Here is a 163,231-nt window from a genome sequence, read left to right as displayed (position 1 = left end):
AGCCAGAACCGGTTGCCAGACTATCTGGACCATGGGCGTAACCGCATTGCCCATGGCTACTTCGACATCAACCTTGAAGTCGTTTGGGACACCGTTCAAACAGCATTGCCTGCGTTGAAAAGTCAACTTGACGCATTGCCACCAACGTGAAGCGCGTGCCGCAGCGGGTTCGCAACTTGCAAAAATAGGTCAGCCAACCCGCTTCATTCGTATTTGCACATTGGTGACCGTGACGCCATCCGGGCGGACCAAGGGTAGCTCCTTCACCTCAAGATACTTGAGCGACCGAACCAGGTCGCTAAGCTTCTTGAACCCGTAGTTTCTGGCATCGAAAGCTGTTTCGATCTTGCTGATATGGCTACCCGCCACCTAAAGATGCCCATCCATCGTCGCGCGCGTTGGCGTCAATGGCAGCAATCAAAAGTGGTTGTAGTTTGCGGACGTCGGCCACTGCTATCGGCTCAACACTCGCCTCCGCTTTTATGGCGTCCTTCTGCGGGGCTGGATCCGCCCGCAAAATTTCCGTATAAATGAACTTGTCGCACGCAGCCACAAAAGGTTCGGGCGTTTTCCGCTCACCAAAACCGTAGACTACTTTGCCCTCTTCGCGGATGCGGGTAGCTAGGCGAGTGAAGTCGCTATCGCTGCTGACCAAGCAAAAGCCATCCACGGTGTCATCGTGCAGCACGTCCATGGCATCGATGATGAGCGATGCGTCGGTAGAGTTCTTACCCGTGGTGTAGCTGAACTGCTGGATGGGCTGAATCGCCATCTTGTGCAATACCTCTTTCCAACCCTTGAGGTTGGTGGTCGTCCAGTCGCCATAGGCACGTTTGATAGTGGCTGTGCCGTAGCGCGATACCTCAGACAGCAGCTCTTGGATGACGGATGCCTGTGCGTTGTCGGCATCAATCAAGACGGCGAGTTTTTGGTTGTTGTTGGTTGCCACGGTGATCCTCCCTAAAGTTTGCGCCATTAAGTTTGCGCCATCGTACAGGCGGCGCGCCAGACCGTATAGTGAAGTGTTTCAGGGAGAAATTCATATGGCCAAGGCACGATCAACCAAGCGCCAAAGCCGCGCACTCAACACGATGCATGAGAAGGCCTTCGGGCTTTGTGCCATTGGCTTTGTATTCTTGATAGCACCTTTGTTGGCAGGCTCATCACCCTTCTTGAAACCCCTGGCAACAGCCTTGCGTATTCCAGGAGGGTTGGCATTGGCAGCAGGTGTGGTGCTGCTGTGCCTGCACCACTTCACCAAGGCAAAGGTTGCCAAGTCCAATTTGCAGCCTCAGACAATTACCTCTACACCGACTTCACAACAGCCGGAGACGACTTGGACTTCAGCCGTGTTTGCGGCCATCGAGTGGCGCCGGTTCGAAGCGGTATGCGAATCGCTATTTGGCCAAGCTGGTTTTGAAACCAAATCGCAATCCCATGGCGCCGACGGTGGTGTGGATATCTGGCTACACAGTCGCAACGCCACTGGCCCAGTGGCCGTGGTGCAGTGCAAGCACTGGCAGGGCAAAGCGGTTGGCGTAAAGGAGATGCGCGAGTTCTATGGCGTGATGTCCGCGCACCAGCTCAAGCGCGGCACCTATGCCACCACGTCCACCTACACCACAGACGCAACGCAGTTCGCAAAGGACAACGGCATCAATACGCTGGACGGCAAGGCTCTGCTGGCCTTGATTGCCAAACGCACGCCCGAGCAACAACAAGCTTTGCTGGCCGTAGCGTTTGAGGGCGAATACTGGCGTCCCACCTGCGCGAGTTGCGGCATCAAAATGGTGGAGCGCACACCCGCCAAGGGCGGCGCCAATTTTTGGGGGTGCACCAACTACCCGCGCTGCAAGTCCAGGTTGCCCATGGTGGCGGCGTTGCGTTGAGATTCACTATTATTTTCATAGCTACTTGCGTATATCCTACGAGGGCTAGAGGCCGATTTCGCATAAATAGACCTGCCACCGTTAAACCTCACTCCATGCGCTCGGCGGGGTTTAAGTTGTGGCAGGCCTGAGGGTGCTGCAGCACCCAAAACCCGTATCATTTGCGGCTATGTGCTACTCCGCCCAAGTCATTGAAGCCTACGATGAATACTGCGACCAGTTTGGCGCAGCCCTTGACATTGAGGGATTTGCGCAGCTCTATGGCATGAAGCTGTACGACAACCGCGCTGCCACCACCCCTGCGCTGGATGCCGCGATAAGGGCCGACCAGCGTGCCGGCTTTCAGAAAGCGCGCGAGGCATTGGAGCGGTTTCAGGCCCAACAAATTGCCACACTGGCGCAAGAGTTGGTTGATCAGCGCGAGCGTCTTGCCAAAGCCGAACTGGCTCTGACGACCAAGCTGACGAAAAAGGCGACAGACGATAAGCGCATAGCCACCAACAAAATCGAACGCGCGCTAGAGAAGCTAGAGAGCTTGCAGCGCGCTGAACGCAAGAGCGGCGATTCGCGGATCTACCCCGGCTACTACGTGCCCGTACTCATCCTGGAAAACGGCAAAAAGATAGTGCGCCCTATGCGCTACCAGTGCCGTATTGCAGGCAGCCCGGAAAACTTTGACCAACGATTCCCCGGGACCTACAACGCGCGCTTAGACAATTTGGACGGCTTCTGGCGCAAGCAATTTGGCTATACCCATGGCGTTGCCATCGTGACTGCTTTCTACGAACACGTGGTTGCGGCCAATGGCAGCAAAGCGATTCTTGAATTCAAACCACGCGGCGGCCAAAACATGTACGTGGCTTGCTTGTGGTCGCACTGGACAGCACCCGGCAAACAGGACCTGTATTCATTCGCCTTCATTACGGATGAGCCACCCGCCGAGGTTTTGGCGGCCGGTCACGATCGCTGCATCATTCCCCTCAAGCGCGAAAACGTAGACGCCTGGCTAGACCCGGACCCCCATGATTTGGACTCGCTCTATGACATTCTGCAAGACCGGGAGCGGCCGTTTTACGACCATAAGCCCGTGCAATAGCTCAGGGCGGCGGCAACATGAATCCGTATCATTTCCGGATAAGCGCACCGCAACGAGATTCTGGGGCGCACCTCTAGTGTGGAAGAGTTGGTCTGCATGAGCAAGCCGGGTGCTTCGTTCCAGCATTGTGGACACAATTACTATGTTTTTAGTAGCTGCTTGTGCATATTCCACGGGGGCTACAGGCTGATTTTATTAAATACTTCCAAAAAACTCCTCCTCTTTGTCAGCCAGCTTTGCCGACGCCCTCTTCCCCAAGGTGCGCCAGCGCGTGCTGGCTGTACTGTTTGGCACACCCGACCGCAGCTTCTATGCCAATGAGGTGATTGCGCTGGCCCAGTCGGGCACTGGCGCTGTGCAGCGCGAATTAGCTGGCCTGTCTGACGCCGGCTTGCTCACCGTCACCAAGCAGGGCAACCAAAAGCACTACCAAGCCAATACCAATGCATTGATATTTGCCGAGCTGCGTGGCTTGGTGCTGAAAACCATGGGCTTGGCCGATGTGCTGCGGGCCGCATTGGTGCCGCTGGCGGCGCAGATTGATCTGGCCTTCGTTTATGGATCTGTGGCCAAGCAGCAAGACACCGCGCACAGCGACATTGACGTGATGATCGTCAGCACTAGCCTGGGCTACGCAGACGTGTTTGGCGCGCTGGAGCCTGCCACCAACACACTGGGGCGCAAGGTCAACCCCACGTTGTACACACCAACCGATGTGGCCAAGCGCATCCAAAGCGACAACGCTTTTGTGACGCGCGTTTTGCAGCAGCCCAAAATATGGTTGATTGGCAACGACGAGCAACTGCATGCAACAAGCACTTGATAGCCTGTGCTACCTCACACGCTGAGCTTGGGCCCCGAGGTGTGGCGTGTGCTGGACCAATGCCACAACACCCGCAACCTCAGTGAATATGAGGGCTTGATGGAGGTGGATGAGCGACTGGTTACCGACTTGATCGTGGCCACACAAGCCGTGGCCGACGCGATTGGGCAACTGCCGCGCTGATTGAAAGTTGCTACGTTTTTGGGAAAGGGATTTGAATTTCACCCCGAGACCACCACCCACCCTATCTGTTCTATTGCAAAGGCTCTGGCGCCGATGGCGTGGGCGAATACACGACCGATGGGTTTGTGGTGCTCAAGGGCTCCAAAGGCCGCATTGAAAACGTAGCCGTGACCATGGGCCGCTCGGCCAACGGTTGAAGAATTGCTACTGTTTTTGTAGCTGCTTGTGTATATTCGACGAGGGCTGGAGGCCAAAATCCGTGGACTACCCCGTGATGATGGGGCGCAGGGCTTCCACTTCATCCACCAGAAAATCAAACAGCGCCGCCACACGTGGCGTGTGGCGCAGTTCGGGCGTGGTCAGCACCCGCCAGATGCGGGCCAGTTCGGGGATGGGGCCCAACACGCGCACCAGGTCGGGTTCGGCGTCGCCCAGCGCAGTGGGCAACGCCGCCAGGCCGATGCCTGCCTTGGCTGAGTAGACCAGCCCCAGCACGCTGTTGTTGCGCGCAACAAAGTGCGCCTTGGGTGCCACCTGCGCCAGCCAGCTGGCGGCGCGGTGCTGGGCCATGGTGTCGTCAAAGCCAACCCAGTCGTGGCGCTCCAGGTCTTCCACGCTGTCGGGCTGCCCACGCCGGGCGATGTATTTGGGGCTGGCATACACCGCCCAGAGCGAGTCGCCCACCTTGCGGCCCACCAGCGCGTTGTCATCGGTGTCGCCCGAGCGCAGCGCGATGTCGACCTCGCCTTTGGCAAAGTCGAGGTATCTGTCGCTGGTCACAAACTCCACCTGCAGCGCGGGGTAGCGGCTGCGAAAGCGGTCCAGCAATGTGGAGTTGCTGATGCGGTAGACCAGGGGCTCCGGGCAGGTCACCCGCACTACGCCAGTTACATCGCGCAGAAAATTTTCCACATGCTGGGTCAGCGCGACCACCGCTTGCTCAACCTGTTGCGCCAGCGGCAACAGTTGCTCACCAAAAGACGTCAGCCGGTAACCAGTGGAGTGCCGCTGCACCAGGGGCTGGCCCAGGTTGCGCTCCAGTTCAACCAGGCGGCGCTGCACAGTGGACTGGTTGACCCCCAGCGCACGACTGGCAGCGGCGGTGCCTTGGTGGCGCGCCACGGCCAGCAGGTATTTCAGATCATTCCAGTCGAGCATGGGTGGGCCAAGGCTGATGGGGCAATGCAAATTTGCAACCCCATTATGCGGGTCTGTGCCTTGTGACGCACGGGCCCGGTGCCTAGACTGGCCCTGTCAATTCGCCACCAACCGCACCCACCAGGAGCCCAACATGACCGTTCTTTCTCCCCCCGCCAGCAGCCCGGACACGCAAGCGTTCAAGTCGTCGGTGCGTGCGCAGTGGGACCGCTGTGCCACCGGCTGGGACCACCACACTGCCGCCATTCACTCCTGGTTGCGTCAGCCCACCGATGCCATGCTGGACATGGCGGGCATTGCCCCCGGTTGCGCGGTGCTGGATGTGGCTGCAGGCGCTGGCGACCAGACCCTGGACATTGCCCGTCGCGTGGGCCCCACCGGGCGCGTGCTGGCCACCGATCTGTCGCCCGTCATTCTGGCGTTGGCCCTGCACAACGCACAACAGGCGGGGCTGCGCAATGTGCAGACACTGGTGGCCGATGGCGAGGACCTGGCCGTGGAGCCCACCAGCTTTGACGCCGTGGTGTGTCGGCTGGGGCTGATGTTTTTTCCTGATCCGCTGCAAGGGCTGCGGGGCATGCACCGCGCCTTGCGTCCGGGCGGAGGCATTTGCACCATGGTGTTCTCGCGGCCGGAGCGCAACCCATGTATCGGCATTCTGATGTCCACGGCCATGCAGCATGCGGGTCTGCCCGCCCGCGATCCGTTTACGCCGGGTGGCCTGCTCAGCCTGGGCAAGCCGGGCTTGGCCGATGCACTGTTTGGTGCCGCGGGTTTTCAGGAGATTGCCACCACAACTCTGGATGCCCCTTTTCACATGCCCACAGCGCGCCACTACCTGGACTTCGTCCGTGCGTCGGCCAGCCCGATCCAGCAAATCCTGAGCCGTCTATCGCCCCAAGCCGCCAATGACGCATGGGCCGACATGGAAGAAAGTCTGAGCACCTTCGCCACCCCCGGCGGCTGGGTGGGGCCGAACGAATTGCAGCTGACCGCTGCGAGGCGCTAACCGCTGGAGATTTGCTACGTTTTTGGTAGCTGCCTGCGCATATTTTGCGAGGGCTAGAGGCCTATTTGGTATAAACTTTTGTCGGCCAGCGCTCCCCACGTCGACCACACCGACCACGCTGTTCATGCAGTTATAGGCCAAGCGGCAAAATCACAGGCCACCGTTGCCCTACCCTTTGTACCTCGCCATTTAGCCCCTTCCCATGCTGAGCACCCTCCAAAACCTGCTAACCAGTTTCTTCATGCCGGATGACGCAGCACAGGCACACGGCGGTGGCAACCTGCAGTTGGCTACGGCCGTGTTGCTGTTTGACGTGATGCGTTCGGACGACAACATCAGCGTCGCTGAGCGCACCCAAGCGCTGGGCAGCTTGCGCCAACGCTTTGCCTTGAGCGAAGAGGCCTTGGCACAGTTGATGGCGCAGGCCGAGCAAACCGCCATGCACGCCAATGATTACTTCAGCTTCACCAGCCTGATGAACGACCAGTTCACCCAAGCGCAAAAAATCCAGGTGGTTGAGTTCATGTGGCAAGTGGCCTACGCAGACGGCACGCTAGACGCCAATGAGAACCACCTGATCAGCAAGATTGCCGGCTTGTTGCACGTCACCCAGGGTGAGTACATAGCCGCCAAAATGCGTGCTAAAGAAGGCGCGCAGTCAGGTCACTGAATTTTATTTGTTTCTCATAGTTGACAAAATAACAAATCTGTCAATAATAAGAAACTAAATGAATCAAAATCTGTCAGGCTCGGGCGAAACCAGCACCACACAATTGCAAGCGCTTGGCGCGCAGATTCGCGCCCAGCGCAAGTCCTTGCGCCTCAGCGCCACCGTCACGGCCGAGGCGGCGGGCATGTCGCGCGTAACGCTGCACCGTATTGAGAAGGGTGAGCCTTCGGTCACCATGGGCGCTTGGTGCAACGCCATGGCTGCGCTGGGTATGGTGGTGCAGGCGCGCAAGCAAAATGACGCGCAGTCGTCCGCCACGCAGCCGCCGGACCGTATGGATTGGATTCCGGTTCGGGTGCGGCTCACCGACTACCCGCAGTTGCGCGCGCTGGCGTGGCAAGTTCAGGGCACCGACACGCTCACCCCTTCTGAAGCGCTAGACATTTACGAACGCAACGCGCGGCATTTGGATTTGCAGGCCATGTCTGCAGACGAACTGGCGTTGCTAGAGGCATTGCCGTTGGCCTTGTCACGCAACCCTCTCGCAATAAAGGGCGGTGGTCATGCAGTTTGAACGCCCGCACCACCAGCGCATTGCCCATGTGCTCAGCGCGATGGACGGCACTATCCTGCGCCAGCACGGTTGCCTGTTTGGTGGCGGCACCTGCATTGCCATGCGCTATGGCGAATACCGTGAGTCGGTGGATATTGACTTTTTGGTGTCTGATGCGGCAGGCTACCGCGAGCTACGGCAACTGCTCACCACACCAGCGGGCTTGGCCCCCATCACGCACGCGCACGCGATGCCTTTGGTGATGCTGCGCGAGATCCGGGCCGACCAATATGGCATTCGCACCATGGTGCAGATGGACGGGCAGGCCATTAAGTTGGAGATCGTGCGCGAAGCCCGCATCACGCTGGAGCTGCCCCAACCCAACGACACAGACAACGACACCATTTGCGGCGTAAGCACGCTCACCCGGCTCGATTTGGCTACCTCCAAGCTGCTGGCCAATTCAGACCGGCAAGCAGACGATGGGGTGTTTAGCCGCGATGTGATTGACCTGGCCATGATGGGCCTGCCCCTGCCCACTCTGCGCGCCGCACGGGCCAAGGCCGAGCAGGCCTACGGCGCCAGCGTGGCGCGCGACTTGGCTAAAGCCATAGACCGACTGCAAAACCGCCCAGGCTGGCTAGAGCGCTGCATGCAAGTGATGGCCATGCAATTGCCCAAGGCGGTACTATGGCAAAAAGTGCGGGCGCTGCGGCGCATCGTGCCCGCAAGTTAAAGCCTACACCATGCCCCGCCGCAAGCACCACCATGTCTACGTGATTGAGCTTTCCAACGACGTACTCCACGAGCCGCGCTTTCGTAAAAACAACCCGGACTATGTGGAGGGCAAGCCCTGCGTTTATGTGGGCATGACGGGCCTGGACCCGGATGTGCGCTTTGACAAGCACAAGGCGGGCATCCAGGCCAACCGCTATGTGCAGCAATACGGCCTGCGCCTGTTGCCCGATTTGTTTGAGGCGTTCAACCCCATGCGGTATGAGGATGCAGTGGACAAAGAGATCGAGGTCGGCATAGACCTGCGCTCGGCGGGGTTTGGGGTGTGGCAGGCGTGACGGGCGCGGGTTTGGCGTCCATCCTACGCAAGTAGGGCCAAAAACAAATAACCTACACATCAATCGGATGCTTGGCCTTGCCCGTTGCTGCAAACGCATCAAGATTGGCCAGCGTGGTACTGGCAATGGCGGCCAGCGCATCGTCGGTAAAGAAGGCTTGGTGCCCAGTCACCACCACGTTGGGGAAGGTGAGCAGGCGAGCAAACACATCGTCTTGAATGCCCGAGCCAGACAGGTCGCGGAAAAACAGGCTCGCCTCTTCCTCGTACACATCCAGCCCGAGGCTGCCCAGCGTGCCTGCTTTGAGCGCATCAATCGCGGCCTGGGTATCCACCACCGCGCCGCGGCTGGTGTTCAACAGCATGGCACCGTGCTTCATGCTGGCAAAGGCGGCGGCGTCAATCAGGTGGTGCGTTTGGGGCGTGAGCGGGCATTGCAGGCTGACGACGTCGCTGCGCGCCAGTAGCTCCACCAGCGGAACATACTGCACGCCCATGGCCACACATGCGGGGTTGGGCGTGGGGTCTGTGGCCAGCAGTGTGCAGCCAAAGCCGGTGAGCAGGCGGCAGAAGGTCTCGCCAATGCGGCCTGTGCCCACCACGCCTACCGTGCGGCCATGCACATCAAAGCCAAGCAGCCCCTCCAACGCAAAATTGCCCTCTCGCACGCGGGCATAGGCACGGTGGATTTTTCGGTTCAGCGTGAGCAACAGGGCCAGCGTGTGCTCCGCCACCGCGTGGGGTGAGTAGTCGGGTACGCGGCCCAGAGCCAAGCCCAACTCTTGCGCAGCCACCAGGTCCACCTGGTTAAACCCCGCGCAGCGCAACGCCACCAAACGTACGCCCAGATCATGCAGACCCTGCAACACGGTGCGATCGAGCTGGTCGTTAACGAACACGCATACCGCATCCGCCCCGGCGGCAGTCGGCACGGTGCTGGCATCCAACCGCGCTTCCAGGAAGTTGAAGCGGTGGCCGCTGGCACCCTCAGCAGCATTGGCGCGTTCCAGCGCATGGCGATCGTAGGAGCGGGTGCTGTAAACAGCAACTTGCAGGTTGGCCATGGGTTTTCTCGCAGAGTGTGGCCCATCGTACAGTGCAGCAAAAGATGCCTCGCACATAATCCGCATAGCGGCGCTGGCGCAACCTGCCAACTGCACCACTTTCAGGACACCACCATGAGCCAACTCAAACTCACCTATTTCGACGTTAGCGGCGGTCGCGCCGAGCCAGCACGCCTGGCGTTTCATATTGGCGGCATTGCGTTTGAAGACAACCGCTTTCCTGGCGCGCAATTTGCCGAGGTACGCAAGGCCACGCCTTTAGGCCAGGTGCCCACGTTGCACGTGGATGGCGTACTGGTCACCCAGAGCGATGCCATTACGCGCTACGCCGGCAAGCTGGCTGGCCTGTACCCCACGGACGCCTACCAGGCCTTGCTGTGCGACGAGGTGATGGATGCCGTGGAAGACGCCAACGTCAAGCTCGGCACCACCTTCGGCCTGACCGGCGACGCACTCAAAGTGGCCCGCACCGCGCTGGTGGAAGGCCCGCTGCCGTTGTACCTGCGCTGGCTGCAAACGCAATTGCAAGCCCATGGCGGCGACTACTTTGCCGACAACCGCCTCACCATTGCCGATCTGAAGGTTTTTGTGTTTCTGAATGGCCTCAACTCGGGCCGGCTGGACCATGTGCCAACCGATCTGGTGGCAACCGTTGCCCCGCTGCTCAGCGCCCACCTGCAACGCGTTGCCAAGACCCCTGCTGTTGCCCAGTATTACGCCCAGTTGGGCGCGTAACGGCTTGGCACTACTCACCCTCAAGCCGGTTAACGCCAACGTGCACAGTGTGCACCTGGCCGACGGCACCCATGTGGGCAACCTCAAGCGGGTGGGGTCGGTGTGGAAGTTCAAAGCCGTGGGTTACGACACCCACGGCGCCGTAGAACCAGGCTGCGGCCCGCTCACCAACCAGCACAACACCGTGTTTGCCCAGCCCGACGCCGCGGCCGTGAACAGGCAATTGGGGAGCCACCTGTCATAGCAAACGGTGGGATGGTGAACAACATGAATTTGGAAAAAATTGATGACTAACGCAGAGTGGTTTCTCCTGGTGGGGACTTTGCTGCTGGTAATGGGGCTGACCTTTACCCTGCTCAAACGTACACCCATTACGGCTGCAATTATTTATTTGCTGGTGGGCCTGATTTGTGGGCCCAGTGGACTCAACCTGTATCACTTCAACCCGCTCAAGGATTCGGCACTGCTGGAAACGTTGACCGAGGTTGTGGTGCTGATTTCGCTGTTCTCGGCGGGTGTGAAAATGCCGGGGCCCTTCAGCCTGGCACGCTGGCGCACGCCGATTCTGCTGGCCACCGTGTCCATGACGATTACCGTGGGGCTGATTGCCGCGCTGGCCTACTTTGTTCTGGGACTGCCGTTGGGCGCGGGTGTACTGCTGGGGGCCATCTTGGCACCGACCGATCCGGTACTGGCCACCGACGTGCAGATTCGCCATCCCGGTGACCGCGACCAATTGCGTTTTACCCTGACCTGCGAAGCCGGCATGAACGACGGCAGCGCATTTCCGTTTGTCATGCTGGGTTTGGGCCTGCTGGGCCTTCACGACCTGGGCGACTACGGCGTGCAATGGTTTCTGGTAGACGTGTTATGGGCCACGGGGGCCAGCATTGCGATTGGCGTGGTCGCCGGCGTGGCACTGGCCAGGCTGGGGTGGAAACTGCGCCGGGCACCGCATCAGCACGAGTTGCTGGACGACTTTCTGGGCCTGGGCCTGATTGGCGTGGTCTATGGCATTACCGTTTTGGCGCACGCATGGGGATTTTTGGCCGTGTTCTTTGCAGCTGTGGCGTTGCGCCAGACCGAACGCAAGCTGACCCTGTCCAGTCATGAGCACACTGACAACCACCCACCCACTGGCATCGACGAGGGGCAGGTGCCCACCGTCAGCGCGGGTTCGCTGGTCTTCAAGGAGCATCTGGAACGGCTCTCGGAATTGACCCTGGTGTTGATGCTGGGCGGCACGTTGTTCATCAACTCCTGGTCGTGGGAGGCCGTGGGTTTGGCGCTGTTCGTATTTTTGGTGGCCCGCCCGGTCAGCGTGCTGGTTGGACTGTGGGGCACCGGTACTGCGCGGCCCATGCGCCTGCTGACGGGCTGGTTTGGCGTGCGCGGTATCGGTTCGCTGTATTACCTGATGTACGCCATTGAACATGGCCTGCCCGAGGCGCTGAGCCTGAAGCTGATCCAGCTGACAATCATCGTGGTAACGCTGTCCATTTTTCTGCATGGCACCAGCGTGAAACCCTTGCTGGATCGATTCTGGCCGCCGCGCAAGCCGGCTCAGCCATAAAATCGGCGCATGAAAAAGCTGTTCGCACGCGTCGCGATCCAGGCCTTTCTGGCCATGGCTCTGTTGCCGGCAACCCACGCCGCAACGAACGCAGCCTATTGTTCCAAGCCGGTGCGCGTGGCGATGTTCGAGTTTGGTGTTCTATACCGGGCCGATACCTCCGATGGCATGGACGTGCGCATTCTGGCGGAACTGGAACGTCACAGTGGCTGCACATTTGAGCGCGTGTATATGCCCCGTTCACGCATCTGGAAAGAACTGCAAATGGGCCGTTTGGATATGGCCACTTCGGCCATTCCCACGTCCGAGCGCAAGGTGTATGGCTACTTGCTGCCGTACTTCAAGGCCCGCAACGTGGTCTTGATGCGCCGCCAGAGTGCGCCGGTCGATGTGAACCAAACCACTTTTGAAAATGGCAAGCTGCGCCTGGGCGTGGTGCGCGGCTTTCGGCATGAAGCAGACTACGACACCATGGTAGCCAAGCTTTCGGCACATGGGCGCGTGGTAGAAGCGGTCGATGTGGTGGACCTGTTTCGCCTGTTGGACCGCAAAGTAGTCGACGCCATTTTGAGCCAGCCCATTGTCTATACGCAGTATTTGGCGGCGTCGCGGCTTGATGAAGACCTTACCCTGCACGACTGGGCTCCAGCTGATCAGTTTTCTGTGGGTGCACTGATTTTGGCGCGCGCCTCGTTCACAACTGCGCAAGCCAAACATTGGGACGAATTGCTGGTGGACATGCAAAACGATGGAACTCTCTATAAAATTGCGCGTGAATTTTTGCCCGCCAAGCAGGCACGCGATTTCATCTACACCGGGCCCCGCAGCCCCGAATAGGGCCGCGAATCCCTTCTCCAACCTGCTCTTTTACCTATAAGTTTATGAAAAAACTCAACGTCACCATCCAGCTCGAAATGTCCGTCCCTGATGATTGGGAGCTGGCACAAACGTCCGAAGGCACGCCCGTAGTCAAGCTGCCCAACGGCCAGTTCATGGACGTGGCCATCGAACCCCTGTTCGCCACCGACCCCGAAGAAACCTGGTCCAGCACTGAAGACGAAGATGTGCTCAACGACATTCTGGACATGGTGGACAGCGAGGCCGTTGCGTACGCGTTTGTCAGCGAGTAAGGAATGTCTGACACCCCCATCCTGCACACCGCCCGCACCGAACCCGATCAACTGCAGATGGACGCTTGGTCCAACGAGCCGCTTTTGGTGTCGCTGGAAATGGGCGGCGCCAATTGGCCCAGCTCGTGCCGCGCCGGCACCTGCCGTACTTGCGTAGGACAGTTGCACAGCGGCACGGTGCGCTACGCATTGGAGTGGCCGGGTCTCACCATGGAAGAGCGTGCGGAAGGCTATGTACTGCCCTGTGTGGCCTACCCCTGCACCGATGTGGTGGTGCAGCAGGGCTACTGAGCCAGACGCGCCAACTGCCACGCCACCTCGGCCATAGCCGGGCGCTCTGCGGGCACCGGGTTTAAGCAATCGTGTGTGATTGCCGCCATGCCGTCCAGAGCCGCAGTGGCATCCACCAGTGCCAACAACTCTTCCAGCAAATAGCCAAAGGCGCGTACCTCCAGCGCTTGCAGGGCACGGGCCTGTGCCGCATCCATCACGGGTAGCAGGGTGCCCGCACCAAAGTCACTCAGCAGCGCCTGGCCGCTGACGGGGTTCCACAGAATGTTGTGGGCGTACAGGTCGCCATGCATGACACCCCGCTGGTGCAGATGGGCCACGGCGCCCGCCATCTGGCTGGCCACGCGCAGCGCCATGGCCGCTGACAAGCGCAGGCCGGGCGGGAATACATCTCGCGTGCAGGAATCCAGACTGGGTGGCCCGCCAAGGTTGACGAAGCCGGGCGGAATCAGCGGCAACAGCAGGCCACTTGCGCCCTGTGGGTGGCCCGCCAGAGCGGCAAAAGGCGTGCACAGCGCGGGGTGTTGGCCAGCGGCCAGGCAGGCGGCCAGTTCATGCTCGGGCAGGCCATCGCTGGTGACGGCGCCCTTGAACACCTTCAGTGCAAGGCTGGCAGCACCATCATGGCGATGGGCACGGTAGATGTGGCCCGACGCGCCCTCGCCCAGCAAGCCATCAACCTGCAAATCGTTCCAGTGCACGGTGGGTAGGGCTGCAGGCTGCGGCTGGTGCCAGCCCAGCGGGTTGCCAGCCAGGGCCAGCCAGCTCAGGCGTGGCAGTTCGGTCAGCCAACCGGGTAGTGCTTCGAACTGATTGGCCGAAAGGCGCAACAGCTCCAGTTGCAGGGCTTGCGCCAGACTATCGGGCACAGCGCGCAGGCGGTTGCCGGCCAACATGCATTTTTGCAAGGCCGCCCGCTCACCCAGCTCAGTAGGCAGTTGCGCGATGGCATTGTCCGTAAGGGTCAACCAGCGCAGTTGGGGCGGTAAAGCACCAGCGGGCACCTGCGCAATCTGGCAGGCCTTGAAACCCACCATTTGCAGCTGCGCACAGTCGCCCAGCACCTCGGGCAGGTGGGTGAACGGGTTGTTGGAACAGAAGATGATCTTGAGCCGGTGCAGACGTGGCAGGTCGTGCGGCAACTGCTGCAGCTGGTTGCCGGTAAGGTTGAGCACCTCCAGCGTATCGGCCAAATCGAACACCTCTGGGGGCAGGGTCTGCAGACCGCAAGACAGGTCCAGGCGGCGAATGCCCGCCAGCGCGCCGCTACGCAATTGTTCCAGTGTGTGCAAAGAATCAAACCTCAAATCAACCCGCGTTGCGCCAAAAGCCTGCGCTGCGGTCGTTGCCCACCATGGTACAGGGATAGCGCACAATGCCGCTTCAACCCTTACCCCCTGACAATCCCGAAAACCGCAACGGAGCCGCCCATGAAAGCCACCTGGAACAACACCCTGATTGCCGAGAGCGATGACATTGTGACGGTAGAGGGCAACAGCTACTTTCCTGAAAGCGCACTCAAGCGCGAATACATTACCTTCAGCAATCACAAGACCTCCTGCGCCTGGAAGGGGCAGGCCAGCTACTACTCGCTGATTGTGAATGGCGATCTCAACATTGACGCTGCCTGGTACTACCCCGATCCCAAGCCCGAAGCCGAGGCCGTGCGCGGCCGCGTGGCATTCTGGAAGGGTGTGAAGGTCGAATAAAGGTTAACGACTCCATTCTGCAGGAGCCTTCGCATGCACGCACTAGACATCCTCCACTTTTGGTTTGACGAACTCACGCCCAAGCAGCACTTCGAAAAAGACCCGGCCCTGGACGACGCCATGCGCAAGCGCTTTGGCAGCACCCTGGAGGCTGCTGCGCGCTGTGAGCTGTATGCCTGGCGCATTACAACGGCGGGGCGGCTCGCCGAGATCATTGTGCTGGACCAGTTCTCGCGCAACCTGTTTCGCGACACACCACGCGCCTTTGCGCAGGACGCGCTGGCTCTGGTGCTGGCGCAAGAACTGGTGGCCAGCGGGCAGGACCGCAGCTTGCCGGTAACGCAGCGTGCGTTTGCCTATCTACCCTATATGCACAGCGAGTCGGTGGTGATCCACGAACAAGCAGTGCAGCTATTTGCCCAACCCGGACTGGAAGGCAATCTGGACTTTGAAATGCGCCACAAGGCCATCCTCGAACGGTTTGGCCGCTACCCTCACCGCAACCAAGCGTTGAACCGCCCATCCAGCGCGCCCGAGCAGGCGTTCCTGAGCGAGCCCGGCTCGTCGTTCTAGAAAGCCCGATTTGCAAAACGACGACAAGCAGGATTCCACCAAACCCACCATGGCTGTGCCCAGCGGGCGCGGCTCGCGCCTGGCCCGCCTGGGCTGGATGGCCACTGGCATTGCCGGCAGTATGGTGGCCGAAGGCGCACGCCAACTTGCCCAAGGCAATCGCCCCAAGATGAGCAATTTGCTGCTCACGCCAGCCAATGCGCGCCGAGTGGCAGACCAACTGGCCAAGCTGCGTGGTGCCGCCATGAAGGTGGGGCAACTGGTATCCATGGAAACCGGCGACCTGCTGCCACCGGCCCTGGCCGAAATTTTGGCCCGCTTGCGCTCGGACGCCCGCGCAATGCCCAGGGCGCAGGTAGCGGGTGTGCTGGAGGCCAATTGGGGCAAGGGGTGGGAGAAGCGGTTCAAGCATTTTTCCTTCACACCGCTGGCGGCGGCATCCATTGGGCAGGTGCACCGCGCGCAGACCCGTGACGGACGCGACCTGGCCATCAAGATTCAGTACCCCGGCGTGCGGGAAAGTATCAACAGCGACGTAGACAACGTCGCCGGGCTTCTGCGCATGAGCGGGCTGCTGCCACGCGAGATGGATATCAAGCCCCTGCTGCGCGATGCCAAACGCCAGTTGCACGACGAGGCCGACTACCTCAAAGAAGGCGACTATCTGCAACGCTACTGCACGCTGCTGGCCGATGCACCACAGTACCAACTGCCCGCCCTGCATGCCGACCTGACCACCCACTGCGTGCTGGCCATGGACTACGTGGGCGGCGTACCGTTGGAATCACTGATCGACGCACCCCAAGACACGCGCAACCGGGTGGTGGAGTTGCTGTTTGCGCTGCTGCTGCGCGAGGTATTTGAGTTTCGCCTGGTGCAGACCGACCCTAATTTTGCCAACTACCGCTATGACACGGCTACGCAGCAACTGATCCTGCTGGACTTTGGTGCCACCCGGCCCTACAAGGCCGGCATGGCGCGGGATTTTCGCAACCTGATGCGCGGCGCCATGGCAGACGACCGCGCCACCATGGCCAAGGCCTGTCTGGCCATTGGCTACTTCGACGCCGAAAGCCAGGAACGGCACAAAGAGGCCGTGCTGAACATTGGCATGGATGCGCTGGAGCCCTTCTGTCTGCCCGGCCCCTACGACTTTGCCACCACCGATCTGCCCGAGCGCGTACGCGCCGGTGGTCTGGCACTCGGTATGGACCGGGCGTTCTGGAAGCTGCCGCCCGCCGACGCCATGTTGTTGCAGCGCAAATTTGCCGGGTTGTACCTGCTGGCCATCCGCCTGAAGGCCTGCGTGGACATCCACGCCCTGATGCAAAAATAAACTTACCCCTTCCCGCTGTGGGCTAGGTTGTGGATAAACATGTTCACAAAGCGTACAAGCCGCTCCAGGCTTGGGTTTGCAGACCGTGCCTTGTTTTTAGGCAGCGTTGCGGTGGTCTGATTTTGTGGGTGTGGACTGTGCTAGGTCGCCCAGCGCACCGGTGCCTCCATGGTGTCGGGCATCATTGCGGCATGTTGATCGACTCCACCCCTAACCCGCTGCCCATCCGCCGCCGCACCGTGTTGCTTGGCGCACTGGGCGCTATTGCGCTACCCGCCACTGCGCCGCTCCGGGCCTTGCAGGTACCGGGCGGCATTGCCCGCCTATCCTTGGGCGCTGTCGCGACGCGCCCCAAAGCCTTTGCCGGCGATGTACCGCTGTTGGTGATGGGGGATGCGCGTGGATGGACCGCGCTGGTGGGCATTGCGCTATCGACGCCGCCGGGTGAAGCCCACGTTAGCTTGCAGACCGAGGCAGGTGCCCGACAAACCCTGACCTACACCGTAGCACCCAAACACTACCAGGAACAGCGCCTCAACGTGGCGCCGCGCACCGTAGATCTGTCTCCCCAGGACCAGGCACGCTATGAGCGTGAATACCTGCATCTGGCCAGCGTCATGGCCACCTTCAGCGAGCCGTTCCCAACGGAATTGCAGTTGCGCATGGTGGCGCCAGTGGCTGGGCGGCGCTCCAGTTCATTCGGGTTGCGCCGCGTCTTCAATGGGCGATCGCGCAATCCACACAGCGGCATGGACATTGCGGCCGGCATGGGCACACCGGTTCAAGCGCCACTGCTAGGACGGGTCATCGATACGGGGGACTACTTCTTCAATGGCAACACGGTCTGGCTGGACCATGGCGGCGGCCTGATCTGCATGGTGTGCCACCTGAGTGCCATCAGTGTGCAGGTAGGCGATGTGGTGCAAACCGGCGCACCGCTTGGCGCCGTGGGCGCTACCGGGCGCGCCACTGGCCCACACCTGCACTGGGGCGTGTTGCTTAACCGGGCAATGGTGGACCCGGCGCTGTTTCTGGCAGCATCGCCCTCTGGTATTCAGGGCTGCAGCCTTAGCGGTTGGTCACGCTCAATTCCGCACGCGGCTTCCAGTCAGCGTCGGGGGTCACCACTTTTGCAGCACCCAGAAACAGGCGTTCGCTGGTCAACTTGCGGCTGGCCAGGTAATCCTTCACCACCACGCCGCGCTGCAGGGCCAGCGTGCGCATGGCGTCTTCATTCACGGTGATGCTGGCCAGCAGCAGTTTCTCCATGTCGGCTTCTGGGATGTCTTTGGCCAGGCCCACGATGTTGCGCGGCTTGGTGATATCGGCACGGCGGTACACATTTTTCAATAGCGCCGCGTATTCAGCCTCGGTGACAGCGGCCACTGTGGCTTCGGCGTCCTGGCCGGAAACGGCTGCCCGGCGACGCTTCTCGGCCAGTATCTGGGCCTTGAGTCGTTCACGCTTGAGGGCATCGCGCTCGGCATCGAGACTGGCCGTGCCAACCACGGTAACGCGCAGCGCAGGCTTGTCGAGCAGAGCCTTGGCAATCTGGTCCAGCCCCTGTACGGCAGCGGGCATCAGTTCGCTGCTGCCGGGTGCAAAGACCACGTTACTCATGTCCTGCCCGCCATTGCCACCACCAAAGGCATGGGTCAGCAGCGCAAACGGAGCAGTCAAGGCCTTGCCAATCAGATTGGTGATGACCTTCCAGACCACGGCACCAATACTGAACTGGGGGTCATTGAGCGAGCCACTGATCGGCAGGTTGAGGTCAATCACGCCATTGCTGTCGGCCAGCAGGGCCACGGCCAGTTTGACCGGCAGGCTGTTGGGGGCGCCCTCCACCTTGTCGCCAAAGCTCAACTGGTTGAGTACCAGGTTATTGCTGGCGGCGAGCTGTCCGTCGGGCTGCACGGTGTACTTCACATCCATGCTGAGCTTGCCGCGCTCGATGCCGTAGCCCGCGTACTTGACCGAGTAAGCGGTCAGCGGCGCCAGGTCCAGGTCACGCACCTTGCCCTGGATGTCCAGCGCCAGTGGTTTGGCCAGCGGGTTGACCTTGCCGGTGACTTCCAGCGTGGCAGTACCCTCGGCACGGCCACGCAAAGCCAGATCGGCCAGCTGCACCACGCCCCCCTGTGATTCGGACGCGAACTGGCCCAGTTTGCCATTGAGCTCAGTCAGGTCGGCCGAGTAGTTGGGCTTGATAAAGTGGTCCGAGAACAGAACCTTGCCATTGACCAGGTTGATGGGCCCTACGGTGACTTGGGCGGCCAGCGCGGCCGGCTCGGTGGCCGCCTGCGTTGCAGGGGTCGATACAGGCACGGCGGCGTCGGGCTTGAGCAAATCCTGCAGGTTCAAACGGCCTTGGGGGCTGACAATGATGCGGGCAAAAAAGTCGGACAGTGTGGCTTCACGCACCTGTACGCGCGTGGCAGTCCCTGGCGCCATGGTCAGGCTGATGCCGGGCACGTTGAGCGACTTCCAGCTCAGCAATTCTTCAGCCAAACCCAGGTCGGGACCCTCGACTGGCACACCGTTGGCGGTAGCGGTATCCACCACGCTATTGGCACGAAAATCTTCCAGCGCCGCGTCACCTTGCAACTGCACCTCGGCACCTGCGGGTGTGGCGGCGAAATGTACCTGGCCTTTGTAACTGGCATCTGCCCGCAGCACAGACAGGCTGAGCTGGTTGGCCAGGTAGGGTGCCACTGCGTGCAAGGGAATGTCGGTGGCCTGCACGGTGCCCTGCACCGCCACGGGCGCCCAAGCCACCGTGCCACGGTATGTCAGGTTACCAGGGTCGGCACGGCCCGATTTGACACGGGCCGACACGGTGAGGGCCGCAGGCTTCGCACCCTCAAGCGTCGCATTTTGGAGTTTGAGTTGCACCGCCGAGGCTTCCAACCGCACCGGGCGGGTCAAGCTGCGGTCGTCCAGACGAAAGGCGCCGTCGGCAATGGCCAGCTCACCCAGCGCGACCTGCCACGCTGGAACGACTGGGCTAGCGGCGGAGCCAGTGGCCGGGGCCTTGAGCCAGCGCTGCACCATCCACTGCCCCTGTGCATCACGGTGGGCCATGGCGCTGGGTGCGCGCAGGGCGATCTTGGCCACGCTGCCGGTTTGCGCGTTCAGGTCGAGTTGGGCACCAGTGATTTCGAGCAGCTTGAAGCGCGGCATGTCAGCCGCAGCGCGCTCGGCATTGGTGGAGTTCGTGGCATCGGCTGGTGGCTGCTTGGCAGCCTTGAGTGCAAAGTCGCGCACGGCCAGGCGCTGTACGGCTAGCTGCAGGGCTTCGGCAGTTTTTCCATCGGCTGCAGCTGCGTGCCAGGTGGCATCCAGCTCGGCATCCAGCAGGCCCAGCACACCGGGTTCCAGATGTTTCGCCAAGTAGGGCGTAGCCAGGTTCAACTCTGCGTCTCCCAGCGAGAGGTGCGCCGTAGCGCTGGCTGCGCTGCCCTGCCCCTTGAAGGTCAGGCGTGCTGTCTTGTCACGCGACGGCACGCTGGCCGAGCCTTCAAAAGGGCTGGGGGCGTTCGTCAGCGGCCAGCGCAGGCTGTTGGCCTGCACTTCCAGTTGCGCCAGGTTGAGGCGCGCTGCCGGCTGGGTGCTGTCATCGGCCCATGATGCATCGCCACGGTGCAGGGCAAAGTGCTCCAGCGTGAGTGTCCAGGCATCGCTTTTTACAGGAACCTTAGTGTCATTTTGGCCGCTAGCCCTCGCAGAAGCTACACGGGCAGCTACTTTCTTTATAGCAACTTTGATTGGCTTGGGGGCTTCCAGCGCCAGATTGATACGGCCAGCGCGGTTGCGGGTGCCCTGCAACTGGGGCGCGTTGATGGTCAGCGATGCCAGTTTGACCACACGCTCCAGCGGGCGTACATCGCCCAACACAGTTTCCACCGATTCCACATTCAAAAAGGGCACACCGGTTGTATCTGCAACCGCCAGTTTTGAGACTGCAAGCTTGCCCGACAACGCGACTTTCGGCGTTGCCGCCAGCTCAAACACCAAATGCAAATCGGCGTCTACCACCGCTCCCTGCAGGCGCACTGGCAGACTGCTGGGCAGGTAGGGCAAGTAAGGGGCCAGGTCCAGATGGGTGATCTTGAGCGCGGCATCGCCCTTGTTGGTTTGGGCGAAAGGCGTGCCTTCGGCAGCGGTGTCAAAGGCGCTGCCATTGAGTTGAAACGCCAGGCGCGGCTGCACCGTGATATTGCGCTTGGAGTTGAGCGTACTCAGAAACGGAACGGCCAGGTGCAAGGCGCGCACCGCGTGGTGGCGCACGCCGGTGGGCAGGTGATCGGTAAAGTCCACCGAACCACCATCGAGGGTAATGTTGTACAAGGCAAACGCCAGTGGGGCCGAGTCCGGCTCGGCAGAAGGCTGGCTCAAGGTCTGCAAAATATCGTCTACGTCGTAGTGGCCATCGCCTTGGTGGGTGAGCTGTAGCACAGGCCTATCCACTGTCACCGCATCCAGTACCGGTGCCAAACGCAGCAAGGATTCCAGTTCAGCATCGGCATAGACACTGGCAATGGTGAGCTGCGGCGTTTTGCCGTCTGCTGCGGCCACCGCAATGTCATTGACGGTCAGCTCCAGCGACCAGGGCCGAAAGGACACCTCCCCGACGGTGAGCTTGCGCCCCAGGGCTGCGCTGCCCTTGTCTTCGATCAGGTGCTTGACAATGGGCGGCACGGCGAGCCACGCCAGTACCCACACCAGCAGCAATCCGGCAAGAAACCAGCGCGCACGGCGCAACCAGTGGGGTGGGATGGACGTTGGCAACTGCATGGGGGCGCTCTCGAAATGGCGTTCAGAGGGGAGAACGCCGATTTTAAGACGCCGCGCTGCAACCGCATTCCGTTTGCGGCTATCCTTTGCCACAAACTGTGAGCAACCTCTAGCCATTTTCTCTGTGAAAACCTGACCATGCCAACCATTCTGAAACGCAGCCTGGCCCTGATTGCCGCAGGGGCACTGGGCTTGAGCACTTTGCCCGCATTGGCCGACAGCACTTCATCGGCGTCCAGCGCCTCATCGGCATCGGTGGGCAGTTCTTCCACCTCCCTGGAAAAGTCCAGTAACAGCTCGTCCACCAAAGAGCAGGTGGCCCAAGGGAACTACACCATCGTTGAAATGACGGCCCTGACCGACCAGCCCGACCGCTTGCGTCTGCGTTTGCAGCCAGTGACCCAGCCTTCCGCACAGGAATTTGTGTTGCTGTTGCCGCGCCAAGCAGCTGAACGCGGCCATTTGGCCACGGGCAAGACCATTGCGGCAGAGCACCGCCCGTACGGGCTGGCGCTGGCCGCGCTGAATGCCACCGGTGGCGCCACGCCGTTCTTTTTGGTACTGGATGACGACTGGTACCGTGAACTGGATAGTCGCCCCGTCACCCTCTGATGCGCAGACGCCTGGCCGGGGTGTGTCTGGCACTGGCCTGCGCGGCATCGGCGGGATGGGCCGGATCGCTGAACTATTGCCAAAGTGAAACCGAACTGGCGGTGGGGGTACAAGACCGCCTGATGCAGGTGGCGGGTCTGGTCAAGGCCGAACTGGACCGTTCCGGCCAGCGGGTTGCGTTGGTGGCGCGTTCAGGGCTGGCCTTACAGCGGCTGGACCAGCGCTACTCCCACGCTGGCATCAGCCTCAAGGCCAGTGGCAATACACCGTGGTCGGTGCGCCAGCTCTACTCTGCCTGCGACGTACAACGGCCCCGCCTTTTTGACCAGGGCATGACTGGCTTTGTGCTGGGCGTCCACGATGCAGCTGAAGGCTATGTGTCCATCGTGCTATTGCCTGACTCCGCGGCCCTGGCATTGGAACAGGCCGCACTGGACAACCAGCAGGCCCTGCAACTGTTGGGGGCGCTGTACAGCGCCAACGCCTACGCCTTTGGGCAGACCTACCAAAACTGCAACCAGTGGGTAGCCGAACTGCTGGCCGTGGCGTGGGGCCAGTTGCCCGCGAGCGACCACCCACGCCAAGAGGCACAAAACTGGTTGCAAGAACAGGGCTACCAACCCAGTGTGCTGCGCGTAGGCTGGCGCCCCCTGATGGCCGTTGCCGCCCTGCTGCCCTGGTTGCACCGCGACGACCATCCAACCCAGGACTTGCATGCCTCGCAGTTTCGGGTCAGCATGCCGCAATCCATCGAAGCCTTTGTACATGCACGCCTGCCAGCGGCCACCCGACTGGAGTTGTGCTACACCGAGCGCCATATCGTATTGCACCGTGGCTGGGAGCCCATCACCCCCGGCTGCCAACCATCCGATGGTGATGCTGTCACCCTGCTGCCGCGTCGGATCCCCGAGGTTTTTGCACCGGCCAACGGCGAGGCAAGTCCTTAATTCCCTTGAGGCTTAAGTTCACAACGCTAGACTAAACGCCCTCCTGACAACAACTGCGCCTATGGAACTGCTGCTAGACCCCAACACCTGGATCGCCTTCTTCATGCTGGCGGCGCTGGAAATCGTTCTCGGCATCGACAACATCATTTTCATCAGCATTCTGGTGGGGCGTCTACCGCCCGAACGGCGCGACGCAGGGCGCCGCCTGGGGCTGATGTTTGCCATGGTTTCACGCATTGCACTGCTGCTGAGCCTGGCCTGGGTCATGACATTAACCAAGCCGCTGTTCACCGTGCTGGAGCACGCCATCAGCGGGCGCGACCTGATTCTGCTGGGTGGCGGCCTGTTCCTCTTGTACAAGGCTTCGCACGAAATCTTCATGGAGGTGGAAGCCAAAGAGACCAAGGAAGAAAGCGCCGGCACACAGACCGCCGCCGCCGGCACATCGCTCTTTTGGCGCACCATCGTTCAAATTGGCATTGTGGATATCGTGTTCTCGCTGGATTCGGTCATTACTGCCGTCGGCATGGTGAACCAGATCAGCGTCATGATTGCCGCCGTCATGGCATCGGTCGGCGTGATGCTGTTTGCCGCCAAGCCCATTGGCGAATTTGTGGACCGCCACCCGTCCATCAAGGTGTTGGCACTGGCGTTTTTGACCATGGTTGGCACGCTACTGATTGCCGAGGCCTTTGGTGTGCACGTGCCCAAGGGCTATGTCTATACCGCGATGCTGTTCTCGCTGGGAGTGGAGTCGCTCAACATCCGCGCACGCGGCAAGCGGCTGGCCGCCAAGGCGCCAACACCCTAAGCAGCGCCACGGGTATTGCGGTGCTGCGAGAATCGGTCACCCCACAAGGAGACCTTTTCATGCTATCTGCACGCGCGTTGTTTGGCACCCTCAACACCGAGTACCTCACCGTTCACAAGACCAAGGAAGACCTGTTCTGGGACACCTACATGGCGGTGTCGAACGACGATGCGGGTTTTGCCCGCGCCGAAGAGGCCTACAAGAACTTCATCTCTGACCCCAAGCGCCTGGCCGCCGTACGCCAGGCACTGGCCAGCCTGCCGGACACCCACTCGGACGCAGGCATTGCCGAATTGCGCCATGGCCTGCAGGGCTGGCTGGCATTGTTCGAGGCCAACATCATCGACAGCGATGAAGCCCGAGCAGCCATGCACCAGTTGATCCAGATGGAATCCGCGCTGTTTGCCAAACGCCGCGACCTGGTACTGCACCACATCAACGAGGCCGGCGAGGAAGAAGAAGCCAGCCTCAGCGGCCTGTCCACCAACATGGGCACCAACCCCAATATGGCCGCGCGCAAGAGCTCGTTGGACGCCATGCTGACGCTGGAACACTGGGTGCTGGCCAATGGCTTTCTGGACATTGTCAAACAGCGCAACGCGTTTGCCCGCGCCCAAGGTTTTGACAACTACTTTGACTTCAAGGTGCAAAAGAACGAGCGCATGAGCACCGGGCAGCTCTTTGCCATTCTGGATGACTTTGAAGCCCGCACCGCTCAGGCCAACACCCGCGCTCTGAACGATCTGGTGCACACCCATGGTGCTGATGCCACACAACCCTGGAACCTGCGCTTTTATGTGAGTGGCGACACCACGCGCCAGCTTGATCCCTACTTGTCGTTTGGCAAGGGCCTGGAACGCTGGATCATGAGCTTTCGCCACCTGGGCATTGCCTACCGGGGTGCCACCCTGCAACTGGACCTTCTGGAGCGCAAGGGCAAGTACCAAAACGGTTTTTGCCACGGCCCCATTCCGCCCTTCTTTGATGCGCAGCAGCGCTGGGTGCCGGGCCAAATCAACTTCACCGCCAATGCCAAGCCGGACCAGGTGGGTAGCGGTGCACGCGCCATCAACACCCTGTTCCACGAAGGTGGCCATGCAGCGCACTTTGCCAACGTGACGCAAAACGCACCCTGTTTTTCGCAGGAATTTGCGCCCACCTCGATGGCCTATGCAGAAACACAGTCCATGTTCTGCGACAGCCTGCTCGACGACGCCGACTGGCTCAAACGCTATGCGCACAATGCCCAGGGTGAGCCCATTCCCGATGCGCTGATCCACGCCCGCATCCAGACCACACAGCCTTTTGCCGCATTCAATGAGCGCGGTATTTTGGTGGTGCCCTATTTCGAACGTGCGCTGTACCAATTGACCGACGAGCAGCTCACGCCCGATGGTGTGTTGGCACTGGCGCGCGCCACCGAGCTGCGCATTCTGGGCGTGGCCACCGGCCCGCGCCCCTTGCTTTCAATTCCGCACCTGCTCAACCAGGAGTCCGCAGCTGCCTACCACGGCTACCTGTTGGCCAACATGGCGGTGTACCAGACCCGTGCCTACTTCGAGCGCACCTATGGCTATCTCACCGACAACCCGGCCATTGGCCCGGCATTGGCCGAGCATTACTGGGCGCGCGGCAACGGCATCAGCCACAACGACACCCTGCTGAGCCTTACCGGCGAGTCGTTCAGTGCCAAGTACCTGGCTGACAGTTGCAATCAGACCGTGGACGAAGCCTGGGCGCAGGCACAGGCACAAATGGCTGCGGCCGCACAGCGCCAGTACCCACCCGCACCGATTGCCAATCTGGATGCCACCATCCGCATCGTGCATGGTGCGGAACTGATTGCCGACAACCGCACGTCAGAAGATGCCATGTGCCAGCAGTTTGAGGGTTGGGTGGAGCAGCACTTTCCGGCGACCGTGCATTAACACACGGGAACTGACGGTACCTGGATCAGGCGCCGGGGCGCGGTATTGGAAACACGACGCGCACCAGCAGTCCAGTACCACCAGCCGGCGTGTCCAACTCGACGCTGGCGCCCGCCTTGGAGGCAAATTCCCGCACAATGGCCAAGCCTAAACCACTGCCGTCTGAGAGACGATCATCCATGCGGTAGAAGCGTTCGAACACCCGTTCCCGACTGATCGGAGGTATGCCGGGGCCGTTGTCCTCCACCTCCAGAATCGTGCGCTGCGGCATGCTGGTCTGTAGCCGAACAGTGACTCGGCTGCCAGCCGGGCAATAGCGGATAGCATTGTCCAGCAGGTTCGTCAAAATTTCTCGCAAGGCGACCGCGCCGATAGCCAGAGTAGGTGGAGCATTTCCATCGGGCTCAAATCCGAGATCGATGGATTTGGCCTGTGCTGGTCCCACCAAACGCTCAAACACCTCCTGCACCGCATCCACTACATTGCAGTCAACATCTGCTTCCAGGTGCGCCGGGATCACCATGGATTCGGCCATGGACAGGGTTAGCAATTGGTTCACCAGTCGCGTGGCTTCGCGCAGTGTGTGTTGTGCGGCCGCTAGCGACTCACGTTGGTCTTCGTTGTTATCAGTACGGGCGGCATAGTTGAGCTGGGTATTGAGCACAGCAAATGGGGTTCGCAACTGGTGCGCCGCATTCTGGATGAACACCTCTTGGGCACCAACGTGGGCTTCCAGGCGCTGGATGTAATCATTGAGCGAATCCACTAGAGGCACCAGTTCCACCGGTAGACCGTCCATGGCCAATGGTTGAAGCGTGCCTGGCTTGCGGTTGCGCACTGCATCGCGTACGCGCAGCAAGGGCAGCAAACCCCAATGCAATCCGAACACGATAAAGACAGCCGCCAGCGCCAGAATCAACAATTGCTGCCCCATGGCACGCACCCACAGGGTATTGGCCAGTTGCTGGTGCTCCTGCAGTGTCTGGGCCACCTCAACCAGTACGGGTTCCTCGCTGGGCGCACCAATCACCGGCTGGCGCAAGGCCACCACCCGCACGGGCATGTCGCGCATGCTGGCATTAAAAAAGTATGGCGAGCTACCCGGCACCATGTCGGTGGGGCGCAACAGGTCCGTGTAGCCCGCCAACAGTTGCCCCTCACCGGTGGTGATCCGGTAAAAAATACGGTCCGGCTGGGTCGACTGAAACAGCTCCAATGCCGAGGGCAGAATCTGGTAATGGAAGGCGCCATCCTCGTAGCGAATCTGCTCACCCATATTGCGCGCGGATCCCAGCAACAAGCGATCCTGCACCACCGTGGCGGTGTGAACCGCATCTCGATACGTAGCCACCGCATTGAGAGCGACGGCGCCCACCAACGGGATCAGAACCCACGCAAGTAACTTGCTGCGTACGCTACGCAGCACGTTCAGATTCCCGCAACATGTAGCCCAACCCCCGCAAAGTGACGATGCCAACTCGGCTGTTGTCGAGCTTCTTGCGCAGGCGGTACACGTAAATTTCGATGGCGTCGGCGGATACGTCTTCGTCCATGGAGAACAGGCTTTGGGCAAGCGCCTGCTTGGAGACCGTGGTGGTCGCTTTGGTGATCAGCACTTCCAGCACGGCTCGCTCACGCGGCGTGCACGCGAATTCCTTGCCACCCAACGTGAACTCGCGCGTGTTGGTGTTGAACTCCAAATCGCCACATTGCACCAGCGGTGTGATCAAACGTGATGCACGGCGCAACAGCACACGGATACGGGCCTCAAGCTCCTCCACTTCAAAGGGCTTGGCCAGGTAATCATCCGCACCCTGATCCAACTCACTGACCCGGCTCTGGATGGAATTGTTGGCTGAGAGGATCAACACCGGGGTGTCGTCCTTGCGTGCGCGCAGGCGGCGCAGCACCTCATTGCCATCCAACTTGGGCAGGGCAAGGTCCAGGATGACCAAGCTATAGCGCTCCGAGCGCAGAGCGAAATCTGCATCAGCACCGTTGGCGATCCAGTCCACGGTGTATTGCTCTTTGCGTAGTGCGCGCGCCAGCCAATCGGCCAACTCTGCGTTGTCTTCCACCAGCAATATGCGCATGCTTGCTCCGAGCCGCGCAACACTGCGCAGCAATACCCGGTCATGTTACGCATCCGCACGAACCTGCCTACCTATTACAGCCCCCGTGTTTACCCTAGACCCGCAACACTGAAAGCCAATCGAAAGCAAAGGGCTTCTACGCTTGGCCATCACAGGCCCGGTCTGGCCATTTTTTTTAACCCATCAAGGAGACACCATGAATAAACCCATCCATTCCCGCAAATTGCTCAGTTGCATCGCACTGGCCGCAGCACTGGCAGGTGCTTCATCCGCCTATGCCGCAGACAAAGTCACCATCATTGTGGGCGGCTATGAAAAGCAAATTTACCTTCCAGCCAAGTTGGCCGAAGGACTGGGCTATTTCAAGGCCGAAGGCATTGACGTCGAATTGCTTAACGAAGGTTCGGGCGTAGATGCCGAAAATGAAATGCTCGCAGGTGCGGTGCAAGGCGTCGTCGGGTTTTACGATCACTGCGTGGATCTGCAAACCAAGGGCAAGCAGGTCATATCCGTGGTTCAGTTCAGCCAGGCACCGGGCGAAGTAGAAATGGTGTCCAACAAGCACCCCGAGATCAAATCTTTTGCCGATTTGCGCGGTAAATCTCTGGGCGTGACCGGACTGGGCTCATCGACCAACTTTCTGACCCAATACATGATGGTCAAGGCCGGCGTTCCGCTGGGTGAATTCAGCACCATCCCGGTCGGTGCCGGCACCACGTTTATTGCCGCCATGCAGCAGGACAAGATCCAGGCAGGTATGACCACCGAGCCCACCATCTCACGCCTGCTCAAGACCGGCGACGCCCGCGTTCTGGTGGACATGCGAACCGTTGAAAAAACCAAGGCGGCGCTGGGTGGAACTTACCCTGCGGCGTCGCTGTACATGTCCGCTGACTGGGTGGAGAAGAACAAACCCATGGTGCAGAAGCTGGCCAATGCCTTCGTTAAGACTTTGAAGTTCATCAACACCCACAGCGCGGCCGAGATCGCCGACAAGATGCCCAAGGACTTCTACGCTGGCGACAAGGAGGGCTACATCAAGGCTCTGGCCGATGGCAAGAGCATGTTTACGGCAGATGGTGTCATGCCAGCGGGCGGGCCTGAGACAGTTCTGATGGTGTTGTCCGGCTTCTCCAAGAACGTCAAAGGCAAAACTGTTGACCTAAGCAAGACCTACACCACCGAATTCGTCAAGAACGTCAAGTAAATGAATACAGCCAATAGTCCGGCCATTGAACTCATCAATGTCAGCCGTAGATTTCTCACGCCTGACGGCAAGTCCATGACGGCGCTCAGGGACTTCAACATGTCCGTCGCGCGTGGGGAATTTGTGGCCGTGGTCGGCCCCACCGGCTGCGGCAAGTCCACCACCTTGAACCTGGTCACCGGTTTGGCAAAACCGTCCAGCGGACAGGTACGCGTGATGGGTGAGCCGGTCAACGGCATCCACCCCGGCATCGGCTTTGCGTTTCAAACCGATGCACTCTTTCCCTGGCGCAACGTGATTGACAACGTGGTGGCAGGCCCATTGTTTCGTGGTGTTCCCAAATTGCAGGCCTACGACAAGGCCCGCCAATGGCTGGCACGTGTCAACCTCTCCGGCCACGAAACCAAGTACCCCCACCAGCTATCTGGCGGCATGCGCAAGCGTGTTTCGCTGGCGCAAACCTTTATCAATGAACCCCAAATTTTGCTGATGGACGAGCCCTTCTCCGCGCTGGATGTGCAAACAAGGATTCTGATGCACGAGGAATTGCTCAAGCTATGGTCGCAGGCCAAGGCCTCGGTCGTTTTTGTCACCCACGACCTGGAAGAAGCCATTGCTCTGGCAGACAAGGTCTACGTGCTGACGTCTGGCCCGGCCACTGTGAAGTCGGTATACCCCATCAACCTTCCACGGCCCCGCGTCGTCAGCGAGATCCGCTATGACAAGGCATTTATCGAATTGTCCCAAACGATCTGGAATGACCTGCGCGACGAAGTGCAGCGCGGCGCGGCGCGTGAAGAAGCCCTGGCTGCCTAAGGAAGAATCCAACACATGACCGATATAACACTCTCCAAAGACATCGTGTTCCAGCCCGGCACTTCAGATGCTGAAATTGAAGCCGCCGCCGCGCTCGCCATGCGCAGGCGCACGCAGTCTGTCTATTTTTGGCGCTATTTCATTCTGGTAGTTTTCCTGGGTGGTTGGGAAGTGCTTAGCCGCACCAAGCTCATCGATGAATTTTTCTTTTCCAGCCCAACCGCCATCGTCAAGCGGCTCTACGAGTGGATAACCGAAGGAACTTCCGAAGGCCCGCTGTGGTACCACCTGTGGGTCACCATGGAGGAATCTTTTCTGGGCTTTTTTAGCGGCGCTGTGGCAGGCATCGTTGCCGGCATTGCGTTGGGACGCAACCGCATGTTGGCCGATGTATTTTCGGTCTATATCAAGGTGATCAATTCGGTTCCGCGCGTGGTCTTGGCGCCGATCTTCATCATGATTTTCGGCCTGGGGCTCACATCCAAGGTGGCACTGTCTTTTGTCATGGTCTTCTTCGTGGTGTTTTCCAATGCCTTCCAGGGCGTGCGCGAAGCCGATCGCAACCTGCTGGCCAACGCCCAGATTCTGGGTGCCAAGGACTGGCAGCTAACGCGTGCGGTGGTGATCCCCTCGGCCATGAGCTGGATCTTCGCGTCGCTGCACGTAAGCTTTGGTTTTGCAATCGTGGGAGCGATCGTGGGCGAATTCGTGGGTGCGCGATATGGTATTGGCTTGCTGATTAATGTAGCCAAAGGATCGTTCGACGCAGCCGGCATGTATGCGGCCATTGTGATCATCATGGTGGTCGCTCTGGCTGCTGAATACACCATGACCATCGTTGAGAACCACCTCGCCAAGTGGCGCCCCCCTGCGCTGCATGACACGCAATAATCCAAACGGGTTCCGGTGATCAACGTTTCTGGCGCACGGGTGGAAAGACGCGTCAATTCTTACTCGGGACTGACTATCTTGCGTTCTGTGGATAACCCAAAAGGCCCTGCGAGGGGGTGGATGACTGGCTTTCTTGTTCAAATGAATTAGAAAGTCAAGAAATTCAGGGTTAACCCGAGAACTTTTCTTGGTATTTCACCAATGATAGCGGCCTGTATGATAGTGAAAATTGTGACCCTGTCGACGGCCACCTTTCACGCACCTAATGAACCGACTTACCCCCGTTTTCTGTGGGGCACCTTGTGGATAACTATGTTTACAAACCTCAAAGGCCGCACCAATAGGGCGCTCCAGCACGGTGCCTGTCCAGCGCGCACCCGCGCCACCCCACGAGGCACCCCCCATCAGGAGGTGCAACCATGAACACGGACTTTTCCCGCGTAGGCATCGTCGGTTGCGGCGCCATCGGTGGCTGGATAGGCGCCAAGTTGGCAGAAGCCGGTTGCACCGTAAGCGTGCTGGCCCGTGGCGCCACCCTGACAGCCCTGCAAACGCAGGGCTTGCGACTGGGTACGACCCAACACGCCGTGGCGGCCAGTGCCCAGGCGAGCGACCTGGGTGTGCAGGATTTGGTCGTGGTGGCCGTCAAGGCCCCTGCCCTAGCCGAGGTAGCCAGCCAGATGGGCCCACTGATTGGTCCAGACACGGTGGTACTGACTGCCATGAATGGCGTACCGTGGTGGTTTTTTCAGGGCTTTGGTGGCACGTGGGAAGGACACCAACTGCAAGCGGTTGACCCTAACGGTGAAATTGCCGCATCCATTCCCGCCAAAAATGTCATCGGCTGCGTGGTGCATGCCAGTTGCTCGGTGGATGCACCCGGGGTCATTCGCCACCACTTTGGCAACGGTCTCATCATCGGTGAACCTTCGGGGCAGGCAACGCCACGAGTGCAGGCGCTGGGTGAACTGCTGACCCGCGCCGGATTTGCCACCACGGTGTCAGCCCAGATACAAAAGGACGTCTGGTACAAGCTGTGGGGCAACATGACGGTTAACCCCATCAGCGCGCTCACGGGTGCCACCACCGATCTGATTTTGGGCGACCCTTTGGTGCGCGAATTTGTGTCTCGCGTGATGTTAGAGGCCAAGGAGATAGGTGCACACATCGGCATCCCCATTGCACAGGAGCCCGAAGACCGGCACCAGGTCACCATCAAATTGGGCGCATTCAAGACGTCGATGTTGCAGGATGTCGAAGCCGGCAAGGCGATCGAACTGGATGCGCTGGTCACCGTGGTCAAAGAACTGGGCACGCTCACCGGCGCGGCCACGCCGTTTACCAATGCCCTCTTGGGCCTGAGCCGCCTGCAGGCCCGCGTGCGCGGCCTGTACTAATCACTCTACCAGGACGCAGGGTCCAGCTTGTAGTAACCCTGTAGCTCCTGGTACAGCGCCGGGTACTCGGCGGCCAATGCCTGCGGCTGCTCGAAGAACACTTCGGATACCACAGCGAAAAATTCCCCAGGGTTCTTGGCGCCGTAGTGGTCCAGCACACCCTGCACACCTTGGCTCGCCTCTGCCTGAAGGTGCGCAAAGGCCGCGTGAAACACCTGAGACCAGCGCGCACCATCGTATTCGGTATCACCCAGCAAGGGTGGCGGAGCCCCCTGCGCTGCACCGTTTTCTTGGTCCAGCTGGTGGGCAAATTCATGGATTACTACGTTGCGGCCGTCATCCGCCACCGCTGCGCCGTGCACGGTGTCGTCCCACGACAGAATGACCTGCCCCTGCGACCAGGATTCACCCGACAGCGCCTGACGCTGCTCCTGCTGCACTCCGGCACTGTCCACCGTCACACGGTTAACGACGAAGGCACTGGGGTAGACCAAAATCTGGCGCACATTGGCGAAGTAGTCCGTGGCCCGATTGAGAATCAGCAGACAGGCTTGCGCAGCGATGACGACGCGCATTTCGTCGGTCACACGCAGTCCGTCACAACCCAGAAACGCCTTTTCGGCAATGAACACCTGCATGTGCTTTTTAAGCTGCAATTGCAGATGCTGCGGTAGTTTGCGCATCAGGGGTACGCGTTCGCGCAGAATCTTGCGCCAAGCTGCCGGGAATGCGGCTTCGCGCACCCGGTTGCGCCGGTAATCCAGCCAGTAGGGCTGGCCCAGCAAGCCCAAGGCCAGGAGCAGGGCCAGGCCACAAAACAAATAAAAGGCCACGGGCTGTGCTCCAGTCAAAGCGTTGGTCAGACGCCATAACTGGGAGCCAAGCCCGCAATTTCAAGTCAGCGAGTTACCAGGACAGGGATCTTGGACTCGGCCACCACCTTGGTGGAGACACTACCCAGCATCAGGCGCGAAATGCCGGAACGGCCGTGGGAGCCAACCACGATCAAATCGGCCTTGATAGCGTCTGCCGTCTGCACAATGCCGTTCGCGGCGCCCACGTCTTCCACCAGTCGTGCTTCCAGTTCTACCGCAGCCCCACCTTGCTTGCACAGGGTTTCAATCTTGGCATGGGCTTCGGCAGCCTGCGCCTGGGCTGCCGACATATAGGCCTGAAAGCCCATAGGATTAATCTCACCCACGCCGATGTAGGGATAGGGATCCACCACGTACACCGCCGTCAACTTGGCGCCATGGGTGCGGGCCAGTCCGACTGCCAATTGGGCTGCGTGTTCCGAAGCGGCAGAACCGTCGGTGGCGAGAAGAATGTGTTTGAACATGTGAAAGCCTCGTAAAAGAATAATGACTACCACTGAATGGTGCGCCAAATGCGCGCCGCATTCCTTGATGGTCGACAGTTTAGATGGATTTTTGCCGTACCATAGCCTAGCAAGGCCCCATGTCGGGGACTATCCACGGAGGACATATGGCCAAAGGTGACCAACGCAACGAGAAAATGGCAAAAAAACCCAAGAAGGACACGTCCGAACCCAAGGGCACTTCTTCGGATCGCCCCATGCCTCCGGTAACCACCGTGTTACCGCGCGGCAAACTCAAGAACAAGCAGTAAATTCACCGCTTAGTAACTCTGGCAGGCGGTCAGCGCCCATCTTGAAGCCGCAGGCTTGGGCATGACCACCACCGTCCATGCTTCGCGCCAGGGCAATGCAATCAAAGTTGCGTTGCGAACGCAGCCCGGCCTTTACGACGCCCTTCTGGTTGACGACCCACATCAATGCAAAGCTGCCGCTCTGCTGTGACAGGATGTCGCCCACCAGGCTGTGAAAAATACCGGGCGCATTCACCATCAAACCCTGCACGCCATTGAACACAAGGGGTTGGGCCGACTGTGCAATGTCGGCAGCCAGTTTTCGGAATTGCGCATCCATGGCCTGGCCACGGGCCATGAAATGCTCACGTTGCTCGGCATCCATGTCGGCAAGTGCAGACCAGCGCACAAAATCAAACGGCTCCATGTCCAGCGCAGCCAAATAGGCCGCACTCTGTGAGTATTGCCAGGTCCAGATATCACGGTCTTCCACAAACCGCACAAGGTCTGGCATGGTCCGCTCGGGCAGAAAATACTCCCAAGCCAGCCGCGCACCCGACTTGGTCATGTCAAAGTGAACACCTCCACAGCGGCAGACAAAACCGCTCAGGTGCTCGGCCGCGCTCTTGTGGTGGTCCAACAGCACCAGCTTGGCCGCACGCTCGTCAATACCGCGCAGGATGTCTGGACCAAACGAAAAGTCAAGAATGTAGACAGCCCGTCCACTCAGCGCAGGCAAATCGGCTACCGAGCGCACGTCCCCATGGTCCAACCCGACAAATTCGGCCTTGCCGCCATAGAACAACCAGGCAGCCAGGGCCGAAGCAAAACCGTCCGGGCAGCCCTTGCCGTGGTAAAGAACCAGAGGGTTCGGGTCATTGCGGTCTGCGGGTAAAAGCGATGTAAAAAATTTGCGATTCATGGTGATATTTTGCGCTTGAGCATTTTGGCCAGGGGCTGAGGCATTTTGTCCAGCGCACCCAGCACATGCGGCAAGGCCTTGAGCTTCAACCCGGAAAAGGCATTGGGCACGATGACCTCAATCAGGTGCGGGCCGGCATGTGCCAGTGCAAAGTCCAGTGCGGAATTGAGCTGCTCACAATTGGCAGCACGCACTGAGTGCACACCCATGCCATTGCCCAGCGCCACAAAATCCAGCGGTGGTGTGGCCAGGTCCAACTGCGACTTGGCAATCGGCCCCACCGTATCCGCCCCCACCCGCTCCAGCTCCATGTTGAGGATCGCGTACGAGCGGTTGTTGAACACGATGGTGATGACATTGAGCTGCTCACGGGCCATGGTCCACAGGGCCTGAATGGTGTACATGGCCGAGCCATCACCCACCAGCGCAAACACCTGGCGGTCGGGACAGGCAATGGCCGCGCCCACCGCCACTGGCAACCCCTGGCCAATGGCACCGCCGGTCAGGGTCAGCAAGTCGTGCCTTGGCGCCTGCGCCGTGTGTTTGGACAGAGTGACGCCAGAGGTTTGCGCCTCGTCCGAGACAATGGCGCCCTCTGGCAATACTGCGGCAACCGCCTGGCACACCTTGTCGGCCGAGAGTGCGCCGCTGGGGCGCTTGGGCACCGCAGCGTCCAGCAACGCCGGTTCCACATCCTGCACCTTCAGTTGGGCAACCAACGCTTGCAGGCTGCCCAGCGCGTCCTGATCCAGCCCCGCCAAGGTGTGAACCGTGCAGCCGTCAGGCACCAGATAGCTTTTCTTGCCAGGGTAAGCAAAGAAGGACACTGGCGCCTTGGCATCGACCAGAATTAAATGGTCCAGACCCGCCAGTTGCACCGATGCCAGTTCGGCCAGATAGGCCAGCCGCTCCACGTAGGGCAGGCCCGCACCACGCTCCAACCGGGTTGGGAAGACCTCGGCGAGCAGAACTGCGTCCGTTGCCTCTGAAATACGCGATGCCAGCAGCAATGCCGGCTCCCGCAAGGCCTTGCCCCCCAGCAAGAACGCCACTTTGCCACCCCCGGTCAACACGCTGACCACCGCAGTGACGGTTTCGGCAGTGGCCACGGGCGCCGCGGCACGCGCAAGCGGCGGCAAGGGTTGGGCACCCTCGCCCCAGGACACATCTGCCGGCAAGATCAAAGTAGCAACCGCATTGGGACTGCCGGTTGCCGCTGCCACTGCCTCTAGCGCGTCTTGGCATAGCGCCTGCGTACTGGCCGAGGTGCGCACCCACGGCGATACGTTGCGGGCAACGGTCTCAATGTCGGACTGCAACTGCGCGTCATATTGCACATGGGTGGTGGCATGGTCGCCAACGATGTTGACAACTGGCACGCGGGCCTTGCGGGCATTGTGCAAGTTGGCCAGGCCATTGCCCAGGCCACAGCCCAAATGCAACAAGGTGGCTGCAGGTTTGCCGGCCATGCGGGCGTAGCCGTCAGCAGCGCCCGTGGCAACGCCCTCAAACAGGGTCAGCACGGCCCGCATTTCGGGTGCGGAATCCAGCGCAGCCACGAAGTGCATCTCCGACGTGCCGGGGTTGGTAAAGCAGGCGGTTACGCCAGCGTCGATCAAAGTGCGCACCAGCGCCTGTGCTCCATTGGTCATGGGTGTAGTCTCCTGTTGTATGGTTAAACCGCTTTGGCAATGGCCTGAGCCGCGATTCGCCCGGACAAAATACAGCCGCCCAGAAAGGTGCCCTCCAGAGCACGCAGTCCGTGCAGGCCGCCGCCGCCAAACCCAGCGGCCTCGCCCACCGCAAACAAGCCCGGTATGGGCTGGTTGTCGGTGCTAAGCACGCGGCTGTGCAAATCGGTCTGGATGCCGCCGAGACTCTTGCGGCTGGTGATGAATTCACGAATGGCAATCAGCGGCAAAGCGGCGGCGTCGTTGATGGGGGCAAATTTGCACAGGCGCACTTTGTCGCCCCGGTACTGGCGCAGCGCGGCAATACGGCGCAGCTGTTCATCGTTCATGAATTTTTCACCCCGGGCTATTGTTGCATCGTAGCTCGATACTGCATCGTTCACCGCGTCGATTTGTACGGCATCGTCGCCCTGCAGCGCGTTCATCTTCTCCACCAATTCTGGCAGGCTTTGGGCCACCACAAAGTCCTTGCAGTTGGCCAGCATGTCGTTGACCAGCCAGCGGTTGCCCAGCAGCACGTCGCGCAAAAAACTGAACACTTTGCGGTCCCGCACCGAGGGGTTGAACTCCGCCCCAGAAATGGCCAATTCCTTGAGCGCAATACGGTGGTTCATCACCTGCCACGAGTAAGCTTTTTCCTGTGCGCAGATGTCGGTCACCAACCGGCGCGTGTCAAAGCCCGACACCAGCGGTTGCGGCCCCATGCGCTCGCCGCGCCAGTTCAGCCACAGTGCCGAACGCGATGGCACCAACGACAGGCCATGGTTGGGTTTGCGTGGGCGGGGGTGGTGCACACCAGCGGCGTAATTCCACATTTTGTCCAGGTGCGTGAGGTTGCCGCCTGCCACTTGCACCGCCTGGTGCAGGGTGCCATCGGCAAAACGGTGCGAACCGTTGAGAATGGTCTCGGGCGGCTGGTGCCAGTCGGCATGCCAGTGATTACGCACCATCTCCATGCTGCCGTTGATGCCGCCGGTGGCCACGACGACGTGTTCAGCCAGCGCCTCAAACGGTATACCGCTTTTTTCTTCGACACCATGTGCGCCGCCAATGCGCCCATCCTGCAGCAACAACTGCTCTACCCGGTGACCAAAGCGCAGAGTGAGCTTGTTGGCATTGGCATGGCTTTGCAGTGCGGCGATGAGTTGCTCGGCCAATCGCTTTCCTGTGCCCCAGACAAGGTGAAAACGCGGCACCGAGTTGCCGGGGCGAAACTCCCCGCGCTCTACCCAGTTCACCACCGGGAAAAAGCCAATGCCGTGCTGGCGCACCCAGTGGTACACGTCTTGCGTGCAGCGGTTCACATACGCCTGTGCCCAGGCCTTGGGCCAGTGGTCGTCGGCTCCAAACTCGCCAAAGCTGAACCAATCGCGCAGAGCCAGTTCAGTGGAGTCACGCACGCCCATTCGGCGTTGCTCGGGCGTGTCCACAAAAAACATACCGCCAAAGCTCTCACGCGCCAGGCCGCCAAACACGGCATCTTCATCGCGGTCCAGCAGGACCACCGATTTGCCGCTGTCCAGCAGCCCCAGCGCCGTGGTGATACCGGCAATGCCGCCGCCCACAACCAGCACATCACTACGGTAGGTTTGCATCGTCTGTCCCTCTATTGGTATTGCGCAACCATCTTACTCACATGATATTGCTATGTTTTTAATAGCTTATTACGTATATTTTACGAGGGCATACACGCAATTTCTTGCAAACTTTTTGCATTCGGTTGTCATCGCCAAATATCGTTATATAAATCGTTATACTTCGATCTTCAACTAGGGGATCACTTGATGCAACCGTCTTTTAGCAAACGATTTTTCGCCATCCTCATTCTTAGCCTTGCAGTAGGGTCTGCCAGTGCAGAGGAGCTGATTGTGTCGGCCGCAGCCAGCTTGACCAATGCCTTCAAGGCACTGGGCCCGGTCTTTGAAGCGCAGCACCCCGGCACCAAGGTACTGTTCAACTTTGCGGCTTCGGACGCCCTGGTGCAGCAAATTGCCAAGGGTGCGCCGGTCGATGTGTTTGCCTCGGCCGACCAGGAAACCATGGACAAGGCCCAGACACAGCAATTGCTGGTCAGCGGCACGCGCAAGAACTTTGTTGGCAATAGCCTGGTACTGATCGTGCCGGCCGATAGCAAACTGACCATCGCCACGATCGCTGACCTGACACAAACCGCCGTGAAGCGGATCGCCATAGGCAACCCTGCCAGCGTCCCCGTGGGTCGCTACACCAAGCAAGCACTGGAACAGAACAAGCTCTGGTCTGCCATGGAACCCAAAGCCATTTTGGCGCAATCGGTTCGGCAAGGGCTGGATTACGTGGCGCGCGGAGAGGTGGATGCCGGCTTTGTCTACAACACTGACGCGACCATCCTGAAAACCAAGGTGCGCGTGGTAGCCACCGTGCCCACCGAAAAGGCGATCCTCTACCCCATTGCCGCCATCGCCAGCAGCCAACACAGCGAGATGGCCCGCCAATTTGTCGACTTCACACTGTCCACTGACGGCCAAGCCTTGCTGGCCCAGTTTGGCTTCCTGAAACCCTAAGCATCTCACTAACTGAACCATGGATGCCGCCTGGATCGCCCTGAGCCTGTCGCTAAAGGTAGCGTTCTGGGCGACGGCCCTGAACCTCGTTTTGGGCGTAGGTGCCGGCTACGCCCTGGCGCGCGGCCAGTTTGTCGGGAGGGACTTGCTTGACGCCGTGCTGACCCTGCCCATGGTGATGCCGCCGACCGTGCTGGGCTACTACCTGCTGGTACTGTTGGGCCGCAAGGGTGTGGTCGGAGCCTGGCTACAGACCCACTTTGGCATCACCCTGATCTTCACCTGGCAAGGTGCGGTGATTGCAGCCACGGTTGTGGCGTTCCCACTGGTGTTCAAGTCAGCACGGGCAGCCTTTGAGGGCGTCGATACGCAACTGGAGCAAGCTGCGCGGGTGCTGGGCGTACACAACGTGGGGGTGTTCTTCCGTGTCACGCTGCCGTTGGCCTGGCGCGGTATTCTGGCCGGCCTGTTGCTGGCCTTTGCGCGCGGCATGGGCGAGTTCGGCGCCACGCTGATGGTGGCCGGCAGCATTCCCGGCAAAACACAAACCCTCTCGGTCGCTGTGTATGAAGCCGTGCAAGCCGGCCAGGACGACACCGCCAATCTGCTGGTCATCATCACCTCCATTACCTGCATTGCAGTGCTGCTGATAGCGGGCAAGCTGGCACCTGGACGCACCGCACAAATTTGAAGCCACCGTCCATGCAGTTCAACATCGATATCCAGAAAACCCTGCAAGCCGGCAAGCGGACTTTCAACCTGCAGGTGCGCTTTCAATCGACCAGCCAGCGGCTGGTGGTTTTTGGCCCCTCGGGTGCCGGCAAGAGCCTGACGCTCAAAGCCATTGCTGGTCTACTGACACCCGATGCCGGCTGCATCCAGCTCGGTGGGCAAACGCTGTTCGACAGCAGCACCGGCACCAACCTGCCAGCACAGCAGCGCCAAATGGCCTACCTGTTCCAGGATTACGCACTGTTCCCGCATCTGACGGTGCGCCAAAACGTGGCTTTTGGTTCCCGGCGCGGCTGGCTTAATCCGCGTGCACAGGTGGCAGACCCAACTGTGGATTACTGGCTGAACGCTTTCGAGTTGCAGGCTCTGGCGCACCAATACCCCGGGCAACTCTCGGGTGGGCAACGCCAACGCACTGCCCTGGCGCGGGCCCTGGTGCCGCAACCACGCGCGCTGCTGCTGGACGAACCGTTTGCCGCGCTCGACCCCACCCTGCGCAATCGCATGCGCGCCGAATTGGACCGCCTGCAGCGCCAGTTGGGCGTTCCCATGGTGTTGATCACACACGACCCAGACGATGTTGCCGTCTTTGGCGACCAGGTACTGAACCTGCGCGATGGGGTGATTCATGACGCCGCAGAAGGCCCCCTAAAAAGCACACAAGAGGTGTTGGCCTGATGACGTTCAAAATTTTTTGCCAATCGTTATATCTATTTTTATATAGCGAACCGCCTACCACGCCCTATTACTTCAACTTCAATAAGGAAAATCTGCATGCGCAACCGTAACGGGCCACCGTGGCCTCAAAAAAAGCTGCTCCTCTGTCTTGCTCTGGCTTGCACGGCTGCGCACGCAGTCCATGCCGCTGATGCAGACGAAAAACGGGCGCCACAACTGGAAACCATTACGGTTCTAGGTCAGCGCACGCCGGTAGGGCAAATCGGCGAGGACCAGGTTTCATCACTCGTCACCGCCGACGACATGCGCCGCTTTAATCGCAACACCGTGGGCGACGCACTCAACCTGCTATCCGGCGTGGCAATGTCCAATAACTCCCGCAACGAAAAAACCATTTATGTGCGCGGCTTCGATGCACGCCAGGTACCTCTCTTTATTGACGGCATTCCACTCTACGTTCCCTATGATGGCTATGTGGATTTCAACCGCTTTACGACCGCTGACCTGGCCGGCATCCAGGTAGCCAAGGGGTTCAGTTCGGTGTTGTATGGACCCAATGCCCTGGGCGGTGCCATCAACCTGATTTCACGCAAACCCAAAACCCCTTTCGAAGGTGATGCTACGGTGGGTTTTGCTTCGGGCAGCGAACGCCAAACCTCCGTCAACGTGGGCTCCAACCAAGGTAGTTGGTACCTTCAGGCCAGTGCCAGCTATGCGCAGGGTGACTCCTTCCCCCTCTCAGCCGACTTCAAACCCACCGCGACCGAAGACGGAGGCCAGCGCGAGAACGCCTACCACAAGGACAGCAAAGGCTCCTTCAAAGTAGGCATCACCCCCAACGCAACCGACGAATACGCATTGAGCCTGCACAGCCAAAATGGCGTCAAAGGCCAGCCCCCGTCCACCGACCCCGCGTCGGCCCGCTACTGGCAATGGCCGTACTGGAACACCAGTGGCGTCAATTTTCTTTCCAAAACCAAGATCAGCAGCAGCGAGATCTTGAAAGCACGGCTCTACCGCGACACCTACTCCAACGAAACCGATTCTTTCACTAACGCCCGCTACACCACGCTCAAAACCAGCGGTTCGGGCAGCGTCGGCACCGGGCGCAGCCTGTATGACGATGCAGTGGCTGGCCTCTCGGTCGAACTGGAGTCTTTGCGCTGGGCCGCGCACAGCCTGCGCCTGGTCACCCATTACAAGGAAGACCTGCACAACGAATCGGATGCCACGGGTGCCACCAACGTCACCTACAAAGATGCCCTGGCCTCAGTCGGCGCGGAGGACAGCGTTGCCCTGACTCCTGAACTGACGTTAGCGTTGGGAGTGGCCCACCACGAATTGCGCCCCGCAACCGTGTTCAACAGCGCCAACGCCTACAAACTACCCGACAGCAAAGCCGCTACCAACGGACAGGTCGGTATCTATTACGACTATTCATCCAGCGCACGCGTGTACGCCACGCTGGCACAAAAGTCCCATCTGCCCACACTCAAAGACCGTTACTCGCAAAGGCTTGGCAGCTATATCGAAAATCCCAACCTGGCGACCGAGCGATCCGTCAACTACGAAGTGGGCTACCAAGCCACACCTTGGCAGGGTGCAAAGGCACAGGCTGCGGTGTTCTATAGCGACACCGACAACAAGATTCAGTCCGCGTTTGTCGGTGCGACCGGCTCCAGCTGCAGCTCCACGTTCAAATGCCAGATGCAAAACGTGGGAAAAGTGCGCACCAGCGGTATCGAACTCAGCCTGAACGCATTTGTCAGCAGCGCGTTGGAAGTGGGTAGCAATTACACCTACATCAATCTGGAAAACGTCAGCGATCCGACCGTGCGTATCACCGATATTCCGCGTCAAAAATTGACCGCCTACGCCAACTACCGCGCGACCGAATCATTGGAAATTCTCACATCCATTGAATACAACAGCAGCCGTTGGTCATCCAACACCGTAGAGCTGGCGAACTTTACCACGCTCAACCTCACCGGCAACTACCGATTCCGCAAAGACGTCACCGCGCAACTCGGCGTGACCAACCTGACGGATACCAATTACCAACTGTCCGACGGCTTTCCCAACCCCGGTCGGGCATGGTTTGCCAACCTGCGTTACCAGTTCTAAGAACCCCCAACAAGGAATCAACATGACTATGTTTTCAAAGAATATTGCCGTACGAGCGGCTTTGTCGTTCATCACAACGGTCACGCTTTTGCTGTCCGCGCAATCGGCCATAGCGGCCGACGAGATTGTGCTGGCGCAGACCAGCGGCTGCCTTGCCTGCCATCGTGGGCTGGAACAACGGATTGGTCCACCGTTCAAAAAGGTGGCTGAGAAATACGCTGGGCAAAAAGATGCCCAGACCATGTCGCTGCTGGTCGATCACGTCATCAATGGAACGGGCCCGGATGGCGTGGGCTGGATGAAGGACGGCTTGGCCACCCTGCCGTTCATGCCGCCCAACAGCAACGTAACGCCCAAAGATGCGAACAAGCTGCTCCGATGGGTCCTGGCCACCACCGGCGAGATTGCCAACCCGACCGAATTTGTGACCGAGAGCGTTGCCATTTCGGGCGCCGTGGAACATCCACTGAAATTGAGTGTGGATGACCTGCGGAAATTCCCGCCCAAAAAGGTCGGTGAAGTTCCGATGGTGTGCCAATCGGGCGCCAACCTCGGTCAACTCGAACACCTCAAAGGCGTGCTGCTGCGGGACATTCTGGAGAAGGCTGTCGTCGTGTCACACAACCACAACGATGTCAAGAAAATGGCCATCATTGCCACTGCCAGCGATGGCTACAAAGTCGTGTTCTCGTGGACCGAGGTATTCAATTCGCCCATGGGTGACGGCGTTATCGTATTTTTCGAGAAAGACGGTAAGGCGCTGGGCGACGACGAGGGCCGCATCGCCATGGTTTCAACCAAAGATACCCGCACTGGACCCCGCCACGTGAAGTGGCTGCAAGGCATCGAAGTGCGCAAAATCGTGGATTAAGTTGTTCATGGAAGCAGCAGAGTCACAAGCCTACCGGCTGATGGTTCGCGCCATCCACGGCACCCTGCGCAACGCGCAAGAAGGTGAGATACCGCTGTTTGCCTGGACACTGGGCCTGACACAACCTGCCTACCAAGCCATGTTGGCGCAGTGTTTGCCCGATCTCACCGAAGTGCCTCTCTCTGCGCAACAGCACGCGGAGCTCGGCCACAACACGCCACCCGACTTTGCCCAGCTTGCCCAACTGCTCTATTCCCACCGCAGCCCCGACGCCGATCCGTTACACGCCGACTGGCTGGCGCGGGCGATTGCAGCCGCCTGTTTCGGCAACCGCCATCTCTGGCAGGACCTGGAGCTAAGTGGTCGTGACGATGTGTCCTTTTTGATGCGTGGCTACTTTGCAAGCTTGCACGAACTCAATGGGCAGTCCCTCAAATGGAAGCATTTTTTGTTCATGGAACTGGGCTTGCAGCGCGGGCAACCCGGCCTGCGTCCGCCTAACTGCGAGCGCTGTGACAATTATTCGCTATGCTTTCCACCCCGACGTGTGGAAAGGTGCATGAAATGAATTCCGTAGACGACAAAGCCATTGCGCTCAGGGGTGCGGTGTGGATGACGGTCGGCGGCGAAAACCTGGGCGGTCACGGCCGAATTGATTTGCTGGCCGGCATTCACGCGACCGGCTCTATCACGCAGGCGGCCAAAGCCATGAAGATGAGCTACAAGGCTGCGTGGGACGCGATTGACGGCATGAACAACCTGGCCGGCGAACCGCTGGTGGAGCGGCTCACCGGTGGCAAAGGCGGTGGTGGCACCCGCCTGACACCACGCGGCCAACAACTGGTCTACAACTTCCGGCTAATTGAGTCGGAACACCGACGCTTCATCGACCAACTCAGCCAGCAGGCCGATGGGGTCACCAACGACTATTTTTTAATCCGGAGAATGACCATGAAAACCAGTGCACGCAATCAATTTTTGGGCACCGTTGCAGCCGTGCAGCGCGGTGCTGTCAATGACGAGATCGATCTGAACATCGTGGGTGGACAAAAGCTGGTGGCCACCGTCACACATGAAAGCGCCGAGGGCCTGGGGCTGCGGGTTGGCGCAGAAGCATTTGCACTCATCAAGGCATCGTCCGTCATCATCGTGACCGAAATGCAAGGCGCCCGGTTCTCGGCCCGCAACCAACTGGCAGGCACGGTGAGCCGTTTGCAAACGGGTGCGGTGAACACCGAGGTGGTGATCGACTTGCCCGGCGGTGGCGCCATAGCGGCAATCATCACCAACGAAAGTGCAACCACGCTGGGCCTGGCTGTCGGTACGGCTGCCACGGCCATTTTCAAGGCATCCAGTGTTATTGTGGGAACACCGGCCTGAGCGCACTGCGGCAAAGTAGTGGGCCACGCCACTAACCTGGAGGGAACATGGGCAACGAATACATATTTTTCGATGAAGCCATCCGCGAACAGTTTGTTCACTTCATTGCCAGTCACAACATCGCTTGCACCGTGCGGCCCGACCCGATGGAGGGATTTATCGTGGAACTGCCTGAGGATTTGGCAGACGACATGGAAGCGGTTATTGAAGACAAGTACGAAGCGTTGCTGGATGCGCAACGGGATCTCGTCAACGCCGCAGAAGAGGAGGATGTTGCGGACGTTATGGGCGTTACCGTCACGCTACCCGATGGCCAACCCTGCCTGGTTCGTTTGCCCGCTGTGTATGGCCGCCGTCTCGTCGAGTTATTTACCTTTGAAGAAATTCACGCGTTGGTGACCCTCATTGCCCACAATGCAAACAACCCGGTTGAGGGGCCACTTTGTCGCAAATGAAGTGGTGGTCATACAACCCTGCCGGTACACACGCACACGCACGTTTCTTTTTTTTCGACGATACGTTACGCTATTATTTAAATAGCGCACAATGCATATTTAACGAGGGCTAGAGGCTGTTTTTACTTAAGCTTTATCGCCAGACGGCTCACCACGCGCAGGCTGTGGCACCTTTTTGAAACGAATGGCCCGGTCCAGTTCGATGGCGTCTTTCTTGACCTGACGTTCTGCATCCATCTTCTGGCCATGGGCCAGCCACTGCGCAAATTCTTCGGGGGTTTCCAGCGTGATGCGCCCCAGACTGGACTGGCGAAAGTCATGGATCACCACCTCGGCCGACTTTTGCAGATTGATCCGGCCACCACTTTGCAGCGCACCGCGTTTGCGGCCAATGGCTTCCAGTAGCTGCTCATCTGTCTGCTCAGCAACGCCGGTGAGCTTGTAGCGCGTCTCCACCTGGGCCGGGTAGTGCTGGCGCAAGGTGTCCAATAACTCCAGCGCCACTTCTTCTTCGTCAAAAGCGTTCTTGCCAATGGCGCCGCTGGCGGCCAGGTTGTAGCCGCTTTTGGCCACGATGATGCGTGGCCATAGCACGCCGGGCGTATCAAACAGGTAAAACGCGTCTTGCAGCACGATGCGCTGCTCGATCTTGGTTACGCCCGCCTCGTCACCGGTCTTGGCAGAGCGCTTGCCCTTGAGGGTGTTGATGAGTGTGGACTTGCCCACGTTGGGGATGCCACAAATCAGCACCCGCATGGGTTTGGCCATACTGGCACCCCGCTTGGGTGCCAAGGCAAAGCAGGCATCAATGAGCGCCTTGGCCGGTGCCGTCATGCTGGCGTCCAGCCCCAGGGCGCGGGTGCCGGGCAAGGCATTGAAATGAGCCAGCCATTCTTGCGTGCGTACGGGGTCGGCCAGGTCCTGCTTGTTGAGCACCTTGAGCGCTGGCTTGCCCGCCGTGAGTTGGGCCAGCATGGGGTTGGCGCTGGAGCCAGGCAAGCGGGCATCCAGCAGTTCGATCACCACATCAATCTCCTTGACGCGCTCTTCAATTGCCTTGCGCGTCAGGTGCATGTGACCGGGGAACCACTGAATTGCCATGCCGTTTTACCTTCTTCTGAACAATTTTTAGACGGCCGCCAGCGCCTGCGCCAAGTCCGCTTGCAGGTCATCAATGTGCTCGATGCCAACCGACAAACGCACCATGTTTTCGCTCACGCCGGCCTTGGCCATTTCTGCGGCATCGAGCTGGCGGTGCGTGGTGGAGGCTGGGTGAGTGGCGAGCGACTTAGCGTCGCCGATGTTCACCAAGCGCGTGAACAAGCCCAGCGCATCGAGGAAGCGCGCGCCAGCGGCCCGTGGGTCGGCATCGCTGCTCTTGAGGCCAAACGAGAGAATGCCCGAGGCCCGGCCACCCATCTGGCGCTGCGCCAGTGCGTGGTCTGGGTGGTCTGGCAAACCGGCATAGCGGACCCACTCCACCTTGGGGTGGCTTTGCAGGAACTTGGCCAGCGCCAGCGTGTTGTCGCAAGTGCGGTCCATGCGCAGTGGCAGGGTTTCAATGCCCTGGAGGGTCAGCCACGAGTTGAACGGCGAAATGGCAGCGCCCATATTACGCAGCGGCACCACGCGGGCACGTCCAATGTAGGCGGCGGCACCCAGCGCCTCGGTGTAAACCACGCCGTGGTAGCTCACGTCGGGCTCGTTCAGGCGCTTAAAGCGCGCCTTGTGCTCGGCCCAGGGGAACTTGCCGCTGTCGACAATGATGCCGCCAATGCTGTTGCCGTGGCCGTTCATGTACTTGGTGAGTGCGTGCACCACGATGTCAGCACCGTGCTCGATGGGGCGGCACAGGTAGGGGCTGGGCACGGTGTTGTCCACGATGAGCGGAACGCCATGGTCGTGCGCCACTTTGGCCAGCGCCGCGATGTCGGTCACGTTGCCCAATGGGTTGCCGATGGATTCGCAGAACACGGCTTTGGTGCGTGCATCCATCAGCTTGGCGAAGCTGGCTGGATCGCGCGGGTCGGCAAAGCGCACTTCAATGCCTTGCTGCGGGAAGGTGTGGGCAAACAGGTTGTAGGTGCCACCGTACAGTGTGCTGGCCGAGATGATGTTGTCGCCCGCTTCGGCAATGGTCTGGATGGCTGCCGTAATGGCCGCCATGCCAGATGCCATGGCCAACGCCGCTACGCCGCCTTCAAGCGCCGCAACACGCTTTTCCAGCACGTCGGTGGTCGGATTCATGATGCGGGTGTAGATATTGCCGGCGACCTTCAAATCGAACAGGTCCGCACCATGCTGTGCGCTGTCAAAGGCGTAGGCCGTGGTCTGGTACAGCGGTACGGCGGCAGACTTGGTGGTGGGATCGGGCGTGTAACCGGCGTGAACGGCGAGTGTTTCCAATTTCATGAGCAAAAAATCCTTGGATGCGGTGAAAAGAATGGCCCCATAACGGCTATTTGACGCAGTCGCAACGGGACTGGGTGATTGTCGACCAGTTTGCAAGCATCCCCACGCCTAGACAGGCTTCCCTAGGAAAACACCCGGAATTAAGGTGTGCGCACTAGGACTTACCCGCAGAATTCAGCCCAGCAAAGCGTTTTTCAATATTTTTTATCAGGAGCATTTACATGGCTAACCAAAAACTCGCAACCGTCACCAACGAACTGATCGAATCCTACGGCAACACCGCCAAGAACGTGATCAACGCCTACCGCGTCGGCAACGAGCGCGCTGTGGTGTTCATGGACCAGGCATTTGTCAGCGCCATCGGCAAGACAGGTACCCGGTTGAGCGCCAAGACCCGCCACAACGCCGTTGCTGCTGAGAAGAAGCTCACTGGCTACTACGCCAAGGGCGTTGAGTTGACATCCGACAATGCCGACCTGATGGTCAACAAGGCCGTCGAACTGGCTGGCAAGGGCTTGGTGCAAGTTGCCGCCAATGCAGGCCGCTTTGAAAAGTCCATCGGCGTGACCACCCTGAGCACACTGGCCACCGCCGCTGTGCCCGCTGCTAAAGCCGTAACCAAGGTTGCCGCCCAGATCGAAGCCAAGTCCGGCGTGCTGGCCAGCAAGATTGCAGGCAAGACCGTCAAGGCCAAGGTAGCTACCGCCAAGCGCGCCGTCGCCAAGAAGGTTGTTCGCGCACGCAAGGCTGCGTAAGCCAAACAAGCTGCCACCTCCGGGTGGCATCCAAAAACAAGGGGCTGACCGCCATGCGATCAGCCCCTTTGTCATGCGCAACTGAGATCTGCGCTATCTGTTTGAAAGATCACAAAACCCGCGTCGGCGTCAGATGCTTGGGCGAAAGGTATTCTTCCAGGTACATGTCAAACGGCAGGGTATCAGCGGCCTCGAGACGGCGTTGCGCATCCCAGGACTCTTTCGCCAGCGCTTCAAAGTGATCCTGCACTTCAACGGGAACGGGTGCATCCAGCATGGCCTGGCGAATGGCAACCGACTGGGCACGCGCAAAAGCCACAAACGAGCCATTGAACTCCTCGGTGACTGATCGCAGAACCCGTGCCGACGGCAGGGTGTCGGGGTGCTGCAGGCCCTGCTCTGCAAGCGCTACCGCTGCAGCGTAGTCACTGCAACCATGCGCTGCATCCAATTGGCGGGCAATGGGGCCCAGCTGCTGCACCAATTCCTGGCCCCATTGGGTGAGTGTGACTTGCTTGTCACCGCGTTCGAGCAGCAGGCCGGGTTCACGCCCCCGCTCGGCTGTGCGGTGCTGGTTTTGCGCCAGCGCCGCAATTTCAGCCGGTGTGTCGGGCGGGCTATCAGACAGCAAGCAGTGCAACAGGAACACATCCAGAAAACGCATGGTCTGGGCGTTGATGCCTACCGGCTCGAACGGATCCAGATCCATCAAGCGGACTTCAACATATTCAACGCCCCGCTCGCGCAAAGCATGCAGTGGCCGCTCACCCGGTTGAATGACGCGTTTGGGACGGATAGTGCCGTAAAACTCGTTCTCAATCTGCAACAGGCTGGTGCCCAGTTGGCGGTAGGTACCGTCCGGTCCGCGCACGCCAATGGCCTCGTACGCGGGATAGGGCCGGGTCAGTGCTTCCTCCAACGAAGCACCGTAACCTTGCAGGCTGTTGTAACTGACCGCCAGGGACGCTTGTGCATCACTTTGGTAACCCAGGCGCCCCATACGCAAGGACGTGGCATGGGGCAGGTACATGGTGTGGGCGTTGAGCGACTGCAACTGATGCTGGCGCCCGGCGACAAACGTGGAGCACACAGCGGGCGATGCACCAAACAGGTACAAGAGCAAAAAAGCATGGCGGCGAAAATTGCGGATCAGGCCAAAGTACGCTTCGCTACTCACATCCGGCAACGACCAGTTGTAGTGAATGCCCGAAATGGTCTGCATGCGCCGTCCGTAGCGGTAACCCAGACCCCGGCGGTAAACCGTCTTGGATTGGCCCACATTGGAACTGCCGTATTGCCCCAACGGAATGGCATCGTCCTGCGGCAGCCCGCAGGGCATGCTGGAGACCCACATCATTTCGTCCCCCAACTCGCGCATGGTGAACTGCTGGATGCGCGTCAATTCATCCACACAGGCTTGTGCATCAGGGTGCACGCCGGTGATGAGTTCCAACTGCGACTCACTGAAGTCGGTGGTGATGTAGGGGTGCGTCAGGGCCGAACCCAAACCGTGCGGATGAGGAGTGGTCGCCAGCATGCCCGTGGAAAGGGTGCGCAAGCTTTCTTTTTCCACACCACGGCGAATACCGCGCAGACGCGAAGGCGTCAACGCTTCAGGCGTCAGGGGATGTGCAGAGGGTCCAGAATACATTTGTATGCGATTCAATTTCAGTGGGGCGCACAGTACCACACCGCATAAGAAACGGACTTGGTCAGGGTTAAGTTCTCCCGCAATCCCGTCTGGTGAAATGCCCTTGCAGCCGTTGTACTACTGCAGGGTCAGCCCATACTCAGGCCAGTTTGGCGGTGACATGCGTCACCTCGTGCGTGCCCTGTGCCGAGCCATTGGGTGGCACCATTTCACCGGCGCGGTCACGCACCTTGTCCAGTTGGGCGGCCAGTCGTTCGGGTGCGTCACTGTCCAGCCCAATCCAGTCGCCCTGTGTCAGTGTGATGTTGGCACTCTCCACGTGGCCGGCACCGGCACACAAAATGGTGCGTGTGGGCGCGTCTTGCGACACCAGCAACAACATGGCCGGTGCTACCGCCTTGGGACTCAGTGCGTCCAGCACGGCCTGGGGCATCAGGCCCTCGGTCATGCGGGTGGCAGCCGTTGGCGCCAGGGAGTTGACGCGAATGTCGTATTTGGCGCCTTCCAGCGCCAGCGATTGCATGAAGCCCACCAAGGCCAGCTTGGCTGCACCATAGTTGGTCTGGCCAAAATTGCCATACAGCCCGGTGCTGGAGGTTGTCATCAAGATGCGGCCGTATTTCTGTTCCATCATGTGCGGCCACACAGCCTTGGAGCAATGCACAGCGCCCATCAAATGCACATCCAGCACCAGGCGGAAGTCGGTCAAGTCCATCTTGGCAAAGGTCTTGTCGCGCAGAATGCCTGCGTTATTGACCAAAATGTCGACCCGACCCCAGGTGTCCATGGCCTGTTGCACCATGGCTTGCACGGCCTCCCAGTCGGTCACCGAAGCCCCATTCGCAATGGCCTCGCCACCGGCCGCGCGGATTTCTGCCACCACCGACTCGGCTGCCGACAAGGAATGACCCGAGCCGTCGCGGGCACCACCCAGATCATTGACTACCACTTTGGCGCCACGTGCTGCCAGCAACAAGGCATGTTCGCGACCCAAACCACCGCCAGCACCCGTCACAATGGCAACCCGGCCCTTGAAATCCAAGCTCATACACATCATTCCTGCAAAATAAGACTGACACACCACAGCTGCGGTGAATCCGCACTGCCCTTCAACAGCTACTGTAATTCACATGACAAGCCATTTCCCTGACAAACGTCAAGACGGAGACACCCCGCCCCGCGATGCAGCCACTATCGTAATGCTGCGCGACACACCCCGCGGGCTGGAGGTCTTCTTGGTCAAACGCCACGGGCTGTCCGATGTACTGGGAGGTGCTTATGTGTTTCCGGGTGGCAAGCTGGACCCCAGTGACTCCTTACTGGACCCACAGACCCACTTGGATCAAGATCCAAATCGGTTGCATGCCGCCTTGGGTGAGGCACAGTTGGATGTACGTACCGCTGCCGGTCTGTATGTGGCGGCGCTGCGCGAAGCGTTTGAAGAGTCACGTGTGCTGTTCTCGCAAGACGTGGACACCGCCCGTGCCGCCCTGCAGCAAAGTGCGGAAAAACCATTCAACCAGATGCTTGTCGACCTGCACGTGCGCCTGCAAACGCGCCACGTACTGCCCTGGAGCCGCTGGATCACGCCGCGCAAGTCATTGGTCAGCAGCAAGCGGTTTGACACCCGCTTCTTTGTGGCCGCCGTGCCGCATGCTCAAGAAGCCACCCACGACAACCACGAAGCCACTGAAAGCGTCTGGTTACCACCCCGCGTCGCGCTGGAACAGTACTGGAACCGCCAGATTGAACTGGCACCCCCGCAAATCATGAGCCTGGCGCACCTGGCGCGCCACACCAGTGTGGACAGCGTCATGGAGGCAGCGCGAATCACGCCCCCGCCACTCATCTTGCCGGAAGCCTTTGACGAGGACGGCACCCCTGGGCTGTGCTACCCCGGCGACCCAGCGCACTCAGTGGCACAACGGGCAATGCCGGGGCAGACCCGACTGCTTTACCGAAACAATCACTTTGAACCGGCCGGCGGGTTTGAAACCTTGTTCGACTGATTCTGCTTAAGAGACGTTACGGTCAGCCTCTGCCCAGCGCTGTCATGCTAGGACGTATCGGACGCTTGCGTTGTATCTGCGCGGATCAGCAAATCCTGGGCCATTCCCGCCGACATGGACACGATGGCGGGCCCAATAAACAGGCCTACGGGCCCGAGCACCTGAAGTCCGCCAATGAGACCCAGCAGAATAAGAAAGGGATTCACCTTGACGGAATTGCTGATCAGACTGGGTTTGATGATGTTTTCAAAAACAACCCAGACCAAAAGCAGGTCCAAAGACATGGTTGCGGCATACCCCACCTGCCCTTCAAGGTAAAGATAGAGGATGCCGGGAATGATGAGTGCCGGCATCACCAGCGGAATGACACCCAGCAAGCCGGCGGCCAGCCCAAGCAAAAGCCCCGACTTGACACCGGCAAGGACCAGTGGAATGGCCAGCAATGCGCCCTCAACCAGTCCGATAAGAATGACACCGTTGATGGTGCCACGCAGTGCTGCCACTCCACGGTTCACGATTCCCACGCTTTTCTCGCTAAACCAATGCGTCAGGGTTGCTGCGTAGTGGTCTCTGACGTAGGCACCATTTTTGAGCATGAAATACAGTGACACGAGCATGCACAACGCAGACACCAGTGCTGAAGACACCTGCAGTGCCGCAGACGAAAGCCATGTACCCAATTGCTTATTGCTAAGTAGATTGAGTGTTTCCAATGGTCCTGAACTGTGAGCAACATACTCCTCCCATAGTGCATCTACTTTGGTTGCAAAGGGAAGATGCTCCACGAACGCAGGAACGGGAATGATGCCTTCCTGATTTTTGGTCATGAACAATGTGCCAGCACGGTAAAGGTCGACCAGGTCATAAACCACATAGGCCAGTGGCAACAAAAACACAATCAGGAACATCGCAGAGAACAAAAGCGCCGGGTTTCGCAGGCGACGTGCAAAGCGACGGTTCAACTGGTCAAACAAGGGCCACAACGAAATCGCAAACACAGCGCCCCAAACGATACCTGGAACAAACGCCCTGAGCATCCAGGCAGTCAGGAGAAGAAAGGCAACGGCGAATGCCAAATAGCGGTTGTTCATATGCAAACTATTGTCGCCCTGTCATGTCATGGCGCAATTGGAATGTGAACTTCATTGCGTCGCAGGAACCACAGCGTCCATGGAGGGTTGTAGCGCGCCAGAGCGGAAGGGCCCACTGCGCGCAATGCGTGTTCAGCCATGAAGCCGTTGAGCTCTGCGGTTCTGAGGATCACATCATCTTCATGCGCCATTCCAGAGAACATGACCACGGCGTAGCGCGCCGATGGCAGCTCCAACAGTTTCACTCTGGGGTCGTTCGGCGTTGGCAAAGTGTTCAAGGTGAAGGCAGCCGGCATGATGAATCGAACCGTCCAGGCCCCGGTACTTCCGGGCAGAGCCGACTGAATCACCGGTGCGGTCATGGCAATGGTCTCACTGCCTGGCTTTGACTGCACTACAGGCGCCGTCATGGAAATGCTTTGTCGACGTGTGTTGCCACCAAAGATATAGCCCGCCAGCAGCTTGAATCCGGCACTGGAAGCTTCATCGCGCGTGCCGGTCACGCTGACCTCGGCCGCCACCAGCGCGGGGTAGCTGCGGACTTCAAATGCCCCCTCTTTCAGGCTGGCGGTAAATACTGGTTCTTCAGTTGCCATTGCGGGTTCTCCCCAGAACATGAATAGTAAGATTGCGCTGAAACAAAAAGTCTGCTTGATTTTCATTGGATGAAATTCCTGTAGGCGGAACCGCCATCATGCAGGAAACGCGCTTGCCGTGTCTGTCCAATGGCGCACCCAGTGTAGAGGCGTCAACGTGAGGGATTGTGGCGTTTTAGCAATGCAAACACCCATCTGCCACCAACGATTTGTGGGCGAATTGAAAATAAATCCTTAAGAAAATGAACTTGGCGTACCATTCACCCCTTATTGCCAAGCAATGTGCAATATGTGGTCTACGGTGAATGTCAGTCTCGCGTCTGCTCAAAGTCTTTATTGGTTTGCTGTTTTCGGGTATGGACTCCATCGTTTTTTTGGGTTATTTTTAGGAGTCCTTTCATGGGCAATAAACTTTACGTGGGCAACCTGCCCTATTCTTTTCGTGACGAAGATTTGCAACAGCATTTCGGAGCTCACGGCACCGTCACCAGCGCAAAAGTCATGATGGACCGCGACACGGGTCGCTCCAAGGGCTTTGGCTTTGTTGAAATGGGCGATGATGCGCAAGCACAAACCGCCATTAATGCAATGAATGGTCAACAATTCGATGGCCGTGCACTCACTGTGAACGAAGCCAAGCCGATGGAAGCACGTCCTCCCCGCTCAGGCGGTGGTGGCTACGGTGGCGGTGGCGGTGGCCGCTCAGGTGGCGGTGGCTACGGCGGTGGCTACGGCGGTGGCGGTGGTGGTGGTGGCTACGGCGGTGGACGTAGCAGCTACTAATTAGCACGCTGGGTTTATCCCAAAAATAGAGGCACTTCGGTGCCTTTATTTGTTTTTACTCACGCTTGGACCCCGCTGACACTCATCGACCGAGCGACGCAGCCCCAATGCCATTGGCTCATGCCCCAGCCACAACCTTCCGTAGAATCGCCCGGCCCATATCCTTCCCCAGATGCGCCAGCATCGCCCACCACGGGCTCAAGGTTGTTTGTGGCGACTCCCCTGCCGCCATCAACTCGATTTGCCGGTAGTACCAACCGGCCTGGCATAGGTTGTTGAGTGAGCGCCAGGTGTTGGAAGGGCTGTTGGGGCCCCAGTAGCCACGGCCCAGCACCAACTGATCCTCCGACACCGGAAGGCGGTCCATCTGATCGGCCAACATACGCGCCGGGAAATCAGGCTCCAGACAGAAGGGTCGAGCCAGGCCGATCATGTCGGTGTGGCCGGCCGCCAGCGCAGCCTCCATACCGGGCAGAGTGCGAAAGCCCCCGGTCACCATGATGGGCATCCGCGCTACGGCCTTGATGGACTTGGCATATTCAAGAAACATGGCCTCGCGTTCGCGCGTGCTGTCGCGCACTTCGCTGGCATTTTGCGGCCTGAAGAACTCCAGCTGTTCGTAAGTGCCTCCGGACACTTCCAGCAGGTCAATGCCAGCGTCGTTGAGCCACTGCACCACCTGCACGCTCTCGTCCAGCGTGAAACCCCCTTTTACGAAATCGGATGAATTGAGCTTGACCGAGATCGGGTAATGCAGGCCGACGCGCTCGCGTACCGCGCGCACCACATCCAGCAGTAGCCTGGCCCGGTTGGCCAATGAGCCACCCCATTGGTCCTGGCGCTGGTTAGTGCGGCCCGACAAGAATTGCGACAACAAATAGCCGTGTGCGGCATGCACCTGTACACCGTCAAATCCCGCCTGTTGCAGCAATGCGGCGGTGGTCGCAAAGCGCTGGACGATGTCGACGATGTCGGCCTCTGTAGCGACGCGTGGCCGACCAAAGTTGCCCACCATGTCCAACTGCACTTCGGACGGCGCCAGCGGTGTCAGGTTGACCAGACGCGGGCACTGGCGGCCCGGGTGGCTGATCTGCGCCCACAACTCGCTACCCGCCTGGTGAACGGTCTGCGCCCAGGCGCGCAGTTGCGACAGGCCGGAATCGTCTTCCACCACGACGTTGCCAGAGCGCTCCAGATACCGCCGGTCAATCATGATATTGCCCGTGAGCAAAATGGCCGCCCCGCCGCGGGCCCAGGTGGTGTACAGGCGCTGGTGCGCGGGCGTGGGTTGATCGCGCACGTCGGCCAGGCCTTCGGTCATGGCGGCCTTGCACAGGCGGTTGGCAACGGTGTGGCCACAGGGCAATATGAGAGATTGTTCAATCATCAGCTGAGTTCTCGTGAAATATGGTTTTGTCGCTTCCAAAACGATAGCACGTCTGGGCGACGGATGTGCTGGAAGTATGTCAACCCGGTTTGGTTCAAACTGCCTCCCCTCGTCCTGCCGGTAGCCTATGACAAGACCAGAATCGCGGCACCCATGGTGCGCAAATCCTACCGGAGGGCCTGCAGGGCAACCGCAAACCCGCGTTGCGCGGCAAGGAGGAGTTTGTGCAGGTAAGCTGGGAGGTGGCATTAGGCCTGTCGGCCAAGGCGATCCTCCACACGATTGAAAAGCACGGCAATGAAGCGGTGTTCAGCAGCTCCTACGGCGGCTGTTCGATGACCACAGGCGACTACTCGGGCGGGGCGGCGCGGCGCAAATCATCATGCCGTATGTGATTGGCGACATGGAGGTGTATTCGGCTCAAACCACATGGGAGCAGGTGCGCGACAACACCGAGGTGTTGCCAGGGCCCACGCGACCCTGGAATGTTCAATGAAACGCAATGCAGAGGCGTCACCCATAGCATGTTCCCGCGCGTGGGCCTGAACGATGACGAACGCAAAGAAGTAATCCACGCCCCAGCATCGGCAGCGCAGCATCTCTGTTTTCCACTTTTTTTTAGAAATAGTGCCTATAGCCCTCGTCGAATATACGTAATGCGCTATTTATTTAATAGCGTCATGCATCACCAACCACTGCCGTACCAAGACAGGGTCGTGCAGAGTGCGCAGGGCGTCGTAGGCCTCTTGTGCCTGCGGGTAGCGCTGGCGCATAAAGTTGAGCCATTGTTTTAGCCGCCCGGCCTGCTGGCGGCGCTCAAGCCTAGCCACCACCAACTCCCAGAATGCGCCCATCAAAGGCAGCACGTCCTCCCACGGCACCACAGGCTCGGTGCGCAGCGGCTCGTGCGTACCGGCGTCCATCTGACGAATGGCCCGTGCTAACCCAGGGTCTGCCACCATTCCGCGCCCAAGCATGAGGTGCTCGCAGCCCGAAGCCTGCCGGCAGCGGCGCGCATCGTCCACGGTCCAGATTTCACCGTTGGCAACCACCGGGATGTTGACCGCAAGCCGGATGTCGTTGACGCGTTCCCAATACGCAGGCGGGCGGTAGGCATCGGCCTTGGTGCGTGCATGCACCACCAGTTCCTCGGCGCCGCCATCAGCCAGGGCTTGGGCGCATTCCACTGCGCGCGAGTCGTCATTGAAGCCCAGGCGCATCTTGGCTGATACCGGCATGTGGGCGGGCACAGCCCGGCGCACGGCGCTGACAATGCTGTGCAATTGCTCTGGGTGCTGCAGCAGCATGGCGCCGCCTCCGTGGCGGTTAACCACTTTGGCGGGGCAGCCAAAGTTCAGGTCAATGCCATGTGGCCCCAACGCGGCCAGGCAAGCGGCGTTCTCGGCCATGCTCACGGGGTCAGAGCCCAACAATTGCGCGCGCACCGGCACGCCCGAAAGCGTGCATCCGCCGTTAGCCAGCTCGGGCATGATGCGCAAAAACGTACGCTCGTTCAGCAGCGAGTGGGTAACGCGGATGAATTCTGAGACACATCGGTCCACCCCACCTGCACGGGTGAGAATGTCACGCAGTACAAAGTCGAGCAACCCTTCCATGGGCGCGAGGTAGATGCGATGTGGCACGAAAAATCACGTTTCAATTGGAGAGGCAATTACTCTGGCTCGGGTGCAGTCCCGCCGATGCCTACAAACGCAAGGCACCAGCGCGACGCACCAAGTCCAGGATAAGGCCAAAAAATACGACCGCCCATGCGACCAGCGCGATATACAAAAAGGTGGGCGGCAAGAATCCGAGAAAATTAAACCCCATCGCTTCGCTCATCCGGTGCGTACTCACCGCATACATGCCGAGCGGGAAAACCGCGCCCCAGTAAAGCGGATCGTATTTCAGTGGGAACCGCTTGTACACATGGCGCCAAAGCGCCAGTATGACCAGCATGGGAATCCACCAGGTGCCGGTGGCCCAATAAAAGATGGTGAACCCCTTGATAAATGGCAGCAGCGAAGTCAAGAAAGGCGCATCGGGCACGTTGATGATGAGCAATGAACCGGCCAGGGTGGAAATTGCCATGGCGCCCATGTTGATCCAGTACGGTGGCGACAGATCGCCCGGAGACAGTGGAAAGAACGTGTAGCGGTAGAAGATGAGCGACATCATCCAGATGTACAGCATGCCACCCCACAGCCACATGGAGAGCGCGAGAAAGTTCAACTCCAGCTTTCCAGGTTGGGTCACGTGGGCCGCAAGCAGCGCGCTGAGAACCGCAATGGATTGTGTGGCCACAACGGCAAGCAGCCAGGCTCCACTAATTCCCTTGTCCAGGGTGGGCTTGTGTTCCTTGACCGTGAAGCCGGTAAAGATCGTATAGGTCAGCCCAATCCACAGCACAAGCCCAACCACCCAGAGCGTCGTGCCGGTGCGATAGTCTGCCGTCAGCAGCACGAATTGCCCGCCCAGGATGCAGGTACCCGCCACAACGGTGAAAAAACCGGGGCCACGCAGATGATCGATCATGTCGCCAAAGAAACGGCGTGGATACCGAACCATGCGCAGCACAGTCAAAACCCAGAGCACGGCGTAGAAAACGATATTGAGTTGGAACAACGCCTTCGCCAACAGCGGCATATCCAGCAGGTGCGAAGCGAGCGAAACAATGCCCGTCGCCATGACCATACCGAAATACGCGGGCGATAGCCCTGCCAGCTGGTCGAACCTATCTGTCACAAATTAGATCCTCTCTTTGCGCCGGCTTTGCGTCACAGCAGGCATACGCCGAATGCGCGCCCTCACCGCGACGCTCTAGCCGAAATGGACTGGAGAACCTTGCAAGTCAAACGGAATAAACGCACCGATATCGCCCTGCTTGATCGCTTCAACCATTCGCTGTAGAGGAACTTCAGCATCGGCACTGGAAGGAGGCTTAGCCAAGGTTCCCGACATGGCTGCCGCAAATACCATGCCCCACTGTTGATCAAACTGGCTGGCTTCACTGACCAGAGCAGAAAAGGAATCCAGTTCAGATGGGCTCTTGTCGACGCACATAAGCGGAACCAGCGCACCACCTTGGCCGGCTTCAAAGCGCGCAAGCTGCTCTGGCGTGCTATCTGCAGGTAATTCGATGCCTGCGAAAACAAAAAGCAAACGTTGCGGCAACTGCTGCTGACGTGCCATGGTCAGCAGATCGTCAAAACTGGAAATATTCATGGTGAATTCAGTCTAAGTTGCTCGGCTATCGGTTGGCGCCAACACAGCAAATCCTTGCTTATTGAACCAACGGCGAATTGGCAGCATCCAGATTGACACCTTCCACCGTAGCCTCGCCAACGAGGATGGTCATATATTGGTACAGCGCCTTGGCACGTGACTGCAGTGAAAGTTGTGCTGCAATCCGTTCGCGCACTTCAGCGTATTCCTTTTGCACACCAACACGACGGTCCAAGACGTCAATGATATGAAAACCAAACCGCGTATGCACCAGGCGTGGATGCAATCCCATGCCCCACAAACCATTTTGTTTGTGAAACAACTCCGCACTCAATTCAGACACGCAGCTCTGTGGACCAATCCAGCCCAAATCACCACCCTCTTTTCCTGTGGGGCAATTGGATAACTCAGCCGCTAGTTGCGTAAAGCGATCAGAGGGAACATTCTTGCCTGACAACTCCAACAACACTTTTTCAGCATAGCCTGACAGTGCTTGCACGTTTACGCCAGGCGTAACCGCGAACAAAATGTGTCGCAAATGCAGTTCTTGGCCGACTACGAATTTGCCCTTATTCGCGTCAAAGTAGCGCTGACATTCTTCTTCCGTTGGCTCAGGAATATGGATGGACTGATCCACCATGGCCTCAACAATTTCGCGTTCTGCATCGGTTAGTGGGTTAGCAACATTGCCAACCTGAGGCGGCAACAAACCTAACGTGATGGCTTGCTGGCGCAAAATTTCCGAGTAGGCTAACTCACGAAGGGTGTTTGCATCGTGCGCCTCACCCAATTCATGCAAGGCAATTCCGTTAATGCGGGGCACCGAAGCTTCGACCGCCGAGGTTTCTGGAGCGCATTGACACGAGCTGCCCCCGCATTCCGTACTTGTAGCGTGTGTATCCATGAAATAGGCCTTTCAGTTACGGCGCTGACTGAGCGGCGTGGTAGGGGTCATTCCCAAGCGCCGACTAAGCACCAGTTGGTAAGGACGAACCAAGTAGGCGGCAGTCCCGAAACCACTCCACACATGGACTAAGCGGGTGAACGGGAAGATAAGAAAAATTGACATGCCCAGGAACATGTGCATTTTGAAAACCACACTTGCACCAACCAACAAATTGGGAGCTCCAGCCTGGAAGGTCATGATGCTCTGGGCCCAACCAGCCAACCGCACCATCATGCTGCCATCAAGGTGCTGTGCCGACAAGGGAATGGTGGCCAGACCCAGCGCGAGTTGCAGCCACAGCAGCACCAACAAAACGATGTCACTGGTTTTGGAATTGGCGCGAATGCGTTCATCGAACAGTCGACGATGCAGCAAAAGCGTGACACCAATAAACCCAAACACGCCAAACAAGCCGCCCGACACCATGGCCATCAGCTGCTTGTTACCCGCGCTAATGAAAGGTTCGTATAGAAAGTGTGGCGTCAACATGCCAACGGTGTGACCGAAAAACAAGAACAAAACACCTACGTGAAACAAGTTGCTGCCCCAACGCAGCTGGCCCGTGCGCAACAACTGGGATGAATCGCTCTTCCAGGTGTACTGGTCGCGATCAAAGCGCACCAGGCTGCCCAGCAGAAACACACTCAGGCAGATGTAGGGGTAGATACCGAAGAGAAAATTATCGAGGGGATTCATGTTCTTACTCCTTGCTCAGCAGGTACTTTGCGGACAAAGTGAATGGGGTGTTCATCACCCGGTTTGGATTGGCCTTTGGTGCTGCAGCCGTCAAAGGCCATGGGTTCAACCCAGGCTTCGTCCATGGCTTCGTCAGCGACCACGGGCACGGCCTGTACTTTTTGCCCAGCCAGCTCAAGCACTGCTGCCACCAAGGTGGCATAGGGGCTTTCGCGTTTGAGCAGCGCACTGAAGATGGCGGTCAGGATGTGCTCCATCTCCCCGAGAAAATCGGCTGCCAGTTTGGGCGGCTGCGTAGAGGCAAACTCCAGCACCACACACAAATGGTCAGGCAGTTCTTCCGGTCCCATCAGCAGTCCGGCCTTCTCATACGTCTGCGCCAAATCCACCATGGCAGGGCCGCGGTCGCGCGAGTCGCCGTGTACATGCTCAAACAGATGCAGTGATGTGGCGCGGCCCCGGTCAAACGTTTCCACGTAGCGTGATTCAACTTCCATGGGGTCCAGGCGCGCCAGCTCCGCAGCCAAGGCCTTGATCTCCAGGCGACGCCCCGCAGGCACTGCACCTTCGGATTCAATGGCTTCCACCAACTGCGGCAAACTGGCCCGCAAATTGGCATCGGGGTAGCCGAGTAGCAGCGCCAAGGCCCGCAGGGAATACTTGTTGTCTTTCATCGCATTCCCCTTTTTCAGACCATAGACTTGATCGGAATGGTGCGCGCCTTGCTGCCACCAAACAGGCTGGTCTCAGAGGCTCCGTCAGAGCAACCATTGCCGAACGAGAAACCACAACCGCCGCGCAGATCAAAGGCGTTTTCAGCGTACTCACGGTGCGATGTTGGAATAACAAAGCGGTCTTCGTAGTTGGCGATGGCCATGATCTGGTACATCTCTTCCACCTCGGCGACTGTCAGCCCGGTTTGCTCCAGCACGGCCAGATTCTGTACGTTATCCACATGCTTGCTGCGCTGATAGGCGCGCATTGCCAGCATGCGCTCTAGTGCATTCACCACGGGTCCGGTATCACCGGCAGTGAGCAAATTGGCCAGGTACTGGACCGGAATGCGCAACTGCGAAATATCAGGGATTTCGCCATTGGCGCCGATGTGGCCGGCATTCGCTGCCGAGTTGATAGGTGACAAAGGTGGCACATACCAAACCATGGGCAGCGTGCGGTACTCTGGGTGCAGGGGCAAGGCGACTTTCCACTCCACGGCCATCTTGTAGACCGGGCTGTTACGGGCACCGGCCATCCAAGCATCGGGGATGCCGTCGATGCGGGCTTGCTTGATCACCTCAGGGTCGTGAGGATTCAAGAAAATATCGAGTTGGGCCTGGTACAGGTCTTTCTCATTTTCCACGCTGGCGGCTTCCTGGATGCGGTCTGCGTCATACAAGACCACGCCTAGGTAGCGGATACGGCCCACACAGGTTTCGGAGCAAACAGTGGGTTGACCTGCTTCGATACGCGGGTAGCAGAAAATGCACTTTTCGGCCTTGCCCGATTTCCAGTTGAAGTAAATCTTCTTGTAAGGGCAACCCGAGACGCACATGCGCCAGCCACGGCATTTATCCTGGTCGATCAGCACAATGCCGTCGTCTTCACGTTTGTAGATCGAGCCCGAAGGACAGGACGCCACGCAGGCGGGATTCAGGCAATGCTCGCACAGGCGCGGCAGGTACATCATGAAGGTGTTTTCAAACTGACCCATCATGTCTTTCTGAACCTGGTCAAAACCTTTCAGATTCGCATCCTTGCTGCGCTTGGCGAATTCGCCACCCAAAATTTCTTCCCAATTCGGGCCCCATTCAATTTTCTCCATACGCTTGCCGGTGATCAGGCTGCGCGGACGGGCTGTCGGAGGTGCCTTCGACTCCTTGGCCGACTGAAGGTGGTCGTAGTCGTAGGTAAACGGCTCGTAGTAGTCGTCAATAGCCGGCATATTCGGATTGGAGAAGATGCGCATGAGCAACTTCCATTTGCCGCCTTGCTTGGGCTCGATCGAGCCGTTGGCCTTGCGAACCCAGCCACCATTCCACTTGTCCTGGTTTTCCCAGTCCTTGGGGTAGCCAATCCCGGGTTTGGTTTCGACGTTGTTGAACCAGGCGTATTCCATGCCGGGACGACTTGTCCAAACGTTTTTACAGGTGACGGAACAGGTGTGGCATCCAATGCACTTGTCCAGGTTCAGCACCATGGCGATTTGAGCGCGAATTTTCATAAATTTCTCCAATCAGTTGAGGACAGAGCTGACGGTCTGTCCCGCAAAGTCTCAGCTTTGAATGGTGGGTGCGGCTTCACCATCGAGCCAGTCAATCTTGCGCATCTTGCGCACCACCACAAACTCGTCGCGGTTGGTGCCCACGGTGCCGTAGTAGTTGAAGCCGTAGCTGAACTGGGCGTAGCCGCCAATCATGTGCGTGGGCTTGGTCACAATGCGGGTCACCGAGTTGTGAATACCACCACGGGTTCCAGTGATTTCGGCACCGGGGGTGTTGATAATCTTCTCTTGGGCGTGGTACATCATCACCATGCCGGGCTTCACGCGCTGGCTCACCACCGCACGGGCCGCTATGGCGCCGTTGGAGTTGAACAACTCGATCCAGTCGTTGTCCACAATGCCGGCCTCTTTGGCGTCGTCTTCACTCATCCATACGCACGGGCCGCCACGGCTCAGGGTGAGCATGATCAGGTTGTCGGTGTAGGTCGAGTGAATTCCCCACTTCTGGTGTGGCGTGATGAAGTTCAAAGACACTTCCTTGTTGCCATTGGGCTTGCGGTCCTTGATACCTTCCACAGTCTTCAAGTCCACCGGTGGGCGGTAGCTGGTGAAGCCTTCGCCAAAAGCTGTCATCCACGGATGATCCAGGTAGAAGTGCTGACGCCCAGTGAGGGTGCGCCATGGGATCAATTCATGCACGTTGGTGTAGCCGGCGTTGTACGACACGGTTTCACTCTCGATGCCACTCCAGGTCGGCGAGCTGATGATCTTGCGCGGCTGGGCCTGAATGTCGCGGAACCGAATTTTCTCGTCTTCGCGGTGAATCGCCAAATGCGTGTGATCACGCCCCGTGATCTTGGACAGCGCGTCCCAAGCTTTGACAGCCACATGGCCATTGGTCTCTGGGGCCAATTGCAAAATCACTTCGGCTGCATCAATATCGGTGACGATTTTGGCCATGCCTTGAGTCACGCCTTCGGTGTGGACTTTGCCGTTCAGGCTCTGCAGCTGTTTGACTTCAGTTTTGGTATCCCAGCCAATTCCTTTGCCACCGTTGCCAGCTTTTTCCATCAGCGGACCCAGTGCGGTAAAGCGGGCAAAGGTATTGGGGTAATCGCGTTCGATCACTGCAATGGTGGGCGCTGTCTTGCCGGGGATCAGGTCACACTCACCTTTCTTCCACTCTTTCACGTCAAACGCTTGCGCCAGTTCAGACGGTGTGTCGTGCATCAACGGGGTCAGCACCACCTCTTTTTCGACACCCAGGTGACCGACGCACACTTTACTGAATGCTTCGGCAAAACCTTTGTAGATCTCCCAGTCCGAGCGCGATTGCCACGCAGGGTCCACTGCCGTGGACAGTGGGTGGATGAAGGGGTGCATGTCACTGGTGTTGAGATCGTTCTTCTCGTACCAGGTGGCGGTCGGCAACACGATGTCGGAGTACAGGCAGGTCGTGCTCATGCGGAAGTCCAGCGTGACCAGCAGGTCCAGCTTTCCCTCAGGCGCCTTGTCATGCCATTGCACTTCGGTCGGCTTCGCTTCTTCCGCACCCAGGTCTTTACCTTGAACGCCGTTGGTGGTGCCCAAGAGGTGCTTCAAGAAGTACTCATGGCCCTTGCCGCTGGAGCCCAGCAGGTTGGAGCGCCACACCAGCATGTTGCGCGGCCAGTTGGCGGAGTGGTCAGGGTCTTCGCAACTCATCTTCAAGCTGCCGTCTTTGAGCGACTTGACCACATAGTCTTTGGTGTCCATACCCGCAGCGGTCGCATCCTTCACCACTTGCATGGGGTTGGATTGCAACTGGGGGGCGCTGGGCAACCAGCCCATGCGTTCGGCACGCACGTTGTAGTCAATCAGGCTGCCACCAAACTTGGCCTTATCGGCCAGCGGTGAGAGGATTTCTTCGACGCCCAACTTCTCGTAACGCCATTGGTCGGTGTGGGCGTAGAAGAAACTGGTGCCGTTCATCTGCCGGGGTGGGCGCACCCAGTCCAGCGCAAACGCGAGTGCCGTCCAACCGGTTTGGGGACGCAATTTTTCTTGCCCGACATAGTGGGCCCAGCCGCCACCGCTTTGGCCGATACAGCCGCACATCATCAGCATATTGATGATGCCGCGGTAGTTCATGTCCGAGTGGTACCAGTGGTTCATGGCAGCACCAATGATGACCATGGACTTGCCACGCGTCTTGTCAGCGTTGTCGGCAAACTGGCGCGCCACTGCGATCACCTGGTCACGCTTGACACCTGTTATTTTCTCTTGCCACGCGGGGGTATAAGGCGTGTTGTCATCAAAACTGGTGGCAGCGTTTTCGCCAGGGATGCCACGGGCTACACCATAGTTAGCAACCGTCAAGTCAAACACGGTGGCAATCAACACCTCGCGCCCTTGCCCGTCCGTACCGAGCTTGATGCGGCGCACGGGGACCTTGCGCACCAGCACGCCATCATTACCTGCACCTTGTTCGTTGGCGGTGAAATTGGGGGTATTGATACCACCGAAGTAAGGGAAGCCCACTTCGCCGATTTCATAGTCCGCTGCGCCGCCGTTGACAGACGCTTCCATCATGCTCAGCTTGAGCTTGACGTCGCCGTTGTCACGTGCTTCCTTGTTTTCCAGATTCCACTTGCCCATGTCTGCACGGCCTTCCGCACCCCAGCGGAAACCGATCGAGCCATTGGGCAGAACGATCTTGTCGTTTTCGTCGATAGCGACGGTTTTCCACTCAGGGTTGTTGGTCTGGTCGAGGTGGCCATTGAAGTCGCTGGCACGAACGTAATGGCCGGGCACCATGACCTTGCGGCCGTCTGGCAATGTGCGCTCGTCGAGCTGCACCAGGTTGGGCATGTCGGTGTAGCGGCGGACATAGTCGTCAAAGTAAGCGCTGCGCTTGTCAAAGTAAAATTCTTTGAGGATGACGTGGCCCATGGCCATGGCAACTGCAGCGTCCGTCCCCTGCTTGGGGTGCATCCACAGGTCGGCGAGCTTGGCAACTTCAGAGTAATCGGGCGTGATGGCAACCGTCTTGGCACCTTTGTAGCGCACCTCGGTAAAGAAGTGGGCATCTGGCGTGCGGGTCTGGGGCACGTTGGAGCCCCAGGCGATGATGAAATTAGAGTTGTACCAGTCGGCCGACTCGGGCACGTCGGTCTGCTCGCCCCACACCTGCGGGCTGCTCGGAGGCAAATCGCAATACCAGTCGTAGAAGCTCAGTGGCACACCGCCGATGAGCGACAGGTAGCGGCTACCGGCTGCATAGCTGACCATGGACATGGCGGGAATGGGCGAAAACCCAACGATTCGGTCGGGGCCGTATTTCTTGGCGGTGTAGACGTTGGCACTGGCAATCAGCTGGTTGACTTCGTCCCAGGTGCTGCGTACAAAGCCGCCCAAGCCACGCTGCTTCTGCCATTCGCTGCGGGCACTTTGGTTTTCAACGACTGCCGCCCAGGCATCCACCGGACTCTTGGCAACGGCCAGCGCTGCGCGCCAATGTTCCAGTAAACGGCCACGTACCATGGGGTACTTGACGCGGTTGGCGCTGTAAAGATACCAGCTGTAGCTGGCGCCGCGTGCGCAGCCACGCGGCTCGTGGTTGGGCAGATCATCGCGGGTGCGCGGGTAGTCGGTCTGCTGGGTTTCCCAAGTGACGATGCCACCTTTAACGTAAATCTTCCACGAGCAAGAACCGGTGCAGTTCACGCCGTGGGTGGAGCGCACTATCTTGTCGTGGGCCCAACGGTCGCGGTAGGCATCCTCCCACGTACGGTCTTCGCCGGTGGTAACACCATGACCATCGGAAAAACCTTCGCGGGGTGCCGAAAAGTGGCTTAGGCGGTCTAAAAAATGGCTCATGCGAACTCCTCAGAGGAACAATTCAATGACAAATCGAGCGAAATCCCAGGTATTTGTTGCCTGGGTTGCTATAAAAATAGAAGGGGGTGTGAATCATGGATTCTTGATTTCAGCATCTGCGCGCAGGTAGAACCACCAGTTCAGCACCAAGCACAGTGCATAGAATACCGCAAACCCATACATGGCCATTTCTGGGGTTCCGACTTTGATTTGCGCACCAATCACCACCGGGGCAATAAATGCACCATAGGCGGCCACCGCCGATGTCCAGCCCAGTACGGGGCCAGCTTGCTGACGATCAAAGATGACGCCAATGGTGCGGAAGGTGGAGCCGTTGCCAATTCCGCTAGCAGCAAACAACACAACAAAAAGTGCCAGAAACGCGAAGAAGTATTGCTCCGGCATGGCGGAATGGTAGGCCAGCTGCATGACATAACCTACAGCTACACCCGCCACAGCCATGACGCCGCACACCCACTGTGTGACGATAGAACCGCCAACCTTGTCAGAAACCCATCCACCTACTGGACGAAACAACGCACCCACGAACGGGCCAATCCAGGCGAAGGCCAAAACTGCTGGCCCATTGGGGTTGTTGAGCGTGTGTTGCATGACACCATTGGCGTCTGCCACGTGGCTAATACCGAAGATCACCTTCATAGACAGTGGCAAGGCCATCGAAAATCCGATGAAAGAGCCAAAAGTGACGATGTACAGAATCGTCAACGACCACGTGTGCTTGTTGCGGAAGATCTCAAACTGCTTGGTAACGCCCTCTTTCATGGTGCCAAAAGCCGCCATTTTCATGACTAGCAGCGCCAATCCAATGTCCAGCGGAATGGCCACCCACATATTGAGCAGCCCCAGCCCGGTTGGCGCTGGCAGGTACAGGTACAGCATGAAGATCGAGGGCACGAACGCCAGCGTGTACAGGTAGGTAATCTTGGCAAAAGCCGTAAGCGGATTGCCTGTGGCAGGAGACACGGTCTTGAGGTTGTTCATGCCAAACCAGCACAGTGCGGCCAGCGGCACCAGCGACAGAACCCAGGCAAAACCTGCGTTCTGGATCCAGGTCTGCGTGCCTGGGGCAATCTTGCCAAAGATCCAGCCCGACTCATGCAACAGCACCTCGGGTGCGCCGCCCCATGAGCCCAATAACCCCACGGTCATAACCAGGGGGATGACGATCTGCATGGCGGTTACACCAAAATTTCCCAAGCCGGCATTTAGCCCCAAGCCCGTGCCTTGCAAACGCTTGGGGAAAAAGCTGCTGATGTTGGACATCGAGCTGGCGAAGTTACCACCACCCACGCCAGACCACAGTGCCATCAATTGGAATGCCCACAAGGGCCACTCTTTGTGCTGCAGCACGATCCCGGTACCCAAAGCGGGGGCCAGCAGCATGGCGGTGGTGAGAAAAATGGTGTTGCGCCCACCCGCCAGTCGAATCAGAAACGAGGCCGGGATGCGCATGGTGGCCCCAGCAATACCTGCGATGGCGGTTAGGGTAAACAACTCAGCCTGGGTAAATGGAAACCCCAGGTTCAACATCTGCACCGTTATGACACCCCACATGCCCCACACGGCAAAGCCGCAGAGCAAGGCAGGTATAGAAATCCAGAGATTACGGTAAGCAATTTTTTTGCCGGTTGATTCCCAGAACTGCTCATCCTCAGGACGCCAGTCAGCAATATCCGAGCCGTGTGAGGTGGATGTAGTCATAGTATGAATTCCTGTCGATTTGAGAACTTAGCTTTGCAAGGAAAAGGCTTTGGCGTTACTGCCCATCACTTCAGCCCGACGCACTTCGGTCCAGTACATCCAGATAAGTGACACCCAGACCACGCCATACAACAGCATGAAAGCGCTGGAGCGAATACCGGTCACGTCCATCAAAATGCCAAACAGGATTGGCAGGATAAAACCACCCATGCCGCCGGCTAACCCCACAATGCCACTGATGGCACCGATGTTGCCTGGGTAGTCATCGCTTATGTATTTGAAGACGCTGGCCTTGCCAAACGCCATGGCCATGCCCAGAGTGAACATCAATGCGGTGAACATGTAGACATTCAAGCCCAGATGGAACGTGGTGGGTCCGTTGACGGTCACCACGGTGAAATCGGTCTGCGGATACGACAGCAGGAACAAGCAAATCCAGCTCACCCACATCACCCACCAGGTCACGCTGTGGGCTCCAAACTTGTCCGACATGATGCCACCGATGGCGCGCAACACGCCGCCGGGCAAAGAGAAACAAGCCGCCAACAACGCGGCAATACGAATGTCCAGACCGTACTCACCCACGTAGTACTGCACCATCCACAGCGACAACGCCACATAGCCTCCAAACACAATGCTGTAGTACTGGCAGTACTTGAGCACGCGCGGGTCTTTGAGCGCCTTGAGCTGATCGGTGAACTTGACGTTGGACGGCACCAGATGGCTGGGGTCACTGGCACTGCCAAACCAGAACAGAATGAGCGTGCCCAGCATGATGGCGGCATAGACCTTGGGAACCATGGTCCAGCCAAAGGCCACCAGTAACACGGGGGCTACAAACTTATTGAACGCCGCACCCGAGTTCCCCGCGCCAAATACGCCCATGGCCATACCTTGGCGGTTCTTGGGAAACCATCGGGCTACATAGGGTGTACCCACCGAAAAAGACCCACCGGCCAAGCCCAACACCAAGCCGATGGCCAGAAAGTGCCAGTAGGCTGTGGCATAGGACATCAACCAAATGGCTGGCACGGTAATGGCCAGCAGCGCTGCCATCACAATGCGACCGCCATACTTGTCGGTCCAGATGCCCAACGGCACCCGCACCAGCGAGCCTGAGAGCACCGGCATTGAGGTCAGCAGGCCGAACTCGGTGGCGTTCAAGCCCAATGTTTTCTTCAATGGTATGCCAATGACGGCAAACATCATCCACACCATGAAGCAAACGGTAAACGCCAGCGTGCTGACGATCAGTACCGACCATGCTTTCTTGGAATTGCTCAATTCAGCGGCCATGATTCCTCTCCAATGGGTTATGGCCAGAGTGTCAAGGCTTCTTGACACGTTGACCATCCATCAAAGGGAGACACCAAATCAATCAAAAGGACTACTACGTCGATCCCATTCAGTAGAAACGCCTCATTAAGGAGTCCATAGTTCCAAAGAACTACTCCTTTTGGCTGATTCCGACGAACAATAACTGCATCAGGCAAGGCCAAACCCAGCCGCGAAGACGGCAGCCTGAACGCGGGAGCTCAATTGAAGCTTGCGAAAAATGTGCTGGACATGAATTTTTACTGTGGTTTCAGCAATATCGAGTTTGCGTGCAATCGCTTTGTTACTGCTACCCTGAGCGATCAAAGCAAGAATTTCCCTTTCACGCGCCGACAGCAAATCGAGATTTGCGGAGCCAGAGGCCACCACGGGAACCTGGCTCAGTGCAGGACTTGAACTCTCCGCTACCACAGCGCCGGCGTGTGTCTGTTTGCCGCGGAATACGCTGACAAACTTGGTCATCATCTCGGGGCTGACAACAGACTCGCCGGCCAACACTTTCACAATGGATTCGCACAATTGCTCTGTTTCAACAGTCTTTAACAAATACCCATCCGCACCCGCCTGCAGGGCTGCGGCCAGATCATCTTCATTTTCACTGACCGTGAGCATCAGGACCGATGCGCCCGGAAAGGCGGCCCTCAAAGCACCTATGCCATCAACGCCGCGAACACCTGGCAAATGGTTGTCCAGCAAAATCAGGTCCGGCACACCGAGTTCCACACAACGTAACGCTTGCCCAATATCGGCTGCCTGTGCAACTACTTCAAACCGTCCATCTTGTAAAAGCAAAGCAATCAAGCCGCGGCGAAACAGTGTGTGGTCATCAACCACCAACAATTGGATAGGTTTCATAGGGGTACTAAATTCTTGCGACGGGTTCAGACAATACAGTGCGTTCAGGGTCTGCAGACACAACAACTCCGCTAACTGGGTGCTCGGGCAGAAACAGCGTTACGGATGTTCCTTGCCCTGGTGACGACGATACCTCAACGGTCGCTCCAATTTGCTGCGCCCGCTCTTTCATGATCTTGAGTCCGACATGGCCCTCGCCCTTACTCTGAACGATATCAAAACCGGCACCGTTGTCACGCACGACAAAATGCCAGTTTGACCCTTTGGAGACTTCAAGGCTGACTTGTGAGGCCACGGCGTGTTTGCGAACGTTGGACAACGCTTCTTGCACCACATGCAAAACCTGGATTTGAACGTCTGCCGGCAATGGCAACCCCTCACCCTGAACCTGCAACAGTGCTTGCAAACCAGTTTGATGCCTGAATTTCTGCAATGTTTCCTGGAGCGCACTTTCCACATCATCCGTGTTGGTGCGGGTTCGAAAGTGCACCAATAGTTCACGCACGTCGTTGATGCTTTCGCGCAGGCCCTCATCCAATTCATTCAAGGCCGTTTGCAGCTGGGTCGCTTGCTCCCTTTGCGTGGCAACCCGCGCCAATTGCACCTGGATTTTTAGAAAAGCAAGCGACTGGGCAATCGAATCGTGCAACTCCCGCGCCAGCAACGCGCGCTCTTCGCCAACTGCGGCCTCGCGCTCCAGCGCTGCGGCACGAAAACCTTCCATGGCACTGGCCAGATGGCTGGCCATGGTGTCCAGCAACTCCATTTCATCATGGTTAAGTTCTACCGGGTTGCGATACAGCAAATCTATCTCACCAATCAACCGCTGCTGCAAGCGGATGGGGACACTCACCAGTGATTGAAACCCTGCGCGAGAACACAGCCGCGCAGGTTCGACGCTATCAACTGCGATGGGGATAACGCGGGTACGCGCATTCAACGCCAGGTTGCCACACGCGCAGGCGCCGACCAAAACGCTTCGTTCAGCTTCGAGCAGGCTTTGCGGGAAACAATCGGAAGCAAGAATGAGATACCGTTGGTTGGCCTCATCCAACCAGCGCACTGCGACCGCGTCCGCCTTCATGACGGCCCGCACACGCTGCGCAAAACCTTTGGAAAGGTCTTCTACTTTGTTGACGCCGGCCAAAAAGGCGCTCAATTCATACAGCGCCTCAATGCGCGCACGCTGCGATTCAATATGCTGCGTCTTGGCAACAACCTGTGCTTCAAGGCCCTCGTAGAGAGACTGCAACCGCGAAGCCATCAAGTTGAAGCCGGTCGCAACCTTTCCAAATTCATCCTGCGTATCAACTTCGACCCGGCTGGTGAAATCACCTTCTTCCACTTTGTGCAAACCCTGGTGCAGATTGGCCAACGGGTTGATGACATATTGATATCCCGTGTACAAAACCAATACGGCACCGCCGATGGCTAGGACCATCATGACAAACTGAGACAAATTGAGAATGGCCGTCAATCGCGATAGCTGATGTTCAATCGCAAGAACGAACCCGTCTATGGCATGGACAAACTCGCTGGTTGCTGCGATGGCGTCCGATGGCGGAATGTGCTCACCATTGAGCCATTGCCCGCGTTGATGGAGCCAAATGGACTCCACTCGCGTAAACTGACGGCTTACGGACTCATCCCATGGAACGAACAGGGGGCGGGCCGCATCACCCGATCGCAACAAGGCCAAGCTCTGGTCAAATTGATTCACCAAACTTAGCACGTCGCCGGGCTGGTGTTCGGTCTGCACCGTGCTGACCAAACGCCAAGTTTGCATGCGCATGCGGCCCGCCTCATTCACCGCAGCGGCACCGCCTTCAAGCTGCCAAGTTACCCAAAGCGTCAAGCTAATCGACGCCAGCGCGACCGCCAGAAGACTGGCTCCAATTCGAATAAGTTTGCTGGCGAGAGTGGAACCTTGCTTCATTTTGTGTCATGCAATCGGCTTGTGATGCACAGTCACACCCGAACACATGAGTCTAGTCCCTATACAGGCGGGCCACCTACCAAAGTTACAACTGCAGCGCTTTCAACGTTGCTGCGGCTTGCATTCGGTTTCTGTCAGGGGCGCCAGTAATTGTTTGCGGCCGCAACCGTCTGAAAGTTGACTGCAATGACCTGTGATGCAGCCGTCAGTCCATCGGCGGACTCTGCGTAATCTGCACGCAGCTTCTTCAGCGTTTCCATGTCGGGTTGGGTGTATTTCACACCGCGCCGACTCAGCGTGATTGCCAGTTCAAAACCTTCCTGGGGTGTGGTAGTGATCAATGATGGGAGCCAAGTATCAGCCATATCTATCTCCTGTTAACAGGCATTGAGGATAACGACATTGATCCTATCGGCGCCTATTGTTGAATTTGGACCTTACTGCGATTAGCGTTTGACGTGAAGGACTCAGGGGTCACGGTTTGAAGAGCAAACAGAGGATGCCTGTCAGCAACGCTATGCCAACCACTGTTCCGGCGATAGCTTGGCGGACCAGGCGAAGACGATTGACCTCGACGCGTTGGACCAGTACGGTGTTTTGCCCGGCCAAAAGCTTGATGAGCTCCGCGGCAGACTGCATTTCCTCTTTGAGGTTATCCACGGCCGATTGCAAAGATGCAATTTAAACGCGAAGGTCTAGCAAGGGCTCGGAAACGACCATGCTAGGTTCGCCACTTGCCGCAAGATTGGAGAGGACGGTAATGATCGTACTGGCTGCCATCAGAGCCAGCGCCTGACAGATCGTGTGTACTGCGCGTAAGAGTCACCAAATTTCGCCAAGAGGATTCGTTCTTCCGGGATGATCTGGAAGCGCGTGATGTACGCAACAAAAACGACGACCGCAACCAGGGTCAATGGATTTTCAAAATATACGCAAAGTCCCAACAGATTAAAAAACATGCCGAGGTACATGGGGTTCCGGGTAAATTGGTACGGTCCGTTTTGAACGATGGACTTCGATCGACCCGGTGCAAGTGGATTGAATGTAGTCTTGGCTTTGCGGAAGGACATTAGCCCAGAAATATCGAGCGCGAGGCCAATCAATACAAGCAACACAATGATCGGGATGCGAGCGGGCACAAGATAGCTCAACCCTGGCGTCAAGTGCGCAAGAATCCAAGCCAATGCCGCACAAATCAGTGCGATCACTGGAGGTGGAATTTTGTGGTCTAGTGAGAGCATGGGTTTGAAGGCTAACTCAACACAGCAGATTCGCTGCTTGCACTATAGCCTCAAGACCATGCCGGGACCACTCGATTGCTCAGTGACGGATCAGGTGATCAAACGCACTCAGTGCCGCCTTTGACCCATCACCCGCAGCAATCACGATCTGCTTGAAAGGCACTGTCGTGCAGTCACCCGCCGCAAACACTCCGGGCACGTTGGTGTGGCCTTTGGCATCCACAATGATTTCGCCAAACTTGCTTAGTTCCACCGTACCTTTGAGCCATTCGGTGTTGGGAACCAGGCCGATTTGCACGAACACGCCTTCGAGCTTGACCAAGTGCTCTGCCTCGGTGGCGCGGTCCTTGTATTTCATGCCATTGACCTTACCGTCCTGGCCGGTAATTTCCATGGTCTGCGCATTGGTGTGCACCGTCACGTTGGGCAGGCTGTGCAGTTTTTTCACCAGCACGGCGTCGGCTTTGAGTTCGGGCATAAACTCTATGACCGTGACGTGCTTGACCACACCGGCCAGGTCGATAGCCGCCTCTATGCCTGAGTTGCCGCCACCAATCACCGCCACGTCTTTGCCTTTGAACAGCGGGCCGTCGCAGTGCGGACAGTAGGCCACGCCCTTGTTTTTGTATTCCTGCTCGCCGGGTACGTTGACATTGCGCCAGCGTGCGCCGGTGGACAAGATGACGGTCTTGGATTTGAGTGAGCCACCGTTGGCCAGCTTCACCTCGATCAAACCACCGGGCTCTGCTGCAGGCACCAAGCTTTGCGCCACTTGCAAGTTCATGATGTCTACGCCGTATGAGCGGGTTTGCGCTTCCAGCGCGGCAGCAAATTTAGGGCCGTCGGTTTCTTGTACCGAGGGGTAGTTTTCAATGGCCATGGTGTCGTTCACCTGGCCACCAAAGCGCTCGGCGGCTACGCCAGTGCGAATACCTTTGCGGGCGGCGTATATCGCCGCTGCGGCGCCTGCGGGACCACCACCGATGATGAGCACGTCATACGGGTCTTTGGCGGAAAGCTTGGCAGCATCTTTGGCGGCAGCGCCGGTGTCGAGCTTGCCGACAATTTCTTCCACCAGCATGTGGCCAGAACTGAACATTTGGCCATTGAGAAACACCATGGGAACGGCCATGATGTCACGCTCGGTCACCTCTTGTTGGAAGGCACCGCCCTCAATCACCGTGGTCTTGACCTTGGGATTGAAAATGGCCATGAGCGCCAGTGCCTGCACCACATCGGGGCAATTGTGGCAAGTCAAGCTCATGTAGACGTCAAAGTTGAAGTCGCCATCCAGCGATTTGATCTGGTCGATCACGTCTTGCTCCACCTTGGGCGGGTGGCCACCGGTCCACAGCAAGGCCAGCACCAGCGAGGTGAACTCATGGCCCAGGGGCAAGCCCGCAAAGCGCAGGCTGGTGGCCGTGCCGGTACGCTGCAAGCTGAAGGACGGCTTGCGGGCATCGGCGCCGTCAAAACGCACGCTAATCATGTCGGCGCGCAGGCCCTGGATGGTTTCCAGCAGCGAACGCATGTCGCGGCTGGTTTCAGAGTCATCCAGGGAGGCCACCATCTCGAACGGCAGAGTCACACGCTCCAGATAGGCGGCGAGTTGGGCTTTGAGGGTATCGTCGAGCATGGTGAGTTCCTTTTAGCTATATATTTAATAGCGGTCTACGTATATTCTACGAAGGCTAGAGGCCAATTTATTCAATAAAATGCCGGACAGCAAGGTGCACACGCACCTTGACGCAGTCCGGCTGGGTTGCGCCCCTTTGCGGGGCGCAGGCAAAGGTTGTTGGCTACTTAGATTTTGCCAACCAGGTCCAGCGATGGAGTAATGGTCTTGGCGCCTTCTTGCCACTTAGCAGGGCACACTTGGCCGGGGTGGGCGGCGGTGTACTGGGCGGCCTTCAGCTTGCGCACGGTTTCCTTCACGTCGCGGGCGATTTCGTTGGAGTGGATTTCCAGCGTCTTGATCACCAGGTCCGGGTTGATGATGAAGGTGCCGCGCAGTGCCAAGCCTTCTTCAGGAATGTGCACGCCAAAGGCGTTGGTCAGCGTGTGGGTGGGGTCGCCCACCAGCGGGAACTTGGCCTTGCCGACGGCGTCGGAGGTTTCGTGCCATACCTTGTGCGAGAAATGCGTGTCGGTGGTAACAATGTAGACCTCTGCACCGGCCTTTTGGAACTCGGCATAGTGCTCAGCCGCGTCTTCAATTTCAGTGGGGCAATTGAAAGTGAATGCGGCAGGCATAAAAATCAGCACGGACCACTTGCCCTTGAGGGACTGCTCGGTCAGATCGATGAATTCACCCTTGCCACTGCGGTTGACGAAAGCGGTGGTCTTAAAAGGTTGGACTTGGGTATTGATCAGGGACATGGTTGTTTTCCTCTTGGTTACGTTCTACAAGTGAACAGGATGAAGTTTAGCCCCACTATGGAAGTAGTGGGTTTGATTGATCCAATCAATCATATTGGCAAAACCTATTGGCGATTCAACCGTGGAATACGCGCTGGTGCATGCGTCTAAGCGACCACCAGACGCCCACCGCCACCAGAGGAATGGCCACGGCGGCGGTCATCTCCGGGCTCCAGGGCCAACCCCAATGCTGGGCGCCCTTGGCCAGGTAGCTCACCAGTCCGACGATGTAGTAGGTAATGGCTGCCACCGACAAGCCCTCCACCGTGGCCTGCATCTTGATCTGGATGTCCTGGCGGCTGTTCATAGTGGCCAGCAGAGCCTGGCTGCTTTGCTGCTGCTCAATTTCCACCCGCGTGCGCAGCAGGTTGCTGATACGCGAGACCCGCTGCGACAGCGCATCTTGCCGGCGGGCTGACCAGGCACAGGTGCTGCGCGCCGGGCTCAAGCGCCGGTCCATGAATTCGCGGATGGTCTGCATGCCGGCCAGGCGGGATTCGCCGATGTCGGCAATGCGCTTGTCCAGCAGCTCGAAGTAAGCCGCGCTGGCAGAAAAGCGAGAGTGCGTAGCGGCATGCTGGCTCTCTACCGCGCCGGCCAGGCGGGTCAGGCGGTCCAGCAACAGGGGTTCGTGGTCACGCGTGGCCGAACGAATGGCATGTGCCAGATCGGCCAGCTCACGCTCGGCAGACGCCAACACCAGGGATGCTTCGCGCGCCGCCGGCAGCCCCAAAAGTGCTGCCATGCGGTAGGTCTCGATCTCCAGCAGGCTCTGAACCAGGCGGCCCAGGCGGCGCGGCGCCATGCCACCGGCCAGTAACACCATGCGGGAAAAACCATCGGCATGCACGGCGAAATCGGTGTACACCTCTGAGAAGCCATCGGCCACGGTGGAGGCCACCAAAGTGTCTTCATACAGCACGTGCTTGATCAGAGAGCCAGTCACAAAGGCCTTGCTGGGCAATACCCACAGGTGCAGATTGGCCAGGCACTCACCCGGCAACGCGGAAAACCAGGTCTTGGGCACGGCGTCGATTGCCGTCTCGGGTTCACGCTCGCCAAACTGGTCAGTCCCCAGCCGGCGCATAAACGTCCAGGTCACAAACTCGGTATGCAGTTCCCAGCGCACGCGGTAGGGGCCCAAATCCAGGCGCATGTGGGTAGAGCCGGCATCGGGCTGGGGCAGATGGTGGTCGCGCGCCAGAGTCGCCATGTGGGCCCAACTGGCTTGCCGTTGGGCCGCATCACACACCATCACCACATGCGAGAGGCTCAGGGGCACCTCCATGGCTTCGGGTGGACGCGCGTGGATTTCGTTGTGGAGCGCGACGCGCTGGGGATGCTGTGTTTGCACGTCAGTCCTCAATAAATGCTTCTTCGCGCTTGGACTTGATCGATGGCATCAACACCACAACCAGCAACAGTGCGGCAGCTGCCAGCAGGCCAGCCGACAGCGGGCGGGTGATGAACACACTCCAGTCGCCGCGCGAAAGCAGCAATGCTCGGCGTAAATACTCTTCCATCATCGGACCGAGAATAAAGCCCAACAGCAGCGGTGCGGGTTCGGTGCCCAGCTTGATGAACAGGTAACCAATGAAGCCGAAGATGCCCACCATCCAGATGTCAAAAGTAGTGTTGTTGGTGGAGTACACCCCAATTGCGCAAAACAGCACGATGGATGGAAACAGCCAGCGGTAGGGCACGCTAAGCAGCTTGATCCAGATGCCAATCAGCGGCAGATTCAGCACCACCAACATCAGGTTGCCAATCCACATGGAGGCGATCAGTCCCCAGAACAACTCGGGGTTGCTGGTCATCACTTGCGGGCCGGGCTGAATGTTGTGGATGGTCATGGCTCCCACCATCAACGCCATCACCGCATTGGGCGGAATACCCAATGTCAACAGCGGGATGAACGAAGTTTGTGCCCCCGCGTTGTTGGCCGATTCAGGGGCGGCCACGCCGCGGATATTGCCCTTTCCAAATGGCACCTCACCGGGACGCAGTTTGGTCTTTTTTTCCAGCGTGTAGGCCGCAAAGGCAGCCATCACAGCGCCTCCACCGGGCAAAATACCCAGCAGGGACCCCAGTGCCGTTCCACGCAAAACAGCGGGGATCATGTTTTTGAAGTCTTCTTTGGTGGGCATCAGGCCAGTCACGTTGGCGGTGAACACCTCACGCTCGCTATCGTGCTTACCCAAGTTGCTGATGATCTCGCCATAGCCAAACACCCCCATGGCAATCACGATAAAGCCGATGCCATCGGTCAATTCGGGAATATCAAAGCTGTACCGCGTAACGCCAGAATTCACGTCCGTGCCGACCATGCCCAGCAACAAGCCCAGCACAATCATGGCAATAGCCTTGAGTAGCGAGCCAGATGCCAGCACGACGGCGCCGATCAAACCCAAAACCATCAACGAGAAATATTCTGCCGGGCCAAACTTGAAGGCCAGTTCGGTCAACGGTGTGGCAAACGCCGCCAATATCAAGGTGCCGACGCAACCTGCAAAAAATGAACCCAGACCGGCTGCCGCCAATGCCGGCCCGGCGCGGCCATTGCGGGCCATCTGGTAGCCATCAATAACCGTCACCACGGACGACGATTCACCCGGCAGATTGACCAGAATGGCGGTGGTGGAGCCACCATACTGGGCACCGTAGTAAATACCCGCCAGCATGATGAGCGCCGCCACCGGCGCCAGTGAGTAGGTAGCCGGCAGAAGCATGGCAATGGTGGCCAGTGGGCCAATGCCGGGCAACACGCCAATCACGGTGCCCAGGAAGCAGCCAATGAAGGCGTACATCAGGTTCTGCAGCGTGAACGCCACGCCAAAACCCAGCGCCAGGTTGTTGAATAAATCCATGGAGCGAGCCTATTCAGGCACCAATGAAGGCTGGCCAGACCGGAAACTGCAACTTCAGCAGCATGATAAAGGCACCGTAGCTCAGCGCCGCCAGAATGGTGGCCAGAACCAGCGCCTCTTTGAGGTTGAACGACTCACCGGCCAGGCAGGAAATCAACGTTAACGCATAAATGCCGGCAATCAACCCCATGGGCGGCAAACCGATGCTGGGCAGGCCGCCAATCATGGCGCCAAACACCAGATTGGCCAGGATGATGAAGATCAGCGGCCGCCAGGCAAAAGCGCCAATCTTGTCGCCGTCCACGGTTTCCACCACCAGCGCCTTGAAGGTGATGATGCCGCCCAACACGGCCAGCAGCACACCCAGCGCCAGCGGGAAATAGCCTGGCCCCATGCGGGCACTGCTGCCGATGGTGTAGCCGCTGGAACCCCAAGCAAATGCCACCCCCACGCCCATGAACATGAGACCGGAAAAAAAATCTTTTTGACTTTTGATATTCACTAACCGCCTCCTGTCACCCGGCAACGCACCGGTTGGATTGAGCGGCTCAGTGTGCCACAAAGAGGCCGCAGAAATACACCGCTGGCGCGTCAGTCCAACACCCGTTACAGTGACTCCCTTCTCCTCTCGCGCCTGCGCTGACCCGCCATGTCCGAAACACTGCTCCGCGTTACCAACCTGCACAAGTCGTATGGCAGTCGTCAAGCCGTTCAGGCAGTATCCTTTCAACTGGAACAAGGTCAGACTCTGGGCCTGATTGGCCCCAACGGGGCCGGCAAGTCCACCACCGTCAGCATAATCTGCGGCTTGTTGGCCCCCGACCAGGGCAACGTTCTGGTGGGTGGCCAGCGCGTGGAACCCAGCAACCATGCGGCCAAGCGCATGATGGGCTTCGTCCCACAGGACCTGGCTTTGTACGACGACCTCTCGGCCCGTGAAAATTTGCACATTTTTGGTGCACTGTATGGCTTGGGCGGCAGTACGCTCAAGCGCCGCTGCACCGAAGTGCTGGACCTGGTGCAGCTCAGCGACCGCTTGACGGACAAACCAGCGACGTTCTCTGGTGGAATGAAACGGCGGCTCAATATTGCTGCCGCCTTGCTGCACACGCCTCGACTGCTGATTCTGGACGAACCCACGGTCGGAGTGGACCCACAAAGCCGCAACGCCATCTTTGACAGTCTGGAAGCCCTTAAACGACAGGGCTGCGCGCTCATCTACACCAGCCACTACATGGAAGAGGTGGAGCGCTTGGCCGACCACATCGTCATCATCGACCACGGCAAGGTGATTGCCGACGAGTCCCCTGCAGCGCTGTACCAGCGCCTGCCTGCCAAGGCAGCCCTGCGACTCACGCCCCAGGCACCTGTGCCGCAGGCGGTTTTGCAATCGCTGTGCCAGTTGCCTGGTGTGACGGAAGTTGCCACCGAAGGGCCAGACCTGTTGATTGGACTGAACAACGCCGAACTGGCCCAGGACGTATTGCAATGGCTCACCCAACAGGGTTGCCGCGCCAACCAATTCTCCACGGCCCGCACCAGCCTGGAAGCCATTTTTCTCACGTTGACGGGCCGCGCGCTGCGCGACGCTTGAACCCACCCCACCCTAATTTGCACCCCAACACGAGGTTGCCCCATGACTGCCCTGATCGCCCTGGTCCGAAAAGACCTGCTCCTGTTCCTCGGCGACCGCCGGGCGCTTTTGCTCAACCTTTTGATGCCCATTGTGTTGGGCGCCTTCTTTGGCTATTTGTTTGGCGGATCAGGGGCCTCCAATAACGCCAAAATCGAAATCGCTGTCGTCGCCCTCGACTCGAGCAACACCACGCACAAGATCGTCCAGGGACTGCAGGCCGATACGGCTCTGACGGTGCTGGAAATGCCGCTGGCCGAAGCCCAAGACAAGGTACTCAAGGGCAAACTGAACGCCGCCATCGTCATACCAGCCGGTTTTGGCGAGGCGGCAGGTGCGGCCTTGTTTGGAGGGCAGGCCAAACCGGAGATTGCCATTTACTTCGACCCCTCTCAGTCCGCCGTGCTCGCCATGGTCAAGGGCATGTTGACCCAACACGTCATGCAAAACGTTAGCGCAGAAATGTTCAGCGGCGCCGGTGGACACAAGCTCATTGAGGACAGCATTGCACGCTTGGATAAAAAAGTCGCCAACGACCCACGCAGTGCCGAACTTCAGGAGTTTCTAAAGAGTGTTCGCAAGTTCCAGGCTGATTCCGCACAAGTTGAAGGACCTACCAACAACACGACTGCGCAAGGGGCTGGCGCTGGCCTGTCCATGCCGTTTGTTACCCATGATCAAGCCATGAACGCCGGGCCCAAATACAACGCTTACGCCCATGCGTTTGCCGGCATGGCGGTGCAATTCATCCTGTTTATGGGCGTCGATGCGGGTATCAGTATCCTGATGGCGCAACGCATGGGTCTGTGGAGCCGTCTGTTAGCCTCTCCCATCAGTCTGAACACCGTGCTCGCGGCGCGTGCCACGTCTTGTGCGCTGATTGCGTTGGTTTTATTGCTGTTCATTTTTGTCGTTGCCGGCCTGTTCTTCCAGGTAGAAATCGCGGGCAGCCTGATAGGCTTTTTGGGAGTGGGCATCTGTTTTGCGCTGGTAACTGCTACCTTTGGTCTCTTGATTGCCGCCTTCGGCAAAACGCCCGAAGCCGCGCGCGGCATGGCCACTTTTGCAACCCTGATCATGGTCATGCTCGGTGGCGCCTGGGTGCCGGCCTTTATTTTTCCGCAGTGGCTACAAAGCGTGACTCTGGCTGTTCCCACGCGTTGGGCCGTGGACGGCCTGGATGCCATGACCTGGCGCGGCCAGCCCATGGAAGCAGCCTGGAACCCCATACTGGTGCAAATGGGTTTTGCCGTACTGTTTGCAGCGCTGGCGCTGTGGAAGTTCAACCGTCAGCGCAGCGACCACGCCCACTGAACAGACATACGGCCTACTGGCCCAGACGCCGACCTGCCCGCTGCTCCTCTCGAGCGCGCTCCATTTCACGGAACTCCAGGCATTCAGGCGTACTCTTATAGCGATCGGTGGCGCACTGCTCAGCCACACAGGGAATGCGGAGGACGAACATCTTGTCCGCGCACACCTGCCCCGGCTGGGACGGTCCTGCCCCGCGACGCCCGGCTGGGCGCACTTGGCCGATTGGTGGTGCAGCCGGCGTATCGGTCACCTCGTCCCTACGAGCAGGCATGGGTGCCGGCGGCGCCTGCTGTGCAACAGCTGCGGTAGCGGCCTTGGGTTTCATGGGTCGCGGGGCAGATGCGCCCTGGACTACTGGCGTATGTGGACTGGATGCGATTTTGGCCGGTAGCGGCGCCTGGCTGGTGTGCACCTGCGGCTGCTCAACCACAGCGGGTGGCTGCAACGCCGGCTTGGCTGTGGGTGTGGGCTCGATGAACTCTTCCGCTGGCGCACTGGCTACCTGCGTGGGCGATTGTGGCGCCGGCGCAGGGCGCAGCACCAACACGGCAGTCACCGCCGTCACAGCCGACAGAACGCCCACCACCCACCAAGCCTTGCTGCCGCTGCGCGGCACAGGCGGACTCACCAGACTCACTTCAGGCACCTTCGGCTGCTGGGTAGCTTCCACCCCACGATGCATAGGCAGAGTCGCAGCAAACGACCCCACTGTGGAATCCATGTCATGCTGGCTGCGGGCCACCAACAAGTCCAGTTCACGCTGCGCGCGGCGGGTGTAAATGCCGGCGGGAAAGCGAGCGAGGAAATCCACAAAGGCCGCTGGCTCAGTTGCGTTCTGGATGGCATTCCAGGCAGTGTGTTCGGCCTCATGGTTGACGGTGGACATCAACGCAGCATCAGCCTCAGGACCAAATATGCCAGTACTGGAGCCGTCGCGTAAGGCCGCATCAGCGACAGCCGTGACGATAGGACCAGCCTGGTAGCGGCCAATGTCAGCCGTGACCGACGCCACGGGAACCGTGCTGGACGGCGGCATTTGCTGCGCCACACCGCGCAGGGCCAGCGCAAACTCACGCGCCGTGGCGTAGCGCTCATCGGGGTTCTTGGCCAAGCCGCGGGCTATGACTGCATCCATGGCAACCGGCACTTCCGGGTTGAGGCTGCTGGGCGGGGGTGGATCGTCGTTGACGATCTGGTGGATGATGATGAACTGGTTCCCGCCATTGAACGGCAACCTGCCAGTCAGCAACTCATACAGCACCACACCGGCTGAAAACACGTCTGAGCGGGAATCCCCGCGCAGGCCCTTTGCCTGTTCCGGCGACATGTATTTGGGTGTGCCCACCGCACCGCCCACCTGCGTCAAATGGGTCTCGTCAGCCTCCTGGATGCGTGCCACGCCAAAGTCGGCAAGTTTGACGCGGCCGCTGACCTCGATGAGCATGTTGGCCGGCTTGATATCGCGGTGCACGACGTTCTGGCGGTGGGCATGGTCAAGGGCCATCAACAGGTCATGCACCATGACAATGGAAGAGCGCACCGAAAACCGGGCACCGCACTCCAGGTGGTGTTTAAGGTCTTCGCCCTGAATGTATTCCATCACCAGGTAGGCGTCGTCCCCGTCCTGGCCAGAATCGAAGACGCTGACAATGTTGGGGTGGTGCAGCCGGGCCGCTGAGCGTGCCTCGGTGCGAAAGCGCACCTCATACTCCGAGGCCGCGTCGGCCGACAAACCTTGCACGCGAATGGTCTTGATGGCCACTGGGCGATCCAGATTGGGGTCGCGCGCTTCGTAAACAACACCCATTGCGCCCTTGCCCAGGACCCGTACGATGTCGTAACGCCCTAATTTTTTAAATTCCACAATGATTTACCCCGAAACAGCCGAGGAAAACAATCCTAACGAGGCATGCTAGCCGACACTGTACGCGCGGACGTAGACGAAATGCAAGAAAATGTGCTCTATTGCACCACCCAGTCGAACCCGATACGATCAGGCAGGCCAGTCGCACAGGCCCATTTCCCATCCACCCGTGCGGCGAAAGCCATTGAATGCTGACGGTTGTATTTGCCGATATTGTTGGAAGCACAGGCCTGTTTGAAAAACTGGGCGATGCCAACGCGTCCCAACTAATGGCGCAACTGACGGGCGTGCTGGGCAAGGTGTTTGAGGAACACCAGGGCCGGGTAGTCAAGCTATTGGGCGATGGCGTGTTTGCCGTTTTCCCGGATGCCGGCAGCGCCATTACCTCCTGCGTGATGCTGCAAACGCGCTTCAAGACCGACCCCGTCATCCCCATCGGCGGTGATCGACCGATTCAAATGCAGATCGGCGCGGAGTGCGGTGAGGTGATCGAGATCGACGGGGACTGTTTCGGCGACGCCGTCAACAGCGCCGCCCGCCTGTCTGATCTGGCCGGAGCCGACCAGATTCTGGTGACCCAGAGTGTATGGAACGAACTGGTGGCAGCACAACGCCCCATGTTGCGCAGCCTGGGCCCCATTCAACTGCGGGGCAAGACACAAAGCACACACGTCTACCGGGTAGAGTGGCAACCTGAGCACGACCTGGAAGCCACCGCCATGGGCGTATCCATGTACACACCGACCAAGCGCCAGACCCTGGCACTGACGCACCAAGGACGCACACACGTATTTGACGTAACGCCCGTTCCGATCACCATTGGTCGCACCACCGAGGCCACACTGCCCATGCTGGACCCCCGTGTCTCGCGGGTGCACGCCACCATTTGCAATCGGGGTGGACAAATCGTGTTGTCTGATGTGTCCAGCTTTGGCACCTGGGTGTATTTTGGAGACCATACCGAAGCCGTGGCCCTGCGCCGCACCGAATGTTTTCTGGTGGGTTACGGTCAGCTCTCGCTGGGTTGCAAGATGGACGCTGACAAGGCGCCGTTGGTGGGATTCGAGGTGCGCTGAATATCAGCTGTTTACTATAAAAAGAATAGTGCACTACGTAGCATTGACGAGGGCTAGAGGCCAATTTTACATAAGTGTTTGCGGCACGGTGCGTACTTCAACGACATCCCGGGTTGGTGGCAGACGCCAGACAGGGGACATAGCTTTCAAAGATTTTCTTGTAGCGCCCGTCGGCCTTCATGGCATTTAGGCTGCGATTGAACTCCGTCAAAAACTCCTGCGACAGCGACGCCCGGCTCAAGGCAAACATGGCAGGTCCCACTGAAACAACGATGTCGGTCTTGACCACGCGATTGGACAGCCCCATTTGCTGCAGCTCCACCAGTGCGGTAACTTCATCTGCAATGAGCCCGTCCAGCCGACCCTGATCAATCATCTTCCAGGCACCTCGCCGGGACGTCACCGTTGTGATCTGCTCAGAAAACACCTGCGTCTTTGCCAAGGCGTCATAGCCAGGCCCATAGGCCACGCCAATCTGCGCACCCAGTCGAAAACCGGTCCCCACAATATCTGCCAGATCCTTCAGTTTGTAGTTGTCGAGCGCCCTTTTGGCGACAAACAGCACATTGGGTGAACGGTTTATTGGGAGAGTGAAGTAGGCAAACTTTTCACGATCCGGTTTGTGCAACGTACCGGGCAGGATGTCCAGCCTGCCTTGCTGCAATTCGTGCAACGCGCGGGCCCAGGGCATTTCCACAAAACGCACGTCACAGTTCATGCCCTTTAGCGCGATGCGGGCTATGTCCGCATACAAGCCAATAACCTTGCCGTCAGGCGACTTGAACGAATAGGGTGCGTCGTCATACCAGCGCACGGTCTTGACACACTGGGCATTGGCCGAGCCCAGACACGCCAAACCCAGCAAGCTTACGGCGAGCAATTCGCGCAACACCCTTGACACGCACCAACAGGCAGGAACAGACAGGCAACCAAGCACGAAAACCTCCTACCCATGAACAGTGCTGACGCTATCACAGTGTAAGACGTTCGCACACCCGTTCGGTTGCAGGTCTCTGGCTGGCATCCAGCAGGCGCAGCAGGTGCGTGTCGTCAAACACGATATCGTTGGGTGGAACAAAGCCCAATGCGGCCTGTGCCTTGGCCGGATCTTCCCAGGTGATGCGGTTGTTCAGAATGTCGCCATAGAGTGTGCTGTTGCCAACACGCAGTTGCACCACGTCCATACCGTGGCGAAATGCCATTTGAAAAGGAGCGGCAAAGCCCTTGCAGGCATAGGTGTCCAGTTGGGTCGGTCGTGGCATGAGCCCGCCGTTGTGTGCGATGCGTAGCCCCAAAAAACCCAGTGTGCCCAGCACCGCGACGGCGACCACAGGAATCACCACCGCCGGCACCAGAACCACTCCATTCAACAGGCGCTGCAAGCCTGCCGGTTTGCCACTTGCGGGGGGCGAATTGGATTCGTGGGTTTGCTTGTTCATCGTGCGTTCCTTCTTCTATCCAAAACTGGTGCCCAGCATGACCACCACAGCGACGGCCATCACAGCGGTTGCGGCCCAGCCAAAAAAACGGTGCCGTCGGGTAATGGTGTATTGGCCCATCAGGCGCTCGGACTGGCCAATCCACATCAGCACCGCCATGATGGGCACCGAGATGACGCCGTTCACAATGGCGCTCCAGACCAGCGCCTTGATTGGGTCCACCTCCAGATAACCCATAACCGTGCCGATACCAGTAGCCGCCACGATGATGAGGTAAAAGCCCCGGGCCTCGTGAAAGCCATGCGACAGGCCCGCCTTCCAGCCGTACAACTCGCTGACCGCATACGCCGCCGAGCCCGCCAGCACCGGCACCGCAAGCAGACCCGTGCCAATGATGCCCAGGGCAAATATGGCAAAGGCAAACTCTCCGGCCACCGGCCGCAGCGCTTCGGCAGCCTGAGACGCGGTCTGGATGCTGGTGATTCCCTTGGCATTGAGGGTAACGGCCGTAGCCAACACAATGCACAGGGCAATCACGTTGGAAAACGTCATCCCCACAAAGGTGTCCTGCTTGATGCGCGAAAGGTGTTCTGCCGCGTACTCGGGGTGCAAACGCAATGCCTGCGCCTCAGGCCTGCGGTTGTTGTCTTCCACTTCCTGAGAGGCCTGCCAAAAAAACAGGTAGGGGCTGATGGTGGTGCCCAGCATGGCCACCACCATGGCGGAGTAATCCTTCAGGCTGGTGTCTTTGGGAAAGTACAACCAGGGTTGCAGCGACTCAGTCAGTGCCTGGTGCCATGGAACTTGCACCGTGAGGATAACGGCCACATAGGAAAAAAGAGCCAGCGTGAGCCATTTGAGGATCCGCACCGTGCTCTCGTATGAGAAAAACACCTGCATGGCAATGCAGAACGCACCAAAACCGATAACATACAACGGCAGCGGACCGCCCATGAGCAGGCGTGCAGCTTCGCCCATGGCACCCACATCTGCCGCAATGTTGATGGTGTTCGCCACCACCAGCAGCGTAATCAATGTGGTGGTCAACCAGCGCGGACACATCTTGTTGATGTTGGTGGCCAGCCCCTCGCCCGTCACCCAGCCAATGCGGGCCGACAGCATCTGGATGCCAATCATCAGCGGTGTGGTAATCAGCAGGGTCCAAACCAGCGCGAAACGAAATTGCGAGCCAGCCTGTGAATAGGTAGCGATGCCGCTAGGATCGTCATCCGCTGCCCCGGTGATCAGGCCCGGCCCCAGACGACGAACAAATGCTTTTGCGGTTTGGGTCACCATGGCACTTTCCCCTTGTGCCCACAACAGGTGTTTAGGCGTGCGTCATAAAAACGATGTGGACCATGAACTGTCAGATTTCCCGTTCATTGCCCGTATTTGAATTTGGATGCAGTATAGGGATTACCCTGTATTTTGTACGTACCCACTTTGTAAATCCACGGTAAAGCCCAAGCTGCGGCCCTCCCAGACGCCTCAACTCAGCGGCGGCGTGGAGGTCAGCACCTCTTCCATCACCGTCAACCCTTCGGCCACCCGCAGGGCACCGGCCAGGCGCAGCGGGCGCATGCCGTCGGCAATGCCCTGGCGGCGTAGGTTGTCAATACTGGGGTCCACCGTGACCTTGGCCTTGAAAGCATCGGACACGGTCAACAACTCATACAGCCCGGTGCGGCCCAAAAAGCCCGTCATGCGGCAGTCCACACAACCCACAGGTTTGTAGGGCTTGAAGCCACCGTTGATCTGCCAGGGCTTGATCATCTCGGCCAGCATCTCGCGCGTGGTGTCTTCGTCCCGCACCTTGCATTGCTTGCACAGGGTGCGCACCAGGCGCTGGGCCAATACGCCCAGCAAGGTGGCGTTGATGAGGTACTGCGGCACACCTAGCTCCATCAGCCGGGTCACGGCCGATGGCGCATCGTTGGTGTGCAGGGTAGAGAACACCAGGTGGCCCGTCAGCGCGGCCTGCACTGCCATTTCAGCGGTTTCGGTGTCGCGGATTTCACCGACCATGATGATGTCCGGGTCCTGGCGCATCAGGGCCCGCAGGCCCTGCACAAAACCGAAGTCCAGTTGCGGCTGCACCTGGGTCTGGTTGAAGGACGGTTCGATCATTTCGATGGGGTCTTCCACCGTGCTCACATTCACCTCTTCGGTGGCCACCCGTTTCAAGGTGGAATACAGCGTGGTGGTCTTGCCAGAACCGGTGGGGCCGGTCACCAGAATGATGCCGTGCGGGCGCTTGACCAGGCTCTCCCAACGCACGCTATCATGGGTGGAAAAGCCCAATGCGTCCAGGTCTTTGACAGCGGTATCGGGGTCAAAAATACGCATCACCATTTTTTCGCCAAAGGCGGTGGGCAGGGTGGAAATCCGCATCTCGATCTCATCCCCACCGGGGTTGCGCGTTTTGATGCGGCCATCTTGCGGTCGGCGGCGCTCGATCACGTCCATGCGGCCCAATAACTTGATACGCGCTGTCATGGCGTTGAGCACGCCCATCGGCATCTGGTAGACCTGGTGCAATACACCGTCAATACGGAAGCGAATGACACCCTGCTCACGCCGGGGTTCCAGGTGGATATCACTCGCTCGCTGGTCGAAGGCGTATTGCCACAGCCAATCCACCACCTGCACCACGCTCTGGTCATTGGCATCAAGCTGCTTGTTGGACTTGCCCAGTTCCACCAACTGCTCAAAGGTGGCGCCATTGTTCACACCGCCTTTGTTGGCCGCCTTGACCGACTTGGCCAACGCATAAAACTCAGCCGTGTAACGGTGCACTTCATGCGGGCTGGCCAGCACACGGCGCACGCGGCGCCGCGACTGGCGCTCTACTTCGGCCACCCAGTCGATCACAAATGGTTCAGACGTGGCCACCGTGATTTCACTGGCATTCACCACCACAGGCAGGATCCGGTGACGCTCGGCATACACGGCACCCATGGCATCCGCCACCCGGCTCACGTCCACTTTCAGGGGGTCGATGCGCAGGTAGTCCATACCCACCCGCCCTGCCAGCCACTGGGTCAGCAGTTCAATGTCCAAAGGCTTGTTGTCCACTGCGCGGCGCATGGACACGCTGGCCAGGCGCACCAGCGGGTGCTGCGCGCTTTCGGCCTGGGCGCAACGTGCAATGGTGCGGGTGGCCTCTTCCTCGGAGATAACGCGATCCACCTGTAGCCACTCCACCAAACGACGCCAGTCCAGCGGCCCGGTGTGGCTCTTCGGGGTTGGATGGGGTTGGTGGGCTTGGTGTGTGTGTGTGTGTGTGCTCATGGATTCACCGGTTTAAAAACGCGCACCCATTTGTCGGCCGGAAGGCCCCATTGGCGCTGAATGGTGTCGGCCCGCGCCATCAGTACGGCGCGGCTCGGGCGTGTGGGAGTGCGCTGGGCCAGCACCACGGTATTGCCTTCCCGAGTAGCCTTGAAGGCCCACAGGGCCTCTTTACCAAAAGCGGCGGCCATGTTGTCTACGCTGCGCTTAAAGCTCGACGAGCGACCAAACAGATTGACCGTCATGCAGCCTTCGTCGGTCAGGGTTTTGCGGCAGTCGGCGTAAAACTCAACGCTATCGAGCACCGGGCCGGCAGCCTCCTGGTCGTACAGGTCCACTTGCAGGGCATCTACTGCGCCCTGCCAGCGTGGGTTCTTGATTTCCTGCTCGGCATCGCCCAGGATAACCTGCAGGCGCTTGTCATCCTGGGGCAGCTTGAACCAGCCCCGGCACGCAGCCAGCACCATCGGATTGAGTTCGATCGCAGCCGTTTGCATGCGCAACACCTTGTGGCAAAACTTGGTGAGCGAAGCGGCCCCAAGGCCAAGCTGCAAGGCCTGGCGTTGGGCCACGGTAGCGGGCTCCACAAACAGCAGCCAGGCCATCATGCGCTGGATGTATTCGTGCACCAGCACGGTGGGTGCATCCACCAGCATGGAGCCTTGTATCCAGATGCTATCGAGGTGCAGGTGGCGAATGGACCCTTCATCGGAAAAGTTCACTTCCGGAAGGTGCAGGGTATCTTTGTTGACCATGGGGATTTATACCAGCAGGGCGTCAAGCCGAGGTAAAGCCTGGCGGGCGTTGTGCGTGGTGGCCTCTGTCAGCTCCTCAAGCGGTATGCCACGCAACTGCGCCAGCACGGCGGCGATGCGCGGCAACTCGCCCGGCGCGTTGCGCCCCTGCTCCACTGCGGCCTGTCGCTGCTGGGCGGTGGTGTAGAGCCAATGCGGAGGCATATCGGGCGCATCGGTTTCCAGCACCATGCTCTCCAATGGCAGGGTCTGTGCCAGGCGGCGCAGTTGCAGGGCCCGCTCAAACGTGACCGCACCGCCAAAACCCAATTTGAAGCCCAGCTTGATAAATTCCATCGCCTGGGTTTCGCTGCCGTTGAAGGCATGGGCAATGCCGAACCACGACCCACCCTGCCCCACCGCGCGCAGGTGCTTGAGCAGGCGGTCGGCCGAGCGGCGCACATGCAGCACCACGGGCAGCTGCCAGTGGCGCGCAAGCTTCAACTGCTCGCGGTAAAAATGCTCCTGGCGCTCTGCCAAAGGACTGGTCCGCAGCTCCGGCACAAAATAGTCCAAGCCGATCTCGCCCACCGCCACCAACCGGGCATCGGCATGGTGGGCCTGTAGTTGCGTTGCCAGCGCCACCAAGTCATCATCATTCGCCAGGCGAACGTACAGGGGGTGAATGCCCAGGCAATAGCTGTCGCCAGTGGACTGCGCCAGAGTTCGCACCGTGTCCCAGTTGGCGCGCGCGACCGCCGGAATCACACAGTGCTGCACTCCGGCCGCGCGGGCCTGTTCACGCACAGTTTCGCGATCCGCATCGAATTCGGCAGCGTCCAAATGGCAATGGGTGTCGATCCAGACCATGGCGGACTGCATCAAATCTCGGCCAGCCGCCCCGACACCAGCTTCAACTGCCGGTTGCAACGTGCCGCCAGCGCCACGTCGTGTGTCACCAGCACAAAGGCGGTGCCGTTGGCGCGGGCCAGCTCCAGCATCAGGTCAAACACGGCGTCGGCCGTGGCGCGGTCCAGGTTGCCGGTGGGCTCGTCGGCCAGCACGCAATCCGGGCGGGTGACCAGGGCGCGGGCAATCGCTACGCGCTGACGTTCGCCACCCGACAGCTCGGCTGGGCGGTGGTGCAAGCGGTGCTCCAATCCCACACTTGCTAGCATTTTAGTAGCTGTTTGCGCACATTCTGCGAGGGCTAGACGCCGAATGGTCAATGGCATAGCGACGTTATCCAGCGCGCTGAACTCAGGCAGCAGGTGGTGGAACTGGTAGACAAAACCCAGATGCCGGTTGCGCAAGCGGCCCTGTTCGGCTGCGCTGTGCAAGGCGAGGTCTGTACCGTGCAACTCCACCGTACCACTGCTGGGGGCATCCAGGCCGCCCAGCAAGTGCAACAACGTGCTCTTGCCCGAACCGGAGGTGCCCACGATGGCGAGCGTCTCGCCCTGAAACACTTGCAGGTCCACGCCCTGCAGCACGGTAACGTCCAACCGGCCCTCGGTAAAGCGCTTGGTCAGGCCTTTTGCACTGAGCACCACATTGGCGCCAGGGGTGAACGTGGGGGTAGCATCTCTACTCATAGCGCAGGGCCTCGGCAGGATTGACACGGCTGGCACGCCAGCTGGGGTACAGGGTGGCCACAAAGGCCATGACCAGGGAAATCACGGCGACAGGCACGATGTCGGACTGCTGCGGATCGCTGGGCATGCGGCTGATGAGGTAGATGTCCTTGGGCAGAAAGCTGGCACCCAACGCATGTTCCAGCGCCGGCACGATGACGTCGATGTTGAACGCCACCCCCAGGCCCAGCGCCAAGCCTGCCAGCGTGCCGATCACGCCCACCATGGCGCCCTGCACGACGAAGATACCCATGATGCTGGCCGGACTGGCCCCCAGCGTGCGCAGAATGGCAATGTCGGCACGCTTGTCCGTCACCGTCATCACCAGGGTGCTGACCAGATTGAATGCTGCCACCGCCACGATGAGGGTGAGGATGATGAACATCATGCGCTTTTCTACCTGCACGGCCGCAAACCAAGTGCGGTTTTGGCGGGTCCAGTCGCGGATGTAAAGGTCACCGGTCAAGGTTTGGCTCAGTTCGTCAGCCACACGGCGGGCATCGTGCAAGTCACGCAGCTTGAGGCGCACGCCAGAGGGGCCTTCGAGCCTGAAAATTTTGGCTGCATCGTCCACATGCACCATTGCCAGCGCCGAATCGTATTCAAAATTGCCGGAATCAAACGTGCCCACCACCGTCATCTGCTTCAAACGCGGCACTACGCCGGCCGGTGTAACCTGGCCGCTGGGTGCCACCAGGGTGACACGGTCTCCAGGACGCACACCCAACGACTTGGCCAGATCAATACCCAACACGACGCCGAATTCACCTGGGATCAGCTTGGCCAACACGGCGGCCTGTTCGCCGTTGACAAGGTCGGTTACCAAGTGCTCCTGGGCCGGGTCTATGCCCCGTATCATGGTACCCTTCATGTCTTCACCCCTCGCCAATAGGGCCTGAGCTGCTATAAAAGGTGCAGCACCGATGACCTCGGGGTTTGCGCGCACCTGGCTCAAAGTTTTTGCCAGATCGGGCAGCGCCTGGCTATCCTTGGCGTAGACCTCAATATGGGAGATCACACCCAACATGCGGTCGCGCACCTCTTTTTGAAAACCGTTCATCACGCTGAGTACGATAATCAGGGCCGCCACGCCCAATGCAATGCCCAGCATGGACACGCCGGAAATGAACGAAATAAACCCGTTTCGCCGGGTGGTACGCCCCGCACGGGTGTAACGCCATCCGATGCGCAGTTCATATGGAAATTTCATCATGATCGGATTGTGGCATCCATGCAGGACAATCGACCCATGCACTTGCTTATTTCCCACGCCGCCCCGCCTGGTCGTCAATGCCAGGATGCTATACAAAAGCTGGAACTTCCGCGCTTCACCGAACTGCTGAATCTGCTTACCCCCACCCCACCCATGCTGGGCTCACCCGATTCCCTGTCACCGCTGGCCGAACGCCTACGGGCCAACAGCGAAGGCTTGCAAGGAGCCGATGGCCTGATTCCCTGGGCTGCTATCGACGCCCAACATCTGGGCCTGACCAAAACGCGCGGCAATGCTGGCTGGGCCTGGCTAACACCCTGCCATCTGGACGCACAGTCCCACCACCTGTCAATGAAAGACCCGCACGAGCTGGCGCTGAGCGCAACGGAGTGCGAAACCCTGCGCAACGCCATGGAGCCTTACTTTGCCGAAGATGGTATCGAGTTGCACAGCCTGTCTGACTGCACCTGGCTTGCCTTTGGCGAGGTTTTTCGGGATCTGCCCACCACATCGCTGGAGCGGGTAGCTGGCACCCATGTGGATGTCTGGTTGCACCAACAAAAACAGCCCAAATCCCTCCAACGCCTGCACAACGAGATGCAGATGTTGCTCCACACCCATGCAGTCAATGTTGCCCGTGAGGCGCGTGGTGCCACCACGGTGAACGCGTTCTGGATCAGCGGCACGGGCTCACCCGAAGCACAGCCCAACCCGGTGAGTGAACGATTGGAGTGTGTAGACGCGTTGCGCCAATCAGCCTTGCGCGACGATGCCAAGGTCTGGACTGCCGCCTGGGCCACCCTGGACGCCACCGTACTGGCCGATTTGGTTCAAAGCGCCAAGGCCGGCAAGTCCGTCAAACTGACCTTGTGCGGTGAACGCATGGCCGCCACCCTGGAGCTGCAAGACAAGCCGTGGTGGAGCCGCATCCAGCAACGCTTTTCTACTGCCTCGCCGCAGCAGTTGTTGCAGTCGTTATGAACCGGGTTCGCCTCCAGATTCAACCGACGCGTGCCGTGGGATTTTTGGCTCTGGTGGCGGTTCTCACGGTGGCAATATCAGTCGCTTTCCTACTGTTCAACCTGAGAGCACGGGAACTGGAACACGCCCGCATCGAGACCATCAGCCTGACCAAGGTTTTCATGCGTCAGACCGAGCAAAACCTCGAAAGCATCGATGCCGTGCTCAAAGGCGTACAGGAGAGGTTGCAAAACCCTTATGGGAGCCAGTTTGAACTGAACAGCGTGCCAACACACTTGCTGCTCAATGCGCGCGCTGGATCTAACCGGCATCTGCGCTCGCTCTTTATCGTGGACGCCGAAGGCAACGTGGTCAACTCGTCGCGCGAACAGCCCCTGCCACCGACGACTGTTTTGGACAGGGATTACTTCAAAGCATTTTTGAGTGCCGAAAACAGTAGCCTTTTTATTGACCGCCCAGTGCGCAGCCGAATTGACGGCACATGGAACTGGCACTTGGCACGGCGGCTCAATAGTCTGGATGGCAAATTTCGGGGCCTGGTGGTGGTGTCGGTCAATGTTGCTGCATTCGAGCAGTTGTACAACTACGTAAAGCTCGACTTTGAACGCCCCTTTTCCATCTACTTGGCAGACGGAACTCTCGTTGCGAGTATTCCACACCGGGAATCGCAGATTGGCGACCGTGCGCCCGAGCTGGGTACTGACCGCTTACCGGTTGCCGGTGACGATGTGCGCATGCTGACCCACGCCCGCGGCGATGGTGGACGCCAAGGCTTCGCACTGGGCCATACCGACCAATTTCCTATGCTGGTGAGCGTAACCAATGACGAACAAGAGGCCTTGTATTCCTGGCGCGAGACTGCGTGGCCCATCGCTGCCGGTGCAGTTCTGATGTGTCTGCTGATTATTGGGGCGGCAGGCCTGCTGATCAACGAACTGAACCGCGAGGACGCGCTTTCAACGGAGCTTAGTGGCGCCAATGATCGCTACCATCAAACCATTGATTCGGTCATGGATGGCATCGTTGCCGTGGATGAAGCACACAAGATTTTGGTGTTTAATCCAGCCGCTGAGCGCATGTTCGGGCTATCAGCCAGTGCCGCCCTTGGAAGCCCACTGGAATTGCTGCTACCCCAAAAAGTTGCCCACACGCACCGCCAGTATGTGAATGATTTCATTGGCTCTGGCGTTGCATCCAAAGCCATGGGGGTTCAGCTGGATGTAACGGGTCGGCGCTCCGATGGCACCGAATTTCCGATTGAGTCCACCGTTTCACAGACCAGCATTGGCGGCAAAAGACAGATGACTGCTGTCTTGCGGGATGTCACCGAAAGGCGTCGCAATGAGGAAAACCTGCGTGAGATGAATGTGCAACTGCGCCAACTTTCAGAATCACTACAGACCGTTCGTGAAGAGGAACGCTCCCGGATCTCACGCGAGCTGCACGATGAGCTGGGCCAACAATTGACGGGGTTGAAGCTGGAGTTTTCGTGGCTCTGCAACCGACTGCGTGAAGGCCGCGAAGTGACAACCGAAGAATTGGATGGCATGCGCAAATCACTCGACACCGCCCTGTCATCGGTACGGCGCATCTCCAGTGAACTGCGTCCTTTGATTTTGGACGACCTGGGCTTCGCCGATGCGGTGGCCTGGCAGGCAGGTGAGTTCTCCAAGCGCACGGGAATTGCGACCAAGCTGGACCTGGCAGGTGCAAAAGTGGTCATGGACCAGGCAATGGCCAGCGGCCTGTTTCGCATCATCCAGGAGTCCCTGACCAATATCGCCCGGCACGCGAATGCCAGTCAGGTCGATATATCCATCCGTTGCGACGACAAAGATCTGATGCTGGTGGTGCAGGACAACGGCAAAGGCATGGCGAACCCCGAGCGACGCAGAGACGGTATCGGTCTGATCAGCATGCGGGAGCGCGCCATCTCAATGGGTGGATTTTTTTTGGTCCTGAGCGATTTGAACTCGGGCACCACCATTGAGGTCAAACTCCCGCTCCAACTCGCCAGCTTTTTGGGGGCAACAGTATGAGCATTTCGGTCCTGGTCGCAGACGACCACGCCATCATCCGCGACGGTTTGCGCAAGATTTTGGCCGACACCGAGGACCTGATCGTCGCCGGGGAGGCCTGCGATGGCAACGCAGCCCTGGAACAGGTGCGCAGCCGGAACTGGGACATGATGCTCATGGACCTGTCCATGCCAGGTCGCCATGGCATAGAACTCATTCGGTTGGTAAAAGCAGAGCGACCCAAGCTACCCATACTCATCTTCAGCATGCACCCGGAAGAGCAGTTCGCGGTACGCTCCATCCGCGCGGGTGCCTCTGGATACCTGTCCAAGGAGAGCGACAGCAATCTCCTGGTGCCAGCCATCCGAAAGGTGGCATCTGGGGGAGTTTTCATCAGCCCACGGGTTGCTGAGTTACTGGCAACTGCCATATCACCCCGTTTTGACTCAATGCCCCACACCCAACTCTCAGACCGAGAGTTCGAGATTTTTGGTGAGATCGTACGGGGTACGAGCCTGACCGACATTGCCGCCAAGTTGTCGCTCAGCATCAAGACCGTCAGCACCCACAAGTCCAACATCTTTGCCAAGATGAACCTGACCAGCAATGTGGATTTGTTCCGTTACGCGGTCGAGCATGAACTACTCGACCTGACTCGCGAGTAGGATGAATCCTACTCACCATAGGAATACTCCTATGGTCAATTTCATCGCCTGCCTATATCCGTAAGTCACCCCCGTTGGGAAAATGATTTCCAACGCATGGTGGACCGCGTGTGCCCACCACACATGGATTCAAGCAACGAAAAGGTGATGAAAATGAAAAAAATAGTTCAGTCAGTTTTGAATTTCGCATTGGTGGGCTCCGCAGTGCTGCTGTTGGTGCCTGCTGCCCATGCGGCGATTGACGAGGAAGCCGCCAAGGCACTGGCCCGTCAAAACAAGTGCCTGACCTGCCACTCCGTTGCAAAGGACAAGGATGGACCTGCGTACAAAAAGGTGGCCGAGAAGTACAAGGGCAAGGCCAATGCCGAAGCCCGTTTGATTGAGCACATCACCTCCGGTGAAAAGGCCAAATTCCCTGATGGCCATGAGGAAGAGCACAAGATCGTAAAAACCAGTCCGCCCAAAGACATGGAGCAGATCAAGAACCTGGTGGACTGGATCCTGGCCCAGTAAGCCGCCAAGACACCCGAATGACCCCTTGAGGCAAAAGGAATCAACATGAAATTGCTCCAGAAAATTGTTGGCCTGTGTGTACTGTTGGCGGCCGCTACATTTGGCGTCAACGCACATGCCGCGGACGCCACCTCCGTAGACCGTACCCTCAAGGGGGACGCAGTCTGCACCCGTTGTCACGATGAAGGATCGGACAAGGCCATTCTCTCGGTTTACAAGACACGCCATGGGAACAAGGCAGACGAAAGATCGCCTGGTTGCCAGTCATGCCACGGTAGCAGCACAAATCACTTGAAAGACAAAGCCCAGTCGCCTGACGTTGTATTTGGCAAAGGTAAGACAGCGTCAGATGCGTCGGTACAAAACACCACTTGTATTTCCTGCCACCAGGCCGGCAAGCGCAGCCATTGGGAGGGCAGCCAGCACCAGGGCCAGGGTATGGCCTGTACCAGTTGCCACACCAACCACAATGGCGGCAACGACAAGGTATTGAACAAGGCCACGCAGCCTGAAGTCTGCTTCACCTGCCACAAGACTGAGCGCGCTCAGACACACCGCATCTCGACCCACCCGATTGCTGCTGGCAAGATGGCCTGCTCCGATTGCCATAACCCCCATGGCTCGACCGGTCCGAAGTTGCTGGTAAAAAACAGCGTCAACGAGACCTGCTATACCTGCCATGCTGAAAAACGCGGCCCATTCCTGTGGGAGCATAGCCCGGTAACCGACGATTGCACCAACTGCCACACCCCCCACGGCTCGACCAATACGCCCCTGCTCAAGACCCGCGCACCCTTCCTGTGCCAGCAATGCCACAGCGGTGACCACGGCAAGACCCTGTACAGCGGCGGCAATTTGCCCAGCGGGAACGTCATCAGCGTCAACGGCGCACAAGGTGTGGCCAACCAAAGCCCACCGGCACAGCTCAGTGGCCGGGCCTGCATGAACTGCCACTCGCTGGTCCATGGTTCCAACCATCCCGCCGGTGCGAAATTACAGCGATAAAAAATTGGAGAAATTGATATGAAAACGAACATGAATCGGTTTCCCGTCCGGCTCTCAGTGGCAGCAGTACACAGCGCCATGGTTGCTATGGCCATGGTGTCAGCCGCACAGGCGCAGGATGCGACCGTAGAAGAACTGACACAACCTCGCAGCACCGTCGAGATTGGTGCCATGTATGTGAACCCCACAAACAACGAGAACCGCAACAACGTGGTGCCCAACAGCAACGGCAGCAATACTTCGTACAAGTTTGGTGAATACAACGGCTTGCAAAAGCAGGGCACGACCGCCATCCTGAACTTTGACCTGCGCGGTGGCGGTAGCTACGACAGCGAAGACGCCACGCGCTACCACATCACCGGTACCGATCTGGGCCTGGAGACCCGCAACCTGTCCGCCGACTTTGGCAAGCAGGGCTCCTACCGCATTAATCTGGGTTATGACGAGTTGCTGCGCAACCGCTCCGACACCTATCAGACGCCGTATCTGGGGGAAGGTGGGAATAGCTTCCTATTGCCATCGAACTGGGTCAAGCCCATCGTTCCGCAAGCTTCCGGAACCGCTACCACCAATACCAGTACCAGCACCAACCTGCGCGGTTTGGACCCAACGGCTGGCACGGCCAATGCACTTGTCAATGGTGTCGTCGTTCCGCCCACTGCAGCCACACTCAACAAGCTGGCGGGCAATCGCGCAGCTGATCTGGCAGACTTCCGCAACGTCAATCTCTACACCAAGCGCAGCGCAACCAGTGCCGGAGCGTCGATCGAGATTGACAACCAGTGGAACATCAAGGCCAGCATCAAGCGGGAGAACAAGACAGGCTACAAGCCGCTAAGCGTGGTGACATCGCAGGTCAGCGAATACGCAGTCACACTTGCGGACCCCATCAACCAGACCACCGACCAGTACAACGTCAGTCTGAACTATCGGGGTGCGAAGAGCTTCTTCTCGGCAGAATACTACGGATCACTGTTTGTCAACGACGTGAAGTCGGTCGCATGGAACGACATCAGTGACCCCACCAAGACCGGTACGATTGCCGGAGCACCGAGCAACCAGTTCCACCAAATCAATCTCACTGGCGGTTACACCATCAGTCCCGCTACCAAGTTTGTGTGGAATGCGTCTACTGCACGCAATACACAGGATGAAGCATTCGTGACCGCTGGCCAGAATGCGCAGTTCCCCTTGGGCCTGCCTGGAACATCCCTGCAAGGTGTGGTGGTGACAACAGGTTTCAATGCCAAACTCACCTCCAAAGCCACGCAGAGTCTGGGCCTGACGGCAAATTTCAAATACGAAAATCGCGACAACCAGACGCCGATCAACACGTACTACTTTCAGGACGCAAACGAAACCAAGTCGGGCGTCAATGCATGGCTGGCCGGTCAGGGCAGCAATCTGAATATGTACGCCAACCGGGCCTACAGCAAGAAGCTAAGTCAGCTCAACCTGGATGCCGACTACAAGGTCAACCGTGACAACGCGTTGAAGTTTGGCTACGACGCTCAGCAGATAGACCGCAGCTGCAATGGCTCGTGGATCAACTGCGCAGATGCCCCCACCACCAAGGAAAACACCCTGCGCGCCCAATGGAGGAGCAAGCTTACTGACGACCTGGACGCAAGGTTGGGCTACGCCCGTTCGGCACGCACGGTGAACTATGACGAAAACGCCTTCCTGGCGCTGACGCCCTATGCCAATGTCATTCCCACGCTGGGGGCTGGTGTGGGAGCCACGCAAAGCGCTTACACCTTCCTGATGGCCAATGGTTTGACCGGATTTGGCCCCCTGGCCGGCCTGCCATCCACGGCACTGACTGGCAATGCGGCCATCTACAGTCCCAACAACAATATCCTTCCGCAGGCTTTGTATGGCAGCCGCAACAACATCAACGAGTTGATTGGAATGCGCCGCTTCAATATGGCGGACCGCAACCGAGACAAATTGCGCACATCGTTGAACTGGCAGGCAACCGACGCTTTCTCGCTAACGGCCAGCTATGACTATGACAAAGACAACTACCAAAATTCGCTCTACGGTCTTCAAGGCTCGCAAGGCCGCACTTTGAATGTGGAAGGCGCCTACGACGTAAGCGAAAACTTTGGCACATCGGTGTTTTACTCCAACGAAGACAAGACGTCTACCAGCGCGGGCGATGCTTATGGCTCCAACGCCCCGTTGACTGCAACCAATGTGTATGTTGGCAATGCCGGCAACACCAACATCTCGCCATCGGTTTGCTACGGCACGATTGCCGGCAAGGTGCGTGATGCCAAAACGGACCCCTGCCTAAACTGGTCCAACCAGATGCACGACAAGGTTGACACCTTGGGCTGGACACTCAAGCAGAAGGGCCTGCTCAGCGGCAAGCTGGACCTGAGCACAACGCTGGTATGGTCACGAGCCCGTACAGATATTGATGTCACAGGCGGCAGCTACATTGCCAACCCACTTGCGTCGATCACTGCGGTTGTACAGCCAGGCGGCATTGCCAACTACTACATCGCTGCCTCAGCCTTCCCCACCATAACAACAGATACAACGGAACTGCGGATCACCGGTCGCTATGCGTTGGACAAGAAGTCTGCGGTTCGCCTGAGCTACGGTTACTCAATGACCAAGGCAGTGGACTGGAGTTATGACGGCTACCAGTTTGGAACCGGTACCAACTTCATGCCCACCAACGAGCAAGCTCCCAACTACACGGTGCAGAACCTGGGTGTTGCTTACACGTTCTCGTTCTAAGAAGCCCAGTTAGCGATTAGCGATGCGATTGCGGGGCCAGTCACACTGGCCCCGTTTTTTTAATAGCAGTGGGAGCAAATACCATGAGTACAACAAACCAAGGCCTGATGGGCCGGCTGTGGACAATACTGAAGACCCCCAGCGCAAAATATTCTCTACTGGCGATTCTGCTGGTCGGTTTTTTTTCCGGCATTATTTTTTGGGGCGGTTTTAACACAGCACTGGAAGCGACCAACAGGCTCGAGTTCTGCATTAGCTGCCATGAAATGCGGGACACCGTCTATGTGGAATACAAGGAAACTATCCACTATTCCAATCGCACTGGCGTGCGTGCTACCTGCCCGGACTGCCATGTGCCCAAAGATTGGACCCACAAACTCATCCGAAAGGCCCAGGCCAGCGGTGAGGTTTGGGGCAAGATCATGGGCAACATCGACACTCCGGCGAAGTTTGAGGCCAAACGTATGGAACTGGCAACGCATGAGTGGAATCGGATGAAAGCGACTGGATCCATTGAATGCCGCAACTGCCACAACTTCGATGCCATGAGCGGCGACATCCAGAAGCAAACCGTATACAAAAAACACATGGCTGCCAAGGAAAAAGGCGAAACCTGTATTGATTGTCACAAGGGTATTGCCCACCACCTTCCCAAGGAATACAAGGAAGACGACGAATAGACATTCACCCGCTATTAGGGCGGCCACACCTGGCGCGCAATATCCAGCGAACGCAGCCGCAACTCCGGCTCGTACACGTCACACACCAAAATAAATTCGTCCGCGTCGGTCAGTTCCTGTAGCCGGGCCAGACCCGCCTGCACCGTCTGCGGCCCACCAATCACGGCCATGGCCAAGAAATCGGCAATGGCCTGGCGTTCGCGCTCTGATAATGTCGCCATGAATTGCGCCACGGGCGGCTGCAGCTTTTTGCGCTCGCCGGTCAGAATGCCCAGTATCCGCTGGTAAATGCTGCTGGCCAAAAAATGCGCTACTTCATCCGTGGGGGCGGCCACCAGTGGCACTCCAATGGCCACATAGGGTTTGGCCAACACTGCCGAAGGCTGAAAGTGCCGTCGGTAGATGTCGATCGCTTGCAACAGCATCTGGGGAGCAAAGTGCGAGGCAAAGGCGTACGGCAAACCACGCTGCGCGGCCAATTGGGCGGAAAACAAACTGGAGCCCAACAACCATATTGGCACATGGGTACCGGCACCGGGGTTGGCCACCACCCGTTGCCCGGGGTGTGCATCGCCCAACAGCTCTTGCAGCTCGCTCACCTCGCGCGGAAAGTCCTGCTCCGTCTCGGGCCGGTTGCGGCGCAGCGCGCGCATGGTCAGCGGGTCGGTGCCCGGTGCGCGACCCAGCCCCAGGTCAATGCGGTTGGGATACAACTCGGCCAGTGTGCCAAAGGCCTCCGCCACCACCAACGGGGCATGGTTGGGCAGCATGACACCGCCCGACCCCACGCGGATGCGCTGGGTGCCACCCGCAATATGACCGACCAGCACCGCCGTGGCGGAGCTGGCGATACTGGGCATGTTGTGGTGTTCGGCCAGCCAATAGCGCGTAAAGCCAAGGGCCTCGGCGTGTTGCGCTGTGCGCAACGACAGGGCCAGAGCCTGGGCCACGGTGCCGCCTTCGCGCACAGCCACCAGGTCCAGCATGGAAAGTTGGGTTTTTACGGGTGTAGACATGGGACCATTGTGGTGCCAACCGCACTTGCATACCGGTGTAGGGGTGATTGCCTTGGGAGACAATGGCGCCATGAAGATCATTACCCGCGACATTCCACCCCGCAGCGTGTGGGCGCTGGAGAAGGCCGGCATCCACCCCCTGCTGGCGCGACTGTATGCCGCACGGGGCGTCACCGGCACCGAAGAATTGGACGACGCGCTGGCCAAGCTGCTGCCCCCCACCACCATGAAGGGCTTGCCAGAAGCGGCGCAGTTGCTGGCCGATGCGATTGCACAGGACAAACGTCTGTGCATCGTGGCCGATTACGACTGCGACGGCGCCACCGCCTGCGCCGTGGCCCTGCGCGGGCTCAAGCTGCTGGGCGCACGGCACGTGAATTACATCGTGCCGGACCGCATCGTGGACGGCTATGGCCTGACCGCACCGATAGCGCAACGGGTCAATGACTCGGGTGCCGATGTGCTGATCACGGTGGACAACGGCATTGCCAGCATGGACGGCGTAGCCTTTGCGCGCCAGCTGGGACTGCAGGTGCTGATAACCGACCACCACCTGCCGGCCAGCGGGCCAACGGGCATCGTGCTGCCCGATGCTAACGTTATCGTCAACCCCAACCAGCCCGGCTGCAACTTTGCCAGCAAATCAATTGCGGGCGTGGGTGTCATGTTTTATGTGTTGTTGGCGCTGCGCACCGAGTTGCGCGCGCGTGGCGTGTTTGATCAGGCCAGCCAACCGAAGCTCGATACCCTGCTGCCCCTGGTGGCACTGGGCACGGTCGCCGATGTGGTCAAGCTCGACGCCAACAACCGTCGCTTGGTGGCCCAAGGGTTAAAAAGGGTTCGAGCCCTCGCCATGCCATGTGGTATCGCTAGTCTTTTCATAGCATCCGGGCGTTCTGCCGTTGCCGCCACCACATTTGACTTTGGCTTTGCCCTGGGGCCACGCATCAATGCGGCCGGCCGCTTGAGCGATATGACACTGGGCATTGAATGCCTGCTCACCGATGACCCGGCCCGCGCCGACGAGTTGGCCAAGACCCTGGACGGCATCAACCGCGAGCGCCGTGCCATTGAGGGCGACATGCGTGAGCAGGCTCTGCTGGCCGCCGAATCCCTGTTTGATGAGGGTGACGAACCGCCGCCCGCCATCTGTGTGTTCGACCCGGACTTCCATGAAGGCGTGGTGGGCATTGTGGCCAGCCGCATCAAAGACAAGCTGCACCGCCCAGCCTTTGTGTTTGCCACCAGCGGCGCGCCCGGCAAGGAGCATGAGCTAAAAGGGTCGGGCCGCTCCATCCCCGGCTTTCACCTGCGCGACGCGCTGGACCTGGTGGCCAAACGCCACCCCGGCGTGCTGCTGCGCTTTGGCGGGCACGCCATGGCGGCGGGTTGCACCATCACCGAAGACGGCCTGGACACCTTCGAGCAAGCATTGATCGAAGTGGCACAGGAATGGCTGGACGCCGCCACGCTGACGCGGCGGCTGGAAACCGACGGCCCACTGGAGCCCGAATACCGGCGGGTAGACCTGGTGGACACCTTACACAAAGAGGTCTGGGGCCAGGGGTTTGCGGCACCTACCTTCAGCGAAGAGGTGGAGGTGTTGTCGCAGCGCCTGGTAGGTGAAAAGCACCTGGCACTCAAGCTGAAGCACCGTGGTCAGCCCGTAGACGGCATCTGGTTTAGCCATACCGAACCACTGCCAGCCAAAGTGGTACTGGCCTTTCGGCTGGACGCTGACGAGTGGAACGGCATGCGCCGCGTGCGCTTTTTGGTGGAGGGTGCGCAGGTTTAGCGGGTCAGCCATGCCATACTGAAAGTGATCCAATACCGTGTCAGCCCCCTGTAGCCATAGCGGGTAACACTCTGAACATCGTCTTTTACTACCCAAGGAGTCCCCCATGTCCCGTGAAGTTGTTGTCGTAAGCGCTGTGCGCACTGCCATTGGCACCTTTGGCGGAAGCCTCAAGGACATTCCGCCCACCGAACTGGCGGCCCAGGTAGTGCGCGAATCTTTGGCCCGCGCCCAGGTCGAGGGCCGGGATGTGGGCCACGTGGTGTTCGGCCATGTGGTCAACACCGAACCCAAAGACATGTACTTGTCGCGCGTGGCCGCCATCAACGGCGGTTGCGCCGAGGGCACGCCCGCCTTCAACGTGAACCGCCTGTGCGGCTCGGGCCTGCAGGCCATCATCTCGGCCAGCCAGAGCATTTTGCTGGGCGACACCGATATAGCTATTGGCGGTGGCGCCGAGAACATGAGCCGCGCCCCCTTTGCCAGCCTGAACATGCGCTGGGGTGCCCGCATGGGTGACACCAAGATGATCGACATGATGATCGGCGCGCTGCACGACCCGTTCCACACCATCCACATGGGCGTAACCGCCGAGAACATTGCCGCCAAGTGGGGCATCAGCCGTGAAGAGCAAGACGCACTGGCCGTGCAGAGCCACAACCGTGCCCAGCGGGCCACAGAAGCCGGCTATTTCAAAGAGCAGATCATGCCGGTCATGCTCAAGAGCAAAAAGGGCGACGTCGCCTACGCGGTGGATGAACACTTCCGCCCCAATTGCACCATGGCCGACATGGCCAAACTCAAGCCGGCGTTCCTAAAAGAAAACGGCACAGTAACGGCCGGTAACGCTTCTGGCATCAACGACGCCGCTGCTGCCGTGGTGCTGATGGAAGCTGGCGCTGCCAAAGCCCGTGGCGCCAAACCGCTGGCCCGCCTGGTGGCTTACGCCCACGCCGGTGTGGACCCCAAGTACATGGGCATTGGCCCGGTTCCGGCTACCCAGGCCGCACTCAAAAAAGCGGGCCTGACCGTGAACGACCTGGACGTAATCGAGGCCAATGAAGCCTTTGCAGCCCAGGCCTGCGCCGTGAGCCATGATCTGGGGCTGGACCCAGCCAAGGTCAACCCCAATGGGTCGGGCATTTCGCTGGGCCACCCCATTGGCGCTACCGGCGCGCTGATCACCGTGAAGGCGCTGTACGAGTTACAGCGCATCCAGGGTCGCTATGCGTTGGTGACTATGTGCATTGGCGGCGGACAGGGTATTGCCGCAATTTATGAACGTATGTAAAGTTCGTTCATCCGGAGATCGCTTCATTTTTTATAGCACCCCATGACCTTTTGACGAGGGCTTGGGGCGCTTTGGAGACCCAGTTGCTACCCGCCTACATCACCCACGCCGACTGCTCCCTTCACGAGATGGGGCCCCAACACCCGGAGTGTCCAGAGCGGCTGGCCGCCATCAACGACATGTTGTTAATCAAGGGCCTGCTGGACTACATGCACCCTTACTACGCGCCGCTGGCCACGCCTGAGCAGTTGTCCCATGCCCATTCGTCGCTGTATGTGGCAGAGCTAATCGACGCATCGCCCACCGAGGGCTACCACCGCGTGGACCCCGACACCGAAATGAATCCTTTCACCATACCAGCAGCACTGCGGGCAGCGGGTGCCGTGGTGCTGGCGACTGATTTGGTGATGTCGGGTGAAGCGCCAACGGCCTTCTGCAGCGTACGTCCACCCGGCCACCATGCCGAGCGCAGCACCGCCATGGGGTTCTGCTTCTTCAACAACATCGCGGTGGGCATACGCCATGCACTGACCGAGCACGGCATCCAGCGCGTGGCGTTGATCGACTTTGACGTGCACCATGGCAACGGCAGCGAAGATATTTTCCGGGGCGATGACCGTGTATTGATGTGTTCCATTTTTGAGCAGGGCATTTACCCGTTCACTGGCGAAAACGCTGTCGGCCCCAACATGCTCAATGTGGGGCTGCCTTCACGCTCGGGCGGCGAAGCGTTCCGAACTGCCGTGACCGAGCGCTGGCTGCCAGCGTTGGAGGCCTTTGCGCCCGAGTTGATCTACATCTCGGCCGGCTTCGACGGACACCGCGAGGACGACATGGGCAACCTTGGCCTGGTGGAAGCCGACTACGCCTGGGTTACCCAACAACTGATGGCGGTGGCCCAACGCCACTGCAAGGGCCGCATCATCTCGTGCCTGGAAGGTGGTTATGTGCTGAGCCCGTTGGCACGCAGCGTGGCCGCTCACGTCAAGGTGCTCATTGGCGCCGACTAAAGAAATTCTATGGACAAACACTACCTCACCCCCCTCTTTAACCCTGCCTCTGTGGTCGTATTCGCCGGCAAGGTTGACGACCCCACAACGCAAACGCCCCAGGCAGTGGCTTTGCTGGAAGCCTTGCACGCGCAGCGCTTCACCGGCACGCTGCACTATCTGGACATCCACACCAGCGGTACGCTGGCCGACCTGGCCCAGGCACGTGCCGATCTGGCCATCATCGCCCTGCCCCCAGGCGATGTAGCTGCGGCACTGGAACTGTCCGGTCGCATGGCCTGCCGCGCCGCCCTGGTGATTTCCAGTGGCATCACGGCCGAACAATCCACCGAACTCAAGAAAATCGCCCGCCGCGAGGGCATCCACCTGCTGGGGCCCAATTCGCTGGGGCTGCAGCGGCCACAATTGCAACTCAATGCCTCCGCTGCCGGTCCGCTGGCCAACCCCGGTACTTTGGCACTGGTGTGCCAGTCCGGTGCACTGACATCCTCCATGCTGGACTGGGCACGCAGCAACGGCGTCGGCTTTTCATCGGTGGTGTCACTGGGGCCACATACATCGGTGGACATAGCCCAGACGCTGGATTTTCTGGCCAATGACGCGCAGACCCACAGCATCGTGATGTACATGGAGGGCATCTCCAGTGCCCGGCGCTTCATGAGCGCCCTGCGTTCGGCTGCCAATGCCAAGCCGGTGGTGGTGCTCAAGGCAGGGCGCAAGGCAGCGGGCACCGAAGCGGCACAAACCCACAGTGGCGCCATTGTCGGCAGCGATGATGTGTTTGACGCAGCGCTGCGCCGCGCCGGTGCGGTGCGGGTGCGCTCCTTCGTGGCGCTGTTCTCGGCCGCCAAGTGCCTGGCCTCGCGCTATCGACCCGTGGGCAAGCGCCTGTCAATCGTTACCAACGGTGGTGGCCCCGGCGTACTGGCAGCCGACTGGGTGAACGAAATTTCTCTGCAACTGGGCAAACTCTCCAGCGAATCCATCGCGGTCCTCCAGCCGCTGCTACCGCCCCTGGCCTCCCTGACCGATCTGATCGACCTGTCAGAAGACGCTGGCCCAGAACACTTCAAGGCCGCCATTGCCGCAGCAGCAAAAGATCGCCAAGTCGATGGTATTTTGGCCATCTATTCCCCCAAGGCCGGCGGGGATGCGACCGCAGTCGCCACGGCACTGGCAGAAGCCAAACGTAACGTAGGCATACCCCTGCTGTCATGCTGGATGGGAGACGCCTCGGTTGGCGCAGCACGCGGCATTCTCAAAGAAGCCGCTATCCCCAGTTTTCGCACGCCAGAGGCGGCAGTGGGTGCCTTTGGCAATCTGGCGGCCTTCTACCAGAACCAGTTGCTGTTGCAACAGACGCCACCGCCGCTATCCACACTCAACAAGCCCGACATCGAAGGCGCCCGCTTGGTCATTGAAGGCGTGCTGGCCGAACGGCGCAAGGTGCTGACCGAGATGGAGTCCAAGACCCTGCTGTCAGCCTTCCACATTCCAGTCACCACCACCATGCTGGCACGCAGCGCCAACGAAGCCATGATGATTGCCACCCAACTCGGATTTCCGGTGGCACTGAAGATTGACTCGCCCGATATCAGCCACAAGTCGGACGTGCAGGGCGTGGTCCTCAACATCAACAACGCCACCGGCGTGCGTGACGCCTACAACGACATGATGCAAACGGTAGCCCGCCTGCAGCCCCAGGCGCGCATCAACGGCGTTACGGTGCAAAACATGGCCAGTGCCAAGCGCGGCCGCGAAATCTACATTGGCCTGGTCACCGATGACCCGTTCGGCCCGGTAATTGCCTTTGGTGCCGGTGGAACCATGATTGAACTCATCAACGACCGCGCCATGGAGTTACCGCCGCTCAATCAATTTTTGGCACGCCGCCTGATCGAGCGTTCCCGCGTGGCCGAGACCCTGGGTGAATGGCGTGGCAGCAATGCCGTCAACATGGATGCACTCGAACAGGTGCTGCTGCGCGTATCCGAGATGGTGTGCGAACTACCCCAGTTGCGCGAGATGGATATCAACCCCTTTATCGTGGACGAACACGGAGCCGTAGCGGTGGACGCCCGCATCGTTATCGACCATGCCACGCAGACCGCCAGCAGCGGCAACAGCAGCTACAACCACCTCGCCATACTGCCCTACCCGGCACGCTTTGAGCAGGTGTGGCCACTGCGCGGTGGCGGAGAGTATTCAGTGCGGCCAATCCGCCCGGACGATGCCAAAATGCTGCAGGACTTGGTGCACAGCCTATCGCCCGAGAGCCGTTACTTCCGATTTGTGTCTTCCATCAGCGAGTTGCCAGCGACCATGCTGGCTCGCTTCACCCTGATTGACTACGACCGAGAAATGGCCCTGGTCGCAGTGGTCAAGGAACGCACGGCAAGTGCCGATGGCAAGATGACCGAGACCGAACGCATCGTGGGCGTGTCGCGCTACATCACCAACCCCGACAAGGCCAGTTGCGAATTCGCGCTGGTGGTGGCCGACGACTTCAGCGGCAAAGGGCTGGGTTCGCGCCTGATGCTCAGCATCATGGATGTGGCCCGCGAGAAAGGCCTGTCCGAGATTGACGGCCTGGTGCTGGCCAACAACCCCAGCATGCTCAAGCTCATGCGCAGCCTGGGGTTTTCGATCAAGACCTTCGCGGAAGATGCGGATTTCAAACTCGTCACGCACGCGCTGTGAGTTGCACCCGGACCCTATTTGATCAGTCTTCCCTGGCTCCCGATGATCGTGATGTCGACCGAGGGTTCCGCTTTGTGCAGTACCGGTGAGTAATTCAGTACATAGTCGCCCAAGTCATAGCGTCCCAGCGATTCAAGCGCCGCCAATACCTTTTCTTTGGTAGGTTTAGGTCCGGCATGGCGTATCGCAGTCACCAGCACTTTGGCGGCCATATACCCTTCCAGCCCGGCAAACGAAGGCGTCAGCGCGGGTCCGCCTTTCTTCAACGCGTCCCGGTACTCAACCACAATTTTTCGGGCAACGTTGTAGGGGTAGGGAACCGACTGGGAGAAGACCATGCCGCGTGCATCTTCTTCTCCAATTTGCTTGATTAGCGTCTGCCAATTGTTGATGCTGAAGGTGTACCGGGTTACACCGCGGCCCAGAGTTTGAAGCATTTGCCGCATGGCAATCGGAAAGGTCGGGCCAACCGCGAACGTGAAGACCGCGTCGGGGTGCAAAGCGCCCAGCTTGGTCATCGCTTCTTTCATAAGACGGGCTTGCACTTCAGGTGCCGGGTCAATATCAAACCCCACTGCGCCTACATAGTCCAAGCCGGCAGCTTTGACAATTTTTTCAAACACGGGTGCAAACAAGGGGCCCTGTGACGTGTTGTAATAAAAATAAGCCACCCGCTTTTGACCGATGATGGTCATCTGGCGCGCCAAAGCGGCGACCTCATCATCGTAGGAAGAGCGGATGGGAAAAACATTGGGAGAAGCCAGTACTTGCACGTCCCCGAACGGTGCAACCAACGCAATGCCCGCCTCTTTCAAGACCCCTGATTTGTTCAGCGCCAACGTGCCAGGCGTGCCCTGCGGCAGAACAATCGCCAGCACCTTGTCTTCGTCGATCAACTGTTGCGCACGCTCGACAACCAATTTTGGGTTGAACTCGTCATCACGGAAAATAACCCGCAGCGGCTCACCATTGATGCCACCGGCATCATTGACCTTCTTCACGTACAGATCGAATCCCTCTGCCGATGAGATCGTGGTCGGGGCCCCAATCGGGTTTTTCAGCGTACCCAACCGTCCAATCAGCAACTCAGCCTGCGCGGTACCGCACACTGAGAAAATGCTGATCAGGCCAAGACCAATGACTTTGATAATTTGTCGCATCGAAATCTTTCAATAGTAGTGCGTCAGTCAGTGCTGACGGTGAGTTCGGGCTCGGGAAGCTTATCAGTTACACGCGGATTAAAGGGTAGTTTTTGTAACGAAAGTTTGATCAAAAATAGATTTATATCAAACAAGTTAACACTAAACGCCCACAATCTGGTTGCGCCCTTGATGCTTGGCCTGGTACAGGGCCTCATCGGCCTGCTTGACCAGTGACTGTGCATTCAGGCCGAACCGCAACTGCGCAATGCCACAGGAAAAAGTGCAGGCAAACGAGGTGCGGTTGACCGGGTGGCGGAACTCCGAGAAATCGATGCGAATACGGTCCAGCAACTGGTGCGCGCGCTCGGCATCGGCCTGGGGAAGTATCACCAGAAACTCCTCGCCGCCGTAACGGCCTACGGCATCGGTCTTGCGCAGGCGTTGCTTGAGCAGCCAAGCCATGCTGCGGATCACCTGGTCGCCCATCGGGTGTCCATAGGTGTCATTGACCTTCTTGAAGTGGTCGATATCGATCATGGCCACACACAAGGGTGTTTGCTCGGCCTTTGCCGTGGTGACGGCCGCATCCACCCTTTGCTTGGATGTCGTATGGTTTAGCAACCCGGTGAGGCTGTCCAGAAACATGGAACGCCGCAGAATGCGGTAGCGCTCGATCTTGCTTCTTACCACTGCATTCAAGATGACAGGGTTGAAGGGCTTGGTCAGAAAATGGTCTCCGCCCAGGCGCAAGGCATCCACCTGCAAGGCAATGCTGGTGTCGGCCGACAGGTACACCACCGGGGTGGACAAAAATTCTTCGTGCTGGCGAATAACGCGCGTCACCTCCACACCGGTGCAGCCCGGCATGTACATGTCCATCAGCACCAGATCGGGCTGAAATTTGGCCAAGGTGGTGAGCACTTCCTGCGGTTTGGAAATCGCCATGGATTCAACGCCGGACTCCTTGAGCGTGCGCTGGATCAGCGTGCTGGCGGTCTTGGAATCCTCCACCACCAACACACGGTAGGGCGGCTCTTCCTCGCTGCCGCAAAGCTTGACAATGCGGGCCATGATGGTTGACTGCGTCGTACCAACCGGGAAGCAAAAATCGCAGCCCACACGCAGAGCCAGTTTGAGGCTCTCAAACTCCGGCGGTAGTTGAAGACCAATGATGCTGCTGGCAGAGAAGCGGCTGCGCAGGGCCTGCACCCGCACAATGAAAGCCGTGGACTCCAGACCCTTGGCGTCCACCAGCACTATGGTCGGGTCCTGGGTGGGCTTCTGATCGTAGTGGGCGCCACACACCTCAACCTGGATGTTGAAATAGCCCGCTTGCGTAACCACTTCTTTCCAGCTACTGGGTACAGACGTCAACAACCAGATTTTCTTCACCGGGAGCAAGTCAGTGATGACCTCGGCATCCTGGTGCAGACGGCGCTCCGGGTTGGCGTCGGTGTTTTCATCCAAGAAGGACGTAATGCGCGCACTGAATTCGGTAATCTGGCTGTTCAGGTCGTCCATGGGCGCATCGACTATGGGATCGCTGTTCCATCGGTCAAACTGCGACAACACCTGTTGCTCCACCGCCCGGGCAAGCTGATGCAAACCAGGCAAACCTTTAGCGTCCAAAAATTCCGTAAAGCTGGAAACGGCCACCGCAAACTCCACAAACCCGTCAAGGCCGGGATGTGACTTGCATGCGTGCCATTTGGAAAGAAATTCGTCGCTTTTTCTTTTTAGCTCAGCGGGCGAGCAGGACATATCACTCCTAGTGACCGGTGAACCCGGTTCTATAGTGCATTTTAGTCCGGCTATCTCTAAGCTAAGCGTCGTCTTGAAAGCGTCCAGAACGCAGGGTAACTACCAAGGTGTCACGGTGTCCACCCTGCGCCACAGGCTGAATGGGTGTGGATTCATGGATCACCCGCGCATCGTCCAGCAACAACACTGACCACGGCTCGGACAACGTAAAGCGCTGACCATTTGGGCCATCTGCCTCAAACACCCGTGTCTCGCCACCCTTGATGCCCTGGCGGTCCACCAGGAACACCGCTACCAAATCGACACCATCGCGGTGCGCGCCTTCGGGTGTGGGCCGGCCAATGCCGTCGGTGGTATCAATACGGAACTGATGTGCCTCCACATACCAGGGTTGTGCACCTTTCAGGTGGGAGCACAACTGTGCCAGCGCGCACAACAGCTGCGACCAGGCCGGCAACGCAGTGGTGGTGGTTGCCACCGGTTCAAACCAGCGCTGCATTCCACCATGCAATGCGTTGTATTCCTGCGGTTGCCAGTGGGCGCGGTGGGGCACCGCCTGCACATCGTCTCCTTGAACAATGTAACTGGCATGCCGCCGGCGCCGGTAGCGTCCACCGTCTTTCAGGTATTGGTCCGCTGGCAGATCGTTCCAACTGGAAACCAAGGCCTGCAGGTCGGTTGCCGTAGTGTGCGCAAGCGCGTGAACGGACTGGGCACCGAGCACGGCATAGCCTTGCCGTTGCAGGGTAACTACAGCCGCATCAAGGCCCACGCTCGGGGGAGAAAATAGCTTGTTTGTCATGCCCTGTAGCTTAAAGGCAGGCGGCCTGCTCACCACTACAGCGCCTTGCGCCCCAGCAGGCCACCAATACGACGCACAAGCCACTTGGGCGTGCCGCGCGAGGCCAGCATGGCCGCCTGGTTGACAGCGCCCGGCACGCAAATGGCGACTCCTTTCATGCAGGCCTCAAAGGCTTGGATAGCAACGGCTTCCACATCACCCACCAGAAAGCTGGGCAACTGTCCAATCTTGACATTCGCCCCTGCAGCCTGGGTCAGCATTTGGGTAGCTGTGATGCCAGGGCACAGGGCGGTTACGGTCACACCGGTTCCGCGCAACTCTTCGGCCAATGACTCGGACAAAGACAGCACGTAGGCCTTACTGGCCGCATAACTGGCCAGAGTTGGAACGGGCTGAAAAGCCGCTATCGAGGCCACATTGAGCACCCGCCCACTGCCCCGCTGCACCATTTCCGGAACAAAGGCACCCAGCATGGCAGTAAGGCCCGAGATGTTGATGTCAATGATGGCCTGGTGCTTCTCCGGAGCAATGGCGGTGAACGCACCCTGCTCCAGAACGCCCGCGCAATTGACCAACACATCCACCTGGCAGCGTTTACGCTGCAGGTCAGCGTGCAAGTACGCCACAGCGCCGGGTTGTGACAAATCGGCTGGTTGCACGCGCACGGTAACGCCGTGCTTGGCCGCCAGGGTTTGCGACAAGTCCCGGAGCTTGCCCACGCTACGGGCCACCAAAACCAGATCCATCTTGGCCGTGGCAAAGCAATGGGCCAGCGCCTCACCAATGCCCGATGAGGCACCAGTGATCAGGGCAGTTTGTCGGGTGGAAGGCTTAGAGGTGGAGGGATGGGTCATGGTGTGCTCGCTATATTGAAGTTGGCTACAAAGGATGTTTAGTGTTGTGCCGGCTCTAACTGTAGTGTCATGCCCGCCACGCGCAGACGCTGTACCAGCACGTCACCCAGCGCGCTGGCGGGTGTGAGCAGGCCGCCGTATTGGCGCCCACCCGGCAATTCATCCAGCTGCAGGGCCAGCGCCAGAGCCGATTCGCACAGCATCTTGGTCGTGGCGCGGTTGCCCGGATCACCCTGGTCGGCAATCATGCCGCGCACCGTCTTACCGCTGGCGCTGTGACCCATCCATTGGCAGCGAAACGATCCGCCATCCATGCTGGCCTCCGACGGTCCGGCACCCGGTGGCGGCGCCAGCTTTTGCGCCAGATTGCGCACAGGCGCCAACCGCAGGGCCGCTTGAGACGTGAACGAGCCTGCACTCAGGCTGGCGGCGGCCATCGCAGCGACCGGACCACGCCCCAGCCGCAGATACTCCTGGTAGGCATAACCTTGGGCATACCCCAGCAATGCTGCGCTGCGGCGCACCACCCGGGTGTTGATAGGACCCATCATGAACGGTGCCAGCCAGGCCGAGAAGTCGGTATCAAAGCGTGGCGCAATCGGGTCGGCATGGGCCTGCGCATCAGTTGGGCGTGTGCCTTCAGGATTGAGCAAAAAGGGATCGGCCATGGCTTTAGTCTGCCCCGAGGCCAGCATATTGAACAGCGAGGCCAGCGTGCCGCCGTTGAAGCCACCGCGAATACTGAATGCGGCCTTGACCTGGGTGCAGACCTCACCATGACGATCTTGCATCGCCTGGTTGGCCAGGTAGGCGCTCAGGTCAGAGGGAATGGAGTCAAAGCCGCAAAAGGGAATGATGCGCGCACCCGTGCGCTGGGCCGCGTCGTGGTGCTGATCAATCAGGCCCTTCACCCAAGGCGTCTCGCCAGTGATGTCCACATAGTGCGTGCCGTGGCGCACGCAGGCCGCCACCAGTTCGCTACCGTACAGTGCAAACGGGCCAGCAGTGCTCAGCACCACGCGCGCGTTGCGGGCCAGCGCATCCATGGCGTCGCGGTCATGGGCCTCTGCCACCACCACACCCACTTTAGGGGCGCCACAGTCCTTGCGCACTGCGTTCAGTTTGGTAGCACTGCGCCCGGCAATCGCCCATTGCAGCCCCAAGGACTTAACCTGCAGATGGCGTGCAAAGTAGGCCACCGTCTGGCGCCCGACAAAACCACTGGCGCCGTACAGAACGACGTCATACGGCCGGTTGTTGGCAACTTTCAAGGGCATGGCGAGTTCCTGTCGATCATTGGTGGTTTTAGCTGTCACGCAGGATACGCCAACTTCGCCGCTGTCACAGTACCATGCGCGCTCATTCACCAGGAGTCCGCACCCATGTCCCTCGCCAACCTCGTCAACCACCAGATCCGCCTTGCCGCCCGCCCCGTTGGCCTACCCAAGTCCACCGACTGGAACCATACCACCGAAGCCGTGGCCGAACCGTCTGAAGGCGGCGTGACGCTGAAAACCCTGGCCCTGAGCCTGGACCCCGCCATGCGCGGCTGGATGAACGAAGGCAAGAGCTACATCCCGCCGGTGGGCATCGGCGAAGTCATGCGGGCCGGTGGCGTGGGCAAGGTGATTGCGTCCAAAAACGACAAGTTCGCGGTGGGCGACTATGTGAGCGCGGGCTTTGGCGTGCAGGAATACATCACCATCGCGGCAGATGAAATCAAACGCAACGGCCTCGTCAAAATCGACCTGCGCGCGGGCAGCCTGACCCAGTGGCTCAACGTGCTGGGCATGCCCGGCATGACCGGCTACTTTGGCCTGATGGACGTGGGCATGCCCAAAGCGGGCGAGACGGTCGTGGTGTCGGGTGCGGCTGGTGCTGTCGGCCAGACCGTGGGCCAGCTCGCCAAGCTCAAAGGCTGCCGCGTGGTGGGCATTGCCGGTGGCGCGGCCAAGTGCGACTGGGTGGTGAAAGAACTAGGCTTTGATGCCTGCATTGACTACAAGGCTGGCCCTGGCGCCGTACGTGCCGGCCTTAAAGAGCACTGCCCCAAGGGCGTGGACATTTACTTTGACAACGTGGGCGGCGAGATTCTGGACGATGTGCTGGCCAAGATCACCCGTGGTGCGCGCATCATCATCTGCGGCGCCATCAGCCAGTACAACAACACGACCGCCGTACAAGGCCCCAAGAACTACCTGAGCCTGTTGGTGAACCGCGCGCGCATGGAAGGCATTGTGGTGTTCGACTACGCCGACCGCTACCACTTGGCCGTGGCAGAGATGGCGGGCTACCTGAAGGAAGGCCGCATGAAGAGCAAGGAGGACGTGGTGGTGGGCCTGCAGACGTTCCCTGAAACGCTGCTCAAGCTGTTCAACGGCGAGAACTTCGGCAAGCTGGTGTTGGAAGTGGCCAAGGACTGAAAGAAACGCTGACGAAAATATGTAATTAGCTATTTCTTTGATAGCTACTTACGTATATTCCACGAGGGCTGGAGGCCTAAAATACCACTAACTACTCCAGCAGCGCCGCATACACCAGGTTCCTAAACAGCGGCCGGTAGTAGTCCCGCTGGTTGGGTGCCTGCAGCATCATCAACGCGAAGAAATCCTTGGCTGGGTCCACGAAGAACGTCGTGCCCGCTATGCCGCCCCAAAAATACAAGCCCTTGGAGCCCGCCTGTGCGGCGATGCCCTCCTCCAGCCGCACGGCAAAGCCCAGGCCGAAGCCGTGGCCAGGTGGCAGTAGTTCGCCGGAACGCCCTGCGCGGTGCACGCCGATTGACCCTAAGTGGTCGGCGGTCATGTAGCGCACGGTGGCTGGGCTGAGAATGCGTTGGCCATCCAACTCGCCACCATTTAGCAAGCATTGCAAGAAGCGTGCGTAGTCAGCAGATGTGGATGCCAGCCCTGCCCCACCGGCCTCCATGGCCACTGGCTTGCGCAAATCGATCAAGCGGGGGGTGATGCCGCCGTCTGGGTCTTTCTCAAACGGCTCCGCAATACGGTGGTGTTTGTCAGGCGGCACCACAAAACTGGTGTCGACCATGCCCAGCGGGCCCAGGATGTTGCCGTGCAAAAACTCGCCCAGGGGTTGGCCACTAACCACCTCCACCAAAGCGCCCAGCAGATCGGTGGCACGGCTGTATTCCCACACTGTGCCCGGCTCGAACATCAGCGGGATAGCGGCCAGCGCTTGGGAAAATTCGCGGTTGGTGCGCCCACGTGAGGCCAGCTGGGCCTGGGCATATTGGCGTTGGATGGGTTCGCTACCCAAAATCTCGTAGGTCAGCCCGGCGGTGTGACGCAGCAGGTCTTGCACGGTGGGCGCGTGGCGCGGTCGGTGCTGCACTGCGCGGCCGTGGATGGCGGTGGTGAGCTTGACGTCTTCAAACTCGGGCAAATACTGGGCCACTGGGTCGCTCAGCAAGAGCTGGCCGCGCTCCATGAGCATCATCACGGCCACCGAGACGATGGGTTTGGTCATGGAGTAGATGCGAAAGATCGAATCCTGCGCCATGGGCACACCGTTGGCCGGGTCTTGTTGGCCCACGGTTTCGTGCAGCAGCACCTGGCCGTGGCGCGCAATGAGAGCCACCGCGCCTGGCAGGCGGGCCCGGGCGACTTCGGCCTGCAAGACCTCGACCAGGTTGCGGGTGCGCTGGGGGCAAAAGCCCAGGTCTTTAGCCGATCCCAGGGGGAGATGCTGGGCTGTGGTCACGAGCAGGCCCCGGTTTGACCATAGCGTGCACGCGCCAGGGCCGCACCTTGCGCCAGCGCTTCCAATTTTTTAAGCGCCACCTCGCGACTCATGGGCGCCAGACCGCAGTTGGTGCAGGGGAACAAGCGGTCCCTGGGCACATGTTGCAAGGCCATGCCGATGGTGTCGGCAATTTGCTCCGGGGTTTCGATCACGTCGCTGGCCACGTCGATTACGCCCACCATCACGTCTTTGCCTTTGAGCAGATCCATCATCTCGGGCGGCACATGGGAGTGGTAGCACTCCAGGCTGACCTGCTGGATAGAGCTGGCTGCCAGCGCGGGGAACACCTGCGCATACTGGCGCCAATCCTGACCCAGGGTTTCTTTCCAATCGGTATTGGCCTTGATCCCATAGCCGTAGCAAATGTGCACGGCAGTGGTGCAGGTCAATCCTTTGACGGCGATCTCCAATGCCTTGACGCCCCAGTCTGCCGCATCTTTCATATAGACGTTAAAAGCGGGTTCATCGAACTGGATGATGTCCACCCCATCGGCCTGCAAGGCCAGCGCTTCCTGGTTGAGCAATTCGGCAAAAGCAAAGGCCAAGGTCTTGCGGTCACCGTAGTAGTTGTCAGCCACGGTGTCCACAATGGTCAGCGGGCCGGGCAAGGTGAATTTAAGCTTTCTCTGGGTGTGGGCGCGGGCAAGCTGTGCCTCAAACGCATGCACCCGACCCTTCAAACGCAAGGGAGCCACGACCTGGGGCACCATGGCCTTGTAGCGGTCGTTGCGGATGCCCATCTCGACCTTGTGCGCAAAGTCGATGCCCTCGACCTGCTCCAGAAAGCCATGCACAAAGTGCTGGCGCGATTGTTCGCCGTCGCCCACGGTGTCCAGCCCCGCATCCTCCTGCGCCTTGATCCACAACAACGTGGCGTCGGCCTTGGCCTGTTGCAGCTCGGCTCCGGCCAGCTTCCACTGCGGCCAGAGCTTCTCGGTTTCGGACAGCCAGGATGGCTTGGGCAAACTGCCCGCAATAGCGGTTTCAAACATGTTTGTCTCCGATTAAACTGGTTTGGTAAGCTGGCAATTTTGCACCGCAATGCAGGCAATAGTTAGCTTCAGCGGAATGCCCTTCGGTCAGGCACTCATGGCAGGTTCGCGTGGTGGGCACTTCGTGGCGGCGCTGGCTGGTCATCTCTGCGGTCACGATGCCGGTGGGCACCGCCAGTGTGCCCCAACCCAGCAGCATCATGAGCGAGGCAATCAGGCGCCCCAGGTCGGTTTTGGGCGTGACGTCACCGTAGCCCACCGTGGTCATGGTGGTAATGGCCCAGTACACCGACGCGGGGATGCTGGTGTAGCCGTTGTCCGGCCCTTCCACCACGTACATCAGCGTGCCCATGACCAGCACGATCATCATCACGGCAGAGATAAAGACCAGAATCTTGCGCCGGCTGGAGCGCAGTGCATTGCCAAGCGACTGGTATTCGACCACGTAGGCGGTGAGCTTGAAGACCCGAAACACCCGCAACAAACGCAACACGCGCACATCAATCAGCGCATGCACTTCTGGCACAAACAGGGCAATATAGGTCGGGAGCAAGGCAGCCAGGTCAATCAGACCGTAGAAGCTCAGTGCGTAACGCAAGGGGTGACGCACACAGACCAAACGCGCCACGTATTCCAATGTAAAGGCCAGGGTAAACAGCCACTCCAGAAATAGAAAAGCGCGGCTCCAGGCTCCGGATAGATGTTGCACGCTGTCCACCACCACCAACAGCACGCTGGAAAGGATGACGGCAATCAGCCACTGGTCAAACAGCCGCCCGGCGCGCGTGTCGGCCTCAAAAATGATGGTGTAAATGCGTAAACGCCAGCCCGTGAGGGGCTTTCCCAGTGACTGATCCCTACTGTCGCTCATTTCATCCCTTCTGACTCCTGCAACGTGCGCCACATGACTTTACCCGCTCCGCTCTTGGGCAAGGCATCGACAAACTGCACCACGCGGGGCACTTTGTAGACGGCCATGTTCTCTCGACACCAGTCGGCGATTTCCTGCTCGGTGACCAGATCGCGGTGGCTGGGGCGCAATACGACCACAGCCTTGACGGATTCGCCACGGTAGCTGTCGGGGGTGGAGATGATGCAGGCCTCGGCGATGGCCGGATGGCGGTACATCAGCGCCTCCACCTCGGCCGGCCAAACCTTGAAGCCCGAGGCGTTGATCATGCGCTTGAGCCGGTCGGTCAGGAAGAAGTAGCCGTCTTCATCCACCATGCCGATGTCGCCCGAGCGGAAGAAGCGCTTGCCATCCATCTCAAAAAAGGCCGCCTCGGTGGCCTGTGGGCGCTTCCAGTAGCCCTGAAACACCTCGGGCCCATGGATGACGATCTCGCCGGATGTGCCCTGCGGCACCTCTTGCAATGTGTCGGGATCCACCACGCGGGCGTCAGTGCCCATAAAGGGAATGCCCAGGCATTGCTGCTTGGGCGCGTCTGGCGGGTTGCTGTGCGAGGGTGCGGCGGTTTCGGTCAGGCCATAGCCTTCCACATAGCGCAGGTCGTACTGTTCCAGCAGGCGCTGGGCCACGGCTTGGGGCATGGCGGCACCGCCACCGCCGATATACACCAGGCTGGAGAGGTCGTAGCTGGCAAAATTGGGGCTACTCAACAGGTCGATCACCATGGTGGGGATGTTGGTCCAGTGGGTGACTTTTCTGTGCGAGATCAGGCGCCCGGCCAGGTCGCGGTCCCAGCGCGGCATGATGACCAGCGTCGCGCCACCACGGATACTGGTGTGCATGACGCTGACCATGCCGGTGATATGGAACATGGGTACCACCACCAGCACCACGTTCTCGGCCGAACCATTGCCCCATATGCCACTGGCCACCGCGTTGTGCATGATGCTGGCGTGGGTGTGCATGCAGCCCTTGGGCAGACCAGTGGTGCCGCTGGTGTAGGGCAGTATCGCCAAGTCAGCCGGGCCCACCTGCAGGGCAGGTAGCTCGCCACCGGCGGCCAACGCCTGTGTCCAGTCCAGCACCTGTCCGCCCTGCAGGGTGGGCGGCAAGTGGCGCGTTGTCAGCCAGGGGTTCCAGGCCGTGGGCGGTGCGTCGTCACCGGTCGTGTTGACGTCAAAGGCGTCGGTGAAGTGCGTGATGATCAGGTGCGACAGGTGGGTCTTGGCGTCCAGCGCATTGCTGGCTTGGGCCAATTCGGCGGCGAGATCAGCGGTGGTAATGGCGACCCGGGCGTCGGGGTCGGTGATGTAGTGTTTGAGTTCTTCCGTGCGGTTCATGGGGTTGACCGGCACCACCACCGCATTTGCACGCAAAATGGCAAAGTGGGCAATCACCAGCTGCGGGCAGTTTTGCATGCACAGCACGACCCTATCACCCTTTTCGACCCCTAGCCCTCGCAAACACTGCGCAAGTTGCTCTGATTTTTGTAGCAACTGAATATATGTCAGAACCGTACCGAAAAATACCAACGCTGCCTTGTTGGGGTAACGGCGCGCGTTGGTCTCCAGGTTGTCCCACAGCGAGGTGACGGGAAGGGTAATGGCATGCGGTAGCCGTTTGGGCCAGAACTTGTAATGGGCGCGCACCGGAACTCCTAGAAAAGAATCGATGGAGCAAGCCTAGCGTGCAGTCTTGCAACCCGCATCCGGGTAGCCCCCCGGAACGGCGGCTTTGAGTCACGTGGGCGACGTACGGCTTCGCGTTGTATCGGATCATGCAAATCTTGCATCGTTGCTGCGTAGAAACCCATGGGCGCGCTTTCCCGCAAAAGGCTAACATCCATGGGTTGCTTGTGGGGCTGTTGCGTGCAATGCGCTGCTTGGCTTTGAACTCAACACTTACCGAATACCTTTTTAGGACTAGACATGAAAAAACATTTGTTTGCCCTCGCGACGGCCTCAGTGGCCGCATCTTTGTTGACATTTGGGCAAGCTGCCCTGGCCGCCGACACGCTGGCCAAGGTAAAGGCTTCGGGAACCATCACCATGGGCGTGCGCGACTCGTCCGGTGCACTGTCTTACACGCTGGGCGATGGCAAGTACGTGGGCTACCACATCGAGATCTGCCAGCGCATCATCGGAAACGTTGAGAAGGCCATTGGCAAGAAGCTGGAAGTCAAATACCTGCCTGTCACGTCCCAGAACCGCATTCCCCTGGTCCAGAACGGTACCGTTGACATTGAGTGCGGCTCCACCACCAACAACCTGGCCCGTCAGAAGGACGTGTCCTTCGCATTGACCGCGTATGTGGAAGAAGTACGTATTGCGGTTAAGGCCAATTCCGGCATTACCTCCATCACCAACCTCGCGGGCAGGACTGTGGCAACTACCACCGGCACCACCTCGGTGCAGATTCTGCGCAAGCATGAGCGCGCCAACGGCGTTGACTTCAAGGAAATTTTTGGCAAGGACCACTCTGACAGCTTCTTGCTGCTGGAGTCTGGCCGCGCTGACGCGTTCGTGATGGATGGCCAGATTCTGGCTGGCAACATTGCCACCGCCAAGAACCCTGCCGACTTCAAGATCGTGGGCGAAGTACTGAGCGTGGAACCCATTGCCATCATGTTGAGCAAGGACGATGCTGCCTTCAAGAAGGTAGCTGACGACACCATTCGTGAACTGCAGAAGTCTGGCGAACTGGCCAAGATTTATGACAAGTGGTTTGTCCAGCCCATCCCACCGAAGAACACACGCGTTGGTCTGCCTGCCAGCGACGCGACCAAGGCCGCTTGGGCTAATTTGAACGACAAGCCCATGGAAGACTACGCCAAGAAGTAAGGCGAAAACTCCAACATCAAAGAACCCGCTTGCGCTTTGGCCCAGGCGGGTTTCTTTTGGACATTTGCGGTTGATCAGTAATGAGTGAGGGGCTTCTATGACATGGGATTGGCATGTATTTCTGAATGACGATGGCAGTGGGAGAACCTACTTTCAGTGGATGATGGAGGCATGGGGCTGGACCTTGTCCGTGGCCGGTGGTGCCTGGGTTATCGCCATGATCACGGGCGTGTTTTTTGGCACCTTGCGCACGTTACCCAACAGCCCCTGGCTGGTACGGCTGGCAAATGTCTGGGTCGAGCTGTTTCGCAACATCCCCGTGCTGGTGCAAATCTTTCTGTGGTACTTCGTGGTGCCCAAGATGTTCCCCTCCATGCAGCGCATTCCCAGCAGTATTCTGGTGATTTTCGCCCTGGGCTTTTTTACCTCGGCGCGCATTGCCGAACAGGTTCGCGCTGGCATCCAGGCACTGCCACGCGGACAACGCTATGCAGGCTTGGCCTTGGGATTCACTACCGCCCAGACTTATCGTTACGTACTTCTGCCCATGGCGTTTCGGATCATCTTGCCGCCACTGACCAGTGAATCGATGAATCTGCTGAAAAACTCTTCGGTGGCGTTTGCCGTATCGATTGCCGAACTCACCATGTTTGCCATGCAGGCGCAGGAAGAGACCTCGCGGGGCGTGGAAATCTACATCGCTGTGACCTTCCTGTATGCCATTTCGGCCTTTGCCATCAACCGGATCATGAGTTTCGTCGAGAAAAAGACGCAAATTCCCGGCTATGTAGTGGCTGGCGCCGCTGGAGGTCACTGACATGGGCGGACTCGACCTGACTTTTGTAAACTGGGACATCATCAGTAAGTTCGTACTGGGTGGCCTCATGTTCAGCGTCAATTTGACGATTGTGGCCACCGTGGGCGGCATCCTGTTTGGCACGATGCTGGCGCTGATGCGTCTGTCTGGCATCAAGCCCATGACCCTGTTTGCCACCCTGTACGTCAATACCATGCGCAGCGTGCCTTTGGTGATGGTGATCTTGTGGTTCTTCCTGCTGGTACCGCTCATCACTGGCAAAGCCGTTGGTGCAGAGCTGTCGGCAACCATCACGTTCATTGCCTTTGAGGCTGCTTACTTCAGCGAGATCATGCGTGCCGGCATCCAGTCCATTCCACGTGGCCAGGTGTATGCCGGTCAAGCACTGGGCATGACCTACACGCAAAACATGCGTCTGGTGATCCTGCCCCAGGCTTTTCGCAACATGCTGCCTGTGTTGCTGACACAGACCATCATCCTGTTCCAGGATACGTCCCTGGTTTACGCCATTGGCGCCAACGACCTGCTCAAAGGCTTTGTCACCGCGGGCAAGATCTATGGCCGCCCTGAAGAGGCTTACCTGATGGCCGCCATTGTTTACTTTGCCGTGTGCTTCAGCCTGTCGGTGCTGGTGAAACGCCTGCAAAACAAGATCGCCATCATCCGCTAATTCATTAACCCATTGAGACTCCAAAATGATCCGAATTGAAAACATCTCCAAGTGGTATGGCCCGGTCCAGGTGCTGAACAATTGCTCAGTCACCATTTCCAAAGGTGACGTGGTGGTGGTCTGCGGCCCCTCGGGCTCGGGCAAATCCACACTCATCAAGACCGTCAACGGCCTGGAGCCAGTTCAGGAAGGCAAAATTTTTGTGGATGGCACCGAGTTGCAAGCATCCACCACCAACCTGCCGCAGTTGCGCAGCAAAGTCGGTATGGTGTTCCAGCACTTCGAACTATTCCCCCACCTCAGTGTGACCGAAAACCTGACCATCGCCCAGATCCGGGTGCTGGGTCGCTCTGCCGATGAGGCCAAGGTCCGCGGCCTGAAGATGCTCGACCGGGTGGGCCTGATGGCCCACAAGGACAAGTTCCCCGGACAACTCTCTGGCGGTCAGCAGCAGCGTGTGGCCATTGCACGGGCCCTGTCCATGGACCCGATCGTGATGCTGTTTGACGAACCCACTTCCGCTCTGGACCCCGAAATGGTGGGCGAGGTACTGGATGTGATGGTGACTCTTGCCAAGGAGGGCATGACCATGATGGTTGTCACCCATGAAATGGGCTTCGCCCGCAAGGTGGCCAACCGGGTGATCTTCATTGACGTGGGGGGCAAGATTCTGGAAGACTGCACCAAAGAAGAGTTCTTCAGCCATCCCGAGAATCGCCAGACACGCACTAAAGATTTCCTCAGCAAGATCCTCCAGCACTGAGCCAGTCAGCGTCAAAATCGGCACACTGTCGCCAGCGTAAACCCTGATGCTAAGGCCAGGGAACTGGCGCTACAGTTCAACAAACCGAGTCATTCGCTGGTGTCCTTGCTTAAGTTGTGTAAAACCTGTTTGTTACTGGAGTACTTACTGATGAAATTGAATACCGTAAAAGTCGCAGCCACCGTCGTGGCCTCTCTGGGCGCCCTGTTGGCAGCCCCTGCACACGCAGGCAAGACACTGGATGGCATCAAGACCCGAGGCCAAATCATCTGCGGTGTGCACACCGGCCTGGCTGGCTTTTCCGCGGCCGACTCCAACGGCAAGTGGAATGGCCTGGATTCCGACATCTGCCGCGCCATTGCCGCCTCCACCCTGGGTGATGGAGATAAGGTGAAATATGTCCCCCTGCCCGCCCAGGCACGCTTCACCGCCCTGCAGTCCGGAGAGATCGATATCCTGTCGCGCAACACCACCTTCACACTGACGCGCGACGCGTCGCTCGGCTTGAACGACACCGTCGTAACCTATTACGACGGCCAAGGCTTCATGGTGCCAGTCAAAAGCAAGATCAAGAGCGCCAAGCAGCTCAAGAACCAAACCGTGTGCGTGCAGTCCGGCACCACCACTGAAAAAAATCTGACCGACTACTCCAAAACCAACGGTCTCAACATCAAACCTGTCGTGTTTGAAAAGCTCGAAGCCGTAGAAGGCGCTTACTTCTCGGGGCGCTGCATCGCCTACACGACAGATGCATCTGGCTTGGCTGCCGTGCGCAACAAATCTGCCAAAGATCCGGCTGACCACCTCATCCTGCCAGAAATCATATCCAAGGAACCCCTGGGCCCCATGGTTCGGCGGGGTGATGACGAGTGGTTTGCCATCGTTAAATGGGTGATCTACGGTCTGCAGGAAGCTGAAGAGTATGGCGTCACGGCTGCCAATGTGGATGATCTGAAGGTCACCAGCAAAGATCCCGTGATCGGTCGCCTGCTGGGCACTACCGAAGACACTGGCAAGTTGCTGGGGTTGGACAAAGACTGGCTGGTTCGCGCGATTAAGACCACAGGCAATTACGGCGAAATTTTCGAACGCAACGTTGGCCCCAAATCTCCACTGCAACTGCCACGTGGCCTGAACAACCTTTGGAACAAGGGTGGTCTGGTCTACCCATACCCAGTCCGCTAAAGCCCACCGCCGTGGTCGTGCATACCATTGCATGACCTATTTTGCAAGGGTAGCCGCAGAGTAGACCTGGGCTGCCCTTTTTCATTGGAAACACGTTTGAACAGTCATGAAAACCTGCTGATATGAGCGGCCAGACCCCCCCCAAAAAGAAACCCATGTCCTGGCGAAGCCAGGCATTTCGTGGCTTGGTTTACCAAATCCTGGCGGTCACTGCCATTGCGCTGTCCGTCTGGTTTTTGGCCCACAACACGGCCACTAACATGCGCGTACGGGGCATTCAAAGCGGGTTCGACTTTCTGACAAGCGCAGCAGGCTTTGATATTGGTGAAAGTCTGTACCCCTTCGATTCCGGCGAACCCTACTGGCGCGCGTTCCTGGTGGGCGTCACCAACACGCTGCGCGTCGCGGTGCTGGGCATTATTCTCACGACGCTGCTGGGCACCTTGATTGGGGTTGGTCGTTTTTCACGCAATGTACTGGTACGCGGCCTGTGTATCACCTATGTCGAGATTTTCCGCAATGTGCCCGTGCTGCTTCAGCTGCTAATGTGGTATCTGCTGTTTACCGAATTGCTGCCACCTTCCACCGAGCCGGTGGTGTTGGGGCCACTCTTTCTTAGCAAGGGGGGGTTGAATTTTCCCATTCCCATTTGGGGTGTCGGCCAAGCATGGGCCGCCTTGGGGCTGCTGGCGGGACTCCCGCTGGCCTGGCTGGTCCGACGCAGAGCTGTCCAAGCGTTTGAACGCACGGGGCGTCCTGGCAGCCAATTCTGGCTACCTTTGCTCGTGGTGCTGGCGTGCGGCGTGGTGGGCTGGTTACTGGGGGGGGCACCAACTGCCTTTGATAGCCCCAAGCAGGGCGAGTACGCCATTGAAAATGGGGGTGCGCTGACACCTGAGTTCCTGTCCGTATTGCTGGGCTTGACCATTTACACAGCGGCGTTTGTAGCCGAAGTGGTGCGCAGCGGTGTCAATTCGGTTCCTAGGGGGCAGGGCGAGGCCGCCAGCGCGCTGGGTCTGTCACCTGCACAGGAAATGCGCCTGGTCATGTTGCCGCAGGCGCTGCGCGTGATCATTCCACCCATGACCAACCAGTACCTCAACCTCACCAAGAACTCCTCACTGGCAGTGGCCATTGGCTACCCCGATGTGGTGTCCATCGCCAATACCGCTATCAACCAAACCGGGCGGGCGGTGGAGTGCATTTCGGTGATCATGCTGGTCTACCTCAGTACCTCGCTGGCAACTTCGCTGCTCATGAATTGGTACAACGCCCGCGCGGCGATCCAGGAACGCTAACCATGGCCGCCCAAACCTTTCAACCTATCGCTCCCCGCCCGGCACCCATCAAGACCGAAGGCCTGGTGCCATGGATACGCGCCAACCTGTTTGGCAACTGGCAAACCTCGGTGGGTACCATCGTGCTGGGTGGTTTTTTACTGTGGATATTGCCCCAATTGTTCAGTTGGGCGCTGTTGCGGGCAGAGTGGCGCCCCGATCCCAATGCCTGTCGCCTCGATGGCGTGGGTGCCTGCTGGGGTGTGGTGGCAGAGAAATACCGCCTGATCCTTTTCGGTCGCTACCCCTTTGAAGAACAATGGCGCCCCCTGGTGGCTACGGCGCTAATGCTCTTTCTGATACTGGGCAGCTGTACACGTGCCTTTTGGAAGCCCTGGCTGGTCCTGCTTTGGCCGGTTGTGCTGGCTGTCTACTTTGTCATCATGTACGGTGGCGTAGCGGGCCTGAGCCGGGTCGATACCGACCGCTGGGGTGGCCTGCCCCTGACCATCCTGCTGGCGTCGTTGTCCATGGCCATGGCCTTTCCGATTGCACTTGTCGTGGCCTTGGGCAAACGCTCCAACATGCCAGCCATCCGCAGTGCCTGCACGGTGTATGTAGAGCTGATCCGAGGGGTACCACTAATCTCTGTCCTGTTCATGGCTTCATTCATGTTCCCTCTGTTCATGCCACAGGGTTTCACAATTGATGTGCTGATTCGGGTGCTGGTGGGCATCACACTGTTTGCAGCAGCCTACATGGCCGAGGTGATTCGTGGCGGCCTGCAGGCGATCCCGAAGGGCCAAGTGGAAGCTGCAGCCACGCTGGGACTGTCGTACTGGCAAACACAGGGCAAGATTGTGCTGCCGCAGGCACTGGCCATGGTGGTGCCAGGCATCATGAATGGATTTATCTCGACCTTCAAAGACACGTCCCTGGTCACCATCGTGAGTCTGTACGAACTCACGGGAGCCATGGGCCTGGCCTTGAACTCCGATGGGGACTGGCGCCCCTTCAAGATTGAGGGCTACCTCTTCATCGCGTCCATCTATTTCATCTTCTGCTTCTCCATGTCGCGCTACAGCATGTGGATCGAAAAGCAGGTCAACAAGTCCAAGTTGCGCTGAGAAACCCCATGTCAGAACCCATCATCACCTTCGATAAAGTCAACAAATGGTATGGCAATAACTTCCATGTGCTGCGCGACATTGACCTGTCCGTCGCCAAAGGAGAACGGATTGTCATCTGCGGACCATCCGGCTCGGGCAAGTCCACACTGATTCGCTGCATTAACCGCCTGGAAGAGCACCAGCAAGGCCGCTTGGTGGTGGACGGCGTTGAGCTAAGCGATGACGTGAAGGCCATCGACCAGGTCCGCAAAGAAGTGGGCATGGTGTTCCAGCAGTTCAACCTGTTTCCGCACCTGACCGTTTTGGAAAACCTGACGCTGTCACCGATGTGGGTGGGCAAGCTGCCCAAAAAAGAAGCCGAAGCCAAGGCAATGGAGCAGTTGGAACGCGTACGCATTGCCGAGCAAGCCGGAAAGTATCCGCTGCAATTGTCAGGCGGTCAACAGCAGCGCGTGGCCATTGCGCGTGCCCTGTGTCTTACACCGAAGATCATGCTGTTTGACGAGCCCACCAGCGCGTTGGATCCGGAGATGATCAAGGAAGTGCTGGACGTGATGATCGAACTGGCCAACCAGGGTATCACCATGATTTGCGTGACCCACGAAATGGGCTTTGCCAAGGCCGTTGCCGACCGCGTGATTTTCATGGACCAGGGCCAGATCGTGGAGCAAAACACGCCCCACGAGTTCTTCAATAATCCCCAGAACGAACGCAGCCGGGATTTTCTGTCAAAGATCCTGGGACACTGATTCAAACGTAGTCAGTGATCAGAAAGCGCCGGGTCTTGATCCAGTATTCCCAGGTGTAGCCCGGCCACAGGGTGTCGATATGGCCATCGGCGTTCTGGTACCAGCTCTTGCAGCCGGAAGCCCAGACGGTGCCCTGCATCTTGTGCTGCATCTGCGCGTACTCGTCTTGTTGCACGTCGGGACGCAACCGCAATGCAGTTTTCCCACTTTCACGCAGGCCCTGGACGGCGGCAACGATGTAGCGTACCTGGCACTCGATCATGAAGATGATGGAGTTATGCCCCAGCCCGGTGTTGGGGCCGACCAGTAGAAATAAATTGGGGAACCCTGCTACCGTAATGCCCAGCCGTGTAGCCGCAGGCTGCTTACGCCAAAGTGCACCCAGTTCGGGGGGATCGAGGGCGCTGGAACTGGCCTCGCCATACACCTCCAGGGGAGCCACAAACTCGGTGGCCTTGAAACCAGTGCCCCACACAATCACATCGCACGGATACAACACGCCATCGGCTCCCACCACGCCTTGGGGCGCAATGCCCGCTACGGCTTGTGTCTGCAGTTGGACATTGGCGCGCTGCAGGGTCGGAAACCAGGTATTGGAAATCAGCAGGCGCTTGCAGCCCGGTGCAAAGTCCGGCGTGAGTGCCTGGCGCAAGGCCGGGTCGTTCACTTGGCGGCGCAGATGGTGCATGGCCAGCGCCCGCAACAGGTCCTGGATGCGCTTTGAGCCCATGAAGCCACGGCCAACCATTTCATTGAACCAGTACACCCGCCAGCGACTCAGCCGTTGCAGGCCGGGAATGTAGCGGTAGGCCCAACGGCGCAGGAGACCGTGGGGTTGGTCCCAGCGCGGAACCACCCAAGCTGGCGTGCGCTGGAACACATCCACATGCGCGGCGTCTGGAGCAATTTCTGGCACAAACTGGATAGCACTGGCCCCTGTGCCGACAACGGCAATGCGTTTTCCCTTGAGATCCACGTCATATCGCCACTGGCTGGAGTGAAACGCCACGCCACCAAAATTCGCCACGCCTGGAATATCGGGAATCAAGGGCTTGTTCAGTGGCCCCGTTGCAAGCACCACATGGCGCGCCAGCATTGGCTCCTGCCCGGTGATCTCGATCTGCCAGCACTGCTGATCAACGAGCCAACGCATCGCCTGAACCTCAGTCTGAAACCGGATCAGCGTGCGCAGGACGTAGTCATCGGTCACCCGCAGGATGTAGTCCTGGATTTCCTGCTGTTGGGGATAAGGCCGTGTCCAATGGGCGTTGGGAGCGAATGACAGGGAATACAGGTGCGAGGGTACGTCGCATGCACAGCCAGGGTAAATGTTGTCACGCCAAGTGCCACCCACTTCGGCATTGCGCTCCAGGATCACCAGCGAATCGACACCGCTGCTGCGCAGTTTGATCGCCGCGCACAGTCCACCAAAGCCCGCACCAACAATCGCCACATCGAGTTGCTTCATACAAGCAAGTTAACACAGCGGCCTCTCCCGTCAAGGCCTCTCCGCTCAGTCCCTCGAAATCACTTGGGTAAGTCACCTGCCGCAGTCGAGACACCCGGTCCCAGGCGATTCGAGGTCCAGCGCAACAGATCTATCCACATTTGGCGCATCTCCGCATCTTTGGGAGTACGTGAAGCGTTCGGCAATTCAATTGTGACCACTGGCACACCCTTGTGGATACCACCATAGTTACCCAGCGAGCCCGGAAAGATACCGACCTGATCCAGGTACAGACGCCCCAGCCGACTGGGCGGTGCAGTTGGGCCGTCGAAGTCCAACACACCGTAGGGCGCGTGCACGCTGACTATCAAGTTTGGCTTGAAACTGTCCATTTGCTCCAGCAGAAAACGCGACTCAGGCTCTGACAACGGCTTGTTGCCTGGCCAGCGGCGCGGGTCGCGGCGCGTGCGCCCTTCCCAATACTGGCGGGCATCACGTGCCCAGTTGGGCGTTGGGAAGTTGCGGTTCAGGTCCACCCCGTGGGCATTGACACGGCGGGCGGGCTTGGCAAACATGCCATCGGGATTCAGTGCAGGAATAAAGCGCCAGTGAATAGGCAATGGCGTGTCAGCTGTCGGCGTCTGCGCCATGGCAATCCAGTGGAACACCAGGGAACTGGAAGACATTTCATCGCCATGGATGGCGCCAAGCACCAATACGCGCAGACGCGCATCGTTGGCTCGGACGTCTCGCCCCCAGATGGGACGCCCCAAGACCGAGCGGGCCTGCATGTCTTGCAACTGCGCGGCTTCGCACAGCAGACGATTGACATTCGGGATTTTTGCAGAATAGTCAGCGCATGACCTCATGGGCATTGCGTGACACGCTATGCTTACCGTAGCAATTGCGAACAAAAACACAGCGGGAAATAACATTCATCCATTGTAGGACGCCCCTGTGACAGCCGCGGTTGTTGGCGGGTGGGTCAGCAGGTGGGCGCCGATTCGGTTAAATTTGGGGATGCCTTTGACAGTCGCGCCCCAGCAGGCCCTTCCACCGCACTTTTCCGCAACCGAATTTCGGGAGGCTTTGGGCATGTTTGCCACTGGCGTCACGGTGGTGACGGCGCGCGACGCCCACGGGAAATTCGTTGGGCTCACTGCCAATTCGTTCAACTCGGTTTCGCTGACACCACCGCTAGTGCTCTGGAGTCTGGCGCGTTCAGCCGGCTCCATGGCGGCCTTTTGCGCAGGCTCACACTACGCAATCAATATCCTTAGCGCCGACCAGCAAGAATTGGCCGTGCAGTTTTCCGCACGCGGTCGAGACCGCTTTGCCGGCGTGGCGTTCACACAGGGCAGCGGTGGTGCACCACTATTGGACGGTGCGGTTGCCACCTTCGAGTGTTTCAACCGCAGCCGCTACGACGAAGGCGACCACGTCATTTTTGTAGGTGAAGTAGAACGCTGCAACCACCGGCCCGGGGCCTCGCCCTTGCTGTTCCACGGTGGCCGGTTCTATGCGGAGCATCCGCTGTAGCCCCGCAGCTCAATAGGTGGTATTTACGCTGTTACGCAATGCCATCTGCGCCACGGCATTCAGGGCGCCGTCAACCACAGGGCGATCCGAAATCACCCGCACATGACCGGCTGCGACCAGCTTGTCGCCAGAACGCCGCGTCATGGATTGGGTCGCCCCCTGCGCGTTGGTAAAAAGGAACAGGGTGCCGTGCGGGCTGGCCCAGGTGAGTTGGGTGCGGACCCATTGGTCTTTCACCCACAACTCAATCCAGGATCCCAGGGCCAGACTGCTAAGTGCGGGGACTTCCGTCGGCTCTTGGGAGGTATGCTGACCATCTTGAAGCAGATCTGGTACATACACTGGCGCAGATGAGTCGCTGGTGGCATCCGGCAAATCCATGAAGTTTGACGCCAGGGCTTCCTGGGGAGCCAGCCAGGGGTTGCTATCGTCCACCAGATAGGATCGCTTGGCCGGCACAACCGCATCCACCGCGGGCTGCGCCTGCAGGGGCGCGGGTGGCGCCTTGGCCGCGCGAAACGCCGCCTGGTGCAGACCCATGAGGGCCTCCAGGAAAACACTGGTCTTGGTCCCTGGGTAGCGAATGGTCTCCAGACCTTCACGCAAATTAGCCAGCAACAAGGGCACCAGGCGAGTCAGTTTGGCAATATCTTTACGGGTTAGCTCTGGGTGGGCACTCCACAGCAGAGCCGAGATGACGGCATGGTACTTGTCTGCGGCACCTTCGGACGAGGCGCCACCCATACGGGCAAAGGCTACTACCTGGGCCCACGGTCCACACAGAAAATCCATAACAACGTCTGGCACCTGTACCGCCTCGGGATGGTCGGCAATCTCGCGGCCAATTTCTTCGGCCAGGAGATTGCGCTTTTCGGCCTGTTGCAGGGCCTGCTTGGCCAGTTCCCGACTCTGAGCACTGACCAACGCAGCCTGTGCCCAGGCGTTCTGCAATCGCTGCAAAACTTCCTCAAAGGGTTCGGCGTCCTCAATCGCGGCCTGCTCCAGTGGCGCAATGGCCTGGGACACCCCAGACAAAAATTCTGTAAACCCGCTATCCTGAGTCGATGCATAGGCTAGGCTGTGGCTAGCCACTTCCTGCACCAACATCCGTGCGGGGTGCTGCTTGTTGGAAAACAGACGCGGGTCAACCAAAGCCAAGCGTAGCAACGCAGGCTCCAGACGCCGAATCAATTGCTGGACAGGAGTGAGCAGCCGCGGATCATGGGCGATGTTGTCCACCATCAGGGAAACCACTTCAAGGCTCAGTGTCTGCGCCAACCCATGGGCTTGGCTGCGCAAATGGGCTCGTATCGCTTCAATGGTGGTCTCACCAGCTGGACTTTCAGCAGCTGTGCTGCGGCGGTGCTGAATGCGTTGAACAAAGGCGTCTACCTGCTTGAGTTCGGTCAAGGCCTCCAGGGCTGCCGGAACGGTCGCGTCAAAATCGGTGACATGGGCATCCGACTGAAAATCGCCCTCTTCAAACTCTTGGGAAAATTGCTGTGCAAAGCGCTCCTTGGCGCTCAGGGCCGACGGCGCTTCCAGTTCCCCGGCCAATAGCCGGCGCAACTTGTCCAGGGTCAAAAGGGTATTGTCTTGTCCCATAGTCGGCGCCACCAGTCCGGTAGCCGCAGGCTTCTGTCCCAACTGTGCTGCGACAGCGGTCGCCACCGTTGCGGGCTGCTGGTACAGGCCATGCGCAACCCCACGCCCAACTCCCAGGCCGCTGGGGGCCGGCACCACGGCATAACCCGCAGCAACCACACCCTGCCCACGCAAGGCGGCACACAGCTGTACATACAGCGCGCGCAACTCTTGACCCAACGTAGTGCCCATGGCTACCAGCCAGTCGAGCTGGGTTTCGGGTGGCAATTGCGTTTGCTCGACCACTGCCTGCAAGGCACTGATGTAAACCTGCGGGCGCAGTGGATTGCGCTCGGCGTTGACCGCAACCAGGCCCAAGGTACTGCAAATCAAGGTATTGAGTTCTGCTAAGCTGGCTTCCGCCGCCAGCATCGCAACCTGTTGGGTACGAGCCAAAGTGACGCTGGTTTGCACCTGCACCTCGTCCATCAGCTCAAGTTCATCAAATGCGACGTCTGCAATGGATTGGGTACCCGCTTTACGGGTCGCGTCCGGATTGGCAAATGCGTCCAGCAGGGCCTGCGGGTAGCGCTTGCACAGTTCGGCCTCCCAGTTTCGCAAATGCTTGGCTGAGGTTGCCAGCGCATCGCGTTCGCGTAGTTCCCTGCAGGCTGCCTCGCGGGTCTGCAATTGGGTCCGGGCAGCGGCCACCAATTTGCCCATGAGCAAGCTGCCGCCAGCGGCAGCCTCTTGCACCGTAGACTGGTACAGCGCCTGGTACTGCGACGAAGTGGGCGAGCGTGCCACAGACATGGCAATAGTCCTGTGCGGGCTTACTTGAGCGCCTTGAAGCGCATGCGGTGCGGTCGCGCGCCCTCTTCGCCCAGGCGCTTCTTCTTGTCGGCTTCGTACTCCTGGTAGTTGCCGTCAAAGAAGGTCCATTGGCTATCACCTTCGGCCGCCAGGATGTGGGTGGCGATACGGTCCAGGAACCAACGGTCGTGGCTGATGACCAGCATGGTGCCGGCAAACTCCAGCAGCGCGTCTTCCAGGGCACGCAGGGTTTCCACGTCCAGATCGTTGGATGGCTCATCGAGCATCAGCACGTTGCCGCCCGCAATCAGCGTCTTGGCCAGGTGCAAACGTCCACGTTCACCACCGGAGAGCATGCCGACCTTCTTTTGCTGGTCGGCACCATTGAAGTTAAAGCGCCCACAGTAGGCGCGGCTGGCCATCTGGAATTTCCCTACGTTCAAAATGTCCAGCCCACCCGACACGTCTTCCCACACCGTCTTGTCGTTGGACAGGTCGTCGCGGTGTTGGTCGACAAAAGCCATCTTGACGGTTTGACCGATTTTGACCTCGCCAGAATCAGGTTTTTCCTTGCCGGCGATCAATTTGAACAGCGTGGATTTACCGGCACCGTTGGGGCCAATGATACCGACGATGGCGCCGGCCGGGATCTTGAAACTCAGGTTATCAATCAGCAGGCGGTCACCAAAGGATTTGCTGACGCCAACGAACTCGATCACTTCATGGCCCAAACGCTCGGCTACCGGGATGAAAATCTCGTTGGTTTCATTGCGCTTTTGGTATTCGAAATCGCTCAATTCCTCGAAGCGTGCCAAGCGGGCCTTGCTCTTGGCCTGACGTGCCTTGGGGTTCTGGCGCGACCACTCCAACTCTTTCTTCAAGGCCTTGGCGCGCGCTTCTTCACCCTTATTCTCGGCCTCCAGACGGGCGCCCTTTTGCGTCAGCCAGTCAGAGTAGTTGCCTTTGTAGGGAATGCCAGAGCCGCGATCCAGTTCCAGAATCCACTCGGCGGCGTTGTCCAGGAAGTAGCGATCGTGGGTGATGGCCACCACGGTGCCAGGGTAGCGCTGCAGGAACTGCTCCAGCCAGTCCACGGATTCGGCGTCCAAGTGGTTGGTGGGCTCGTCGAGCAACAGCATGTCGGGCTTGGAAAGCAGCAATCGGCACAGTGCGACGCGACGCTTTTCACCGCCGGACAACACGCCAATATTGGCGTCCCAGGGTGGCAAGCGCAGCGCATCGGCTGCGATCTCTAGCTGGTGTTCGGAGTCGGTTCCCGCCGTGGCGATGATGGCCTCCAACTCAGCCTGTTCGGCCGCCAGGGCATCAAAGTCAGCATCTTCGGCACCATAGGCGGTGTAAACCTCTTCCAGACGCGCCTTGGCGGCAAACAGCTTACCCATACCGGCTTCCACACTCTCGCGCACAGTCTGGGTGGGGTCCAACTGGGGTTCCTGGGGCAGGTAGCCGATGTTCAGCCCTGGCATGGGGATGGCTTCGCCTTCGATGTCCTTGTCCACGCCGGCCATGATCTTCAACAGGGTGGACTTGCCTGATCCGTTGGTGCCCAACACGCCAATCTTGGCACCTGGAAAAAAAGACAGGGAGATGTCTTTAAGAATATGCCGCTTGGGCGGCACAATCTTGCCGACGCGGTTCATGGAATAAACGTATTGGGCCATTGTTCAACGATATTGTGGGGTGGAAATACCGCATTATCGACTGCCCCACCCGTATCCCCAACCGACAGACGGGATTAGCTGTTGCCGCCAGCTTTTTCCACATCGTTGCGCAGCGCCGCCTGGGCCACAGCGTCCAGGGCGTGGTCCACTACGCGGCCGTCCGAAACCAGGCGGATCAGCCCCAGCCCACGCAGGCGATCCATGGTGCGCCGGGACATGGAGTGTGCCATGCCACCCGAGGAAATGAACATGAACAGCGTCTTGTGTGGGCTGGCCCAGGTGAGTTGCGCCCGCACCCACACACCGCCCAACGCCAGATCCACCCAGGAGCCAGTGTTGAGTTGTTCCGCGCTCCAGGCCCGTTGGGCGGCCGGATCGGGAGTCTCGTCTTCTTCAAATTCGGGCATCAGTTGAGCGGCGGCATGCATGAAGCCAGAGTCAGTTGCTTCTTCCTGCGCCATCCAGAATTCGTCTGCCGGTAACCCCACAACATCAATCGCTGACAACGCTGATTCGTCAACCGTTGCGCTTCCACCGTCAGGAGCGGGAGGTGGCTTAGCGCCTTCAAAGGCTTGCTCGTGAAAAGTGATCAGCTCGTCAAAGAACACCGGTAGTTTTTCTTCTGGATAGGAAATAAGACTTAGGCCCTGACGCATTTTGACCAGCATCCCAGGCACTATATCTACCAAACGCGCGCGGTTGCGCCGGGCCAATTTGAGTTGCACGCTCCAGATCAGGTCATCAACCAGACTCAGGTAACCGTCAGCATCGACTGTGCCGTCGGAGCAGCGCAATTGCGACTCGGCCACCACCTGTGCCCAAGGGCCGCGCAGAAACACCGCCACGATCTCGGGAATTTTCTTGGCTTTGATGCGCTCGGCAAAATCTTCGGCCAGCCTTTGCGCCAGCAGATTGCGCTGTTCGGCATGCAACAGACCGCGCGCAGCTTCCTCAGCGCGCTGACGCTGATCGTGCTCTTCACGTGACCACCCCTCTTCGAGCTGGCGCAGCACACGGGTGAAGGCTGTGACATCGCCACCACTACCGATCAAAACCGCCACAGCGTTCTCCAGCGCCTTGTGGAAATGAACAAAACCGGGCTGGTCTTCGGATGTGAACGCCAGACTGCGGTTGGTGATCTTGTCCATGAACTGGCGCGCCGGGTGTTGGCGTTCACTGAAAAAGCGCGCGTCCGATTGCGACAGCGCCAATAACACCGGCTCCAACCGCTTGAGGTTGTTGCGCACGCCAGCCAGCATGCGGTGGTCCTGGGTCAGATTTTCCAGCATGAGACGAACCACTTCCTCGCCCAGTTCGCGCCCCAGTTTCTTGCTCTTTGATTTTGCGCGCAGGGAAGCGGCATCCACCACCACGCCCGCTGCCGCAGGGCCCCTGGCAGCAGCCGACTGGCTGGCCCGCTCGGTCAGGCGCTTCATCATGGGCTCCATCAGCTTCATGTCTTCCAGCGCGACGAACGATGCCGGCACCGTGTGGGTGAAGTCCTTGATGTTGCCATTCAGGGGGCCGGGGTTCAACTCCCCGGACAGCAAGCGACGCAGTTTGTCCAGCGTGAGCAGCGTGCGCGTCACTGTACTCTCGGCCGATTTGGCGGTGCCTCCTTGCCCGCCACCCTGGGTCAAGGTCGGGCCAACCGGTTCAACACCCTGCGAGCGAAGCCAATCGGATATTTCCTTGTACAACTGTCGCATGCTGATGCCCAGCATGCCGGCTGCCGGTGTCATCAAGGGGGTGCGCACCTCGTCCTTGGGAATCAGCTCCACCAGGGTTTCCCGCAGCGCGTAGACAAAGGACTCCGGTTTGAGCGGGTTCAGGTGGGGCTGCACCGTGAGCCAACCCAAGAGGCCGCTGACCATGGCGTTCAGGGTGGGCAGTGTGTCGTCCACGGCCATGGAAACTTCCTGTTGCGTCAGGGCAAATTCGATGTTGGCATCAATTTGCTCTTCTTCGAGAAACTGGAAATCATCGAACCGCAAGGGCTGGGTCACACCACGCTGGATGTCACCGCCATACAGTGCCGCGCGCAAATGGATGGCAAAGGCCTCTTTGAAGTGATAGGCCTGCAGGCACAAATGTTCAATAGCTGCTTTGGTAGCCGGACTGGTATTCACGTGCACGGACTTGGCGCGTGCCGGCGAGATGGACGCCTTTAACCCGGCCAGTACGTCATCGGCCAGGGTATCACTTTGCTCCAGCACAGCCTCCATGCAATCATGCACAGACGGCTTGAAGCTGCCAGGATCATGGGCTACCCCCAAGCGTCGCAACATGAACTTTTTCATTGTGTGAAGATTCTCCCAGTTGCAGGGCGTAAAGACTAGCCCCCTGGCCACAATGTTACTGTGGGCGTCGCGTCAACAAAACAACTGTTGCTGCCTTTTTAGCACTTCCTGGCACAACGTGCGACAATGCGCGCAGTTGCGGTGCTTCAGTTGCCCACAACGTCAGCACATTGCTGGGGACTGGTATCACAACCTGCGTCCCGCTTTTGAATCTATCTGCCTTTGACTGAACCGGTGCCCAGGCCCCGGGACAGGCCGATATCCCAAGCGCCCTGGATGGGCGCCACAATCCATGACATTTGAAGAATTGAATCTGGCTGCGGCCATCGTCAAAGCCGTGCGCGAGCAAGGTTACGAGATCCCAACTGCCATTCAGGCCCAGGCCATTCCCCTGATTCTGGAGGGCCGCGACCTGCTCGGCGGCGCCCAGACCGGCACCGGCAAGACCGCAGCCTTTACCCTGCCCATGCTGCACCGCCTTACCATGAGCCGTAGCGCGCAAAACAAGTTTGGTGGCACTGGCATCCGTGCCTTGGTACTGACCCCCACCCGCGAACTGGCCGCACAGGTCGAGGAATCGATACGCACCTACGGCAAATACCTGCAACTCAGCAGCACCGTGATCTTTGGCGGCGTGGGCATGAACCCGCAAATCTCCAAACTCAAAAAGGGCGTGGACATTCTGGTGGCCACTCCTGGCCGCCTTTTGGACCTGATGCAACAAGGCATGCTGGACCTGGGCCAAGTGCAAATGTTGGTTCTTGATGAAGCCGACCGCATGCTCGACATGGGCTTTATCCATGACGTGAAAAAGGTGCTGGCCGCTGTTCCCAAGGAAAAGCAAAGCTTGCTGTTCTCCGCCACTTTCAGCGACGAAATCCGCGAACTGGCCGCCGGCCTGCTCAAAGACCCACAGAGCGTGCAGGTCACGCCGCGCAACACCACGGTACAACGCATCACCCAGGTGATCCACCCCGTCGGCCGCGGCAAGAAAAAGGCCCTGTTGGCCCACATCATCAACGAACACAACTGGAGCCAGGTGCTGGTGTTCACCCGCACCAAGTTTGGTGCCAACAACGTGGCCGAATTTCTGGAAAAGAATGGCATCACCGCCATGGCCCTGCACGGCAACAAGAGCCAGGCTGCGCGCACGCAAGCACTGGCCGGTTTCAAAAGCGGCGACGTGCGCGCTTTGGTGGCAACCGACATTGCCGCCCGTGGCATTGACATTGACGATCTGCCGCACGTGGTGAACTACGAAATCCCCAACGTCAGCGAAGACTATGTGCACCGCATTGGCCGCACCGGTCGCGCCGGAGCCGACGGTGCCGCCGTGAACCTGGTGTGCCTGGATGAAGAAGGCTTCATGCAAGACATTGAGCGCTTTACCAAGCAAAACATTGAAGTCAAAGTGGTGGAAGGCTTTGGCCCCGAACCGGGCGAAAAGGGTGAACCCATCGCCATGGGACGCCAAACGATTTGGGGTGGCGCCGGCAAACCGCCAAGCCGCGACGTGATGCAGGCTGCCGCCAAGGCCGCCCGCACCGAAATGCTGCAGCGCGTGCGTGAGAACAAGACCGGCCAGGGTGGCGGTCGAGGCGCAGGCGGAGGCAATGGTGGTGGTAACAGCGGAGGCGTGGTGGCCAAGGGCCCGCGTGGCAACGGCGGTGGCGGCGCAGGCCGTGGCGGTGAACACGCTCCCCGACCACAAGGTGCCCGGGCCCCAGGGTCAGGGCCAAGGACCGGGTCGCGGTCCCAATCGTGATCGCGCACCCGCTGGTGACGAGCAACCACGCAGCCACGAAGGCCGCTTTGCCGCTGGTGGCGGCATGGGCGAGCCACGCGCTCCCCGCACCGCAGCCGGTGGACAACCCGACCCGATGCGTACCAGTGTCGATATGATGGCCGAACGCGGCGCTCGCCGTGGTTATGGCGGCGGTAATCGCGGCGGTTCTGGCAATGGAGGCGGAAATGGTGGACAACGCTCGGGTGGCTATGGTGGCGGGAGCAACGGGCCTCGTGGGTCAGGAAATCCTCGCGGCCCTTTTAGCCGATAAGACCTATTCGGCGGTTCACTGCGTGGGCCGCCGCACGCTGGAACAGAAGCATCCCAAGCTCTTCTGCCATGTGGTGGATTTTGCGGCCCTGCCGCACGATCTGCCCCGGGTGGATGATTGCTTCATCGCCTTGGGCACCACCATCAAAGTGGCCGGCAGCCAGGAGGCGTTTCGCGCCATAGACTTGAAGGCTGTTGAGGCGCTAGCCCTCGCCGTTAAAGCTTCAGGTGCTACCAAATTAGGAGTTGTCAGCGCCATGGGCGCCAACAGCCAGTCCTCGGTTTTCTACAACCGCATCAAGGGCGAGATGGAAGTCTCGCTGGCCCGCATGGGCTTTAAAAGTCTAGTCATTGCCCGCCCTTCCCTGATTGACGGCGACCGCACAGCCTTGAATCAGCCGGGCCGCGCGGGCGAAGGCTTGGGCCTGATGTTGACCCGCAAGCTCGGCCCGCTGCTTCCCAGTAATTACCGCGCCATTGCGGCCAAGGATGTGGCCCATGCCCTGATCCGGTCGGTCAAAGCGGGGACGCCCGGCGTAGTGACCCTGTTGTCCGGCGAAATGCAGGGCGGCTAAGTGTCGCTGCGCGGCCCCAGCAACGCCCCCTGGGCACCTCAGGACGGCCCTGCCCCGCACAAACAACGTCACCAGCGGATCGTCTCCTACCTGACGACTCCAGTGTCCGTGCACCGCCGGGTCAAAGGTTGCGCCATCGGGCAGCACATCGGCTGAATAGAAATGCTCCCCCGGTTTGAAGATGCGCGAGACGCCGCCTTGCAGGCCGATCTCCATCTGCCCACCCAAAATGAAACACCACTGTGGTGCACCGGTGCAGTGGAACTGGCTGCAAAACCCGACCGGGCTGGTGCGCAACTGGTAGCCCTCCGAGGCAAACACGTCTGACAGCATGGACTGGGGCGTGCCCTGGGTCAGCGCAACGGCTTCCGCACGAAACCGCGCGCGACCATCGGTGTCGGTAAACAAAACAACTTTGGTGAATTCAGTCATGGCACGTCCGTAAAAGGCAATGCCGTCAATTATCCCCAGTGGCTAAGGCCAAAGCCATTTGGCGCCACAATCAGACTGAAATATCCCCCTTTTCAGGAACCCCACCATGCGACTTTTGCACACCATGCTGCGCGTAGGCAATTTGCAGCGCTCCATTGACTTTTACACCCAAGTCCTGGGCATGAAGCTGATCCGCAAGTCTGAAAACCCCGAGTACAAATACTCGCTGGCCTTTCTCGGCTATGGCACCAACCCGGATCACGCCGAACTGGAACTCACCTACAACTGGGGGGTGGAAAGCTACGATATGGGCACGGCCTATGGCCACATTGCCCTGGGTGTGCCCGATGCCTATGCGGCCTGTGAAAAGATCAAGGCCGCCGGCGGCAACGTGACGCGCGAACCCGGACCGGTCAAGGGTGGCAGCACCGTGATTGCCTTTGTGACCGACCCCGACGGCTACAAGATTGAATTGATTCAGCGCGCCTAGGTTGTGGCTTCGCGGTAGTGTTCGCGCCGACGCGCCTCGGAGACAAACTCTTCCAGTTGCGGGTCCATGGCATTGCGCGCCGCCACAATACCCAGCACCCGACTGCCCTCCACCACCGGCACATGGCGAAAACCGCGTTCGTGCATGAGCAACAACGCATGACCGTAGGTCGTGTTCGGTGCCAGCGTGGCGGGGTTTGGCGTCATCACTTGGCGCAGCAACGTGGCGTGCGCGTCCAGCCCCTTGGCCAGTACACGAAACACGGCATCGCGCTCGGTGAAGATGCCGATCAGGGTGTCGTTCTCCATCACCAAGGTAGCACCGGTGTTTTTGGTCGCCATGCGTTTGGCCGCCTCGGCCACCGTGGTTTCCGGCGCCAGCAAAACCAGTTTTTTGGGCTCCATCAGGCTTTTAACAGGCAGATCAAACATAGGCCCTCCAATTCATTCGACAACTCTGGGGTGCATGCTAGGCGCCTCTTGAGCAATTACCTTGCCATAGGTCAAACACTTGCTAAATGATCAGGTAACTGTATCGAATTACTATAATTTCAATAGCGCATGACCTATATTTCACGAGGGCTAGAGACTATTTTTTTCTCAAAACAAGGGTGTCACGGGCAATGGGCTGGACATCGACCTTGCTGCGCACGGTGCCTGAGCCCAAGACACCTTTGGGGTGGATGGATACGAGAATTGGCATAGACGATGTAACTGAATTACATGGTGCATGGTACTACTCGCCTTCACATTTTTGGTACACAGAAGTTGCCAATGGGGTGCGAGCTTACAGGCTATGTGCACTTGCAACATTTGGTGGCATTTGGACGACGGATGTTGCAATTGATTGCGGGTTTTCACAAAGAGGCCGGGCTAGTATCAGTTCTCACATTTCTTGAAGGAACCTTGATGTCTATGCAACCTCCGTTCTTTGGCAAACGCCCCCCTGACCCAATCACCAGCCGCTCCCAAACGACCGCAAGTAGCACTTCCAGTGCAGGCGCTGGAAGTGCCGCATTGCACCAGGGCACGCCATCGACCGCTCCAATTACTCCCATCGCGGCCGTGCAACCGGCGGCACCGGTGTCTGGGGCGCCCGTCAAGGAAGGCGGCAGCAAGCTCACCGTGGGGCCCAATATCAAACTCAAGGGCGTGGAAATTACCGATTGCGACACTCTGGTGGTGGAAGGCACGGTGGAAGCAACAATGGACTCGCGCGTCATGCACATCACCGAGGTGGGCGCGTTCAAGGGATCAGCCGACATCGACTTTGCCGAAATCCATGGCGAATTCAATGGCGACCTGACGGTGCGCGAGAAACTGGTGATCTACTCCACTGGCCGAGTCAGCGGCAAAATTCGCTACGGCAAGGTGGTGATCCAGGAAGGCGGCCAGTTGATGGGCGACGTCCAGTTTGACGCGGCCAAGGCCGGCAAGGCTGCGGGCGCTTCTATACTGGCTGGATGACCAACATTGCCGATCTTCGCAAGAGTTACGAGCGGGCCGAACTCGACGAGAGCGCCTCCCACGCTGATCCGCTGCAACAGTTTGACCAGTGGCTGAAAGAAGCCATTGCCTCAAAAATACCCGAACCCAATGCCATGACCGTGGCCACCGTGGCCAGCAACCTGCGCCCGTCTACCCGCGTGGTGCTGATCAAGGGCTATGACGAACGCGGCATCACCTGGTTCACCAATTTCGAAAGCCGCAAGGGCCAGGAACTGGCGGGCAACCCGTTTGCAGCCCTGCAGTTCCACTGGGTGGAGCTGGAGCGTGTGGTGCGCATTGAAGGCCGGGTGGAAAAAGTCAGTGCTGAGGAGTCCGACGCCTATTTCCACAGCCGCCCGTTGGACTCGCGCGTGGGGGCCTGGGCCTCGCCGCAGAGCACCGTCATTTCCGGTCGCGGCGTACTGGTGGCCAACGCCGCCAAATACGCCGCCAAATTTCTGTTGCAGCCGCCGCGTCCGCCGCATTGGGGCGGCTACCGGTTGCAGCCGGACCGCTGGGAATTCTGGCAGGGCCGCAAGAGCCGTCTGCACGACCGGCTGCGCTACATGCAGCAGCCCGATGGCCAATGGCTGCGCGAGCGCTTGGCCCCCTGACGCGCTAGAACGCCACCGTGCACGCGTCCCTTCCCCTGCGGCACTTTCTGCTGGCACTGGCGGTTGTCGCCGTGTGGGGCACCAATTTTGTCGTCATCAAGCTGGCACTGGGATGCCACCATGCTGGCCCCTGCGCTTGCGGTGTGGCCGGGCCCCGGGGGCCGGGGCGGCCCCCCCCCTTGGTGTGTTTAACCCCCCAAAGGTGCGGTCTACATGGATTCCTTTTGGATTCAGGGGCCGCCACATATGCACCTTGCCGACAAAACGGCTGCCAACGGCCACGGCGTCGGGCTCCACGCCAAAGGCCACGAATCCATTGCGGGCATACAGCGCCTGCGCGCTGTCGTTGCCCTGGGTGACGGTCAGCAGCACCTGGCGGACCCCAGGCCATGTGCGGGCATGGTCCAGCGTGGCCTGCACCAGCAACTGCCCCAACCCGGCTCGGCGGTAGGGGGCCTGCACCACCATGCCAAACAGCGTGGCTTTGTGGGCGGCTTTTTCACGCACCTCCTGGCCCAGGCCCACGGCACCTACGAGTTCACCGTTTTGAAAGGCACCAAAAACGACTTCACGGGCTGTTGGGTCGGTTGCCATGCGTTGCTCCCACCAGGACAGTGGCAACGATTCACGCTCAGCGACGCTGCTAGTGAAGGCGTCGGGGTGCAGCGCATAGGCCTGTAGCATCAGCGCACGGTACTGCGGCGCACACAACGGTGTAAGGCGCATACCGGGCGTCATGGCCTTGGCAAACTGCTGGATGGGTGTGGTTTCACCCGGCAGCGTCACAACACCTTCCAAGTCAAAGCCACAGCGCTCCAGTACCCGGATGGAGTCGGCATTGTCAGGATTGACCACCGCTATCACCCGGCGCAAGTCATGCTGGCAGGCGCCGTTGTCCAGCACTGCACGCACACATTCCACAGCGTAGCCTTGGGAGCAGTATTCGGGCAGCAGGGCATAACCCACATCCACATCGGCCAAGCCCTCGCGGCGGATCAGGCCGCACATGCCAATGGCTTGGCCGGTACTTTTTAGGGACACGCGACAAAGACCAAAACCATTGCGCACATAGCTGGCCAGCGGGCCATTGCGCAGGTAGGCACGGGCATCTTCGAGCGTGCGCACACCCTTGTCGGCAATGGCGCGGATGAAGGATGGCTCGTTGAGCAGGCGCAGGACAAAGGCAGCATCGTCCAGCGTGAAATGGCTGACCTGCAAACGGGCGGTTTCACAAATGACCACGGTATCGGTTCCTGGCGAATCTGGGGTTGGGCGCCATGGTACCCCCAAGCCCGGCCAAAGCACCGCGCCCGGTAAAATCGCGGGTTCTGACTGAATTCACCCCACCATGACCGAAACCGCTTCCACACCCATCGCACAACCCGGCTTGCAATCCCTCTCCAAATCGTTCGAGCCTGCCGCGCTGGAAGCCCATTGGGGGCCCGAGTGGGAAAAGCGCGGTTACGGCGTGGCCGGCTACCGGGGCACGCAAGCACCAAAGGCCGGCGAACCGTCCTTTGCCATCCAACTGCCGCCGCCCAATGTCACCGGCACGCTGCACATGGGCCATGCGTTTAACCAGACCATCATGGACAGCCTGACGCGCTATCACCGCATGCTGGGCAACAACACCGTCTGGATACCCGGTACCGATCACGCCGGTATTGCCACCCAGATTGTGGTGGAACGCCAGTTGCAAGACCAGAAGGTCAGCCGCCACGACCTGGGCCGTGAAGCGTTTGTGAAGAAGGTGTGGGAGTGGAAAGAAAAGTCAGGCAACACCATCACCACCCAAATGCGCCGCATGGGCGACACGGTGGACTGGAGCCGCGAATACTTCACCATGGACGACAAACTGTCCAAAACGGTAACCGAGACCTTTGTGCAGTTGTACGAGCAGGGCTTGATCTACCGTGGCAAGCGCCTGGTGAACTGGGACCCCATTTTGCAAAGCGCCGTGAGCGACTTGGAAGTGGAGAGCGAAGAAGAAGACGGCAGCATGTGGCACATCCGCTACCCGCTGGCCGATGATTCTGGCTCCCTCACCGTCGCCACCACCCGGCCTGAGACCATGCTGGGCGACGTGGCCGTCATGGTGCACCCGGAAGACGATCGCTATGCCCATCTGATTGGCAAGCAAGTCGTGCTGCCCTTGTGCGGCCGCACCATCCCCATCATTGCCGATGACTATGTGGACAAGGCTTTTGGTACCGGCGTGGTCAAAGTCACACCCGCGCATGACCAGAACGACTATGCAGTAGGCCAGCGCCACAAGCTGCCCATGATCTGCGTACTCACACTGGACGCCAAGATCAACGACAACGCCCCCGCTGCCTACCAAGGCCTGGACCGTTTTGTGGCTCGCAAAAAAGTCGTGGCAGATCTGGAAGCCGATGGTTTCCTGGTCGAGGTCAAAAAGCACAAACTCATGGTGCCCCGCTGCGCACGTACCGGCCAAGTCATCGAACCCATGCTCACCGACCAATGGTTTGTCGCCATGAACAAGGCCCCCACGCTCCCCCCTACGGGTGGTTCGCTGCCCCCCGAGGGGGCTAATTTCCCTAGGGGCGGCCCGTCGGGAAATTCTGCCGTCTTCGATCAACGCTCCATCGCGCAAAAGGCCATCGACGCCGTGCAATCCGGTGAAGTGCGCTTTGTGCCCGAGAACTGGGTCAACACCTACAACCAGTGGATGAACAACATCACCGACTGGTGCATCAGCCGCCAACTGTGGTGGGGCCACCAAATTCCGGCCTGGTATGACGAAGACGGCAATGTGATCGTGGCCCGCAATGAAGCCGAAGCACAGGCCAAAGCCCCCGGCAAAAAACTGCGTCGCGACGAAGACGTGCTCGACACCTGGTATTCATCCGCTTTGGTTCCCTTCAGCACCATGGGCTGGCCCAACCAGACCGACAGCGCCAGCGACGATTACAACCTGTACCTGCCCTCCAGCGTGCTGGTCACCGGCTACGACATCATCTTCTTCTGGGTCGCCCGCATGATCATGATGACCACGCACTTCACCGGGCGCGTGCCGTTCAAACATGTCTACATCCACGGCCTGGTGAAAGACGCGCAGGGCAAGAAGATGAGCAAGTCCGAAGGCAACGTGCTGGACCCGGTGGACTTGATCGACGGCATTGCCCTGCCCGAGTTGCTGGCCAAACGCTCCGAAGGCCTGCGCAAACCCGAGACCGCGCCACAGCCGTGCGCAAGAACACCGAAAAAGAATTCCCCGAAGGCATCCCCGCCTTTGGTGCAGACGCCCTGCGCTTTACCTTTGCCTCCTTGGCATCCTTGGGCCGCTCCATCAACTTCGACAGCAAACGCTGCGAGGGCTATCGCAACTTCTGCAACAAGCTGTGGAACGCCACCCGCTTTGTGCTGATGAACTGCGAAGGCGCTGACTGCGGCCTGCAAAACGGAATCGAGTGTGACACCGCCACGCTGGATTTCAGCCAGTGCGATCGCTGGATTGTTTCGCTCTTGCAAAAAACCGAGGCCGAAGTGGCCAAGGGTTTTGCCGAATACCGTCTGGACAATGTGGCCAGCACGATTTACGACTTTGCATGGAACGAGTTTTGCGACTGGTACCTGGAAATTGCCAAGGTCCAAATCAACACCGGCACCGACGCACAAAAACGCGCCACCCGCCGCACCCTGATCCGCACGCTGGAAACCCTGCTCCGCTTGGCCCACCCCATCATCCCCTTCATTTCTGAGGAGCTATGGCAAAAGGTGGCTCCAGTGGCCGGGCGCGCTGGGCCATCCGTGGCAATTGCGGCCTACCCCATCAGCCAACCTGAGCGCATTGATCAGGCTGCCATTGCCCATGTCGCCAAGCTAAAGGCATTGGTGGATGCCTGCCGCAACCTGCGTGGCGAGATGAACGTGTCACCTGCCACCCGTTTGCCGCTCTACGTGGTGGCGCAATCAGCCGCCGAGGGCGCGTTTCTGTCAGCATCAGCCGCCGTACTGCAGGCGCTGGCCAAGCTCAGTGAAGTCAAGCTCTTTGCTGACGAAGCCGCATGGGTAACAGCCGCCCAGTCTGCACCCGTAGCGGTGGTGGGCGAAGCGCGTATCTGCCTCTACATGGAAGTGGACGTAGCCGCCGAAAAAGCCCGTCTGGGCAAAGAAGTGCTGCGCCTGGAAGACCAGATCACACGCGCCAACACCAAGCTGGGCAATGAGGCCTTTGTGGCCAAGGCGCCGGCAGCGGTACTAGAGCAAGAGCGCAAACGCGTGGCCGAATTCACCGACACACTGGCCAAGATGCGCGAACAACTGGCCCGCTTGGGGTAATGGAGTTTCGTTTGCGCTAACGGCGGCGCAGCACGTGGATGAACTCGTCATTCACGGTCTGCTGATCCACCAGTTCGTTACCGGTTTGCTTGGCAAAAGCCTGAAAATCCCGTATCGAACCGGGATCGGTTGAGACCACCTTCAGGGTCTGACCGGTCACCATATCGGCCAGGGCTTTCTTGGCCTTGAGAATGGGCAAAGGGCAGTTCAGACCCCGTGTGTCAACTTCTTTGTCTGTGTGCATGGGATGTCATTCCTGCTTGGAAAATTCGATGAGAGTGGCTGTGTGGCCACGCGACTTTAATCATTCAGGCCATTTTGGCTTATTTTGCCACCTGGTTTTCGCTCAGGCGATGGAAGAAATCGCGCTATCCACCCCATCGCCAAGATCACCACGATGGTCAATGCGTTGGCAGGGATTTGCAGATTGAAATCTACCGTGCTGTGCATCAGCAGTGTCACGATAGCCATTGCCACACCAAATGCGATGCCCCTTGGCAGGCTTGATCGGCGCTGCGCCATAACCTTGACCACCGTCCACAATGTTCCAGTCACCAAAAGCCCCAAAAATCCCAATCCAATCAGACCATAGTCAGCCGCAATTTCAACATAATCATTGTGTGTATGGTCCACAAAAGAGCTGCCGTACGCAGGGGTGCGGTAGCCCATAAACACATTGTAAAAACTACCGCCTCCACTCCCCGCCCAAACAAAATCCCGCACCATTGGAAGAGCGGTACGCGCCGCTTCTGTCCGAGCCTCTATCGACTCTTCAGTGCTGCTGTCTCCCACGGCGCCCGATACTTGCGTTTGCTGAATGCGTTCGGCCACCTGTTCTATTCCCACCGCCGAACCGACCACCAGAATGTCGATAATGACCAAGCTGACAATGAGCGCAATGGTTCTCGGCGCCGTCTTGCGCATCAACACAACGCCCAGCAGCCCCACCACCATCAACGCAATGAAGAAGGCCGAATTGCCCATGCGTGACCGGGTCACTACCAGTGCAATAACCATCACAACCAGCAGCAGGCGCAAGCGGATCTTCGTGCTGAGCAAAAATTCAATTGCTCGCTTCAAACGCTCTTTCCAGCCTGCATGCTTATGCACCTCTGAGCCCAAACGGGCCAGCATCAAGCCGATACCCACTGAAAGGCACATATTCAAATAGGCCGCTACATGGTTGCGGTTGATGAACGTGCCAATCAAATTGCTGTGGGACACTGAAGAAAAGAAGAGGATGTACTCCGCTTTGATCGAATACAGCACAACACCAACAACTGCCTGCAACACCCCGCTCCAAACCAGAACCTGCGCAAGTCGATCCAGCCTCTTCCCATCGCGCACGGTGATTGCAGTGACGATGAATGCCGCAAAATAGGCAAACGACAATCCCGCCATGATGCGCGACTGAAATACATCCAAAGAGAGGGTCATCCAGACTGCGGGCTCCTGGGCCAGAGCAGCAACGGGTGAAATTACGCCCACCCAATTGGCGGGAAGGGGTATGGTCTGCACCCACGACAAACAGACAAAACCGGCAAGGCACAACAACGGCCACTTAAACAATGCCAGCCGTTGCATTGCTGCCTGCGGCACACGTCTCCAAACCACGACAGTACCCATCAGCAGCAACACCGCAAGACCTACCAAGAGTCCGATCGCCCAGATACGGTTACTTCCCAGCGGAAGCGGCGCCCAGACCAGCAAAAAAAGCAGGCCGCCAAATATCCACCGGTCGCCTACGGGATTTGCGCCATCGACAGCTTCACTGGACAGCGCCCATTCTTGTTCCCTGCTCATCTAAGTTCCATCGAAATCGGCTGAATGTAGCATGGAGTCTATAGACGCAAGTGCCGGATTCACTTAGACTGCCAGCCGGTGCCTTCAAGCCATTCCAATAATTGGCTGGGGCACCTACAAGTAGTATCTAGGTGAGGCTATGAGATGAAATACTTAAAAAATAATGGTTCTCGCAGCCATATATTTCGCATTGCTTTGCAGTTTTTCTGCAGCAAATTGTCACTTGCCAACTGCGGAGGTGCGCATTGATTGCAACTTTTGCATTGGCCTTTTCGCTTTCCGTCGTACTCATCTGCTTGCTGATGCCTGCGGCAAACCGCCTTGGGCTGCTTGACGCTCCTGATAGCCGAAAACACCACGACGGTGCGGTGCCCCTTATTGGCGGCTTGGCCATTTACATCGCTTTGGCCTTTGTTTTTTGGCAATCGCAACAAAGCATCTGGCTAATCGCGATTGGCTTTCCGCTGATGGTTGTTGGCCTGGCCGACGACCGGTGGGAAATATCTGCACGCCAACGCTTTTTGGTTGAAATCGTTTGTGCCTTTGTTGCGGTTGTGTATTGCGATGTGCGGCTCTATGACATTGGGGAGCTATTGCCCAATGTGGGTGGCACCTTGTTCCTGTTGTCCATTCCGCTGACCATCGTTGGTATGGTTGGCGTTATCAATGCAGTCAATATGACCGACGGCGTTGATGGATTGGCCGGGGGCCTGGCTACGCTCACTTTTGGTGCATTGGCATTTTTAACCTACCCAAGCGATCCGCAAGTGGCACTGCAATTGGTTGCGTTTGTGGCGGTTCTGTTGGGTTTTTTAGTCTTCAATTCCCGTTTTTTCGGACGCAAAAAGGCTGCCCTGTTTATGGGTGACAGCGGCTCCATCTTTATCGGCTTTGCCTTGTCGTGGTACCTCATCCAACTTTCGCAGGGTGCATCAGCCGTCTTCAAGCCGGTAGATGCACTGTGGCTGATTGCCGTGCCGTTACTGGACACCATGACCATCATGGCCAGACGCATGCGCCACGGCCGATCGCCATTTTCTGCCGACCGCGAACATCTGCACCACATCCTGATGCTGGCAGGCTTCGGCGCCAATCGCACGGTGCTCATTATTCTGGCATCCCAGGTTTGTTTCATTCTTGTTGCAATCGCCAGCATCCGCTTCAATGCGATTTCTTGGGTCATGTTCCTGCTATTTGTTGGAACCTTTGCGGTGTACTTCATGGCCATGAACCACGCCTGGAAGGTCATGAAACGTCTCAAACACTTTCGGGAGTGGGCTGGTATTGAAGACAGCCGAAGGGAAAATTACGAATCATCGGTCCTCACATCCGGTCCCGATCGGCGCAAAGCACCCGTTCAGAACCAGTAACTGAATGACAAGTATTGACACCCGCACAGCCCTGATCAGCGGCATTTCGGGGCAAGACGGTGCCTACCTGGCGCAGTTGCTTCTGCAAAAAGGGTACCGCGTCGTCGGCACCGCGCGTGATGCGCAGATGAGCACCTTTGGCAACCTGGAGCGGCTGGGCATTCGCGGCCAGGTGGCGGTGGTTTCCATGGCCATTAACGATTTTCGCAGCGTGCTGCAAGTTCTGGATAAACACCAGCCCGATGAAATCTACAACCTGGCGGGGCAAAGTTCGGTTGGGCTTTCGTTTGAGCAACCGGTTGAAACTTTAGAGAGCATCAGCGTTGGCACGCTCAACCTGCTTGAAGGCATGCGCTTCCTGAACCGCGATACCCGGCTCTATAACGCCGGTTCGGGCGAATGTTTTGGCGATACCCGTGGGGAGCCCGCGGATGAGCGCACGCCGTTCAGGCCGCGAAGCCCCTACGCGGTAGCCAAATCAGCCGCCTTTTGGCAGGTCGACAACTACCGTGAAGCCTATGGCCTGTACGCCTGCTCGGGCATTCTCTTCAACCACGAATCGCCACTGCGCCCTGAACGTTTTGTGACGCAAAAGATTGTGCGCGCCGCCTGCCGTATTGCAGCCGGCAGCCCGGATCAGCTGCAACTGGGCAACCTGGACATTCAACGTGACTGGGGCTGGGCTCCGGAATATGTTGACGCCATGTGGCGCATGCTGCAGTTGGCCAAGCCGCAAGACTTTGTCATTGCCACCGGCAAAACCCACGCCCTGCAAGACTTTGTGGCCCGGGCCTTTGCGGAGGTCGATCTCGACTGGCGCGAGCATGTGGACATCAACCCCGCGCTCATGCGCCCCAGCGACGTTGCAGTGAGTCGTGCCGATCCGCGACTGGCCGCCCAGCATCTTGGGTGGACAGCGCAAACCGATATGCCGCACGTGGTGCAGAGGATGGTGGCAAGCGAACAAGCCCTATTCGGTATCAAGCCAGGGCGTACGGCAACTTTCGACAATTCCTCTAGCCCTCGTGTAACCTTAACATGATGCTCCGAATTCTATAGCGTTAATCACAATGAATAATCCAAACGCACCATCTGCCAACCTGGCCCCAAAAGTCGCCCTCATCACCGGCATCACCGGCCAAGACGGCTCCTACCTGGCCGAGCTGCTGCTCGAAAAAGGCTACATCGTGCACGGCATCAAACGCCGTGCCAGCCTGTTCAACACCGCGCGCGTAGACCACATCTACCAAGACCCGCACATTGACAATGTCCGCTTCAAACTGCACTACGGTGACTTAAGCGACGCCAGTAACCTGACCCGCATCATCCAGCTGGTGCAGCCGGACGAAATTTACAATCTGGGCGCACAAAGCCACGTGGCCGTGTCATTCGAATGCCCCGAATACACCGCCGACGTAGATGGCATCGGCACCCTGCGCATTCTGGAAGCCATCCGCATCCTGGGGCTGGAGAAAAAAACCCGCTTTTACCAGGCGTCCACCAGCGAGCTGTATGGCCTGGTACAAGAATCTCCCCAAAAAGAAACCACCCCGTTTTACCCCCGCAGCCCCTACGCCGTGGCCAAGCTCTACGCGTACTGGATCACCGTCAACTACCGCGAAGCCTATGGCATGTATGCCTGTAACGGCATCCTGTTCAACCACGAAAGCCCGCGCCGTGGCGAAACCTTTGTGACCCGCAAAATCACACGCGGCCTGAGCAGCATTGCCCAAGGTCTGGAGAGCTGCCTGTACATGGGCAACATGGACGCCCTGCGCGACTGGGGCCACGCCAAAGACTATGTGCGCATGCAGTGGATGATGCTGCAACAAGACAAACCGCAAGACTTTGTGATTGCCACCGGCGTGCAATACAGCGTGCGCGACTTCGTCACCTGGACTGCCACCGCGCTGGGCATCACGGTCAAGTTTGAAGGGCAAGGCGTAGAAGAACAGGCCATCGTAGTGGCCATCACCGGCGACAGCGCCCCCGCCCTGAAGGTGGGTGACGTGGTGGTCAAGGTAGACCCCCGCTACTTTCGCCCCACCGAAGTTGAAACCCTGTTGGGTGACCCCACCAAGGCCAAAACCGAGCTGGGCTGGATTCCAGAAATCACCGCGCAAGACATGTGCAAGGAGATGGTTGCCAACGACTTAGCCCTAGCCAAACAGCACGCGCTGCTCAAAAAGCATGGATATGACGTGAACGTCAGCGTCGAATAAGCCAGCTTGGGCTATGCGTGGCCGAGAATGTTAGCGGTCGTTATCCGTCAGGGCAACGCTGAATAAAAATGCTACTGATTCAATAGTGGCACCATCAATATTGACGAGGGCTAGCGGCCGATTCGTTACTCAAAAAATTCCAAACCGGTACCGCACCACGTAGTAGCCCAGCTTCAGCATTTCTTCACCCACAAATCGGGCTGACTGCCGGTTTTGCCACCAGCGCCAGGTGGACCACCAGGTTGGGTTGGCTGCCACCAGCACGAAACGCAAATCAGACCCAAAAAAGTTGGACGCCCATGCGTAGCGCACACGCAGCATATGGGGCGGGTCGGTCACCACCAAGACCGACTTCCAGCCGTTGGCCTGCATGCGGGTGCGTGTGGTTTTAGCCTCGCCCCAGCTATTGCCGGGCAACACATCCTTCCACACCATTGCATCCGGAAAGCGTGTTTTGGCATCGGCAAGCTCGGCAGCAGTGGGGTCAATCAGCACCAAACGCGGCGCAAGCCCCGCCAACACCAGTTCGCGCGCGCGTGCATAGCGGGCGCCATCGCCACCGCCTAACATCACCACGGCATCCGCCCGTTGCGGGTTCGACGACGGCAAGGCGAGTATGGCGCCTGCACCCCAAAACCCCAGAAACGCCAACAGCAAGGCCAGCAGCCACCCTAACCCCGTGCGCTTCATGCTGTAGCACTCACTCAACGAACCAGCGCTGCGATCAGCTGCTTGACCACCGCCTCGGGCGAGAACAGCCTTACCGACAAGGCCTTGCAGCGTGCTGCAAACTCCGTATCGGCAGCCAGATCCTGCAAAAGTGCTTCGGCCAGACGCTGCAGCGTATCGGCTGAATGGTCCGAGCAGACTCGCCCTACTCTTTCGCCCTCAATCAATCCCATCAGGTCATTACCCGGGTTGATGCTGGCCAGCACCGGCAAACCACTTTGCATGTAGGTCAAGAACTTGCCCGGAATATTGTGCGTTTTGTGGCGTGGGTCAAGTGCTACCAGGCCAACATGGCACTGCGCATACAAACCAGGAATTTCGTCGGGGTGAATTTCATCGTGAAAGGCCACGTTACTCAAACCCCCGCACCTTCGCATCGGCTGCCAGGCTTTGGGTATCGCTACCGCGCCCCACAAACAAAAACCCGATATCGGCCCGATCGCGCAAACGCTCGGCCAGGTCAAGCAACACACCCATGCCTTGCGCCACGCCCATATTGCCGGCGTACACAAACACCTTGCGCCCCGCCAGCGCCGTTTTTGCCAGGTCGATGGTGCAACTGATCTCAGGTGCGTGGGCCAACCAGTTCTGCAGCACCTCCAATTGCCGGCCCGCACCAGTGGCCCAGTCATTGAAATAGGTCAGGTTACCGGGCGTCTGCACACCAATGGTGTCAGCCACCGAATATTGGTAATTTGCCACCGCCTTAAACACCCGATACGGCAAGCCACGCCCCATCAGTCCCATGTCGGCTGCCCATTCAGGAAAAATGTCGCGAATGATCAGATAGCCCTTGCAATGGCTGGATTTCTTTAAAGCACTGGCCAATGGACCATGAAAAATGCTGGGCGCGTACCAAACCACACCATCCCAACGCTGCTTTGCCAGTGGGCTGTTGCGCAGGTTGCGCAGCATGGCAAACGGCATCACAAACTCATTCAACGTGCGCCGCACATAACCAATGTCTTTGGTTTTTGGAGCGCGCAAGCGCAGCAACTGCACACCATCCATATCCTCAATGGCCCAAGGCTGATCCAGGTCGGCTGATGGCAGCATCACTGTCAGCGCGTGCCCCTGCCGCACAAACTCGCGTGACAGATCGCGCAACTGCACCGCACCCGACGTACGCAGCGGGGGAAAGGTGTCGGCAATCAGCGCAATACGCATGCAATGCCTTTAGTACTTCTTCCAGACCACCCGGTTTACATAATCGGTATAGCTGTGGATGATGCGCAGCACCTTGTCTGCCACGTTGGGCATGCTGTAGTCGGCCACCAGGCGCAGACCGCGCTCTGCGCCGCGCGGTTGCGTAGCCAAAATAGCCAAACCCTGGCGCACCCGGTCTACCTCCAGCCCCACCATCATCACGGCGGCTTCTTCCATGCCCTCGGGGCGCTCATGGGCTTCGCGCAAATTGAGCGCAGGGAAGTTGAGGATAGAAGACTCTTCGTTGATCGTTCCGCTGTCGGACAACGACGCCCGGCTGGAAAGCTGCAAACGTACGTAGTCATGAAAACCCATTGGCTTGAGCAAACGCACCAAGGGGTGAAAGGTGGCCCCGGTGGCATCGATGCGCTTTTGGGTACGCGGGTGCGTGGACACAATGACCGGCAGCCCGTAGTCCGCTGCGACAGTGTTCAGCACCTCTACCAGCTTGCCAAATGACTGGGGCGACTCGATGTTTTCTTCGCGGTGCGCGCTGACCACAAAGTAACCGCCCTCTGCAAGCTCCAAACGGGTCAACACGTCCGACGCATCAATACGTGGCCGGTAATGCGTCAGCACCTCAAACATCGGGCTGCCGGTCTTGATGACCAAGTCCGGCGGCAAGCCCTCGCGAAGCAGGTAGTCGCGGGCAATGGTGCTGTAGGTCAGGTTGACATCGGCCGTGTGGTCCACAATGCGGCGGTTGGTCTCTTCGGGCACGCGCTGGTCAAAGCAGCGGTTGCCCGCCTCCATGTGAAAGATGGGAATTTTGCGCCGCTTGGCCGGTATCACCGCCAGGCAACTGTTGGTGTCACCCAGCACCAGCATGGCCTCTGGCTGCAAGTCGGCCAGCACCTGGTCTACCGCAATAATCAGGTTGCCAATGGTGTGCGCGGCACTGGTCGTGTTGGCCGCGCAGTTCAAAAAATGGTCAGGCTTGCGCACACCCAGGTCGTCAAAAAAGACCTGGTTTAACTCGTAATCATAGTTTTGGCCGGTGTGTACCAAGATATGTTCACAATGCTCATCCAACCGGGCCAGCACGCGCGAGAGTCGAATAATCTCGGGCCGGGTGCCGACTACGGTCATGACTTTCAGCTTTTTCATTTCTTTCCTTTGTCTTGGGGCGTCATGGCGGACGGTCTTTATCATGCGAAAAGAATTCGCTGGGCCAATTGCGCAAAATAGTCTTTCGACCAAATCTCCAGGCCAGCAGGTTCACGAACAAACGGCAGCACATCGCTTCGTGCGGACGCGATATCAAGCGAAGCAATACGGTCTTGCAACATTGCCAGAAATTCTTCCTGCCCCAAGGCCTCACCTTGCCAGTGGCCGCTTTGTCTCGCTCTTTCTGCAAAGTGGCTCAAGTTCAATGTGACAGACCGGCGCACATACCACTCAAAGTCAAACCAGTCGCGTCCCTTGACACGGTTCTTCCATTTTCTGAAGAGCAGGGCATGCATCTTGCCTGCATACAAATCGGGCAAAGCGAAGCAATTTACATAAAACGAATACGGTTGCAGCAAAAGCTTTTGCTCGGACAAGAACAACTGCGGCGGGTCCGTGTCTACCTCAAACTTGATTTTGAGCGCTCTTTGGCCCTGGACATTGATGTCGTACAAACTAGATGACTTCTTCAGAAATGCAGAGGCAATGTCGGTCACCGCAGTTTTTGCTCGCCCCAAAGCCCAACGCGGGCCGGAAAACGACGAAAGCAAAACCCACCACGATTCAATCCGGCCAAGCTCCTGCATCACCTCACGCAGTGCATGTGAGGTTTGCTCGTCGGTCTCACGCGGGTAGCGCGACAGCATTTGCTCTACTACGGTTGTCATGGCAACGCCTCCACCGCTTTTTGCAGGGCCTGCAAGTGCCGCACCTTGTAGCCAGCTGGGCGCTGCCGATCGTCCGATATCGACATTGCGCAGCGCATCGGCGTCGATGCGCAAATCTTCCAGCAAAATTGCTGCATGCCTGCACCGATGTTGCCTGCAGCTTTCTTGTAAGCACCACCTTGTCGCACAGCGCCTTGGCGGGTGTCGCCATCAAGTAAAACGTGCCATCTGAATGAGCGGCCTGGCAAATACCTGGGCTGTACAGCGCCGCCGGCAAATGCGCATAAGTAAAAAGCCCCAGCGGTGTTGTGCAAATGCGCGTGCGGCGCGTGGTGACCGATGTTACCGTGACCACCCCCTCGGGAATCAAACCATAGTGACTCAGTGCAGAGTCCAGCGACACATAAGACGGGCCATAAAGCAAGTTGGCCACCAACGGCATCGATACCGGCCTGTCCTGCAAATCTGGCCCCAGCACATACAAGCCGCGTCTGAGCGCCACGACTACACCTGCGGCCAGCCAACTTGCAATCTTGTCATTGGGTCGACGATAGTCGGCCAGCAAAGACATTAGCACCCCGTGTCCGAAAGGCGTACTGCCCAACGCACGAAGTCTTTTAACGAAAGAAAACTCGCTTTTTTGCATTGATAATCTAATAATAATCGATTTTCAATACAAAAATTCTACTTCATCATTGCAACTTGGTTGCCAGGCCGGGTGCCTACAACGGGCACGCAAACGTATCCGGCCGCTCACGGTCAAACACCTCGTTGGCCCACAGCATCACCACCATTTCGTCCTGGCCCATGTTGGTAATGTCATGCGTCCAGCCCGGCACGGTTTCTACAACCTCGCTTTTGTCGCCCGTGGTAACCAGCTCATGCGTCTGGCCGGTTTGCATGTGGCGAAACTTGAAGCGGGCCTGGCCCTTGATCACCAAAAACTTCTCGGTCTTGGAGTGGTGGTAATGCCCGCCGCGTGTAATGCCCGGGTGCGCGGTGAAAAACGAAAACTGCCCACAGTCTGGCGTCTTGAGCATTTCGGCAAACACGCCACGCGGGTCGGCGTATTGCGGCACCGTGTAGGTAAACAGCTCTACCGGCAGGTAGCTTACATACGTGGAATACAAGGCCCGCACCAGCCCGGTGCCCACACGCTCGGTCATCAGCGTGGTGCGGCTGTCTCTAAAAGCCGCAATTTGGCGGGCCAACTCGCCCACGGTGGTGGTGTATTGCGGGGCCACCGTGGCAAAGCCATCTGGCCCCAAGGCCGCATCGGCACCGTCCATTAGCTGTACAAAGCGGGCAATGACGTCGTCCACATACACCAGCGTGACCGGTGCTGCCGGGTCGTTTACCTGAATGGGCAGGCCGCGTGCCACGTTGTGGCAAAACGTGGCCACTGCCGAGTTGTAGTTGGGCTTGCACCATTTGCCAAACACATTGGGCAGCCTGAAGATGTGCACCGGCACGCCGTGGCTGGCGGCTGCGGCTTGCAAGGCGTTTTCGGCAGCCAACTTGCTTTGGCCATAGGGGTTGTCACGCCCCGCCTGGGTGCTGGATGTGCAAACAATGGGTATCTTTTTGCCCGTGGACTGCGCTACAGCACACACTGCCTGGCACAGTGCCTGCGTCAAATCCACATTGCCGGTGGTGAACTCTTGCGGGTCTTGCGGGCGGTTGACACCAGCCAGGTGAAACACAAAGTCCACCCCCTGCAGCAGATCTGGCAGTTGTGCCACGCTGCGGCTGCGGGTAAAGCAAACCACCTCTACATCCTTACGCTCTGCCAAATGCAGCTGCAGGTTTTTGCCAATGAAACCGTCAGCACCGGTAACTAGCACTTTCATCGCTTAGTCCTGCGCCACCACTTGCTCACCTCGCGCAATGCGCTGCATAAAGTCCAGCTTGAGCAGCAAGGCCTTCATGCCCTCTACATCCAGGCGGGTGGTGTTATGTGAGTGGTATTCCTCGGCATGCGAGCTTTTGGTTAAGCCCGAAGAGCCTACCTCTACAAACTTGGCGTAGTTCAGGTCGCGGGCATCGGGGGGGATGCGAAAATAATCGCCCAAGTCTTGGGCACAAGCCATTTCCTCACGGCTCAGCAAGGCTTCAAACAGCTTCTCGCCATGGCGAGTGCCAATGGTGCGCACCGCGTGGTCGGGCTTGCCCATTAGCGACAAAATGGCCTGGGTGAGCACACTCACCGTGGCCGCCGGAGCCTTTTGCACAAAATGTCGCCATTGTGGCCATGTTCAAAGGCGTAAAGCACCAGGTCCACCGCGTCGTCCAGCGTCATCATGAAGCGGGTCATTTCGGGGTCGGTCACGGTAATGGGCTTGCCGGCCAGCACCTGCTCTACAAACAGCGGAATGACCGAGCCGCGCGACGCCATCACATTGCCATAACGCGTGCCGCAAATGACGGTGTGGGTGCCTTCCAGGTTGCGGCTGGCGGCCACCATCACCTTTTCCATCATGGCCTTGCTGATGCCCATGGCGTTGATGGGGTACACCGCCTTGTCGGTGCTGAGGCACACCACGCGCTGCACGCCGGCGCCAATGGCGGCTTCCAACACATTCTCGGTGCCCAGCACGTTGGTGCGCACCGCCTCCATGGGGTGAAACTCACACGACGGCACCTGCTTGAGCGCCGCCGCATGAAACACATAGTCCACCCCGCGCATGGCTGTGCCACGCTGCGGGCATCGCGCACATCGCCAATGTAGAACTTGAGCTTGGCGTGGTTGAAGCGCTTGCGCATGTCGTCCTGCTTCTTCTCGTCCCGGCTGAAGATGCGGATCTCGGCAATGCCGGTATCCAGAAAGCGCTTTAGGACGGCGTTGCCGAAGGAGCCGGTGCCACCGGAGATCAGAAGAGTTTTGTTGTCGAACATGATTTCCTTTGAATATGGGCGTGGCAATACCAGGTAAGTCGCCAGAGGGCCCCCCGGCTCCCAGAGAATCCGAAGGCCGGAATTTTGCACAGGCCGTGCCCGCCGATCCATCTCGTACCGCTTATATTCCCACATACGGTAAACCTCGGTGCGCAAACGCGCCCATCTCAACCGACCCGGCCCGCGCGCCAGGCACTAATACCAACAAGTGATACAAAACAATATGACGTATCGACCGGGAATTTTCCAGAAATTGCGCTTGAGCCACATGCGCCGCTCCAATGCTGTACCAAAGAACCGAGGCGGCAGGGCGAGTGCCTTACCTTCAAACTGGCTGATCGCCTCTGCAGTCGTGTAGCGGTTCTGTTTGGTTAGCCAATGATCCAGGTCAGGGCTGTCGTGATGTTCCAAATAGCCAGTGGAGTGGCTCATACGGCCTTCTACCAAGGGATGCTCGTTGACTGAAACATCCGTGAACCGGCATGTACCCGTTCGCCAAACCCTAAGAATCGGTTGCCGCACAGGCAATACGGCCCCCATAAACCAAAGACGGCGCTGGATAACGATGCCCTCTTGCTCACCACCTTTGACCAAGCGCTCGATAGATGCCTTCAGTTCATCCGTCAAGTGCTCATCTGGGTCCAACTTCATGGTCCACGGCGCAGTTATCGGTAACTCATTCAAGGCAAAGTTCCACTGGTCTCCAAACCCTTTGAAGCGCCGCTGTACCACGCACCCCATGCCGCAACGCGATGCTCACCGTGTCATCTGCGCTGCAACTGTCTACCAAAAACACTTGCTGCGCCCAGCCAGCAAGGTTCTCTAACACGGCCTCCATGTTGTGGGCCTCGTTCAGCGAAATCATTACCACTGCCACGGGTGTTGTTCCTTGTTTCCAGCCTGACGTCTTAGTGGTAGTCATTGATGATCAGACTTTTTGGGCATAGATGTTGATCATCATTCCAAGATGCGAAGAATCTATTGCACTAGCTGCGATTTTCGAAAACGGCACGAGACTCGTTCCCATCAAATCACCGAAACGACTTCGCAGTGCAGACTTAGGGATTCGCGTTATCCACTGACGTTCGACGACTTGAAATCCATGCTTCTGCAAAAGCACGGATAGTGAACGAGTATTGAAAAAATTAATATGTGCAGGTGGGCATATATAGGGCTCGCGTTCTTGCATGAGATAACGAAATATGCTTCCAAAATTAGGAAGGGCAATAACCAAATGACCATTTTCCTTCAGTAGCCCTTTAGCCTTAACAATCCAATCATTAAAGTCTAGAGCGTGCTCCAAAATTTGACTCATCAAAACCACCGAAAATTTCCCTGATTCGCCTGAAAAAGCTTCGAAAGACGATGCAATCGGTTGAACCCCAAGCATCTGAGTCGCAATGGCACGCTCGGTTTTGGCAAGCTCAATGGATGTCACTTGGTATCCACGAGACTGCGCAGCCTTGCTGAAAAATCCATATCCACAACCAACATCAAGAAAGTGTTTGACCACGGAATCTGATGAATCACCCTCTTTTAACCCAGTGATAGTTGTTAGCGTATCAAGAACTCGCTTCGCATCGATACTGAGTTCGGCTCCAATTTTTCGCGCTCTACTACTGTTTCTAAAGATTCAACTTTCGCGACTACAGAGCCAACCTGACTCGCATGACCAGTGTTTTGGTAAAAATTCATCAAAAAATCTATGCTCGGCCGGGGATTTGCGAATGCAAAGCCGCACACAGTGCATTGATCAATCGGCCAAACATCGTTGCCAGACTGCTTAACGCGCCATTGTTGATGCGCACCACCGCAAACAGGACACACTGAGTAGAATTTCTTCTTGTCGTCTACGTTTTCACCTGAAATTCTCCTGTTGCTGCTGATCATTTAATTAATCTTCACCCACACTCGGGTTCACCACCGGACAGCAACCACCATAGGGCTACATCCATTTTTTTCCAATGGCTGCCCAGCCAGTCCGTTCCATCCATGCACGGCCCGGCGGCTCCATAGCTGCCAACTTTCGACTGGTAACCGCATACCACAAGGAGTGTGGTGGCCAAAGTATCCACATCGTTGGCAACCCACCAGCCGCAACACCCGTTTGCAAACCAGACCAAGGCGCTCCAGTGCTCACGATATTGGACAACCATGCGCCAATGCCTCAGCCACCACCATGCCAAAGTTTTCTGAATG

At 58.7% G+C, this 163,231-nt stretch carries 148 protein-coding genes and 6 pseudogenes; 75 read left to right on the top strand and 79 right to left on the bottom strand.

The features are described from left to right. On the top strand, positions 1-150 hold a 150-nt coding region (locus tag IPI80_RS13260), incomplete at its 5' end, for a DUF86 domain-containing protein (RefSeq protein WP_413860836.1). Between the two features lie 39 nt (positions 151-189). Here the strand turns inward: IPI80_RS13260 and IPI80_RS13255 are convergent. Both IPI80_RS13255 and IPI80_RS13250 read right to left on the bottom strand, forming a co-directional pair. Next, on the bottom strand, positions 190-369 hold the full coding sequence (locus IPI80_RS13255; protein ID WP_413860822.1) for an OST-HTH/LOTUS domain-containing protein: 180 nt from the start codon (positions 367-369) through the stop codon (positions 190-192). Next, on the bottom strand, positions 359-949 hold the full coding sequence (locus IPI80_RS13250) for an NYN domain-containing protein (protein ID WP_413860820.1): 591 nt from the start codon (positions 947-949) through the stop codon (positions 359-361). The genes IPI80_RS13255 and IPI80_RS13250 overlap by 11 nt, the downstream gene beginning before the upstream one ends. A gap of 94 nt (positions 950-1,043) precedes the next feature. Between IPI80_RS13250 and IPI80_RS13245 the strand changes: the two genes are divergently transcribed. From IPI80_RS13245 to IPI80_RS13230, 4 genes are all read left to right on the top strand, one after another. Further along, positions 1,044-1,889 carry a restriction endonuclease gene (locus IPI80_RS13245; protein WP_413860818.1) on the top strand — a complete coding sequence of 282 codons (846 nt, stop codon included), beginning with the start codon at positions 1,044-1,046 and terminating at the stop codon, positions 1,887-1,889. Positions 1,890-2,058: 169 nt separating this feature from the next. Further along, positions 2,059-2,985, top strand: a complete 927-nt coding sequence (locus IPI80_RS13240; RefSeq protein WP_413860816.1) for an SOS response-associated peptidase family protein — start codon at positions 2,059-2,061, stop codon at positions 2,983-2,985. A gap of 223 nt (positions 2,986-3,208) precedes the next feature. Next, positions 3,209-3,808 (top strand): transcriptional regulator, encoded by a 600-nt coding sequence (locus tag IPI80_RS13235; protein WP_413860814.1) that lies wholly within the window; start codon positions 3,209-3,211, stop codon positions 3,806-3,808. Between the two features lie 6 nt (positions 3,809-3,814). Continuing rightward, entirely contained in the window at positions 3,815-3,991 is a 177-nt protein-coding gene (locus IPI80_RS13230) for a hypothetical protein (protein ID WP_413860812.1), read from the top strand. A 264-nt stretch (positions 3,992-4,255) separates the two neighbouring features. Here IPI80_RS13230 and IPI80_RS13225 read toward each other — a convergent pair whose 3' ends face one another. Further along, complete coding sequence (locus IPI80_RS13225; RefSeq protein WP_413860810.1) at positions 4,256-5,149, bottom strand: LysR family transcriptional regulator; 894 nt, start codon at positions 5,147-5,149, stop codon at positions 4,256-4,258. A gap of 133 nt (positions 5,150-5,282) precedes the next feature. Here IPI80_RS13225 and IPI80_RS13220 point away from each other — a divergent pair, with 133 nt between their 5' ends. The 5 genes from IPI80_RS13220 (at position 5,283) to IPI80_RS13200 (ending at position 8,454) form a co-directional block, all read left to right on the top strand. Then, positions 5,283-6,158, top strand: coding sequence for a class I SAM-dependent methyltransferase (locus IPI80_RS13220; RefSeq protein WP_413860808.1), 876 nt, complete (start codon positions 5,283-5,285; stop codon positions 6,156-6,158). 202 nt (positions 6,159-6,360) lie between these two features. Beyond that, a complete protein-coding gene (locus IPI80_RS13215; RefSeq protein WP_413860806.1) occupies positions 6,361-6,828 on the top strand; it encodes a TerB family tellurite resistance protein in 468 nt (155 codons plus the stop codon). Between the two features lie 58 nt (positions 6,829-6,886). Further along, positions 6,887-7,402, top strand: coding sequence for a helix-turn-helix domain-containing protein (locus tag IPI80_RS13210; RefSeq protein WP_413860804.1), 516 nt, complete (start codon positions 6,887-6,889; stop codon positions 7,400-7,402). Continuing rightward, entirely contained in the window at positions 7,392-8,117 is a 726-nt protein-coding gene (locus tag IPI80_RS13205) for a nucleotidyl transferase AbiEii/AbiGii toxin family protein (protein WP_413860802.1), read from the top strand. The genes IPI80_RS13210 and IPI80_RS13205 overlap by 11 nt, the downstream gene beginning before the upstream one ends. 10 nt (positions 8,118-8,127) lie before the next feature. After that, complete coding sequence (locus IPI80_RS13200) at positions 8,128-8,454, top strand: hypothetical protein (RefSeq protein WP_413860800.1); 327 nt, start codon at positions 8,128-8,130, stop codon at positions 8,452-8,454. A 52-nt stretch (positions 8,455-8,506) separates the two neighbouring features. Here the strand turns inward: IPI80_RS13200 and IPI80_RS13195 are convergent, their stop codons facing one another. Beyond that, the gene (locus tag IPI80_RS13195) at positions 8,507-9,508 is read right to left on the bottom strand and encodes a 2-hydroxyacid dehydrogenase (protein ID WP_413860834.1); all 1,002 of its coding nucleotides are present in this window, start codon (positions 9,506-9,508) and stop codon (positions 8,507-8,509) included. Between the two features lie 123 nt (positions 9,509-9,631). On the opposite strand from IPI80_RS13195, the gene IPI80_RS13190 reads away from it, so the two are divergent. From IPI80_RS13190 to IPI80_RS13165, 6 genes are read left to right on the top strand one after another with little or no spacing between them, the layout of a single operon-like run. Then, positions 9,632-10,252: a glutathione S-transferase gene (locus IPI80_RS13190; protein ID WP_413860798.1), complete on the top strand. Its 621-nt coding sequence runs from the start codon at positions 9,632-9,634 to the stop codon at positions 10,250-10,252. A 4-nt stretch (positions 10,253-10,256) separates the two neighbouring features. After that, positions 10,257-10,496 (top strand): hypothetical protein, encoded by a 240-nt coding sequence (locus tag IPI80_RS13185; protein WP_413860796.1) that lies wholly within the window; start codon positions 10,257-10,259, stop codon positions 10,494-10,496. Between the two features lie 42 nt (positions 10,497-10,538). After that, the gene (locus tag IPI80_RS13180) at positions 10,539-11,825 is read left to right on the top strand and encodes a cation:proton antiporter (RefSeq protein WP_413860794.1); all 1,287 of its coding nucleotides are present in this window, start codon (positions 10,539-10,541) and stop codon (positions 11,823-11,825) included. A 9-nt stretch (positions 11,826-11,834) separates the two neighbouring features. Continuing rightward, positions 11,835-12,662, top strand: coding sequence for a substrate-binding periplasmic protein (locus IPI80_RS13175; RefSeq protein WP_413860792.1), 828 nt, complete (start codon positions 11,835-11,837; stop codon positions 12,660-12,662). Positions 12,663-12,706: 44 nt separating this feature from the next. Then, on the top strand, positions 12,707-12,955 hold the full coding sequence (locus IPI80_RS13170) for a hypothetical protein (protein ID WP_413860790.1): 249 nt from the start codon (positions 12,707-12,709) through the stop codon (positions 12,953-12,955). 3 nt (positions 12,956-12,958) lie between these two features. Then, positions 12,959-13,246 (top strand): 2Fe-2S iron-sulfur cluster-binding protein, encoded by a 288-nt coding sequence (locus IPI80_RS13165; protein WP_413860788.1) that lies wholly within the window; start codon positions 12,959-12,961, stop codon positions 13,244-13,246. On the opposite strand, the gene IPI80_RS13160 is transcribed toward IPI80_RS13165, so the two are convergent. Next, the gene (locus IPI80_RS13160; protein WP_413860786.1) at positions 13,240-14,538 is read right to left on the bottom strand and encodes a leucine-rich repeat-containing protein kinase family protein; all 1,299 of its coding nucleotides are present in this window, start codon (positions 14,536-14,538) and stop codon (positions 13,240-13,242) included. The two genes, IPI80_RS13165 and IPI80_RS13160, sit on opposite strands and share 7 nt — an antisense overlap. 138 nt (positions 14,539-14,676) lie before the next feature. Here IPI80_RS13160 and IPI80_RS13155 point away from each other — a divergent pair, with 138 nt between their 5' ends. The 4 genes and pseudogenes from IPI80_RS13155 to IPI80_RS13140 all read left to right on the top strand — a co-directional run. Continuing rightward, positions 14,677-14,955 carry a DUF427 domain-containing protein gene (locus IPI80_RS13155; RefSeq protein ID WP_413860784.1) on the top strand — a complete coding sequence of 93 codons (279 nt, stop codon included), beginning with the start codon at positions 14,677-14,679 and terminating at the stop codon, positions 14,953-14,955. Between the two features lie 33 nt (positions 14,956-14,988). Beyond that, positions 14,989-15,528, top strand: a complete 540-nt coding sequence (locus tag IPI80_RS13150; RefSeq protein WP_413860782.1) for a DUF924 family protein — start codon at positions 14,989-14,991, stop codon at positions 15,526-15,528. A 10-nt stretch (positions 15,529-15,538) separates the two neighbouring features. Then, positions 15,539-16,864: an ABC1 kinase family protein gene (locus tag IPI80_RS13145; RefSeq protein WP_413860780.1), complete on the top strand. Its 1,326-nt coding sequence runs from the start codon at positions 15,539-15,541 to the stop codon at positions 16,862-16,864. Positions 16,865-17,055: 191 nt separating this feature from the next. Next, positions 17,056-17,904: pseudogene (locus tag IPI80_RS13140) on the top strand (peptidoglycan DD-metalloendopeptidase family protein); the annotation flags it as partial. Positions 17,905-17,932: 28 nt separating this feature from the next. Here IPI80_RS13140 and IPI80_RS13135 read toward each other — a convergent pair. Then, the gene (locus IPI80_RS13135) at positions 17,933-21,661 is read right to left on the bottom strand and encodes a DUF748 domain-containing protein (protein WP_413860778.1); all 3,729 of its coding nucleotides are present in this window, start codon (positions 21,659-21,661) and stop codon (positions 17,933-17,935) included. Between the two features lie 138 nt (positions 21,662-21,799). On the opposite strand from IPI80_RS13135, the gene IPI80_RS13130 reads away from it, so the two are divergent. From IPI80_RS13130 to IPI80_RS13115, 4 genes are all read left to right on the top strand, one after another. After that, positions 21,800-22,273, top strand: coding sequence for a hypothetical protein (locus tag IPI80_RS13130; RefSeq protein ID WP_413860776.1), 474 nt, complete (start codon positions 21,800-21,802; stop codon positions 22,271-22,273). Continuing rightward, entirely contained in the window at positions 22,273-23,220 is a 948-nt protein-coding gene (locus IPI80_RS13125) for a DUF2145 domain-containing protein (protein ID WP_413860774.1), read from the top strand. The genes IPI80_RS13130 and IPI80_RS13125 overlap by 1 nt, the downstream gene beginning before the upstream one ends. Positions 23,221-23,281: 61 nt before the next feature. Further along, a complete protein-coding gene (locus tag IPI80_RS13120; RefSeq protein ID WP_413860772.1) occupies positions 23,282-24,031 on the top strand; it encodes a TerC family protein in 750 nt (249 codons plus the stop codon). A gap of 59 nt (positions 24,032-24,090) precedes the next feature. Then, positions 24,091-25,959, top strand: a complete 1,869-nt coding sequence (locus tag IPI80_RS13115; protein WP_413860770.1) for a M3 family metallopeptidase — start codon at positions 24,091-24,093, stop codon at positions 25,957-25,959. 25 nt (positions 25,960-25,984) lie between these two features. On the opposite strand, the gene IPI80_RS13110 is transcribed toward IPI80_RS13115, so the two are convergent. Together IPI80_RS13110 and IPI80_RS13105 are read right to left on the bottom strand one after the other, a co-directional pair. Beyond that, positions 25,985-27,385: a sensor histidine kinase gene (locus IPI80_RS13110; RefSeq protein WP_413860768.1), complete on the bottom strand. Its 1,401-nt coding sequence runs from the start codon at positions 27,383-27,385 to the stop codon at positions 25,985-25,987. After that, positions 27,375-28,052, bottom strand: coding sequence for a response regulator (locus IPI80_RS13105; RefSeq protein WP_413860766.1), 678 nt, complete (start codon positions 28,050-28,052; stop codon positions 27,375-27,377). Before IPI80_RS13105 ends, IPI80_RS13110 begins: the two co-directional genes overlap by 11 nt. 196 nt (positions 28,053-28,248) lie before the next feature. On the opposite strand from IPI80_RS13105, the gene IPI80_RS13100 reads away from it, so the two are divergent. The 4 genes from IPI80_RS13100 to IPI80_RS13085 all read left to right on the top strand — a co-directional run bounded on the left by IPI80_RS13100 (position 28,249) and on the right by IPI80_RS13085 (position 32,363). Then, entirely contained in the window at positions 28,249-29,259 is a 1,011-nt protein-coding gene (locus tag IPI80_RS13100) for an ABC transporter substrate-binding protein (protein WP_413860764.1), read from the top strand. Continuing rightward, positions 29,260-30,075 (top strand): ABC transporter ATP-binding protein, encoded by an 816-nt coding sequence (locus IPI80_RS13095; protein WP_413860762.1) that lies wholly within the window; start codon positions 29,260-29,262, stop codon positions 30,073-30,075. Between the two features lie 15 nt (positions 30,076-30,090). After that, positions 30,091-30,966 (top strand): ABC transporter permease, encoded by an 876-nt coding sequence (locus IPI80_RS13090; protein ID WP_413860760.1) that lies wholly within the window; start codon positions 30,091-30,093, stop codon positions 30,964-30,966. Positions 30,967-31,385: 419 nt separating this feature from the next. Beyond that, entirely contained in the window at positions 31,386-32,363 is a 978-nt protein-coding gene (locus IPI80_RS13085; protein WP_413860758.1) for a 2-dehydropantoate 2-reductase, read from the top strand. A gap of 5 nt (positions 32,364-32,368) precedes the next feature. Here the strand turns inward: IPI80_RS13085 and IPI80_RS13080 are convergent, their stop codons facing one another. Both IPI80_RS13080 and IPI80_RS13075 read right to left on the bottom strand, forming a co-directional pair. Beyond that, entirely contained in the window at positions 32,369-33,196 is an 828-nt protein-coding gene (locus IPI80_RS13080) for a zinc-dependent peptidase (protein WP_413860756.1), read from the bottom strand. A 65-nt stretch (positions 33,197-33,261) separates the two neighbouring features. Continuing rightward, positions 33,262-33,702, bottom strand: a complete 441-nt coding sequence (locus IPI80_RS13075) for a universal stress protein (RefSeq protein ID WP_413860754.1) — start codon at positions 33,700-33,702, stop codon at positions 33,262-33,264. Between the two features lie 146 nt (positions 33,703-33,848). Here IPI80_RS13075 and IPI80_RS13070 point away from each other — a divergent pair, with 146 nt between their 5' ends. Next, complete coding sequence (locus tag IPI80_RS13070; protein ID WP_413860752.1) at positions 33,849-33,992, top strand: hypothetical protein; 144 nt, start codon at positions 33,849-33,851, stop codon at positions 33,990-33,992. Here IPI80_RS13070 and IPI80_RS13065 read toward each other — a convergent pair. The 3 genes from IPI80_RS13065 to IPI80_RS13055 are packed head-to-tail and all read right to left on the bottom strand — an operon-like array spanning position 33,976 to position 38,179. Beyond that, positions 33,976-34,893 (bottom strand): DHH family phosphoesterase, encoded by a 918-nt coding sequence (locus IPI80_RS13065; protein WP_413860750.1) that lies wholly within the window; start codon positions 34,891-34,893, stop codon positions 33,976-33,978. The genes IPI80_RS13070 and IPI80_RS13065 overlap by 17 nt on opposite strands. Beyond that, on the bottom strand, positions 34,890-36,545 hold the full coding sequence (locus IPI80_RS13060; RefSeq protein WP_413860748.1) for an acetolactate synthase large subunit: 1,656 nt from the start codon (positions 36,543-36,545) through the stop codon (positions 34,890-34,892). Before IPI80_RS13060 ends, IPI80_RS13065 begins: the two co-directional genes overlap by 4 nt. 23 nt (positions 36,546-36,568) lie before the next feature. Continuing rightward, positions 36,569-38,179, bottom strand: coding sequence for an FAD-binding dehydrogenase (locus tag IPI80_RS13055; protein ID WP_413860746.1), 1,611 nt, complete (start codon positions 38,177-38,179; stop codon positions 36,569-36,571). 189 nt (positions 38,180-38,368) lie between these two features. On the opposite strand from IPI80_RS13055, the gene modA reads away from it, so the two are divergent. The 8 genes from modA (at position 38,369) to IPI80_RS13015 (ending at position 45,367) form a co-directional block, all read left to right on the top strand. Continuing rightward, complete coding sequence (gene modA, locus IPI80_RS13050) at positions 38,369-39,127, top strand: molybdate ABC transporter substrate-binding protein (protein WP_413860744.1); 759 nt, start codon at positions 38,369-38,371, stop codon at positions 39,125-39,127. 19 nt (positions 39,128-39,146) lie between these two features. Next, on the top strand, positions 39,147-39,818 hold the full coding sequence (gene modB / locus IPI80_RS13045; protein WP_413860742.1) for a molybdate ABC transporter permease subunit: 672 nt from the start codon (positions 39,147-39,149) through the stop codon (positions 39,816-39,818). A gap of 11 nt (positions 39,819-39,829) precedes the next feature. Next, on the top strand, positions 39,830-40,537 hold the full coding sequence (locus tag IPI80_RS13040; protein ID WP_413860740.1) for an ABC transporter ATP-binding protein: 708 nt from the start codon (positions 39,830-39,832) through the stop codon (positions 40,535-40,537). 96 nt (positions 40,538-40,633) lie between these two features. Further along, positions 40,634-42,661 (top strand): TonB-dependent receptor plug domain-containing protein, encoded by a 2,028-nt coding sequence (locus IPI80_RS13035; protein WP_413860738.1) that lies wholly within the window; start codon positions 40,634-40,636, stop codon positions 42,659-42,661. A gap of 22 nt (positions 42,662-42,683) precedes the next feature. Then, positions 42,684-43,532, top strand: coding sequence for a molybdopterin-dependent oxidoreductase (locus IPI80_RS13030; RefSeq protein ID WP_413860736.1), 849 nt, complete (start codon positions 42,684-42,686; stop codon positions 43,530-43,532). A gap of 7 nt (positions 43,533-43,539) precedes the next feature. Next, on the top strand, positions 43,540-44,100 hold the full coding sequence (locus IPI80_RS13025; RefSeq protein WP_413860734.1) for a nitrogen fixation protein NifQ: 561 nt from the start codon (positions 43,540-43,542) through the stop codon (positions 44,098-44,100). Then, entirely contained in the window at positions 44,097-44,912 is an 816-nt protein-coding gene (locus IPI80_RS13020) for a TOBE domain-containing protein (protein ID WP_413860732.1), read from the top strand. Before IPI80_RS13025 ends, IPI80_RS13020 begins: the two co-directional genes overlap by 4 nt. A gap of 47 nt (positions 44,913-44,959) precedes the next feature. After that, the gene (locus IPI80_RS13015; protein ID WP_413860730.1) at positions 44,960-45,367 is read left to right on the top strand and encodes a hypothetical protein; all 408 of its coding nucleotides are present in this window, start codon (positions 44,960-44,962) and stop codon (positions 45,365-45,367) included. Between the two features lie 126 nt (positions 45,368-45,493). Here IPI80_RS13015 and ylqF read toward each other — a convergent pair whose 3' ends face one another. Together ylqF and IPI80_RS13005 are read right to left on the bottom strand one after the other, a co-directional pair. Beyond that, a complete protein-coding gene (gene ylqF / locus IPI80_RS13010) occupies positions 45,494-46,468 on the bottom strand; it encodes a ribosome biogenesis GTPase YlqF (protein WP_413860728.1) in 975 nt (324 codons plus the stop codon). A 27-nt stretch (positions 46,469-46,495) separates the two neighbouring features. Further along, positions 46,496-47,779 carry an O-acetylhomoserine aminocarboxypropyltransferase/cysteine synthase family protein gene (locus tag IPI80_RS13005; RefSeq protein WP_413860726.1) on the bottom strand — a complete coding sequence of 428 codons (1,284 nt, stop codon included), beginning with the start codon at positions 47,777-47,779 and terminating at the stop codon, positions 46,496-46,498. Between the two features lie 221 nt (positions 47,780-48,000). Between IPI80_RS13005 and IPI80_RS13000 the strand changes: the two genes are divergently transcribed. After that, a complete protein-coding gene (locus IPI80_RS13000; RefSeq protein WP_413860724.1) occupies positions 48,001-48,534 on the top strand; it encodes a hypothetical protein in 534 nt (177 codons plus the stop codon). Positions 48,535-48,643: 109 nt separating this feature from the next. Here the strand turns inward: IPI80_RS13000 and gshA are convergent, their stop codons facing one another. Both gshA and IPI80_RS12990 read right to left on the bottom strand, forming a co-directional pair. Then, entirely contained in the window at positions 48,644-50,185 is a 1,542-nt protein-coding gene (gene gshA, locus IPI80_RS12995) for a glutamate--cysteine ligase (RefSeq protein ID WP_413860722.1), read from the bottom strand. Between the two features lie 139 nt (positions 50,186-50,324). After that, on the bottom strand, positions 50,325-51,233 hold the full coding sequence (locus tag IPI80_RS12990) for an SDR family oxidoreductase (protein WP_413860720.1): 909 nt from the start codon (positions 51,231-51,233) through the stop codon (positions 50,325-50,327). Between the two features lie 82 nt (positions 51,234-51,315). On the opposite strand from IPI80_RS12990, the gene IPI80_RS12985 reads away from it, so the two are divergent. Next, positions 51,316-52,194: an NUDIX hydrolase gene (locus IPI80_RS12985; RefSeq protein WP_413860718.1), complete on the top strand. Its 879-nt coding sequence runs from the start codon at positions 51,316-51,318 to the stop codon at positions 52,192-52,194. 47 nt (positions 52,195-52,241) lie between these two features. On the opposite strand, the gene IPI80_RS12980 is transcribed toward IPI80_RS12985, so the two are convergent. Next, positions 52,242-53,285 carry an AI-2E family transporter gene (locus tag IPI80_RS12980; protein ID WP_413860716.1) on the bottom strand — a complete coding sequence of 348 codons (1,044 nt, stop codon included), beginning with the start codon at positions 53,283-53,285 and terminating at the stop codon, positions 52,242-52,244. 26 nt (positions 53,286-53,311) lie between these two features. After that, positions 53,312-53,881, bottom strand: a complete 570-nt coding sequence (locus IPI80_RS12975; protein ID WP_413860714.1) for an SOUL family heme-binding protein — start codon at positions 53,879-53,881, stop codon at positions 53,312-53,314. Between the two features lie 399 nt (positions 53,882-54,280). On the opposite strand from IPI80_RS12975, the gene IPI80_RS12970 reads away from it, so the two are divergent. Next, positions 54,281-54,664 carry an RNA recognition motif domain-containing protein gene (locus tag IPI80_RS12970; protein ID WP_413860712.1) on the top strand — a complete coding sequence of 128 codons (384 nt, stop codon included), beginning with the start codon at positions 54,281-54,283 and terminating at the stop codon, positions 54,662-54,664. A 118-nt stretch (positions 54,665-54,782) separates the two neighbouring features. Here IPI80_RS12970 and IPI80_RS12965 read toward each other — a convergent pair whose 3' ends face one another. Beyond that, a complete protein-coding gene (locus tag IPI80_RS12965) occupies positions 54,783-56,051 on the bottom strand; it encodes an NADH:flavin oxidoreductase/NADH oxidase family protein (RefSeq protein ID WP_413860710.1) in 1,269 nt (422 codons plus the stop codon). 203 nt (positions 56,052-56,254) lie between these two features. Here IPI80_RS12965 and IPI80_RS12960 point away from each other — a divergent pair, with 203 nt between their 5' ends. Continuing rightward, a complete protein-coding gene (locus IPI80_RS12960) occupies positions 56,255-56,446 on the top strand; it encodes a molybdopterin-dependent oxidoreductase (protein ID WP_413860708.1) in 192 nt (63 codons plus the stop codon). Between the two features lie 270 nt (positions 56,447-56,716). On the opposite strand, the gene IPI80_RS12955 is transcribed toward IPI80_RS12960, so the two are convergent. The 20 genes from IPI80_RS12955 to IPI80_RS12860 all read right to left on the bottom strand — a co-directional run bounded on the left by IPI80_RS12955 (position 56,717) and on the right by IPI80_RS12860 (position 79,873). Then, positions 56,717-57,667, bottom strand: a complete 951-nt coding sequence (locus IPI80_RS12955; protein ID WP_413860832.1) for a tRNA dihydrouridine synthase — start codon at positions 57,665-57,667, stop codon at positions 56,717-56,719. An 88-nt stretch (positions 57,668-57,755) separates the two neighbouring features. Continuing rightward, positions 57,756-58,796, bottom strand: coding sequence for a tellurite resistance/C4-dicarboxylate transporter family protein (locus tag IPI80_RS12950; RefSeq protein ID WP_413860706.1), 1,041 nt, complete (start codon positions 58,794-58,796; stop codon positions 57,756-57,758). Positions 58,797-58,871: 75 nt separating this feature from the next. Further along, positions 58,872-59,276 (bottom strand): ribonucleotide reductase subunit alpha, encoded by a 405-nt coding sequence (locus tag IPI80_RS12945; protein WP_413860704.1) that lies wholly within the window; start codon positions 59,274-59,276, stop codon positions 58,872-58,874. A gap of 58 nt (positions 59,277-59,334) precedes the next feature. Beyond that, on the bottom strand, positions 59,335-60,180 hold the full coding sequence (locus IPI80_RS12940) for a peptidylprolyl isomerase (RefSeq protein WP_413860702.1): 846 nt from the start codon (positions 60,178-60,180) through the stop codon (positions 59,335-59,337). Positions 60,181-60,192: 12 nt separating this feature from the next. Next, a complete protein-coding gene (gene narI / locus IPI80_RS12935) occupies positions 60,193-60,918 on the bottom strand; it encodes a respiratory nitrate reductase subunit gamma (protein WP_413860700.1) in 726 nt (241 codons plus the stop codon). Next, positions 60,915-61,592: a nitrate reductase molybdenum cofactor assembly chaperone gene (narJ, locus tag IPI80_RS12930; protein ID WP_413860698.1), complete on the bottom strand. Its 678-nt coding sequence runs from the start codon at positions 61,590-61,592 to the stop codon at positions 60,915-60,917. The genes narI and narJ overlap by 4 nt, the downstream gene beginning before the upstream one ends. 14 nt (positions 61,593-61,606) lie before the next feature. Then, positions 61,607-63,139, bottom strand: a complete 1,533-nt coding sequence (narH, locus tag IPI80_RS12925; protein WP_413860696.1) for a nitrate reductase subunit beta — start codon at positions 63,137-63,139, stop codon at positions 61,607-61,609. 51 nt (positions 63,140-63,190) lie between these two features. Beyond that, positions 63,191-66,997, bottom strand: a complete 3,807-nt coding sequence (locus IPI80_RS12920; protein ID WP_413860694.1) for a nitrate reductase subunit alpha — start codon at positions 66,995-66,997, stop codon at positions 63,191-63,193. A gap of 93 nt (positions 66,998-67,090) precedes the next feature. Further along, positions 67,091-68,719, bottom strand: a complete 1,629-nt coding sequence (locus tag IPI80_RS12915; RefSeq protein ID WP_413860692.1) for an MFS transporter — start codon at positions 68,717-68,719, stop codon at positions 67,091-67,093. 27 nt (positions 68,720-68,746) lie between these two features. After that, positions 68,747-70,015, bottom strand: a complete 1,269-nt coding sequence (locus IPI80_RS12910) for an MFS transporter (RefSeq protein ID WP_413860690.1) — start codon at positions 70,013-70,015, stop codon at positions 68,747-68,749. Positions 70,016-70,204: 189 nt separating this feature from the next. Beyond that, positions 70,205-70,909 carry a response regulator gene (locus IPI80_RS12905; RefSeq protein ID WP_413860688.1) on the bottom strand — a complete coding sequence of 235 codons (705 nt, stop codon included), beginning with the start codon at positions 70,907-70,909 and terminating at the stop codon, positions 70,205-70,207. Between the two features lie 7 nt (positions 70,910-70,916). Then, entirely contained in the window at positions 70,917-72,764 is a 1,848-nt protein-coding gene (locus IPI80_RS12900; RefSeq protein WP_413860686.1) for a type IV pili methyl-accepting chemotaxis transducer N-terminal domain-containing protein, read from the bottom strand. A gap of 215 nt (positions 72,765-72,979) precedes the next feature. Further along, positions 72,980-73,210: a hexameric tyrosine-coordinated heme protein gene (locus tag IPI80_RS12895; RefSeq protein ID WP_413860684.1), complete on the bottom strand. Its 231-nt coding sequence runs from the start codon at positions 73,208-73,210 to the stop codon at positions 72,980-72,982. A 109-nt stretch (positions 73,211-73,319) separates the two neighbouring features. Next, entirely contained in the window at positions 73,320-73,505 is a 186-nt protein-coding gene (locus IPI80_RS12890) for a hypothetical protein (protein ID WP_413860682.1), read from the bottom strand. 119 nt (positions 73,506-73,624) lie between these two features. After that, complete coding sequence (locus IPI80_RS12885; protein ID WP_413860680.1) at positions 73,625-74,053, bottom strand: methyltransferase family protein; 429 nt, start codon at positions 74,051-74,053, stop codon at positions 73,625-73,627. Between the two features lie 112 nt (positions 74,054-74,165). Then, a complete protein-coding gene (ahpF, locus tag IPI80_RS12880) occupies positions 74,166-75,722 on the bottom strand; it encodes an alkyl hydroperoxide reductase subunit F (RefSeq protein WP_413860678.1) in 1,557 nt (518 codons plus the stop codon). Positions 75,723-75,889: 167 nt separating this feature from the next. After that, positions 75,890-76,465: an alkyl hydroperoxide reductase subunit C gene (gene ahpC / locus IPI80_RS12875; RefSeq protein ID WP_413860676.1), complete on the bottom strand. Its 576-nt coding sequence runs from the start codon at positions 76,463-76,465 to the stop codon at positions 75,890-75,892. Between the two features lie 115 nt (positions 76,466-76,580). Beyond that, positions 76,581-77,858: a DUF3422 family protein gene (locus IPI80_RS12870; protein WP_413860674.1), complete on the bottom strand. Its 1,278-nt coding sequence runs from the start codon at positions 77,856-77,858 to the stop codon at positions 76,581-76,583. A 1-nt stretch (position 77,859) separates the two neighbouring features. After that, positions 77,860-79,371, bottom strand: a complete 1,512-nt coding sequence (locus IPI80_RS12865) for a tripartite tricarboxylate transporter permease (protein ID WP_413860672.1) — start codon at positions 79,369-79,371, stop codon at positions 77,860-77,862. A gap of 13 nt (positions 79,372-79,384) precedes the next feature. Continuing rightward, positions 79,385-79,873: a tripartite tricarboxylate transporter TctB family protein gene (locus IPI80_RS12860; RefSeq protein ID WP_413860670.1), complete on the bottom strand. Its 489-nt coding sequence runs from the start codon at positions 79,871-79,873 to the stop codon at positions 79,385-79,387. Positions 79,874-80,020: 147 nt separating this feature from the next. Between IPI80_RS12860 and IPI80_RS12855 the strand changes: the two genes are divergently transcribed. Both IPI80_RS12855 and IPI80_RS12850 read left to right on the top strand, forming a co-directional pair. After that, positions 80,021-80,965 carry an ATP-binding cassette domain-containing protein gene (locus IPI80_RS12855; protein WP_413860668.1) on the top strand — a complete coding sequence of 315 codons (945 nt, stop codon included), beginning with the start codon at positions 80,021-80,023 and terminating at the stop codon, positions 80,963-80,965. Between the two features lie 42 nt (positions 80,966-81,007). Continuing rightward, complete coding sequence (locus IPI80_RS12850) at positions 81,008-82,318, top strand: ABC transporter permease (RefSeq protein ID WP_413860666.1); 1,311 nt, start codon at positions 81,008-81,010, stop codon at positions 82,316-82,318. 13 nt (positions 82,319-82,331) lie between these two features. Here IPI80_RS12850 and IPI80_RS12845 read toward each other — a convergent pair whose 3' ends face one another. Then, complete coding sequence (locus tag IPI80_RS12845) at positions 82,332-84,182, bottom strand: protein kinase domain-containing protein (protein WP_413860664.1); 1,851 nt, start codon at positions 84,180-84,182, stop codon at positions 82,332-82,334. 188 nt (positions 84,183-84,370) lie between these two features. Here IPI80_RS12845 and IPI80_RS12840 point away from each other — a divergent pair, with 188 nt between their 5' ends. Then, positions 84,371-85,258: an adenylate/guanylate cyclase domain-containing protein gene (locus IPI80_RS12840; protein WP_413860662.1), complete on the top strand. Its 888-nt coding sequence runs from the start codon at positions 84,371-84,373 to the stop codon at positions 85,256-85,258. A 97-nt stretch (positions 85,259-85,355) separates the two neighbouring features. Here the strand turns inward: IPI80_RS12840 and IPI80_RS12835 are convergent, their stop codons facing one another. From IPI80_RS12835 to IPI80_RS12800, 8 genes are all read right to left on the bottom strand, one after another. Further along, the gene (locus tag IPI80_RS12835; RefSeq protein ID WP_413860660.1) at positions 85,356-86,138 is read right to left on the bottom strand and encodes a substrate-binding periplasmic protein; all 783 of its coding nucleotides are present in this window, start codon (positions 86,136-86,138) and stop codon (positions 85,356-85,358) included. A gap of 91 nt (positions 86,139-86,229) precedes the next feature. Next, positions 86,230-86,697, bottom strand: a complete 468-nt coding sequence (locus IPI80_RS12830) for a hypothetical protein (RefSeq protein WP_413860658.1) — start codon at positions 86,695-86,697, stop codon at positions 86,230-86,232. Between the two features lie 15 nt (positions 86,698-86,712). Further along, positions 86,713-87,993, bottom strand: a complete 1,281-nt coding sequence (locus IPI80_RS12825; RefSeq protein WP_413860656.1) for an NRAMP family divalent metal transporter — start codon at positions 87,991-87,993, stop codon at positions 86,713-86,715. 192 nt (positions 87,994-88,185) lie between these two features. Beyond that, complete coding sequence (locus IPI80_RS12820; protein ID WP_413860654.1) at positions 88,186-89,988, bottom strand: GspE/PulE family protein; 1,803 nt, start codon at positions 89,986-89,988, stop codon at positions 88,186-88,188. Then, positions 89,985-90,743, bottom strand: a complete 759-nt coding sequence (locus IPI80_RS12815; protein ID WP_413860652.1) for a spermidine synthase — start codon at positions 90,741-90,743, stop codon at positions 89,985-89,987. Before IPI80_RS12815 ends, IPI80_RS12820 begins: the two co-directional genes overlap by 4 nt. Positions 90,744-90,749: 6 nt before the next feature. Further along, positions 90,750-91,604 (bottom strand): TatD family hydrolase, encoded by an 855-nt coding sequence (locus IPI80_RS12810; RefSeq protein WP_413860650.1) that lies wholly within the window; start codon positions 91,602-91,604, stop codon positions 90,750-90,752. Then, positions 91,604-92,317, bottom strand: coding sequence for a lipoprotein-releasing ABC transporter ATP-binding protein LolD (gene lolD / locus IPI80_RS12805; RefSeq protein ID WP_413860648.1), 714 nt, complete (start codon positions 92,315-92,317; stop codon positions 91,604-91,606). Before lolD ends, IPI80_RS12810 begins: the two co-directional genes overlap by 1 nt. After that, entirely contained in the window at positions 92,310-93,566 is a 1,257-nt protein-coding gene (locus IPI80_RS12800) for a lipoprotein-releasing ABC transporter permease subunit (RefSeq protein WP_413860830.1), read from the bottom strand. The genes lolD and IPI80_RS12800 overlap by 8 nt, the downstream gene beginning before the upstream one ends. Positions 93,567-93,605: 39 nt before the next feature. Between IPI80_RS12800 and IPI80_RS12795 the strand changes: the two genes are divergently transcribed. From IPI80_RS12795 to IPI80_RS12765, 7 genes are all read left to right on the top strand, one after another. Continuing rightward, positions 93,606-94,550, top strand: coding sequence for a phosphoglycerate mutase (locus IPI80_RS12795; protein ID WP_413860646.1), 945 nt, complete (start codon positions 93,606-93,608; stop codon positions 94,548-94,550). Continuing rightward, on the top strand, positions 94,547-96,589 hold the full coding sequence (locus IPI80_RS12790; RefSeq protein WP_413860644.1) for a PAS domain S-box protein: 2,043 nt from the start codon (positions 94,547-94,549) through the stop codon (positions 96,587-96,589). Before IPI80_RS12795 ends, IPI80_RS12790 begins: the two co-directional genes overlap by 4 nt. Beyond that, positions 96,586-97,233, top strand: coding sequence for a response regulator (locus IPI80_RS12785; RefSeq protein WP_413860642.1), 648 nt, complete (start codon positions 96,586-96,588; stop codon positions 97,231-97,233). The genes IPI80_RS12790 and IPI80_RS12785 overlap by 4 nt, the downstream gene beginning before the upstream one ends. A 153-nt stretch (positions 97,234-97,386) precedes the next feature. Then, positions 97,387-97,746 (top strand): c-type cytochrome, encoded by a 360-nt coding sequence (locus tag IPI80_RS12780; RefSeq protein ID WP_413860640.1) that lies wholly within the window; start codon positions 97,387-97,389, stop codon positions 97,744-97,746. Between the two features lie 45 nt (positions 97,747-97,791). Then, entirely contained in the window at positions 97,792-98,751 is a 960-nt protein-coding gene (locus IPI80_RS12775; RefSeq protein ID WP_413860638.1) for a DmsE family decaheme c-type cytochrome, read from the top strand. Positions 98,752-98,769: 18 nt separating this feature from the next. Beyond that, positions 98,770-101,502, top strand: a complete 2,733-nt coding sequence (locus tag IPI80_RS12770) for an MtrB/PioB family decaheme-associated outer membrane protein (RefSeq protein ID WP_413860636.1) — start codon at positions 98,770-98,772, stop codon at positions 101,500-101,502. A gap of 83 nt (positions 101,503-101,585) precedes the next feature. Continuing rightward, on the top strand, positions 101,586-102,182 hold the full coding sequence (locus IPI80_RS12765) for a NapC/NirT family cytochrome c (RefSeq protein WP_413860634.1): 597 nt from the start codon (positions 101,586-101,588) through the stop codon (positions 102,180-102,182). A gap of 14 nt (positions 102,183-102,196) precedes the next feature. Here the strand turns inward: IPI80_RS12765 and IPI80_RS12760 are convergent, their stop codons facing one another. Next, positions 102,197-103,198, bottom strand: coding sequence for an LLM class flavin-dependent oxidoreductase (locus IPI80_RS12760; RefSeq protein WP_413860632.1), 1,002 nt, complete (start codon positions 103,196-103,198; stop codon positions 102,197-102,199). A 70-nt stretch (positions 103,199-103,268) separates the two neighbouring features. On the opposite strand from IPI80_RS12760, the gene recJ reads away from it, so the two are divergent. From recJ to IPI80_RS12740, 4 genes are all read left to right on the top strand, one after another. After that, positions 103,269-104,993: a single-stranded-DNA-specific exonuclease RecJ gene (gene recJ / locus IPI80_RS12755; protein ID WP_413860828.1), complete on the top strand. Its 1,725-nt coding sequence runs from the start codon at positions 103,269-103,271 to the stop codon at positions 104,991-104,993. 106 nt (positions 104,994-105,099) lie between these two features. Further along, on the top strand, positions 105,100-106,284 hold the full coding sequence (gene bktB / locus IPI80_RS12750; protein WP_413860630.1) for a beta-ketothiolase BktB: 1,185 nt from the start codon (positions 105,100-105,102) through the stop codon (positions 106,282-106,284). An 83-nt stretch (positions 106,285-106,367) separates the two neighbouring features. Further along, on the top strand, positions 106,368-107,294 hold the full coding sequence (locus IPI80_RS12745) for a histone deacetylase family protein (RefSeq protein WP_413860628.1): 927 nt from the start codon (positions 106,368-106,370) through the stop codon (positions 107,292-107,294). Between the two features lie 9 nt (positions 107,295-107,303). After that, positions 107,304-109,994: a GNAT family N-acetyltransferase gene (locus tag IPI80_RS12740; protein ID WP_413860626.1), complete on the top strand. Its 2,691-nt coding sequence runs from the start codon at positions 107,304-107,306 to the stop codon at positions 109,992-109,994. A gap of 14 nt (positions 109,995-110,008) precedes the next feature. Here the strand turns inward: IPI80_RS12740 and IPI80_RS12735 are convergent, their stop codons facing one another. The 5 genes from IPI80_RS12735 to IPI80_RS12715 form a co-directional block, all read right to left on the bottom strand. Next, positions 110,009-111,154 carry an ABC transporter substrate-binding protein gene (locus tag IPI80_RS12735; protein ID WP_413860624.1) on the bottom strand — a complete coding sequence of 382 codons (1,146 nt, stop codon included), beginning with the start codon at positions 111,152-111,154 and terminating at the stop codon, positions 110,009-110,011. A gap of 141 nt (positions 111,155-111,295) precedes the next feature. Next, on the bottom strand, positions 111,296-112,741 hold the full coding sequence (locus tag IPI80_RS12730; protein ID WP_413860622.1) for a diguanylate cyclase: 1,446 nt from the start codon (positions 112,739-112,741) through the stop codon (positions 111,296-111,298). A gap of 217 nt (positions 112,742-112,958) precedes the next feature. After that, positions 112,959-113,699 carry a 2OG-Fe dioxygenase family protein gene (locus IPI80_RS12725; protein ID WP_413860620.1) on the bottom strand — a complete coding sequence of 247 codons (741 nt, stop codon included), beginning with the start codon at positions 113,697-113,699 and terminating at the stop codon, positions 112,959-112,961. Between the two features lie 35 nt (positions 113,700-113,734). Continuing rightward, on the bottom strand, positions 113,735-114,553 hold the full coding sequence (locus tag IPI80_RS12720; RefSeq protein ID WP_413860618.1) for an SDR family NAD(P)-dependent oxidoreductase: 819 nt from the start codon (positions 114,551-114,553) through the stop codon (positions 113,735-113,737). Positions 114,554-114,591: 38 nt separating this feature from the next. Further along, the gene (locus IPI80_RS12715; RefSeq protein ID WP_413860616.1) at positions 114,592-115,830 is read right to left on the bottom strand and encodes a saccharopine dehydrogenase family protein; all 1,239 of its coding nucleotides are present in this window, start codon (positions 115,828-115,830) and stop codon (positions 114,592-114,594) included. 105 nt (positions 115,831-115,935) lie between these two features. Between IPI80_RS12715 and IPI80_RS12710 the strand changes: the two genes are divergently transcribed. Further along, complete coding sequence (locus IPI80_RS12710) at positions 115,936-116,976, top strand: NADP-dependent oxidoreductase (RefSeq protein WP_413860614.1); 1,041 nt, start codon at positions 115,936-115,938, stop codon at positions 116,974-116,976. A gap of 91 nt (positions 116,977-117,067) precedes the next feature. On the opposite strand, the gene IPI80_RS12705 is transcribed toward IPI80_RS12710, so the two are convergent. Genes IPI80_RS12705 through IPI80_RS12690 form a run of 4 tightly spaced genes read right to left on the bottom strand, consistent with a single transcriptional unit; the run spans position 117,068 to position 121,866 of the window. Next, positions 117,068-118,273, bottom strand: coding sequence for a serine hydrolase domain-containing protein (locus IPI80_RS12705; protein ID WP_413860612.1), 1,206 nt, complete (start codon positions 118,271-118,273; stop codon positions 117,068-117,070). Next, positions 118,270-119,307, bottom strand: coding sequence for a methionine synthase (locus IPI80_RS12700; protein ID WP_413860610.1), 1,038 nt, complete (start codon positions 119,305-119,307; stop codon positions 118,270-118,272). Before IPI80_RS12700 ends, IPI80_RS12705 begins: the two co-directional genes overlap by 4 nt. After that, on the bottom strand, positions 119,300-120,178 hold the full coding sequence (locus IPI80_RS12695; RefSeq protein ID WP_413860608.1) for an ion transporter: 879 nt from the start codon (positions 120,176-120,178) through the stop codon (positions 119,300-119,302). Before IPI80_RS12695 ends, IPI80_RS12700 begins: the two co-directional genes overlap by 8 nt. Next, positions 120,175-121,866, bottom strand: a complete 1,692-nt coding sequence (locus IPI80_RS12690; protein ID WP_413860606.1) for a long-chain fatty acid--CoA ligase — start codon at positions 121,864-121,866, stop codon at positions 120,175-120,177. The genes IPI80_RS12695 and IPI80_RS12690 overlap by 4 nt, the downstream gene beginning before the upstream one ends. Before the next feature lie 279 nt (positions 121,867-122,145). On the opposite strand from IPI80_RS12690, the gene IPI80_RS12685 reads away from it, so the two are divergent. From IPI80_RS12685 to IPI80_RS12650, 8 genes are all read left to right on the top strand, one after another. After that, positions 122,146-123,057 carry a transporter substrate-binding domain-containing protein gene (locus tag IPI80_RS12685; RefSeq protein ID WP_413860604.1) on the top strand — a complete coding sequence of 304 codons (912 nt, stop codon included), beginning with the start codon at positions 122,146-122,148 and terminating at the stop codon, positions 123,055-123,057. A 97-nt stretch (positions 123,058-123,154) separates the two neighbouring features. Continuing rightward, positions 123,155-123,874 (top strand): amino acid ABC transporter permease, encoded by a 720-nt coding sequence (locus IPI80_RS12680; RefSeq protein ID WP_413860602.1) that lies wholly within the window; start codon positions 123,155-123,157, stop codon positions 123,872-123,874. A 1-nt stretch (position 123,875) separates the two neighbouring features. Then, entirely contained in the window at positions 123,876-124,544 is a 669-nt protein-coding gene (locus IPI80_RS12675; RefSeq protein ID WP_413860600.1) for an amino acid ABC transporter permease, read from the top strand. 25 nt (positions 124,545-124,569) lie between these two features. Beyond that, complete coding sequence (locus IPI80_RS12670; protein ID WP_413860598.1) at positions 124,570-125,307, top strand: amino acid ABC transporter ATP-binding protein; 738 nt, start codon at positions 124,570-124,572, stop codon at positions 125,305-125,307. Between the two features lie 150 nt (positions 125,308-125,457). Continuing rightward, entirely contained in the window at positions 125,458-126,492 is a 1,035-nt protein-coding gene (locus IPI80_RS12665; protein ID WP_413860596.1) for an amino acid ABC transporter substrate-binding protein, read from the top strand. Positions 126,493-126,647: 155 nt separating this feature from the next. Continuing rightward, complete coding sequence (locus IPI80_RS12660) at positions 126,648-127,790, top strand: amino acid ABC transporter permease (protein ID WP_413860594.1); 1,143 nt, start codon at positions 126,648-126,650, stop codon at positions 127,788-127,790. 2 nt (positions 127,791-127,792) lie between these two features. Next, complete coding sequence (locus IPI80_RS12655; RefSeq protein ID WP_413860592.1) at positions 127,793-128,896, top strand: amino acid ABC transporter permease; 1,104 nt, start codon at positions 127,793-127,795, stop codon at positions 128,894-128,896. Positions 128,897-128,904: 8 nt separating this feature from the next. After that, on the top strand, positions 128,905-129,648 hold the full coding sequence (locus tag IPI80_RS12650; protein ID WP_413860590.1) for an amino acid ABC transporter ATP-binding protein: 744 nt from the start codon (positions 128,905-128,907) through the stop codon (positions 129,646-129,648). 1 nt (position 129,649) lies between these two features. On the opposite strand, the gene IPI80_RS12645 is transcribed toward IPI80_RS12650, so the two are convergent. After that, on the bottom strand, positions 129,650-131,116 hold the full coding sequence (locus IPI80_RS12645) for a flavin-containing monooxygenase (protein ID WP_413860588.1): 1,467 nt from the start codon (positions 131,114-131,116) through the stop codon (positions 129,650-129,652). Positions 131,117-131,175: 59 nt separating this feature from the next. Next, a complete protein-coding gene (locus tag IPI80_RS12640) occupies positions 131,176-131,964 on the bottom strand; it encodes a M14 family murein peptide amidase A (RefSeq protein ID WP_413860586.1) in 789 nt (262 codons plus the stop codon). A gap of 226 nt (positions 131,965-132,190) precedes the next feature. On the opposite strand from IPI80_RS12640, the gene IPI80_RS12635 reads away from it, so the two are divergent. Beyond that, the gene (locus IPI80_RS12635) at positions 132,191-132,634 is read left to right on the top strand and encodes a flavin reductase family protein (protein ID WP_413860826.1); all 444 of its coding nucleotides are present in this window, start codon (positions 132,191-132,193) and stop codon (positions 132,632-132,634) included. A 9-nt stretch (positions 132,635-132,643) separates the two neighbouring features. Here the strand turns inward: IPI80_RS12635 and IPI80_RS12630 are convergent, their stop codons facing one another. The 3 genes from IPI80_RS12630 to IPI80_RS12620 all read right to left on the bottom strand — a co-directional run bounded on the left by IPI80_RS12630 (position 132,644) and on the right by IPI80_RS12620 (position 139,001). Continuing rightward, positions 132,644-135,031 (bottom strand): DUF1631 family protein, encoded by a 2,388-nt coding sequence (locus tag IPI80_RS12630; RefSeq protein ID WP_413860584.1) that lies wholly within the window; start codon positions 135,029-135,031, stop codon positions 132,644-132,646. Between the two features lie 20 nt (positions 135,032-135,051). Next, a complete protein-coding gene (gene ettA, locus IPI80_RS12625) occupies positions 135,052-136,713 on the bottom strand; it encodes an energy-dependent translational throttle protein EttA (protein WP_413860582.1) in 1,662 nt (553 codons plus the stop codon). A gap of 74 nt (positions 136,714-136,787) precedes the next feature. Then, positions 136,788-139,001, bottom strand: coding sequence for a DUF1631 family protein (locus tag IPI80_RS12620; protein WP_413860580.1), 2,214 nt, complete (start codon positions 138,999-139,001; stop codon positions 136,788-136,790). Positions 139,002-139,305: 304 nt separating this feature from the next. Between IPI80_RS12620 and IPI80_RS12615 the strand changes: the two are divergent. Next, positions 139,306-141,070 (top strand): annotated as a pseudogene (locus IPI80_RS12615) (DEAD/DEAH box helicase). Next, positions 140,985-141,644 (top strand): nucleoside-diphosphate sugar epimerase, encoded by a 660-nt coding sequence (locus IPI80_RS12610; protein ID WP_413860578.1) that lies wholly within the window; start codon positions 140,985-140,987, stop codon positions 141,642-141,644. The pseudogene IPI80_RS12615 and the gene IPI80_RS12610 overlap by 86 nt, the downstream one beginning before the upstream one ends. 51 nt (positions 141,645-141,695) lie before the next feature. Here IPI80_RS12610 and IPI80_RS12605 read toward each other — a convergent pair. After that, positions 141,696-142,076 (bottom strand): annotated as a pseudogene (locus IPI80_RS12605) (hypothetical protein); the annotation flags it as partial. Positions 142,077-142,182: 106 nt separating this feature from the next. On the opposite strand from IPI80_RS12605, the gene gloA reads away from it, so the two are divergent. After that, complete coding sequence (gene gloA / locus IPI80_RS12600) at positions 142,183-142,566, top strand: lactoylglutathione lyase (protein WP_413860576.1); 384 nt, start codon at positions 142,183-142,185, stop codon at positions 142,564-142,566. Here gloA and IPI80_RS12595 read toward each other — a convergent pair. Further along, positions 142,563-142,997, bottom strand: coding sequence for a cyclic nucleotide-binding/CBS domain-containing protein (locus IPI80_RS12595; protein WP_413860574.1), 435 nt, complete (start codon positions 142,995-142,997; stop codon positions 142,563-142,565). The genes gloA and IPI80_RS12595 overlap by 4 nt on opposite strands. A 477-nt stretch (positions 142,998-143,474) precedes the next feature. On the opposite strand from IPI80_RS12595, the gene IPI80_RS12590 reads away from it, so the two are divergent. From IPI80_RS12590 to IPI80_RS12580, 3 genes and pseudogenes are all read left to right on the top strand, one after another. Next, on the top strand, positions 143,475-144,032 hold the full coding sequence (locus IPI80_RS12590) for a bactofilin family protein (protein ID WP_413860572.1): 558 nt from the start codon (positions 143,475-143,477) through the stop codon (positions 144,030-144,032). Beyond that, the gene (gene pdxH / locus IPI80_RS12585) at positions 144,029-144,667 is read left to right on the top strand and encodes a pyridoxamine 5'-phosphate oxidase (RefSeq protein WP_413860570.1); all 639 of its coding nucleotides are present in this window, start codon (positions 144,029-144,031) and stop codon (positions 144,665-144,667) included. The genes IPI80_RS12590 and pdxH overlap by 4 nt, the downstream gene beginning before the upstream one ends. 17 nt (positions 144,668-144,684) lie before the next feature. After that, positions 144,685-144,777: pseudogene (locus IPI80_RS12580) on the top strand (EamA family transporter); the annotation flags it as partial. Here IPI80_RS12580 and IPI80_RS12575 read toward each other — a convergent pair. Continuing rightward, entirely contained in the window at positions 144,764-145,909 is a 1,146-nt protein-coding gene (locus IPI80_RS12575; protein ID WP_413860568.1) for a GNAT family N-acetyltransferase, read from the bottom strand. The pseudogene IPI80_RS12580 and the gene IPI80_RS12575 overlap by 14 nt on opposite strands. A 106-nt stretch (positions 145,910-146,015) precedes the next feature. On the opposite strand from IPI80_RS12575, the pseudogene IPI80_RS12570 reads away from it, so the two are divergent. Next, a pseudogene (locus IPI80_RS12570) lies at positions 146,016-148,972 on the top strand (valine--tRNA ligase). A gap of 16 nt (positions 148,973-148,988) precedes the next feature. Here the strand turns inward: IPI80_RS12570 and IPI80_RS12565 are convergent. Both IPI80_RS12565 and IPI80_RS12560 read right to left on the bottom strand, forming a co-directional pair. Further along, on the bottom strand, positions 148,989-149,216 hold the full coding sequence (locus IPI80_RS12565) for a sulfurtransferase TusA family protein (protein WP_413860566.1): 228 nt from the start codon (positions 149,214-149,216) through the stop codon (positions 148,989-148,991). A 56-nt stretch (positions 149,217-149,272) separates the two neighbouring features. Next, positions 149,273-150,775, bottom strand: coding sequence for an O-antigen ligase family protein (locus IPI80_RS12560; protein WP_413860564.1), 1,503 nt, complete (start codon positions 150,773-150,775; stop codon positions 149,273-149,275). Between the two features lie 245 nt (positions 150,776-151,020). Between IPI80_RS12560 and IPI80_RS12555 the strand changes: the two genes are divergently transcribed. From IPI80_RS12555 to gmd, 3 genes are read left to right on the top strand one after another with little or no spacing between them, the layout of a single operon-like run. Continuing rightward, positions 151,021-152,145, top strand: coding sequence for a hypothetical protein (locus IPI80_RS12555; protein ID WP_413860562.1), 1,125 nt, complete (start codon positions 151,021-151,023; stop codon positions 152,143-152,145). A 4-nt stretch (positions 152,146-152,149) separates the two neighbouring features. After that, positions 152,150-153,187: a GDP-mannose 4,6-dehydratase gene (locus IPI80_RS12550; RefSeq protein ID WP_413860560.1), complete on the top strand. Its 1,038-nt coding sequence runs from the start codon at positions 152,150-152,152 to the stop codon at positions 153,185-153,187. Positions 153,188-153,215: 28 nt separating this feature from the next. Then, positions 153,216-154,367 (top strand): GDP-mannose 4,6-dehydratase, encoded by a 1,152-nt coding sequence (gmd, locus tag IPI80_RS12545; RefSeq protein ID WP_413860558.1) that lies wholly within the window; start codon positions 153,216-153,218, stop codon positions 154,365-154,367. A 129-nt stretch (positions 154,368-154,496) separates the two neighbouring features. Here the strand turns inward: gmd and IPI80_RS12540 are convergent, their stop codons facing one another. From IPI80_RS12540 to IPI80_RS12495, 10 genes and pseudogenes are all read right to left on the bottom strand, one after another. Continuing rightward, positions 154,497-155,057 carry a YdcF family protein gene (locus IPI80_RS12540; protein WP_413860556.1) on the bottom strand — a complete coding sequence of 187 codons (561 nt, stop codon included), beginning with the start codon at positions 155,055-155,057 and terminating at the stop codon, positions 154,497-154,499. A gap of 14 nt (positions 155,058-155,071) precedes the next feature. Then, on the bottom strand, positions 155,072-155,446 hold the full coding sequence (locus IPI80_RS12535; protein ID WP_413860824.1) for a hypothetical protein: 375 nt from the start codon (positions 155,444-155,446) through the stop codon (positions 155,072-155,074). Between the two features lies 1 nt (position 155,447). After that, on the bottom strand, positions 155,448-156,263 hold the full coding sequence (locus IPI80_RS12530; protein WP_413860554.1) for a glycosyltransferase family 4 protein: 816 nt from the start codon (positions 156,261-156,263) through the stop codon (positions 155,448-155,450). A 9-nt stretch (positions 156,264-156,272) separates the two neighbouring features. Continuing rightward, a complete protein-coding gene (locus tag IPI80_RS12525; protein ID WP_413860552.1) occupies positions 156,273-157,409 on the bottom strand; it encodes a UDP-N-acetyl glucosamine 2-epimerase in 1,137 nt (378 codons plus the stop codon). A gap of 41 nt (positions 157,410-157,450) precedes the next feature. Continuing rightward, complete coding sequence (locus IPI80_RS12520; RefSeq protein WP_413860550.1) at positions 157,451-158,263, bottom strand: nucleotidyl transferase AbiEii/AbiGii toxin family protein; 813 nt, start codon at positions 158,261-158,263, stop codon at positions 157,451-157,453. Between the two features lie 596 nt (positions 158,264-158,859). Beyond that, complete coding sequence (wbjC, locus tag IPI80_RS12515; RefSeq protein WP_413860548.1) at positions 158,860-159,987, bottom strand: UDP-2-acetamido-2,6-beta-L-arabino-hexul-4-ose reductase; 1,128 nt, start codon at positions 159,985-159,987, stop codon at positions 158,860-158,862. Positions 159,988-159,990: 3 nt separating this feature from the next. After that, positions 159,991-161,032 (bottom strand): annotated as a pseudogene (locus IPI80_RS12510) (polysaccharide biosynthesis protein). 195 nt (positions 161,033-161,227) lie between these two features. After that, positions 161,228-161,716, bottom strand: a complete 489-nt coding sequence (locus IPI80_RS12505; protein ID WP_413860546.1) for a hypothetical protein — start codon at positions 161,714-161,716, stop codon at positions 161,228-161,230. Between the two features lie 244 nt (positions 161,717-161,960). Beyond that, a complete protein-coding gene (locus IPI80_RS12500; protein WP_413860544.1) occupies positions 161,961-162,545 on the bottom strand; it encodes a methyltransferase domain-containing protein in 585 nt (194 codons plus the stop codon). 388 nt (positions 162,546-162,933) lie between these two features. Further along, on the bottom strand, positions 162,934-163,231 hold a 298-nt coding region (locus tag IPI80_RS12495), incomplete at its 5' end, for a hypothetical protein (protein WP_413860542.1).

The sequence above is a fragment of the Candidatus Aalborgicola defluviihabitans genome (genome assembly GCF_016705985.1).
Lineage (GTDB): Bacteria > Pseudomonadota > Gammaproteobacteria > Burkholderiales > Burkholderiaceae_C > Allorhodoferax > Allorhodoferax defluviihabitans.
The sequence above is the reverse complement of the archived record's forward strand: the minus strand, read 5'-3'. Positions and strand labels throughout refer to the sequence as shown.

What these genes read in the sequence shown, in the direction of transcription:
- IPI80_RS13245 (WP_413860818.1), top strand. Translation starts at nt 1,044, where the DNA reads ATGGCCAAGGCACGATCAACCAAGCGCCAAAGCCGCGCACTCAACACG.
- IPI80_RS13240 (WP_413860816.1), top strand. Translation starts at nt 2,059, where the DNA reads ATGTGCTACTCCGCCCAAGTCATTGAAGCCTACGATGAATACTGCGAC.
- IPI80_RS13225 (WP_413860810.1), bottom strand. Translation starts at nt 5,149, where the DNA reads ATGCTCGACTGGAATGATCTGAAATACCTGCTGGCCGTGGCGCGCCAC.
- IPI80_RS13220 (WP_413860808.1), top strand. Translation starts at nt 5,283, where the DNA reads ATGACCGTTCTTTCTCCCCCCGCCAGCAGCCCGGACACGCAAGCGTTC.
- IPI80_RS13215 (WP_413860806.1), top strand. Translation starts at nt 6,361, where the DNA reads ATGCTGAGCACCCTCCAAAACCTGCTAACCAGTTTCTTCATGCCGGAT.
- IPI80_RS13210 (WP_413860804.1), top strand. Translation starts at nt 6,887, where the DNA reads ATGAATCAAAATCTGTCAGGCTCGGGCGAAACCAGCACCACACAATTG.
- IPI80_RS13205 (WP_413860802.1), top strand. Translation starts at nt 7,392, where the DNA reads ATGCAGTTTGAACGCCCGCACCACCAGCGCATTGCCCATGTGCTCAGC.
- IPI80_RS13200 (WP_413860800.1), top strand. Translation starts at nt 8,128, where the DNA reads ATGCCCCGCCGCAAGCACCACCATGTCTACGTGATTGAGCTTTCCAAC.
- IPI80_RS13190 (WP_413860798.1), top strand. Translation starts at nt 9,632, where the DNA reads ATGAGCCAACTCAAACTCACCTATTTCGACGTTAGCGGCGGTCGCGCC.
- IPI80_RS13180 (WP_413860794.1), top strand. Translation starts at nt 10,539, where the DNA reads ATGACTAACGCAGAGTGGTTTCTCCTGGTGGGGACTTTGCTGCTGGTA.
- IPI80_RS13175 (WP_413860792.1), top strand. Translation starts at nt 11,835, where the DNA reads ATGAAAAAGCTGTTCGCACGCGTCGCGATCCAGGCCTTTCTGGCCATG.
- IPI80_RS13170 (WP_413860790.1), top strand. Translation starts at nt 12,707, where the DNA reads ATGAAAAAACTCAACGTCACCATCCAGCTCGAAATGTCCGTCCCTGAT.
- IPI80_RS13165 (WP_413860788.1), top strand. Translation starts at nt 12,959, where the DNA reads ATGTCTGACACCCCCATCCTGCACACCGCCCGCACCGAACCCGATCAA.
- IPI80_RS13155 (WP_413860784.1), top strand. Translation starts at nt 14,677, where the DNA reads ATGAAAGCCACCTGGAACAACACCCTGATTGCCGAGAGCGATGACATT.
- IPI80_RS13150 (WP_413860782.1), top strand. Translation starts at nt 14,989, where the DNA reads ATGCACGCACTAGACATCCTCCACTTTTGGTTTGACGAACTCACGCCC.
- IPI80_RS13135 (WP_413860778.1), bottom strand. Translation starts at nt 21,661, where the DNA reads ATGCAGTTGCCAACGTCCATCCCACCCCACTGGTTGCGCCGTGCGCGC.
- IPI80_RS13130 (WP_413860776.1), top strand. Translation starts at nt 21,800, where the DNA reads ATGCCAACCATTCTGAAACGCAGCCTGGCCCTGATTGCCGCAGGGGCA.
- IPI80_RS13125 (WP_413860774.1), top strand. Translation starts at nt 22,273, where the DNA reads ATGCGCAGACGCCTGGCCGGGGTGTGTCTGGCACTGGCCTGCGCGGCA.
- IPI80_RS13120 (WP_413860772.1), top strand. Translation starts at nt 23,282, where the DNA reads ATGGAACTGCTGCTAGACCCCAACACCTGGATCGCCTTCTTCATGCTG.
- IPI80_RS13115 (WP_413860770.1), top strand. Translation starts at nt 24,091, where the DNA reads ATGCTATCTGCACGCGCGTTGTTTGGCACCCTCAACACCGAGTACCTC.
- IPI80_RS13105 (WP_413860766.1), bottom strand. Translation starts at nt 28,052, where the DNA reads ATGCGCATATTGCTGGTGGAAGACAACGCAGAGTTGGCCGATTGGCTG.
- IPI80_RS13100 (WP_413860764.1), top strand. Translation starts at nt 28,249, where the DNA reads ATGAATAAACCCATCCATTCCCGCAAATTGCTCAGTTGCATCGCACTG.
- IPI80_RS13095 (WP_413860762.1), top strand. Translation starts at nt 29,260, where the DNA reads ATGAATACAGCCAATAGTCCGGCCATTGAACTCATCAATGTCAGCCGT.
- IPI80_RS13090 (WP_413860760.1), top strand. Translation starts at nt 30,091, where the DNA reads ATGACCGATATAACACTCTCCAAAGACATCGTGTTCCAGCCCGGCACT.
- IPI80_RS13085 (WP_413860758.1), top strand. Translation starts at nt 31,386, where the DNA reads ATGAACACGGACTTTTCCCGCGTAGGCATCGTCGGTTGCGGCGCCATC.
- IPI80_RS13075 (WP_413860754.1), bottom strand. Translation starts at nt 33,702, where the DNA reads ATGTTCAAACACATTCTTCTCGCCACCGACGGTTCTGCCGCTTCGGAA.
- IPI80_RS13070 (WP_413860752.1), top strand. Translation starts at nt 33,849, where the DNA reads ATGGCCAAAGGTGACCAACGCAACGAGAAAATGGCAAAAAAACCCAAG.
- IPI80_RS13065 (WP_413860750.1), bottom strand. Translation starts at nt 34,893, where the DNA reads ATGAATCGCAAATTTTTTACATCGCTTTTACCCGCAGACCGCAATGAC.
- IPI80_RS13060 (WP_413860748.1), bottom strand. Translation starts at nt 36,545, where the DNA reads ATGACCAATGGAGCACAGGCGCTGGTGCGCACTTTGATCGACGCTGGC.
- IPI80_RS13055 (WP_413860746.1), bottom strand. Translation starts at nt 38,179, where the DNA reads ATGCAAACCTACCGTAGTGATGTGCTGGTTGTGGGCGGCGGCATTGCC.
- modA (WP_413860744.1), top strand. Translation starts at nt 38,369, where the DNA reads ATGCAACCGTCTTTTAGCAAACGATTTTTCGCCATCCTCATTCTTAGC.
- modB (WP_413860742.1), top strand. Translation starts at nt 39,147, where the DNA reads ATGGATGCCGCCTGGATCGCCCTGAGCCTGTCGCTAAAGGTAGCGTTC.
- IPI80_RS13040 (WP_413860740.1), top strand. Translation starts at nt 39,830, where the DNA reads ATGCAGTTCAACATCGATATCCAGAAAACCCTGCAAGCCGGCAAGCGG.
- IPI80_RS13035 (WP_413860738.1), top strand. Translation starts at nt 40,634, where the DNA reads ATGCGCAACCGTAACGGGCCACCGTGGCCTCAAAAAAAGCTGCTCCTC.
- IPI80_RS13030 (WP_413860736.1), top strand. Translation starts at nt 42,684, where the DNA reads ATGACTATGTTTTCAAAGAATATTGCCGTACGAGCGGCTTTGTCGTTC.
- IPI80_RS13025 (WP_413860734.1), top strand. Translation starts at nt 43,540, where the DNA reads ATGGAAGCAGCAGAGTCACAAGCCTACCGGCTGATGGTTCGCGCCATC.
- IPI80_RS13020 (WP_413860732.1), top strand. Translation starts at nt 44,097, where the DNA reads ATGAATTCCGTAGACGACAAAGCCATTGCGCTCAGGGGTGCGGTGTGG.
- IPI80_RS13015 (WP_413860730.1), top strand. Translation starts at nt 44,960, where the DNA reads ATGGGCAACGAATACATATTTTTCGATGAAGCCATCCGCGAACAGTTT.
- ylqF (WP_413860728.1), bottom strand. Translation starts at nt 46,468, where the DNA reads ATGGCAATTCAGTGGTTCCCCGGTCACATGCACCTGACGCGCAAGGCA.
- IPI80_RS13005 (WP_413860726.1), bottom strand. Translation starts at nt 47,779, where the DNA reads ATGAAATTGGAAACACTCGCCGTTCACGCCGGTTACACGCCCGATCCC.
- IPI80_RS13000 (WP_413860724.1), top strand. Translation starts at nt 48,001, where the DNA reads ATGGCTAACCAAAAACTCGCAACCGTCACCAACGAACTGATCGAATCC.
- gshA (WP_413860722.1), bottom strand. Translation starts at nt 50,185, where the DNA reads ATGTATTCTGGACCCTCTGCACATCCCCTGACGCCTGAAGCGTTGACG.
- IPI80_RS12990 (WP_413860720.1), bottom strand. Translation starts at nt 51,233, where the DNA reads ATGAGCTTGGATTTCAAGGGCCGGGTTGCCATTGTGACGGGTGCTGGC.
- IPI80_RS12985 (WP_413860718.1), top strand. Translation starts at nt 51,316, where the DNA reads ATGACAAGCCATTTCCCTGACAAACGTCAAGACGGAGACACCCCGCCC.
- IPI80_RS12980 (WP_413860716.1), bottom strand. Translation starts at nt 53,285, where the DNA reads ATGAACAACCGCTATTTGGCATTCGCCGTTGCCTTTCTTCTCCTGACT.
- IPI80_RS12975 (WP_413860714.1), bottom strand. Translation starts at nt 53,881, where the DNA reads ATGGCAACTGAAGAACCAGTATTTACCGCCAGCCTGAAAGAGGGGGCA.
- IPI80_RS12970 (WP_413860712.1), top strand. Translation starts at nt 54,281, where the DNA reads ATGGGCAATAAACTTTACGTGGGCAACCTGCCCTATTCTTTTCGTGAC.
- IPI80_RS12965 (WP_413860710.1), bottom strand. Translation starts at nt 56,051, where the DNA reads ATGATTGAACAATCTCTCATATTGCCCTGTGGCCACACCGTTGCCAAC.
- IPI80_RS12955 (WP_413860832.1), bottom strand. Translation starts at nt 57,667, where the DNA reads ATGGAAGGGTTGCTCGACTTTGTACTGCGTGACATTCTCACCCGTGCA.
- IPI80_RS12945 (WP_413860704.1), bottom strand. Translation starts at nt 59,276, where the DNA reads ATGAATATTTCCAGTTTTGACGATCTGCTGACCATGGCACGTCAGCAG.
- IPI80_RS12940 (WP_413860702.1), bottom strand. Translation starts at nt 60,180, where the DNA reads ATGGATACACACGCTACAAGTACGGAATGCGGGGGCAGCTCGTGTCAA.
- narI (WP_413860700.1), bottom strand. Translation starts at nt 60,918, where the DNA reads ATGAATCCCCTCGATAATTTTCTCTTCGGTATCTACCCCTACATCTGC.
- narJ (WP_413860698.1), bottom strand. Translation starts at nt 61,592, where the DNA reads ATGAAAGACAACAAGTATTCCCTGCGGGCCTTGGCGCTGCTACTCGGC.
- narH (WP_413860696.1), bottom strand. Translation starts at nt 63,139, where the DNA reads ATGAAAATTCGCGCTCAAATCGCCATGGTGCTGAACCTGGACAAGTGC.
- IPI80_RS12920 (WP_413860694.1), bottom strand. Translation starts at nt 66,997, where the DNA reads ATGAGCCATTTTTTAGACCGCCTAAGCCACTTTTCGGCACCCCGCGAA.
- IPI80_RS12915 (WP_413860692.1), bottom strand. Translation starts at nt 68,719, where the DNA reads ATGACTACATCCACCTCACACGGCTCGGATATTGCTGACTGGCGTCCT.
- IPI80_RS12910 (WP_413860690.1), bottom strand. Translation starts at nt 70,015, where the DNA reads ATGGCCGCTGAATTGAGCAATTCCAAGAAAGCATGGTCGGTACTGATC.
- IPI80_RS12905 (WP_413860688.1), bottom strand. Translation starts at nt 70,909, where the DNA reads ATGAAACCTATCCAATTGTTGGTGGTTGATGACCACACACTGTTTCGC.
- IPI80_RS12895 (WP_413860684.1), bottom strand. Translation starts at nt 73,210, where the DNA reads ATGGCTGATACTTGGCTCCCATCATTGATCACTACCACACCCCAGGAA.
- ahpF (WP_413860678.1), bottom strand. Translation starts at nt 75,722, where the DNA reads ATGCTCGACGATACCCTCAAAGCCCAACTCGCCGCCTATCTGGAGCGT.
- ahpC (WP_413860676.1), bottom strand. Translation starts at nt 76,465, where the DNA reads ATGTCCCTGATCAATACCCAAGTCCAACCTTTTAAGACCACCGCTTTC.
- IPI80_RS12865 (WP_413860672.1), bottom strand. Translation starts at nt 79,371, where the DNA reads ATGGATTTATTCAACAACCTGGCGCTGGGTTTTGGCGTGGCGTTCACG.
- IPI80_RS12855 (WP_413860668.1), top strand. Translation starts at nt 80,021, where the DNA reads ATGTCCGAAACACTGCTCCGCGTTACCAACCTGCACAAGTCGTATGGC.
- IPI80_RS12850 (WP_413860666.1), top strand. Translation starts at nt 81,008, where the DNA reads ATGACTGCCCTGATCGCCCTGGTCCGAAAAGACCTGCTCCTGTTCCTC.
- IPI80_RS12840 (WP_413860662.1), top strand. Translation starts at nt 84,371, where the DNA reads ATGCTGACGGTTGTATTTGCCGATATTGTTGGAAGCACAGGCCTGTTT.
- IPI80_RS12830 (WP_413860658.1), bottom strand. Translation starts at nt 86,697, where the DNA reads ATGAACAAGCAAACCCACGAATCCAATTCGCCCCCCGCAAGTGGCAAA.
- IPI80_RS12825 (WP_413860656.1), bottom strand. Translation starts at nt 87,993, where the DNA reads ATGGTGACCCAAACCGCAAAAGCATTTGTTCGTCGTCTGGGGCCGGGC.
- IPI80_RS12820 (WP_413860654.1), bottom strand. Translation starts at nt 89,988, where the DNA reads ATGAGCACACACACACACACACACCAAGCCCACCAACCCCATCCAACC.
- IPI80_RS12815 (WP_413860652.1), bottom strand. Translation starts at nt 90,743, where the DNA reads ATGGTCAACAAAGATACCCTGCACCTTCCGGAAGTGAACTTTTCCGAT.
- IPI80_RS12810 (WP_413860650.1), bottom strand. Translation starts at nt 91,604, where the DNA reads ATGCAGTCCGCCATGGTCTGGATCGACACCCATTGCCATTTGGACGCT.
- lolD (WP_413860648.1), bottom strand. Translation starts at nt 92,317, where the DNA reads ATGAGTAGAGATGCTACCCCCACGTTCACCCCTGGCGCCAATGTGGTG.
- IPI80_RS12800 (WP_413860830.1), bottom strand. Translation starts at nt 93,566, where the DNA reads ATGAAATTTCCATATGAACTGCGCATCGGATGGCGTTACACCCGTGCG.
- IPI80_RS12795 (WP_413860646.1), top strand. Translation starts at nt 93,606, where the DNA reads ATGCACTTGCTTATTTCCCACGCCGCCCCGCCTGGTCGTCAATGCCAG.
- IPI80_RS12790 (WP_413860644.1), top strand. Translation starts at nt 94,547, where the DNA reads ATGAACCGGGTTCGCCTCCAGATTCAACCGACGCGTGCCGTGGGATTT.
- IPI80_RS12785 (WP_413860642.1), top strand. Translation starts at nt 96,586, where the DNA reads ATGAGCATTTCGGTCCTGGTCGCAGACGACCACGCCATCATCCGCGAC.
- IPI80_RS12780 (WP_413860640.1), top strand. Translation starts at nt 97,387, where the DNA reads ATGAAAAAAATAGTTCAGTCAGTTTTGAATTTCGCATTGGTGGGCTCC.
- IPI80_RS12775 (WP_413860638.1), top strand. Translation starts at nt 97,792, where the DNA reads ATGAAATTGCTCCAGAAAATTGTTGGCCTGTGTGTACTGTTGGCGGCC.
- IPI80_RS12770 (WP_413860636.1), top strand. Translation starts at nt 98,770, where the DNA reads ATGAAAACGAACATGAATCGGTTTCCCGTCCGGCTCTCAGTGGCAGCA.
- IPI80_RS12765 (WP_413860634.1), top strand. Translation starts at nt 101,586, where the DNA reads ATGAGTACAACAAACCAAGGCCTGATGGGCCGGCTGTGGACAATACTG.
- IPI80_RS12760 (WP_413860632.1), bottom strand. Translation starts at nt 103,198, where the DNA reads ATGTCTACACCCGTAAAAACCCAACTTTCCATGCTGGACCTGGTGGCT.
- recJ (WP_413860828.1), top strand. Translation starts at nt 103,269, where the DNA reads ATGAAGATCATTACCCGCGACATTCCACCCCGCAGCGTGTGGGCGCTG.
- bktB (WP_413860630.1), top strand. Translation starts at nt 105,100, where the DNA reads ATGTCCCGTGAAGTTGTTGTCGTAAGCGCTGTGCGCACTGCCATTGGC.
- IPI80_RS12740 (WP_413860626.1), top strand. Translation starts at nt 107,304, where the DNA reads ATGGACAAACACTACCTCACCCCCCTCTTTAACCCTGCCTCTGTGGTC.
- IPI80_RS12735 (WP_413860624.1), bottom strand. Translation starts at nt 111,154, where the DNA reads ATGCGACAAATTATCAAAGTCATTGGTCTTGGCCTGATCAGCATTTTC.
- IPI80_RS12725 (WP_413860620.1), bottom strand. Translation starts at nt 113,699, where the DNA reads ATGACAAACAAGCTATTTTCTCCCCCGAGCGTGGGCCTTGATGCGGCT.
- IPI80_RS12720 (WP_413860618.1), bottom strand. Translation starts at nt 114,553, where the DNA reads ATGACCCATCCCTCCACCTCTAAGCCTTCCACCCGACAAACTGCCCTG.
- IPI80_RS12715 (WP_413860616.1), bottom strand. Translation starts at nt 115,830, where the DNA reads ATGCCCTTGAAAGTTGCCAACAACCGGCCGTATGACGTCGTTCTGTAC.
- IPI80_RS12710 (WP_413860614.1), top strand. Translation starts at nt 115,936, where the DNA reads ATGTCCCTCGCCAACCTCGTCAACCACCAGATCCGCCTTGCCGCCCGC.
- IPI80_RS12700 (WP_413860610.1), bottom strand. Translation starts at nt 119,307, where the DNA reads ATGTTTGAAACCGCTATTGCGGGCAGTTTGCCCAAGCCATCCTGGCTG.
- IPI80_RS12695 (WP_413860608.1), bottom strand. Translation starts at nt 120,178, where the DNA reads ATGAGCGACAGTAGGGATCAGTCACTGGGAAAGCCCCTCACGGGCTGG.
- IPI80_RS12685 (WP_413860604.1), top strand. Translation starts at nt 122,146, where the DNA reads ATGAAAAAACATTTGTTTGCCCTCGCGACGGCCTCAGTGGCCGCATCT.
- IPI80_RS12680 (WP_413860602.1), top strand. Translation starts at nt 123,155, where the DNA reads ATGACATGGGATTGGCATGTATTTCTGAATGACGATGGCAGTGGGAGA.
- IPI80_RS12675 (WP_413860600.1), top strand. Translation starts at nt 123,876, where the DNA reads ATGGGCGGACTCGACCTGACTTTTGTAAACTGGGACATCATCAGTAAG.
- IPI80_RS12670 (WP_413860598.1), top strand. Translation starts at nt 124,570, where the DNA reads ATGATCCGAATTGAAAACATCTCCAAGTGGTATGGCCCGGTCCAGGTG.
- IPI80_RS12665 (WP_413860596.1), top strand. Translation starts at nt 125,458, where the DNA reads ATGAAATTGAATACCGTAAAAGTCGCAGCCACCGTCGTGGCCTCTCTG.
- IPI80_RS12660 (WP_413860594.1), top strand. Translation starts at nt 126,648, where the DNA reads ATGTCCTGGCGAAGCCAGGCATTTCGTGGCTTGGTTTACCAAATCCTG.
- IPI80_RS12655 (WP_413860592.1), top strand. Translation starts at nt 127,793, where the DNA reads ATGGCCGCCCAAACCTTTCAACCTATCGCTCCCCGCCCGGCACCCATC.
- IPI80_RS12650 (WP_413860590.1), top strand. Translation starts at nt 128,905, where the DNA reads ATGTCAGAACCCATCATCACCTTCGATAAAGTCAACAAATGGTATGGC.
- IPI80_RS12645 (WP_413860588.1), bottom strand. Translation starts at nt 131,116, where the DNA reads ATGAAGCAACTCGATGTGGCGATTGTTGGTGCGGGCTTTGGTGGACTG.
- IPI80_RS12640 (WP_413860586.1), bottom strand. Translation starts at nt 131,964, where the DNA reads ATGAGGTCATGCGCTGACTATTCTGCAAAAATCCCGAATGTCAATCGT.
- IPI80_RS12635 (WP_413860826.1), top strand. Translation starts at nt 132,191, where the DNA reads ATGTTTGCCACTGGCGTCACGGTGGTGACGGCGCGCGACGCCCACGGG.
- IPI80_RS12630 (WP_413860584.1), bottom strand. Translation starts at nt 135,031, where the DNA reads ATGTCTGTGGCACGCTCGCCCACTTCGTCGCAGTACCAGGCGCTGTAC.
- ettA (WP_413860582.1), bottom strand. Translation starts at nt 136,713, where the DNA reads ATGGCCCAATACGTTTATTCCATGAACCGCGTCGGCAAGATTGTGCCG.
- IPI80_RS12620 (WP_413860580.1), bottom strand. Translation starts at nt 139,001, where the DNA reads ATGTTGCGACGCTTGGGGGTAGCCCATGATCCTGGCAGCTTCAAGCCG.
- IPI80_RS12610 (WP_413860578.1), top strand. Translation starts at nt 140,985, where the DNA reads ATGGTGGACAACGCTCGGGTGGCTATGGTGGCGGGAGCAACGGGCCTC.
- gloA (WP_413860576.1), top strand. Translation starts at nt 142,183, where the DNA reads ATGCGACTTTTGCACACCATGCTGCGCGTAGGCAATTTGCAGCGCTCC.
- IPI80_RS12595 (WP_413860574.1), bottom strand. Translation starts at nt 142,997, where the DNA reads ATGTTTGATCTGCCTGTTAAAAGCCTGATGGAGCCCAAAAAACTGGTT.
- IPI80_RS12590 (WP_413860572.1), top strand. Translation starts at nt 143,475, where the DNA reads ATGTCTATGCAACCTCCGTTCTTTGGCAAACGCCCCCCTGACCCAATC.
- pdxH (WP_413860570.1), top strand. Translation starts at nt 144,029, where the DNA reads ATGACCAACATTGCCGATCTTCGCAAGAGTTACGAGCGGGCCGAACTC.
- IPI80_RS12565 (WP_413860566.1), bottom strand. Translation starts at nt 149,216, where the DNA reads ATGCACACAGACAAAGAAGTTGACACACGGGGTCTGAACTGCCCTTTG.
- IPI80_RS12560 (WP_413860564.1), bottom strand. Translation starts at nt 150,775, where the DNA reads ATGAGCAGGGAACAAGAATGGGCGCTGTCCAGTGAAGCTGTCGATGGC.
- IPI80_RS12550 (WP_413860560.1), top strand. Translation starts at nt 152,150, where the DNA reads ATGACAAGTATTGACACCCGCACAGCCCTGATCAGCGGCATTTCGGGG.
- gmd (WP_413860558.1), top strand. Translation starts at nt 153,216, where the DNA reads ATGAATAATCCAAACGCACCATCTGCCAACCTGGCCCCAAAAGTCGCC.
- IPI80_RS12540 (WP_413860556.1), bottom strand. Translation starts at nt 155,057, where the DNA reads ATGAAGCGCACGGGGTTAGGGTGGCTGCTGGCCTTGCTGTTGGCGTTT.
- IPI80_RS12530 (WP_413860554.1), bottom strand. Translation starts at nt 156,263, where the DNA reads ATGCGTATTGCGCTGATTGCCGACACCTTTCCCCCGCTGCGTACGTCG.
- IPI80_RS12525 (WP_413860552.1), bottom strand. Translation starts at nt 157,409, where the DNA reads ATGAAAAAGCTGAAAGTCATGACCGTAGTCGGCACCCGGCCCGAGATT.
- wbjC (WP_413860548.1), bottom strand. Translation starts at nt 159,987, where the DNA reads ATGAAAGTGCTAGTTACCGGTGCTGACGGTTTCATTGGCAAAAACCTG.